The organism is Halorhabdus sp. CBA1104 (assembly GCF_009690625.1).
Lineage (GTDB): Archaea > Halobacteriota > Halobacteria > Halobacteriales > Haloarculaceae > Halorhabdus.
The window spans coordinates 57,672-278,517 of sequence record NZ_CP033878.1; the positions used below are offsets into that span (position 1 = coordinate 57,672).

The 220,846-nt window shown below is 63.4% G+C and carries 235 protein-coding genes, 5 tRNA genes and 7 pseudogenes; 118 read left to right on the plus strand and 129 right to left on the minus strand.

What is annotated here, in order from left to right; all coding sequences use genetic code 11:
- Positions 1-46: 46 nt before the first annotated feature.
- The 11 genes and pseudogenes from Hrd1104_RS00325 to ahaH form a co-directional block, all read right to left on the minus strand.
- Positions 47-727: a V-type ATP synthase subunit D gene (locus tag Hrd1104_RS00325; protein ID WP_154550875.1), complete on the minus strand. Its 681-nt coding sequence runs from the start codon at positions 725-727 to the stop codon at positions 47-49.
- A gap of 87 nt (positions 728-814) precedes the next feature.
- Complete coding sequence (locus Hrd1104_RS00330) at positions 815-1,849, minus strand: Brp/Blh family beta-carotene 15,15'-dioxygenase (protein WP_154550876.1); 1,035 nt, start codon at positions 1,847-1,849, stop codon at positions 815-817.
- A 60-nt stretch (positions 1,850-1,909) separates the two neighbouring features.
- Positions 1,910-2,119, minus strand: coding sequence for a hypothetical protein (locus tag Hrd1104_RS00335; protein WP_154550877.1), 210 nt, complete (start codon positions 2,117-2,119; stop codon positions 1,910-1,912).
- 39 nt (positions 2,120-2,158) lie between these two features.
- Positions 2,159-3,574, minus strand: a complete 1,416-nt coding sequence (locus Hrd1104_RS00340; RefSeq protein ID WP_154550878.1) for a V-type ATP synthase subunit B — start codon at positions 3,572-3,574, stop codon at positions 2,159-2,161.
- Positions 3,571-5,333, minus strand: a pseudogene (locus Hrd1104_RS00345) (ATP synthase subunit A). Before Hrd1104_RS00345 ends, Hrd1104_RS00340 begins: the two are co-directional and overlap by 4 nt.
- Positions 5,330-5,662 carry a V-type ATP synthase subunit F gene (locus tag Hrd1104_RS00350; RefSeq protein WP_154550879.1) on the minus strand — a complete coding sequence of 111 codons (333 nt, stop codon included), beginning with the start codon at positions 5,660-5,662 and terminating at the stop codon, positions 5,330-5,332. Before Hrd1104_RS00350 ends, Hrd1104_RS00345 begins: the two are co-directional and overlap by 4 nt.
- Positions 5,659-6,735: a V-type ATP synthase subunit C gene (locus tag Hrd1104_RS00355; protein ID WP_154550880.1), complete on the minus strand. Its 1,077-nt coding sequence runs from the start codon at positions 6,733-6,735 to the stop codon at positions 5,659-5,661. The genes Hrd1104_RS00350 and Hrd1104_RS00355 overlap by 4 nt, the downstream gene beginning before the upstream one ends.
- Positions 6,732-7,355 (minus strand): V-type ATP synthase subunit E, encoded by a 624-nt coding sequence (locus tag Hrd1104_RS00360; RefSeq protein ID WP_154550881.1) that lies wholly within the window; start codon positions 7,353-7,355, stop codon positions 6,732-6,734. Before Hrd1104_RS00360 ends, Hrd1104_RS00355 begins: the two co-directional genes overlap by 4 nt.
- Before the next feature lie 18 nt (positions 7,356-7,373).
- On the minus strand, positions 7,374-7,580 hold the full coding sequence (locus Hrd1104_RS00365) for a hypothetical protein (RefSeq protein ID WP_154550882.1): 207 nt from the start codon (positions 7,578-7,580) through the stop codon (positions 7,374-7,376).
- 270 nt (positions 7,581-7,850) lie between these two features.
- Positions 7,851-10,055, minus strand: a complete 2,205-nt coding sequence (locus Hrd1104_RS00370; RefSeq protein ID WP_154550883.1) for a V-type ATP synthase subunit I — start codon at positions 10,053-10,055, stop codon at positions 7,851-7,853.
- A complete protein-coding gene (ahaH, locus tag Hrd1104_RS00375) occupies positions 10,042-10,374 on the minus strand; it encodes an ATP synthase archaeal subunit H (protein WP_154550884.1) in 333 nt (110 codons plus the stop codon). The genes Hrd1104_RS00370 and ahaH overlap by 14 nt, the downstream gene beginning before the upstream one ends.
- A 132-nt stretch (positions 10,375-10,506) precedes the next feature.
- Between ahaH and Hrd1104_RS00380 the strand changes: the two genes are divergently transcribed.
- A complete protein-coding gene (locus Hrd1104_RS00380) occupies positions 10,507-11,127 on the plus strand; it encodes a methyltransferase domain-containing protein (RefSeq protein ID WP_154550885.1) in 621 nt (206 codons plus the stop codon).
- 40 nt (positions 11,128-11,167) lie between these two features.
- Here Hrd1104_RS00380 and Hrd1104_RS00385 read toward each other — a convergent pair whose 3' ends face one another.
- Positions 11,168-11,632: a type IV pilin gene (locus Hrd1104_RS00385; RefSeq protein ID WP_154550886.1), complete on the minus strand. Its 465-nt coding sequence runs from the start codon at positions 11,630-11,632 to the stop codon at positions 11,168-11,170.
- A gap of 65 nt (positions 11,633-11,697) precedes the next feature.
- The gene (locus Hrd1104_RS00390) at positions 11,698-12,912 is read right to left on the minus strand and encodes a hypothetical protein (RefSeq protein ID WP_154550887.1); all 1,215 of its coding nucleotides are present in this window, start codon (positions 12,910-12,912) and stop codon (positions 11,698-11,700) included.
- A 188-nt stretch (positions 12,913-13,100) separates the two neighbouring features.
- On the opposite strand from Hrd1104_RS00390, the gene Hrd1104_RS00395 reads away from it, so the two are divergent.
- Positions 13,101-14,255, plus strand: a complete 1,155-nt coding sequence (locus Hrd1104_RS00395; protein WP_154550888.1) for a hypothetical protein — start codon at positions 13,101-13,103, stop codon at positions 14,253-14,255.
- A gap of 82 nt (positions 14,256-14,337) precedes the next feature.
- On the plus strand, positions 14,338-15,180 hold the full coding sequence (locus tag Hrd1104_RS00400; RefSeq protein WP_154550889.1) for a polyprenyl synthetase family protein: 843 nt from the start codon (positions 14,338-14,340) through the stop codon (positions 15,178-15,180).
- 14 nt (positions 15,181-15,194) lie between these two features.
- On the opposite strand, the gene Hrd1104_RS00405 is transcribed toward Hrd1104_RS00400, so the two are convergent.
- The 18 genes and pseudogenes from Hrd1104_RS00405 to Hrd1104_RS00490 form a co-directional block, all read right to left on the minus strand.
- Positions 15,195-16,550 carry an FAD-dependent oxidoreductase gene (locus tag Hrd1104_RS00405; RefSeq protein ID WP_154550890.1) on the minus strand — a complete coding sequence of 452 codons (1,356 nt, stop codon included), beginning with the start codon at positions 16,548-16,550 and terminating at the stop codon, positions 15,195-15,197.
- 189 nt (positions 16,551-16,739) lie between these two features.
- On the minus strand, positions 16,740-16,907 hold the full coding sequence (locus Hrd1104_RS00410) for a ferredoxin (RefSeq protein ID WP_154550891.1): 168 nt from the start codon (positions 16,905-16,907) through the stop codon (positions 16,740-16,742).
- 184 nt (positions 16,908-17,091) lie between these two features.
- Positions 17,092-17,388 (minus strand): hypothetical protein, encoded by a 297-nt coding sequence (locus tag Hrd1104_RS00415; RefSeq protein ID WP_154550892.1) that lies wholly within the window; start codon positions 17,386-17,388, stop codon positions 17,092-17,094.
- Between the two features lie 77 nt (positions 17,389-17,465).
- Positions 17,466-18,026: a DUF1684 domain-containing protein gene (locus tag Hrd1104_RS00420; protein ID WP_154550893.1), complete on the minus strand. Its 561-nt coding sequence runs from the start codon at positions 18,024-18,026 to the stop codon at positions 17,466-17,468.
- Positions 18,027-18,114: 88 nt separating this feature from the next.
- On the minus strand, positions 18,115-19,362 hold the full coding sequence (locus Hrd1104_RS00425) for an ABC transporter permease (RefSeq protein ID WP_154550894.1): 1,248 nt from the start codon (positions 19,360-19,362) through the stop codon (positions 18,115-18,117).
- Positions 19,359-20,075, minus strand: a complete 717-nt coding sequence (locus tag Hrd1104_RS00430; RefSeq protein ID WP_154550895.1) for an ABC transporter ATP-binding protein — start codon at positions 20,073-20,075, stop codon at positions 19,359-19,361. The genes Hrd1104_RS00425 and Hrd1104_RS00430 overlap by 4 nt, the downstream gene beginning before the upstream one ends.
- Positions 20,076-20,165: 90 nt before the next feature.
- Positions 20,166-20,441 carry a hypothetical protein gene (locus tag Hrd1104_RS00435; RefSeq protein ID WP_154550896.1) on the minus strand — a complete coding sequence of 92 codons (276 nt, stop codon included), beginning with the start codon at positions 20,439-20,441 and terminating at the stop codon, positions 20,166-20,168.
- 44 nt (positions 20,442-20,485) lie between these two features.
- Positions 20,486-21,460 carry an aldo/keto reductase gene (locus Hrd1104_RS00440; protein ID WP_154550897.1) on the minus strand — a complete coding sequence of 325 codons (975 nt, stop codon included), beginning with the start codon at positions 21,458-21,460 and terminating at the stop codon, positions 20,486-20,488.
- Between the two features lie 75 nt (positions 21,461-21,535).
- Positions 21,536-22,081 (minus strand): hypothetical protein, encoded by a 546-nt coding sequence (locus Hrd1104_RS00445; protein WP_154550898.1) that lies wholly within the window; start codon positions 22,079-22,081, stop codon positions 21,536-21,538.
- Positions 22,082-22,131: 50 nt separating this feature from the next.
- Positions 22,132-22,539 carry a hypothetical protein gene (locus tag Hrd1104_RS00450; protein WP_154550899.1) on the minus strand — a complete coding sequence of 136 codons (408 nt, stop codon included), beginning with the start codon at positions 22,537-22,539 and terminating at the stop codon, positions 22,132-22,134.
- Positions 22,529-23,866: an ABC transporter ATP-binding protein gene (locus Hrd1104_RS00455; protein WP_154550900.1), complete on the minus strand. Its 1,338-nt coding sequence runs from the start codon at positions 23,864-23,866 to the stop codon at positions 22,529-22,531. The genes Hrd1104_RS00450 and Hrd1104_RS00455 overlap by 11 nt, the downstream gene beginning before the upstream one ends.
- A pseudogene (locus tag Hrd1104_RS00460) lies at positions 23,859-24,955 on the minus strand (ABC transporter ATP-binding protein). Before Hrd1104_RS00460 ends, Hrd1104_RS00455 begins: the two are co-directional and overlap by 8 nt.
- Positions 24,955-26,499, minus strand: coding sequence for an ABC transporter permease (locus Hrd1104_RS00465; RefSeq protein WP_154550901.1), 1,545 nt, complete (start codon positions 26,497-26,499; stop codon positions 24,955-24,957). Before Hrd1104_RS00465 ends, Hrd1104_RS00460 begins: the two are co-directional and overlap by 1 nt.
- 5 nt (positions 26,500-26,504) lie before the next feature.
- Complete coding sequence (locus Hrd1104_RS00470; RefSeq protein WP_154550902.1) at positions 26,505-27,596, minus strand: ABC transporter permease; 1,092 nt, start codon at positions 27,594-27,596, stop codon at positions 26,505-26,507.
- 262 nt (positions 27,597-27,858) lie between these two features.
- Positions 27,859-29,736: an ABC transporter substrate-binding protein gene (locus Hrd1104_RS00475; RefSeq protein ID WP_154550903.1), complete on the minus strand. Its 1,878-nt coding sequence runs from the start codon at positions 29,734-29,736 to the stop codon at positions 27,859-27,861.
- A 493-nt stretch (positions 29,737-30,229) separates the two neighbouring features.
- A tRNA-Val gene (locus Hrd1104_RS00480) sits at positions 30,230-30,304 on the minus strand.
- A 138-nt stretch (positions 30,305-30,442) separates the two neighbouring features.
- A complete protein-coding gene (locus Hrd1104_RS00485) occupies positions 30,443-30,637 on the minus strand; it encodes a hypothetical protein (protein WP_154550904.1) in 195 nt (64 codons plus the stop codon).
- On the minus strand, positions 30,634-31,587 hold the full coding sequence (locus tag Hrd1104_RS00490; RefSeq protein ID WP_195837599.1) for an MFS transporter: 954 nt from the start codon (positions 31,585-31,587) through the stop codon (positions 30,634-30,636). The genes Hrd1104_RS00485 and Hrd1104_RS00490 overlap by 4 nt, the downstream gene beginning before the upstream one ends.
- Before the next feature lie 148 nt (positions 31,588-31,735).
- On the opposite strand from Hrd1104_RS00490, the gene Hrd1104_RS00495 reads away from it, so the two are divergent.
- The gene (locus tag Hrd1104_RS00495; protein WP_154550906.1) at positions 31,736-32,275 is read left to right on the plus strand and encodes a GNAT family N-acetyltransferase; all 540 of its coding nucleotides are present in this window, start codon (positions 31,736-31,738) and stop codon (positions 32,273-32,275) included.
- Positions 32,276-32,292: 17 nt separating this feature from the next.
- On the opposite strand, the gene Hrd1104_RS00500 is transcribed toward Hrd1104_RS00495, so the two are convergent.
- From Hrd1104_RS00500 to Hrd1104_RS00520, 5 genes are all read right to left on the minus strand, one after another.
- A complete protein-coding gene (locus tag Hrd1104_RS00500; RefSeq protein ID WP_154550907.1) occupies positions 32,293-32,643 on the minus strand; it encodes a ferredoxin in 351 nt (116 codons plus the stop codon).
- Positions 32,644-32,715: 72 nt separating this feature from the next.
- Positions 32,716-33,261 (minus strand): peptidylprolyl isomerase, encoded by a 546-nt coding sequence (locus Hrd1104_RS00505; protein WP_195837600.1) that lies wholly within the window; start codon positions 33,259-33,261, stop codon positions 32,716-32,718.
- Between the two features lie 56 nt (positions 33,262-33,317).
- On the minus strand, positions 33,318-33,704 hold the full coding sequence (locus tag Hrd1104_RS00510) for a DUF5658 family protein (RefSeq protein WP_154550908.1): 387 nt from the start codon (positions 33,702-33,704) through the stop codon (positions 33,318-33,320).
- Between the two features lie 34 nt (positions 33,705-33,738).
- Entirely contained in the window at positions 33,739-34,059 is a 321-nt protein-coding gene (locus tag Hrd1104_RS00515) for a hypothetical protein (RefSeq protein WP_154550909.1), read from the minus strand.
- 52 nt (positions 34,060-34,111) lie between these two features.
- The gene (locus Hrd1104_RS00520; RefSeq protein ID WP_154550910.1) at positions 34,112-35,173 is read right to left on the minus strand and encodes an anthranilate phosphoribosyltransferase; all 1,062 of its coding nucleotides are present in this window, start codon (positions 35,171-35,173) and stop codon (positions 34,112-34,114) included.
- A gap of 189 nt (positions 35,174-35,362) precedes the next feature.
- On the opposite strand from Hrd1104_RS00520, the gene Hrd1104_RS00525 reads away from it, so the two are divergent.
- The 4 genes from Hrd1104_RS00525 (at position 35,363) to Hrd1104_RS00540 (ending at position 37,460) form a co-directional block, all read left to right on the plus strand.
- Positions 35,363-35,941, plus strand: a complete 579-nt coding sequence (locus Hrd1104_RS00525) for a response regulator transcription factor (RefSeq protein ID WP_154550911.1) — start codon at positions 35,363-35,365, stop codon at positions 35,939-35,941.
- Positions 35,942-36,013: 72 nt separating this feature from the next.
- Positions 36,014-36,295: a hypothetical protein gene (locus tag Hrd1104_RS00530; protein ID WP_154550912.1), complete on the plus strand. Its 282-nt coding sequence runs from the start codon at positions 36,014-36,016 to the stop codon at positions 36,293-36,295.
- A 69-nt stretch (positions 36,296-36,364) separates the two neighbouring features.
- The gene (locus Hrd1104_RS00535) at positions 36,365-37,051 is read left to right on the plus strand and encodes an ATPase domain-containing protein (protein ID WP_154550913.1); all 687 of its coding nucleotides are present in this window, start codon (positions 36,365-36,367) and stop codon (positions 37,049-37,051) included.
- A gap of 1 nt (position 37,052) precedes the next feature.
- On the plus strand, positions 37,053-37,460 hold the full coding sequence (locus Hrd1104_RS00540; RefSeq protein WP_154550914.1) for a hypothetical protein: 408 nt from the start codon (positions 37,053-37,055) through the stop codon (positions 37,458-37,460).
- A gap of 1 nt (position 37,461) precedes the next feature.
- Here Hrd1104_RS00540 and Hrd1104_RS00545 read toward each other — a convergent pair whose 3' ends face one another.
- Positions 37,462-37,749: a DUF2795 domain-containing protein gene (locus Hrd1104_RS00545; protein WP_154550915.1), complete on the minus strand. Its 288-nt coding sequence runs from the start codon at positions 37,747-37,749 to the stop codon at positions 37,462-37,464.
- Between the two features lie 128 nt (positions 37,750-37,877).
- Between Hrd1104_RS00545 and Hrd1104_RS00550 the strand changes: the two genes are divergently transcribed.
- Together Hrd1104_RS00550 and Hrd1104_RS12970 are read left to right on the plus strand one after the other, a co-directional pair.
- Positions 37,878-38,654 carry a PHP domain-containing protein gene (locus tag Hrd1104_RS00550; RefSeq protein ID WP_154550916.1) on the plus strand — a complete coding sequence of 259 codons (777 nt, stop codon included), beginning with the start codon at positions 37,878-37,880 and terminating at the stop codon, positions 38,652-38,654.
- Positions 38,655-38,735: 81 nt separating this feature from the next.
- Positions 38,736-38,903, plus strand: coding sequence for a DUF6757 family protein (locus Hrd1104_RS12970; RefSeq protein WP_195837601.1), 168 nt, complete (start codon positions 38,736-38,738; stop codon positions 38,901-38,903).
- A 45-nt stretch (positions 38,904-38,948) separates the two neighbouring features.
- Here Hrd1104_RS12970 and Hrd1104_RS00555 read toward each other — a convergent pair whose 3' ends face one another.
- The gene (locus Hrd1104_RS00555) at positions 38,949-39,662 is read right to left on the minus strand and encodes a type 1 glutamine amidotransferase (RefSeq protein WP_154550917.1); all 714 of its coding nucleotides are present in this window, start codon (positions 39,660-39,662) and stop codon (positions 38,949-38,951) included.
- A 75-nt stretch (positions 39,663-39,737) separates the two neighbouring features.
- Positions 39,738-40,526 (minus strand): alpha/beta fold hydrolase, encoded by a 789-nt coding sequence (locus Hrd1104_RS00560; protein ID WP_154550918.1) that lies wholly within the window; start codon positions 40,524-40,526, stop codon positions 39,738-39,740.
- A gap of 137 nt (positions 40,527-40,663) precedes the next feature.
- On the opposite strand from Hrd1104_RS00560, the gene Hrd1104_RS00565 reads away from it, so the two are divergent.
- The gene (locus tag Hrd1104_RS00565) at positions 40,664-41,416 is read left to right on the plus strand and encodes a DICT sensory domain-containing protein (RefSeq protein ID WP_154550919.1); all 753 of its coding nucleotides are present in this window, start codon (positions 40,664-40,666) and stop codon (positions 41,414-41,416) included.
- 207 nt (positions 41,417-41,623) lie between these two features.
- Here Hrd1104_RS00565 and alaS read toward each other — a convergent pair whose 3' ends face one another.
- Complete coding sequence (alaS, locus tag Hrd1104_RS00570; RefSeq protein WP_154550920.1) at positions 41,624-44,410, minus strand: alanine--tRNA ligase; 2,787 nt, start codon at positions 44,408-44,410, stop codon at positions 41,624-41,626.
- A 260-nt stretch (positions 44,411-44,670) separates the two neighbouring features.
- On the opposite strand from alaS, the gene Hrd1104_RS00575 reads away from it, so the two are divergent.
- The gene (locus Hrd1104_RS00575) at positions 44,671-45,978 is read left to right on the plus strand and encodes a methyl-accepting chemotaxis protein (RefSeq protein WP_195837602.1); all 1,308 of its coding nucleotides are present in this window, start codon (positions 44,671-44,673) and stop codon (positions 45,976-45,978) included.
- Between the two features lie 17 nt (positions 45,979-45,995).
- Here the strand turns inward: Hrd1104_RS00575 and Hrd1104_RS00580 are convergent, their stop codons facing one another.
- Positions 45,996-46,970, minus strand: coding sequence for a replication factor C small subunit (locus tag Hrd1104_RS00580; RefSeq protein WP_154550921.1), 975 nt, complete (start codon positions 46,968-46,970; stop codon positions 45,996-45,998).
- A gap of 120 nt (positions 46,971-47,090) precedes the next feature.
- Between Hrd1104_RS00580 and Hrd1104_RS00585 the strand changes: the two genes are divergently transcribed.
- The 6 genes from Hrd1104_RS00585 (at position 47,091) to Hrd1104_RS00610 (ending at position 51,454) form a co-directional block, all read left to right on the plus strand.
- Positions 47,091-47,291: a ubiquitin-like small modifier protein 2 gene (locus Hrd1104_RS00585; protein ID WP_154550922.1), complete on the plus strand. Its 201-nt coding sequence runs from the start codon at positions 47,091-47,093 to the stop codon at positions 47,289-47,291.
- On the plus strand, positions 47,291-47,704 hold the full coding sequence (locus Hrd1104_RS00590; protein WP_154550923.1) for a GNAT family N-acetyltransferase: 414 nt from the start codon (positions 47,291-47,293) through the stop codon (positions 47,702-47,704). Before Hrd1104_RS00585 ends, Hrd1104_RS00590 begins: the two co-directional genes overlap by 1 nt.
- A 91-nt stretch (positions 47,705-47,795) precedes the next feature.
- Positions 47,796-48,452, plus strand: coding sequence for a metal-dependent hydrolase (locus tag Hrd1104_RS00595; protein WP_154550924.1), 657 nt, complete (start codon positions 47,796-47,798; stop codon positions 48,450-48,452).
- A gap of 81 nt (positions 48,453-48,533) precedes the next feature.
- Positions 48,534-49,139, plus strand: a complete 606-nt coding sequence (locus tag Hrd1104_RS00600; protein WP_154550925.1) for a hypothetical protein — start codon at positions 48,534-48,536, stop codon at positions 49,137-49,139.
- Between the two features lie 105 nt (positions 49,140-49,244).
- Positions 49,245-49,547: a hypothetical protein gene (locus Hrd1104_RS00605; protein WP_154550926.1), complete on the plus strand. Its 303-nt coding sequence runs from the start codon at positions 49,245-49,247 to the stop codon at positions 49,545-49,547.
- A gap of 65 nt (positions 49,548-49,612) precedes the next feature.
- A complete protein-coding gene (locus Hrd1104_RS00610; RefSeq protein ID WP_154550927.1) occupies positions 49,613-51,454 on the plus strand; it encodes a UvrD-helicase domain-containing protein in 1,842 nt (613 codons plus the stop codon).
- Between the two features lie 65 nt (positions 51,455-51,519).
- Here Hrd1104_RS00610 and Hrd1104_RS00615 read toward each other — a convergent pair whose 3' ends face one another.
- Positions 51,520-52,641, minus strand: coding sequence for an RNA ligase (locus Hrd1104_RS00615; RefSeq protein ID WP_154550928.1), 1,122 nt, complete (start codon positions 52,639-52,641; stop codon positions 51,520-51,522).
- A gap of 95 nt (positions 52,642-52,736) precedes the next feature.
- On the opposite strand from Hrd1104_RS00615, the gene Hrd1104_RS00620 reads away from it, so the two are divergent.
- From Hrd1104_RS00620 to Hrd1104_RS00635, 4 genes are all read left to right on the plus strand, one after another.
- Positions 52,737-53,393, plus strand: coding sequence for an RNA ligase partner protein (locus Hrd1104_RS00620; protein WP_154550929.1), 657 nt, complete (start codon positions 52,737-52,739; stop codon positions 53,391-53,393).
- A 194-nt stretch (positions 53,394-53,587) separates the two neighbouring features.
- Positions 53,588-54,793, plus strand: coding sequence for an NAD(P) transhydrogenase subunit alpha (locus tag Hrd1104_RS00625; RefSeq protein ID WP_154550930.1), 1,206 nt, complete (start codon positions 53,588-53,590; stop codon positions 54,791-54,793).
- A complete protein-coding gene (locus tag Hrd1104_RS00630) occupies positions 54,790-55,071 on the plus strand; it encodes an NAD(P) transhydrogenase subunit alpha (RefSeq protein ID WP_154550931.1) in 282 nt (93 codons plus the stop codon). The genes Hrd1104_RS00625 and Hrd1104_RS00630 overlap by 4 nt, the downstream gene beginning before the upstream one ends.
- Positions 55,072-56,508 carry an NAD(P)(+) transhydrogenase (Re/Si-specific) subunit beta gene (locus Hrd1104_RS00635; RefSeq protein WP_229770496.1) on the plus strand — a complete coding sequence of 479 codons (1,437 nt, stop codon included), beginning with the start codon at positions 55,072-55,074 and terminating at the stop codon, positions 56,506-56,508. It begins immediately after the preceding gene.
- Between the two features lie 30 nt (positions 56,509-56,538).
- Here the strand turns inward: Hrd1104_RS00635 and Hrd1104_RS00640 are convergent, their stop codons facing one another.
- Both Hrd1104_RS00640 and Hrd1104_RS00645 read right to left on the minus strand, forming a co-directional pair.
- A complete protein-coding gene (locus Hrd1104_RS00640) occupies positions 56,539-56,784 on the minus strand; it encodes a hypothetical protein (RefSeq protein WP_154550932.1) in 246 nt (81 codons plus the stop codon).
- A gap of 46 nt (positions 56,785-56,830) precedes the next feature.
- Positions 56,831-57,847 (minus strand): PrsW family intramembrane metalloprotease, encoded by a 1,017-nt coding sequence (locus Hrd1104_RS00645; protein WP_154550933.1) that lies wholly within the window; start codon positions 57,845-57,847, stop codon positions 56,831-56,833.
- A gap of 150 nt (positions 57,848-57,997) precedes the next feature.
- Between Hrd1104_RS00645 and Hrd1104_RS00650 the strand changes: the two genes are divergently transcribed.
- From Hrd1104_RS00650 to hisE, 5 genes are all read left to right on the plus strand, one after another.
- A complete protein-coding gene (locus Hrd1104_RS00650) occupies positions 57,998-59,032 on the plus strand; it encodes an FAD-dependent oxidoreductase (protein ID WP_195837603.1) in 1,035 nt (344 codons plus the stop codon).
- Positions 59,033-59,069: 37 nt separating this feature from the next.
- Entirely contained in the window at positions 59,070-59,648 is a 579-nt protein-coding gene (gene pdxT, locus Hrd1104_RS00655; RefSeq protein WP_154550935.1) for a pyridoxal 5'-phosphate synthase glutaminase subunit PdxT, read from the plus strand.
- A 194-nt stretch (positions 59,649-59,842) separates the two neighbouring features.
- The gene (locus Hrd1104_RS00660) at positions 59,843-61,312 is read left to right on the plus strand and encodes a cytochrome ubiquinol oxidase subunit I (protein WP_154550936.1); all 1,470 of its coding nucleotides are present in this window, start codon (positions 59,843-59,845) and stop codon (positions 61,310-61,312) included.
- Positions 61,305-62,321 carry a cytochrome d ubiquinol oxidase subunit II gene (locus tag Hrd1104_RS00665; RefSeq protein ID WP_154550937.1) on the plus strand — a complete coding sequence of 339 codons (1,017 nt, stop codon included), beginning with the start codon at positions 61,305-61,307 and terminating at the stop codon, positions 62,319-62,321. Before Hrd1104_RS00660 ends, Hrd1104_RS00665 begins: the two co-directional genes overlap by 8 nt.
- A 71-nt stretch (positions 62,322-62,392) precedes the next feature.
- On the plus strand, positions 62,393-62,686 hold the full coding sequence (hisE, locus tag Hrd1104_RS00670; RefSeq protein ID WP_154550938.1) for a phosphoribosyl-ATP diphosphatase: 294 nt from the start codon (positions 62,393-62,395) through the stop codon (positions 62,684-62,686).
- 209 nt (positions 62,687-62,895) lie between these two features.
- Here hisE and Hrd1104_RS00675 read toward each other — a convergent pair whose 3' ends face one another.
- Positions 62,896-63,231 (minus strand): hypothetical protein, encoded by a 336-nt coding sequence (locus Hrd1104_RS00675; RefSeq protein WP_154550939.1) that lies wholly within the window; start codon positions 63,229-63,231, stop codon positions 62,896-62,898.
- A gap of 16 nt (positions 63,232-63,247) precedes the next feature.
- Between Hrd1104_RS00675 and Hrd1104_RS00680 the strand changes: the two genes are divergently transcribed.
- On the plus strand, positions 63,248-64,417 hold the full coding sequence (locus Hrd1104_RS00680) for an FG-GAP repeat protein (protein WP_154550940.1): 1,170 nt from the start codon (positions 63,248-63,250) through the stop codon (positions 64,415-64,417).
- 80 nt (positions 64,418-64,497) lie between these two features.
- Here the strand turns inward: Hrd1104_RS00680 and Hrd1104_RS00685 are convergent, their stop codons facing one another.
- Positions 64,498-64,815 (minus strand): ASCH domain-containing protein, encoded by a 318-nt coding sequence (locus Hrd1104_RS00685; RefSeq protein WP_154550941.1) that lies wholly within the window; start codon positions 64,813-64,815, stop codon positions 64,498-64,500.
- A 156-nt stretch (positions 64,816-64,971) separates the two neighbouring features.
- Between Hrd1104_RS00685 and Hrd1104_RS00690 the strand changes: the two genes are divergently transcribed.
- The 8 genes and pseudogenes from Hrd1104_RS00690 (at position 64,972) to Hrd1104_RS00725 (ending at position 74,751) form a co-directional block, all read left to right on the plus strand.
- A complete protein-coding gene (locus tag Hrd1104_RS00690) occupies positions 64,972-65,940 on the plus strand; it encodes a GTPase (protein WP_154550942.1) in 969 nt (322 codons plus the stop codon).
- Between the two features lie 270 nt (positions 65,941-66,210).
- Positions 66,211-66,714, plus strand: coding sequence for a GNAT family N-acetyltransferase (locus Hrd1104_RS00695; RefSeq protein WP_154550943.1), 504 nt, complete (start codon positions 66,211-66,213; stop codon positions 66,712-66,714).
- A 20-nt stretch (positions 66,715-66,734) separates the two neighbouring features.
- Positions 66,735-67,703 (plus strand): nickel ABC transporter permease, encoded by a 969-nt coding sequence (nikB, locus tag Hrd1104_RS00700; protein WP_154550944.1) that lies wholly within the window; start codon positions 66,735-66,737, stop codon positions 67,701-67,703.
- 50 nt (positions 67,704-67,753) lie between these two features.
- Positions 67,754-68,607, plus strand: a pseudogene (nikC, locus tag Hrd1104_RS00705) (nickel transporter permease).
- The gene (locus Hrd1104_RS00710; protein WP_154550945.1) at positions 68,604-70,877 is read left to right on the plus strand and encodes an ABC transporter ATP-binding protein; all 2,274 of its coding nucleotides are present in this window, start codon (positions 68,604-68,606) and stop codon (positions 70,875-70,877) included. Before nikC ends, Hrd1104_RS00710 begins: the two are co-directional and overlap by 4 nt.
- Positions 70,874-72,430: an ABC transporter substrate-binding protein gene (locus tag Hrd1104_RS00715; protein ID WP_154550946.1), complete on the plus strand. Its 1,557-nt coding sequence runs from the start codon at positions 70,874-70,876 to the stop codon at positions 72,428-72,430. Before Hrd1104_RS00710 ends, Hrd1104_RS00715 begins: the two co-directional genes overlap by 4 nt.
- 543 nt (positions 72,431-72,973) lie before the next feature.
- The gene (locus Hrd1104_RS00720) at positions 72,974-73,708 is read left to right on the plus strand and encodes an amino acid ABC transporter ATP-binding protein (protein ID WP_154550947.1); all 735 of its coding nucleotides are present in this window, start codon (positions 72,974-72,976) and stop codon (positions 73,706-73,708) included.
- On the plus strand, positions 73,705-74,751 hold the full coding sequence (locus Hrd1104_RS00725; RefSeq protein WP_154550948.1) for an amino acid ABC transporter permease: 1,047 nt from the start codon (positions 73,705-73,707) through the stop codon (positions 74,749-74,751). Before Hrd1104_RS00720 ends, Hrd1104_RS00725 begins: the two co-directional genes overlap by 4 nt.
- Before the next feature lie 14 nt (positions 74,752-74,765).
- Here the strand turns inward: Hrd1104_RS00725 and Hrd1104_RS00730 are convergent, their stop codons facing one another.
- The 4 genes from Hrd1104_RS00730 to Hrd1104_RS00740 all read right to left on the minus strand — a co-directional run bounded on the left by Hrd1104_RS00730 (position 74,766) and on the right by Hrd1104_RS00740 (position 77,339).
- Positions 74,766-75,509: an SIMPL domain-containing protein gene (locus Hrd1104_RS00730; RefSeq protein ID WP_154550949.1), complete on the minus strand. Its 744-nt coding sequence runs from the start codon at positions 75,507-75,509 to the stop codon at positions 74,766-74,768.
- 60 nt (positions 75,510-75,569) lie between these two features.
- A complete protein-coding gene (locus Hrd1104_RS00735) occupies positions 75,570-76,853 on the minus strand; it encodes a TIGR00341 family protein (protein ID WP_154550950.1) in 1,284 nt (427 codons plus the stop codon).
- Positions 76,854-76,959: 106 nt separating this feature from the next.
- Entirely contained in the window at positions 76,960-77,121 is a 162-nt protein-coding gene (locus Hrd1104_RS12975; RefSeq protein WP_195837604.1) for a hypothetical protein, read from the minus strand.
- Positions 77,121-77,339 (minus strand): zinc ribbon domain-containing protein, encoded by a 219-nt coding sequence (locus tag Hrd1104_RS00740; protein ID WP_154550951.1) that lies wholly within the window; start codon positions 77,337-77,339, stop codon positions 77,121-77,123. The genes Hrd1104_RS12975 and Hrd1104_RS00740 overlap by 1 nt, the downstream gene beginning before the upstream one ends.
- 89 nt (positions 77,340-77,428) lie before the next feature.
- Here Hrd1104_RS00740 and engB point away from each other — a divergent pair, with 89 nt between their 5' ends.
- On the plus strand, positions 77,429-78,046 hold the full coding sequence (gene engB, locus Hrd1104_RS00745) for a GTP-binding protein EngB (protein ID WP_154550952.1): 618 nt from the start codon (positions 77,429-77,431) through the stop codon (positions 78,044-78,046).
- Between the two features lie 139 nt (positions 78,047-78,185).
- Here the strand turns inward: engB and Hrd1104_RS00750 are convergent, their stop codons facing one another.
- The 7 genes from Hrd1104_RS00750 to Hrd1104_RS00780 form a co-directional block, all read right to left on the minus strand.
- Complete coding sequence (locus tag Hrd1104_RS00750; protein ID WP_154550953.1) at positions 78,186-78,581, minus strand: DUF1667 domain-containing protein; 396 nt, start codon at positions 78,579-78,581, stop codon at positions 78,186-78,188.
- Positions 78,582-79,922 carry an NAD(P)/FAD-dependent oxidoreductase gene (locus Hrd1104_RS00755; RefSeq protein ID WP_154550954.1) on the minus strand — a complete coding sequence of 447 codons (1,341 nt, stop codon included), beginning with the start codon at positions 79,920-79,922 and terminating at the stop codon, positions 78,582-78,584.
- On the minus strand, positions 79,915-81,405 hold the full coding sequence (locus Hrd1104_RS00760; protein WP_154550955.1) for an NAD(P)/FAD-dependent oxidoreductase: 1,491 nt from the start codon (positions 81,403-81,405) through the stop codon (positions 79,915-79,917). The genes Hrd1104_RS00755 and Hrd1104_RS00760 overlap by 8 nt, the downstream gene beginning before the upstream one ends.
- A gap of 283 nt (positions 81,406-81,688) precedes the next feature.
- Positions 81,689-81,982: a stress response translation initiation inhibitor YciH gene (gene yciH, locus Hrd1104_RS00765; protein WP_154550956.1), complete on the minus strand. Its 294-nt coding sequence runs from the start codon at positions 81,980-81,982 to the stop codon at positions 81,689-81,691.
- A 554-nt stretch (positions 81,983-82,536) separates the two neighbouring features.
- A complete protein-coding gene (locus Hrd1104_RS00770; protein WP_154550957.1) occupies positions 82,537-84,744 on the minus strand; it encodes a DUF3488 and transglutaminase-like domain-containing protein in 2,208 nt (735 codons plus the stop codon).
- Positions 84,741-85,769 carry a DUF58 domain-containing protein gene (locus Hrd1104_RS00775; RefSeq protein ID WP_154550958.1) on the minus strand — a complete coding sequence of 343 codons (1,029 nt, stop codon included), beginning with the start codon at positions 85,767-85,769 and terminating at the stop codon, positions 84,741-84,743. Before Hrd1104_RS00775 ends, Hrd1104_RS00770 begins: the two co-directional genes overlap by 4 nt.
- Positions 85,770-85,772: 3 nt before the next feature.
- On the minus strand, positions 85,773-86,735 hold the full coding sequence (locus Hrd1104_RS00780) for a MoxR family ATPase (RefSeq protein ID WP_154550959.1): 963 nt from the start codon (positions 86,733-86,735) through the stop codon (positions 85,773-85,775).
- A gap of 458 nt (positions 86,736-87,193) precedes the next feature.
- Here Hrd1104_RS00780 and gfo6 point away from each other — a divergent pair, with 458 nt between their 5' ends.
- From gfo6 to Hrd1104_RS12980, 3 genes are read left to right on the plus strand one after another with little or no spacing between them, the layout of a single operon-like run.
- On the plus strand, positions 87,194-88,288 hold the full coding sequence (gfo6, locus tag Hrd1104_RS00785) for a D-xylose 1-dehydrogenase Gfo6 (protein WP_154550960.1): 1,095 nt from the start codon (positions 87,194-87,196) through the stop codon (positions 88,286-88,288).
- 40 nt (positions 88,289-88,328) lie between these two features.
- Positions 88,329-90,644: a DEAD/DEAH box helicase gene (locus Hrd1104_RS00790; RefSeq protein WP_154550961.1), complete on the plus strand. Its 2,316-nt coding sequence runs from the start codon at positions 88,329-88,331 to the stop codon at positions 90,642-90,644.
- Positions 90,645-90,694: 50 nt separating this feature from the next.
- Positions 90,695-90,859 (plus strand): hypothetical protein, encoded by a 165-nt coding sequence (locus Hrd1104_RS12980; RefSeq protein WP_195837605.1) that lies wholly within the window; start codon positions 90,695-90,697, stop codon positions 90,857-90,859.
- Between the two features lie 245 nt (positions 90,860-91,104).
- On the opposite strand, the gene Hrd1104_RS00795 is transcribed toward Hrd1104_RS12980, so the two are convergent.
- Together Hrd1104_RS00795 and Hrd1104_RS13205 are read right to left on the minus strand one after the other, a co-directional pair.
- Positions 91,105-91,593, minus strand: coding sequence for a helix-turn-helix domain-containing protein (locus tag Hrd1104_RS00795; RefSeq protein WP_229770499.1), 489 nt, complete (start codon positions 91,591-91,593; stop codon positions 91,105-91,107).
- Between the two features lie 25 nt (positions 91,594-91,618).
- Positions 91,619-91,762: a hypothetical protein gene (locus Hrd1104_RS13205; protein WP_229770500.1), complete on the minus strand. Its 144-nt coding sequence runs from the start codon at positions 91,760-91,762 to the stop codon at positions 91,619-91,621.
- Positions 91,763-91,997: 235 nt separating this feature from the next.
- Between Hrd1104_RS13205 and Hrd1104_RS00800 the strand changes: the two genes are divergently transcribed.
- Both Hrd1104_RS00800 and Hrd1104_RS00805 read left to right on the plus strand, forming a co-directional pair.
- Positions 91,998-92,189, plus strand: coding sequence for a hypothetical protein (locus Hrd1104_RS00800; protein WP_154550962.1), 192 nt, complete (start codon positions 91,998-92,000; stop codon positions 92,187-92,189).
- Positions 92,190-92,308: 119 nt separating this feature from the next.
- Positions 92,309-93,382 (plus strand): ATP-binding protein, encoded by a 1,074-nt coding sequence (locus tag Hrd1104_RS00805; protein ID WP_370454838.1) that lies wholly within the window; start codon positions 92,309-92,311, stop codon positions 93,380-93,382.
- Between the two features lie 399 nt (positions 93,383-93,781).
- On the opposite strand, the gene Hrd1104_RS00810 is transcribed toward Hrd1104_RS00805, so the two are convergent.
- The 3 genes from Hrd1104_RS00810 to Hrd1104_RS00820 all read right to left on the minus strand — a co-directional run bounded on the left by Hrd1104_RS00810 (position 93,782) and on the right by Hrd1104_RS00820 (position 94,876).
- Positions 93,782-93,994 carry a hypothetical protein gene (locus Hrd1104_RS00810; protein WP_229770502.1) on the minus strand — a complete coding sequence of 71 codons (213 nt, stop codon included), beginning with the start codon at positions 93,992-93,994 and terminating at the stop codon, positions 93,782-93,784.
- Between the two features lie 168 nt (positions 93,995-94,162).
- Positions 94,163-94,236, minus strand: a tRNA-Ile gene (locus Hrd1104_RS00815).
- A gap of 79 nt (positions 94,237-94,315) precedes the next feature.
- Positions 94,316-94,876 (minus strand): FxsA family protein, encoded by a 561-nt coding sequence (locus Hrd1104_RS00820; RefSeq protein WP_154550964.1) that lies wholly within the window; start codon positions 94,874-94,876, stop codon positions 94,316-94,318.
- Positions 94,877-94,999: 123 nt separating this feature from the next.
- Here Hrd1104_RS00820 and Hrd1104_RS00825 point away from each other — a divergent pair, with 123 nt between their 5' ends.
- The gene (locus tag Hrd1104_RS00825) at positions 95,000-95,329 is read left to right on the plus strand and encodes a hypothetical protein (protein ID WP_154550965.1); all 330 of its coding nucleotides are present in this window, start codon (positions 95,000-95,002) and stop codon (positions 95,327-95,329) included.
- Here the strand turns inward: Hrd1104_RS00825 and Hrd1104_RS00830 are convergent.
- The 3 genes from Hrd1104_RS00830 to Hrd1104_RS00840 all read right to left on the minus strand — a co-directional run bounded on the left by Hrd1104_RS00830 (position 95,326) and on the right by Hrd1104_RS00840 (position 98,454).
- Positions 95,326-96,531: an inorganic phosphate transporter gene (locus tag Hrd1104_RS00830; protein ID WP_154550966.1), complete on the minus strand. Its 1,206-nt coding sequence runs from the start codon at positions 96,529-96,531 to the stop codon at positions 95,326-95,328. The genes Hrd1104_RS00825 and Hrd1104_RS00830 overlap by 4 nt on opposite strands.
- A gap of 174 nt (positions 96,532-96,705) precedes the next feature.
- Positions 96,706-97,689 (minus strand): GTP cyclohydrolase MptA, encoded by a 984-nt coding sequence (gene mptA / locus Hrd1104_RS00835; protein WP_154550967.1) that lies wholly within the window; start codon positions 97,687-97,689, stop codon positions 96,706-96,708.
- Positions 97,690-97,773: 84 nt separating this feature from the next.
- Positions 97,774-98,454, minus strand: coding sequence for a class I SAM-dependent methyltransferase (locus Hrd1104_RS00840; protein WP_154550968.1), 681 nt, complete (start codon positions 98,452-98,454; stop codon positions 97,774-97,776).
- Between the two features lie 81 nt (positions 98,455-98,535).
- Here Hrd1104_RS00840 and Hrd1104_RS00845 point away from each other — a divergent pair, with 81 nt between their 5' ends.
- Both Hrd1104_RS00845 and Hrd1104_RS00850 read left to right on the plus strand, forming a co-directional pair.
- Positions 98,536-98,958: a DUF2391 family protein gene (locus Hrd1104_RS00845; RefSeq protein ID WP_154550969.1), complete on the plus strand. Its 423-nt coding sequence runs from the start codon at positions 98,536-98,538 to the stop codon at positions 98,956-98,958.
- A gap of 53 nt (positions 98,959-99,011) precedes the next feature.
- Positions 99,012-99,590, plus strand: a complete 579-nt coding sequence (locus Hrd1104_RS00850) for a hypothetical protein (RefSeq protein ID WP_154550970.1) — start codon at positions 99,012-99,014, stop codon at positions 99,588-99,590.
- Positions 99,591-99,878: 288 nt separating this feature from the next.
- Here the strand turns inward: Hrd1104_RS00850 and glmM are convergent, their stop codons facing one another.
- From glmM to Hrd1104_RS00865, 3 genes are all read right to left on the minus strand, one after another.
- On the minus strand, positions 99,879-101,183 hold the full coding sequence (gene glmM / locus Hrd1104_RS00855; RefSeq protein WP_154550971.1) for a phosphoglucosamine mutase: 1,305 nt from the start codon (positions 101,181-101,183) through the stop codon (positions 99,879-99,881).
- Between the two features lie 63 nt (positions 101,184-101,246).
- Positions 101,247-101,954, minus strand: coding sequence for a DUF2270 domain-containing protein (locus tag Hrd1104_RS00860; RefSeq protein WP_154550972.1), 708 nt, complete (start codon positions 101,952-101,954; stop codon positions 101,247-101,249).
- 191 nt (positions 101,955-102,145) lie between these two features.
- On the minus strand, positions 102,146-102,313 hold the full coding sequence (locus Hrd1104_RS00865) for a DUF1931 domain-containing protein (RefSeq protein WP_135667362.1): 168 nt from the start codon (positions 102,311-102,313) through the stop codon (positions 102,146-102,148).
- A 184-nt stretch (positions 102,314-102,497) separates the two neighbouring features.
- Here Hrd1104_RS00865 and larB point away from each other — a divergent pair, with 184 nt between their 5' ends.
- From larB to Hrd1104_RS00875, 3 genes are all read left to right on the plus strand, one after another.
- Positions 102,498-103,271 (plus strand): nickel pincer cofactor biosynthesis protein LarB, encoded by a 774-nt coding sequence (gene larB / locus Hrd1104_RS00870; RefSeq protein WP_154550973.1) that lies wholly within the window; start codon positions 102,498-102,500, stop codon positions 103,269-103,271.
- A gap of 66 nt (positions 103,272-103,337) precedes the next feature.
- Positions 103,338-103,487, plus strand: coding sequence for a hypothetical protein (locus tag Hrd1104_RS12985; protein WP_195837606.1), 150 nt, complete (start codon positions 103,338-103,340; stop codon positions 103,485-103,487).
- A gap of 15 nt (positions 103,488-103,502) precedes the next feature.
- Positions 103,503-103,790 (plus strand): GIY-YIG nuclease family protein, encoded by a 288-nt coding sequence (locus Hrd1104_RS00875; protein ID WP_154550974.1) that lies wholly within the window; start codon positions 103,503-103,505, stop codon positions 103,788-103,790.
- Between the two features lie 29 nt (positions 103,791-103,819).
- Here Hrd1104_RS00875 and Hrd1104_RS00880 read toward each other — a convergent pair whose 3' ends face one another.
- Both Hrd1104_RS00880 and Hrd1104_RS13210 read right to left on the minus strand, forming a co-directional pair.
- On the minus strand, positions 103,820-104,170 hold the full coding sequence (locus Hrd1104_RS00880) for a winged helix-turn-helix domain-containing protein (RefSeq protein WP_154550975.1): 351 nt from the start codon (positions 104,168-104,170) through the stop codon (positions 103,820-103,822).
- 85 nt (positions 104,171-104,255) lie between these two features.
- Positions 104,256-104,441, minus strand: coding sequence for an HVO_0416 family zinc finger protein (locus tag Hrd1104_RS13210; protein ID WP_154550976.1), 186 nt, complete (start codon positions 104,439-104,441; stop codon positions 104,256-104,258).
- Between the two features lie 161 nt (positions 104,442-104,602).
- Between Hrd1104_RS13210 and Hrd1104_RS00890 the strand changes: the two genes are divergently transcribed.
- The gene (locus Hrd1104_RS00890) at positions 104,603-104,950 is read left to right on the plus strand and encodes a hypothetical protein (RefSeq protein WP_154550977.1); all 348 of its coding nucleotides are present in this window, start codon (positions 104,603-104,605) and stop codon (positions 104,948-104,950) included.
- Positions 104,951-105,198: 248 nt separating this feature from the next.
- Here the strand turns inward: Hrd1104_RS00890 and Hrd1104_RS00895 are convergent.
- Positions 105,199-105,273 (minus strand) — tRNA-Val (locus Hrd1104_RS00895).
- Between the two features lie 83 nt (positions 105,274-105,356).
- On the opposite strand from Hrd1104_RS00895, the gene Hrd1104_RS00900 reads away from it, so the two are divergent.
- From Hrd1104_RS00900 to Hrd1104_RS00910, 3 genes are all read left to right on the plus strand, one after another.
- Positions 105,357-105,866, plus strand: coding sequence for a DUF192 domain-containing protein (locus tag Hrd1104_RS00900; protein WP_229770503.1), 510 nt, complete (start codon positions 105,357-105,359; stop codon positions 105,864-105,866).
- A gap of 44 nt (positions 105,867-105,910) precedes the next feature.
- Complete coding sequence (locus Hrd1104_RS00905) at positions 105,911-107,908, plus strand: ABC transporter ATP-binding protein (RefSeq protein ID WP_154550978.1); 1,998 nt, start codon at positions 105,911-105,913, stop codon at positions 107,906-107,908.
- A 75-nt stretch (positions 107,909-107,983) separates the two neighbouring features.
- On the plus strand, positions 107,984-108,706 hold the full coding sequence (locus Hrd1104_RS00910) for a creatininase family protein (protein ID WP_154550979.1): 723 nt from the start codon (positions 107,984-107,986) through the stop codon (positions 108,704-108,706).
- A 10-nt stretch (positions 108,707-108,716) separates the two neighbouring features.
- Here Hrd1104_RS00910 and Hrd1104_RS00915 read toward each other — a convergent pair whose 3' ends face one another.
- From Hrd1104_RS00915 to Hrd1104_RS00930, 4 genes are all read right to left on the minus strand, one after another.
- On the minus strand, positions 108,717-109,130 hold the full coding sequence (locus tag Hrd1104_RS00915; RefSeq protein WP_154550980.1) for a DUF5790 family protein: 414 nt from the start codon (positions 109,128-109,130) through the stop codon (positions 108,717-108,719).
- 75 nt (positions 109,131-109,205) lie between these two features.
- The gene (locus tag Hrd1104_RS00920) at positions 109,206-110,246 is read right to left on the minus strand and encodes a hypothetical protein (RefSeq protein ID WP_154550981.1); all 1,041 of its coding nucleotides are present in this window, start codon (positions 110,244-110,246) and stop codon (positions 109,206-109,208) included.
- A gap of 66 nt (positions 110,247-110,312) precedes the next feature.
- On the minus strand, positions 110,313-110,654 hold the full coding sequence (locus Hrd1104_RS00925; RefSeq protein WP_154550982.1) for a dihydroneopterin aldolase family protein: 342 nt from the start codon (positions 110,652-110,654) through the stop codon (positions 110,313-110,315).
- A gap of 150 nt (positions 110,655-110,804) precedes the next feature.
- Complete coding sequence (locus tag Hrd1104_RS00930) at positions 110,805-111,035, minus strand: hypothetical protein (protein ID WP_154550983.1); 231 nt, start codon at positions 111,033-111,035, stop codon at positions 110,805-110,807.
- Positions 111,036-111,191: 156 nt separating this feature from the next.
- On the opposite strand from Hrd1104_RS00930, the gene Hrd1104_RS00935 reads away from it, so the two are divergent.
- Both Hrd1104_RS00935 and Hrd1104_RS00940 read left to right on the plus strand, forming a co-directional pair.
- Positions 111,192-112,829 (plus strand): GTPBP1 family GTP-binding protein, encoded by a 1,638-nt coding sequence (locus Hrd1104_RS00935; RefSeq protein ID WP_154550984.1) that lies wholly within the window; start codon positions 111,192-111,194, stop codon positions 112,827-112,829.
- A gap of 144 nt (positions 112,830-112,973) precedes the next feature.
- Entirely contained in the window at positions 112,974-113,207 is a 234-nt protein-coding gene (locus tag Hrd1104_RS00940) for a hypothetical protein (RefSeq protein ID WP_154550985.1), read from the plus strand.
- A 28-nt stretch (positions 113,208-113,235) separates the two neighbouring features.
- On the opposite strand, the gene Hrd1104_RS00945 is transcribed toward Hrd1104_RS00940, so the two are convergent.
- The 5 genes from Hrd1104_RS00945 to Hrd1104_RS00965 form a co-directional block, all read right to left on the minus strand.
- Positions 113,236-113,907, minus strand: a complete 672-nt coding sequence (locus tag Hrd1104_RS00945; protein ID WP_154550986.1) for an HAD family hydrolase — start codon at positions 113,905-113,907, stop codon at positions 113,236-113,238.
- Positions 113,908-113,975: 68 nt separating this feature from the next.
- Positions 113,976-114,908 carry a methenyltetrahydromethanopterin cyclohydrolase gene (mch, locus tag Hrd1104_RS00950; RefSeq protein WP_154550987.1) on the minus strand — a complete coding sequence of 311 codons (933 nt, stop codon included), beginning with the start codon at positions 114,906-114,908 and terminating at the stop codon, positions 113,976-113,978.
- Between the two features lie 50 nt (positions 114,909-114,958).
- Complete coding sequence (locus Hrd1104_RS00955; protein ID WP_154550988.1) at positions 114,959-115,276, minus strand: thiamine-binding protein; 318 nt, start codon at positions 115,274-115,276, stop codon at positions 114,959-114,961.
- Positions 115,277-115,393: 117 nt separating this feature from the next.
- Positions 115,394-116,092: a YqjF family protein gene (locus tag Hrd1104_RS00960; RefSeq protein ID WP_154550989.1), complete on the minus strand. Its 699-nt coding sequence runs from the start codon at positions 116,090-116,092 to the stop codon at positions 115,394-115,396.
- A 443-nt stretch (positions 116,093-116,535) separates the two neighbouring features.
- A tRNA-Gly gene (locus Hrd1104_RS00965) sits at positions 116,536-116,606 on the minus strand.
- A 203-nt stretch (positions 116,607-116,809) separates the two neighbouring features.
- Between Hrd1104_RS00965 and Hrd1104_RS00970 the strand changes: the two are divergent.
- From Hrd1104_RS00970 to Hrd1104_RS01100, 28 genes and pseudogenes are all read left to right on the plus strand, one after another.
- Positions 116,810-117,717, plus strand: a pseudogene (locus Hrd1104_RS00970) (putative RNA uridine N3 methyltransferase).
- Between the two features lie 7 nt (positions 117,718-117,724).
- Positions 117,725-118,738 carry a 50S ribosomal protein L3 gene (locus Hrd1104_RS00975; protein WP_154550990.1) on the plus strand — a complete coding sequence of 338 codons (1,014 nt, stop codon included), beginning with the start codon at positions 117,725-117,727 and terminating at the stop codon, positions 118,736-118,738.
- 5 nt (positions 118,739-118,743) lie between these two features.
- Positions 118,744-119,487: a 50S ribosomal protein L4 gene (rpl4p, locus tag Hrd1104_RS00980; protein WP_154550991.1), complete on the plus strand. Its 744-nt coding sequence runs from the start codon at positions 118,744-118,746 to the stop codon at positions 119,485-119,487.
- On the plus strand, positions 119,484-119,747 hold the full coding sequence (locus tag Hrd1104_RS00985; protein WP_154550992.1) for a 50S ribosomal protein L23: 264 nt from the start codon (positions 119,484-119,486) through the stop codon (positions 119,745-119,747). The genes rpl4p and Hrd1104_RS00985 overlap by 4 nt, the downstream gene beginning before the upstream one ends.
- Before the next feature lie 2 nt (positions 119,748-119,749).
- Entirely contained in the window at positions 119,750-120,478 is a 729-nt protein-coding gene (locus Hrd1104_RS00990; RefSeq protein WP_154550993.1) for a 50S ribosomal protein L2, read from the plus strand.
- A gap of 58 nt (positions 120,479-120,536) precedes the next feature.
- Positions 120,537-120,962, plus strand: a complete 426-nt coding sequence (locus Hrd1104_RS00995) for a 30S ribosomal protein S19 (RefSeq protein ID WP_154550994.1) — start codon at positions 120,537-120,539, stop codon at positions 120,960-120,962.
- 3 nt (positions 120,963-120,965) lie between these two features.
- Positions 120,966-121,439, plus strand: a complete 474-nt coding sequence (locus tag Hrd1104_RS01000; protein WP_154550995.1) for a 50S ribosomal protein L22 — start codon at positions 120,966-120,968, stop codon at positions 121,437-121,439.
- Positions 121,439-122,368: a 30S ribosomal protein S3 gene (locus Hrd1104_RS01005; protein WP_154550996.1), complete on the plus strand. Its 930-nt coding sequence runs from the start codon at positions 121,439-121,441 to the stop codon at positions 122,366-122,368. Before Hrd1104_RS01000 ends, Hrd1104_RS01005 begins: the two co-directional genes overlap by 1 nt.
- Entirely contained in the window at positions 122,365-122,592 is a 228-nt protein-coding gene (gene rpmC, locus Hrd1104_RS01010) for a 50S ribosomal protein L29 (RefSeq protein WP_154550997.1), read from the plus strand. Before Hrd1104_RS01005 ends, rpmC begins: the two co-directional genes overlap by 4 nt.
- On the plus strand, positions 122,592-122,909 hold the full coding sequence (locus Hrd1104_RS01015; protein WP_154550998.1) for a ribonuclease P protein component 1: 318 nt from the start codon (positions 122,592-122,594) through the stop codon (positions 122,907-122,909). The genes rpmC and Hrd1104_RS01015 overlap by 1 nt, the downstream gene beginning before the upstream one ends.
- On the plus strand, positions 122,900-123,226 hold the full coding sequence (locus Hrd1104_RS01020) for a 30S ribosomal protein S17 (protein WP_154550999.1): 327 nt from the start codon (positions 122,900-122,902) through the stop codon (positions 123,224-123,226). The genes Hrd1104_RS01015 and Hrd1104_RS01020 overlap by 10 nt, the downstream gene beginning before the upstream one ends.
- Positions 123,226-123,624 carry a 50S ribosomal protein L14 gene (locus Hrd1104_RS01025; RefSeq protein WP_154551000.1) on the plus strand — a complete coding sequence of 133 codons (399 nt, stop codon included), beginning with the start codon at positions 123,226-123,228 and terminating at the stop codon, positions 123,622-123,624. The genes Hrd1104_RS01020 and Hrd1104_RS01025 overlap by 1 nt, the downstream gene beginning before the upstream one ends.
- A gap of 2 nt (positions 123,625-123,626) precedes the next feature.
- Positions 123,627-123,980, plus strand: a complete 354-nt coding sequence (gene rplX / locus Hrd1104_RS01030) for a 50S ribosomal protein L24 (RefSeq protein WP_154551001.1) — start codon at positions 123,627-123,629, stop codon at positions 123,978-123,980.
- A complete protein-coding gene (locus tag Hrd1104_RS01035) occupies positions 123,981-124,781 on the plus strand; it encodes a 30S ribosomal protein S4e (protein WP_154551002.1) in 801 nt (266 codons plus the stop codon). It abuts the gene before it with no gap.
- Positions 124,778-125,305 carry a 50S ribosomal protein L5 gene (locus tag Hrd1104_RS01040; protein WP_154551003.1) on the plus strand — a complete coding sequence of 176 codons (528 nt, stop codon included), beginning with the start codon at positions 124,778-124,780 and terminating at the stop codon, positions 125,303-125,305. Before Hrd1104_RS01035 ends, Hrd1104_RS01040 begins: the two co-directional genes overlap by 4 nt.
- Complete coding sequence (locus tag Hrd1104_RS01045; protein WP_154551004.1) at positions 125,302-125,493, plus strand: 30S ribosomal protein S14; 192 nt, start codon at positions 125,302-125,304, stop codon at positions 125,491-125,493. Before Hrd1104_RS01040 ends, Hrd1104_RS01045 begins: the two co-directional genes overlap by 4 nt.
- 2 nt (positions 125,494-125,495) lie before the next feature.
- Positions 125,496-125,888, plus strand: coding sequence for a 30S ribosomal protein S8 (locus Hrd1104_RS01050; RefSeq protein WP_154551005.1), 393 nt, complete (start codon positions 125,496-125,498; stop codon positions 125,886-125,888).
- A 2-nt stretch (positions 125,889-125,890) separates the two neighbouring features.
- Complete coding sequence (locus Hrd1104_RS01055) at positions 125,891-126,427, plus strand: 50S ribosomal protein L6 (RefSeq protein WP_154551006.1); 537 nt, start codon at positions 125,891-125,893, stop codon at positions 126,425-126,427.
- Positions 126,427-126,540 (plus strand): annotated as a pseudogene (locus tag Hrd1104_RS13525) (helix-hairpin-helix domain-containing protein); the annotation flags it as partial. The gene Hrd1104_RS01055 and the pseudogene Hrd1104_RS13525, both read left to right, overlap by 1 nt.
- 171 nt (positions 126,541-126,711) lie before the next feature.
- Entirely contained in the window at positions 126,712-127,395 is a 684-nt protein-coding gene (locus Hrd1104_RS01060) for a 50S ribosomal protein L32e (RefSeq protein ID WP_370454839.1), read from the plus strand.
- Positions 127,388-127,837, plus strand: coding sequence for a 50S ribosomal protein L19e (locus Hrd1104_RS01065; RefSeq protein WP_154551008.1), 450 nt, complete (start codon positions 127,388-127,390; stop codon positions 127,835-127,837). The genes Hrd1104_RS01060 and Hrd1104_RS01065 overlap by 8 nt, the downstream gene beginning before the upstream one ends.
- Entirely contained in the window at positions 127,837-128,400 is a 564-nt protein-coding gene (locus tag Hrd1104_RS01070; RefSeq protein ID WP_154551009.1) for a 50S ribosomal protein L18, read from the plus strand. The genes Hrd1104_RS01065 and Hrd1104_RS01070 overlap by 1 nt, the downstream gene beginning before the upstream one ends.
- A complete protein-coding gene (locus tag Hrd1104_RS01075) occupies positions 128,397-129,032 on the plus strand; it encodes a 30S ribosomal protein S5 (RefSeq protein ID WP_154551010.1) in 636 nt (211 codons plus the stop codon). Before Hrd1104_RS01070 ends, Hrd1104_RS01075 begins: the two co-directional genes overlap by 4 nt.
- Entirely contained in the window at positions 129,032-129,508 is a 477-nt protein-coding gene (locus Hrd1104_RS01080) for a 50S ribosomal protein L30 (protein ID WP_154551011.1), read from the plus strand. Before Hrd1104_RS01075 ends, Hrd1104_RS01080 begins: the two co-directional genes overlap by 1 nt.
- Positions 129,508-129,993, plus strand: coding sequence for an uL15m family ribosomal protein (locus Hrd1104_RS01085; RefSeq protein WP_154551012.1), 486 nt, complete (start codon positions 129,508-129,510; stop codon positions 129,991-129,993). Before Hrd1104_RS01080 ends, Hrd1104_RS01085 begins: the two co-directional genes overlap by 1 nt.
- Positions 129,994-129,995: 2 nt before the next feature.
- Positions 129,996-131,462, plus strand: a complete 1,467-nt coding sequence (gene secY, locus Hrd1104_RS01090) for a preprotein translocase subunit SecY (RefSeq protein ID WP_154551013.1) — start codon at positions 129,996-129,998, stop codon at positions 131,460-131,462.
- Between the two features lie 139 nt (positions 131,463-131,601).
- A complete protein-coding gene (locus Hrd1104_RS01095; RefSeq protein ID WP_154551014.1) occupies positions 131,602-132,168 on the plus strand; it encodes a helix-turn-helix domain-containing protein in 567 nt (188 codons plus the stop codon).
- A complete protein-coding gene (locus Hrd1104_RS01100) occupies positions 132,168-132,713 on the plus strand; it encodes a hypothetical protein (protein WP_154551015.1) in 546 nt (181 codons plus the stop codon). The genes Hrd1104_RS01095 and Hrd1104_RS01100 overlap by 1 nt, the downstream gene beginning before the upstream one ends.
- A 195-nt stretch (positions 132,714-132,908) precedes the next feature.
- On the opposite strand, the gene Hrd1104_RS01105 is transcribed toward Hrd1104_RS01100, so the two are convergent.
- The 8 genes and pseudogenes from Hrd1104_RS01105 to Hrd1104_RS01135 form a co-directional block, all read right to left on the minus strand.
- Entirely contained in the window at positions 132,909-133,124 is a 216-nt protein-coding gene (locus tag Hrd1104_RS01105) for a hypothetical protein (protein WP_154551016.1), read from the minus strand.
- Positions 133,121-134,662, minus strand: coding sequence for a TrkH family potassium uptake protein (locus Hrd1104_RS01110; protein ID WP_154551017.1), 1,542 nt, complete (start codon positions 134,660-134,662; stop codon positions 133,121-133,123). The genes Hrd1104_RS01105 and Hrd1104_RS01110 overlap by 4 nt, the downstream gene beginning before the upstream one ends.
- Positions 134,663-134,696: 34 nt before the next feature.
- Positions 134,697-135,383 (minus strand): TrkA family potassium uptake protein, encoded by a 687-nt coding sequence (locus tag Hrd1104_RS01115; RefSeq protein WP_154551018.1) that lies wholly within the window; start codon positions 135,381-135,383, stop codon positions 134,697-134,699.
- Positions 135,384-135,491: 108 nt separating this feature from the next.
- A pseudogene (locus Hrd1104_RS01120) lies at positions 135,492-137,755 on the minus strand (amino acid permease).
- Positions 137,752-138,186 carry a universal stress protein gene (locus tag Hrd1104_RS01125; protein WP_154551019.1) on the minus strand — a complete coding sequence of 145 codons (435 nt, stop codon included), beginning with the start codon at positions 138,184-138,186 and terminating at the stop codon, positions 137,752-137,754. Before Hrd1104_RS01125 ends, Hrd1104_RS01120 begins: the two are co-directional and overlap by 4 nt.
- Positions 138,187-138,250: 64 nt before the next feature.
- Positions 138,251-140,482: an amino acid permease gene (locus tag Hrd1104_RS01130; RefSeq protein ID WP_154551020.1), complete on the minus strand. Its 2,232-nt coding sequence runs from the start codon at positions 140,480-140,482 to the stop codon at positions 138,251-138,253.
- A gap of 263 nt (positions 140,483-140,745) precedes the next feature.
- Complete coding sequence (locus tag Hrd1104_RS12990; protein ID WP_158855084.1) at positions 140,746-140,994, minus strand: hypothetical protein; 249 nt, start codon at positions 140,992-140,994, stop codon at positions 140,746-140,748.
- Positions 140,972-141,127, minus strand: a complete 156-nt coding sequence (locus Hrd1104_RS01135; protein WP_154551021.1) for a hypothetical protein — start codon at positions 141,125-141,127, stop codon at positions 140,972-140,974. Before Hrd1104_RS01135 ends, Hrd1104_RS12990 begins: the two co-directional genes overlap by 23 nt.
- A 177-nt stretch (positions 141,128-141,304) precedes the next feature.
- On the opposite strand from Hrd1104_RS01135, the gene Hrd1104_RS01140 reads away from it, so the two are divergent.
- The 4 genes from Hrd1104_RS01140 to hemH all read left to right on the plus strand — a co-directional run bounded on the left by Hrd1104_RS01140 (position 141,305) and on the right by hemH (position 146,132).
- Positions 141,305-142,048 carry an Lrp/AsnC family transcriptional regulator gene (locus Hrd1104_RS01140; RefSeq protein ID WP_154551022.1) on the plus strand — a complete coding sequence of 248 codons (744 nt, stop codon included), beginning with the start codon at positions 141,305-141,307 and terminating at the stop codon, positions 142,046-142,048.
- Positions 142,049-142,138: 90 nt separating this feature from the next.
- A complete protein-coding gene (gene trkA / locus Hrd1104_RS01145) occupies positions 142,139-143,485 on the plus strand; it encodes a Trk system potassium transporter TrkA (protein WP_154551023.1) in 1,347 nt (448 codons plus the stop codon).
- Positions 143,482-145,020: a TrkH family potassium uptake protein gene (locus Hrd1104_RS01150; protein ID WP_154551024.1), complete on the plus strand. Its 1,539-nt coding sequence runs from the start codon at positions 143,482-143,484 to the stop codon at positions 145,018-145,020. The genes trkA and Hrd1104_RS01150 overlap by 4 nt, the downstream gene beginning before the upstream one ends.
- A 65-nt stretch (positions 145,021-145,085) precedes the next feature.
- The gene (gene hemH, locus Hrd1104_RS01155) at positions 145,086-146,132 is read left to right on the plus strand and encodes a ferrochelatase (RefSeq protein ID WP_154551025.1); all 1,047 of its coding nucleotides are present in this window, start codon (positions 145,086-145,088) and stop codon (positions 146,130-146,132) included.
- Here the strand turns inward: hemH and hemE are convergent, their stop codons facing one another.
- Positions 146,133-147,140, minus strand: a complete 1,008-nt coding sequence (gene hemE / locus Hrd1104_RS01160; RefSeq protein ID WP_154551026.1) for a uroporphyrinogen decarboxylase — start codon at positions 147,138-147,140, stop codon at positions 146,133-146,135.
- A gap of 134 nt (positions 147,141-147,274) precedes the next feature.
- On the opposite strand from hemE, the gene Hrd1104_RS01165 reads away from it, so the two are divergent.
- The 7 genes from Hrd1104_RS01165 (at position 147,275) to Hrd1104_RS01195 (ending at position 152,639) form a co-directional block, all read left to right on the plus strand.
- Positions 147,275-147,658 (plus strand): hypothetical protein, encoded by a 384-nt coding sequence (locus Hrd1104_RS01165; protein WP_154551027.1) that lies wholly within the window; start codon positions 147,275-147,277, stop codon positions 147,656-147,658.
- Between the two features lie 76 nt (positions 147,659-147,734).
- A complete protein-coding gene (locus Hrd1104_RS01170) occupies positions 147,735-148,382 on the plus strand; it encodes an adenylate kinase (RefSeq protein ID WP_154551028.1) in 648 nt (215 codons plus the stop codon).
- 108 nt (positions 148,383-148,490) lie between these two features.
- Positions 148,491-149,363: a DUF106 domain-containing protein gene (locus tag Hrd1104_RS01175; RefSeq protein WP_154551029.1), complete on the plus strand. Its 873-nt coding sequence runs from the start codon at positions 148,491-148,493 to the stop codon at positions 149,361-149,363.
- A 45-nt stretch (positions 149,364-149,408) separates the two neighbouring features.
- A complete protein-coding gene (gene cmk / locus Hrd1104_RS01180) occupies positions 149,409-149,987 on the plus strand; it encodes a (d)CMP kinase (protein ID WP_154551030.1) in 579 nt (192 codons plus the stop codon).
- A complete protein-coding gene (locus Hrd1104_RS01185) occupies positions 149,987-150,871 on the plus strand; it encodes an RNA-guided pseudouridylation complex pseudouridine synthase subunit Cbf5 (RefSeq protein WP_154551031.1) in 885 nt (294 codons plus the stop codon). Before cmk ends, Hrd1104_RS01185 begins: the two co-directional genes overlap by 1 nt.
- Before the next feature lie 48 nt (positions 150,872-150,919).
- Positions 150,920-150,990 (plus strand) — tRNA-Pro (locus Hrd1104_RS01190).
- Positions 150,991-151,565: 575 nt separating this feature from the next.
- A complete protein-coding gene (locus Hrd1104_RS01195) occupies positions 151,566-152,639 on the plus strand; it encodes a hypothetical protein (RefSeq protein WP_154551032.1) in 1,074 nt (357 codons plus the stop codon).
- A 33-nt stretch (positions 152,640-152,672) separates the two neighbouring features.
- On the opposite strand, the gene Hrd1104_RS01200 is transcribed toward Hrd1104_RS01195, so the two are convergent.
- Positions 152,673-154,268 (minus strand): sensor histidine kinase KdpD, encoded by a 1,596-nt coding sequence (locus Hrd1104_RS01200; RefSeq protein ID WP_195837607.1) that lies wholly within the window; start codon positions 154,266-154,268, stop codon positions 152,673-152,675.
- 312 nt (positions 154,269-154,580) lie between these two features.
- Between Hrd1104_RS01200 and Hrd1104_RS01205 the strand changes: the two genes are divergently transcribed.
- From Hrd1104_RS01205 to hypB, 5 genes are all read left to right on the plus strand, one after another.
- The gene (locus Hrd1104_RS01205; protein ID WP_154551034.1) at positions 154,581-154,865 is read left to right on the plus strand and encodes a HypC/HybG/HupF family hydrogenase formation chaperone; all 285 of its coding nucleotides are present in this window, start codon (positions 154,581-154,583) and stop codon (positions 154,863-154,865) included.
- Complete coding sequence (gene hypD / locus Hrd1104_RS01210; RefSeq protein WP_154551035.1) at positions 154,866-155,987, plus strand: hydrogenase formation protein HypD; 1,122 nt, start codon at positions 154,866-154,868, stop codon at positions 155,985-155,987.
- A 9-nt stretch (positions 155,988-155,996) separates the two neighbouring features.
- A complete protein-coding gene (hypE, locus tag Hrd1104_RS01215; protein ID WP_154551036.1) occupies positions 155,997-157,073 on the plus strand; it encodes a hydrogenase expression/formation protein HypE in 1,077 nt (358 codons plus the stop codon).
- Between the two features lies 1 nt (position 157,074).
- Complete coding sequence (locus Hrd1104_RS01220; protein WP_154551037.1) at positions 157,075-157,482, plus strand: hydrogenase maturation nickel metallochaperone HypA; 408 nt, start codon at positions 157,075-157,077, stop codon at positions 157,480-157,482.
- Between the two features lie 109 nt (positions 157,483-157,591).
- Positions 157,592-158,335: a hydrogenase nickel incorporation protein HypB gene (gene hypB, locus Hrd1104_RS01225; protein ID WP_229770504.1), complete on the plus strand. Its 744-nt coding sequence runs from the start codon at positions 157,592-157,594 to the stop codon at positions 158,333-158,335.
- Positions 158,336-158,400: 65 nt separating this feature from the next.
- Here hypB and Hrd1104_RS01230 read toward each other — a convergent pair whose 3' ends face one another.
- On the minus strand, positions 158,401-159,546 hold the full coding sequence (locus tag Hrd1104_RS01230; RefSeq protein WP_229770505.1) for a sugar MFS transporter: 1,146 nt from the start codon (positions 159,544-159,546) through the stop codon (positions 158,401-158,403).
- Between the two features lie 122 nt (positions 159,547-159,668).
- Complete coding sequence (locus Hrd1104_RS01235) at positions 159,669-160,829, minus strand: sugar MFS transporter (RefSeq protein WP_154551039.1); 1,161 nt, start codon at positions 160,827-160,829, stop codon at positions 159,669-159,671.
- A 132-nt stretch (positions 160,830-160,961) separates the two neighbouring features.
- Here Hrd1104_RS01235 and hypF point away from each other — a divergent pair, with 132 nt between their 5' ends.
- A complete protein-coding gene (hypF, locus tag Hrd1104_RS01240) occupies positions 160,962-163,259 on the plus strand; it encodes a carbamoyltransferase HypF (RefSeq protein WP_154551040.1) in 2,298 nt (765 codons plus the stop codon).
- Positions 163,260-163,262: 3 nt separating this feature from the next.
- Here the strand turns inward: hypF and Hrd1104_RS01245 are convergent, their stop codons facing one another.
- A complete protein-coding gene (locus Hrd1104_RS01245) occupies positions 163,263-164,912 on the minus strand; it encodes an NADH-quinone oxidoreductase subunit D (protein ID WP_154551041.1) in 1,650 nt (549 codons plus the stop codon).
- A gap of 81 nt (positions 164,913-164,993) precedes the next feature.
- On the opposite strand from Hrd1104_RS01245, the gene Hrd1104_RS01250 reads away from it, so the two are divergent.
- Positions 164,994-165,644, plus strand: a complete 651-nt coding sequence (locus tag Hrd1104_RS01250) for a helix-turn-helix domain-containing protein (RefSeq protein WP_154551042.1) — start codon at positions 164,994-164,996, stop codon at positions 165,642-165,644.
- On the opposite strand, the gene ilvD is transcribed toward Hrd1104_RS01250, so the two are convergent.
- From ilvD to Hrd1104_RS13535, 7 genes and pseudogenes are all read right to left on the minus strand, one after another.
- Positions 165,645-167,384, minus strand: a complete 1,740-nt coding sequence (ilvD, locus tag Hrd1104_RS01255; RefSeq protein WP_154551043.1) for a dihydroxy-acid dehydratase — start codon at positions 167,382-167,384, stop codon at positions 165,645-165,647.
- Between the two features lie 109 nt (positions 167,385-167,493).
- Positions 167,494-168,180: a hypothetical protein gene (locus tag Hrd1104_RS01260; RefSeq protein ID WP_154551044.1), complete on the minus strand. Its 687-nt coding sequence runs from the start codon at positions 168,178-168,180 to the stop codon at positions 167,494-167,496.
- On the minus strand, positions 168,177-169,094 hold the full coding sequence (locus Hrd1104_RS01265) for a GAF domain-containing protein (RefSeq protein ID WP_154551045.1): 918 nt from the start codon (positions 169,092-169,094) through the stop codon (positions 168,177-168,179). Before Hrd1104_RS01265 ends, Hrd1104_RS01260 begins: the two co-directional genes overlap by 4 nt.
- 105 nt (positions 169,095-169,199) lie before the next feature.
- Positions 169,200-171,404, minus strand: a complete 2,205-nt coding sequence (locus Hrd1104_RS01270; RefSeq protein ID WP_154551046.1) for a PAS domain S-box protein — start codon at positions 171,402-171,404, stop codon at positions 169,200-169,202.
- Positions 171,405-171,497: 93 nt separating this feature from the next.
- Positions 171,498-172,643: a HAMP domain-containing sensor histidine kinase gene (locus tag Hrd1104_RS01275; RefSeq protein WP_154551047.1), complete on the minus strand. Its 1,146-nt coding sequence runs from the start codon at positions 172,641-172,643 to the stop codon at positions 171,498-171,500.
- A gap of 7 nt (positions 172,644-172,650) precedes the next feature.
- Complete coding sequence (locus tag Hrd1104_RS13530; protein ID WP_370454840.1) at positions 172,651-173,337, minus strand: ATPase domain-containing protein; 687 nt, start codon at positions 173,335-173,337, stop codon at positions 172,651-172,653.
- Positions 173,338-173,502: 165 nt separating this feature from the next.
- Positions 173,503-174,119, minus strand: a pseudogene (locus Hrd1104_RS13535) (ATPase domain-containing protein); the annotation flags it as partial.
- A 156-nt stretch (positions 174,120-174,275) separates the two neighbouring features.
- Between Hrd1104_RS13535 and Hrd1104_RS01285 the strand changes: the two are divergent.
- The gene (locus Hrd1104_RS01285; RefSeq protein ID WP_154551048.1) at positions 174,276-175,247 is read left to right on the plus strand and encodes a beta-ribofuranosylaminobenzene 5'-phosphate synthase family protein; all 972 of its coding nucleotides are present in this window, start codon (positions 174,276-174,278) and stop codon (positions 175,245-175,247) included.
- A gap of 57 nt (positions 175,248-175,304) precedes the next feature.
- Here Hrd1104_RS01285 and Hrd1104_RS01290 read toward each other — a convergent pair whose 3' ends face one another.
- From Hrd1104_RS01290 to Hrd1104_RS01310, 5 genes are all read right to left on the minus strand, one after another.
- On the minus strand, positions 175,305-176,309 hold the full coding sequence (locus Hrd1104_RS01290; RefSeq protein WP_154551049.1) for an alpha/beta hydrolase: 1,005 nt from the start codon (positions 176,307-176,309) through the stop codon (positions 175,305-175,307).
- Positions 176,310-176,383: 74 nt separating this feature from the next.
- Positions 176,384-178,441 (minus strand): excinuclease ABC subunit UvrB, encoded by a 2,058-nt coding sequence (gene uvrB, locus Hrd1104_RS01295; protein ID WP_154551050.1) that lies wholly within the window; start codon positions 178,439-178,441, stop codon positions 176,384-176,386.
- A gap of 134 nt (positions 178,442-178,575) precedes the next feature.
- Positions 178,576-179,343 carry a molybdopterin-binding protein gene (locus Hrd1104_RS01300; protein WP_154551051.1) on the minus strand — a complete coding sequence of 256 codons (768 nt, stop codon included), beginning with the start codon at positions 179,341-179,343 and terminating at the stop codon, positions 178,576-178,578.
- A gap of 76 nt (positions 179,344-179,419) precedes the next feature.
- Positions 179,420-180,457 (minus strand): trans-acting enoyl reductase family protein, encoded by a 1,038-nt coding sequence (locus Hrd1104_RS01305; protein WP_154551052.1) that lies wholly within the window; start codon positions 180,455-180,457, stop codon positions 179,420-179,422.
- Positions 180,458-180,562: 105 nt separating this feature from the next.
- Positions 180,563-181,192: a rubrerythrin family protein gene (locus tag Hrd1104_RS01310; protein WP_154551053.1), complete on the minus strand. Its 630-nt coding sequence runs from the start codon at positions 181,190-181,192 to the stop codon at positions 180,563-180,565.
- 106 nt (positions 181,193-181,298) lie between these two features.
- Here Hrd1104_RS01310 and Hrd1104_RS01315 point away from each other — a divergent pair, with 106 nt between their 5' ends.
- The 4 genes from Hrd1104_RS01315 (at position 181,299) to Hrd1104_RS01330 (ending at position 184,260) form a co-directional block, all read left to right on the plus strand.
- On the plus strand, positions 181,299-182,135 hold the full coding sequence (locus tag Hrd1104_RS01315) for an HTR-like protein (protein ID WP_154551054.1): 837 nt from the start codon (positions 181,299-181,301) through the stop codon (positions 182,133-182,135).
- 76 nt (positions 182,136-182,211) lie between these two features.
- A complete protein-coding gene (locus Hrd1104_RS01320) occupies positions 182,212-183,144 on the plus strand; it encodes a hypothetical protein (RefSeq protein WP_154551055.1) in 933 nt (310 codons plus the stop codon).
- On the plus strand, positions 183,141-183,836 hold the full coding sequence (locus Hrd1104_RS01325) for a hypothetical protein (protein ID WP_154551056.1): 696 nt from the start codon (positions 183,141-183,143) through the stop codon (positions 183,834-183,836). The genes Hrd1104_RS01320 and Hrd1104_RS01325 overlap by 4 nt, the downstream gene beginning before the upstream one ends.
- 49 nt (positions 183,837-183,885) lie before the next feature.
- Positions 183,886-184,260: an RPA12/RPB9/RPC11 RNA polymerase family protein gene (locus tag Hrd1104_RS01330; RefSeq protein ID WP_154551057.1), complete on the plus strand. Its 375-nt coding sequence runs from the start codon at positions 183,886-183,888 to the stop codon at positions 184,258-184,260.
- 40 nt (positions 184,261-184,300) lie between these two features.
- On the opposite strand, the gene Hrd1104_RS01335 is transcribed toward Hrd1104_RS01330, so the two are convergent.
- The 4 genes from Hrd1104_RS01335 to Hrd1104_RS01350 form a co-directional block, all read right to left on the minus strand.
- Positions 184,301-184,516 (minus strand): helix-turn-helix transcriptional regulator, encoded by a 216-nt coding sequence (locus tag Hrd1104_RS01335; protein ID WP_154551058.1) that lies wholly within the window; start codon positions 184,514-184,516, stop codon positions 184,301-184,303.
- Between the two features lies 1 nt (position 184,517).
- Positions 184,518-184,970 carry a hypothetical protein gene (locus Hrd1104_RS01340; RefSeq protein ID WP_154551059.1) on the minus strand — a complete coding sequence of 151 codons (453 nt, stop codon included), beginning with the start codon at positions 184,968-184,970 and terminating at the stop codon, positions 184,518-184,520.
- Between the two features lie 118 nt (positions 184,971-185,088).
- Positions 185,089-187,527, minus strand: coding sequence for a DUF5059 domain-containing protein (locus Hrd1104_RS01345; RefSeq protein WP_154551060.1), 2,439 nt, complete (start codon positions 187,525-187,527; stop codon positions 185,089-185,091).
- 278 nt (positions 187,528-187,805) lie between these two features.
- The gene (locus tag Hrd1104_RS01350) at positions 187,806-188,555 is read right to left on the minus strand and encodes a ZIP family metal transporter (RefSeq protein ID WP_370454807.1); all 750 of its coding nucleotides are present in this window, start codon (positions 188,553-188,555) and stop codon (positions 187,806-187,808) included.
- A gap of 297 nt (positions 188,556-188,852) precedes the next feature.
- Here Hrd1104_RS01350 and Hrd1104_RS01355 point away from each other — a divergent pair, with 297 nt between their 5' ends.
- From Hrd1104_RS01355 to Hrd1104_RS01370, 4 genes are all read left to right on the plus strand, one after another.
- On the plus strand, positions 188,853-190,358 hold the full coding sequence (locus Hrd1104_RS01355; RefSeq protein WP_154551062.1) for an NAD(P)/FAD-dependent oxidoreductase: 1,506 nt from the start codon (positions 188,853-188,855) through the stop codon (positions 190,356-190,358).
- The gene (locus Hrd1104_RS01360; protein WP_154551063.1) at positions 190,355-191,236 is read left to right on the plus strand and encodes a prenyltransferase; all 882 of its coding nucleotides are present in this window, start codon (positions 190,355-190,357) and stop codon (positions 191,234-191,236) included. Before Hrd1104_RS01355 ends, Hrd1104_RS01360 begins: the two co-directional genes overlap by 4 nt.
- Positions 191,229-192,113: a bisanhydrobacterioruberin hydratase gene (gene cruF, locus Hrd1104_RS01365; protein WP_154551064.1), complete on the plus strand. Its 885-nt coding sequence runs from the start codon at positions 191,229-191,231 to the stop codon at positions 192,111-192,113. The genes Hrd1104_RS01360 and cruF overlap by 8 nt, the downstream gene beginning before the upstream one ends.
- Before the next feature lie 98 nt (positions 192,114-192,211).
- Complete coding sequence (locus Hrd1104_RS01370; protein WP_154551065.1) at positions 192,212-192,478, plus strand: hypothetical protein; 267 nt, start codon at positions 192,212-192,214, stop codon at positions 192,476-192,478.
- Positions 192,479-192,533: 55 nt separating this feature from the next.
- Here Hrd1104_RS01370 and Hrd1104_RS01375 read toward each other — a convergent pair whose 3' ends face one another.
- Complete coding sequence (locus Hrd1104_RS01375; protein WP_154551066.1) at positions 192,534-192,917, minus strand: hypothetical protein; 384 nt, start codon at positions 192,915-192,917, stop codon at positions 192,534-192,536.
- 171 nt (positions 192,918-193,088) lie between these two features.
- Here Hrd1104_RS01375 and Hrd1104_RS01380 point away from each other — a divergent pair, with 171 nt between their 5' ends.
- Positions 193,089-193,775: an SOS response-associated peptidase gene (locus tag Hrd1104_RS01380; RefSeq protein ID WP_154551067.1), complete on the plus strand. Its 687-nt coding sequence runs from the start codon at positions 193,089-193,091 to the stop codon at positions 193,773-193,775.
- Positions 193,776-193,798: 23 nt separating this feature from the next.
- On the opposite strand, the gene Hrd1104_RS01385 is transcribed toward Hrd1104_RS01380, so the two are convergent.
- From Hrd1104_RS01385 to Hrd1104_RS01405, 5 genes are all read right to left on the minus strand, one after another.
- Positions 193,799-194,392, minus strand: coding sequence for a GNAT family N-acetyltransferase (locus tag Hrd1104_RS01385; RefSeq protein ID WP_195837608.1), 594 nt, complete (start codon positions 194,390-194,392; stop codon positions 193,799-193,801).
- Positions 194,393-194,450: 58 nt separating this feature from the next.
- Positions 194,451-195,296: a fructosamine kinase family protein gene (locus Hrd1104_RS01390; RefSeq protein ID WP_154553165.1), complete on the minus strand. Its 846-nt coding sequence runs from the start codon at positions 195,294-195,296 to the stop codon at positions 194,451-194,453.
- A gap of 2 nt (positions 195,297-195,298) precedes the next feature.
- Positions 195,299-196,282 (minus strand): HAD family phosphatase, encoded by a 984-nt coding sequence (locus Hrd1104_RS01395; RefSeq protein WP_154551069.1) that lies wholly within the window; start codon positions 196,280-196,282, stop codon positions 195,299-195,301.
- A 90-nt stretch (positions 196,283-196,372) separates the two neighbouring features.
- Positions 196,373-196,987, minus strand: a complete 615-nt coding sequence (locus Hrd1104_RS01400) for a translation initiation factor IF-2 subunit beta (protein ID WP_154551070.1) — start codon at positions 196,985-196,987, stop codon at positions 196,373-196,375.
- Positions 196,988-197,068: 81 nt separating this feature from the next.
- Positions 197,069-198,076 (minus strand): glycosyltransferase family 4 protein, encoded by a 1,008-nt coding sequence (locus Hrd1104_RS01405; protein WP_154551071.1) that lies wholly within the window; start codon positions 198,074-198,076, stop codon positions 197,069-197,071.
- Positions 198,077-198,258: 182 nt separating this feature from the next.
- On the opposite strand from Hrd1104_RS01405, the gene Hrd1104_RS01410 reads away from it, so the two are divergent.
- The 3 genes from Hrd1104_RS01410 (at position 198,259) to Hrd1104_RS01420 (ending at position 201,868) form a co-directional block, all read left to right on the plus strand.
- A complete protein-coding gene (locus tag Hrd1104_RS01410; RefSeq protein WP_154551072.1) occupies positions 198,259-200,106 on the plus strand; it encodes a hypothetical protein in 1,848 nt (615 codons plus the stop codon).
- A 265-nt stretch (positions 200,107-200,371) separates the two neighbouring features.
- Positions 200,372-200,656 (plus strand): translation initiation factor eIF-1A, encoded by a 285-nt coding sequence (gene eif1A / locus Hrd1104_RS01415; protein WP_154551073.1) that lies wholly within the window; start codon positions 200,372-200,374, stop codon positions 200,654-200,656.
- Between the two features lie 159 nt (positions 200,657-200,815).
- Positions 200,816-201,868: a hypothetical protein gene (locus Hrd1104_RS01420; RefSeq protein WP_154551074.1), complete on the plus strand. Its 1,053-nt coding sequence runs from the start codon at positions 200,816-200,818 to the stop codon at positions 201,866-201,868.
- Between the two features lie 216 nt (positions 201,869-202,084).
- Here the strand turns inward: Hrd1104_RS01420 and Hrd1104_RS01425 are convergent, their stop codons facing one another.
- Entirely contained in the window at positions 202,085-202,588 is a 504-nt protein-coding gene (locus tag Hrd1104_RS01425; RefSeq protein ID WP_154551075.1) for a hypothetical protein, read from the minus strand.
- Between the two features lie 189 nt (positions 202,589-202,777).
- On the minus strand, positions 202,778-203,812 hold the full coding sequence (locus Hrd1104_RS01430; RefSeq protein WP_154551076.1) for a phytoene/squalene synthase family protein: 1,035 nt from the start codon (positions 203,810-203,812) through the stop codon (positions 202,778-202,780).
- Positions 203,813-203,927: 115 nt separating this feature from the next.
- On the opposite strand from Hrd1104_RS01430, the gene Hrd1104_RS01435 reads away from it, so the two are divergent.
- On the plus strand, positions 203,928-204,572 hold the full coding sequence (locus tag Hrd1104_RS01435) for a bifunctional 2-polyprenyl-6-hydroxyphenol methylase/3-demethylubiquinol 3-O-methyltransferase UbiG (protein ID WP_154551077.1): 645 nt from the start codon (positions 203,928-203,930) through the stop codon (positions 204,570-204,572).
- A 55-nt stretch (positions 204,573-204,627) separates the two neighbouring features.
- Here Hrd1104_RS01435 and Hrd1104_RS01440 read toward each other — a convergent pair whose 3' ends face one another.
- The gene (locus Hrd1104_RS01440) at positions 204,628-205,131 is read right to left on the minus strand and encodes a dihydrofolate reductase (RefSeq protein ID WP_229770508.1); all 504 of its coding nucleotides are present in this window, start codon (positions 205,129-205,131) and stop codon (positions 204,628-204,630) included.
- 127 nt (positions 205,132-205,258) lie between these two features.
- Here Hrd1104_RS01440 and Hrd1104_RS01445 point away from each other — a divergent pair, with 127 nt between their 5' ends.
- A complete protein-coding gene (locus Hrd1104_RS01445; RefSeq protein ID WP_154551078.1) occupies positions 205,259-206,026 on the plus strand; it encodes a hypothetical protein in 768 nt (255 codons plus the stop codon).
- Positions 206,027-206,796: 770 nt separating this feature from the next.
- Positions 206,797-207,804: an RNA 3'-terminal phosphate cyclase gene (rtcA, locus tag Hrd1104_RS01450; RefSeq protein WP_154551079.1), complete on the plus strand. Its 1,008-nt coding sequence runs from the start codon at positions 206,797-206,799 to the stop codon at positions 207,802-207,804.
- 36 nt (positions 207,805-207,840) lie between these two features.
- Here rtcA and Hrd1104_RS01455 read toward each other — a convergent pair whose 3' ends face one another.
- The 4 genes from Hrd1104_RS01455 to Hrd1104_RS01470 all read right to left on the minus strand — a co-directional run bounded on the left by Hrd1104_RS01455 (position 207,841) and on the right by Hrd1104_RS01470 (position 211,513).
- Positions 207,841-208,854 (minus strand): aldo/keto reductase, encoded by a 1,014-nt coding sequence (locus Hrd1104_RS01455; protein ID WP_154551080.1) that lies wholly within the window; start codon positions 208,852-208,854, stop codon positions 207,841-207,843.
- Positions 208,855-209,085: 231 nt separating this feature from the next.
- Positions 209,086-210,099, minus strand: a complete 1,014-nt coding sequence (locus Hrd1104_RS01460; protein WP_154551081.1) for a deoxyhypusine synthase — start codon at positions 210,097-210,099, stop codon at positions 209,086-209,088.
- A gap of 56 nt (positions 210,100-210,155) precedes the next feature.
- Complete coding sequence (locus Hrd1104_RS01465) at positions 210,156-210,743, minus strand: SprT-like domain-containing protein (protein ID WP_154551082.1); 588 nt, start codon at positions 210,741-210,743, stop codon at positions 210,156-210,158.
- A gap of 2 nt (positions 210,744-210,745) precedes the next feature.
- Entirely contained in the window at positions 210,746-211,513 is a 768-nt protein-coding gene (locus Hrd1104_RS01470; protein ID WP_154551083.1) for a Nif3-like dinuclear metal center hexameric protein, read from the minus strand.
- Between the two features lie 330 nt (positions 211,514-211,843).
- Here Hrd1104_RS01470 and Hrd1104_RS01475 point away from each other — a divergent pair, with 330 nt between their 5' ends.
- Both Hrd1104_RS01475 and Hrd1104_RS01485 read left to right on the plus strand, forming a co-directional pair.
- Positions 211,844-213,157 carry a PQQ-binding-like beta-propeller repeat protein gene (locus tag Hrd1104_RS01475; RefSeq protein WP_154551084.1) on the plus strand — a complete coding sequence of 438 codons (1,314 nt, stop codon included), beginning with the start codon at positions 211,844-211,846 and terminating at the stop codon, positions 213,155-213,157.
- A gap of 521 nt (positions 213,158-213,678) precedes the next feature.
- On the plus strand, positions 213,679-214,443 hold the full coding sequence (locus Hrd1104_RS01485; protein ID WP_154551086.1) for a hypothetical protein: 765 nt from the start codon (positions 213,679-213,681) through the stop codon (positions 214,441-214,443).
- 505 nt (positions 214,444-214,948) lie between these two features.
- Here Hrd1104_RS01485 and Hrd1104_RS01490 read toward each other — a convergent pair.
- The 7 genes from Hrd1104_RS01490 to Hrd1104_RS01520 form a co-directional block, all read right to left on the minus strand.
- Positions 214,949-215,722 carry a hypothetical protein gene (locus Hrd1104_RS01490; RefSeq protein ID WP_154551087.1) on the minus strand — a complete coding sequence of 258 codons (774 nt, stop codon included), beginning with the start codon at positions 215,720-215,722 and terminating at the stop codon, positions 214,949-214,951.
- Positions 215,723-215,787: 65 nt separating this feature from the next.
- Positions 215,788-216,600 (minus strand): arginase family protein, encoded by an 813-nt coding sequence (locus Hrd1104_RS01495; protein ID WP_154551088.1) that lies wholly within the window; start codon positions 216,598-216,600, stop codon positions 215,788-215,790.
- Positions 216,601-216,975: a translation initiation factor IF-5A gene (locus tag Hrd1104_RS01500; protein WP_154551089.1), complete on the minus strand. Its 375-nt coding sequence runs from the start codon at positions 216,973-216,975 to the stop codon at positions 216,601-216,603.
- Positions 216,976-217,058: 83 nt separating this feature from the next.
- Entirely contained in the window at positions 217,059-218,801 is a 1,743-nt protein-coding gene (locus tag Hrd1104_RS01505; protein ID WP_154551090.1) for an AarF/ABC1/UbiB kinase family protein, read from the minus strand.
- 13 nt (positions 218,802-218,814) lie between these two features.
- Positions 218,815-219,171 (minus strand): Hsp20/alpha crystallin family protein, encoded by a 357-nt coding sequence (locus Hrd1104_RS01510; protein ID WP_154551091.1) that lies wholly within the window; start codon positions 219,169-219,171, stop codon positions 218,815-218,817.
- Between the two features lie 82 nt (positions 219,172-219,253).
- Positions 219,254-220,027, minus strand: a complete 774-nt coding sequence (locus Hrd1104_RS01515) for a hypothetical protein (RefSeq protein ID WP_154551092.1) — start codon at positions 220,025-220,027, stop codon at positions 219,254-219,256.
- A 74-nt stretch (positions 220,028-220,101) separates the two neighbouring features.
- Complete coding sequence (locus Hrd1104_RS01520) at positions 220,102-220,740, minus strand: HAD family hydrolase (RefSeq protein ID WP_154551093.1); 639 nt, start codon at positions 220,738-220,740, stop codon at positions 220,102-220,104.
- Positions 220,741-220,846 lie beyond the last annotated feature (106 nt).

Sequence of the window (220,846 nt, forward strand, 5' to 3'; positions counted from 1 at the left end):
GTGCCTGAACGACAAAAAACTACGTCGCAATTGACGTGTCGCCGGCTCACTGGGTCGCCGCTTGCTCGGCTTCGCGGGCTGCTTCTCGCTCTTCTTTCTCGGCGGCTTCCTTGTTGGCCTTGATCTTTTTCATCCGGAAGATCTCCTCGCGCTCTTGTTCTTCGAGTTTCTGCTCGATGTACTCTTTGTTCTCGTTGAGCTGGGGCAAGAGCGTAAACTCCAGGGCGTTGACCCGACGCTTGGTCGTCTCGATCTCTTCGAGCAGCTCTTTCATCGCGGTCTCGACTTCCGCGGCTAGGATGATCTGTTCGAGGAGTTTCTCGTAGGATTCGGCGACTTCGTCGATCCGGGCGCTCGTTCCGAGGACGCCGTAGCCCCGCTCGTCTAGGCTCTTGCGTACTTTCGTCGACTCGATCTGCGGGACGACCACGCCCATGATGTTTTTCGACTGGGTGGAGATTTCGGGATGCTCCTTGAGCGCGGCAGCGGCCCCGCGGACGGCGACGTCGCCGTCCATCGCCCGTGCCATGTCGATGCGCTCTTGAGCGTCTTCGTAGGTGTCCTCTAGATCCGCCCGGACGTCCTGGGCCTGATCGAGGATATCCATAAACTCCATGATGAGGCCATCTCGCTTCTTCTCTAGGGTATCGTGGCCCCGTTCTGAGAGTTCGATCCGGTCCTCGATCTGCATGAGGTTTTTCCGGGTCGGTTTGACGTCCTGTGCCATTACTCGGGCTTACCCAACCCATCCAGTTAATCCTTTTCAGTCCGCGCGCGAACGGCCAAGCCCCCTGTTTCTGACAGTGGGAACGCTTCAGAGCCAGAAGCCTTGCTTACGGTCGATCCACGTGACGACGACCGTGTGTGGGAGTGTCAAGACGGCAATCCCGACGAGATACAGCCCCACAGCTCCGCCGATCGAGCTACCGGTCGGGACCAGAGTAAAGAGCCCACCGATGAGTGCGAGCGCGGCGATCGAAAGCGGTGCGGCTTCTAGCCCGACCCGGCCGATCGCCCGCCACCACTGGCCATCCTCGACGGCCGTTCGGACGCGCCCATCGAGCCACCCGACCCGAGCGAGATGTCGAACCGAATGCCACAGACAGAAGTACACCCCGATCGCCAGGATCGGCTCGACAAGCAAGAACACGACCCACAGCACCACCACCTCGGTGGCATCGAGCCGCCAGGCCCGAGAGCTACCCGAACGACGACGACCGCGCACTAGCGTGGCGATAGTTAGCATGCCAAAAGCCGCTGCCAGCGCGACCCTGGCGTTCGGCTCGAACAGCGGCCACGTCCCGACTGCCCCACCAAACGGCGCGACGAACGTCTCTAGGACGGCGCTATACCGGTCCGGGAAGGCTATCAGCGGCACTAACATGGGCAGGCCGCCCCGGACACCCGTCGTCAGCACTTGCTGGGTTCGATCGACGTAGGACGCTCCGAAGACGTCTCGGAGGACGTACAGCTCGCCTTGCCCCCAGTGAAACCATGTCAATAGTATAAACACGGTCGCAGCCACGATCGGAACCAGCCACCACAGCGCTAGATAGCCCACCCCCAGAACGGCATAGAGGACACCAACGATTCCGAGTCCTCGCCGGGTGACCCCCCCATCGAGCGCCCGGGGTAGCGCTACGTAATCCAGTGCGCCGTGTGGCATCCCGAACACCACGGCGCTGGCCAGCAATGGCAGATATCGAACCGGGTCAGACACGGGCGCTGCCAGCGGATAGGCGACTGCGAGTCCGGCAAGCGGGAGCCACCCGGTCCACTGGAGCAGGCTGGCCAGCCGACGTGGATCGTCGGTTCGAGTCGCGGCCGAAATCCGGGTAACGGAAGACACAGCCCACGATTGGTGGTCGTCTGGCAGGAAGGTTTCGGCGGTGGGGGAGCGACTGGCAGGTCAGCGCTCGGTGGCTCTCGAGTCCTCGCTGTAGCGATAGTAATACTGTGAGCTGTAATAGGTGAGCACGGCAACGATCCAGGTCACGACGATCGGCACTGTCACGGTCCCTTCCGTGGCGAACTGATAGCCACCGATCGCGACCAAAACCACGACCGTAACGAGAAATCCGTTTCGCGCCCCGCGCATAACTGGGTCGGCTTCGACCATGACCGAAACGTTCACACAGCGGGTACTTACCGCTGGGGATCAGTCGGCCGTCGCTTCCGGCGACGTCTCGGTCGCTTCCTCGACGTAGTTGGCCGCGATGAAGTCCTCGTCGATGCGGTTGAGCTCTTCTTTGGGCAGCATCGACAGCAGATCCCAGGCGATATCGAGTGTCTCGTCGATCGTCCGGTCGGTGTCGTAGCCCTGATCGACGAACTCGCTCTCGAAGCGATCGGCGAAGTCCAGATACTTGTTGTCACGTTCCGAGAGGGCCTCGCGACCGACGATGTTCACCAGGTCACGCAGATCCTCACCCTCGGCGTAGGCAGCGAACAACTGGTCGGAGACGTCGCCGTGGTCCTCGCGGGTCAGCCCTTCACCGATTCCCTCGTCCATCAGTCGGGACAGCGATGGCAGGACGTTGATCGGTGGCCGGACGCCCTGGCTGTTGAGGTCGCGGTTGACGTAGATCTGGCCCTCAGTAATGTATCCGGTGAGGTCCGGGATCGGGTGGGTGTCGTCGTCGCTGGGCATCGTCAAGATCGGGATCTGCGTGATCGACCCCTCGACGCCCTCGATCCGACCGGCCCGTTCGTACAGGCCCGCCAGGTCGGTGTACATGTACCCGGGGTAGCCCCGGCGACCCGGGACTTCCTCGCGTGCGGCCCCGATCTCCCGCAGGGCCTCACAGTAGTTGGTCATGTTCGTCATGATCGTCAGGACGTGATACCCCTTCTCGAAGGCCAGGTATTCGGCGGTCGTCAGCGCCAGCCGCGGCGTGATCGTCCGCTCGACCGCGGGGTCGTCCGCGAGATTCATGAACACGACCGACCGTTCGAGTGCGCCCGTACGCTCGAAGTCGTCCATGAACTCGTTTGCCTCCTCGGCGGTGATCCCCATCGCCGCGAAGACGACCGCGAACTCGCTTTCCTCGTCTTCTTCTTCCTCTTCTGGCACCTCTGCCTGACGGGCGATCTGGAGGGCGAGTTCGTTGTGGGGCAACCCCGAGCCGGAGAACAGCGGGAGCTTCTGGCCCCGAACGAGGGTGTTCATGCCGTCGATAGCGGAAATGCCGGTCTGGATGAACTCCCGCGGATACTCTCGGGAGACGGGATTGATCGCCTTGCCGACGATGTCCTGGCGCTCATCGGGGACGATGTCTGGGCCGTCGTCGATCGGCTGACCGGTCCCGTCCAGTACCCGACCGAGGAGATCCTCGGTGACGGGCATTTTCATCGTCTCGCCGAGGAACCGGACCGAACACTCCCGATCGATCCCCTGGGTACTCTCGAAGACCTGAATGGCGACGTGGTCGCTGGTCGATTCCAGCACCTGGCCCCGGCGGATCTCGCCGTCGCCGGTTTCGATCTCGACGATTTCGTCGTAGCCGACTGGTTCGTCCGTCTCGACGAACACCAGTGGCCCCGAGACTTCGGTAATCGTCTGATACTCTTTCATTGGTACATCCCCCGTAGCTCCTCTGCAATGTCGGCTTCGATCTCCTCGATGAAGGCCTCGTACTCTTCGGTCGTCCCGATCCGGTTGAGCCTCGGCGTCGCGTCGAGGTCCGTGATCTCGTCGACCGGGACACCCGCGTCCAACGCATCGAAGGCCTCGTCGTTGAACGTCTTGATGGCCTGCATCATCCGATAGGTCTTTGCCGGCTCACAGTAGGTGTCGACGTCGTGCAGCGCGTTTTGCTGGAGGTAGGCCTCTCGGATGTACCGGGCGACCTCCAGGGTCAACTGCTGGTCGGCCGGCAGCGCATCTTGGCCGACCAGCTGGACGATCTCCTGTAACTCGCTTTCCTCGTCTAGGGTGTCGATTACCCACTGGCGAATCGCCGGCCAGTCGTCAGCCACCTCGTCGGTGAACCACGGGTCGAGCTGGTCGCGGTACAACGAGTAGGACTCGTCCCAGTTGATCGCCGGGAAGTGTCGCCGTTCGGCGAGGTCGGCGTCAAGCGCCCAGAAGGTCTTGACGATCCGCAGGGTGTTCTGGGTCACCGGTTCCGAGAAGTCACCGCCGGGCGGCGACACTGCGCCGACGACCGTAACTGACCCCTCGGTGCCGTTTGCGTTCTGGTAGTAGCCGGCCCGCTCGTAGAACTCACTGAGGCGAGCCCCGAGATACGCCGGATACCCCTCTTCGCCGGGCATCTCTTCCAGTCGCGAAGAAATCTCCCGCAGGGCCTCGGCCCACCGCGAGGTCGAATCGGCCATCAGCGCCACGTCGTAGCCCATGTCCCGATAGTACTCGGCGATCGTGATGCCGGTGTAGACCGACGATTCACGCGCCGCGACGGGCATGTTCGACGTGTTGGCGATGAGACTCGTCCGTGACATGAGGGGTTTTCCCGTTTTGGGGTCTTCCAGCTCGGGGAAGTCCTCGATGACCTCGGTCATCTCGTTGCCACGCTCGCCACAGCCGACGTAGACGACGATGTCTGCGTCGGCCCACTTGGCGAGTTGATGCTGGGTGACCGTCTTCCCGGACCCGAACGGGCCCGGAATCGCGGCTGTCCCACCTTTCGCGACGGGAAACAGGCCATCGAGGATGCGCTGACCGGTCACCAGCGGGTCGGTCGGGGTCTCCTTGTCACCGGCCGGCCGAGCCTGGCGGACCGGCCACTCCTGGTGCATGGTGATCTCCTCGCCGTTGTCGAGTTCGACGACCGTCTCGTCGACGGTGAAGTTCCCCTTCTTGGCGTCGATGACCTCGCCGCCGTCGTAATCGGGCGGCACCATCACTTTGTGCTCGATACTCTCCGTTTCGGGAACGGTCCCGACGATGTCACCGGCGGTGACCTCGTCGCCTTCCTCGACGGTGGGGGTAAACTCCCAGGTCTTCTCGATGTCGATGCCGGGGGCGTCGACCCCACGGTCGAGAAACGCCGAGTCCATCTTCTCTTCGAGCCCTTCGAGGGGCGCTGGACACCGTCATAGATGTTGTCCAGAATCCCCGGCCCGAGGTCGACCGACAGCGGCGCACCCGTACTCTCGACGGGTTCGCCGGGGGCGACGTCGGAGGTCTCCTCGTAGACCTGAATCGTCGTCAGGTCGCCCTCGATCTCGATGATCTCGCCCATCAGCCCTTCTGAACCGACGTAGACCACGTCGTTCATCCGGGCGGAAAGGCCCGTCGCCGTGACGACGGGACCGCTCACGCTCTCGATGACGCCGTCTTCACGGACGTCGGATTGTGTAGCTTGACTCATGTTTGCTCCTCTTCGTCCATCAGGTCGATACCGATGGCGCGTTTGATCTGGTCGCGCAACCCGCCACTGCCGGCGCCGCCGCCCAGCGTCACCAAGACGGGATCGACGCTCGTCTCGACGCGGTCGCGTACTTCACGCGACAGGTGTTCGAGGTCCGGCTCGTGCATGACGATGATCCCGACTTCCTCGTCCTCAAGTAGTTCCGTGACGGCCGCGTCCATCTCCTCGCGGTCCGGCTCGGCTGGCACGTTCGCGAACTTGCGGACGCCGGCCAACCGGAAGCCGGTCGTGAAATCGGCACTCCCGATGACGGCGATCTCCTTGCTCATAGCATCACCAGATCTCGTTCGATCTCGTCCGGTTCGAGGCCGCTTTCACGGCCGCGGGCGATCGCGCGAATGTTGTCGATCTCCCGTTCCTTCGCGAGGATGTACGATAGCACCGCGGTGATCGACACCGGATACCGATAGGACAGCGTATCGGCGTACTCTAACAGTGCAGCGTCCAGGGCGTGTTCGAACCCGATTAGATCCACCGCGGATTCGAGATCGTCCAGTGCGGTCGAGAGGTCCTCACCGTACGTACTCTCCCGGACGTGTTCGACCAGGCGCTCGACGTCTCCGACGAGTGTCCGGACTTCGCCGGCGTCAAAGAGCTGCCCGCCGTCGATGTAGTATTCGGCTGGGTCCATGTCCGCCCCGCTCCGGGCCAGCCGCAGCGCGTTTCGAAGGTTCCGGAAGTCGATCTCCGCCTGGAGGAATTCGAGGTACAGCTGGGTCGCGCGGTCGGCTCGATTCTCGTCTGGCAACCCTTCGATCAGTTGCTCGTAGAACGACCGATCGACCGCGTTCTCTAAGGGGACGAGCAACTCTTGGGCTTCGAAGTCATCGAAGGCCGACACCAACGGCTCCTGAAAGATCGTCCCCTCGAGGCCCTCGATCGCCGCCTCGATCGTGTCCGCGTTTTCGAGCCGGTCGAGCGTCTCAGCGTCGAGTTCCCCGGCCCGGATGAGGTCCGAATCGATCGCGTCGGCGTCGGCCCCCGAGTAGATTCCACGGAGCACCGTCTTGACGTTCCAGGCGTCGAACCGCCGGAGGTACCGTGCGACGTAGTTATACACTTCGCCGTCGGCCCACCGGAGCAGGTCTTCGAAGTGCCTGGCCATGTTCTCGGTGAGCGCGTATTCGATGAGGTCGACCCCGGAGTAACGCGCCCCCAGGGCGTTCATCTCGCGCTCGTACTCGGATTCTTCCATGAACCGGGCGATCTCACCGGCCCCCATCCGTACCAGTTTCCGGTAGTCGTTCTCGTCGAACAGCGCGGCTCGCCGGGAACGAACCCGGGCGACGACGTATTCGTAGTTGGTCTGTCCGTCGGCTGAAAAGGACCTTCGCCCGCTCATTGGTCCGAATCGGCGTTGCTCGTGACGTCCTCGAGATCGTCGTCGATGTCTCCGAAGAGCCGATCGCTGATCGAGCGGATCTCCGATTCCCAGACGTCATTGAGGACCGAATCGAACGTGTTTTTGACGCGGACGCGGGAGGCACTGCTCTCGATGACGACGCCGCCCAGGCAGTCCTGCTCGCCCGCAAGCGTTGCGTCGTAACTCTCGAGGATCGACTCGAGCATCGCGGCGTCCTCCGATCTGCCGTAGACCTCGATCTCGCCGTCCTCGAACTCTTCGAGCCCGCTTTCGAGCAGTGTCCGGGTCAGCTCCTCGCGCCGATCGCCCTCCAGGGACGCAAGCGCCGATTCGACGCGTTCTCGAACCGTCCCGAGAACCTCGCGTCGGGCGGCGAGTCGCTCCTGTTTGGCTTCGAGGGTCGCACTCGAGAGTCGCCGCTCACGCTCCTGGTCGATCTGGCGTTCGATCTCGCGTTCTCGCTCGGCGACGATCTGTTCGGCGTCGGATTCGGCCTCGCTGATGATCTCCTCGGCCCGCTGGTCAGCGTCGGACGTGATCTCCTCGGCACGCGTGCGGGCTTCCTCTCGGATGTCTTCGACGACCGTTTCGAGGCTCATGAATCTCGAGACCCTCGGTTACAGCGTCAGGAAGACGACGACCAGTGCTAGAATGACGAGCGTCTCCGGGAGGACGGTCAGGATGAGTACCTGTCCGAACAGGCTGTCGTCCTCGGCGAGCGCGCCGACGGCGGCCGATCCGATGCCTCGCTCGGCATACCCAGCAGCCAGGGAGGCAAGACCGACGCCCAGTGCCGCGGCCGCAAGCGGTTCGAGAAGGGGCATGTTCAGTACCCCTCCGAGAACTGGCCAGCTCGTTCGGTACGCGATACGCCGTTATCGTCGGTCGAAAGTAGTGTCATAGTCATAGGTTTGCGACTGGCTCCTGTTCGGTTCAGGAACATTGGTTTCGAGCATCCTGATTTCGGATCACAACCATCATAAAGCTTCTCAAAGCGGTCGGGGCGAGAGGCACCCGTCTGGTCGAATTCGGCCGGCTGATGGGGGTCAAGCGCAAACGAACGCTCCCGGCAACGTACTACTTTCCCCGGCGGCTCAATCTCCAGCCGTGTACTCGCGTTCGTGTCCGAACGGCCGGTAGGCCGTCCCGCCGCCCTCGTAGAACTTCCCGAAGAACTCGACGTACTCCAGGCGAACGCCCTGGAGACCGGCTGAGGACACGCCAAGCAGGAGAACCACGAGGTGCCCGAGTACCAGGACGATGATGCCGGCGAGCCAGCCAAGGACGAGCATCACGGGTCCGCTCCCGTTGACCAGTCCCGAGAAAACCACGTACTCGGGATTTGGCGCACTTTCCATGAAGAAGATGAAGTGGAACTCCCCTCCATGCAGCGTCGCGCCGAAGACCAGCAGATTGACGACCAGTGCCATGCCAGCCTTCGCCAGCAACACCGCCGCGAGCCGGGTATAGGACACCACGTGACCGAACGCTTGTGTGATGCTCTCGACCAGGGCGATCCCACCTTCGGCGTAGATCGCCAGGGCGAGGCCGACTCCCGTCATCACCAGTCCGGCTGTCCCGACCGTCGGCGAGAAGCCGGTAAAGCCAAGCGGCAGCGCCGCCGCCTCACCGCTGGAGAAGACCGTGAACATAAAGTCCGGCTTGGGGCCACGGGCTTCGGTACTGAATACCCACAGCCAGATCCCGGCGGTGAGCATGATCCACGAACCACTCTCGATGAACGCCTCGCCGACGCCGTGATGTACGTTGTTGATAAAGTCAAGCACCCGGCCGCCGATCAGGTGCACGATGCCGGCGACGATGCTAGCCAACAGCCACGCCTGGGCGAAGACGATGTAGTGTGGCTGGAGCCCTTTGTGGATCGGCGGGTGGCCGTTCCAGACGATCTCACCGAGCTGGTGGAGTCCGAAGAATTCGCCATAGAGGACGCCAAAGAGCGCGGTGAAACCGCCGGCCCACATGCCGACGCCTCCGAGACTCCGAAGCACGTCGCTTTCCATACGAGAGTAGATCACATATCCGAGCAGGAAGTACAGGATCCCGTACCCGAGATCGCCGATCATGAACCCGAAGAACAGCGGGAACGTCAGGAACAGCGCGACCGTGGGGTCGATCTCCGTGTACTTCGGCCGGTTGATGACTTCGACCAGCGATTCGAACGGGCGGACCGAGCCGGGGTTCTCTTGGACGACCGGTGGCATACCGGTACTCATCGGCAGGATCCCGCTCGTCCCCCCGTCGGTGGCTGCGGTCGATTCGCCACCGTCGGCGGCTACCTCGGCGGCTTCATCGTCGTCCGCGTCGGGCGTTGCCTCTGGGACTGGTTCACTCTCGGTCGGATGACCGTCGCCGTCGTAGTCGGCCCGTTCGAGCTCGTCGATGTCGACGTGCTCGCCGACGGTGTCCCGGAGCGCGGCCTCGAAGTCCGCAACTTCGTCGGTCGGGATCCACCCCTCCGCGACGAAGGCGTTGTCGGTCGTCGCGAAGGTCAGCGGTGCCTCGCGTTTTTGGACCTCGATCGTGAGCTTCTCTTCGGCTGCCAGTAGGAACCCTGCGACGTCGAGTTTCAGTTCTTCGAGTTCGTTCTCGACGGTCGATAGCTGGGACTCCAACTGCTGGCGGCGGTGGTGGATCTCTTCGAGGTAGGTTTCGGGATCGCCCTCTCCGTCTGGGAGTTCGACAGCCGTGAATTCGGCCCCGACGAGGGCATCATCCAGCGCCTGCTCGTCGGCTGGGTAGGCGAAGGCCGCCAGTGTCGACCCTTCGGCGAACACCTCGAAGGCCTCGATCGCGTCGGCATCTGCAAGCGCTTTTCGTAGTCCGTCCGGGTCTCCCTCGCCGACCGCAACGGACAGTGACTCGTATCCCTTCAGGAGGTCGAGGTCGATCCCGAGCCGGACGAAAAATTCCATACGATCGATCCCGTCTTCGACCTCTCGCAGATCGTGCTCGAGTTCCTCGCGTCTGTCGTCGAGTTCGTTGACCTCCTGGCGGATCTCTTCGAGTTCCTCTTCTAGGGCCTCGTCGGTGACGAGCCGGGTTGGCCCGGCATCCCCGGGTTCGATTCCGAGCGTCGACTCCAGGGCACGGACGGTGACCAGCTTATCCGACGCTTGGTCGGCCCCTTCTGTCGGGTTTCCCGGTTCGAACCCGTCGAACGAGCCGTCGTACTCGGTGATGTGGAGCAAGTCGAGTTCGTGGACAGTCTCGATTACGTCGGCCATGACGGCCTTGGAGCCGGTCACCGAGACCCGGCTCATCCGCTCAGGTCTGAGCATGTACCGCCTCCTCGAAGGATTCGATGACGTGTTCTACCACCTCGTCGACGCGTTCATCGGCCTGGGCTTCTAGCCGCTCGCGAGCTTTCTGCCCCTCTTCGAGCCGTGCTTCGCGCTCGGCATCGATCTCTTCACGGGCCGCTTCGAGGCGCTCGTCGGCCATCTGTTCGGCCTCCTCGTGGGCCCGCTCGCGGATCTGCTCGCCTTCGTTCCGTGCTTCTTCGAGGCGCTGGTCGCGTTCGTCTTCGGCGTCAGCGACGATCTCCTTTGCCTCCCGCTCGGCCTCCTTGATACGGTCGAGAACCTCGGGCCTGGGCATCTATCAGTCGTCGTTTGCCAGAGCGCCCATATGGGTGTTGCGAAGTGTCTGTCCCGATCACTGGAAATTGGCGGCAAGGGTTGCTCGGTTCGATCCGGGGAATTAACCCGATGTGGCCCCAAGCGAGCCCTAATGGGGCTGCTCGAAGACAAGGACCGCGCGCGGCTGTTCTACAAGTACCTCTCGACGGTGTACGACCGAATCAATCCGTTCATCTGGAACGAGGCGATGCGTACCGAGGCGCTGGATCTCCTCGAGATCGAGGCCGACGATCGTGTCCTCGATGTCGGTTGTGGGACTGGCTTCGCTACAGAGGGCCTCCTCGAACACACTGAGAACGTCTACGGACTCGATCAGAGTCCACACCAGCTCGCGGAAGCCTTCGAGAAGTTCGGGACTCGCGGCCCAGTCCAGTTCTCTCTCGGTGACGCCGAGCGCCTGCCCTTCGCCGAGGATACCTTCGACGTCGTTTGGTCGTCGGGTTCGATCGAATACTGGCCCAATCCCGTCGATGCGCTCGAAGAGTGTCGTCGCGTCGCCCGCCCGGGCGGGCAGGTACTCATCGTTGGCCCGAACTACCCTGGCTCGACGATCTTCCAGAAGCTCGCCGACGCGATCATGCTGTTTTACGACGCCCAAGAGGCAGACCGAATGTTCGAGGCAGCCGGCTTCCAGTCGGTCGATCACGTGACGATGGGACCCTCGTACAACCCCGAAATCGCGATCACGACCGTCGCCCGCGTTCCCGAGTGACCGGTCCCTGCGGTCTGAGCCGACTGTGCCCCACCGCCAGTCACTCGGCGATGACTTCGAGCTCTGTGAGGACACGCCCGTCTCGACGAACCGTTATCTCGACGCTTGCACCATCACTTACCAGCGGTGCGTTCGAAGTCGCGAGTTCGAGGACCCCGGTTTCGCCTGCGGTCCAGTTCCCGCGCGTTGCGCTGTTGAACGGCCCGGTCGGCCCGCTCTCGAATCCCGTAGCGGCAAAGAACGGGATCGGCGGCTGGTGATCGAGCGATCGACCGTCGACTGTGATTCGGACGTCCAAGGTGTCCGGATCTAGCGCTTGTCCGCCCTCGTGTGTGAGCGTGATACTGTCAGCACTCGCGTCCGCCGTGGCGCTGAACCGAGTCGCCGGTATCGAAGGCTCGACGTCTGGCGTAAAGACGACTGCGCCGACCGTCCCCGCCAGCACGATCGTTATCGCCACCAAGAGAACTGTCCCGACAACCGGCGATATGGCGCGCTGGGCCATTAGCAGGGGTGGCCCCACTCTGGTACTTCAACGGTAGCTTCGAGTGGCTGTAAGTCGCCGGTCAGTCACCCCATCGTGACCGAGATGCTGTTGCCCCGTGCCGTCGACGCCGTGACTGTCTGGCCGTCGAGTCGAGCGAGCCACAATTGTCCGTCAGCCCCAGTCGTCCCGACGGTTGTGTCCTCTACCGAGAGGGTCGCCGCCACTGGTTCGGTTCTCTCGGGAGTACTGACTACGATCTTTGCGGGCCCCTCAGCCGTCGTTCGGTTGATCTCGATCGCCAGTGTCTCGGTTTCGTTTGCGGCGACGGTGGTCGTCGGCAACCGGGATAACTGGAGGCGATGGACTTCGTGGAAGACAGCCGTCGTTCGTCCATCGAAGTAGGCATCCAGAGTACCGTGGGCGTGGCTGAGTCTGACCGGATAGATCGCCGAGTCACCGAATCCGCTGATACTCGGGTTCGACACCAGGTTGTCGAACGCCCACGGATAGACCGCTTGGGCGCGTTGATGGGCGCTGACCAACGGTGACGAACCGTTCGTCGCGAACTCGTTCGTCCCACTGTCGGCACGCGCTGTCCACCGTGTCGCTTCCCGGACGTACGTGCCGCCGTCGATCCCTGCCAGGACGATACCACCATCAGCCGTGCTGGTCACGACGCGGGCCGGATCCCGGTTACCCCGTGTCGCGCCGGCGACGGTTTCCATCAGCGGCCCGGTCAACGAGACGATCTCGGCATCAATACGGGCGAGACTGACGGCCAGTGCCGGGGGTAACGAGACATCGTGTCGTTGCGTGACGCGATCGATGGTATCTGCGCGCATTCTGACGGTGTGGGCCGCCGCTTCGATCCGGGTGAGGGTACCGAACAGTTTGGTTGCAGTCATCTCGCCCCGGTTGTAGGCCCGAACCGCGTCGATGCGTGCAGTTCGTAACCCTTGGCCCCGGGTTCGCAACTGCTCGATGGCTCTCCGAACTGTGTCGATCTGAGCAGATCGACTCTCGGCGGTTGCAAACTGTCGCTGGAACGTTCCGCTAGCTACACGACTCTGGAGCTGCTCACGATCGCTCGCCAGCGTGCTGGAGAGATCGGCATCGACAGTGTGTTGGCTGCCAGTCGCGCCGTTTTGGAGCTGCAGCCGGTTGATCGTCTCGTTTTCGGCGCTGACTGTCTGGAAATCGGCCGTCCCGGTGCTCGTGGGGGATGGGACGGCAGCGACAGTGCCGACCAGCAGGAGGGCAACCAGGCCGCACGTCGCGAGGACCGAGCGTCGTCGCATCAGCATTCGATTATGCGGCGGGATACAAAAACCCAGCTACACTGACGTCACCGTCCGTTCAGTCGCCGCTTTGGCATTCCAAGGCCGCCTTTGGGACGCAGTTTAACGCCGCGAGACGATTTATCCCGCCCGCTAACGTTTCACAGATGGAAAGGGTTTTTCCACCAGGCAGGATAGGTGGGCAGTACATGGCCCCGCTGTTCCGCGTGGCGGCCCTGGCGCTGGGTGTCGTCATCGTCCTTCAGGTCGGGATCGCCGCGGGTGCGCCTGTATCTAGCACTAATGGCTATGCTGTCGCTGATGGTGCTGTTGACGGTAATACGACGATGACGATCGCCCTCCAGGCCGACGGCGATGCGCGTTGGAACGTGACAATGTCTGTCTCTCTGGAGGACCCGATGGCAATCGAGTCGTTCAGACAGACGGGCAAAGCGTTCGAAGCCGGTGACAGTGACGTCCTCTCGATCGAGACGTTCCGGCAATTTGGGGCGCTGGCCAGCCAGGCGACCGATCGAGAGATGGCTCTCGATAACGTTACTCGTACGGCGAGCGTCGACAACGGGACCGGACAGCTTGCGCTGTCGTTCACCTGGCGGAACTTCGGACGCGCCGAAGGGACGTACCTCTATGTCGACGATGTTTTCGAATCGCCGACCGGGACGTGGCTCGACGGATTGGCTGCCAACCAGCAACTCCTGATCGAGGCGCCAGATAGCTTCGAGATTACCAGCGCTCCCAAGGGCTTTACCAACAAGACGATCCGCTGGGCCGGGCCGACTGCATTCGAGCCGTCGTACCTGTCGATCACGTATCGTTTCGATGCGACGACGAACACACCGACCGTGACCGAAACGACAGCTGGATCGGTAGACAGCGATGGGAGCATCGGTCCAGTGCCCATTGTCCTCTTCCTGTTGATCGTGGGGGGCGGCTCAATCTACGTGTTCCGTCGTGGCGAGTTCCCGGCGTCCGATGGATCCGACACGGCTGCTGACTCGTCGTCGGCCACCAACGACGAGCAGGCGCTCGAAGCACCCGCCCAGGAACCCACAGATGCGCCGGCCGATGGCCCCGACGAGCAACCAGCTGACGACACTGACGACGGCACCGACGCCGGCTCACCTCCGGACCGTGAGTTGTTGAGCGACGAAGAGTACGTCGAGGCGTTACTCGAGCACAACGGCGGCCGGATGAAACAAGCGGCTATCGTCTCAGAGACCGACTGGTCGAACGCAAAGGTCTCTCAGTTGCTCTCCTCGATGGCCGACGATGATCGCGTCGAGAAACTCCGGATCGGCCGCGAAAACCTCATCTCACTGCCGGAGTTTGAAAACGAAGAGTAACTGACCTGGGGTCGTGCGTCTCGGTGCCGGAAGATAGACGCCTTCGTCACGTACTTGGTCAACCAGCCCGTTACAGCCCCCAATGGAGTATTTGGAGCGACGACGGGGTCTCATCGAGGACCGACTCGAAGCAGTGCTGTCACGGGTCGATCCCGAGACGCTTTCGACGGAACTCGAACACGTCGTGCTTTCAGGCGGCAAACGAGTCCGACCGACGGTGACCCTGTTGGTCTGTGAGGCCGCGGGTGGCAAACCGGAAGAGGCGGTCGATTATGCTGTCGGCGTCGAGCTCGTCCACAACGCCTCGCTGGTCGTCGACGACATCATCGACGACTCCGAGCTGCGACGCGACGCCCCCAGCGCGTGGTCGGCGTTCGGTCACGGGCCAGCGATCGTCGCCAGCGACGGCTTACTCGGTGAGGCCTTTGCACTGTTTTCGACCGACGAACGCGCGATGCGAGCGGTCTCGGAAGCGATGGTCGATCTCGGCGAAGGCGAAGCGACTGAGCTCGTCGCCAGGCCTGACTCGGAGGCGGGCTATCGCCAACTCGCCCAGCGCAAGACGGGAGCGTTGTTCCGGGCCGCGGCCGAACTGGGCGCGATCGCTGCCGACGCGGATGCTCATACGGTCGAAGCTTTCGGCCAGTACGCTGAACGCGTCGGCGTCGCCTTTCAGATGCGTGATGATGTCCTCGATGCGACGGCCGATGCAGACCAGTTGGGCAAGCCCACCGGTCACGACGCCGCGATGGAACGGCCCTCGATCGTGCAGGTGACCGACCTGTCACCTGCCGAAGCCGACGAACGCGCTCGCGAGGAATCACAGGCAGCCCTCGATCAACTCGATGCGCTCGCGGCCGAAAACCAGCAGGCACTACAGTACTTACAAGACCTGGCGACGTTCGTCGTCGCCCGGGAACGCTGAGTCGCCGGCCGTGTTCACTTGCCCAGGTCGCTTCCAAGCACTTTCGCTGCCGTGAGGATGGGGTCCCACGTCGGCCCGAACGGCGGCGCGTAGGAGAGATCTACGTATTCGAGTTCGGTGACCGTCATTTCGTTCTGGATCGCTGTGGCGACCGTATCGATCCGCTTGGCGACGCCCTCCTCGCCGACCATACTCGCACCCAGGACCCGACCAGAGTCGGCATCGCCGACGAGTGTTATCTCGATATCGGCTCCCCCCGGGTAGTAGTGGGCACGGGACGGTGCGGTAATCGAGGTCGACACCGGGTCGAAGCCGGCAGCGCGTAGCCGTTCGCCATCGAGCAAGCCGGTCCGGGCGACTTCCAGGTCGAAGGCTTTGAGCGTGGCTGTGCCAGCGATCTCTCCGACTGGTGTCGGCTCACCGGCGACCGTCGCCCCGACCGCGCGGCCGGCCCGGTTTGCCGTCAGTGCCAGCGGAACGTGGGCTGGCTGGCCGGTAACCGCGTGCGTCATCTCGGCGCAATCGCCCGCAGCATAGACGTCTTCCGCGCTCGTTCGCCCATAGTCGTCGGTCGCGATCGCGCCCGTCGCACCCAGCTCGATACCTGCTGTCTCAGCGACCGTCACCCTCGGTGCAACACCGGCTGCGACGAGCGCCGCGTCGATCGCCTGTTCGCCCTTGTCGGTGACGATAGCCTCGACCCCGTTCCTGCCGTCGATTCGGTTGACCTGTGTGCCGGTGTGGACACCGATGCCGTTGCGCTCGAGTGTTTCGGCGACGGTTTCGCCGACCGTGCTGCCGAACGGGGAAAGTACGTGCTCGCGCATCTCGAACATTTCGACGTCGAGACCGCGGCCGCGGAAGGCTTCGGCCATCTCGATACCGACGTAGCCACCGCCGACGATGGCGACGGTCTCTTGGCCGGTCGCCTCGTCGGCGTAGGCTTTGAGCGCACGACCGGACTCCATCGTGTGTAACGTGAAGACGTCATCACGATCGAGTCCCTCGATGGGCGGCTCGATCGCTTTCGCACCTGTCGATACCAGAAGGTCGTCGTAGGACTGCTGGTACGTTTCATCTCCGGTCGTCACCGTCACTTCCCGCTGGTCGGGGTCGATCGCTGTCGCTTCTGTACCGGTCCGCAGGTCGACGTCTCGTTCGTCTCTGAATCGGTCGGCCGGGATCGCCACGAGATCTTCGAGCCGCTCGATCTCGTCTTTGACGTAGTACGGGAGGCCACAGGCACCGTAAGAAACCCACTCGCCACGTTCGAGGACCACAACCTCCTGCCCAGGGTCGTCCCGCTTTGCCTTGCTCGCCGCGCTCATCCCGGCCGCGTCGCCGCCGATCACCACGAGTGTCTCGCCCATATCGGCCGTTCGACCTGGCAGCGCTAAAGTATTGTCACGAGTGGACAACTCTCGTGGACGGCAAACGGGATGGGCGCACCATCCCGAGGTAGTCTCGCTAGTCCAAGCGTGCCTACCGAGCCGATTGGTTGGTCGTCGGCCAGTCCTGCCGCTCGATGTGATTTCTGGACGGCAAAATACCGAGTGCCGTTACAGCGAGATCGCGTCGACCGGACACTGCTGTTCGGCCTGTTCGGCCTCCGGCGTCACTTCGTCGCTGACGGCTTTGGCTAGCCCGCCGTCCATCTCGAACGTTTCCGGCGCGACGCTCGCGCAGATCTCACAGCCCGTACAGAGGTTTTGATCAACTTCTACCATCGTATCACTTCCAACTGTGACTTGTTGCTCGGCCTGTTTAGTTCAGGCGCGCGTTCCCACGTGCTGGAAACAGCAGTGAACATCCCGGCAGAATCCTGTCTCCTTGTGGCTGGAGACGCGATATCGACCCGATCACAGCTGGCACTCGTGGTTGCCACACGAGGTGGTGACACGCTGCCGGCCACTAGGCCTCCCACGGTGCCTGTGCTCCTTCGTGATCTTCGTCTTCGTCCGGCCCGTCACCGTCGTCCTCGTCGAGGAACTCCTCGTCTTCGGGAATGAACACGCCCTGTCGCATCGCTTCGAGCCGCGGCATCATACTGAAATGGTAGTAGACACTCCAGACGAGGCCGACCACGGCGGCCATTCCACCCATCGCCAGCGGATCCTCGATCCCGAGTTCCGCGACGAGGAACCCACCGGACATGACGAGTGCGACGTTGTAGACGTATATCGCAAGTTCTGAACGGTCGATGTCCATGGTGTATCGTCGCGGGACCTGGCTCAAAGGAACTGTCGGTCCCGATCGCCCGCGAGTTGCCTGTCACGGCTGGCTGCTCAGTCGTCGTGACCGACCGTTTCGCCTGGATAGTCTTTCTCGCCAGCCTCGATACGGATATCGAGCCAGTTTGCCGTGGGAACGAGTGGACACTCGTAGGCCCCATTGTACGCACAGGTTGGGTTATACGCCTGGTTGAAGTCAAGGATCCATTCGCCGTCGTCCGTCTGCTGGCTTTCGGGTTCGAGGTCGAGATACCGGCCAGCGCCGTACGTTTCGCCGTCGTTCGTCGCGTCGCGGAACGGCACCCAGAAGCGATCCTCGCCCGATGCGGGCCGGTAGGCCTGTAACGTGACGGATTCGTCGTCGATCTCGACAGTGAATGTGCCGTACCGGACGTACCGTTGCTTGCCGTCTGCGGTCGTTTCGACCGTGAGCTCCGCTTTCTCGTCGTGTTCTTCCAGCGGGACTTCGAAGCGATAGGCCGGGTCTACCTCGTAGTACTCGAGTCCGGGGAACGCGGCGTGATTCGGGATCGGGGATCGCGGATGATCGGCGAAATACGTCTCCTTTTCCCCACGCTGTTCGCGAATTCGCTGGCTGTAATCTTCGGTGCTCATCACGCGTCGATACGGCCCCCGGACAGTTAACGGTATTGCGCGTCTCACTCAACACCATAGGATGCCCGCGGCATCCTGCCGCCCTCGCTTACTGTTGGAGGCGACTCAACCACTGACCGACGCGGCCGGAACTACCCGTCACGAGCCGATCGGAGTTGAAGACCCGGATCGCGAGCCAGATCATCCCGATCGCGAAGATCGCTTCGTAGACGATCCCGCCGATAACCATCGTGGTGTCGTTCAACAGCAGTCGTTTGGGGGCGATCGCCGGGTGGGTGAACGGAATCGCGAGCAGGATCGCCCGGAGCGGCAGCGACAATTTGGCGACGTCGGTGAACATCGTCGCGAACATGGGCACGATCGCCAGAATGGAGATGGGAAACAGCAGCATCTGTGCACCCTGGCGGTCGCCGGCGAAAATGCCCAACACGAGTGCTAGCGCGAGGACGCCGACCAGCGAGAGGAACAGCGAGATCCCGACGATCGCGTAGTCGACAATTCCCAGCGAGAGGGCTGCACTCGCTGTGCCGTCGGTGAACGACGACTGATAGTAGTAAATCGAGACTGTATAGAGGGCCGCCCCGAGCAGTCCGATCGAGGCGCTGCCGACGAGTTTCGCCGCGACAATCGTCGATCGTTTGACGGGCATCGTCAACAGGGTTTCGAGCGTTTTGTTCTCTTTTTCGGCCCCCATCGAGTTGATCACCATCTGGCCGGAGAAGATGATCACGAACATGATGACAACGGGGATGAAGATGAACTGCGTGGCGAACGACCCCGAGAGTGTCCCGGGCGAGGTATTTTCGAGCGTCGTGCCTTCCAGATACGTCGTGTACGCCGGCCGGATCGGATCGAGCATCGCTGGTGTCGTTCCGGTGACGTTCAGTGTCAGGACGCGACCGGTCGCTTGGAGGCGCTGATCGACCTGTGCCGACGACGAGATGCCCGAGAGGCTGAGCGACCTGACGACCGAGTGAACGCCGACGGTGCCAGCCTTCCGCTGGTGGATGCGTTCGGTGAACCCGTCGGGGATGACGATCAATGCTTCACCACCCCGTTCGTCGACCATCTCGACAGCAGCGGCTGGGTCGCCCGATTCGGCGTAGTAGACGACCGAGGCGTTCTGACCGATGGTCGCGTTGACGAGTTCGCCGTACTGGCCGTCGTCTTCGTTGAGGATGCCGATCTCGGGTTGACCAGCTGTGGTATCGTCGATGCCTCCGATTCCTTGACCCAGCCCGACGAATATCACGGGAATCAGTAGGATCGGGAGGAGGTACCGTGGCCGGAGGAGTTCGCGAGTCTCCTTCCAGAGTAGTCGCCAGAAGTGATTCATGCCACCGCCTCCAGAAAGGCCTCTTCGAGATTTTCGGCGTCGTACGTTTCGATCACGTCCTGTGGGGCACCGTCGGCGACGATCTGGCCGTCGTTGAGTAGCCCGATCCGGTCACACAAGTATTCGACTTCGAGCATGTTGTGACTCGACAGCAGGACGCTGCGATCCTGGCCGGGAAATTCCTTGACAGTTTTCCGGATCGTCCGGGCGTTTTCGACGTCTAACCCCGACGTCGGCTCGTCTAAGATCGCCAGGTCCGGTTCGGTCATGATCGTACTCGCAAGCAGGAGCTTCCGGGTCATTCCCTTCGAATACTCGCTGGTCTTGCTCTCGATGCGTTCGTCCAGGTCGGCGATTTCGATGCCACGCTCGACGAGTTCCTCGGGCCTGTCGCTGTAGAAGTCCGCGACGAACTCCAGATACTGCCGGCCGGTGAGGTTGTCGTAGGACCCGGCGTCTTCGGGCAGGTACCGGATACGCTTACGTACCGCGTTGGGATCGCTCTGGACGTCAGTGCCGAACACGGACACGGTTCCGCTGTCGACGTTCAACAGTGTCGAGAGTGTCCGTAACGTCGTGGTCTTGCCAGCGCCGTTGGGGCCGACCAGTCCGAATATCTCGCCGGGCTCGACGCTGAAGGAGACGCCCTGGAGGGCCTGTACGTCGTCGTATCGTTTTTCCAGGCCGGCTACCTGGACTGCTGTGGGACCCATCGGTTCTCGTCGTGATTGTCTCACAGGGCCTCAATTACACTTTTGGTCCTGACAGTATCGGCCGCTGAGAAACACACGGCGTTTGCGAGTTCAGACCACGTCGGGACGAACCCGAAAGCGCTGATAGGCTCCGTGAGACAGTTCCAATGCCCCGAGCCACCAGTTCCAGCGCTCGGCGAGTGTCGATCCGTCGGGCGCGTCGGCCAGATTCGTGATGACGATCTCGACACCCAGTGACTCGTCGAAATCAGCCTCGTACACCCCTCGGTCCGCCAGGTCGGTTGCTTCTCGGGCCACGATCCGAGCAACGTCTCGGTCGGCCTCGAACCGCTCGACAAGCCGGGCGTGCAGGCGCTGTCGATCCACGTCTGAGCGTTCGTCGGTGCCCTCTTGAACCCTCCGAGTTGCTCTCACTCGTGACCGATGATCGGTTGGGGCTCGTACGGTTCTTCTAGATACTCGACGTCCGACTCGGTGAGATCGATCTCCATGGCCTCGACGGCGTCCTCTAAGTGTTCGACGCTGGTCGTCCCGACGATCGGGGCCGTAACGTACTCGTTTTGATACTGCCAGGCCAGGGCGATCTGGGCCATCGTCACGCCGTATTCGTCGGCCAGTTCCTGAACACGCTCGTTGATCTCTCTGCCTCCGCCACGGGTGTACTGGTCGGTCGGATTGTGGAAGTTCTCGGGGTCGCCGCGGTCGGTCGCCTCTAGCTCTTCGAACGGGCGCGTCAGGAAGCCCTGGCCGAGCGGCCCCCACGGGATCACACCCATGTCTTCCTCGTCGGTCAGGGGCAACATTTCTCGCTCTTCTTCGCGGTAAGCCAGGTGGTAGTGGTTTTGCATCGTCTCGTAGCTCACGAGATCTTCGCGCTCGCTCACCTGCAGGCGCTCGGCCAGTTGATAGGCCCACATCGAGGAGGTCCCGACGTGCCGGACTTTTCCCTGCCGGACGGCGTCGTCCAGCGCCCGCAACGTCGTCTCTGGTGGCGTGTTCGGATCGACTCGGTGAGTCTGGTAGAGATCGATCGTGTCCATGCCCAACCGATCGAGACTGTTCGCTAGTTCCTGTTGGATCGTCTTGCGTGAGAGCCCGGCGGCGTTGGGCGTCTCCTCGCCGACGGGAAAGCGAACCTTCGTCGCGACAACTTGCTCGTCACGGTCGTATTCGTCGAGAATATCGCCCAGAATCGCCTCGCTTTTGCCGTCGGAATACGCGTTCGCGGTATCGAAGAAGTTGACGCCAAGATCGATTGCACGTTCGATGATCTCCCGACTTGCTTGCTCGTCGAGCATCCAGGGCTCCTCGTCGCCAAAGCTCATGGCCCCGAGGCACAGCTCACTGACTTCCATTCCGGTCGAACCGAGTGTCGTGTACTCCATACAGTGGCTGTTCGCTACCCAGCGCCAAATCTGTTACGTGTGAATGACTATATCATCACCTGTAATTGGAGTGGACTACATCTCGAAGGCGTAGAACTGCTCGGGATCGGGGAAAAACTGCTCGGGATCGTCGTGCTCGATTGTTCCCACCGGCGTGCCATCGAGCTGTTTGACGTGTGTGAACATCTTTTCGCGTTCGAGGGCCGCCCGGACCAGTGGCGGGGCGTGTTGCATCCGGTAGGTCCCGGCAACGAACAGCGCCAGCTGTTCGTCGAGGTCGAGACATTCTGTGACGACGAAGGCGTGACCGCTACTCGTCGCCTGGTAGACGACCGTTTCCTCGAAGGTTGCTCGATCAGCGAACGACTCCAACTCTCCAGCCTGGTTGCTCGGGACGATGTAGACTAGTCCCCACTCTTCGTCCTCGCCCGAGTCGGGGGGTTTGGGCGTCGTATCGTCGGATGTGAGTACGAGCGTCTCGAAGCCGTTGGCGGCCCGGTCTCTCGCCATCGCCTCGGCGTCCTGTAGTGTCTGTTCCCACCCACTGTGGGCCTGTTCGCTGGTCGCGAGCAATCGTTCGCCGTCGTCTAAGGACACGTCGTCGGGGCCGAGTCTGACCATGGGTACTGATACAGCCCCACACCATTAAGGAGTGCCCATCGCCGTGGCCCTTACCCGGCGGTAACGCCGAGTCCGACTTCGAGCAGGATCGAAACACCCAGCAAGACGAGGCTGGTGACGAACACCTTCACGTCGCGGCTCACACAAGCCTCGCGTGGGAGGTGCGTGCCCGCAAGCGGCGGCAACGTGTGGATCCGTTGTTCGAACCCGAAGGCTTGGTCCCCTTCGACGCTCATCCCGAACAGCCGGGAGACCGGCCCACGTCCGTGTGGCGTCGGCTGGATGCCGAACGTGCCAACGCCGAACAACAGAAATCCGACCACGAACAGCGCGTACTTGAGTGTTATCAGCCCATCGCCAAACACTAGCGATAGCATGGCCAGCACAAGCACCACGACTGCCGAGACGTACCCGACCCACAGCGCGAACTCGGCGTACCGCAACCTGCTAAGAGTCACTGGTACGACGCTCGATGACCGGCTTTACGTCCTCGTAGTCAGATTCGTGACGGTGGCAGTAGCTCATGTGCTCGGCTTCCCCGACAGGGTGAAAGTCCGGCCGCTTGAGGTCACAGACGCCGTTGAACGCGTCGTTCAGATGGTCGCGTGCATCTGTCGGCCGTCCCTCTTTTACCAGTTGGGCAGCCGTTTCGATGTGTTCGTCGACGTCTGCCGGGACATCGAGGTCGCCAAAGAAGTCTGCGACTGTCTCGTCGATGTCGTCGTACGCCGAGAAGCGTCCGAGCTGACGTTTGAGGCGATTGACGGCACTGAGATTCATTCGTGACCGCTCACGGACGACTTCCCGGAAGCGTTCGATCGCGTCCCAGACCGCCTCGTCGACGTCTTCGTATCCCTCTGGCCGGATCTTGGCCGGACACCGCGTCGAGAACTGACAGCCTGTCGGCGGATCGCGGGGACTTGGTGGAGTCCCCGGTAGCGTGATGCGACGGGAAGATGCCGACGGATCCGGATGTGGGATCGCCGAGAGGAGTGACCGCGTGTAGGGATTGTGCGCGTCCGCATAGACTGCCTCGGTGTCGCTTATCTCCATTATTTTCCCGAGGTACATGACTGCGACCCGATCACAGATGTGCCTCACGACCGCCAAGTCGTGGGCGATAAACAGGTACGTGAGATCGAACTCTTCTTGGAGATCCTCGAGCAGCGTGATGATCTTCGCTTGCACGGAGACGTCGAGTGCACTGACTGGTTCGTCGAGGACCAGAAACTCCGGCTCGAGGGCTAACGCTCGTGCGATGCCGACTCGCTGGCGCTGGCCGCCCGAGAACTGGTGGGGATACCGATAGTAGTGTTCCTCCCGGAGCCCGACCGACGTCAGCAGGTCCAACACTCGCTCTTGGCGCTCCGTTTTGGTCTTCCAGTCGTGGGCGTCGAGCGGTTCGCGAATGATCTCTCCGACTGTCATCCGGTCGTTCAGGCTAGACTGGGGGTCCTGAAAGACCATCTGGGCGTTCCGACGCCAGTCTTTCAGCTCCTCGCCCGATAGTGTCGTAATGTCAGTCCCGTCGAAGGAAATGGTCCCCTCGGTCGCCTCTTCGAGGCGAACGAGCGTTCGCCCGAGCGTGCTTTTCCCACAGCCAGACTCACCGACCAGTCCCAGTGTCTCCCCGCGTTTGATCGAGAAGCTCACGCCGTCGACGGCTTTGACGGAGGAACTGGCGAACATACCGCCGTCACCGTAGTGTTTTTTCAGATTCTCGACCTCGATCAGCGTCTCACCCAACTGTGCCGCCTGTTCGGGCTGTTCGATCCCGCTACTCATCTGTAGTCACCTCTGTTTCGACATCTTCCCGGTCTGCTAGTGCTCTGTGGTGCTTGAGCCGTTCGTCTTCTGTCTTGTCTTCGGGATAGAGCAGACATGCTGCGGTGTGTTCGACTGTCTCGCCGACGTCGATGTGTTGGGGTGCCATCTCGTCGCAGGCGCCAAACGCCTGTGGACACCGAGGCGCAAACCGACAGTGGTCGGCCGGGGCGTTCGGGGTCGGCACTTCGCCTTCGATGGTGTTGAGCCCTCTCCACGGGAGTGTTCGCCCGGTATCGACTCGATGAGGGCACGCGTGTATGGGTGCTCTGGTCGATCGAAGAGGTTCTCGACTGACGCCTTCTCGACGATCTGTCCAGCGTACATCACGTTCACGCGATCGGAGATATCGGCGATGACTCCCATGTCGTGCGTGATGAACAGGATTGCAAGGTCACGCTCCGCCTGGAGGTCCTTTAGCAGATCCAGTATCTGTGCTTGAATCGTCACGTCGAGTGCGGTCGTCGGCTCGTCGGCGATCAGCAGGTCTGGTTCACAGGCCAGCATCATCGCGATGACTGCCCGTTGGCGCATCCCTCCGGAAAACTCGTGTGGGTGCTCGTCGAGACGGCGTTTCGCGTCGGGGATACCCACTGATTCCAGTAGTTTTGTCGCCTCTTTGGTTGCTTGTGCGCCTGTGATCCCGCGATTGATCTCCAAGGCTTCCCGGATCTGATTGCCGATCGTATAGACGGGATTGAGCGACTGCTGGGGGTCCTGAAAGACCATACCGATCCCGCTTCCACGGATTTGCCGATACTCGGCATCGGAGAATGCCGTCAACTCTTGGCCCTTGAATCGGATCGACGATTCCGGAAGTACCTCTCCCGGGGAGTCGACCAGGCCCATGATCGAGCGGGCGGTGACGCTCTTGCCCGAGCCCGATTCACCGACGATACCGACCGTTTCGCCGGGATAGACATCGAAGTTCACGCTGTCGACGGCCCGGATCGTCTCCCGGTCGGTATGGAAGACTGTCTGGAGATCTCGGACCGAAAGCAGCGGCTCACCTTCCCCGCGTGCGCTCTCGGCAGCTTCCTCACGGGACATCAGGCACCACCCCCTGCAGCCGCCTCTTCGGCTTCGGCGCTTTCGGTCTCGGGATCGATCGCATCCCGAATGCCGTCGCCGAAGGCGTTGAGGCCGGTCACCAGCACGACGATGATCAGCCCAGAGAGCAGCGAGATGTGCCACGATGACGTCGCGACGTAGCTCTGGCCGAGCGAGACAGCCCGTCCCCAGGCCGGCGTCGGCGCACTGATCCCGAGCCCGTTACCGAGGAACGACAGCGCCGAGAGGCTGATGATGATACCACCGGTCGTCATCGAGGCGTACACGAGCAGGTAGCCCACGATGTACGGGAGCATGTGTTTGCGCATGATCGTGCGCGGGCGCTGCCCGAAGCTTCGTGCGGCATCGACCCACTCCTCTTGGGCCACCTGGAGGGCCGGCCCACGTACAGCCCGCCAGAGAAGCGGCCAGGTCGTAAACGCGAACACGAGCGCGAGGATGAACCCGCCGTCTAAGATGTTCCCGAGCCAGTGGTTCGCGAAGACCGCACTCACCATGATCAACAGGATCAACCGTGGGACTGAGACGATCCCGTCGGCAGTGGTGAGGATGCCCAGATCGATCGAACCGCCGTAGTACGCCGAGACCATCGACAGTACGGCCGCGATGAGTGTCGCAATCCCGATTGCCATCCCAGCGACGATCATCGTGATCCGGGCGCCACCCATGAGGAACGTGAACAGATCGCGCCCGTTACTCAGTGTCCCGAATGGATGGAACCGGTCGAAGTTGTCGTAGGTCATCGGCCCCACGTTCTCACCGCTCCCCTTGGATTTCGAGTTGAAGTTGGCGTCGCCGACGAAGACTGTTTCGACTGATTCGGCTTCTGCGTCGTAGTACTTGATCTCGTGGCTGTAGGAACTCTGGATGTTCTGTTCGACGGTCGTCGGCCCGAGTGCCGGCCCGAAAATCGCCATCGTCAGGTACAACAAGAGGACGAGAATGCCGAACTGTCCCCAGCGGTGGCCCCGGAGCCGTCTGACCATGTCGTCGGTCGGTGTCCAGTCGGCCTGCCGGTAGTGATCGCGATAGACCTTCCAGCCACGGTACAGCCAGTAGCTCACGAGCAGTGCGTAGACGACGATCAGCGTGAGTCGCAGTGCCCACGCGAGTGCAGGCTCCAGTCCCAGGAACGTCCCTTTCCACGGGCCGTTCGGGCCGGCCATATACCCCTGATTGGGGATCGTTTCCCGGCCCAACAGCGTCGGGAGCGAGCCGGCCCACTCCGCCAGACCCGTCAAAAACGTCGAGCCGGCTGCTTGAACGTCGAGGACTGTACTCGTTGCACCCCCGGCGACGGCCCCGACGAGCAACTCGACGAGAGCCGTCACGCCGACGAACGTCCGTTCGAGTGTGGCGAACAGGAGTGCCGCGTACGTGCCGAACTCGACGGCGATCAAGGCGAGTAGCACGGCGAGCCACCGGAGGAACGGCCGTGGCGATTCGGCGATTCGCGTTCGGAGCCGCACGCGTTCGAACCCGGTCAACTCCTCGCGCGTCGTGGTAGCTGTAGTATCCGACATCGATGTCACCTCTCTGTGTCCTCCAACGTGATCCGCGGATCGATGAACGTATACAGGATGTCTTGGGCAATGTTCACGGTCACCTGTACGATGATGAACAAGAAGACAAGCGCCATCACGAGCGGGATGTCAGGCCCCAGGACGCCCCGGAAGAACATGTTGCCAAGTCCCCGGATCGAGAAGACCTTCTCGACGAGGACGGAACCTCCGATCAGCAGATAGAACTCGCCCATGATGATCGGGAGGAGTGGGATCAAGGCGTTGCGGCCGACGTGTTTGGTCACGATTCGCCGCCCGGAGACGCCCTTTGCCTTTGCGGTCTCGACGTACTTCGAGTTGATACTCTCGAGGACGGCTGTGCGACCGATTCGGATCTCGTTACCCATCGAGGACGATCCCAAGACGAGTGCCGCCGGAAGGATCCACTTGATTGCAGTGGCGATGTTTGTCCACTTCGGGACGGGGATCCAGATCGCTTCTAGCAGTGGAATGCCAGCAAATAGATGTATGCTGCCGAACATATTCGACACTGCGTCGGACGTCCCGATCACGTCGGTCGAAATCCAGAGATCGGGGTAAAACGACAGGAGACCGCCGGCAGAGAGTAATCCGACTACCATCACCGCGAGCCAGAAGTTCGGCATCGCCCGCCAGATGATGCCTCCGCCCGAGGCGATGTAGTCTCGCCAGGTGTTGGCCCGGAGACCGGCGTACAGCCCGCCGGGAATACCGACCACCAATGCGACGGCGACTGACCAGAACCCGAGCCACAGCGTCACAGGCATTCGGTTCAGGATGAGGTCACCGACTGGCGTGCCACGCTGGATGATCCACGACTGGCCGAAATCGAACGTGAGGAGGTCGGTGAGGACCTTCAGATACTGCGACCAGAGTGGGACTGTCGAGCCGTCTTGGTAGATGAGTCCGAGTGCAACTTTCAGTTGACGGATGTCTTCCGGTGTGGCGTCCTGTCCGAGGATGTTCAATACGGGGTCGATCGGCCCCAGATAGAGGACCATGAAACTCATCGTGATCCCGAACAGGAACACGGGGACAGCGAGCAACAGCCGTTTGAACAGGTACAGTAAACGGTTCATTTCGTCCCTCCACGCAGCGTCTGTCTGAGACGGTCGTGTGTCCTGCCACTCTGGAGAGCGTCGTTATCTGTGTCTTTCCGGTGGTCCGGTGACGATCGAGACGACAGTACGATACCTTGTCGTTCAGGGGACGGTATCGTCAGCCACGACGATGGCTCCATCGAGGGCATGACTAAGTTATCCGATCGTGGTATCGGCTATATCGGTTTAACAATATCGATTGGAGTCCAGCAGCGGGTTCGTATCGCGGCTGTGTCCGTGCCTATTCCTGGTAATTCGAGTCGTACCCTTCGGCTCCACCGGGGAAGACCTGTTTGGGAACCAAGTGGTAGGCCGCTTCACCGCGGCCCTTGAAGACGCTCTCGACGAAGTCCTCACGGGTGAGCACGTAGGCCATTGCCTCGCGGACGGGCTTTGGCACCTTCTCCATGTTGAAGCCGATGTAGTACGTGTTGATCGAGGGTGTCGAGACCATGTTCACTTCCGTCCCATCGCTCATCGGCCCGTACGTCCCCAGCGTCTGGCCCTGCTCGTTGGTCGACTCTTCGGTAGCCAGCTCGGGATTGTACTGGGCCGTCGGGATCCCAGCGACGTCGGCGTTCCCGTTCTGGAAGTAGCTGTAAAGGGCGGTGGTATCGGTGATGATCGCGTCGTGGAGGTCGAAGTCAGGGACTTTGCCGTGGTAGTCCTCGAAGGCTGTCGCGCGGAACTCGCCACCGTTGCCCTCTTGCCACTGCTCGAAGACGAACGGTCCACAACCGACCGGACTCGTCGAGAACTCTTCCCAGGCCATATCGCCATCGTAGCCCTCGATGTCACCGACGATTCCTTCGGGGACGACCGAGAACGCCGAGTAGGCGAGCACTTCGAGCGCGTAGCCGAACGGCGCGGCGAGCGAAATCGTGAACGTGTACTCGCCCGTCGCTTCGACGGCGGCCGTCTCGGGGACGACGTTACCGTCGTCGTCGGTCTCGTGTTCGATCTGGAGCACCGACAGCGGGAAGTACGTGTTCGTGGAATTGTCCGACTCGATGAGTCGCCGCATCGAGTAGACGACGTCGTCAGCGGTCACCTCGCCGTAGTCGCCGTGGAACTGAACCCCCTCTTTGAGCGTAAACTCGTACTCGGTGAGATCGTCGCTGACGGTGTAGTCCTCGACGATGAGGGATTCGACTTCCGTCGTCCCGTTGACGTAGTTCATCGGCGCGTCGAACATGTTCATCACCTTGTCCCCGCTCTGGGTGTTCCCAGAGGCGGCCGGGTCCAGGGAGCTGAACGTGCTCGAGGTCCCATTGAGGACGTCATCGCCTTCTAAGCTGTTGACAGAGATGCTGTCTTTCGCTCGCGAGGGACCCATCCCGCCCGGCGGGTTGTAGTCGACGCGATCGTACCAGAACAGCTGGTCGACGGTGTGATAGACCGGGAGTAGTGCCGCCGAGTCCCACAGCGCTCGCTCGATGTTGATGGTGGCCTCGTCACGGATGCTCTGGGCCTCGTCACCCAGACCGGGGTTGTTCTGGACCCGATCGAACTGCTCGGTGACGTACTGGCGAATTTCCTCATCGCCCTTCGTGTCTTCGGACCAGAACAACGTCTCGCCGTTCGGTGTGTAGCTTTCGGCGTCGTAGATCGTGTTCTCCGGGTCGACGAGCTGGAGGAAGTTCTGGGCGCCAGGGTAGTCGGCGACCCACCCGAGCGTGTAGGCCTCGTGGTTCCCGCTCTGGGTGGTTTCGAGCAGCGACCCGAAGTCCGAGTCGCTGATGTTCATGTTGATGTGAGCGGCTTCCAGGCGTGCACGGATCGTGTTCGCCATCTCCTTCCACGCCGGGCTCTGGTACTGCAGCCAGTCGAGATCGTAGTTGTTGTCTGGCCCGTAGCCTGCCTCTTCCATCACCCGCTTGGCTTCACCGATTTTCGCCTCGTTGAGGCCATAGGGGTAGGAACTTGGAGGCTCGTATCCGTCATTCTCGGCCTCGGTTCCGGTGTCTCCACCGTCGCTTTCGGTCTCGGTCTCGGTTGCCGTCTCGCCGCTCTCGGTTTCGGTGTCTCCGCCACCACAGCCGGCCAGTCCGATACTCACCGTTGCAGCGCCGGTCGCTTTGAGGAACCGCCGTCGGTTCATTTCACTGTCGTCAGACATGATGTGACCACGTAACAAAGACGAACGTTTATATTTACTGGTACTGGCTACATTTATATCTGATTTCGAGTTGATGAGACGGCGTGCCGGGCATTTGGCCATATTTATTCTATAGTATAATTATAATTCCTCCTCTTTTGGCGGCTCCCGGCCACGCTTTAATCTGACTTCCTAACGTGTCTCTATTTAGCATGCTATCGGGCCGCGTGGCTCGGTACTGCTGGTAGTGACGAATCTCTGGCTTCTGTCGGGGCTGGCTTCACTTACGACTCACCCTCTGTGTCTGTCCTCTTTGGATCATATCTGCTTGCCACGCTGCCGGTTTCGTCTTCCATCGCTGCCGTCAGCCTGAACAGAACGACGGGCGTGGATTTGAACCGCTTGAACGTCACTCGCTACCGCTCGCTCACGTTCCACTCCCTGCTTCAAATCCGCTTGCGCCAACAGCCGGCGCTGATCATTCGCTTTGCTGGTGACGTAGCGCCCGTAGAAGTGGGTTGGGGCGGATTTGAACCGCCGACCTCCTCCATGTCAAGGAGGTGTCATAACCAACCTAGACCACCAACCCGTTCGGTTCGATGCATTTCTGTCTCTCTCGCAGATGCAATTGAAGGTTTCGAAACGGAATCGCCCGACTCCACGACCGAGCCAGGCCGCTCGGCACCGCTGTTTCTCCCGGGAGAGCAACTGGCAGGCTGGAATGGCATCACTGGGTGGCCCGAATGCCTCGATGGAAGAACCCGACGGTCAACAGGGCGGCCAGTCCTGTTCCGAGTACGACGAAGATGTACATGTCTTGGACGCCGACCAGGTTGGCGATCCAGCCACCCACGACCTGGCCGAACACCCGCCCCGTTCCGAGGCCGAGTGCTGCAAGCAGCGCTTGGGCCGAGGCGCTCATCGCGTCGGGCGCGTACTCGTGGGCGAGTGATACTGACGCGAGCGTGAAGAGGGCAAACCCTGCCCCTGTGGAACTTGGGCCAGGAAGACGGCGGGAAGCGTTCCCGGGACGACGTACAGGACGAAACTGAGAGCAAGGACGATCGCTCCCACGAGCAACTGCGTCCGGTGGCGCCAGCCCAGGCGCACGATCCAGACGAACACGGCCGCCTCGGCCAGTGTGCGGACGAACCAGGCTGCACCCGTCATCGCGTCGCTGGCCTCGATCGCGCGGATGTACACCGAGAAGAACGAATTTGCCGTCGTGGTTGAGGCGCCGATGAGCAGGCCGACCGCCAACAGCAACACGAACGCAGGCTTGGTCAACAGCTGTAAACTGTCCTCGCGTAAGTCCGGCGACAACTCGCTCGCCGACGGCTTCGGGAGCCCGCGAAGCGAGATGACGAACACGACCATCCCGATCGCGTAGACCGCGAAGATCGTCGCCGTCCCGAAGGTTTCGACGAGCGGGCCAAGCGCGAGGATCCCGACACCGAAAGCGATGCTCCCAAAGGCCCGGACATTGCCGTAGTCGATGCCACTGGACAGGACCATCGAGTTCGCCAGGGGGACGATCGGCGAGCGGAACGCCGAGTAGATCCCGGCGGCGACGACCATCAGGACGAACGGCGACTCGATAACCATCCCGAGAGGGAACAGGAGTCCCCCGAGTATCGACACCACTGCGCCGATGGCCATCGCGAGTTTCGTCCGACCATACGCGTCGGCCACCATCCCCCAGATCGGCTGGGCGACGATGCCTGCACCGACCAGTACCGCACCGATGAGTCCCATCTGGGACTCCGAGAGCCCGATGTCCTCGAAGAATATATTTCGATACCCGGCGATGCCGTTTCCAGCGGCGTACAACACCAGATACAGCAACTGGTAGCGACGCTCGTCGCTCAGCATGCTCGCCCACCAGCCGGACCGATTTCGTTCATCTATCCGCGCTTGCACTTGTGATGAAAAAGCCTTCACATTTCTCTCTAGCAGGAAACAACACGCAGCGGTCGTTGTTCCGATACAGTTAACCACAGATCGGTCGAACGACGCCGACATGCCGGGACCAGTCTTTCTGGACGGAGAGACGGTGACGCTGCGGACGATCGAGGACGAAGACCTCGGGTTCATCCAACGCGAGCGCTCGGCCCCGGGCGTCTGGCGGACACTCGGGTGGCCGTTTCCTTCCAACAGCGAGCAACTCCAGGAGTTCTACGAGGAGACCATCTCCGACGAGGAGACGATTCACCTCCTGATCACGGTCGCCGAAGAGCCGGTCGGTATGGTGAGCTTCCACGAAGTCTCAGCGGACGCCTGGCGTGGAGAACTCGGCTATTGGGTGGCGACGGAGCATCACGGTAACGGGTACGCGACCGATGCCGTCGGCACGCTCGTCGAGTACGGCTTTCGCGACCTGGGCTTTCACCGCATCGAAGCGAAGGTATTCGACGGTAACGGCCCTTCACGAACCGTTCTCGAAAATCTCGGATTCACGCACGAAGGCGTTCACCGCGAGGCAGTCTTCTCCGATGGCGGGTTTCGGGACGTCCACTGGTACGGCCTGCTCGCAGACGAGTGGGATCTCGACGTCGAGTGAGGTGACTTCCGGCGTCGTTACCAGTCGACCGAGACGGTTCCGTCTCCGTGAGGATCGGGGGCGATCTCCTCGTCAGTCCGGCGATCGATCACGTGGATCACGCCGTCGTCTTTCTTGGCCGGACAGACCGCCGCGGCGCGGACGTTCTCTTCGAGCTCCGTCTCGTCGATGAAGTAGCCCTTCGGCCGGGCGATGCCCGTCTCCAGATCGAGGTCCCAGTTGTCGGCCACCTGAGCGCACTTGCCCGCGCCGATACACTTGTTGGCCTCGAAGATGATCTTGTAGGGTTTTTCCGCGATCGGTGGCGCGTCGCGCTCACCGACCGAGGCGGGATCGATCGCCCCCTCGTTTGGCCCGTCGTCGCTCATATCAACCCAATCAGTCGCCGGCGGTATGCCACTAGCGGTCGCCACAAATCACGCCCGAACTGCAGGGCCACTTCAGTCCTGAATCGTGACCGATTCGAGCCGGACGTCTTCGACCGGGTTGTCCTGGGGGCCGGTCTCGACGCTGCCGATCTCCCGCACCACGTCCATCCCGTCGATCACTTCGCCGAAGACGGGGTGGTCGCCGTCGAGGTGCGGTTGGGCATCGAGCGTGATGAAGAACTGCGAGCCGTTCGTGTCGGGGCCGCGGTTGGCCATCGAGAGGACGCCGGGGCCGTCGTGGCCCAATTCGTCGTGGAACTCGTCGTCGAAGGTGTAGCCCGGGCCGCCCCGGCCGGTGCCCGTGGGGTCGCCCATCTGGAGCATGAAGTCCTCGATGACGCGGTGGATCTCGATGTCTTCGTAGAAGGCGTCACCGCGGGTCTCGCCGGTTTCGGGATCTTCCCAGGTCGGCGTGTCGGGGGCGGGATCGGCGTTTGCCGCCGGGTCGTGGGTCGCGAGGTTGACGAAGTTCTCGACGGTGCGGGGCGCACGCTCGTCGTACAGCTCGACTTCGATATCGCCGTGTGTCGTTTCGAGGGTCGCAGTCAGATCGCTCATGGCTGTGTCGACGAGTGGGGGATGGATAACCGTGGTGGTCGGCGGCGGGCAGATGTTTACAGGCCCGCCAGTGTCACCGTATTGAGGGCGACTACCACCAGCGTCACGATACCGAACCCAAACAGGACGAGGCGTGCCGACCGGCCATCCAGATAGTGCCAGGTCAACACGAGCACCACGAGGGCCAGGAGTTTCAACGCCCCGATGCCCGGCGTCCCGTAGGTTTCCATGAACGCGCGCGCAACTGCGTTCCCTTCGGGCACGCCCGCAGCGACCCCAACCATCGTGGTCACGACGTCGATCGCCGCACCGACGAGGACGACCGCCCACAGGACGGCATCCGATTCCGGCAGCGGCCGCGGTTCGAGGAATGCTTCGAGGGCGACTAGGCCCGCCTGGAACCACGCCGGCACGACTCGTTCGGGCAGGGTTTTCGGATCCATGCTTTCATCAGGGTGGGGGCTGGGTCCTCGCCGCTTAGGACAGTCGATCGTCGTACGTCGGCGAGCGGTAGTAATTGAGATAGAACGTCCGGCCACAGCCGTCCTTGCCAGGGATGGGGCCGTCTGGCCGGCCGGTCGTCGACGTGGCAACGTCCTCGACGGCCCGTTCGGGCGCATCGACGTCCCCGAGGCAGACAAACTCGATGCCATCGGCGGCCGCGAGGTCGCCGGTCGTCGCCGCGTACTCCCGGTCGGTGTCCGGCTGTGGCCGGACCGACCCGTCCCGGAGTTCCGGGCTTCGCTCGATGCTCGTGACCGCCCCACAGTACGGGCAGTAATACGAAACTTCGACCATACACGAGACAACGGTCCGGACCACTATAGATCCGCGGGCGTTGGCTGGGGACTCAAAACGACCGCAATGCCGCTAGCTTCGCCGTCGCCTCACCACGGTCGAGAATATCGCGTGCAGTGTCGACGCCGGCTGCGATGTCGGGAACGTCCTCGCGGGCGTACATGCGAAGTGCCGCGTTGAGGGCAACGGCGTCGGCGAAGGCGTCGGTCCGATCGCCGGCCAGGACCGCCTCGGTGATCGCGGCCGAGTCCCCAATCACGTCCGCCACTTCGAGGGCGTCCTCGCTCGCGCCCAAGCCGTACTCGGCGGTCTCGATTGTCGCGTCCGCGACGCCATCGCCGCCGTCCCACTCGGCGATCGTCGTCGAACCTGGGCGAACGTCGTCGTAGCCTTCCAGTCCCTGGATGAACAGGGCACGCTCGAACGTCGATTCACGAGATCGGTCGAGCGTCCCGGCGAGTTTCTTCGCGAACGCGAGGTGGTAGAAACTCCCCAGGTGAACGGACGACCCGGCGGGATTGGAAAGCGTCTCGATGGTGTTCAGAAACGTTCTGACGCCCATCTCTTCGCGCCGGGTTGCCAACGCGGTCACCGCTGGTGCGAACCGGGGCTGGTAGTAGAACCCGAAGCCAACTTCCTCGACCATTCGGGCGCTCGCGTCCGGGTCGAGATCGGTCCGGACTCCGAGCTCGTCGAGTACGTGTTTGTAGGCCGGCTGTTTTTGGGTCGGGATGCGATCGCCGCTGTGGACGACGACGGGCGTCCCGGCCGCGGCGGCGACCAGCCCCGCAGCGACCCCGAGCAGGGCCGTCGACCCTTTCCCGTCGTAGTTGGCCCCGCAGTCGACGGGATCGACGTCCGGGCGGACTCGCGTGACCGTTTCTGCCTCGAGCACGTCGAGAAAGGCCGCGAGTTCGGTCGGCGTATTGCGCTTCCAGCGGTTGGCCAGCCAGAAGGCACCGAGCGTCGTTTCGGCCGGGTCACGACGGAGGATGCGCGCCATCGCTTGCCGGGCCTGTTCCCGAGTCATGTCGTCGGCCGACTTGTGGCCGGAGCCGACGACCTCGGTCAGCAGCCGTTGGAGGGACCACTCTTCGGCGTCGTCGTCAGTCATGCTCGCACGTGGTGGCGAGTCGGGCTTAAGCCACGGGATACCGGCGAGCGTTCGCGGCCGTCGGTGACACGATGGGGGGTATCAGTCGAGCATCCGGCCCACGTCTTGTCGAGAACCCGTTCGACCCGGCGCTGTCCGGTGGCACGCCAGAAACCTTATCTGGTGGGCCATGCCAGTATTCATCGTTAGATGTCAGCCAGTGTCGCACCGATTGTGCTGGTCGTCGACGACGAGAGCGACGTCGCAGACGCGTACGCGGCCCAACTCGAAGAGCGGTATACGGTGTTGACCGCCTACAGCGGCCAAGAGGCTTTAGAGACCGTCGACGAGACCGTCGACGTCGTCTTGCTCGACCGGCGCATGCCGGGAATCTCCGGAGACGAGGTGCTTTCGACGGTCCGCGACCGTGGCCTCGACTCCCGCGTGGCCATGGTCACTGCTGTCGACCCCGATTTCGACGTTATCGAGATGCCCTTCGACGACTACGTGACGAAGCCAGTCTCCCGTGAGGAACTGTTCGAGACCATCGAACGATTGCTCACCTTTCGCTCCTACGAGGCGCAGTTCCAGGAGTTCTATCGCATCACGACGAAGCTGGCGACGCTCCGGGCAAACAAGAGTGAGGCGGAACTGCGGCGCAGCGACGCCTTTCAGGACCTCATCGACCACCGGGATACTCTCCGGGCACAACTCGACGAGACGCTGCACTCCGTCGATGACGCGGACTTCCCGGCTATGTTCACGGAACTCCAGGATCACTCCGAGTGAACTGTCTCTCGTGTCGACTTCGGCTTTGGCCTGAGGGCAACGCACAAGTACGATGACGACATAAGTTACCACATGCCATCCATCTGGGGCTGGCTCCTGGTGTCCCTCCTGGGATTCCTGTTTTTTCAGGCGCTCATCTACTGGTATCTTCGGGGGGACGGGGCGTCTCTGGATGGCCCGTCTTCGAGTCCGATCGATCGGGACTCACCCGTCCGGCCGGCGGCCGAGACTGGTGAGCGTGCGCCACCGGGTACCGATTCTGGGGAGACGATCCAGTGTCGCCACTGCGGGACGGACAACGAGCGCGAACCGCCCTACACTTACTGCCGGGAGTGTCTGGGGCAACTTCGTTGAGAGATCGGTCTTTCAGCGCTGAGAATGCCGAAGAAAACACCTTAGTGGCGAGGTCCCGTCGGTACCGATATGCGTGTCGCCAGTGGCGTGCCTGGGTTCGACGAACTCGTCGATGGCGGATTGTTGGCCGATCGCCTCTACGTTGTCAGCGGGCCGCCGGGCAGTGGCAAGACGACGTTCTCTTCGATGTTCATCACGCAGGGCGCCAAGGCGGGCGAAAACTGCTTGTACGTGACGATGCACGAGACGAAATCGGAACTACGCGAGGACATGGCTGGCTTCGAATTCGGCTTCGACCGGGCGATCCAGTCCAATGCCGTGCAGTTTCTGAACCTCGTGACCGAACCCGGCAAACGGGCCATCTCGCAGTTCGGCAAGGAAGGCGGACTGACCAATCGGCTGGTCGCGTATATCGAGTCAAACGCGATCGATCGGGTCGTTATCGATTCGACGATGCTACTCCAGCACTTTTTCAGTGACGTCGACGACGAGATCACGGGGTTTCTCTCGGCGCTGAAACAGACTGACGCGACGATCATCCTCATCTCGGAGATGACCGACCCCAGTGCCTACTCCGACGAGCACTATCTGGCCCACGGTGTTATCTTCTTCCACAACTTCTTAGAGTCCGGTGGGATGCAACGGGGTATTCAGGTGATCAAGATGCGCGGGACCGCCATCGACTGTGACATTCGCGAGATCGAATTCTCGGACGGCGGGCTCCACGTCCACGCAGACCGGAAAGTCAAGACCTGACATGTACGAACGCAGCTACGGTACCGACTGGGAGACACTCGAGAAGCCAGCAGCCACCGAACGGGCCTTTGCTCTCGGGGTCGCGGCCGTGCTGGGCGAGCCACGTCCTGACGAATACGAACGGATTCTGGAAACGGTCGCAAACTCCTACGACCGTAGTATCGTCGAACTCGCTTACCAGGAGGGCAAGCGAAAGGCCTCCGGACAGCGTGACGACATCGATGACGAGGAGACCGTCTGGGAGTCACTCGTCGAGGACGACGGGCCGAAAACGACGGTCGACGAAGACGACGTGCCCACGGGTGGGCGGGATGGCCTCCCGTCCGTACTGGACGATCTGGACCTGCTGGACCGGCCGCTCGATGACGAACTCGAACGGGAACGACTACCCGAGTTCCTCAGAAAGTGAGTTACAGCGAGGTCTGGTCGCGTCCGTCTGTCCCCGGACTGAACGGGTCCCTGTCGCTGTAGTACTTCCGCCCGATGGCCATGCTGCTGACCGCCGAGTACATCGCAGCTGTCGCTTCTTCGTGACTATCGTAGGTTTCGCTGTCGAGGCGACCGAGGATCTCGGCTAGGGTCTCTGACCCGTCGGAAAACTCGATTTCCATGTCACCGTGAGCGGCTAGGAGTTCGTCTCTCGTGGTTGGATACCGGTGCATGCCGAGTCGATCGCTCGCGTCTTGGATCGTTCGCATACGACTGTGCACGTCACGGACGCTAATAAACTTTCACAATTAATCATACAATTATTGCGGGTGGGTGTCACTCACAGTTAGGTGGGACAACCGGAACCGGAAAATGCGCGCCCGCTCGAAGGCCACACATGGTCGTCGCCGACTTGCACGTCCATACGACGCGCTCGGACGGGCAGCTATCGCCCACATCGGTCGCCGAGGCCGCACGGCGGGCGTCGCTGGATGCAGTAGCGATCACAGATCACGATCGCCTGCCCCCGGTTACGGAACGATGGGTCGAGCGCCAGGGTGTGACCGTCATCGCCGGGATCGAACTCCGGGTCCGGGCCGACGACCAGTTGCTCGATCTGCTCGGCTACGGCCTCACCCCGACGGTGGCGTTACGAACGGAACTCGAGCGCTTGCAGGCCAACCGGATCGAGCGCGCCCGAGAGATCGTCGCGCAGGTCGAGGCCTGTCTCGACGTCGAACTCGACGTCTCTTTCGAGCCGGGCGTGGGCCGGCCACACATCGCAGCGGCCATCGCCGACAGCGAGGCCCCCTACGACGTCGCGGGTGCCTTCGAACACTTGATCGGCGAGGACGGCCCGTGTTACGTTGCCCGCGAGATCCCGTCTTTCGAGCGAGGGCACGAATTGCTGACCGCGGCCTGTTCGCTCGTCAGCCTCGCCCATCCGTTGCGGTACGACGATCCGGACGCCGCGCTCGCACACGCTCGTGATCTCGATGCAATCGAACTGGCCTATCCGTACGACGGGCGCGTCGATCGGACGCCAGTCGAGCGCGCGATCGACGAAGACGACCTGCTTGCGACTGGCGGCAGCGACGCCCACGGGACGACGCTCGGGACGGCTGGACTCGATCGGCCGGCCCACGAGCGATTTCGCGCTCGGCTGGCGTATTGACTGTCTGTCTCCTGTCGAACCGTCTGCCTTCTGTCAGACAACAGCGGTGCCTTCAATGTGCTTGCCGTCCAGGTATCAGGTATGCAGTGTCACTATTGTGACCGCGGGGCCGAGGTCGCGGTCGAGAAAGATGCCCTGAAGGTGGGACTCTGTGAGGAGCACTTCCATCAGCGGATGTCGGAACTCGCCGACGGCGACTGGATTGCGGGCGTCGAGGACGATCTCGACCTCGATATCGACCGCTCGTAAGCGTCAGCCAGCAACGGTTGTTCTCTCAGGTGTACTTTCGCCCGTTCAGTCGCCCGCGACCGTCCCGCTCCCAGCGCCGTGCTCGTTGTCTCCCAACTCCTGTGTGACGTTTTCGAAGACCTGTTTGGCTGTACAGGCAGCCAGATAGCTCGGTCGCGTGATGCCATCGAGGACGGCGGCTTTGCGCTCGTCTGTGAGTTCGTCTTTGCTCCGGGTAACGGCGCGTGCGGTCGCCTGGTCGTATTCGGGGTGGAACTGGACGCCGAAGACGGTCCCCGCCCGGAAGGCATGGATGCCGTACTCGTTTTCGGCCAAACGCGTCGCGCCCGGTGGCAGCGTGGCGACCCGATCGGAGTGGGTCGTAAACGCGGTGAACGTGCGGTCGATCCCCGACAGCAGCCTCGAGGGGCCGGTCCGTTCGATCTCCCGATAGCCGATCTCGTAGTCGTCCATCGCCTCGACGTCGCCACCGAGGACAGCAGCCACGAGCTGGTGGCCGAAACAGACGCCCAGGCCGCCAAGACCTGTCTCGATGGCTTCCTCGACCCACGCCTTCAGATCCGCGATCCACGGCTCCGCCCAGTAGACCGACGCCCGCGAACCCGTCACCACGAAGCCATCGAACGCGAACGTCTCCGGTAACTCACGCCCGGTGGCGTCGAACTCGACGAGATCGGCGTCGAGTTCGCGCCGGAAGTTTCGCCGGGTATCCGTGCCGTCGTGGGCAGCGTTGAGTAACGCGAGCCGTGGCCGTGCCATTGCCCGTCGTCGGGGTCCAATGAGTAAAAACGTCTCAGTACTGGCAGCATTCGCCCCGCTCGCCGACGGTCCGCTTTACTCCAGGCGGCTTTCGGTCTGTTCGTCCAGCCACGCACGCAGTTCGTCGCCAACGACCTGGCTCTCGCTGACGGGAAACAGATGGCCCCCTTCGATCCGGGTGTGTTCGCCACGGGGAAGATCGGCTGCCAGTCTCGCCGTCGCCGCCGGATCGACGATCCGGTCTGCAGCGCCACTGACGAGAAGCGTGGGCGTCGTGACCTCGTAGCGATCGGGCAGATCGGCCTCGCGCCACGCCGCCCGCTGGGCCGCGTGACCGTCCGGGTCGGCGTCGTCTGTCGCTCGCCAGTTGGCCATCCGCTCGATTTCGTCCGGATACTCGGCAGGGACGCTCCGTGTGAACCCGGCCGATAGCGATTCCCGCAAGGCGTCGGGGTCGTCCAATGGCGCTGCCAGCGACGCCAGCCTGTCGGCGTCGACGGCCGCTCCTTCGGCGACTCCCAGGAGAGCCAGCGACGCCACGTTGTCGTTGCCTCGCGCGTACTCCAGGGCGATGGCCCCGCCGAGTCCGGCCCCGACCACGTGGATTCGACGCGCTTCCAGGGCCGCGACCACCGTCGCCAGATCCTCGACGAGCGTTGTCATCGCGTATGGGCCATCGGGCGCGTCTGAGTCACCCGTCCCGCGCAGGTCCCAGACGATCGTCTCGTAGGGGCCGGCGATGGCTGGCTGTAGATAACTCCAGTACCACGCCCCGAGCCCGACGTCGTTGACGAAGACGACGGTCGGTCCCTCCCCGGCCGTCGCATACCTGAGGGAGACCTCGCCGTTCCGTACTGTCGGCATACGCTCTAGTTAGATCGGGGCTGATTTATGGTCGCCGGTCGCACATTGGGTCCGACTCTGTGCGGCGAGGCCGCTGACGGACGCCCGTGTTGTCCCGACCACTGAATCTTTAGGTACTGGGTCCCTATACGCTTCTAATGGGGATTTCGGCATTTATCGATGCGTTCGACGACCGGGAAAAGACGGTGACCGTCCTCAACCGGGAGTCCGTCGATCCGCTCTATCGAATGCTGTCTGATATGTTCGACGCGGAGACAGTCACTGTCTCTGAGTCCGACGATCCCGATGCCCCGAGCGACGTCGTCCTGTTGCAGGACGAACAGACGGGGTCGCTTGCGGTTTCACGGATGAACGACGTCAGTGACACGCTGTTGTTGGTCAACTCGGACCTGTACGTGACCGGGACCGTTCCCGTCGAGGATGTCGAGACGCCGGAAGTCGTTGCCCATCTCTCTGACGTCACCTTCACCGTCGAGGACAAACAGAAATTCCTGTTGATCCACATCTCCAGACATATCGAATCGCTCGCCCTCGAAACTGACGACGGCACTCTCCACTCCTCGTTTCAGCAACTCTCCCGGATCCGGGACGAACGTGGGACCGAGGCCACTTACCGGACGCTGGCGGCGTCGGACGTGGATACGCACGTCTACGGTATCGGCGGCTGGGAGCCTCCGTCGTTTGCCGACGATTTGACTGTCCACGCTGGGGACTCCAAGGAGTTGCAGACCTCGTGGTTCGTCGTCCACGACGGCGGCGGCAACGACGACCGCAAGGCTGCCTTGGTTGCCGAGGAGATCGACTCCAACGAGTACCGGGGCTACTGGACGTTCGAGCCGCAGTTAGTCGACGAAATCCTGGGTCACCTCGAAACGACCTACGGGCAGTAACTGCTTTTCAGCCGAGCTGATCTCTGAACCGGACAGACCGTGACACCTCCCAGGCACGACCCCGACCCCGCGACGTGTCCTCGTCGGTGGCGGGCAAATCGGCCGCGCTCATCGAGGGATCCCCTCTCGTGGTCGTGACACGGGACGGCAAACCCTAGTTCTGTTACCCGAACAATAGACCGGCTACTGTCGACCTTGATCGGCCGCTCAGGCGTCCATCACTTGCCGAAGCACGTCCGGGGCGTCTGCGAGGGCATCTTCGAGAGTCGCCACATCGGGGCCACCGCCCTGTGCGAACTCAGACGGCCCGCCGCCGCCGCCACCGACCCGATCGGCGAGTTCACTCACGACTGCGCCGGCATCGACGCCGCTCCCTTCCGGGGCGGCGACGACGAACTGTGCACCGTCGGCCCCTGACCCGATGACGGCGACCGAACCGTCTTCGGCGATGGCGTTGGCCGTCGCCCGCAACTCGTCCATCTCGGCGTCGACTCGCTGGATGACCGCTTTCGTCCCGTCGAGCTCGACTTCTTTGCCGTCACTGGCACCGGAGGCACGGGCCGCTGCGAGTTGTTCCTGTAGCTCCTCGATCTCCTTGCCCCGGTCTTTCCAGGCCTCGAAGAACCGCTCGGCCGTCTCGGGGACGTCCATCGGGTCCACGTCGAGGGCGTCACCTGCTTCGTAGAGGGCGTCTTCGGTCTCCTGGGTCGCGTCGATGGCGGCCTCGCCCGCCGCGAAGCTCAATCTGACGACACCGTCTTGAATACGCTCCGTCGAGAGAAGCTTGATCGTCCCGATATCGCCGGTCCGGGAGACGTGGGTGCCACCGCAGGCCTGGACGTCTTCGCCGACCGTGATGAGCCGTATCTGCTCGCCTTCGGGGATCCCACCCTGGTAGAGATCAAAGCCGTGTTCGGCTTCGGCCGCGTGGCGGTCGGGCCACTCCTGGGTCACGTGGCTGTTGTCGGTGACGAGGTCGTTGGCGAGGCGTTCGATCTCTTTGACCTCTTTGCGGGTAACCGGCTCGTAGTGACGGATGTCCAGGCGTGCCGAGTCGACCCGCTTTTGGGCACCGGCCTGGCGGACGTGTTCGCCAAGCACTTGCCGGGCAGCGTGGCCGACGACGTGGGTCGCCGTGTGGTGTTGCATCAATCGGCGACGGCGCGACCACTCGACCTGTCCGGTCACGAAATCACCCGTCCCGGGATCTTCGTCCGCACGGTGGACGATCACGCCGTCGTAGACCTGGACGTCGGTCACGTCGGCGGTGACGTCGTCCGTCGAGAGCGTCCCGTGGTCTGCCGGTTGGCCCCCGCCTTCGGGGTAGAACATCGTCTGATCGAGCACGACGTCGTACTCGCCGTCATCACGCTCGAAGACATCCAGTACGACGGCCTCGAACTCGGCTCGATCCTGGTCCTCGTAGTAGAGTCGCTCGGTCTCGGGCAGGTCCGCGATCCGATCTTCGTAGCCGGCCGTCTCGGCCGCGGAGGCGGCGTCTTCTTGCCCGTGGCGCTGGGCTACCACCGAGTAGAAATCCTCCGGGACGTCGACGTCGACCCCGCGCTCGGCGGCGATCTCTTCGACCATGTCCGGCTGGATGCCGTGGCTATCGTACAGCTCGACGAGTTCCTCGGTCGGAATCGGATCGCCCGTCTCGGCGTACTCGTCGGCGAGCGATTCGACGCGCCGGGACCCGCGTTCGAGGGTTTCGCGGTACTTCTGGACCTCCGTCCGGACGATATCGCGGATCGTATCGCGATTCGAATAGCCCAGGCGCTCGGCCTGCATGTCGACGAGCTCGTCCATCGGGGCATCGATGCCCACAGTGTCGACCAGTCGCTTTGTCCGCCGGAGAACCATCCGCGCGAGATAGCCCGTGCCGACGTTACTCGGGACGATTCCGTCCCCGAGCATGTACGCGAGCGTCCGCGAGTGATCGGCGATCGCGTAGATCGACTCCAGCGGTTCGACGAGTTCACGCAGCCGCTCGGTCTCGACACCGATTTCGGCGGCGATGTCGTCTCGGGCGGCCTCGACGTCCTCGGCCTCGTCGATGTCCATCCGGCCGGCGAGTTTCGCGGCCTTGTGGACGATCTCCTCTTCTTCGTCGGTGTGATCGATCCCTGCGTTGTCCGTGAGGAAGTCGATCGTGTCGGGGTAGACGGCCTCGTAGACCGTCGGGGTCCCCTGAGAGACCCAGGCCCACCGCTCTAGTCCGTAGCCCGTATCGACGATGTAGGTATCCATCGGGCTGTAGCGGTTGCCGTCTTTCATCTCGTAGTCCCCGTCAGGGTCCTGTTCGAACTGCATGAACACCAGCGTCGCCAGTTCGGCCCCTTTGTAGATCACTTCGAAGGCCGGGCCGGCGTTGCCGCCACCGACCCAGGGGTCCTCGATCAGCGTGACCTCGGCGGGATCGGCACCCAGTTCCTCGAACAGTTCCAGGCAGTAGGCAACCGTCTCTTCTTTCCAGTAGACCTCGCCCTCGTAGGCGTACTGGTCCGGGTCGTCGATGTCTTCGCGCGCGTTGAACGCGTGGTGGGCCATCATCTCGAAGGCCATCGTGTGCCGGCCGGTCACGCCGACGTTGTCGATGTCCTGCATCCGGATGCAGGGCTGGCTGACGGTGAGGGGATTGGCTGGCGGTGGGGTCGTCCCCGACGTGACCAGTGGCTGGAAGTCGTAGATCGACGCTTGCGTGAGCAATACGTCGTCACGCCAGCGATTGGCTGCGACTGGATACGGGTCGATACGCTCGTGGTCGTGGGCCTCGAAAAAGGAGAGAAACGCCTCGCGCATCTCTCCCAGTTCGAATGCCGCCTCGAAGCCGGCGTCGTCGATGAAGCTGTATTCCTCACAGGGCGGTTCACCGCAAGTTTCCCGGTCGGGGTCGAGCGTCCAGAAGTTGTCCCCACATTCTGAACACTCTGTGCGTCGGAATCCGTGCTCCTCGAAATACTCGAGCCGGTATTCCTCCTCGAGGTCGCTCATTCGTTGGGTGTATTGTGGCCCATCCTGGCGTAAATCAGTTCCGAAGGGCTCGTTCTGGAACATTCACCCGATAACGCCCGTCTCGTCGGTGTTTTCCTTCCAACGGCTGGCACGGATCTCTCGGACGGCGTTTCCAGCACGACGCTCGTCGACGGGGATGGGCCGTCGAGGACTAGAGTAGCGTTTGAGACGCCATGACGCTGACAAATGCCGAAATCGATTACGGGTATTTATCCGTCTCGATCGGCTTGCTCTCACAAATGACGACCGACAACACACCCTCACTCGCTGGCGCAACCGACGATTCGACTGTTTGGCGGTCCATGTTCGAATCGCTGCTCGATGGACTCCCGGAAGCTGCGTTCGCCATCGACGCGGAGGGGACGATTACGTACTGGAACGACGCCGTCGCGTCACTCATCGGTCTCCCGGCCTCGGAAGCGATCGGGATGGATGCCTACGACATCTTCGGGACCGAAGGCCACTCCGAGACACTCGCCGAGACAGTCGTTCGGACCGGTGAAGCGGTCAGAGAGTCAGAGTTTCGCTCGGCCGGGGATGCAGACGGGGAACAGGCCCATGCGCGTGCGATCGGGGTTCCGCTTCGAGCACCCGATGGGTCAGTCCACGGTGCCGTCGAGATCCTCTTGGACGTGAGTGAAGTCGTCGAACAACGTGAGACGCTACACGACTTACAGGTCGAGTTTTCGGAAAGTGTCCAGTCCTCGGTCGACGAACTCGGTGAGTCGACAAGTGACGTCGCCCAACAGTCACGCCAGATCAGCGACCTCGCTGCCGAGCAGGCGACGGATTTGACGGACGTCCAGTCGGAAGTTTCGGGATTCAGTGCGACCATCGAGGAGATCGCCTCCAGTGCCGAGGAAGTCAGCAATCAAAGTTCCAAGGCTACCGAACTGGCTGCCGATTCCGTCCAGACTGCCACGGATGTGAGTGAGCAAGTCGGCGACGTCGCTACCGAAGCGGCGGACGTCGCGACCGAAACCGAGCGTCTCAGCCAACGGATCGACGAGATTCAGGAATTCGTCGCCGTGATCGACGACATCGCCGATCAGACGAACATGCTCGCGCTGAACGCAAACATCGAGGCGGCCCGCAGCGAGGGCAACAACGACGGGTTCGCCGTCGTCGCCGACGAGATCAAAGAGCTAGCTGACGAGTCGAAACAACACGCCACCGAGATCGAAACGACCGTCGAGGAGATCCGGGGCATGGCGACCGAGACGGCCGAGCGCGTCAGGGAGACCAACGATTCCATCCAGGCTGTCGAGGCGGACATCGAGGCGATCATCGAGAATCAGGAGACGATTCGGGCCGCCATTCAGGAGACTGACGAGGGCGTCACCGAGATCGCAAGTGCGACGGACGACCAGGCAGCAAGCGCCGAACAGATCGCGAGCATGATCGATACAGTTGCCGATCGAGCCGACGAGGTCGCCGAGGCTGTCGAAGCGATCGCAGCCGAAACCGACACCCAAACACACCAGATAGACACGCTCGAAGACAATCTCGAACGTGTCGAAACCCGGCTCGATACCGTTATGGATTGAGTCGCCGGGACCACTACTTACTCTTCGAGAGCCAGTGCTGCAAGCAACGCTTCGAGCTGGATCCGCTCGCTTGCACCCGCAGTAATGCGATAGTCGGCCTCGCCGACCCGATCGAGGATCCGCACCGCGGCGTCGTCGTCCAGCCCGAACTCCCAGACCGAGCGATGGAGTTGGTCGATGATGTCGCCGCCGGCGATGCCCTCCTCGGTCAGTAAGGTGTCCAGTTGCGATCGCGCGGCGGTGAAATCCCCATCCAGTGCGCGCTCGACCATCTCGCGGATCTCCTCGGGGCGGGCCGTCGAGGTGATCTCGAAGACCCCCTCTTCGTCGACCCGATCCCCGGACATCGAGGCGGCCTGGAGGCCGTTGATCGCCTTGCGCATGTCGCCGTCGGCGACGTAGACTAAGGCGTCCATGCCATCCTCGGTGATCTCGATCGCTTCTTCCTCGGCGATCGTGTGGATCGTCTCCGCGACGGCCTCGTCGGCCAGTGGCGAGAAGCGGAAGACGGCACACCGGGACTGGATCGGGTCGATGATCTGGCTGGAGTAGTTACACGACATGATGAACCGGACGTTGTTCGAGAACTGCTCCATCGTCCGGCGAAGCGCTGACTGAGCATCGCCCGTGAGTGCGTCTGCCTCGTCAAGGAATATAATTCGGTAGTCGTGGCCGCCAAAAGAAGTGCGCGCGAAGGACTTCACGCGATCTCGCACCACGTCGATCCCGCGCTCGTCGGAGGCGTTGAGTTCGAGGAAGTTCTCTTCCCACTCCTCGCCGTACAGTTCCTTGGCGATGGCCATGGCGGCGGTGGTCTTGCCGGTGCCGGCCGGCCCGGCGAACAGCATGTGGCTGAGGTCGTTGCTGTCGACGTAGCTCTGGAGGCGTTCGGTGATCGCCTCGTGGCCCGCGATGTCCGCCAGAGTCTGTGGGCGGTATTTCTCGATCCAGACTTCCTGGCGGCCCGCCCGGGCTGGCTCGGCCTCACTCATGGTCCGGATGTGGAGGGGCGGGGGAAAAACCTCGCGAGTCGGTCCGGCAAAGCGGCTCCGCGATCGGACGATGGCGGCCGTCGCCGAAGGGCTCATGGTCGCGCGGGCGAACGTCCGCACATGCACGTCACGGTCGAAGTCGTCGGTGAGGAGACGCGCGAGCTTGACGTCGAGTCGGGAGCGACCTACGCCGACTTACTGGCGGCGTGTGACGTCAGCCCCCACGAGGCGTCCGTCCTGGTCGATGGCCGCCCGGTGCCCGAGGACGGCGAGGTCAGCGCCGATCGCGTCGAAGTCCTGCGGGTCGTCAAAGGTGGCTGATGGGCGTCTACGTCCGGGTGGCGACACCCGAGGAGTTGGTTGCGGTGCTGAACGTCCTCGATGGGGCTGCTCTGGAAACCGACCGTGAGCGGATTCTCGCCCGCCTTCGAGCGGACGACGTCCGCGTCGCCGTCGCAGGCACAGATAGCGAACGGGTGATCGGCGCGTGCGTCCTGGATGGGCCGGAAATCGTCTCGATCGCCGTCCGTCGACGCCGGCGCAGTCAGGGGATCGGGACGGCACTGCTTCGAGACGCTGCCAGCGAGCGCGAGCGGCTGCTCGCCCGATTCGATCCTGGTGTGTGTCCCTTCTACGAAGCTCTCGGATTCGAGGTGACACCGACCGACGACGGACGATGTGACGGTGTGTTGGACCCCGCGGTGATCGATAAACCGGATCTGCCGGCCGAATAGCGTTGTTCGTTGGGTTGCGTTCGAATGGCTCTTGTGAACACACCTCACGAGACCGACATACTAAACTCGTTCGGCGCGCTACGGGAGGACGATGATGCTTCCCACCCATGCCCTCTGGGGCATGGTTCTGGCGCTCCCGGTCGTCTGGACCGCCCCGGAGTACGCCGGCATTGGGCTGCTTGCGGGCTTTCTCGGCGGCGTGTTCCCTGATCTCGATATGTACGTGGGCCACCGGAAGACCCTCCACTACCCGGTCGTCTACACGGGTCTTGCTGTGCCCGCCGTGGCGGTCGGGATCTTCGTTCCGAGCACGCTGACGATCGCGCTCGCCGTGGGCCTGACTGGGGCGGCGCTGCACAGTCGCAGCGACGTCTACGGCGGTGGGCTAGAACTGCGTCCCTGGGAAGGAACCTCCGACCGGGCGGTGTACGACCACTACCGGGGACGCTGGATTGGGCCGCGTCGCTGGATCGGCTACGATGGGTCACCGAGCGACCTGGCGTTGTCAGCCGTTTCGGCGGTACCGTTGCTCGTCATCACCGATGGCTGGCTCGAAGTGCTCGTGATCGCCTCGCTGGGGATTGCCGTCGTCTATACTGCCGTCCGACGACACTTACCTTCGATTGGGCTGGTGGTGTTGACCGATCTCGCGGAGCGAGTGCCCGGCCCCGTCGTTGATCGACTGCCGGACCGCTACCGGGACGGCATCGACGGCGAACTACAGGCGACGACTGACGGAAACGCCTAGCCGCTGCGTGCCGGTCCGGTGCTCGCTGACCCAAAGAATATTGTCAGCTTGCAGTGACGGATCTAGACAGGGGCCTCACGTATGGTCGATCCGCGCTGGATCCCAGCGCTGGGAATGGAAGCGGCGGTGGTCGCTATTCTCGTGTGGGCGATCCGCCGCCGGGATCTCGCGGTAGCGACCAACGCATTCGCCGGCGCACTTCTGGTCGTGACGCCGTTCGTTGCTGCCCCGCTGCTCGATGCAATCGGCTCTCAGCGGCCTGCCATCGGGCCGTTGTTGCCCAGTTGGATCGCGCTCGCGAGTCTGCTACACGCCATCGGTATGCTCGGCGTCTACGAATCGACGTGGTGGTGGGACCATCTCACGCATACCGTCTCGGCGGCGCTCGTCGCGGCGCTCGTCTACGGCGGGGCCGTTGTCGCGCTCGGCGAGACGACTGGGGCTACGATGTCGCCGAGAGTGATTACAGTGACCACAACGCTTCTGGTTGGCGTTCTCTGGGAGGGACTCGAACTCCTCGCCAGGGCCATCGGTGACCGGCTCGACGTCGAACCGGTGTTAGTCCACTACGGGTGGCTCGACACCGCCCTCGATCTCGTCTTCGACGTGGTCGGTGCCGTGCTGGTGGTCGCCTTCGACGTTCGCGTGTTCGTCCCCGTCGGTGAGGCTCTACTGGGTGTCGGGTAGCCTGCGATTCCCATGGCGGCCTGGCAGCGTGGTCCGGTCTCGCTTCAGCTCTGCCGACATTTAGTCACATTGATATAGGGGGGTAGTCAACACCGTGGTGCATAGATGGTCTCTAGTCTCGTGCAGTACGGCCAGGCGTTTCTGGTGTTGTTGCGGCTCATTTTGTTCGGGTTGACGTTGGGGATCACCGTCATCAGCTTCCAGGCCTACCAGCAACGCAAGAGCGATCGCCTCCAGTTTGCGTTCATCGGATTCGCCTTTATCAGCATGGGCGTGGCAGTGAGCAATATCGTCTCTCAGATGTTCACTACCGATCCCGGCCCCGGGGCGCGATTGTTCTTCAACATCACCCAGGTCGTTCCGTTCATCATCGGATTCGCGATGCTGTACCTCTCTTTGTATCGGTGAGTCGCATTTCCGGGTCCTGGCAAAAGTCACGACCCTTATGAGGGAGTAGCTCTAGTAACTGTGCAATGAACGACGATGAGCAGGTGACGCGGCTGTTTGGCGGGCCAGGGAGCGGGAAGACGACAGCCCTGCTGGATCGGGTCGAGCAGTTGCTTACGGAGGAAGACGTCGACGTCAGAGACATTCTGGTCGTCTCGTATACCCGGGCCGCGGCCTCAGAAGTCCGAGAACGACTCGCCGATCGCCTCGACATCTCGCCGCGGTCGCTGAAGGGTAACGTCTCGACGATGCACGCGAAAGCCTACGAGCTTTTGAATCTCTCGCGTGGTGATGTCGTCGGCGAGTCCGACAAGCAGGACTTCTGTGAACAGTTCGGCATCGAATACGAGGACGAGTACGAAGGCTCACGTCGTCGATCGGCCCGGTCGACGACGATCGGGAACAAGATCATTGCCACGAGCCAGTGGCTCCAGCGAACTCGCCGTGACGTGGGCGACTGGTACGACGTGCCCTTCAAGTGGGACGACGAGACGGTCCGGCTCCCCCCTGAGATCGACGATGCGGCCCAGACGGGTAACAAGTACACGCCGACCTGGCCCTCAGACGACGATCGCATCGATGTCCCCGAAGTCATCCGCGCTTGGCGATCCTACAAGGGCGAAGAGGGGATCGTCGGCTTCGCGGATATGCTCGAACGTGTCGCCCAGCGGTCGCTGCTACCCAATGTCGACTATCTGGCCATCGACGAGTTTCAGGACATCACGACCTTGCAGTACGACGTTTACGAGGAGTGGAAACCCCACATGGACGGCGTGTTGATCGGCGGTGACGACGATCAGGTCGTCTACGCCTGGCAAGGTGCCGATCCGCGACTCCTCCTCGAAGAAGAGGGTGAAGACGTCATCCTCGATACGTCCTATCGCTTGCCGTCGAAGATCCTGAAAGTGGTCCAACAGGAGGTCGGCCATATCGATCAGCGCCAGGAGAAGAACCTCTCGCCACGTAAAGAGGGCGGTCGAGTCGCCGCGGTAAAGCGTCCCTCGATGCTCGATCTGGTCCGCAACGTCCGGGACACTGTCGAGGAAGACGACGGGACGTTGATGATCCTCTTCCGGGCGCGCTATCAGATGTTCCAGTTTATCGATGAGTTCATCGGCGACGGGATTCCGTTCTCGGTGATGACCGACCAGCGGATGTGGACCGACCGACTGACCGACTACATCAGCGGGATCGAATCGCTCTCGACCGACGAGCCACTGACCGCTCTGGAGGCTCGCCGGCTGGCAGATATGCTCGCCGATACCGCCTTCGGGACGGGCGAGCGCGACGATCTCTTCGACGCGATCGACGAGCGCTCCGAGGCCGCCGACACGGACGATCTCGCCGAGATCGACCTCGAACCCGACCTGGTGCGAGAACACGCCCCCTTCCTCCCTGAACCAGCCGCAGCGGCCGATATGGTCCGAAAAGTGACGAGCTTTCAGGAACGCACTATCGAGGCGTACTTCCGTGGCGATTACCAGGACGTCAGCCCGGATCGTGTTCGGGTCGGGACGATCCACAGCGCGAAGGGCCGCGAAGCCGACCACGTTTTCGTCGCGACGGATCTGACCGAGAAGGTCGTCGAGCAGATGGCCGCGACCGCAGAACAGGAAGGGATCGACATCCCCGGCGACGAGGAGTTCACCAAACACACTACCCCGGTGCCGACGCTGACCGACAACGAACGGCGGGTTTTCTACGTGGGTATGTCCCGGGCACGGGAACGACTGGTCGTCATGGAGAACCTCGTCGACGGCGCGCCGACGTTGCCGATCGACGTCTTGCTCAACGACGAACCGACCGACACCGACCCCGCCGAGATGCTGCGTGACATCCTCGGCGAGGAAGCCACGGTCGTCCACTGAGACTGGCTTCTCACGCCGTGTAGGCGCCCGATCGTCTTGGACCGGGATGTCGCTGCCAGACGCCACTATTCGTCGATCAATTTTCCGTCGAGATAATCGCGGGTGTTGTCACGGGTCGCGGCCGCAACTTTGACGAACGTGACGACGCGTGTCCCGTCCTCGCGTGTATCCCGCTCGATTTCGAGGGGAAGGCCCTGATCGCGCAGATGTGAGAGCAGTGCCTCGATTACGGCCGGCTCGCCACGGACCGTGTGTCTCTCGCCGACGGCTTCGTCCCGTTCGACCGCCCGGACGGTCTCGATGGCGGGCAGGAGGATCGCTTCGCCAAGTTCCCGGGCTCGCTGGCGAGACTGGCCTTTCGAGTGATCGAGTTCTACCGCCTGGAACACCTCCCGGATGAGCCGAGAAACCAGGAAGTCTCGCCCGTAATCGAACGGCAATGAGAACGCGTGTTCGAGGTCGGCCCGGTGGGTCGCCGAGGTCGTGTACTTCAGCTGTCGGGTCCCATCGAGAGATTGCATGACGACCCCTTCCCGGCCCTCTCGGTCGAGGTCGGCGATGATCTCCCGGACGGCATCGGGTGCCGCTGTGGGCGCGAACTCACCGAAGTCGGGGACCTGTTTTAGCGCGAACGTCTCACAGAGATCTCGCCGTCTCTCGACCGCGAGTGGTGTCCCGGACTCCCGGTGGCGGACGTCGAAGATCTCGACGGTTGCCGAGTCCACTTCGGGGTAGTCGTGTGGGGTGTAGGGGTTCTCGGGGCCGATCAACTCACCACACAGCATGCAGTCGGGATGGTCCTCGAAGAAGTCGCCGGGAGCGAGCAGGTCACGGACTTTGCTCGTGGTGTACGGACAGCAGTAGCCACTCCGGGTGAATCCGAGGATGTCGCCGTCGATCCGGGCGATCCGGACGTTGTAGCCGTTGCGTTTTTCCTCGACTGTGAGGCGACCGTCGAAGTGCCGTTCAATGCCCGGATCGAGGACCAGCGTTCGCGGGATCGAGGGGAAGCCGCGGACGACCACGCCGTCGACGATCGCCGTCCCGCGTTCGATGCCGTGGCGGGCGTCAGGGAGGTGGCGGTAGGGCCGCCCCTCGAACGTGTCCCGTTGGAATTGCTCCAGCAGCGCGTCGAGGTCGGCCTCGGGTACGCCGAGCGTCGCCGCGAGTTCGCGATCGGCGTCCATATGTCCCTATAGGTTGGCCGATGATATAGGTGTGGTGCCACACCACATGACGTTGCCGCCGGAGCACCTTTGTCCGAGGCCTGTCAAGTACCACTATGGCCGAGCACCCGCTGAAACAGCGCTTCGTCCTCGACACGTCGGTGTTCATCACCCCGGAGATCCGTGACGGGAACGAAGATCTGGAGGCGGCCGTACAGCGGCTGTTGGATCTCGTCGCCGAAGTGAAACTCGAACACAACATCTCCTGTTACATGCCGCCCTCGATCAACGAGGAACTGACGACGATGCTCGAAGACCGCGACGTCAGCGAGGGAACGATCGAGAAACTCGACACCTGGGTCATCACCAAGAGCCCGGCCCAGTACGAGGTGATGATCCCTGCCGAGATCGTCTACGGGTTCATCGACGAGATGAGCGATCGCGTCAACCGTGGATTGCGCGTCTCCGAGAAGGCCGTCCGGAAGGCCGAACAGTCCCGTGACGAGGAGCCAGATCACGAGCACATGAGCGAGGTGGATCAGGTCATCTCCGAGCTGCGCGACGAGTACCGTCGTGCGCTCCGGCAGGGCGTGTTAGACTCTCGGGAGGACTTCGACCTGTTACTGTTGGCGCGGGAACTCGATGCCGGGGTCGTCACGGAAGATACTGGGATCATCAACTGGGCCGAGGATTTTGGCCTCCGCTATCTCCGTGGGCGGTCGTTCCCGCCGCTGCTCGAAGAGTATCTGGCCGCTGGCGAGCGCGTCGCGTGATCGTGGCTGGTGTGTTGTCGGTCGCTGGAGCACGTCGTCTTCTCGTTGTGGTTGGTGCAGTATTTACGAAAGGCATAATACTGCTAGGCTAGTGACTCCGCTACCTGACTGTCCATGTTGAACTACGTCATTACATGTCGGACCGGACGGTCGAAGTCGCACGACAGCGACGGGATCGTATCGAGAGGTAAATCATGATCGTCGGGGTCCCGTCAGCCCCGGACGACGAAACGCGCGTTGGGATGGTCCCTGCCGTCGCGGCTGACCTGATCGACGCCGGCCACGCGGTCCACGTCGAGAGTGGGGCCGGTGACGGCGCTGGCTGGGCCGACGACGCTTATCGGGACGTCGGCTGTGAGATCAGTGACGATCGCGGGCAAATTCTCGCCGACGCCGACGTGGTCTTCGAAGTCGCGGCACTCGGTGCCGTCGAGGAGGCAAACCCCGAGCAGTACCGTGCCGACCAGGCCGTGATCGGGTTGCTCGGACCGTTCGATGTCGCCGACCAGCAGGTCCAACAGATGGCCGAGACGGGCGTCGACGCGTTTGCGCTCGAACTCGTCCCCCGGACCAGTCGGGCCCAGAGCATGGACGCAAACTCCTCACAGGCCAACGTCGCCGGCTACAAGGCTGCTGTCCAGGCCGCCGGCGAACTCGATCGCATGGTTCCGATGCAGATGACTGCAGCCGGCACCGTCCAGCCCGCCGAGGTGTTCGTCATCGGGGCTGGCGTCGCCGGCTTGCAGGCCATTTCGACGGCCAACCGCCTCGGTGCCTCGGTGAAGGCCTACGATATCCGGCCCGAAGCCGCCGAGGAGATCACGAGTGTCGGTGCGGAGTTCGTCGAACTGGACGTCCATGCCGAGGACGCCTCCGACGAGGAGGGCCACGCCACCGAGCAAGACGAGGAATTCTACCGCAAACAGCGCACCCAACTCGGCGAAGTCGTCGCCGAGTCCGATGCGCTGATCACGACCGCAGCGGTCGCGAGCGGCGATGCGCCGCGACTCGTCACCGACGAGGCGATCGCCGGGATGGACGACGGCTCGGTCGTCGTCGACCTGGCCGCGGGCGGCGGCGGCAACTGCGACCCGACGGTGCCCGACGAGCGCGTCGACTACGAGGGCGTGACCGTCTTTGGCCCCACGAATCTGCCGGCGACGGTCCCGCAGACGGCGAGTCAACTGTACGCTAACAATCTGGTGAACTTCCTAGAGAACATGCTCGAAGACGACGAACTGGTGATCGACACCGACGACGAGATCGTCGACGCCACCTTACTCACCCACGACGGGACCGTCCGGAACCCACACAGAGACGACGGCTCTGACGACGAACCGTCAGACGGCGAAGACGCGGCCCCAGCCCAAGCGGACGCCGACGGAGGTGATGGGACGTGAGCCTCGTCACTAACCTCACGCTGTTCGTGCTTGCGGCGTTTCTGGGCTATGAGATCATCACGAAGATCCCGACGAACCTCCATACGCCGCTGATGTCCGGGGCGAACGCCATCTCGGGCATCACGCTCATCGGGTCGGTACTGGTGGCTGGCTCGGGCGATACGATGCTGGCGACGGCGCTTGGCGTACTTGCGGTCGTCATGGCGACGATCAACGTCGTCGGCGGGTACCTCGTGAGTCACTTTATGCTCTCGCAGTTCAACCGGGGTGGGCGCTGAATGGCCGACGGACTTTTGGGCCATCTGCCGGCCTCGGCCCTGGAACTCGCCTATCTGGTCGCGGCGATCTTCTTCATCCAGGGCCTGCGGGACATGACCCATCCACGGACGGCCACGCGCGGAAACCTCCTTTCCTCGGGCGGGATGTTCCTGGCTGTCCTCGCGACAGTTCTCTATTTCAAGATTCTCTCCCCGATCCTGCTTGCGGCCTCGCTGCTGGTCGGTGGCGTGATCGGCGCGTGGCTCGCGGTGAGCGTCGAGACGACGGAGATGCCCCAGCTCGTCGGGCTGTTCAACGGCTTCGGCGGGGGGGCCTCGACGCTTGTCGCGGGTGCTGAACTCGTCGACGCGACCGGTGGCGGGCTCGGGCTGGAGTTGACCACCACGGCGGCCATCGCGGGGATCGTCGGGACAGTCACGTTCTTTGGCAGTCTCGTCGCCGCGGGCAAACTCCACGGCCTGGTCGGGGATTCGCCGATCACGGGCCGGACCAACCAGGTCATGCAGGCGCTCTTTTTCGCCGGTGCTGTCCTGGCTGGACTCTTCTTGATCGTCCAGTCCGGACTGCTCGGTGAGGCGCCCCTGGCCGAGTGGCTGCCCGCCTACTGGGTCCTGGTCGCCGCCGCGGCGATCTTCGGCATCCTGCTGGTGTACCCGATCGGCGGTGCAGACATGCCGGTCGTGATTGCCCTCCTGAACTCCATGTCCGGTCTGGCCGCCGCCACCACCGGGTTTGTCCTCGACAACACGGCCCTGATCGTCGCCGGGACGCTCGTCGGCGCGGCCGGACTCATCTTGACGTTCATCATGTGTGATTCGATGAATCGGTCGCTGACGAACGTCCTCTTTGGCAGCATGGCCGAGGGCGGCGATGGCGAGGATATGGCCGACATCTACGAGGGCAACATCACCGAGACCTCGCCCGAAGAAGTCGAGATGATGCTCGACGCCGCCGAGCGTGTCGTGATCGTGCCTGGCTACGGGATGGCGGTCGCCCAGGCCCAGCACGCCGTTGCCGAACTGGCTGACCTGCTCGAAGAGACCGGCGTCGACGTCGAGTTCGGCATCCACCCGGTCGCTGGCCGGATGCCGGGCCACATGAACGCTCTGCTGGCCGAGGCGGACGTCGACTACGAGAAGATGCGGGAACTGGAGTCGGTCAACCCCACCTTCTCCCAGACGGACGTGGTGATCATCACCGGCGCCAACGACGTGGTCAACCCCTCGGCCAACGAGGACGAGGATAGCCCGATCGCCGGGATGCCGGTGCTCGAAGTGTGGGACGCTCGGTCGGTGATCGTCAACAAGCGTAGCCTCTCGCCCGGCTTCTCGGGGATCCCCAACCCCCTGTTCGCCAAGGACAACACGAGCATGCTCTTTGGCGACGCCAAGCAGTCGATGCAGGATCTGGTCGACGCCTACAACGAGAATCACTGATCACCGACTACGCGGAACGTCCGTTCGTCCTCACTCGTCGTCGGCCGATTCAGTTTTGACGATGGTTCCGGCCAGCCCGGAGAGGCCACGCTGTAGTAGATCTCCCGGCGTGACGACGTACCGTTCGACAGCGATGATGAGGCCGATAATTCCAAGAAAGGTGAGTCCTCCGACGACCCGGCCGCTGGCGAGGAAATCGACCGCGATGACGGCGATCGGGGCGACGACTACCGCCGTTCCCACGCGCCCGATCGTCTCTAAGAGTCCGGCAGCCATGGGGGTTGCTTTCGTCCCGGTCGGCAAAAGCATCTCGCCGTGGCCGTCACGGGTCGAATTCGGTCAGCTCGGAGTCGAGGGCCGGCTGCTGGTCGGCATTCGTCGCCTCGTAGGCCCGTCGGTAGGCTCGTAGCTTCCCCAGGAGGACGTACCCGAACAGCCCGTCGAAAGCGAGGACGAAGATCACGATCGCTGCCAGCGGTCCGATCGGGAGGGCCTCGGCCAGGGCGAAGGGCACGACCGAAACCAGCGCGTTGTAGGTGGCATGCATCAGGGTGGCCACGACGAGTCCTTTGATGACGATTGGTCCCGCGTCGTCGGGATTGAACTTCGCCAGGCCGAGATAATAGCCTGCGATCGCCGAGTAGATGACGTGGCCCGGCCCAGCCAGCGCTCGAACCGTGGCGGTCGAGCCACCGGTCGCGAGGACGGCCAGCCCGCCCTCGCCCATCGTCTGGCCGGTGATGTAGATCGCGTTCTCGATGGTCGCGAAACCGAGGCCTGCGACCGCGCCGTAGACGGCCCCGTCGACGACGGCGTCGAAGCGATCGTCCCGGAACGCGCCGAGTCGGACCGCCAGGAGTTTGACGCCTTCCTCGACCGGGCCGACCACGAGGTAGAACATCGCCACCAGGCCGAAGAACGGATCGCCTACCAACGCACCGACTGCGAGAAAGACCGGATCGAAGATCGAATTGACAATTCCCGCAAAGCCCGCGAACAGCACCCCGAGTAGGAACGTGCTGACGAGCAGGCTGATGGGCTCGTTGGTCGTCACGTCGGCCCGCCAGACGTAGACTGCCAACAGGAGTGCGGGCACGGCCGAGAGGGCGGTCAGCGTGCCGACGACGGGATCGGTCACGGTCCCGAGGCCGCCAAGTAGCAGTTGCGTCGCGAGAATCACCACCGCCAGGACGATGACGATTGACCGAGCCAGGACGGCCAGGCGTCGATGGATGCCGATCGCGAGGTGGTCGAGCCACGAGCGGGGCTGCCACTCGACGATGTCGTAGCGGTCGATGGATCCGTCCTGGGACTGCTGGATCGGATCGCGCTTGGGCATGCTGGTTGCTCGGCGTGGCGTCGGGAAGTGTCTGCCGGCGGTCGACCCCGCGACCGAGACACGTCTCCTCGCCGCTTATCCAGCCCCCAGTCGGTGGGGCGGACGGTCCCTCGCCCATCGATTTTAAACGCTGGCGGCCGAAGCCGACGTATGGATCGGTCGGTCTGCGTGATCGGTGGCGGGATCGCCGGGGCAGGGGCAGCACTCGCGCTTCCCGATGCCCTGGACGTGACCGTCTTCGAATCGCGTGCAGTCGGTGGCCGTCTCGCCAGCCGTCGTCGTGAGGGCTGCATCTACGACGTGGGGACCGACCACGTGCTGCTGGCTGATGGGGACCTTCGGGAGCTGGTCGCTGACGCTGCCGGTGACTCCCTCGTCGAGATCGATCGCCCCGTCAAGCAGTTCGACGCGGACGGGACGATCAGCGAACGACCGGCGGAGTTCCCGCGCTTTTCCGGCCGGGACGGCATCGACACCCTCGTTCAGTCGCTGTTCGAGACCAGCGGCGCACGCATCGAAGAAGGGGCGACAGTGACGGCCCTGGATCGCCGAGGCGGACAGTGGGTCGTGACCGCCGCGGGCCACCGACGCGCCTTCGACGCGGCGGTCCTCGCTGTCCCGGCTGCCGCCGCAGTCGTGCTGTTCGAGGGGGCCGACTGGGACGCGACTCTTCGGAGAGAACTCGCCAGAGCGGCCGACGACAGTGCCCACCGGTCGATCGACGTCGTGGCCCTCCACTATCCGTTTGCCTTCGGGGCTGATTACTACGGGCTCGTCAGCATCGAACGCGCAAGTGACGTCGTCTGGATGGGTCGCGAGCAGTGCAAACGCGGTCACGTCCCCGACGGCGAGTCCGTCCTGACGCTGCAACTCGGCTCGCTGTGGTCTGCAGCCAACGCGAACGCTTCGGCCCGGGAGACGGCGATCGAGTCGGCCCACTACGTCGCCAGACTCGTCGGTGACGATCGCCTCCGCGAACCCGACTGGTGGGATCACCACCGATGGGGGCAGGGCGTCCCGACGGACGGCGTAGACGCCGCGCTCTACGAGCGGCCACTCGAATTTGGCCTCGCTATCGCCGGTGACTGGGTGGCCGGCGTCGGGCAGGCTCACGCTGCCCTGGCGAGTGGGCTCCGGGCCGGTCGCCAACTCGCCGAGCGGTTCGGTTCGGACCCCGGGGCGTAACGGGAGGGTTTTGTCGCTCGATCGGATAGCGATCGATATGACGCTTCACGCGGGTGTCGTCGCCGTCCAGGGTGACGTCAGCGAACACGCCGAGGCCGTCAGGTCGGCTGCTGAGACCCACGGTGAGGACGTCGAAGTCGTCGAGATCCGGGAGGCCGGCCTCGTGCCGACGTGTGACGTCCTTCTGCTACCTGGGGGTGAATCGACAACCATCTCTCGACTGCTCCATCGTGAAGGCATCGCGTCGGAGATCCGCACCCACGTCGACAGTGGCAAGCCCGTTTTGGCGACCTGTGCCGGGCTGATCGTCGCTGCCCGCGACGCCGGTGACGAGCGCGTCGACACTCTCGACGTACTCGATCTCACCGTCGAGCGCAACGCCTTTGGCCGCCAGAAAGACAGCTTCGAGGCACCGCTCTCCGTCGAAGGCCTAGACGACCCGTTTCATGCGGTGTTTATCCGCGCGCCGGTCATCAGCGCAGTCGGCGACGCGGAGGTCTTGGCTACCTGGGAAGGCCGACCCGTTGCAGTCCGGGATGGGCCGGTCGTCGGAACCTCCTTCCATCCAGAATTGACCGCCGATCACCGGATTCACGATCTCGCGTTCTTCGCATAGCCCACAGGACGCCCCACTCGGTCGGTGTGGTGGGCTGTCTCCGATGGCAATCGAGTAGACCGGACTGCTCCCCTCATATTTTGCCGGTTATGGAAATACAGTTTACTCAAACATAAAAATATTTTCGCCAATTCTCATCGGGCGAGAGCATACCGCCAGCTTATCGGTTCGGTAGTTCGAACGCGGCCCAACGGATGGAATCAGCCACTAACGTACTCGATGTCGCGTTCGGGGCCGGGGCGGCACTCGACGGGACGGCGCTGTTCTTGCCGGCCGAGCTCGCCAGCCGCGTCCAGTTCGGCTGGACGATCAGCGTCCACATCCTCTTTGCCGCTCTCTCGATCGGACTTGCCCCGTTTATCGTCTATTTCACGTGGAAAGCAGTTCGGACCGACAGCGAGCGCTACGAACGGCTGCGCTCGTTCTGGCTGAAGGTCTTTGCCGTCGGGTTCGTCATGGGAACAGTCACCGGCATTCCGATGAGTTTCCAGTTCGGGACGAACTTCCCGCAGTTCTCGGCGGTCGCCGGCGAGTTGATCGGCGGCCCCTTGGCCTTCGAGGCGAAGATGGCATTTTTCCTCGAAGCTGTCTTCCTCGGTGTGTTGCTGTTTGGCCGCGAGCGGGTCAGCGACCGGCTGTACGTGCTTTCCTCGGCGCTTGTCGGCTTCGGAGCCTGGCTGTCGGGCTTTTGGATCCTGGTCGTCAACGCCTGGATGCAGACGCCAAAGGGCTACGAGATGATCACACGCAACGGGATGGAGGTCGCCCAGTTGACCGATCCGATCGCCGCGTTCCTCACGCCGCGGATGACCTGGATGTACGTCCACATGATCAACGCCTCGGTGATCGCCGTCGCGTTGCTGGTCGCCGGTGTCGCCGCGTACATCCTCTGGAAGAAACGCGACGCGAAAGCCTGGCAGACGGCACTGAAAATCGCTATTTTGATCTTGATCGTTGCCGCACCGCTGCAGGCCGTCCACGGTGATGCCTACGCCCGCCACGTCGAGGACACTCAGCCACAGAAGTTCGCTGCGATGGAGGGCCACTACGAAACCGGGACTGCCGATCTCCACCTCTTTGCTGTCCCGACTGACCTCTCTGCGCTGACCGATCCGCGGGCGGAGAACCTCTTTACGATCAGTCTCCCGCGAGTCGGCTCGTTCCTCGCCAGCGGGGGTGATTTCGATGCGGAGGTGATCGGGCTCAACGAGTACGAGGATAACCCGCCCGTGGCGCTGGTATTCTGGTCGTTCCGGCTCATGGTCGGGCTCGGCTTCCTGTTTATCGGGCTGGCCTTCTGGGGTGGCTATCTGATCTACCGCGACCGGCTTGCCGACAGCAGCCGGTACCTGAAGGCGATGATACTCGCCTCGCCACTGGGCTATGCCGCCTTGCTCACTGGCTGGTACGTCACCGAAATCGGCCGCCAACCCTGGGTCATTCAAGACGTCCTCAAAACGAGCGAGGCCGTCTCCTCGACCTTGACTTCGACGGAAGCCACCGCGAGCCTGACCGCGTTCGTGGTGATCTATATCGGCCTGGTCCTGGCCGCGCTGTACACCCTCCGGTGGCTGATCGAGGGCGAGCTCACCGAACTGGGTGTTACAGAGTCGGCCACCGATCACTGGTACGGGCCGATCCCGGGGGTGACCAGCGATGATTGAGCCCCTGTTCATCCCGGTCGAGACGTATCTCGTCCCGTCCCTGCCGGACGTCTGGTTCGGGGTCGTGATGTTCGCCCTGGCGATGTACATCGTCTTAGACGGGTTCGACTTCGGGATCGGGATGCTGTATGCGACCCGCGACAACGATCACGAGCGCGAGACCCTCCTGGCGGCGTTCGGGCCGATCTGGGACGCCAACGAGGTGTGGCTGATCGCGTTCGGCACGATGACACTCGCTGCCTTTCCGGACGTCTACTCGCGGCTACTGGCCGACAACTACCTGATCGCCCTCGGGTTCGTCCTGGCGTTGTTGTTCCGCGGTATCGGCCCGGAGCTTCGCGAACAGCGCGAAGACGAGCACTGGCAACGGGCCTGTGATTACTCCTTCGTCGGCGGGAGTGTCCTCGCGCCGTTCCTGTTTGGCGTCCTGGCCGGCTCGTGGGTGTTCAGCGTGGGTGCGCTCTCGCTGCCTGCGATTCTGACTGGCGTTGGTCTGGTCGCCGTCTCGGCGGTCACCGGCGCGGCGTTCCTGGCGGCAAAGACTGGGCCGGCCCTCGCCGGAGAGATGCGCGATCTCGGCGTCGTCGCCACGCTTGCGTACCTCGGTGGCGTGGTCGTCTTGCTCGCGGTCGTCGTCTGGACCGACGCCGGCGAGGCCGCCGGAACGATCCTCTCGGCTCCTGGGATCGCTATCGTCGGCCTCTCGGTGGTCGCAGGCCTCAGTGGGATCGTCCTCGCACTCCGCGATCGGTACCGGGCGTGGCTCGCGACCGCGCTCGCCTTGCCCACGCTGTTGAGCGCGCTCGTCGCTCTCCTGTTGTATCCGACGATCTATCCCGCAACGGCGACAGGGTTGGAGCTGACCGTGAGCGACGCGGTGGTCTCACCGCTCGCGCTGAACCTCACGACCGTCCTCGGGTTCCCGGTGCTGGTGGTCGTGTTGTGGTACTTCAAATTCCTCTATGGCGTCTTCAGTGGGCCGATCGAAACTGAGGGATACGGCGCCTAAGTCGGCGTCTTCGGTCTCGGCCCCGTCATCGCTTCGACGCGCTTAGGGGCCAGTGGTGTGTTCTCCCGAGCATGACTGACGAGAAAGCGATTCTCGACGAACTGTTCGCGGTAATCGAGGACCGCAAGGAGACGCTGCCCGAGGACTCCTACACGGCCGATCTGTTCTCCCACGAGAAAGGCGAGAACGCCGTTCTGGAGAAGCTGGGCGAGGAGTCGACCGAGTTGCTACTCGCGGCCAAAGACGACGACCGGGAAGAAATTGCCCACGAGAGTGCCGATATCGTCTATCACCTGCTCGTTTTGCTGGCGATGAAAGACATGGATCTGGCGGATCTGCGGGCGGAATTGCGGGAACGTCGCTAATCTCCAGCGTGGAGCCGGCGTTTCACTCGACCGAGTGAAGCGAGGTCGAAGGAGTTTTGGCCCAGCTTTTGCGACGAGCGGGTCGCTTGCGACCCCGAGGACTAAAAGGTGGAAGCGATATGGATTTGAGCGATTTGCGAGCGGAATTGCGCGAGCGGCGGTGACGCCCCAGATGACGCGCATAGCATCTTACCAACATTCTTTGAGCATCAGGTCTTCACTGCCCCCGTGAAGCAGAGTAGACGGAACCTTTTACGAGCAATCGGGTTTGCGGTCGTCGGTGGAATCGCCGGGTGCAATACTGCGGGTTCGTCAGACGACACGCTGACTGGGACGCCCGACGAGACGGTGAGTAGCGACCGGGGCACGTCCACACCGTCGGCGACGCTTACCCCAACGCCGTCAGACACATCGACGCAGTCGGCGAATCCCTCCCCAGAGCCTACCGACAGGTCGACGAAGACCGAGACAACCGCCACACCCACTCCGACATCGACTCCCGTTCCTGAACCGTCGGGGAACACGAAACTGTTGCCCGACAGCATCGGGGAGAACGACCGGATGGGCAACGACGTGGCCCTGTCCCGCGACGGGACGACGGCCATCGTCGGCGCGGTGGGGGACGTGACGACGAACGAAGACAACGGTCAGGCCTTCATCTTCGAGTGGAACGGAAGCGGATGGACCCAAGCCAGGAGCGTCAGCCCGGACGAGCAGGACACGCCGGGACTGCTGGGCAACGCCGTGGCGCTGTCGGCCGATGGGTTGACGGCGCTGGTCGGCGTGCCGGCGGGTGCGAGAGGGGGGACCGCTCCCATCGGGACGGTATACGTTCTCTCCGCCGAGGGTGGCGAGTGGACCCGCGAGGCCAGACTGACCTCGGCCGAAGAACGGCCGGGCGAGCGATTCGGCCTCTCGGCGGCGCTGTCGGCCGACGGCACAACAGCACTCGTCGGCGCAAATCAGTTTTCCCAGGAGAACCCGAACGAGTACCTCGACGGATCTGCTCACGTTCTCGAACGGGTCGACGGAACCTGGGAACATCGGACGCGACTCACCGCCGAGGACAGCGAGGACGCCCACGGCTTCGGGCTGCGGGCGGCGCTGTCCGCGGACGGCACCACGGCTCTGCTGGGAGCCAGCAAGGAATCAAACGAGAACGGCGAGGAGGCCGGCGCTGCCTACGTCTTTTCCGGCGAGGGGAGCGACTGGGGCCAGCAGGACAAACTCGTTCCCGAGGGCGGCGAGGAGTACAACGAGTTTGGAAGTACGGTGTCGCTGTCCGGCGACGGCACGACAGCGATGGTCGGGGATCAGCTGGACAACACCGCCACCGGCGACTCCTCCGGGTCGGTGTCGGTCTTCGCGGCTGACGGCGGGGCGTGGACACAGCAGGCCACCGTCGTGCCCGACACCATCGAGGGCAACGAGCGGTTCGGCGACGCCGTCGCCCTCACCGACGACGGGACACGGGCACTCGTGGGGAGCGGCGGCGGTGGGAGTCTCGGAGACATCGATGTCGGGTCCGTCCATCTGCTCGAAGCCGACGGGGACGCCTGGACACAGCGCGAACAGTATACGCAGTTTCCCAACCGAACGGTCAACGACAGCTTCGGGGCTCGCGTCGACATCTCGGCGGACGGAACTGTCGGTCTCGTCGGCGCGACGCGGGACGGCGAGCAAGGACTGACCTCCGGCGCAGCGTGGGTCTTAGACTTGCCCGACGACTGACTCTCTGCCCGCTGGTCGGCGACTCGCTCCAGCGGTGACTCGGCGACTTCTTCAAGGACCCACTCGCCGTGGCCCGTCGCTCACTCTTCGGCTGGCTCGAAACGATGGCGGACGACTTCGCTGTCGGGGTTCCACTCGAACTCGTCGTGGACCCGCGCGAGGCGTTGCTTGTAGGCCGCTAAGTTCTCAGATCCCTCGCGCTGTGCGTCCTCGTCGGTCAGATCCCCGAGCGTCCGCTCGGCCACGTCGGTGACTTCGAACGTGGTGCCGTCGATATCGAAGGTGTCGCCCTCCGCGGCGTAGGCCTGCCCGCGGTGGATCTGGGTCACGTCGCCGTCCAGTACCTGCGCGGTAAGATGCCCGCCTGGAAGGATCTCGGTGGCGTCTCTGTGTGCCATGTCCCCAGTTTGGGCCACAGCGACAAAAACGGCTGTCCCGAGCCATCGATCCCGGCGGGCACTGTCAGCTCCAGTGATATCCCAGTACAGCAGGCTTCCGGCCTGGACGAGCCCGTTTCGCGGTCCTTTTCCCGTCGCACGGTCTATGCGTGGACAATGAGCCATCCTTTCGAAGCCCTGCCGACGACGCCCACGTCGGAGGAACTCATCGACAAAGCCTTCTCACGGGCCGCCCGGGCGGGCCGGGCCAAGCAAGGCCACGAGGCCCAGGAGTCGATGCTCCAGACCGCCTCGAACATCCTCTCGGACAACTTGGAGAACGTCGTCACGGCCTGGCCGGACTTCGACGAACTCGACCCGTTCTATCGGGAGCTGGCCGACGCCGAGAGCGACGTCGACGAGTTGCGCCAGCACCTCTCGGAGGTCACGTGGGCCAGCCGGAAGACCGACGATATCCGCGACGAGTACCAATCCCGACTGCGCAACGCTGACACCGACGGCGCCCGCAAACTCCGCAAGCAGGCCTTTGCCCGCCTGGCGGACGTCACTCGCGAGGTGAGTGATGACCTCGCGGCGCTTGGGGAGGCCCGGAACGCGCTTCGGGTGTTCCCGGACATCCGTCCCGACGAACCGGCGATCGTCGTCGCGGGCTATCCCAACGTCGGGAAGTCGTCGTTCGTCAACCGCGTGACGCGGGCGGACAACGAGATCGCCGCCTACCCGTTCACGACGACGCAGATCCACGTCGGGCACATCGAACGCGACCATATCCGGTATCAACTGGTAGACACCCCCGGACTGCTCGATCGCCGCCCGGAGGAGCGCAACGATATCGAGAACCAGGCGATCAGTGCCTTAGAGCACCTCGCCGACGCTGTGCTTGTCATGGTCGATGCCAGTGGTGAGTGTGGCTTCCCGATCGAGGTCCAACTCGACCTCCGAGACGATGTTGTCCAACGTTTCGAGGACGCTCCCGTCCTGACGGTTTGCAACAAGAGCGACCGAGCCCGTGACGTCGCGGCCGATCACTACATGAGCGTCACCGAAAACGACAACGTCGATGGCGTCCTCGATGCAGCGATCGAGGCCGTCGGGTACGAGCCGGAACTGCCCTTCGAAGAGTAAGCGGCGACCTGGCTCCTTTCTTTCTGCTGTCAACTCACAGGCCACGATCAGCAGCGTGTGTCCTCACTCACTGTGAGAACGGGTGCGTCTCGGTATCCGGCAGCGTCTTTTGACCGAGCGAGATGGTCCTTGCGTTTCCGATGATCTGCCCGAGAACAATTGTCCGGTGGACCAGTCATAGAGTATCATATTGAGACAATAAAGTGTGATATAGTATTACTGGATCATAGTTCCGTAATACTTTTTTCCGGTCTGTTACAGCAATCGCACATGAGCCAGTCCCCGGTTCCCGACGACGAAGTGACGCCACTCACCGTCCGCTGCTTTCGATCCGCCGACGCCGATCGAGTCTGGCACGTCCACAAACGGACGATCCAGTCCTCACCGCTCCCGTTCGTTTCGAAGCCCTCTTTCGACGAGGATCTCCGGAACGTTCCGGAGCACTACTTCGAGACTGGCGGGACGTTCCTCGTCGGCTGTCTCGATGACACGGTGATCGCGACCGGCGGGATGCGACCCGAAGACGAGAATGCGATCGAACTGCGACGGTTGCGGGTGATGCCCGACCACCAGCAGCAGGGCTACGGGACTGCATTGCTTGAGGAGTTGGAAGCGTTCGCCCGCCGGGAAGCGTTCGATCGCATCACCCTCCACACTGACGACGTGTTGACCGTCGCCCAATCGTTGTACGAGGCCCACGGCTACGAGGAGACACATCGAGAGCCCCATCCGGTACTCGATGGGGAGGTTATCTTCTACGAAAAGCCGCTGTGACGGGGTCGACTGCGAAGACAATGGTCGACAACGTGGATCTATCGGGCACTCTCTACGGTGGTCTCTCCCGGCTGTGGTCCGTCACAGTCGTCGCGTTCGGCGCGTCGCTGCTCACCTACGGCCTGATCTATCTGACACCCGGCGATCCGGCCCATACGATTCTCGCCCAGCAGCTACGGCGTGAACCGACCGCCGCGGAAATGGCTGCCTTTCGCGCCGAGCAAGGACTGGACGAGTCGTTCGTCCAGCAGTACCTCTCCTGGCTCGTGAACGTGGCCCACGGTGACTTCGGGTCGTCGTATTACAGCAGCCAGTCCGTCCGAGAACTGCTGGCGTTGCACCTGCCAAACACGGCCGAGTTGGCCATCGCGGCGATCGTCGTTGCGGTCGTGATCGCGATTCCGCTTGGCATTCTCAGCGCAGTGCATTACGATACGTGGATCGATCATACCGCTCAAGTCGGGGCACTGCTGGGCGTCTCGATCCCCAATTTCTGGCTGGGGTATCTCCTGATTCTCGTCTTTTCGTTGGGGTTGGGACTGACACCTGTCTCGGGGTCGGGAACGGTTGGGCATCTGGTCTTGCCGGCGATCACGCTCGGCACTGCGATGGCCGGGATCATCACCCGGATCGTCCGCACGTCGGTCCTCGACGAACTGGGCAAAGACTACGTGGTCGTTGCACGCTCGAAGGGCGTCAGCGAGCGCCTCGTCGTCTACAAACACGCGCTTCGCAACGCGTTCATCCCGGTCGTGACGATCATCGGACTGCAGTTTGGCTTCGTGTTGAACGGGGCCGTCGTCGTCGAAGTCGTCTTTCAGCGGCCGGGTCTGGGAACGCTACTGGTCGATGCGGTCTTTGCCCGGAACTATCCCGTCGTCCAGGGCGTTGTCCTCGTTACAGCGGTCCTGTTCGTCCTCATCAACCAGCTGGTCGATCTGGCATACGTCGCCATCGACCCACAGATCGAGCGGGGTGTCCGGTCGTGATCGACCAGCTGCTCGCCCGGCAGCCGACGATCCGGTCGGTCCGGACCGCGATCGACGCAGGGTTGCGTCGGATCCGGTCGGGCCCGCTGAAAGTCACGCTCGGGGGTGCGATCGTCGCCGTACTGGGCGTCGTTGCGATCGTGGGGCCGCTGGTGACGCCCTACGATCCGGCGGCCCAGGCCCTTCGTGACCGGCTGGCAGCGCCGTCGCTGGCACACCCGCTGGGGACCGACGAACTCGGGCGCGACGTCGCAACGCGGCTGGTTTACGGGGCTCGTATTTCGCTTGGAGTCGCCGTCCTCGTGACGGCGATCCGGCTGGTCGTCGGGACGGTCGTCGGGCTGGTTGCGGGCTTTGCCGGCGGCCTCGTCGACGCCGCCGTCATGCGGCTCGTCGACATCCAATTGGCCTTCCCGGGGCTCATTCTGGCGCTCGTCGTCGCCGGCATTCTCGGTCCCGGGCTGACAAGTATCGTCCTCGCGATCTCGGTCGTCGGCTGGGCCTCGTATGCCCGGGTCGTTCGGGGCAGTGTCCTCTCGGTGAAGCACAACGCCTACGTGCAGTCCTCGAAGCTGTATGGAACCCCTCGCTGGCGCATCGCCGGCCGACACCTGCTGCCGAACGTGATGCATCCGGTCATCGTCCTGGCGACGCTGGACCTCGGCACGGTCGTCATCTCGGTCGCCAGCCTGTCCTTTCTCGGAGTCGGCGCACAGCCACCGACCGCGGAGTGGGGATGATGGTCAACGCCGGTCGTGATCACCTCCGGTCGGCGTGGTGGCTCATCACGGCCCCCGGTATCGCGATCATGCTGACCGTCATCGGGTTCAATCTCCTGGGCGATGGCCTGCGGGATCTGCTGGACCCGGATCAACAGACCCTCGAACAACGGAGACGAACATGAGTAAACGCCTTACTGTCGACAACCTCGACGTTCGATTTCGGACAACCGGTCGTCCCGTCCGTGCGGTCAACGGCGTCTCTTTCGAACTCGACGCCGGTGAGATCCTCGGGCTGGTCGGCGAGAGTGGCTGTGGGAAATCGGCAACGGCCCGCTCGCTCGTCCGCCTCGAAGAGCCCGGCGAGATCACCAACGGGACGATCACGTTCGACGGGACTGATCTCACCGCCGCCGACGAACGTACGCTTCGGCGGCTACGCGGCCAGGAACTGGCGACGATTTTCCAGGACCCGGCGTCCTCGCTCAACCCTGGGTTTCCCGTCGGTGAGCAGATCGACGAAGCCCTTCGGATCCGCAAGCGGCCACACCAACAGTCCCTGGTCGGCGAGCTCACGTCCCGACTGAGCCGGCGCGGACGGACGGACAACCGGGACGCGGTTCGCCAGGCCATGCAGGCGGCGGGCATCCACCAGCCCGGCGACTGGATCGACGCCTACCCACACCAACTGAGCGACGGTCTTCGCCAGCGCGTGATGATCGCCATCGCGCTGGCACGCCGCCCGTCACTGCTTATCGCTGACGAGCCGACGACGGCTCTGGATACGACGACACAGGCCGCGATCCACGAGACGCTCCGGGCGCTCAACCGCGAGTACGGCATGGGACTGCTCTTTATCACGCACGATCTGGGTGTCGTCTCGGAGCTGTGTGATCGTGTCCTCGTCATGTACGACGGATCGATCGTCGAGCGCGGCGAGACCGACGCGGTACTGACGGCACCGAGTCACCCCTACACGAAGTCCCTGCTGGATTGTATTCCACGGCGTTCGGAACCTCAGACCACACTCCCGACGATCGACGGTGACGTCCCCGAGCGGACCACTGGGCCTGCAGGCTGTCCGTTCGCCCACCGCTGTCCGTCCGTGACGGCGGCCTGCCGTGAGGAGCCACCAGAGACCGTCGCGGTCGCCGCCGGCCATACCGTCGACTGTGTGGTCCCGAGTGCCCGAGCCCCACGGACTGTCGAACGAACGGGGCAAGCGACTCCGGCGGAACAGCACGCGGCTGATGGTGAATCTGTCTCGACGGACCGACAGCCCGTCGCCAGCAACGCACGGGCGCGTCCATCGGGGGACACTGGCAGTGGCTCGGCGACCCGCGACAGCGATACCGAGAAGACGCCGGGCGAGTCCGAGCCGATCATCGCCGTCGAGGGCGTGAGCAAATCCTTCCAAACGTCGGAGACGCTCACGGATCGCCTCGTCGGGACGGCCGAGCGACGGACCGCACTCCAAGACGTCTCGCTGTCGGTGGATGCGGGGACGACGATGGGACTGATCGGCGAGAGCGGCTGTGGGAAATCGACGCTGCTCAAGCTGATCGCCGGCCTGGAGACGCCGACCGAGGGGACCGTTCGCTTACACGGCGAGGCCGTCGGCAGCGTGGACGGACGAACGATGGACCAGCGATCGGAGATCGGTGTCGTCTTCCAGAACCCACAGCGCAGCATCAACCCGAAACAGACCGTCCGGGCGGTCATCGCCGAGCCACTGTACGAGGCCGGCTGGGAGCGACAGCGACGGGACGAACGCGTCGAATCCCTGCTCGATTCGGTCGGGCTGCCGGTCGAATACGCCGAGCGACAGCCCCGACAACTCTCCGGGGGACAGATCCAGCGGGTGGCCATTGCCCGGGCACTCGCGTTGGGGCCGTCGGTCGTGTTGCTCGACGAACCCACGGCATCACTGGACGTCTCGGCCCAGGCGACGATCCTCAATCTGCTGGTCTCGCTGCAACGGGACCTCGGACTGACGTATCTCCTGGTTTCGCACGATCTGGAAGTCGTCCGCCACATGGCCGACCGCGTGGCGGTCATGTACTTCGGCCAGCTCGTCGAGACCGGCCCTGCAACGACGGTCTTCGCTGACCCCTCCCATCCCTATACGCGGACGTTACTGGACGCGATTCCGGGCATCGATGCCGGGACAGCGGCCTCACGCCCCGGGATGACACAGTCACCCGCCCCAGAAGCGTCCGGATGTGCCTTTCTCCCGCGATGTCCGGCTGGAACGGACACCTGTCGGCAGCGTGAACCGCCGTTGGAACACGACGGCCAGGTCCGGACACGGTGTCACCATCCGGCTGGTCGAGGGAGCGAGGAGCCGAGAACAGCTGCTATCGAGGAGTCAAACCGACCGACTAGCGGCGAGTCATCGACAGCGAACAGCGCGAAATCGAACAGCGACGCGATTACCGACAAACGACGACAATGACGAACGGAAACGACTCACAGCCGATCAGTCGACGAACAGTGTTAGAAGGTGCCGTTGCAGGCGGGGCAATCGCCCTTACCGGCTGTCTCTCGTCGGATGGAGGCGAGGCCCAGACATTACGCATCGCCTCGACGTGGGAACCCACAATCGATCCTCTGGATGCGGGGCTGATCCTCCAGCGATTTGGCATTACTGAATCGCTGGTCGGCGTCAGCCACGACATCGAGCCCGTCCCGGAGCTTTCGACCGACTGGACGAGCGACAACTCGGCCCGTCACTGGGAGTTCTCACTGCGAGAGGGCGTCACCTTCCACGACGGGACGACGATGGACGCCGATGCAGTCGTTCGGTCACTCCGACGGGCGGTCGACTCCCCGGCGTTTGCCGACATCCCGATCGAAGCCGTTCGTGCGACCGACGATCTGACGGTGACCATCGAGACGGCGAGTCCGCTGGTCTCGTTGCCGGCCCATCTCACCCGTCCAAAGACGGCTATTCTCTCGCCGGCGGCCTACGAGGATGGAACCGTCTCTGAGCTGATCGGTACTGGGCCGCTGAAAGTCGAGTCTTGGGAGGGTTCGACGATCATCAATGCCGTTCGAAACGAGGACTACTACGGAGAGGTCCCGACTGTCGAGTCCGCCCGTTATGAGACCATCACCGACGACCAGACCCGGCGACTCAAATTAGAGAACGGAGATCTGGAGATGGCCCGAATTTTGTCGTTGAGCGACGTCGAGCCACTGAGAGAATCTGATGATATCGACGTCGAGGCCTATCAGATCCCGCGATGTCGCTTTCTCGTCTTCGATACGACGACGATGCCGTTCGACGAGATTCCCGTCCGCCAGGCTGTCAACTACGCTATCGACAAGGAAACGATCGTCGAGACCGTCCTCGAAGGCGTCGGGAAAGCGGCGGTCGGGCCGTTCCCCGCATCCGTCGAGCGCTGGCACAATCCGGACCTCGATGGCTACACGTACGATGTGGACACTGCTCGGACGCTGCTGTCGGAAGCCGGCTGGACGAACGACAGCGAGGGTGACGTGCGCACACGAGACGGCACGGAACTCTCGATCGAGATCCTTGCGTACAACGAACGCCCGCGCTTGCCACTCATGGGGGAGATCCTCCAGCGCCAGCTCGGCGCGGTCGGGATCGATGTCAAGTTGTCGGTCTTCGAATACACGACGATGATGGAACAGACCAAACAGGACGCCTTCGATTGCTATCTCATGTCGCTGTCGATGCTGTGGTACCCCGATCCCGAGCGGTTGAGCGACATGTATCACTCCGAGCAATCGATGCTCGAACACGGATACGAAAACCAGACTGTCGATACGCTGCTGGAAACGGCCAGAGAGACCATGGACTACGAGACCCGGAAGGAAAAATACGACGAGGTCCAGGCGATCACGCTTCGGGACGCACCCACTGCTTTGCTGACCTACTACACGAACGTCGTCGGGATGTCGGCGGGACTCGATGGCTATCGCCCCCATCCCACTGAGAGCGACTACGGGGTCGAATCCATAACGCTCTCCGAGGAGTGACCGCTGTCAGTCTCGGCGGGAACTGACCCCGACACGAACGATCGGAATATCCAATCGAACCGACTCACAGACGACACCCACACAATGGCACATACCACCGCAGAAACGTATACAATGTCCAACGGCAACACAGTCCGACCGTATTCGATAGTACTCAACAACACTCCTCGAAGGCCAACGATGGAACATCGCGCTACAACACGCACACCTCCACCCTCGACGGAACGATGCGAGCCGACATCTCGCAAAGTCGCTTGTCGGGAGGTGTTTGCCTAATGGACTCGACACAGGACGACCCAAAAGCGTTCGTCGAACAGTACTGGAACAGGCGCGCCGAGACGTACGAAAACGATAGCCAGCATGCGATTCACAGCGAGGCCCAACACGACGCGTGGCTGTCGGTTCTGCGAGAGTGGACCGGTGAGTCAAAGCAGACCCTCGATGTCGGCTGTGATCCGGGAGTCGTCTCGTCCTCGTCGCGGGCCATTGGGACTTCGAAGAGCCCCGGGAGGAATACGAATCGATCCACGAGGGACCGAATCGATGAGTCTTCTGGAATTCGAGCACGTCGAGAAATCTTACGAGGAGGAGGACGTACTGCACGACGTCAGTTTCGCGATGGATCGCGGTGACGTCGAAGTGATCGTCGGGCCCAGCGGGGCCGGCAAGTCCACGCTATTGCGGTGTGTCAATCGCCTTACTGAGATCGACGGCGGGCGGATCGTCCTCGACGGCGATCCGATCCACGATCTCGACGTCAATGACCTCCGGCGGCGCGTCGGGATGGTGTTTCAGGATTTCAATCTCTTTGCCCACCGAACGGCGCGGGGCAACATCACCCTCGGCCTGGAGGAGGTCCTCGAGCTGGATCACGAGACGGCCGTCGAGCGCGCCGACGCCTATCTCGGTCAGGTGGGACTTTCCGATCAGGTCGATTCGTATCCCGCCGAACTCTCCGGCGGGCAGAAACAGCGCGTCGGGATCGCACGCGCGCTGGTGATGGAGCCCGAACTCATGTTGTTCGACGAGCCCACCAGCGCGCTCGATCCGGAACTCGTCGGCGAGGTACTGGACGTGATGGCCGATCTCGCCGCCGAGGGAATGACGATGCTGTCGGTCACCCACGAGATGGGCTTTGCCCGTTCGGCGGCCGACACGCTCACCGTGCTCGAAGACGGGCAAATCGTCGAGTGCGGCCGCCCGGAACACCTGTTCGAAACGCCCGAGAACGACCGCACTGCCGAATTTCTCGGACGACTCACCGACCTCGAACAATGACCGACGGGCCAGCGGAGACGGAGGCCGATCCCGCCGCGGACCGGGGCTCTCTCGTCGAAGAGTTGCCGGCCCGCCGACGGCTCGTTCTGGGGGCGGTCGGCGTCGTCTTCTGGGGCTGGCTGGTCGCGCGCTGGGCCTATCACAACGCCGCCCTCGACGCGGCGGCCACGGCGCTCGGGGCCCCGGACCTCGTCCGTTCGGAGGTCACCGTCCAGGCACGCGAGGGATGGATCCCGGCCGGCCCCTTCGAGGCGGTCGCCGACGCGATCGCGAGCGTTACCGATCCGCTTGGCCCGGCCAGCGTCCTGCTCGATTGGGTGGTCTGGCTCGCCGATCTGGCTGCGCTCGCGACGACGGCCGCTCCCGCCCTCGCCGAAGGAGCGTTCATTACGGTCTACTTGACGATCTTGTCGATCCTATTCGGGTTGGTCGTTGCGATCCCGGTCGCCGTGGCCCGCACCTACGGCGGCCTGTTCGTCCGGATGGTCGCTCTGACGTACACCGAACTCATCCGCGGGACGCCGTTGCTCGCCCAGCTGTTTTTCGTTTACTTTGCGCTTCCCCTCTCGGATGTCGCTCGCTGGGTCGGATTCACCGGGCAACCACCGATCCCACAAGCAGCGTCGGCCGTCGCCGTTGTCGGGTTCACGGTCAACTCCTCGGCCTACCAGGCTGAGTACATCCGATCGGCGCTGGAGTCGGTTGATGCCGGGCAGATGACGGCCGCGCGTGCGGTCGGCCTCTCGAAACGTGGCGCGATCCGTCACGTCGTCCTCCCACAGGGACTACGGCTCGCGATCCCGAGTTGGACAAACGAGTTCGTCTACCTCGTCAAGTACTCCTCGCTCGCGGCGTTCATCACCGTCCCGGACCTGTTCCAGCGTGCGCGGGACATCGCCTCAGAAACCTTCCAATACACTGATATATATGTTGTCGTCGGTCTGTTCTATCTCGCGCTCGTGTTGACGACCGCGCTGGCGATGTCCCGGTTCGAAACCACGGTTTCGATCCCGGGACTCGGCCAGTCGACTGGGCGTAACTGATCGCTCGGCTCGCGTCAGGCTGCCGTCGCGTTGTAGACGACCTGCACGGATGCCGTGACGTCGACCGGCCCGCTCTCGATGGCCGTCGATGCAGCGACGTCCCCGGATGCTGTCGTCGTCATCGCTTCTTCGACGCGGTACGGGCGGACGTGTACGTCGTCTGCACTGATCGAAGCCGCCCCTTCGATCGTCAGGTCGGCGCTCCCGGCGAGGGTCTCGGCCTCGCTCCGGGCCCGCTCCATCGCGCTCTCTAAGGCGTCTTGGCGGAGTTCGTATCGACGCTGCTCTGAGACGGTAAACGAGACCCCTTGGACCCGGTTGGCACCGCTGTCCACGACGCCGTCGACTACCGCACCCACACGGGCGGGGTCTTCGAGCGTGATTTGGAAGGTGTGGACGGCTCGATACTCGACTGTGGCCGTCGTTTCGGCTCGGTCTCGCACTTCGTCGATATCGTAGCGTGCGGTTTCGATGTTGTCGTCGCTGATTCCGAGTTCCTCGAGCGTCGCTCGGAGTGCGGTGACGTTTTCGGCAACCTGGTTCCGGGCGGTCGTGGCATCGGCCGCCGTCGCAACCACACCGACATGGAGGCGCGCTCGATCGGCTTCGGCCGAAACGTCACCCGAGGCGCCGACTTCGATCTGTCGATCCGGTTGCTCGGTCTGTGCGACTGGCGAGACAGCTGTCGCCACGCCGACCGCCGCAAGGAGCATCACGGCGACGGTCGCGACCACGAGGAGTGATTTGTTGGTGTGCATCGATCCACACTTCGGTCGGCGCCTACATACGCCTATCTTACGCTCAAACGGCTGTTTGAGTCATGCAGCCGCCTCGGTCGGTACGTGTCTGATTTCGGTTGCCACGTCGTCTTCGAGGAGCGCATCCAGTCGCTCGTCGATCCGGGCGGCAAGATCCGGCGGGGGGTCCGTCGGTGGACTCCCGACAGTGACGACGACCCGCTGTGGTTGCTGGAAGAACAGACCGCTCGATCGTTCGATCGAGATGTCCTGAACGGACGCCTCTGGTGTCTGGGTGACGATATCGGCGACTGCCTCGTCGATCTGCCCATCGACGGTTGCTCTCGTGTACGTATCGTAGGTGACACCTCCGAGGAACACCGACAGGACGGCGATGGCGACCGCAAGTGTCAGCACGCGCTTGAGTGTCCTCGCGCGGGCCTCATCCTCCCGGAACCAGTGGGTCGGCCGATATCCGAGATACCACAGCACTGCGAGAGCAGCTAGGTTGATCGAGAGGACGTTCACCAGCGTGAGCACGCCCGCCCCGAGGCTGACCGTCGGCAACCCCCAGGCGATTCCGATACCGACCGTTGCTGCGGGCGGAATCAACGCAACGGCGATCATGACCCCGACGAGGGCCGTCGAGACGCCCGTCGAGAGGCTCACCACGCCCGCAACACCGGCACCCAGCGCGACTACCAGCGAGAGGAAATCCGGCAGCAACCGCTCGCGGATCGCCGGGGTCGCCGTCACGTCGAATCCAGGTGGAATCAGGTAGAGGTTACGCACCAGAAAGGCGAAGACAGCAGCGCTGAGCACTGCCAGTCCCAGACCGGCGATCTGCAACCCGACCCCGCGTCGAAACAGTTCGTCGTCGTCGACGACGGTCCCGACGCTTGCAGCCATCGCCGGGCCGATCAACGGCGCGATCACCATCGAGCCGACGATCACCGCCGGCGAATCCAGCAGGAGGCCCGCGGTGGCGATCACCGCCGAGACGACCGTCAAGATGGCGTAACTCCAGGTCGCCGGCGCAAGATCACGGGCTTTCGAGGTGAGTTCCTCCCGTGCGATCCGTTCCTCGCTCTTTTCCTCGGCGTAGCGATCCTGCAATTCCTCGAATCGCCGCGAAATAACGGTGTTGGCTTCGACGACGACTGTTTGGGCCTGTTCGTCGATGCCGGCCTCACGGAGCTGTTCGAGGACGGGTTCGACGGCGTTCCTCGGCAACGGGATGTACGCGATGGCCGTATACTCCCGACCGCTGGTCTCGTCGGTCAGGACGTACTCGACATCCTCCTCCAGGGCCTCCTCGATGGCTTCGCGCTTGCCCGCCGGGATCGTCACCTGGACGAGGCGCACACCGGTTCCGTCGGCCGGTGTGACTATATATCTGTGGTTGCTCGGAGTGAGCGGCCAGCCGGCTCTGTGCCCCGAGCTACCAGCTATTCCGGGCTCGCGACTGGACTCATCGCTCCTCGCGAATGTCTCGTCTGGCGACCCGTTCGGCCTCGTCGCGGCTCATCGTCTCCCGATGGCCGTGCTTGGACCGGGCGATCCAAAACAGCGTCAGTGGGACGCCGATCACGAGCAATCCAGGCACTACGACGAGTAGCACGCCGGCAACCATTATCCGAGGAAGACGTCGACGATATCACTCGTCCCCGCAGTGCTGTCGCGGTACAGTTCCGAGTACCCGCAGTTGGTACAGGAGACAACCGTGAAGCTGTTCGTCTGGATATCGAACAGCTTACTCAACCCGCCGCCAGTCGTCGCAATTTCGCCGACTTCGGTTCCTTCGTGTCCACACTTCGGACAGCCGCGTTCGTCGTTCGTTGCAGGGACCATATCAGCACACTGTCGTTCGCTCTCGTATAAACGCTTCTCCTGGCGACGGAAACCGAGGTGTCTTTCCTCCCCGAGTCCCGACGTGTGGTATGTTCCAGACGCGGCCGGATCGGGATGCCGAGGTCGTCCTCGTGGGACGATCGAACGTCGGGAAGTCGACGCTGATGCGCGAACTCACCGGTCACACCTTCGACACGGGCCAGCGACCCGGTGTAACGCAAAGCCCCAACCACTACGACTGGACCAGCGAGGACTTCGTTATTTCGGACCTCCCTGGCTTTGGGTACATGGAAGGCGTGCCCGATGACGTCCGCGAGCAGATCAAGACCGACGTGGTACGCTACGTCGAGCAACACGCCGACAACATCCTCGTGGGCGTGCTCGTCGTCGATGGCAAGAGCGTCATCGACATCATCGACCGCCACTCCGGCCCCGAGGAGATTCCCCACGATGTCGAACTGTTTCACTTCCTCCGGGAGGTCGGAATCCCGACCGTCGTCGCCGTCAACAAGATGGACAAGGTCGACGACCGTGAGGCGCGCCTGAATGCCCTCTGTGACCGCCTTGGCCTGCACCCGCCCTGGAAGCAATGGCAACATACTATCGCTCCGATCACCGCCAAACGTGGCTCGATCGATGCACTGACCGAGGCCGTCCGCCACCACCTCCACGAAGCCGAACGCGACGATCTGTTCAAGTTCTTCTGAAACGACCTTTTTACGTCGGTGGGTCCGCGATGCGAACCCACCTCGCAAAAAGCTCGGCCAAAAACATCCGAGCGCCTGCGGCGCTCGGCGAAACGCGCCGCGGGGCGGCGCGTATGCTCTTCGGCGACGGTTCTCCGATTTACTCCACCGGTTTCGGCCCATCCTCGGCGGCCGGCAGGTCCCGCGTCGCGACGATGTCGACGCCAGTGTCACAGACGTTCGCGACGATCACGTCGCCGAGTTGGATCGGGGCGTCAACCTCGACGGCCGCGATTTCGACCATCGCGTCCTCTAATTTCGGCTTGGGCATCGGTTCGGCGGATTTGACTGGCACACGCGGGAGGACGCCACCGCTGACCCGGGCGGTCGTCGGCAAGATTCGGGTCGGATTCCGATACTCCTCTTTGGCGTACTCGGCCCCTCTAGGGCAGGTGTTGCCATCGATCGACTGGATCTCGCCGTCCTCGACCGTCAGGGAGACGTCACACCCAACCGGGCAGGCGATACAGGTTAGCTCGACGGTTTCGGTGCTCATTCAGATCTCCTCCTTCGGGACGACATCGACTGTGAGACGATTCTCCGGGAGCGTGTCCAGCGTGTCGGTATCGAGATCGACCGTGATCATCTCTCCGGGTTCGGCACGACGCTCGAACTCCCGGGCCAGTTGCTCGTCGCCGCTCTCGACGGTGATGAAGACCTCGTCCATCGGCGCGTAGACCCGCAAATAGAGTGGAAGTTCCTCGCGCTCGTCGTCGACCTTGCTGATCCGTTCGGGGACGACGTAGCTCACCGCGCCCGTGGATTCGATCTCGATTGGCTCCTCGCGGACCTCGATGTCACCCTGAAGCTGCTTGGCGACCGATCGACCCGCGATCATACTCTCCTCGGTCACCCAATCGACCAGATCGTGGACGTGCAGGACGTTCCCGCAGGCATAGATATCATCGACGCTGGTCTCGCGGCCGTCGTCGACGACTGGACCACCAGTGACGGGGTGCATGTCCACGCCAGCACCCTCCGAGAGCTCGTTCTCGGGGATCAGACCGACCGACAGCAGCACGGTATCACACTCGATGTCGTACTCGGTGCCGTCGATTGGCTCGAAGTCGTCGTCGACTTCTTGGACGGTGACGCCCTCGACGCGTTCCTCGCCGTAGATCTCGGTGATGGTCTGTTGAGTCCGCAGTGGAATGTCGAAGTCTTCGAGACACTGGACGACGTTGCGCGTCAGCCCGCCGGTGTAGGGCAGGATCTCCAGGACGGCCTCGACGTCGGCTCCCTCAAGGTACATCCGCCGGGCCATGATGAGGCCGATGTCACCCGAGCCGAGGATGACCGCCTTCTCGCCGGGCATCTTCCCCTCCATGTTGATGTAGCGCTGGGCGGTCCCGGCGCTGAAGACGCCGGCCGGACGGTCCCCCGGAATATCGAGCGCCTCCCGGGTTCGTTCGCGACAACCCATCGCCAGCACGACGGCCTCGGCGTCGATCTCGGTCAGGCCGCCCTCGGCGCTGACGGCATACACGAGTTTCTCGTCGGTCACTTCCTCGACCATCGTGTTCAACCGGATATCGACACCGCGCTCGGCGACGTTCTCGATGAACGCCTGGGCGTACTCCGGTCCGGTCAACTCCTCGTCGAAATAGTGCAGGCCAAAGCCGTTGTGGATGCACTGCTGGAGGATGCCACCGAGTTCGAAGTCCCGTTCGAGGATCACGATGTCGTCGACCCCGTGATCGTAGGCTTCCTGGGCGGCCGCCAGGCCAGCCGGCCCACCGCCGACGACCACGAGATCGTGTTCCTCACGTCGGATCGCACGTTCGGCCGCGGCGGCCGACTGGGTTGATTCGATGGCCTCGGCCTCGGTTTCAGTCATCCGCGCTCACCTCCTCGCCGCTCTCGGCCAGCAGTAGTTCTTTGGTCTCGCCGATCAGCAGTTCCGAGCCGTCGTCTTCGAGTTTGATTTCGGTCTCGTCGACGCCGCGTTCCTCGGCGAGGATCTCGACGACACGGGGTTGACAGAAGCCACCCTGACAGCGCCCGGCCCCGGGCCGGACCCGTCGCTTGACGGCGTTGATCGTTCGCGCACCGACCGGTTCGTTGATCGCATCCCGGATTTCGCCCTCCGTCACCGACTCACACCGACAGATGATCTGTCCGTACGCGGGGTCCTCTTCGATCAAGGCCGCGTGTTCGGCATGACTCATGTGCCTGACTTTCGGTGGCCCCGAATAGTGGGGATCGAAGGTCGGGTCTTCTGTGAGGTCGCCACGGAGGTCTCCAACGAGGTCCGCGACGTATTCAGCGATCGCCGGCGCAGAGGCTAGTCCCGGCGACTGGATGCCGGCGGCGTTGATGAAGCCGGGGTCCTCGCGTTCGATCTGAATCCGGAAGTCGCCGGTTTCCTTGATCGCCGGGCGCAGGCCCGCAAACTCCCGGATGACGTCGTCTTTCGAGAGGTCGGGGACGGTCTTTTGGGCGCCCGACAGAACCTCGTCTAAGCCCTCGCGAGTCGTAGCTTTGTCCGTCGGCTCCGTGACCTCCTCGGCGTTGGGGCCGATAATCACGTTGCCCTCGTCGGTCGGCGTGACGACGATGCCTTTGCTGACTTCCGAGGGGACGGGGAAGACCGTCCGCTGGACGTCGACGTCCATCTTCTTGTCGTAGAGATAGTACTCGCCCCGCCGTGGGGTTATTTCGAAGTCATCGACGCCGACCATCGCCGAGACTCGATCGGCGTACAGCCCTGCGGCGTTGATCACGACGTCGGCCTCGATGTCGCCGTTGACTGTCTCGACACGGAAGGTGTCGCCAGTCTCCGTGACGTCGGTCACTTCGGCGTTCAGTTCGACTGTTGTGCCGTTCTGGACGGCGTTGTTGGCGAAGGCGGCCGTGAGTTCGAAGGGGTTGACGATACCCGCCGTGGGTGCCCACAGCGCGGCGATGGCGTCGTCGTGCAGCGTCGGCTCCAACTCGTGGAGTTGCTCGCCCTCGACGATTTCGAGGTCTTCGATGCCGTTGTCCCGGCCCTTTTGTAGCAGTGACTGGAGTTTCGGCCGTTCGGATTCCTCGGTGGCGACGACGAGTGCGCCGCGCCACTCGATTGGCACGTCGAATTCGTGTTGAATCCGCTCGTGATACAGCTCGTTTCCCCTGACGTTGAGTCGGCCCTTCAACTTCTCCGGGTCCGCGTTGAACCCGGCGTGCAACAGTGCCGTATTTGCTTTGCTCGTGCCGGTACAGACATCCGGGGCAGCTTCGAGCAACACGACGTCGACCGTATACTGGGATAGCTCACGGGCGATGGCCGTCCCGATGACGCCACCGCCGATGACTACCACGTCCGTTGCTGCGTGCATAGTGAATCTCTTGGCCCGATCGGTTACGTGTCTGCCTCCGGTCCGGGCGGTGACCGGTGTGTGATCTCCGGTCTAGAATTCGTCGCGACGCTATTTATTCGTTGGCAGGATTATCCGGTTCTCGGGACCATCCGACTCTCTCGTCGGATCGCCCACGGGGACGCCCGCCCGGTCGGATAGTGCCCGTCCGATCTTGTCGTGGTCGCTGTCCCGTCGACGACCGCTCGATATACACGCAACTGGATGATGGCGACCGCAACTCCAGAACACGCAGGCGGCTCAGTTAGGCGACGTTGAATCCCTTCTCACGGAGGAAATCCTCGACGCGCCCGGTGTGGTTGCCCTGGAGTTCGATCTGGTCGTCCTCGATAGTTCCCCCACAGGCGAACTTGGACTTGAGATCCGAGGACAGACTGTCCATGTCGACGTCGTTGGGATCGAACCCTTCGATGATCGTTACCTCTTTCCCGTAACGGCGCTCGTCGATGCGGATGTTGATTTCCTGGGATTCTTTGGCGACGTCTTCGCAGACGCAAAGTTCCTCAGGAAGCCCACACGTCGAGCAGACTTCCGACATTACAGTCCGGAGTTGGGAAGCTTCATATTAAACACTGTCGGGACGTACCACGGTGCTGGGCAGACGTCACCGACGCCACTCGATTGCTGGTCGTCGAGATCGGTGGGGCTGACGGCCGATGGCGCACGTCACCGATCCAGCCAACACTGTCTCACCTGATTCGAGGCGGAGGCCCCACCCTCAAGGAGTCGTTCGAGAATCGAAGATTCTCGTGATCCCGAAAATCGGAGATTTCTGGTGGGCGAACGAGACTCTCTGCGTCTCGTCAACGTCGGCAAAACGCAGACGACGGAGGCGCACCTGTAGACGTGCGCTTGAATAGCGAGGGATCGAAGATCCCTCGGACCATGCGAACGGCGAAGCCGTGAGCAGATCGCGGGACATTGAACGTGAGTGGGGAGTACAACCCTCCTGCCTCGGTTGAGGCATAGAACGGGAGTCCACGTGAAAGCCCTAGTGCAGGCTCACAGCCTGCACGTCGTCAGACGTAGTCTGACGGAACCCTCAACGAGCGAGCGGGTCCTTAGACCCCGAGCGAAGTAGGGTAGGGTAGTTTACTCAGTGACGATATCGTCGACCAGTTCGACTGCTTCCTCGGCCAGCGCGTCGTCGATCTCGCCACCGTACCGGACCCGCTCACGGAGCGCTGCGACACGGCGGACGCGTTCGCTCGCGTCGATGGCCGTCAGATACGCCCGAACGGTTTCCCCGGTCCGTCGCTCGCGGTACTCGCGTGCCAGCACGTACTCCAGACGCTCGAAGGCGCGTTCGACGTCCGTTGTGGGATCGGTCCGCGGTTGAAAGCGGAGCCACAGCGCCCGGTAGGCGCGCTGTGTCACGCCACTCCGCCGGGCCATCCCCGCGACGCCGATCACGGCGAGTGCGCCAAGTGCCGTCTGTTCGGCGGTGGGTATCTCAAACGGTATGCCGGCCGTCTCGTCGTCATCGTCGCTACCGTCCCGTGGGGCCGTCTGCGTCTGTCCGCCAGTGTCGACCGTCACGGTATTCCCCCGTCCCGGGCCGCCTGGCGGCGTTGGAATGTCGAAATCGGGCGGGAGATTCGATTCAGTGCCGTTTTGCTCGATCGGTGTTGGCGTCGGTGTCGGCGTGGGCGTCCACTCGCCGTCGTCGCTGCCCGCCGTATCGACGTTCGAGGCGTTGTTCTGGCGTGCTGTCTCGAGCGTCCCCTGCTCTGCCTCCTCGCGTGGGGCTGCCGGCGTCGGGTCGAAACGAACCCAGCCGACATCCGGGACGTACATCTCGGTCCATGCATGGGCGTTCTGGCCCCGGACGACCCACTCGTTTTGCTCGACGCGCTGGCCCGAGGTGTACCCCACGACCATTCTGGCGGGGATGCCTTGACTGCGGAGCATGACAGTCATCGTCGTCGCGTAGTAGGTACAGTAGCCTCGTTCCATCTCGAAGAGGAACGCGTCGGCGATCGAGCCGGATGGCTTCGAGACGTTCAGCGAGTATGCCCGGTTGCGTTCGAGCCACTGCTCGATTACGCGGGCCGTATCGTAGGGATTGTCAGCGTTTCCAGTGAGTCGGTCCGTCCGATCGACGACTCGCTCCGGGGTACTATCGGGCAACTGCAAGTACATCTCCTCGACGGTCTGTGGGTACGATCGGCCAGCGGTCCGGAGTTCACGGAGGGTTGCGACCGGTATCGCACTCTCGACCCGGTAGGTTTCGTTGGCTGTGAGTGCTCGCTCGGGCTGGAGACCACCCAGACGCGTCACGCGGGCCGCGGATGCGGCCGGCCCATCGACGGCCGTTGGCCGCCAGACAGCCGGCATCGCTCGTGTCTGGCTCACCACCGTATACGTCTGGGAAACACTTCGATTCCGGCCCGGAACGTCGCTGAGACGGCGATCGAGCGGCCCCGTGTTCCCACGTCTGACCCAGCCATCGCCCGTATACACGTTGAACGCATTGACCCGCCAGTACTCTGGGCTGTCACCCTCGACTCGAAAGCGGACCTTGGGTGACAGCTCCAGGCTGCCGGCGATCGACAGCGAGTTGTCGACGTTCAGGACGTTCCCTTCGAGGGTGCCCGCGCTCGCGTCTCCGCCACCGGCAGGGCTCTGGAGACCGGTATCCGGCGAGAACGTGTAGGCCAGCCCTGTCGGAACGACGGTGACTGTGGCCGACACGATGATCGCCAGTGCGATGACGGTCCCAACGACATCTGCGTCCCCGACGCTACCGCCGAATCGATCGAGGTCACCGAGACCGACCAGTGCAACGACGCCGACGACACCAAGCAGCGTGAGTGTCGGTGCAGCGTCGCCAGTCAGGACGAAAAACGTGAGTGTTCCGCCGCCGACGACCGCACTCGCGACGTAGCGTCGGCGGACGGCGAGATACCACGTGAGAAACACGGGCGCAGGCGTCACGGCGAGGACCCAGGCTTCGAGGTTGACGATTCCCAGCACGGACTGGCCGGTCAGTAGCGCTATCGTGTAGCGGACGTGGGGCCACGGGTCGAGTGAGCCGGTGCCAAGCTGGGTGAGATACCAGCCCATCCCGACCGAAAACAGGCCAACCGCGAGCCCGACTGCGTGTCTGAGACGAAGATACCTGGCCAATAGTGTCGCCCCACCAAGTGCTAGCACGACACTCACCAGAACCGTCCCGGGATCGCTGATCACGTCGATCACGTGATAGAGCACGCCGACGAACGAACTGATGACGACGAGTCCAGCAGCGAGGGCGATCAGTCGAACTGGGGAACGGCCCGCTCGATCGGCGATCCTCACGTCGTCGTCACCTCCCTTTGCGCTGCCTGACTGTGACGATTCCCTAGTGGCGTTCCGCTCAGCGCTTTCCCGCGTACCTGTCCATACGACACCGAGTGGCCCTCGAAGCCGACGCGGACGCCACGCTGCTTTCCGGCGATCTGTACGTCCGCCTGCGTCCAGGCAGTCTCCGGCACGGCACCCGAATCGACCTGGGCCAGCGTGGCGAGCACTCGCTCACGATGGCGTGGACCTCGACTCGGCTGAAGCCGATCGCCGGGCAGTGTGAGCCCGACTTCCAGGCCAGCCTCGAGCAGGAAGACGGCGACGCTGGCAGCTGCGCTCGCCGTCTCGTCTATCGTCGAGTCCGTCCCACTGACTGCGATTTCGACCGTGCCCGCCGTCTCTTGGCCGGCATATTCAGTGACGACGAACTCCGGGAGCCGCTTGGCACTTGCCTTCCAGGCGATGTCCCTGAGTGGATCGCCGGGGACGTACTCCCGGAGGTGGTCGATCTCCTGACGTTCCGGCGTCCGGGCCCGGTCGATAATCTCCGTCAGGGCCGTCGAACTGGCGACGTCGTGGAGCGTCGGGTACACCAGCAGTGACGTCTCGTCTCCGCGTTCGTACGTTTCGCTGAGTAGTCCGAACGGATCACGGACGCGCACGGTCGCTGGCCCGATCTGGTAGTGACCGCGGCAAGTGAGCCCCAGTTGGTACGGTGTCTCGACGGGGATCACTCCGGTCGTGTCGGTGTCGGTTGCCGTGAGTCCATCCGGGAGGGTGTCGGTTACGTGGACGAGTGTGCCTCGTGATCCGGTAACCTGGAGTGAGACTGCCCGCTGGTCGCCGGGAAAGCCAGCGCGTGGGTTCGAGCGCTCGACGCTCGGTGGGCCAGCGAGGCGAAGCTGGACGGCCCCGACGCCGATCGCGATCAGTGCCGTGACGGCAATCGCGTTCAGCGACCGGCTGCCAAACGCCCACCCCATGCCGACGGCAACGATCGCCACGCAGACTGCCGCCACGCCGCGTCGCGTCAGCTGCATCGCTCACTCGACGGCTACTGCGTCGAGTGTTTCCTCGAGCAATACCGTAGAGCCAGTGTCCTCGAAGCCGGTCTTGATGCGGTGGGGGAACACGACCTCGATCTCCGTTTGGACGTCGTCCGGGATGACGTAATCCCGCCCTTCGAGGACAGCCCGGCCTTGCGCGGCCCGGAGCAACAGGAGCGATGCCCGGGGACTCGCGCCGAGATCGGCGTGTTCGCGTGTGTACCGAGACAGCCGTGTAATGTAGTCCCGAACGGGCTTCTCGACGGTCACGTTCGCTGTTACCTCCCGGGCGCGTTCGAGGTCTTCGAGCGTCGCGACCGGTTCGAGGTCTTCGATCGGATGATCGCCGACGACCTGTTCGAGCATCGCACTCTCCTCGGCCTCGTCAGGATACCCCAACTCGAGTTTCTTCGTGAACCGGTCGAGCTCGGCCATCGGGAGGTCGTAGGTACGGTCGCGCTCGACGGTGTTTTGGGTCGCAATGACGGTAAACGGCTGGGGGACTGCGTGGGTCTCGCCGTCGGCGGTGACTTGACCTTCCTCCATGGCTTCAAGCAGCGCGGACTGGGTTTTCGGGGGCGCGCGATTGATTTCGTCACCCAGAACGACGTTGGCAAAGATCGGCCCCGGCCGGAACTCGAAAGCCTGGGTCTGCTGGTTGTAGACGCTTGCGCCCGTCACGTCGGCGGGCAGTAGATCCGGTGTGAACTGGACGCGCTTGAACGAACTGTCGAACGAGGCGGCGATCGATCGCGAGAGCATTGTTTTGCCCACGCCAGGGACGTCCTCGAGCAGGACGTGTCCGCCGGCGAACATGGCTGTGAGGATATGCTCGATGACGCCCGGGTGGCCGACGATGACGTCCTCGACGCTCTCGACGACGCGTCTCGCAGTCTCGCCCACCGCTTCGACGTCGCGATCTCGTTGTCGACCGGCGGCCGCGGGTTCTGAATCCGTCATCGCCCACCCTGTCGCCTGCCCACCGTGCACTTGTCTCGATACGACTGCTTGTGGCCGCCTGACTGGACAGCCCCTTCACTGGTATCGCAGGCCGCCCTTGCCGACGGCGTGATCGATTGTCGACCGTGGACGTGTCCCATGGGTACGTACACCACTTTAGGGGGGTGCCGTACTTGTGGGTCACGGTCGGGGGGATCTGGGTTCGGGCTGCTCGCTGAACTCCCCCAGCTAACCGACCGGCAAGGGCATTTTCCGGCTCGAGTCACTCGATTGGCGATGCCATCGCCCGTCGTCTTGGCGGCCAATCGACTGTTGAGACGGTCGACCGGCCTCCCGACCACTCGATCGAGACCTGATGGGTACCACTACGGATCGACGACGACCACAGGCCGGGTACGCACTGGCTTGGTGGCCAAAGCGCCGGAGCGTATTTCTCGCTGGCTGGTGACGTTGTATGCGTGACTGTCCTCGATACCCTCGACGACTTCGCCCGCCGCGACTGGGCGGCCTACGACGGCGACGGCATCGTCCGTATTGCCCTGATCGGGGCCGGCTGGTTCACCCGTGAGTGGGCCTTGCCCGGCTTCGAGCGGGCCGCCCACACCGACCCGACGGTCGTCGTCGATACGCGCCCCGAGCGGGCCGATCGCCTCGCCGACGAGTACGGATTGACGTCGCTCACACCCGAGCAGTTCCACGACGGCACGGCCCGGGCCGAGTACGACGCGGTGTACGTCTGTACGCCCAACGCCACCCACTTGGCATACGTCGAACGAGCGGCGGGCTTCGGGAAAGACATCCTCTGTGAGAAACCGATGGAAGCGAACCGCGACCGGGCGGCCGCACTCGTCGAGACTGCCGCGGCGGCCGGCGTGACGCTGATGATCGGCTACCGGATGCACACCGATCCCGTCGTCCGGCGTGCCAGAGAGCTGATCGACGGGGGCGCGATCGGCGAGGTCGTCCAGATCCACGGAAACATGTCCCAGCGGATGCTCGCCGAACTTGAGGGCGACCCGGCCGACCAGTGGCGACTCGATCCCGACCTGGCTGGCGGCGGCGCGATGATGGACATCGGTATCTACCCGTTGAACACGACCCGGTTCCTGCTTTCGGCCGACCCAGTCCGGGTCTCGGCCTCGACCGCCTCCGTCCACGACGCCTTCGATGCCGTCGAGGAACAGGTCGCCGTCCGGGCGACCTTCGAGGGCGAGGTGCCCGTCGTCTTTACTGCCAGCCACGCCGCCTACCACGACAGTTTCCTCCGGGTCACGGGAACGGAGGGTGTGATCGTCCTCGATCCGGCCTTCTTCGAGCGGGAGGATCGCGATATGGCGGTTCGGATCGACGGCGAGGGAGTCGACGTCACCAACGTCCACCAACTCGAAGAAGAATTCGCGTACTTCGCGGACTGTTTGCTATCCGGGCGTGAGCCGTACCCCGACGGCGAGCACGGTCTCGTCGATATGCGGGCGATCGAGGCGATCTACGAGTCGGCCGAGACGGGCGCCGTCGTCGATGTCGACATCGAGTCACGTTTGCCGGGCCGCTGACGAACAGAACGATTAGGGCGGTGCGAGCACAAACGAGGGCGTGGACGACGTTCTCGACTGGCTCCGAAGTCGGCCCTACTACGAGGGACAGATCGCCGACGAGCGGACGCTCCCGGGACGCGAGGCGGTCTACGGCGATCTCGCGGTCCCCGATCGCCTCGCCTCGACCCTGGAAGGGGCGGGGATCGAGGATTTCTACCGTCACCAGACCGAGGCGATCGAAGCGGTCCGGGCAGGTGAGAACGTCGTTCTGGCGTCGCCGACCGCAAGCGGCAAGAGCCTCGCTTACACCGTCCCGGCCTTCGAGCGGGCGATGGACCGCACGGCGACGACGCTGTACATCGCCCCGCAGGTTGCGCTGATCAACGATCAGGCCGAGACACTCTCGGAGCTGGCTCACGGCCTGGGCTTTGGCTCGCGCGTGACCGTCGATCGCTATACGGGACACCTCTCTCGTTCGGAGAAAGAGACCGTTCGCGAGCGCCAGCCCACGGTCTTGCTGACGACGCCGGACATGCTCCACTACGGGATCATGCCCCACGCCCATCGTCTCTGGGAGTGGTTCTTCCAGCGTCTGGAGACGATCGTCATCGACGAAGTACACGCCTATCGGGGCGTCTTCGGCAGTCACGTCTCGCTGGTCATGCGGCGGCTCAACAGGCTCGCGGAACGATTCGACGCCGACCCGCAGTACGTCTGCTGTTCGGCGACGATCGGCAATCCGGTCGATCACGCCGCGACCGTGACGAACCAGCCGGCAGCGTCGTATCGGCTCATCGACGACGACGACAGCGCGACCGGCCCACGCCACTGGCTGGTCTGGAATCCACCCGAGAAACGCGGCGGTGGCGGCCAGGGGCGACGCAAGTCCCAGCACGTCGAGACCAAGCGGCTGTTCGCCGATCTCGTCCAGCGCGGCCTTCAGACGGCCGTGTTCACCGGCTCCCGGCAGGTCGCCGAACGCTACGCCACCGAGAGTGCCGACGCACTCCGGGAACGCGGCGAGGGAAAACTGGCGACGGAGATCGCCGCCTACCAGGCCGCACTGACCGACGACCGGCGACGCGAACTGGAGACGGGGCTGCACGACGGGTCGATCCGTGGCGTCTGGAGCACGAACGCCCTGGAGCTGGGCGTCGACGTCGGTGGCCTCGATGCTGTCTTACTGGATGGGTATCCGGGAACGCGCATGGAGACCTTCCAGCGAGCGGGACGGGCGGGGCGTGGCGACGATCCCGCACTGGTCGCACTCGTGACCGGTGAGGATCAACTCGACCAGTACGTCGCCCGCCACCCCGAGGCGCTGTTCGATCGCGACCCCGAGCAAGCGCTCACCAACCCCGACAACGAGCAGATTCTCCCCGATCACGTCCGGTCGGCCGCCCGCGAGAACTGGCTCTCGCCGGGCGACGATCGACACTTCGGGGCGTCGTTCCCGGACGTGGTGGCCGATCTGGAGAGCGCGGGCGATCTCGAACGCCGAGCGACCGAGGCGGGGACACGCTGGCTCTACGACGGCGGGGCCAGTCCCCAACACGAGACGAGTCTCCGGACGGCCGACGACCGGGAGATCCGCCTGCGCGAGCGTGGGGCAGACGACGTGATCGCCACACTTCCGTTCGGCGACGCGTTGCGGGACGCCCATCCGGGGGCGATCTACCACCACCAGGGGACCTCCTACGAGGTCGTGGATCTGGACCTGGATCACGACGTGGCAACCTTGTCCCGGACGTACGCCAACCAGTACACGCGCGTGCGCCACGAGAAGACGATCACCGTCGAGGAAGACCTGCAGGAGAAACCGTTCCCGGGGCGTCCAGACGTCCCGGTCCGGTTTGCGGACGTGACCATGCGCAAGCAGATTACCGGATTCGAACGCCACGACGCCAGCAGCGGCGAGGTCATCGGGCGCGAACCGCTCTCCGTGCCCGAGACGACCCTCCGGACGCGAGCGCTGTACTACGCCCTGCCCCCCGACTTGGAACAGACATTGCGAGCGAACGGTGACTTCCCTGGCGGGATCCACGCCGCCGAGCATGCCATGATCGCTACGATGCCCCTCTCATTTCTGTGTGATCGCCGGGACATCGGTGGCCTCTCGACCCCCCATCACCCTCACACCGACCGGAGTACGATCTTCATCTACGACGGCTATCCCGGGGGCGTGGGAATTGCCCGGGCCGGTTACGAGTCCATCGACGACTTGGCGGCGACGACGCAGGAACTCGTCGCCGACTGTGACTGTACGGAGGGGTGTCCGGCGTGTGTCCAGTCGCCCCACTGTGGGAACGCCAACGACCCACTCGATAAGCACCTCGCGATCGAGCTGCTCGCTTCGCTGCTGGAACACGGCTGATCGTGTGGGGAAGCTATAGTTCCAAGTGGCTGGCTCTCGAAGCTCGTGGTATGTCACAAGGTAACGCACGAAAGGACGTCGAGTGTCGCTGTACGCGCTGTCAGTACAACAACAACGGGAGCTGTGGCTATCAGGGGCGCATCCTGATCAACCAGAACGGCGAGTGTGAGGTGATGGAGACCGGCTTTGGCGGCGATCGTGGTCCGTTCGGATAGGCCGTACAATCGAGTGAAACGTAGCTTGAGAGACCATGGAATATCGTTTCGGCTGCGTGGGACGATAGCGTACGTGCTGGAGACGGACGCTCGATACGGGTGTCCACCGCAACTCCGAACGGGCGGCCCTCGTCTCACCCCACCGCTGGACAGTTTCTGACTGTTCAGCCCACCACCAAGCCGCTGTCCCGCTGTCGTCTGTCGCCCGAAGCGGGTCTCCAGCGTTTTCTTCCCCGAGTGAGTCCTCACCCTTCGGTCTCGGCGGCTAACAGTGTATTGTCGACGAGTGTCGCGATGCCCCGGCGGAGCCGCTCGGTGGTCGCCTGGTCGGAGATATCGAACTCCGCGGCGAGTTCTTGCGTCGATATCTCCCGTGGGAGCGAATAGTAGCCCGACTCGACCGCATGTGTGAGGGTTTCTCGCTGTACTGCCGTCAATCCGTACCACGGTCCGGCGTCGGGTTTCGTCGGATTGTATATCTTCTCGATAGAGACCGGGATCCCCCGGTCGAGGTAATACTCCTGGAATCCGGACAGCGCATCGTGGGACGGAAACCTGAGTTCGATCGCCCACCGATCGGCACTCCCGGTCGCGCCGAGCAGTGCCGCACCCATCTCCGTCATCGTCTGGAACAGCGACTCCGCAGGCGGCTCCCACTCTAGGGCGTACAGCGTTTCCGCGTCGTGGGTGTTGACTAGTTGCATGCTGCCAACGGACGGATGGTCCTGAACCATCTGCTCGAAGCCCTCTTTAGCCCCGTCAGTCAGCCGGACGAACGGCGTTGGCCGCCCCCCCCAGTGGTACCATCGTCTCGAGCGTGACCTGGGTGCCGCCTTCGACGTTGAGTATCTGCCCCAGTTCGAAGGCGTCGGAGGGAATCGTCAACTCCACGATGACGCTCATGACATAGTTTGCCGTTCAGCGCCGACGGGGTTAAAAGCTCGCCGCACCCGAATGCCGGACTGCTCGGGAGCCATGATGTACCATGCTTTCCGATACTCCTATCCCCACTGGATCCGTATCTATGACACAGAGGTACACAATTGCGATCCCACCCATTTTTCGTCTCCAGTGACGGCTCGGTTGCGTCCGCCCCACATCCGATAGTCAGTCCGGGGGCAGTTATCAGGTGCCAAGCATGACATCGTTTCCCGTCGACGACGAGCTGAGCGATATCGAGGATTTCGAACAGGTGCTTGGGCAGATGCTCCGTACGGCTCTCGAAGGCGATGTCGACCCACGTGGCTCGTGGGTCTACCGCACCGGCGATGGTGGCCCGGATTTCGAAGTGCTGGTGCACGAACTACAAAGCCACGACGATGCGGACTGACTCGCCAGCACGGCGACCGCAAGCGCCGACTCACTTTTCCACTCGCTGCACGTCGCGGGGGACTTGACTGACATGGTATATCAACCCAAGATACTATGTCAGTAGCAGATCGTTCCTCAATAGGGGACTCACTCGTGGGAAAGACGGCACCATCTCGGACGACGGGCCTGGGGGCGGACGTGGCTCGTCACCTGCTCGGCAGTCTCTCCTCTCATGCGGTGTTCATGCTCGACAGTGAGGGGACGATAACTGCCTGGCCCGGTCCCGCTGTAGGGCAGTACGGCTACGACGCCGAGACTATCGTCGGCGAGCACGTGAGCGAGCTGTTCGCCGAACGGGGCGAGTCCGATACTGACGACGCGGCAACGATCATCCCTGCGGAGCCAATTGAGGGGTGTCTCGAAGTCGAACGCTGGCACGAGCGGGCCAACGGGACTGTCTTCTGGGGGACGTTGACGATCTCACCACTGGTAGGACCGGACGCCGATGGGTTCGCGGCGATCAGCCAAGACGAGACGGCCACAAAAGAGTACGAGCGGATGCTCGAACGCCAGAACGACCGTCTCAAGGAGTTTACGGACATTCTCGCACACGATCTCCGCAACCCACTGGAGGTCATCGACGGACGCTTACGGCTCTACGCGGAGACGGGCGACGAGGCACACATCGAAACGATCGACGAGACGACCGACCGGATGGCCCGGCTCGTCGACGATCTTCTCCGTGTCGCCCGGCAAGGCGATGTCGTCACGGACCCGGAACCGACCGATCTCGAGGCGGTCGTCGAGACCGCCTGGCAGGTCGTCGAGACCGCCTGGCAGGTCGTCGGGACATCGCCGACGGCGACGCTCGAACATCACGAGATTCCGTCGGTGAGTGCCGACGCCGACCGACTCGTCGAACTCTTCGAGAACCTGTTTCGCAACAGCGTCGAACACGGCCACCAGCGCGTAACGATCCACGTCGGGCCGCTTGAGACGGGGTTGTATGTCGAAGACGACGGACCTGGCATCCCCACGGAGCATCAGGACGAGGTTTTCGAACACGGCTTTACCACGAGTTCCGGCGGCAGCGGCTACGGACTCTCCGTCGTCCGGACGATCGCGAATGCCCACGGCTGGGACATTCGCGCGACGGACGCCGAAAGTCGCGGTGCACGCTTCGAGATTACCGGCATCGACTTTCTAGAGTGATCGACTACCCCCGTCCACAGCTTTCTTTCCCGTCTCAAGGTATCTCCTCGAAGAGCGGCCGACCCTCGCCGATCACCGCGCCCTGGATAGCGGACTGCCGGCGGTCGGTGCCGGCTGCGCCTCAGGCGCGGCCGCCGTGGCACTCACTCCACCCACACGCCGGACAGACCACACAGCCGCCGTCTGGACGGGCGCGCTCGCTCCTACACTCCGGGACGTCACAGCGACCCCTCAACTGCGGTGAGAGACTTTCTTGCCCGTCAATCAGTCACGACGGGCGATCCCGGCTACAGACGCGGCAGTGGTAGCTGACAACCGCTGGGAACGGCGAGCGGTCCTCGATCGGTACTGTTCGTTCGGCCCGACGGACCCGACACGTGACCCCCAGGGTCTGTAGCGTCATCTTTCGCCCCTCCGGTCGAGATCCTTCTCGTCGGGACTGACCTGATCGTAGAGGCTCACCCGATCGCGGGCGAGCAGTCGATCGCCGCGGACGTCTCGGAGTTGCTGGAGACGCCGTCGGTGCGATCCATCCGCGCGCAGGTGTGACACCAGACGTGGTGGGTGGTCGGCTCCCAGGTCGTGTGGCCGTTCGGGCACCTGAAACGCCATCTGTCGGTCCGCTCCTCGATAGTGACCGTCGCAACGGCCTTGCCGTCTGGCATGTCCACTCGGGACTGACGGAGTGGCTACTCACAGATCGAAGCCTGCAGTGGAGTGAAAGTGGACCTGATCTCGAATACAGCATCGCTGCTCGCGAATTTGCTCGCAGCAAAATCATGGGCCAACGCGGATTTGAACCGCGAACCTCCCGGTTATCAGCCGAGCGCTCAACCTGATTGAGCTATTGGCCCAAGTGAGCGCATCAGGGCGTACCGGAGGGGTACCATTAAGCGTTTCTTTTCGCCGGCGCCGTCCCGCGCTCGCTTGGACTCACTCGCGTCGATCGTCGGTCGCGTCGTCGACGTCTTCAGCCGCGCCGATATCGCGCACGCCGTCCGGCCCGGCTCCAGCGGGACCACCTGGGCCGCCGGGACCGCTCGGGCCGGAAGCGCCGCCGATATTGCCGTCTCCCTCGCCCGGAAACCCGCCGACGTAGACCGAGCCGGTCGCGAAGCCGCCAGTCTTGTTGTCGATGTAGGGCGTGACGACCCACTTTTTCAGCGCGACGCGGACGGGGTAGCGCGTCGGTGGGACAACGAAGATGAACCCGAGGACGTCCGTCACGAGCCCCGGCGTGAGCAGGAACGCGCCGGCGACGAGCAAGAGTGCGCCATCGAGTACTTCGTCGGTCGGCGCCTCGCCTTCGACGACTTTCCGCTGGATTTTCCGCAGCGTGTGCCGGCCCTCCGCGCGGACGAGCATGAGTCCGACCAGGCCCGTCAGGACGACCAGCGCAACCGTTTCGAGGACACCGAGGACTCCTGCCACTGCCACGAGCAACAGCATGTCCAGCAGCGGGATCAACAGCAAGACCGCGATGAGCCGGAGCATGCCCGCCCGTACCGTCCCGGGACCCAAACACTTTTCGAGGTATGTCCTACCCTGATCGGGCGCTGGCGGTTCTGATCGACTCTTTCGCCGGGCTTAGGTCCCTCCAGCCACGGACCGTGATGTATGGTTCTTGGCTTCGGAGTCAGAACCCAGGATACGCTACGGGCCGAACTCAGGCAGGGACTCGATCGGGCGCTCGCGCTACAGACGTGGATCGCCGACGCCGAGGACGGCGTGGTCTCGGACGCGTTCGTTCGGCGGCACACACGCTTCGAGTCGGTGACGGCCTTCTGTGAGGCCTGCCCGTGTGCAGAGGACACGATCGGTGGGGTCCAGCGCCTCGCCGACGCCGAACGTGACGCGTTCATCGACCGGACGACCGACTTCGAGACGTGGCCGGCGATGAAAGAGAGTGCGGCCGTCGAGGATCTGGTGACGCTACACAACGTCTAACCTAGTCCCGGGATCGCGGCGAGGGCGTGGTACAGTGCAAAACTGATCACGGCCCCACCGACCATCGAAGCGATCCACGCGCCGACTGTATAGCTCGTCTTCGTGACTGAGACGCCTTCGGAGCTGGTGCCACCGACGAGGCCGGCCCCGACGATGCTAGAGATCATCACCTTGTTGAACGAGATTGGGTACCCCAGGACGATCGCGGCCTGTGCGACGAGGAACGCGGGGACGAACGCAGCGATCGACCGTTTGGGTCCCAGAGAGGCGTACTCCCGAGCGACAGCTTGGATGAGACGTGGCGATCTGACCCACGCACCAAGGAGGATCCCGACTCCGCCGAGTCCGAGCAGGACGATCGACGGGAGCCCAAGCGTCGCCTCGAAGACGGGCTCTAGGGGACCGGTCGCCAGTCCGACCTGCGAGCCACCGCTGGTGAACACGACGACCAGTGCGAGGGCGATCAGCATCCGATTGATCCCGGCGGTCACGTCCGCCTGGAGTTGCCGGTGGGTCACTGCGACTGTGAGGAGGGATAGGGCGAGGGCGACGAGGACGATCCCGTCCACCCCGAACGCCCCCGAGGAGAGTTGGAACTGTCGGGCGAGAACGCCGGCGATCGAGCCCTGGTCGCCCTGTGGAGTCGGGAGAAATGAGAGTCCGACGTTCGCGAGCGCGTAGCCGACGCCGCCGGCCAACAGCGGAATGCTCAGCGTGTCCGCGACTCGATCGTCGACCAACAGCCACGCGAGCCCGTACGCGAGGACACCTTCGACGACTGGGATCGCGAACCAGAAACCCAAGATTCGGGCGTAGGTCCCGGCCGCGAACCCGCCGCCGAGCGCGACCCCGGCACCGACCGCCGCGCCGGTCACCGTGAACGCCGAAGGGATCGGATAGCCCCGCGAGTTCCCAATGGTGATCAGCGTCGCCGCGGTGAGGAGCGTCGCGGTAGCGGCAAGCGGGGTGATCGTCACGCCCGTCACCAGGCCGTGCCCGATCGTCTCCGAGATGCTCCCGCCTTGGGAGATGGCCCCGAGCCCGGCGACGAGACCGACGAGCAACGCGCCACGGAGGGTCGACAGCGCGTTCGCACCGACGGCCGGCGCGATCGGCGCGGAGTTGCTGTTGGCTCCGACGGTGAAAGACATGAAAAGCGACGCGACCAGCGCCACGGCGACGATCCCGATGACAGAGGACATCGATGACTTGCCCGTCCGGTCCGTCTCCGGAGTGGTAAACCGTCCGATCGTGCTCCATCGAGTCGGATTTCGGCCCGGAATCTGAATGGTCTCGCGGCCGTGGCCTGGGTAACGCGACCGACGACCGATCGGTGATTTCGGAGGGGTCGAAGAAGGCCGGGACGACGAACTGCGTTACAGCCCACCTGCGCCGTTGGTCCGCGGATCGGTACTTTCGGGCGAGCCACTGCCGTTGCCGTCGATTTCGGCCTTCAGATCGGCAAAGTGGGCGCGCCGTTCGGCGTGGGCGTTGTGCTGGTGGATCGATTCGTCGTTGGATTGTTCCATCCGGACAACGGCGTCGTCGTCGATTTCGGGGAAGCGCTCGACGACGCCCTCGGCCATCGAGCGGACACAATCCTCGACGAACTTGGCGTCGCTGTGAGCCTCGTAGGTCATGTGGTCCTCGTCCGGTCGCTTCGCGAGGTTGTAGATGCGCGCACTCATCGACTCGCGGGCGACCTCGATGAGAGCCCGGAGGTCGACACCGGGCGAGCCCTCGCATTCGACAGTCAACGTGGCGTGGCCCCGCTGGGAGTGACCGGCCTGTGGCACTTCATCAAGAAAGTCCTCGACGGTTGTCTCGTCGACGCCGAGGTCGGCCAACGTCTCGCGGGCTCGCTGCTCGGACATGCCCTGCGAGCACGGACAGACGGTCATGCCGGTGACGCGAGCCCCGATTTCCTCGCGGGTGCCCTCTTCGGTCGCCGTCGCAGAGGCAACGATGTCGGCGGTACTCTGGGTGGGCTTGTCCGTGGCGGGTGTCTGCCCGTGTGTCACGTACTCGGCTTCCATGCGCACTTCCGCCTTCTCGGTGTAGTCGTGTTTGTCGAGGAGTCGCTCTGCGGCGTCGCCACAGACGTCCTCGACGCGATAGTTCGTGCGATCGACGGCGGCCTCCAGCGTCTCGTCGATGACCTCCATGTTCCGACTCATGTCTGCCCCCTTTCGCCAGGTCGGCAGGTCGACGAACACGTCGAACTCGGCCATCAAAACGATCGGGCGGCGATCCTCACGGTCGATCTGCAATAACTTCTCGACGCCGGTGACACCGACGCGATTCAGCCCTACGGTGACGTCCGGACTGTTTGCCTGTACGTCCGGGAGTTGCTCGCTCATTCGCCTCTGTGTACGGCTGAATTGCGGTTAGGGCTTTCGGAAGGGGTGGCCTTGACCGCCCTCGAAACGGGCCGCGGTGGGCTATCAGGGGACGACCCCGACCGTCAACAGCGTGCCGTGTTCACGGAAGTGTTCGACCATCGCCTCGCGTGTCTCCCAGTCTTCGGTCGGGAACGACTCGGCGGGAGGAATCGTGACTTCTTCGTCGGGAATGCGGTCCTGTTCGGCGACGTGAAACCCGGCTTCCCGGAAGGCCTCGCGGTACTCTCCTCGGGTCCAGCGCGTCATTGGAATGTCGACGTACTCGTCCCATTCGGCAGTATGGGGGTTGTTGGCGACGTAATCGACCGCACAGTAGAAGGTCCCGCCTGGCCGGAGGATGCGACGGAGTTCTTCGAGGGCGGCGACGGGATCGCTCGCGTAGTAGATCGCTTCCATCGAGAAAGCGTGATCGATGCTATCGGCCTCGAAGGGCAGTGACTCGAAGTCACCGACCAGAAAGCCCACGCGAGCGTCGTCGGTGTAGGCCCGGGCGTTGCGGGCCATCTGTGCGGCCCCGTCGAGCCCGTAGGCGCGGCCGGCACCGCCCGCTTCTCGCAGCGCCCGGGCGGCGTAGCCGCTGCCACAACCCAAATCCAGCACGACGTCGCCGTCCGCGACGGGCATGCGTTCGAGCGCGTGCTTGGCGGTGTGCCAGTGGCGCTCTTCCATGCCTTGGTCGCGGCCATCTTCGGCCCACTCGTCGAATGCGTCGCTGACGCTCATAGTTTCCCTCTGGACGGGACGGCCAAAACCGGTTCGTCTCGGTCCGGAAAGATTCAACCGCCTCGCCCGCGGAGGGTGGCTATGGCACTGCGGAACCGCTACCAGTTTGCGGATACTGCCCAGCAGGTTGTGGGTGGCTTCTTGCTGGCGGGGCCGTTCGTCGTCACCGAGGAAGTCTGGATGCTGGCTCGTCAGATGAGCGCCTGGCATGCACTCACGACTGCGCTGCTGGTGGCGGTGATCGGCTACGGCGCGCTCTATCAAGCTGACGACGACCGCGATCCTGGTGCCGAGGCGGAGGTCGCGGGACTCCCGCTCCGATTTCTCTCGTTGATGGCGGTTGCATTCGGCTCGGTCACGTTGTTGGCCCTGTTGTTGAACGCCCCGGCGTCGTTCCTTGGCGACGTCTCGATGGCTCGACACGTCGAAGTGACGCTCAAAGTGGTGAGTGTGGGCGCGATTTTCAGCGTCGTCGGTGCGGCGACGGCCGACAGCGTCTTCTGAGATAACCCGAGCCAGCACGTTTAAGAGCCCGCCAGCCCCGTCTCCGGGCAGAGATGGACTACGCCCTGGCGATCGACGACGCACCGACGACGATCCCGGCCGGGACGGGTATCCTACTGGTCCACCCGAGCACCGCGGAGACAGACCGGATCGACACCGATTTCCTCAAGACCGACACCGAGCAGTTTCTGGTCATCTCGACGCGCACGTCCGCTCGCGAGGTGACCCAGAAACTCGAACACTACGAAGTCGATGAAGACACAGCGACGATTCTCGACGCGCTGTCCGTCGAACGTGGCTACACTCGCCGACAGAGCGACGACGTCCGGTACGTCTCCGCTCCCGAGGACTTAGACGGGATCGTCGCCGAAACCCGCCGCTTTCTCGACGAGACCGATGGCAAACGCCGGATCAGCCTCGATTCGCTCACCGAACTGATCTACTACACTGACGAGCAACGCACGCGGGAGGCAGCCCACCGACTCCTCGCGCTTCTCGAGGAAGAAGACGCTGTCGGGTTGTTCCACCTGGCTGGCGGTGTCCACGACGAGAGCGTCGTCGACGAATTTCGGGCGCTGTTCGATGCCGTCGTCGAACTCGACCGAGATGGGACGGTCAGGACGACGTTTTGAGGCCGCCGGCGTCGACTCTCGCCACCGATCTATGGTGTGTGATGACTTCCCATTGCATATCACCAATAGTTAAGGTTCGGGACAATCACAACGTAAACGTATGCCGGAATGCCAAAACTGCGGTTCATTCGTAACCGCTGCATACGCGCGTGTTTTCACGCCCAACGGTGTGGACCAGCCGCGGGTCTGTCCCCAATGTGAGGACAAGATCCGAGACGGCGCGGACGTGCGAGAGGCACGCTCGACACGACGTGGGTAACCGCCCCACCGCCGGACGCCCGTCCCCGCTTAGGAACAAACCGCTGTAACAATCCCTTCGGCCTCTTTGAATATCCGCCGAGCGCGCTCTTTGCCTCGGGCTTCGGCCGTGATCCGAACCAGCGGCTGTGTGCCACTGGCCCGAATGAGAAACCAGCCGTCACCGAGATCGACGCGGACGCCATCGAGCGTCGTGACGGTTTCGTAGGTGGGCCGAACCCGCTCGCGGACCCGCTCCATCACGGCCGATTTGGCGTCGACTTCGACGCTGTCTCGATGGATCGGGTATTCGTCGATTTCGGCCGCCCGCTCTGTAAGCGGTCGCTCGCTTGCGAGCTCGACCAGCTTCGCGGCTGCGAGTGGCCCGTCGGGACAGAGCGCTTCGTCCGGCCAGATCCAGGCCCCGCTGGGCTCGCCGCCAAAGACGACGTCCGGGTCGCTGGCTCGTTCGGCGACCGAGACGTCACCGACGCGGGTTCGAGCGACGTCGATGTCGTTGCGAGCGAGGTAATCGTCGACCGCCAGACTCGTGTTCAGTGGCGCAGCGATCGTCTCTCCCGGCTGGGCCGTCTCCCGTGCCAGGATCGCCAGCAGCGTGTCGCCGCTGAGGAACTCGCCGTCCTCCGTGGCAGCGCGCATCCGGTCGGCGTCACCGTCGTGGGCGATCCCGACGGCACTGTTTTCACCGGCCAATGCCGCCAACGATTGGCAATGTTCGGCGGTGGGCTCACTCAACCGTCCCGGAAACGACCCGTCGGGCTGGGCGTTCAGTGTCTCGAAATCACAGCCGAGCTCAGAGAGCGCTGTCGCAGTGACGCCGCCTGCGCCGTTGCCCAGGTCCAAAACGACCTCCGGGGGAGTCTCGATATCGGCCGTGTCCAGAATCGCTTCGACGTGTTCGGCCCTCGCGTTGCGTCGTTCGTACTCGCCGATCCCGTCCCAGGCTTGTAGATCCGTCCGGTCTTCGTCGATTCGGCGGGCAATCGTTTCCCGGCGTGGCGCGTCGAACGCCTGGGTCGTCGGCTGCCAGAGCTTGATCCCGTTGTCCGGCGGCGGATTGTGCGAGGCCGTGATCGCGACCCCGGCGTCGGCACCGTCCCACTTGGTCGTCCGGGCGACTGTCGGGGTCGCCGCCTGTCCGAGATCGATCACGTCGGTCCCGGATTCCCGGAGGCCAGCCGACAGTGCCTCAGAAAGAAATTCTCCGCTCTCCCGTGGATCGCGGCCGACGACGACACGATCCGCCTCGACGCCGAGTGCACGACCCACGCGGAGGGCAAGCGCCGCCGTCACGGTCTCGCCGACCGGCCCGCGGATGCCGCTCGTCCCGAACATACGTTTTCCTCGACGACCGGGTACAAAAAATCGTCCGTCGAGATGGTTCTGGGTCGCTGCTGGTCACCGCCACTCGCCGGTGTCGTCTTCCTCGTGGAGTTCGCCTTTCGCCTGCCGTGAGGACGGCCAGAACGCCAGGATGGTGACGGCGGTGTAACAGACGCCCACGGTCCCGAGGACGACCGCCCCCGGAACACCCCCGACTGCCGCCGTTCCGACGACTCCTGTCGGCGGCTCGGCGAAGACGGTCAGTCGGATCAGCCAGGCCGCGAGCAACACGTACAACAGCGGGGCATACACACGCCACAGCCGCCGAGAGATCGCTTCCCTGAGCGGCGTCTTGATCGTCGGTTCTCGCAAGTCGTCACTCAACAATTCCCGCCAGTTGGGCTGTTCTGCCCCCTCCGGATCGAGCGCGTTCGCGAAGACGTTCTCCTCTAACAGGCGGACGCGGGAGCGCCAGATGTCGTAGACTCGGTACCGGCGCGCTTCGATCCCCAGGAAGACGATCATCATTCCCATCCCGACCAGGAGGACGTAGTGGGGCCGGGACTCGCCGGAGAACGCCCACGTAAGCAGCGTTGCCGTCAAGACGACGGCCCAGTTTGTCGTCCGGTCGATGCGCGTCCGCCAGGACGTCGTGCGCCCGAGTTCGCCCCGATACGCGTGGCCCATCAACGAGAGGAAATCAGAGCGTTCGGTTGCGGCCTCACCCGCCACCTCGCGCTCCGCCGGCGATTCCGGGTCGAAATCCTCCGGTGGCACTGCCATGAGCGGCAGTTCGGTCGCGGGACGGGTAAAACCGTGCCCGAGGACGCGCGACTGCTCGTCGATTCGGCGGGTGCCCTCGACGGCGGCTGTGGACGATGGCACTCGAAGCATCCGTGGCCCCAGAAACCGGCGATACAGTGCTGTTGCTATCGAATTTGCGTCAAAAGAATCGGAAGAGGAGACCCCGCGACTTACAGGTCGCGCGGCTGCACGGTCTTCCGGTCGTTCTCCTCGGCACGGCGTGCGGCGTCCTCGAGCAGTTCCTCGACTTCCTCGTCGAGGGCACCGTAGAAGTCCGAGGCGACGTTCATATCATCGAGCGCTTCCTTGACCGCGGCTTTGACGATTAGGTCTGCCATACACCGTTTTCTTTCCAAGGGTCGTTTAAAAACGTTCCCAATTCTATCCGCTCTCGGCGGGGTTGACGGGGGTTTGAGGCGGGACTGAGCCGTCACGTCGATCCGAATGACCTGTCGATCGGCGTTGGCGTCTCGACGCCGACAAACCAACGGGTAAGAGTGGCTTCGGCCCGGAGCAGGTGGCATGCGCGATATCCTCGAAGCGCTCGCAGCGGGCGAGTTGAGTGTCGAGGCCGCCCAGGCCGAGTTGCAGGGATACGCTCGGAACGCGGGCGGTCGATTCGACGCGGCCCGCCAGACCCGGGCCGGCGTCCCCGAAGCGATCCTCGGAGACGGCAAGACGCCAGCTGAAGTCGCCTCGCTCGCGGCGACCGCACTCGAAACCACTGGGCGGGCCATCGCAACCCGCCTCACGCAAGCCCAGACGACGGCCGTCCGTCTGCGACTCGCAGACGAACACCCGGACGCCACGTTGCGCTGGGACGAACGCTCGGCCGTCCTCGTCGCGACGGCTCCCGACTTCGAACGCCCCCGGCTGGAGGCGACTGTTGGCGTCGTGACCGCTGGCACTTCTGATGCCGTTCCGGCCGGCGAGGCCGCCGCGATCGCGGGCGAGATGGGCGCTCGCGTCTACCGCGTCGACGACGTCGGCGTCGCCTCGATCGCTCGCCTCCTCGATAAGCTCGATGCACTCCGGGCCGTCGACGTCCTGATCGTCGCCGCCGGGCGGGAGGGCGCGCTGCCGACGGTGACTGCCGGTCTCGTCGACGTCCCACTCATCGGCCTCCCGGTCTCGACCGGCTACGGTCACGGTGGTGACGGTGAAGCCGCGCTATCCGGGATGTTACAGTCCTGTACCGCACTCTCGGTGGTCAACGTCGACGCCGGATTCACGGCCGGCGCACAGGCTGGACTGATCGCTCGGCGCATCGATGCTGCTGGCGGCAAGCGTGCATAGATTCCCACTGTTCATGTGGGTGTATGACATAGTAGGCGTGTCGGCTGGCGAGGCCGACGGTGCCCAATGCCCGACTGTAATCACTGCGGCGCGCACGTTTCCGAACAGTTCGCTCGCGTCTTCGCGGACGAACGCGGACAGCTACACGCCTGCCCCGACTGCGCTGCCAATGCCGGCATCGCCGAGACGGCGCGGCGACGGGCCGTCAACGCTTGACGGGGCCGTCCCACCATGAGTACGGACGCTCACTTCGTGTACGTCCTCCGCTGTGAGGACGACACGCTGTACACCGGCTACACGACCGATCCAGAACGGCGACTCGCCGAGCACCAGGCCGGCGAGGGAGCGAAATACACGCGCGGCCGAACACCGGTCGAACTCGTTCACCTCGAACGGTTCGAGAGTCGTTCGGCTGCTCAGTCTCGCGAATACGAGATCAAACAACACTCCCGTGACCGCAAAGCGTCCCTGATCGAGGGTGCGAAGCTGGCCCGCAGGAAACTGCCCGACGACGACTGACCGACTGGCCGGACACACAGCCCCGACGCTCACGTGACGTTGAGGTCGTCCCAGAGCTTTCCGAACCGATCGGGCAAGTTCTCAGACCGGTATATCCGGACGTGATACTCGTCGTCTTCGAGTCTGATAACTGTACTTTCGAAGTTGGACTGATAGACGTTGAAGTGGTTCCCGTCTTCGGCGACTTCGGTCCGCTCGGTGACTAACTCGTGTTCTTCGAGGATCTCCAGGCGGCGATAGACTGTCGGTAAGGACAGGTCCAACTCCTCGCTCAGTTGTTTCGCCGACTTGGAATCTTCACTGATGGCGGCCAGTACACGCCTGGCGTGCTGGTCGCCGATCGTATCGAGTACTTCTTCGATCGGGCGCTCGTCGTCCACTGAGTCGAAATTTTCCACCGACACTCAAAAACGTTGTGAGAATCCAATACCGGGCGAGCGATCCGCTCGTGTCTCTTCGCCCTCGCTAACTTGGTCGCGACGGTGTCCACCCACATACCGAACACTTTGTCGCTGTCGACTCGTGCAATCCGCCACAGTCCGGGCACTGCTTTTTGTTGTAGTTTTCGTTCCAGCCGACAGCCTCGGTTTCGTGCCCGCGCTGGGCGAGGAATTCGTCGATGACTTCGTCGGTGCTCGGTGCGGTCGCCATACATGACATGGTATACCACACCAGCATATAGGTTTGTTGGTTGTGGTACGAGTTGCCAACCTAGCGTTTGACTCTCGGCCTCGCCCAACACGCGGGTGAGGTTCCCTCACGCCGGACTGAGAACGGGACACTTTTGCCAGCCACGCGTCGTACGTGACGGTATGTCATCCCGCGAGCTGGGGCCAGTCGATGGCGGGTCGGGGCGGGGCGGGCACCTGGCTGACGTGTTACCTATCGATCGGGCGGCAATCGAATCGCTCAGCTGGACGCTTGGGTCTCGCGTCACTGGTGGCGATGCGACGTGTCTCCTGGAACTGCGTGATCGATCGACCCCGAGTGCGCTCGCCGTCTTCGAAGCGACTGAGTACACGTACGTCGTTCGGTTCCGAACGCCTGTCGGCCGTGAGAAGTTCTTCGGCGTCGCAGCTGTCGATCTGCGTTCGATGCTCGCCGATCTCGTGGCCCAGGATGGGTGGGAACTGGATCGGGGCGGGCTCGACGCTATTTGAGGGTCCGGTTCGCTCTTTCCGAGCGTATTTGAACCAAAGAAAGACTCACTTCGTTCGTCTTTCAGGGTTCAAATCCGCCGGACGCTTCGCAGACGCGGCGCTCGTCAATGAGCGCCAGGAAAACTCAGTGGGTCCGGGCGGATTTGAACCACGAGGACTTCGCTTTGCTCGTCCTCCAGCCCAAATCCTCGGTACCCACACAGCCGGCGCTGGCTCCTCGTTTCACTCGTCGCAGTCGCCGGAAGAAGTGGGTCCGGGCGGATTTGAACCACCGACCTCGGCCTTGTAAAGGCCACGTCATAACCAACCTAGACCACGGACCCGACACCACCACGTTCCCTACCTGTCGAAATAACCCTTACTTTCTCACCCGAACGCTTTCACCCCACCCGTCCATCCACACTGTGTGGACCGAACCCGGCTCGTCAACGTCATCGTCGTCGCCCTGCTACTCGTCGCGGCGGCGATGGTCCTCGCCAGCCCGACTGGCCCGCTTGCCCCATGGCTGTACCCGCTCGATTACGGTGAGGCGACGCTGACGATCCACGACGAGAACAGGACGGCACTTGGCACCGTCGATGTCCGGATCGCCGATACCGAACGCGAGCGCCACATCGGACTCAGCAAGACAGATGCTCTCGAAGCCGGCGCTGGGATGCTGTTCCTTCACCCTGAATCCGGCAGCTACGCCTACGTGATGCGAAACATGTCCTTCCCGATCGACATCCTCTTTATCGACACTGAGGGGCAGATCACGGAGATTCACCACGCTCCAGTCCCGGCAGATCCTCGCAACCCGGACCGACGCTATCGTGGCCACGGTCAGTACGTCCTCGAAGTTCCGTACGGGTGGACCAACGAGACGGGAATCGCCGTCGGTGATCGGGTCGATATTCCCGATTCAGTCCACGACTGAGGCCTTCGACGGGCTTTTTAGCGATAGACTCTTCAAAATCCTCGATGGGTGTCTCCGACCTCGACGACGATGACGTCTTCGAGGACGTCCGCGATCGTGTCGACCGGCCGATGCGGCGGCTGTTTCGATCCTACGGCTGGGAGTACCGCTTCCAGTTTGCCATCGGCTTCGTCAGTAGCGTCGCCGCTCGCATCCTGGATCTTCTGCCGCCACTCCTGCTGACCGTCGCCATCGACTCGATCTTCGGCGACCAGGCCTACAGCCTCTGGCTGGTTCCCGACGCCTGGCTGCCGACTAATCAGGGTCCACAGCTGTGGCTCACCGTCGGTATCATCGGCGCGGCGTTCCTGATCGGCGCTGTCTTCCACTGGACGCGCAACTGGGGCTGGAATTCCTTCTCCCAGCACATCCAGCACGACGTCCGGACTGATACGTACGACAAGATGCAGCGGCTGAACATGAACTTCTTTGCCGACAAACAGACCGGCGAGTTGATGTCGATTCTCTCGAACGACGTCAACCGCCTCGAACGGTTTCTCAACGACGGCATGAACTCCTTTTTCCGCCTGTCGATCATGGTGCTGGGCATCGCCGGCATCCTCTTCTACTGGAACTGGCAGCTCGCGCTGGTGACGCTCGTCGTCGTGCCGCTGATCGCGCTGTTCACTTACAAGTTCGTCCAGATCATCCAGCCACAGTACGCCGAGGTCCGATCGTCGGTCGGACAGCTCAACTCCCGGCTGGAGAACAATCTCGGGGGCATCCAGGTCATCAAAACCGCCAACACCGAGACCTTCGAGTCGGGTCGGGTCGACGATGTTTCTGCGGACTACTTCGACGCAAACTGGGAGGCTATCAACACTCGGATCAAGTTCTTCCCTGGCCTGCGACTGCTGTCGGGTGTGGGCTTTGTCGTCACCTTCCTCGTCGGCGGCCTCTGGGTGTTCACGTCCCAGACGACTGGAAGCGGGCCGTGGTTTTTCACGGGCACGCTCTCCGAGGGGGAGTTCGTCGGGTTCATCCTGCTGTCCCAGCGGTTCATCTGGCCGATGGCACAGTTCGGACAGATCATCAACATGTACCAGCGGGCCTACGCCTCCAGTGAGCGCATCTTCGGGTTGATGGACACGCCAAGCCGGATCGTCGAGGATCCCGACGCCGATCCCCTGGACGTGACCGAGGGCCAGGTCGAATTCGAGGACGTCACCTTCGGGTACGACGTGAGCGAGGCGCGAAGCGCCTCGGAAGCGACCGGGGAGGATGACGACCAGGGAGCGTACATCATCGAAGACATCTCCTTCGAGGTCGAAGGCGGCGATACCGTCGCTCTCGTCGGCCCGACCGGGGCTGGCAAGTCCACCGTGATGAAACTCCTCCTCCGGATGTACGACGTCGACGAGGGAGCGATCACGATCGACGGAACGGATCTCCGAGATGCGACGATTCCGAGCCTTCGTCAGGCTCTTGGGTACGTCAGCCAGGAGACGTTCCTCTTCTACGGGACCGTCCGTGAGAACATCGAGTACGGCACCTTCGACGCCGAGAAAGATGCTGTCGTCGAGGCCGCGAAGATGGCCGAAGCCCATCGGTTCATCCAGAATCTGCCAGAGGGCTACGACACAAAGGTCGGCGAGCGCGGCGTGAAGCTCTCGGGTGGTCAACGCCAGCGGATCGCCCTTTCGCGGGCGATCCTCAAGGATCCGGAGATCCTCGTCCTCGACGAGGCGACCTCTGACGTGGACACGGAAACAGAGATGTTGATCCAGCGATCCCTGGACAAACTGACCGCCGATCGGACCACCTTCGCCATCGCGCATCGACTCTCGACGATCAAAGACGCCGACCGGATCGTCGTCATCGAGGACGGCCGGATCGTCGAGCGTGGATCCCACGAGGAGTTGCTCACTGCAGACGGTCTCTATGCGAAACTCTGGGCGGTCCAGGCCGGCGAAATCGACGAACTGCCCCAGGAGTTCATCGAACGGGCGGCCGAACGGCGCTCACACGTCGACGCCGACGACGTGGAAGCCGACGACGACTGACGATGGAGTGTTAACGGATCGTTTTGTCTTCCCGTTCGCAGAAACGTTTTGCCAATCGGACCATCCTCTTGAGCTATGCAACTCACTGACTGTACGTGGACTGACGTCGAATCCGCTGACACCGATCTTGCTGTCCTGCCGGTCGGCAGTACCGAACAGCACGGGCCACACGCACCGCTGGGAACCGACGCACTCGCCGCAGAAGCGGTCGCGGCGGCCGGTGTCGATGCCGTCGATCGCGATGTCGCCGTTGGGCCACCGATCCCCGTCGGTGTGAGCGAAGAACACCGTGCCTTCGCGGGCTCACTCTGGGTTAGCGAAGACACGTTTCGCGCGTACGTCCGCGAGACGATCGAGAGCCTCACCCACCACGGCTTCGATCGAATCGTGGTCGTCAACGGCCACGGCGGCAACGTCCCGGCGCTCCGGGAAGTCTGTGCGCATATTTCCCGGGACGGCGACGCGTATGCCGTCCCGTTTACGTGGTTCGAGGCGGTCGATCCCGCAGACGTCGAGATGGGCCACGCTGGCCCGCTCGAAACTGCCCTACTCGAACACGTCGCCCCCGAGTCAATCGACACTGAAGCGAAAGCGACGGCCGGCAAGAATGCCGCCGACCGCTGGGGCGAGTGGGAGGGCAGTGTCAATCTCGCCTACGATACGAACGAATTCAGTGACAATGGGGTCGTCGGCGATCCCGCCGACGGGAGCGCCAAGCTGGGCGAACGACTGCTCGCCGAAGCGACTGACGCGCTGGCGGCGCTGCTCGAACGGGTCGCCGAGCGGTCACGGGACTGAGACGGGACGGTTACTCCTCGTCCTCGGTGGCGGCCGCTCCAGCGGACTCGAGTGCGCTTTTCAGTTCCGGGATCGTACTCGTCAACTCGCCGATCTGCTCGCGTGCCTCGGTCAAGTCGTCGACAATCTCTGTTAGTGCTTCGAGTTCGGCTTCGAGATCCTCAGCATCCTCGAAGGCGTCGGCGCGCTTGCCCATCGTGTACCACTTCTTTGCGTCTCTGAGGTGTTCCTCGGCGTCGCCGGGATCGACGCCCGAACGCAGGGCGTTGAGGACGCCAAGCGTGTTGTCGGCCTCGACGTCCCAGATGTCAGCCACATCGGGTAACTCATCTCGGGTCGCCGCGAGGTGCTGTTCGACATCCTCGCGCATCTCGCTGGCTGCTTCGCCAAAGAGGTCGTCGTCGTCCAGTGTCGCCTGACTCATGTACTGGGATTCACTCCCACACCTGTTAAAAGGTTGCCCACAACTGAACGTGAATGCACTGCTCGGACGCGATCGCTACGTCGCCGACGGCCGTCGATCACCGAGCACGTCGAACGTCTCGTTGGTGTCACCAAGGACGAGTAACGCGAACTGACGGTGAAACACCTTGATCGGGACGTACACTGCTGCCGCCACGAGCAAGACGACAAGCAGGTACAGCCCCAACAGGACGACCAACAGCACGAGTGCCCCGGCGGTCATCGTCCCGCCCTGGATGGCCCCCAGACCGACGGGAACAGCGACGATCGCGAACGGAATTGCCAGCGCGACAGCAGCGACTCCGATGACGATACTCCCGGCGATCTCCGTGACGACGTGCAGGCCAAAGGCGACCAAAACGTAGGTGCCGTACTGTTTCCACTGTTCGACCAGTGTCGGCCAGAAGCGCCGCCAGGCGTCGACTAACCCACGGTCTTCCTGGAGCATGATCGGCACGACGAATTCCGTCGTGAATCCGTTGGCCAGCGCCACGATGGCACCCACCGCGAGCCCCACTGGGACGAGGACGAACGCGCCGACGAGCAACCGCGAGGCCGAGGGGACGACGAGTTCACCCGACAGGAGAGTTGCGACGACATCGCCAAACAACAGTAGCGTGGCTCCGCCCAGGACCAATAGTGTCGCGAGTCCGAGCACGAGTCGGAAGGCGAACAACCGTAGCCCCTTCCCCGCATAGCGGCGGAGATATTGCCGGACGTGAATCTCGTCGGTCGCGAGCGACTCGACGAAGACGAACTCCATGACCGCGCCGACCGCACCGACGAGGAGCCCGACCACTACGAGGGCGGCGACGAGGCCGAGAACGACGGCCATCGCCGTCGCCGAGAGTTCGGGCAGCGCGACCGATAGCTCGGGGAGTTCCTCGCCGGGAACGGACCCGGCGGTTGCGGGCAGGTTGCTCACACTCGATATTGCCCCGCTTCCGCCGCCTGCTCCGCCGAGCAAGAGGGCAGCGATCACTGCCAGTCGGCCCCACCGCCCCGCCGTGACGGGCGTGAGAAACGACCGTGTCATGTCGACCGCGTCGTCGATCCGTTCGACCGCAGCCAAGGCCATACTGGTCTCTCAACGTCGGTGGGCTTAGCTTTGGGCCACAGCTTCAGGTTCTGAAGCAGTCCGTGATCACTCGACTTCGAGCAGTTCCATCCGTGGATACCCCTCGTCCATCGCCATGCTGGCCGTCGCTTCGATGCCGTCGTACTCGACGACGATCTCGACTTCGGCGAACTCGCCGGTGAACTCCGTGTACCCGACGTCCGGCTCGATTGCGTCCCGAATGGCGTCTCTTTGCATCTCGACGGTCACCTCTCGGCAGTGGGGCTGGTTCTCGATCGCACTTTCGATGGCTGCCGCGAGGTCGGGCGCACTTTCTGGACTAATCGGCGTCCCGGCGAACTGATGGTACAGCGAGCCGAATTTGATCCCGAGTTCGAACGTCGCCTTCTGGGCGTCAGTCGGAGCCATATCGCTTCTGTGCGGGCGACCGTCAAAACGCCTTGGTAGCGGACGACGGCGAGATGGGATGTGGCGGTTAGGAGGGGAAGCTCCCTCTCGCTCTGGATAGACCCAAAGCTCACGACGGAAAGTCGTCCGCTATTGTTGGTGGCCAGTCGACTATTCCCCGGCAAGTCCCGTCATCGGCGATGCGCCGGCGACGATCGCGCCAGTTGAGAGAATCGCGGCCGAAAGCGTCACGAAGTTGCCACTGGGCGAGAAGCCCGCTAGATTCGCCCCCACGTCGACGATAAACACGGTGACGAAGAAACTCAGCACCGCGAACACCAACAGTACCAGGGCCGCGATGACGCTCGCGACCAAGCCTCCGAACGAGTTGAGTATACTCATGTTTTCCTCACGTCATCCCCGCAGGGCAATTGTATAAAACCACACGACGGTCTCGATCTCCCTCGACAGGTGTGCTGGTAGCGTGAACGCGGCGCTTGCCCACTGACGAACCGGATTCGGCGAAGGTTTTTGGTGGCACCACCGTTACCGACTCGCATGCATTCCGACCGGGCCGTCCTCGAAGGCGCGATCGAGCGTGGCGAGCGGGAGGGCGGCAGCGTCGAGTTCAAAGAACGGCTCACGCGGGATCTCCACTCGACCGACGGCCGATTGGAAAGTCTGGCCGCACAACTCCGCCATCGCGTACTCTCTGGTGATGGCGAAGCAACCTACGTCGTCGGTGTCACCGACGAGGGGACTATCGCAGGCATCGACCCCGACGCCTTTTCGGAGTCGATGGACGTGCTCTCTCTGTTGGCCGAAGAGGCCGGCGCCCACATCGCGGACGTCGAGACCTGGGGGGTCGACAGCGCGGGCAACGCGATCCGGGGCCAGACCGGCCAGCGGGGCATCGTCGGGGTCGCGACGATCCGTGAGGGCGCGGTCTTAGAAGACGACGAGCACATCGTCATCGGGACGGCCGGCCACGTCGACCACGGCAAGTCGACGCTCGTCGGCTCGCTCGTCACCGGCCAGCCGGACGACGGCCAGGGCGGGACGCGATCCTTCCTGGATGTCCAGCCCCACGAGGTCGAACGCGGCCTTTCGGCAGACCTCTCGTATGGCGTCTACGGATTCGACGACGACGGCCCGGTCCGGATGGACAACCCGGACCGGAAAACGGATCGTGCCCGTGTCGTCGAGGAGGCCGATCGCCTCGTGAGCTTCGTCGACACTGTCGGCCACGAGCCGTGGCTCCGGACGACCATCCGCGGGCTCGTCGGCCAGAAACTCGACTACGGACTTTTGACTGTCGCCGCGGACGACGGGCCGACGAAGACGACCCGTGAACACCTGGGTATCCTGCTGGCGACCGATCTCCCGACGATCGTCGCGATCACGAAGGCCGATCTGGTCGATGACAAACGCGTCGCTGCGGTCGAACGCGAGGTCGAGGGACTACTGCGGGACGTCGAGAAGACGCCTCTGGTAATCGACCGCCACGGGGTCGAGGCCGCCGTCGAAGAGATTTCCGAGACCGTCGTGCCGGTGGTCCGGACCAGCGCCGTCACGCTGGACGGACTCGACACGCTGGACGAACTCTTCGAGCGCTTGCCAAAGACCGGCGGCGACGAGACCGCCCAGTTCCGGATGTACGTCGACCGCTCTTACAACGTCACCGGCGTCGGTGCGGTCGCCTCGGGGACCATCAACGCCGGGCGCGTCGAGGCCGGTGAGGAACTCCTGCTCGGCCCGATGGCCGACGGCTCGTTCCGGGAGGTCGAGGCCCGGAGTATCGAAATGCACTATCATCGCGTCGAGGAAGCACGGGCCGGCCGCATCGTCGGGATCGCACTGAAAGGTGTCGAACAGCAGGACGTTGAGCGTGGGACGGTGCTCCTCCCACGCGAGGCCGACCCCCAGCCGGTCCGGGAGTTCGAGGCCGAAGTGATGGTGCTCAATCACCCGACGCGGATCGGCGAGGGCTACGAGCCCGTGGTGCATCTGGAGACCATCAGCGAGGCCGCCGCGTTCTACCCCGAGGGCGGGCAACTCCTGCCGGGCGACAGCGGGCGTGCGCGCGTTCGGTTCAAGTTCCGGCCGTATCTCGTCGAGGAAGGCCAGCGGTTCGTCTTCCGGGAAGGGCGCTCGAAGGGCGTCGGGACGGTAACGGACGTGACCGGCGTGGAGTGATACGGGGCCCAGTGACTGCTTGAGATGATGGTCGAATGCGATTGAGTGTGACAAAGCGAGACCGGTTGAATCGACTGCGTTCGCTTTTGATCGTCACGAAACTAGAACCGATGGTATTTTGCCCCCGGTCTTTCACCCTCGCGTATGGTCGTCTTCGCTGACCTTTTCGCCGGCCTGCTGCTCATGTTCGGCGGCGGGGTGTTGATCGCCGGGGCCCGCTCGATCGCGGACGCCACAGAGCAAGTGGACGCGATCGGGAGTACCCATTCGGCCGCCGAGACCGAGGCGGCGGGGTGGAAAGTCGCCCTGTACAGAGTCGTCGCCGCGTTCATCGTACTCCTTGGTCTGGTGCTCTTTCTGGGTAGTCTCTTTCGCTGACTCGTGATCTCGTGCCCGCCGTAAGTCCTTACTTCCAGGGTTCGTCGGCAACTTCGTGCATCGATTCGACGCGATAGTCCGGCACTGGATCCGGTTCGCTGTCGCTGTCGCCGTCGAGCCACACCGACGTGATGCCGGCGTTGTGTGCGCCCGCCACGTCACTCTCCAGGGAGTTCCCGACATGGACGGTCCGGTCGTGATCGATGCCGAGTGCATCCAGTGCGACGTCGAACGGCTCGGGATCGGGCTTGTACGGGGCGTCGTGGCCGCCGTGGACGACCGTCTCCACCCGGTCGTCGAGCCCCAGGCCGGCGAGTTTCTGGGACTGCATCCACGGGTCGCCGTTGGTGACGATCCCGACCGGATAGCGGTCGATCATCCGCTCGAAGGCGGTTTCCGCACCCGGGAGAAATCGGACGTTCGTCTGGTCGCGCTCCGCTGTGAAGGCCTCGGCGATGGCCCGGCCCACGTCGTCATCCAGTCCCGATTCCTCGGCGAAGGTGCTGAAACATCGTTGGCGGACGTCCTGGATGTCGTCGCCAGTGACGACGAACTCCCCGAAGCGCTGGTAGTAGTCTTCGACTGCGAACAACGGCTCGACGCCCACTCGCTCGAAGGCTGCAGTCAGTACATCACTGGCGGGGCGGGCGTATTCACAGAGCGTGTCGTCCAGATCGAACAGGACGGCATCGACAGTCATTGATCGATGACAGGGCTGGGGAACTGAAAACGACTCCGGAACAGTACCTCTGTCCGCCCAACGGCGTGTTACACGCCGAAACTCTCGACGAGTAGCTCTTCGTTCGTCTCGCCGTAGGTCGTCGTTTCGCCGCCGATCACGTCGATCGTTACCTGTGCCGGGCCGAAGACAGTCGCCGGCAACTCCTCGAAGTCCCACTCGGCCGTCTCGAAGATTTCCTCGAACGGTTGCCCGTAGTCGTCGTTCGCCGTCGAGGGTACCTCCTCGAAGCGGTCGAACGTCGACTCGACGGTCACGTGGACCTCGCTGCCGTAGGCCAGCGCGTCGTTCGTGCGGGCCATCGCGGCCGACTCGCTGTCGGCGACAGGTGCGACTGGTGCGAATCCAGATACCGAGTGGATGTCTGCCGGATCGTATCCCAGCTCGAACAACCGATAGACGGCGAGTTCGCCTGCGCGGGCAGCCGCCGAGACGCTGCCCGTGATCGACGCCGTCGCGTAGGTCGGCAGAAAGACGCTACTCTCGCCGATCCCGGCGTACTCGGCTACCTGCGTGGCTGCCGCCTCAGTCGGTGTCGAATCGGATTCGACAGCCAACACGCCAAAGTCGAACGCCTCGGCGTACCCGAGCCGGTCGAAGACGTCTTCCTCGGCGACCAGCGCGCGTGCGGGACCACTGCCCAGCCCCTCGAAGTCCTCGGTGGCGAGTTCCCAGCCACTCTTCTGTGAACAGAGCAGCGCCAGCGATGGGTGGTCGGTTGTTACTTCAACATGGGGCAACGTCGCGTCGCCGACCGCCTGTAGTCGCGAGGTGACAGAGGCCAGCCCCCCTGTCTGGATCTCCGAAAGCATCAGTCCCGCTTCGACGCCGCCCGGGTGGGTAACGCCGAAATCCAGCACAGTCGTGTCGTTGTCCAGGCGATACTCCACGATGCCGAGTTCGTCGGCGAAGTCGATGGCCTCGTCGACCAGTTCCGTGGCCATCCGGTTGAGCTGGTCCATGCCGTCCGTTCGCTCCGGGGGTTGAAAACCCACGTGCAACCGGCGGCCCGTCAGGCCTCGAAATCCTGCTCTGGCTCGTGACCCAGTTCCTCGGCGACGGACTCGACTTTCTGCCCGGCAGCCTGTTCGACCGCGCGCTTGTCGTCGATCTTGAGAAACGTCTCGACGCGGTCGGCATCGACTGCGGCGTGAGCATCCGCCGCGGCCGCAAAGAGATCAGCCGGATCTTCGGCCTCGATGATCGTGCCCATCGGCGTCGTCTGGTAGCCGACGTCGTGCTCTTCGATCGCTGCGACCGCCTTGGCGACTTCGCCGGACATGCTCTCCTCGATGACCGGTGCCACGCTCAGGAATCCGAACGCTGTCATGCGTGTCCGATCGACCGCATCCAGTATAGAACCAGCGGATCTCCTCCCGAACGGCAACTCACTCGAGCTGCTCACCGTCTTCACCGCGTCCGGCACCGCCAATCGACCGCTCGTGTCTCACACCGCATGTATCCATCCTGCTGTCACGTCGATGCCCGGACTGTACCGCAGGTGTGGATCCCCGGCGGGCGCTTCGAATCCCGACGCTTCGAAGAGGGTGTTCTCCCGGATCGCCGCGTCAGCGTTCTGGAGTGGCCAAGGTTCGTGAGTGATTTCGCCGACGGCGATCGAGTCACGCCGTTCGGTGAAAAAGCGGTATCGTTCGACGAGAAAGGCTTCGAGGGTCACAGAATCGACCGTTCCGGGCTCGCCCTGTGGGTCGAACGTGGCGTCGAATGCGGCGGGCGGGGCTTCAGGGTGAGCGCGCTCGCTGCGAAACCGGGTTTCACCGTTACGTTCGCGGGCGGTCATCTTCGCGCGATAGTACGGCAGGGCGAACAACCGACGGGCGATCTTCACTCCGAGACGGTCGTCGGCGTCGAGGGTGTAGAAGTACACGCCCGGGCTGTCCTCGTGGCGGACGTACGTCCGAAGGTTGAGTTCGTGAAACGAGCGACCGATCGGCGCAAACCGGGGCCGGATATCGGCCATCCGGAAGCCGACGATCCCCAGCCAGGCCTGCTCGTCGAAGGTGTCCACTGTCAGGCCGTCCGGGATCGTCGGTTCCACGACGGCCGGGTCGACTGGCCAGTGGGCGAAGTACACGTCACGCCATCGCATCGTAAGCAGGTCAGGCAAGCTCTGTCCGGGTGCCATGCGCTCCCTACGGTCGCCAGTCACTTTGTCGGTCGGATCTGGTCTCCTTGCGGGTGGATTCTATGAAGCGAGATTTGAACTGCTGTCAGACATTCCTGCTCGCTCCCGTCGGTCGCTGCGCGGGCTGGGACTCGCTTGCTCAAATCACGCTTCACGCACTACACAACATCAGGAATCGCGACGCGATGAAACGCGTCGCTCGTGAATTTGAGTTGAAGAAGGTGCGACGGCCGAGATTTGAACAGGTGTCAGACGTTCCGGGCGTGCGCCCTCGCTGCCTCACGGCTTTGCCGTTCGGCTAACCGAGGTCGCTTCGCGACCTCGCACCGCTCGGGCGTTCCGGGGCTGCGACTGACGTGTTCAAATCTCTCTTACGCATTCACCCTCGCGCTGAGGCGAGCGACACGCACAGCGGTCGCTCGCGGTTTTGCGCTCGGGAGAAGTGCGACGGCCGAGATTTGAACTCGGGTTAGGACCGTGGCAGGGTCCTGTGATACCACTACACCACCGTCGCACGGTGCATCTCAAAGTCGGGCGTGAGAAGAATATAAGGCTTCCGAATCGGATGCCCGATGGCGGATGATCCACGACACCTACTCCCACGGCTCGTGATCCCCTGAGAGAGCGTCTCACGACCGGGACAAAGCGGCATCCTTTTAGGACTTGGGCCGGGAGTAATCGGCACAGTCTAGTGGCGTGACGTAGAAGCGTCACGGCATGACGACCAACGCACTCGTGCCGTCGTCCCTCTGCCGGGAGGCCGAGGACAAACGCGAGGCAACTCGCAAAATCGGATACGTGGCCCGCGCGGCCACGATATTCCGGGTCGATCGGCTCACCATCTTCCCCGACCCAGATGGGGCGGGGAAGTGGGGCGACGGGTTCGTCGAAACCGTGTTGCGGTACGCCGCCACACCCCCTACCTCCGAAAGGCGGTATGGGATAGGCGGGACGAACTGGAGTGTGTCGGCGTCTTGCCGCCGCTCCGCGTTGCGACACGGACCGGCTCCGGATCGGACGATTCGGGGTCGTTGAGACAGGGAATCGTGACCGAGGTCGGACCTGATGGGCGCGTCCGGGTCAATTGCGGCCTGCAACACCCGATCTCTCTCCCCGTTCCGGACGACCGGAATCTCAGGGAGGGAGAGCGTGTCACCGTCAGGGTCTCTTCGAGACGACCGGTCCGCGCGAAACTCACCGACGAGCCCCCAGCGGGCTTCCAGGTGGATCGGGCGGACCTCGATACGGCGCTCGCACGCTCCAATGTCGGCATCACCATCGCCGCATCCCGTCACGGCCAACCGCTCACGTCTGGGCGAATTGGCCAGTTGATCGGGACGATCGATGGGGCCGGCGGCGACCTGACAGTCGTCTTCGGGGCACCCGAGCGCGGTTTGCCGGCTATCCTCGGCGTCGATGCGGAGTCCGCTGGCTCGGCCACCGTGGCGGAGCTGGCGGCTGCCGACGACACGGAGGACGGAACTGGCGATGCGGTCACCGGATCTCGGCCGGACGGAACCCGGTTCGACCTCTGGCTGAACACGGTTCCTAACCAGGGAAGCGAGGTCGTGCGAACGGAAGAAGCGATGTTCGCCACCCTCGCACCCCTGACGCTCACGGAGTGAGAATCCGATGCCACAACCAAACAGACCACGCAAAGGCTCGCTGGCCTACAGTCCGCGCAAGCGCGCGACCAGTGAGACGCCGCGGTTCAACAGTTGGCCCGACGACGAGGGGCAACCGGGAACGCAGGGCTTTGCCGGCTACAAGGCCGGCATGAGCCACGTCGTCCTCATCAACGACGAACCCGACTCACCGCGGGAGGGCATGGAAGAAACCGTGCCCGTCACGGTCGTCGAGACGCCGCCAATGCGGGCGGTGGCTCTGCGAGCCTACGAGGATACGCCGTACGGCCTGCGTCCGCTGACGGAGGTCTGGACCGACGAGTTCCATCCGGATCTCGATCGGGCCATCGACCTTCCCGAGGACCAGGACGGCGACGCCACAGAAGAACAGATTCGCGAGGCACTCGACGCGGGACGCCTCGGGGACGTGCGCCTCATTACGCACACGGTCCCGGGCGAACTGTCGAGCGTGCCAAAGAACGAACCGGACGTCATGGAGACGCGCGTCGGCGGTGGCAGTCTCGAAGACCGCCTCGACCACGGGCTCGAGCTCGTTGGCGAGAGCGGCGAGCACGCCCTGACCGACGTCTTCCGCGCCGGCGAGTACGCCGACGTCGCGGGCGTCACCAAGGGCAAGGGCACCCAGGGTCCCGTCAAGCGCTGGGGCGTCCAAAAACGGAAGGGCAAACACGCCCGCCAGGGCTGGCGCCGACGCATCGGCAACCTGGGTCCGTGGAACCCATCGCGGGTTCGCTCGACGGTGCCCCAGCAGGGCCAGACTGGCTACCACCAGCGTACGGAGCTGAACAAGCGCCTCATCGACATCGGCGACGACGAGGTCACCCCCGACGGTGGCTTCGTCAACTACGGCGAGGTCGACGGGGACTACGCGCTGGTGAAAGGGTCGGTTCCCGGCCCCGAGGGTCGCCTCGTTCGCCTGCGCCCGGCCGTCCGGCCGAACGACCAGCCGCGTCTCGACCCCGAGGTGCGGTACGTCTCTACGGAGTCTAATCAGGGGTGAGATGAATGCAGGCAACACTACACGACCTGGACGGCGACGCTGACGGCGAGGTCGAGCTGCCGGACGTCTTCGAGACGCCCTACCGGCCCGATCTCATCAAGTCGGCGGTGCTTGCCGCCCAGGCCAACCGGAAACAGGCATACGGTGCAGACGACTACGCGGGGATGCGAACGCCCGCAGAATCGCAAGGGAGCGGCCGCGGTATGGCACACGTCCCACAGCAGGACGGCCGTGCCAGGCGCGTCCCCCAGACCGTCGGTGGTCGCCCCGCACACCCGCCCAAAGAAGAGAAAGATCAGGCGCCCGCGATCAACGACAAGGAGCGCAAGCAGGCCGTTCGGTCGGCGATCGCGGCGACTACTGACGCGGATCTCGTCGCCGAGCGCGGTCACGAATTCGACGACGAGGCCGACTTGCCGCTGATCGTCAGTGACGCCTTCGAGGACCTCCAGAAGACCCAGGCGGTCGTCGACGTCCTCGAAAGCCTCGGTGTTCACGCGGACATCGAGCGAGCCGACGACGCGACCGTCCGGGCCGGCCAGGGGACGACCCGCGGCCGGAAGTACCGACGGCCGACGTCGATTCTGTTCGTCACGAGCGAGGAACCGTCGAAGGCCGCCCGCAATCTCGCGGGCGCGGACGTCACGACCGCACGCGAGGTCAACGCTGAAGACCTCGCGCCCGGCGCGACGGCCGGTCGCCTCACAGTTTGGACCGAGAGTGCCCTCGCGGAGGTGGCCGACCGATGACTGATCCGATCAACGTCATCGAGCACCCACACGTCACCGAGAAGGCGATGGACAAGATGGACTTCGAGAACGCCTTGCAGTTCATCGTCGCACTCGACGCCACCAAAGACGACGTGACCGAGGCGGTCGAAACGCAGTTCGACGTGACCGTCGAGAACGTGAACACACAGGTCACCATGAACGGCAACAAGAAGGCAGAGGTTCGGCTTTCCGAGGCGGACGACGCCGAGGAAGTCGCCTCTCGAATTGGGGTGTTCTAACAATGGGACGACGCATTCAGGGACAACGACGCGGTCGCGGGACGCCCACGTTCCGGGCACCCTCTCACCGCTACAAGGCGGAACTCTCGCATCGGAGCACCGAAGCCACCGAGGGCGACCTCGTCGCGGGCACGGTCGTCGACATCGAACACGACCCCGCCCGCTCGGCGCCGCTTGCGGCCGTCGAGTTCGAGGACGGCGACCAGCGACTCGTCCTCGCGCCGGAAGGCGTCGGCGTCGGTGACGAGATCCAGGTCGGCGTCTCGGCTTCGATCGAGCCTGGCAACACGCTCCCGCTGGCTGAGATCCCGGAGGGTATTCAGATCTGCAACGTCGAGGCACAGCCGGGCGACGGCGGCAAGTTCGCCCGTGCCTCCGGTGTCTCGGCACAACTGATGGCACACGACCGTTCGGTTGCGGTTGTCCAGTTGCCAAGCGACGAGGTTCGACGGCTGGATCCGGATTGTCGGGCGACGATCGGCGTGGTGGCCGGCGGTGGCCGCACGGAGAAGCCGATGGTCAAGGCCGGCAACAAATATCACAAGATGAAGTCTCGCGGGACGAAGTGGCCGCGGGTTCGCGGGGTCGCGATGAACGCCGTCGACCACCCGTTCGGTGGTGGCGGCCGCCAGCACCCCGGGAAACCGAAGTCCATCTCGCGGGACGCCCCGCCGGGCCGGAAGGTGGGCGACATCTCCTCGCGACGCACCGGCCGAGGTGGTGACGAATGAGTTCTGTCGCACGCTTCGCGCGCGACAACCTCATGAGTCTCACCGGAGGTGAGAACGCATGAGTTCTAGTGATTACCAGATCGGCCACGAAGGCGAGTTTACCTACCGTGGTCATACGCTCGAGGAGTTGCAGGAGATGGACGTTGAGGAAGTCGCGGAACTGTTGCCCGCACGCCAGCGGCGAAGTATCAAACGCGGCCTGTCCTACGAGAAAGAACAGCTGCTCGAAGCGGCCCGTGAGGCCGGCGAGGAGGAGACGGCAAACAACCCGATCAGGACCCACCTGCGGGATATGCCGATTCTCCCCGAGTTCGTCGGGATCACGTTCGCGGTCCACAACGGCGAGAGCTTCGAGCGCGTGAACGTCGAGCCGGAGATGCTCGGCCACTACCTGGGCGAGTTCCAGCTCACGCGCACGAGCGTCGAGCACGGACAGGCCGGGATCGGGGCGACCCGTTCCTCGAAGTTCGTGCCCCTCAAGTAACACATGGGAATCAGCTACTCAGTCGACGCGGATCCGGAGCGGACGGCGAAAGCGATGCTCCGGGAGCGTCAGATGAGCCACAAGCACAGCAAGGCCATCGCCCGGGAGATCAAGGGCATGACCGCAGAGGACGCGGTCGCCTACCTCGAGGACGTCATCGAGGGCGCCCAATCAGTGCCGTTTAAATCCCACAACTCGGGCGTCGGCCACCGGAAGGACATCGAGGGTTGGGACGCCGGCCGCTTTCCCGAGAAAGCCAGCGAGGCGTTCCTCGATCTGCTCGAGAACGCCATCGGCAACGCCGAATACGCGGGTATGGACGGCGACTCGATGGAGATCATGCACGTCGCCGCCCACAAGGTCGGCGAACAGCGTGGTCGCCAGCCCCGTGCGATGGGCCGAGCCAACGAGTGGAACACGCCGGAGGTCGACGTCGAGTTGATCCTGGTCGAACCCGACGCGGAGGGTGATGCCTGATGGCCGACGAACTGCAGTTCATCGAGGATGGCCTCCAGCGCACCCAGATCGACGAGTTCTTCGAAGACGAACTCGGTCGGGCCGGCTACGGCGGCATGGAAGTCGCCAAGACGCCGATGGGGACTCAGATCGTCCTCAAGGCCGAGAAACCCGGTATGGTGATCGGCAAGGGTGGGAAGAACATCCGCAAGATCACCACGACCTTAGAAGAGGAGTTCGGTCTCGAAGATCCGCAGGTCGACGTTCAGGAAGTCGAGGAACCCGACCTCAACGCCCGGATCGTCGCCGACCGCCTGGCTAACGCCCTCGAACGCGGTTGGTACTTCCGGAAGGCCGGTCACACCACGATCGACCGGATCATGGAGGCCGGCGCGAAGGGTGCCGAGATCGTCCTCTCGGGGAAGGTCACGGGTGCACGCTCACGCGTGGAGAAGTTCAACCGTGGCTACATCAAGCACAACGGCGAACCTGCCGAGGACATTGTCGACCACGGCCAGGGTGTCGCCGTCATGAAGCTTGGCACCATCGGTGTGGATGTCAAGATCATTCCGCCGGAGGCCGAGCTGCCCGACGACTTCGAGATCTACGAGGACGTCGACGTCAGCGAGTACGTCGAGGATGTCGAGGGCGACTCCGTCGAGGAGTTGCTGTCCGGCGAGCCCGAGGAGGGCGAGGACGACGCGTCGGCGACCGCAGCGGACGCCGAGGCGACGGCCGAGGAAGCGACGCCTGACGAGGAGATCGTCGAAGAAGCCGACGAGGCCGAGGAATTCGACGACGTCGATGTCCCGGACGATTCGGGTGTCGAGGAAGACCTCGACGAACTCGAGTCGGCCGTCGACGAGGAACTCGACGAGGAGACCGAACAAGAAGCCGAGGAACTCCTCGACGAAATGGACGACGAAGACACGGAGGGTGATGCCGAATGACGATCCTCCATCCCGAGGAGATCCGCGACATGACGGCGGCCGAGCGAGAGGCCGAACTCGAGGACCTCCAGACGGAACTGCTGAATGCCCGCGCCGTCCAGGCGGCGGGTGGTGCCCCGGAGAACCCGGGCCGCATCAAGGAGATCCGCAAGGCAATAGCGCGGATCAAGACGATCGAAAACGAAGACAGTGAGGCCGAGACGGCCTCAGAAGGAACAGCGTAATGCCACGCACACCCGCCACCCTGGCTCGCCACGAACTGCTCGGGCTCGCCGCTCGCGTCAGCGATGCGGCCGATCCTGGGCTCGTGGGTATCGACGGTACGGTCGTCGCCGAGTCGACCAACACCGTCTCGATCGAGCACGGTGGGCGGACGTGGCAGGTTCCCAAGGCCGGCGCGACGTTCGCGTTCGACCTGCCCGGCGACGCGGGGGCCAGCCCAGATGCGGGCGAACCCGTTACCGTCGCCGTCGATGGGGAGCGATTGATCGCTCGCCCGGCCAGACGGACCGAACGCAGAGGTGAATCCACATGGCGCTAGGACTGAACGTACGACAACCGGATGCGACCTGCGACGATCAAAACTGCCCGTTCCACGGAACCCTTTCCGTGCGGGGACAGACGATCGAAGGCACCGTCGCGTCCACAGATATGGACAAGACCGTCGTCGTCGAGCGCGAGTACGACGTACCCGTGCCGAAGTATGACCGCCTGATGAAACGGCGGAGTCGGATTCCAGCCCACGCACCCCCGTGCGTGGACCTGGCGGAAGGCGACACGGTCACGATTGCAGAGACCCGACCACTCTCGAAGACGAAGTCTCACGTAGTGGTCGAGAAACACGGAGGTGCGGACTGATGGAAGCCCTCAATGCCGACGTCACCCAGGGCTTAGAGAAAGGCTCGCTGATCACGTGTGCCGACAACACGGGCGCACGTGAACTCAAAGTCATCAGCGTTGCTGGCTACTCCGGGACCAAAAACCGCCACCCGAAGGCGGGAATCGGTGAAAAGATCACTGTTTCGGTGACCAAGGGCACGCCGGAGATGCGCCGCCAGGTCCTCGAAGCAGTGGTCGTTCGTCAGCGCAAGCCGATCCGGCGACCGGACGGCCAGCGCGTGAAGTTCGAAGACAACGCGGCGGTCATCGTCGACGAGAACGAAGACCCCCGCGGCACCGAGATCAAGGGCCCGATTGCCCGCGAGGTGGCCGAACGCTTTGGCTCCATCGCCTCGACTGCTACGATGATCGTCTAGCTATGAGTGAACAACCAACCAAACAGCGCAATCAGACCGAGCGCGCTCCGTTGCACGAGCGACACAAGCAGGTCCGTTCGACGCTTTCGACGGACCTCCGTGAGGAGTACGGACAGCGTCGTGTCCGCGTCAACGCGGGCGATACGGTCGAGGTCATGCGCGGCGACTTCGCCGGCGAGGAAGGCGAGGTTACCGATGTCGACCTCCGAGACGCGACGATTAGCGTCGAAGAGGTCACTGTCGAGACTGCCGACGGCGAGGAAACCCCCCGCCGGTTGGAGGCTAGTAACGTTCGCGTGACGGACCTCGACCTGTCTGATGACGTGCGACGGCAGCGACTCGAGGAGGACGAATAAATGAGTAACCACCAGAAACGACTCTCGGTACCGGAACGCTGGCCCGTCGAGCGCAAGACCGAGACCTTCACCGTGTCGGCCGACGCCGGCCCACACGGCGAGGCGGGCGTACCCCTGTTGATCGTCCTTCGGGACGTTCTGGGGTACGTCGACAGCCGCAAGGAGGCCCGGTTCGCACTCGATCAGGACCAGGTGTTGATCAACGGCGAGCCCGAAAGTGACGAAACGCGTCCGGTGGGAATGTTCGACATTCTCGCCTTCAGGGAACGCGAGGAGTTTTACCGGATCTTCCCCGGCGATGGTGGTCGGCTCGCGCTGACTCCCATCGACGAGGAATCCGCCCAATCCAAACTGGGCAAGATCGTCGAGAAACGCAACGTCCCTGGCGGCGACGTGCAGCTGACCCTACACGACGGTGAGACGCTGCTGGTCGGCGAGGACGACCCTTACACGCCTAACGACTCGATCGTCGTGGCCAACGAAGACGAGGAGATCGTCGCCCACTTCACCTACGAGGAGGGCGCACTCGTCACCGCCGTCGACGGCCAGCACGCCGGCGAGATCGGCGAGATCGAGACGATCCAAGTCACGGCAAGCAGTGCCGACAACAACGTCATCGTCGAACGGACGGACGGCTCGACCTTCGAAACCGTCGAGGAGTACGTCGTCGTCATCGACGAGAACTTCACGAGCGACGACGAGAGCAGCGATGACGATTCGGCAGCCGACGAGGAAACCGAAGACGTCGTTGACGAAGACGCTGTGGCTGCCGACGACGAAGACGGAGGTGACGACGAATGAGCTCCGAGACCGAGGCCGGGTTCCACCCGATGCGTGAACCGTCGGTCGAGAAGGTCGTCGTCCACATGGGTATCGGCCGCGGTGGCCAGGAACTCGCCGACGCAGAGGAGATTTTGGCTGAGATTGCGGGCCAACAGCCGGTCCGGACGACTGCCAGAGAGACTGTCGGCGAGTTCGACATCCGCGAGGGTGATCCGGTCGGGACGAAAGTCACGCTTCGTGACGAGGCCGCCGAGTCGTTCCTCGAGACAGCCCTCGAATTGGCTGATCTCGAGGCTACACAGTTCGACGAGACTGGCAACTTCAGCTTCGGGATCGAGGAACACACCGATTTCCCGAGCCAGGAGTACGATCCGACGATCGGAATCTACGGATTTGACGTGACGGTCAACCTGACGCGCCCGGGCTACCGGGTCAGCAAACGGGATAAGGCCTCACGCCCGATTCCGTCGAATCATCGACTCGACCCTGCAGACGCCGTCGCATTCGTCGAGTCGACCTTCGACGTGGAGGTGAGCGAATGAGCGAGAGTGAAACTGACGCCGACGCGGGCGAACAAACCGGCGAGCAGGCCGCCAAACGGACCGGCCAGCTCGAAGCCTGCCAGCGGTGCGGTCGCAAGCAGGGTCTGGTCGGCAAATACGATATGTACCTGTGTCGGCAATGTTTCCGGGAGATTGCCCGCGACATGGGATTCAAGAAGTACAGCTAACGATGACGGGTAACGATCCACTCAGTGCCGCTCTCTCCGGCGTCGATAACGCCGAGAGCGTTGGCAAACTGACGTACACAGTCGAGCCCGCCTCGAACGAGATCGGCAGTGTCCTCGAAGTGTTCTACGATCGAGGATACATCGACGGCTTCGAGCGCGTCGAGGACGGCAAAGCCGGGCAGTTCGAGGTCGAATTGAAAGGTGCGATCAACGAGTGTGGCTCGGTCAAGCCCCGCTATACCGCGGGCGCCGATGAGTTCGAGCAGTGGGAGAAGCGATTCCTCCCGGCCCGTGACTACGGGACACTCATCGTGACCACGAGCCACGGGATCATGAGCCACTACGAGGCCCGCGAGGCGGGCATCGGTGGCCAGGTGATCGCGTACGTATACTGACAATGCCACGCACAGAACTACAGCTACCTGACGAAGTCAGTGCCGAGGTCGACCACCTCGAACTCACTGTCGAGGGACCCGAAGGCAGCGTGACGCGTCGACTCTGGTATCCGGATGTCACTGTCGATGTCGAAGACGAGACGATCGTCATCGAATCGACCGAGGACGACGCCGAGACGATGTCCACGTTGGGGACCTTCGAGAGCCACGTGCGCAACATGTTCCACGGCGTCACCGAGGGATGGACCTACGAGATGGAGGTCTTCTACTCACACTTCCCGATGCAGGTGCGCGCCGAGAGCGAGGAAGTCGTCATCGAGAACTTCCTCGGTGAGAAGGCTCCCCGCCGGACGCCGATCCACGGCGAGACCGACGTCGAGATCGACGAAGAACAGATCACGCTCCGTGGTCCCAGTATCGAAGACGTCGGCCAGACGGCCGCGGATATCGAACAGCTCACCCGTGTCACCGACAAAGACGTCCGGGTGTTCCAGGACGGCGTCTACATCACGGACAAACCGAATCGAGGTGAGGTCTGATGGCTGAGGAAGAACCTACGGAACTTACGGACGTCGGCGGCATTGGCGACCAGACGGCCGACGCATTGGCCGAGGCCGGATTCGAAACTGTCGACGATCTGCGAGCAGCAGACGAATCGGCACTCACGGAGGTCGAGGGAATCGGTAACGCCCTGGCGGCCCGGATCAAGGCCGACGTCGGCGACGTCGAGGTTGCAGACGACGCCGATGCCGAGGTCGAAGACGCTTCGACCGACGAGGACGAGTCCGCAGGCGACACGGAGACACTCGCGGACTACGAGGGGCTGACGGATATCAGCGGCGTCAGCGAGGAGACGGCAGATGCCTTGAGCGAAGCTGGCTTCGAGACTGTCGAAGCCGTCGCACGCGCCGATCAGGACGCCCTTACCGAGGTCGAGAGCGTCGGAAACGCTCTGGCGGCCCGGATCCAGGCTGACGTCGGCGAACTCGACGTCTCGGAGGCCGAAGCTGCCGACGTCGAGGAGGCAGGAGAGGCCGCTGAGGAAGCCGAGGATGTCGAGACTGAACTGCAGCCTCGTGGGCTGGTCGACAAGCAGCCGGATCTCTCCGACGAGGAGGCCCGGCTGCTGGTCCAGCGCCGCCGCGAAGGCAAGCCGCAGTTCAATCGACAGGACTACCACAAGAAAAAGCGCGTGCCGACGTCTTGGCGACGACCGCGGGGCACCCTCTCGAAGCAGCGCCGCGGCATCAAGGGCAAAGGCGACACGGTCGAGGCCGGGTTCCGCACTCCCAAGGCGACTCGCGGATTGCACCCCTCCGGCTTCGAGGAAGTTCGCGTCCACAACGTCGACGATCTCGACGGTGTCGACGGGGATACCCAAGCGGTGCGCATCGCCTCGAAAGTCGGGGCACGCAAGCGCGAACGGATCGAAGAGCGCGCCGAGAGCGAGGAGATTCGCGTACTCAATCCCACCTACGTCGAAGTCGAGGTGAGCGACGATGAGTGATCTCAGCGCACAGAAGCGACTGGCGGCAGACGTTCTGGACGTCGGGCAGAACCGCGTCTGGTTCGACCCCGAGGCACAGGGCGAAATCGCGGATGCGATCACCCGCGAGGACGTCCGTGACCTGATCGACCAGGGCATCATCCGCACGAAAGAAAAGAGTGGGAACTCCCGCGGTCGGGCCAAAGAGCGCCAAGAGAAGCGCGCCTACGGCCACCAGAAGGGACACGGGTCCCGGAAGGGTTCCGCGGGAGCCCGACAGAACGAGAAAGACGACTGGGTGTCCCGCATTCGGGCCCAGCGCGAGCGGCTGCGAGAACTCCGGGACAGTGGCGAACTGTCGCCGACGGAGTATCGCAAACTGTACGATCAGGCCAGCGGCGGCGAATTCGACGACGTCGGTGACCTGAACCGATATATCGACGACCAACACGGTGATCAGTGATGGCGACAGGACCACGCTACAAGGTGCCGATGCGTCGGCGCCGCGAATCTCGGACGGACTACCATCAGCGGTTGCGCCTGCTGAAATCCGGCAAGCCACGCCTCGTGGCGCGGCTCTCGAACAGCCAGGCCAGGGCGCAGCTGGTGACAACGGGTCCCAACGGTGACGAGACTGTTGCAGCGGCCACGGCCAACGACCTCGCCGAGTACGGCTGGGAGGCGCCGACGGGCAACCTGCCCGCCGCGTACCTGACCGGACTGCTCGCGGGGCTGCGGGCGATCGAGGCCGGCTACGAGGAGGCAGTGCTGGACATTGGGCTCAACACGCCGACGCCAGGAAGTAAAGTATTCGCGATCCAGGAAGGAGCGATCGACGCCGGCCTGGAGATTCCCCACAACGACGATGTCCTGGCCGAGTGGCCACGGACGCGCGGCGAGCACATCGCCGAGTACGCCGAGTCCCTCGATGAGGGGCTCTATAGTGGGGAATTCGACGCGACAGAACTGCCCGCACACTTTGACGCAGTGCGGGAGACGCTACTCGAAGGTGACATCGAACTATGAGCGCTGACGGATGGGAACCACGAACGCGGCTCGGCCGGCAGGTCGCCGACGGCGAGATCGACTCGATGCGCGACGCCCTGAACGCCGGGCTGCCGCTGAAGGAATCGGAAATCGTCGATCAGCTCGTTCCTGGGCTGGAAGACGAAGTGCTGGACATCAACATGGTCCAGCGGATGACCGACTCGGGTCGCCGGGTGAAGTTCCGCTGTGTCGTCGTCGTGGGTAACCGCGACGGGCTCGTCGGCTACGCCGAGGGCCGAGACGATCAGGTCGGCGGCGCAATCCAGAAGGCCATCGACATCGCCAAGCTGAACATGATCGACGTTTCCCGCGGGTGTGGCTCGTGGGAATGTGGTTGCGGGCGACCGCACACGGTCGCGCTGCGTACCACCGGCAAGGCCGGCAGCGTCGAGGTCGAGCTCCAGCCTGCCCCGCGCGGGCTCGGGCTGGCCGGCGGAGAGACCGTTCGGCACGTCCTCGAACTGGCTGGTATCGAAGACATCTGGACCCGCTCGTCGGGGAACACCCGGACGACGGTCAACTTCGCGAAGGCGACGTTCAACGCCCTGCGCAACACGGCCGAAGCGCGGGTCCCCGAGCGAGCCTTCCAAGAGCGTGAGGTGATCGAGTGATGCAAGCGATCGTCCAACTGCGCGGCGAGGTCGACGTCAGCCAGGACGTCGTCGATACTCTGGAGATGCTCAACCTCGGTCGCGTCAATCACGCGACGCTCGTCCCCGAGACCGACACGTATCGGGGCATGATCACGAAGGTCAACGACGTTGTCGCCTACGGCGAACCGTCAGTCGAGACGGTCGAACTCTTGCTCGAACGGCGAGCGGAACCGGCCGCCGATGCCGACGGTGAGAAAGCGTCCGTCGACGACGAGTGGGTCGGCTGGAACACCAACTACGACGACATCGCGGATCTGGCTTCGGCGCTGGTCGACGAAGAGACCACGCTGCAGGAGGCCAACCTCTCACCGACGCTTCGTCTGCACCCGCCCCGGAAGGGCCACGACGGGATCAAACATCCCGTCAAGGAGGGTGGCGAGCTGGGCAAACACGACACCGACGGCATCGACGGACTACTGGAGGCGATGCGATAATGACAGATAAGAGCAAACGCCAGCGCGGCTCTCGAACGCACGGCGGCGGCACGCACAAGAACCGTCGCGGGGCCGGTCACCGCGGTGGGCGCGGCGACGCTGGCCGCGACAAACACGAGCAGCATCTCCACCCGCCGATCGGCAAGAGCGGCTTCACGCGGCCAGAGAAGACCAAAGAGGATATTGCCGAGGTCGACATCCGGCGACTCGATGAGGACGCCGCCTTACTGGCTGCCGACGGCATTGCAGAAGAAGACGGCGACGGCTACCGGATCGACGCCCGCGAGGTCGTCGAGGATGGTTTCGACGCCGACGCGGTGAAGGTACTCGGTGCCGGGCAGGTTCGCAACGAACTGACCGTCGTCGCCGATGCCTTCTCGGCCGGTGCCCGCGAGAAGATCGAGGCTGCCGGTGGAAACGCTGAATTGAGCGAGCGAGGCGAACAGCGACAGGCTGACAAGGACGACGCCGACGATAACGAGTAAGGATGAGCTGGAAGGACACCGCCGAACCACTGCTAACGCGGATGCCGTCAGTCGCTCGACCGGACCGCCACGTCCCCTTCAAGCGGAAACTCGGCTGGACGGCCGGCGTCTTGGTCTTGTTTTTCTTCTTGAGAAACATCAACCTGTACGGCCTTGGTACCGGTGGATCGAACGCATTCGGCCGGTTCTCGTCGATCCTTGCCACTCAGCAGGGCTCGATCATGCAGCTGGGGATCGGGCCGATCGTCACCGCGAGCATTGTCTTGCAGTTGCTCGGCGGGGCGGACTTACTCGGGTTGGATACCCAGAACAATCCGCGCGATCAGATCCTCTATCAGGGGCTCCAGAAGCTACTGGTGCTCGTGATGATCGTGTTGACGGGCTTTCCGATGGTGTTCGCCGCCGACTTCCTCCCAGCTGAGCCAGTCTTCGGACTGGGTGTGGCCGGGACGAAGTGGTTGATGTTCGCTCAGATCTTCGTCGGCGGTGTCCTCATCCTCTACATGGACGAGGTGATCAGCAAATGGGGCGTCGGCAGCGGGATCGGCCTGTTCATCATTGCTGGCGTCAGCCAGAGTCTGGTCGGCGGGTTGATCGCGATCCCCCAGATCTCCGGCAATTGGGGCTTTATCCCCTATTGGATCGGCGCGGTGGCCGGGTTCGTCGATGTCCCGTCGGTGTTGACGTCTCAGGGGATCACACAACTTCTGTTCCACACGAGTGGACAGAACTATATCGGGCTCATCGCTATCCTCACGACGCTCTCGATCTTCGTGATCGTCGTCTATGCGGAGTCAGTCCGTGTCGAGATCCCGCTCAGCCACGCCCGGGTGAAGGGGGCTCGCGGTCGGTTCCCTGTGAAGCTCATCTACGCCAGCGTCCTGCCGATGATCCTCGTCCGGGCGCTGCAGATGAACATTCAGTTCCTCGGCCGGATTCTCAAACAGCAACTCGGGACCTTACCGGCCTGGCTGGGGCAGTATAGCGGCTCCCAGCCGACAGGTGGGCTCTTCTACTATCTGGCACCGATCCAGTCGCCCGGCGAATGGGCCTGGTTCTTGGGTAGTGTCTCACAACCAGTCTGGAAAGTCCTCCTCCGGGTCGGCGTCGACCTCACGTTCATGATCATCGGTGGTGCGATCTTCGCGATCTTCTGGGTCGAAACCACCGACATGGGCCCGGAAGCGACGGCCCAGCAGATCCAGAACTCCGGGATGCAGATCCCCGGCTTCCGTCAGAATCCCGGCGTCTTGGAGAAGGTCCTCGAACGCTATATCCCACAAGTGACCGTCATCGGTGGTGCACTGGTCGGGCTGCTCGCCGTCATGGCGAACATGCTCGGTACGATCGGTGGCGTCACCGGGACGGGGCTGCTGCTGACCGTCTCGATCACCTACAAGCTCTACGAGGAGATCGCCGAAGAGCAACTCATGGAAATGCATCCCATGATGCGCCAGATGTTTGGCTAGCTGTGAGGCCGGCCGTCTCACTGCATTCGGGGTAGTTTTTCACTCTTCTGTGGACCGCTTCGATCTGCTGTGTGTTTGCTGTGTTTACTTCTAGTTGCGCCGGAACCGTTATATTGCTATACATAGAACATGGATAGTGATGTCAACCGAGCACCGACTCGCCGACGCGACCGATCCGGAAGCGACGGTCGGTAATCTTCTCACCTACGCGGCGTTGCTCAACACGCCGAAACTGGCGCGACTCTACGTCTACGTCCTCCGGAACGGTCCCGTTGCGATCGAGACTGTCAAAGACGATCTCGAGTTGCCACACTCGACGACCTACAAGTACGTCGGCGAACTCGAGGAGATGGGCGTCCTCACTCGTCACGAGGATTCGAGGCCGACGACGATCGAGGTCGAACCGATCCGACTGACAATGGAAACCGACCACGGCGACGTGGTCGTCACGCCCGTCCTTGTGGACGCAATTGCCCGGCAGATCGACACTGAGGACATCCGCGTGTTCGTCGAGCGTCAGGGAATCCCGAAACTCGCCGCCGCGTTGCACTACACCGTGCGCGTGATGGACGGTGACCTCACCCAGCGTACCGCCGCCAACAAACTCGATGTCCATCCGGTCGAGGGGATGACTGTGATCACGGCACTTCAGGACGTCGTGGAGGGGGCTGAAGCCTACGATCCATATCTGGACACTGGCGAGTGATGTCCGGGGAGCTGATTCCTCGCGGGAGCATCGCAGTCATCGACAGTAGCGTGCTCTTCGCGATGGGAGGGCCGTCGAACTCGAAATACCAAGCCTTCGAGCGGTTCGTAACTCGCCGAAACATCGAGGTTCGGATTCCCGATCACGTCGCCGAAGAACTCGGTGAGAGTCCAGACGCATACGCCTACCAGCGTGATCGCTTGCAGGCAGCCCGGAATGCCGGGTGGCTCAAGCGTGGCGTCGTAAATTTCTCAAACCCGGACGTCTCAGACATCATCGATCGCACGCGAACCCGTATGAATCTCCTCTCGGACGCCGACGTCACTGAAGACGAAATCGAGAAAGCGGACACCGTGCTTGCGGGACTTGCATATCAGTACGCGGCCAAGGAATCAGACCACGTGGTCGTACTGGTGAGCGATACGCTGGCTGAACAGGCGATCGGTGACGTGCTGGACGCTTCAGGAGTCGGGGACATGGTGACGGTGGTGGAAGGGCGAGAACTACTGAAGGAACTCACAGAGATATCATTCAATGATTTCTGATTTGTCGTGTGAGGATTGTGAGTACTACTCTCAGTCGACAGCCAATTCGGCTACTGACTTCTGAGGCCTCCCCCAGAACCGACTTCATATTATTCCTCGTCTGATCACGTTAGAATTTAAGACGGATCAGGTAGGGAACGAGTACGGAGTGTCTGTGCTACCATTCTGATCGCCGCCCCGTCAGCGTACTCTATATCAGTTAGAAAAGAGTTGATCGCCACCGCGATACAGGACGTATCCGAGGAAGACGACGAGATACGCGACTGCGAGTAGTTCCGTGAGCAGCGACCGCCCGAGCGCGGCGATCACGACGACGACCAGCGGCCCGACCAGTAGCAGGCCGTCGAAGATCCGATCGTCGGCCCCGGACTCGTAGACTGTCCCGACGATCGGGAGGTCAGCGAGATTCATGGGTACATCCCTCCGCGACGGAACAGCGTCCGCAGTGCCACGAGGACCGGGATAATTTCTAAGCGCCCGATCCACATGTGCCCGAGGAAGGCGATCTTGCCGATCGCCGGCAGCGAGTTAGGGCCGGTGATCCCCGAGGAGAGTCCGACGTTGCCCTGGGCGCTTGCCACCTCGAAGAAGGCGTTGGCCAGCGAGAATTCCTCGGCGGGGAGGACGACCAGCAACAGGAACGTCCCGACGATGAGGAACGCGATCCAGAGCACGACGATGATCGTCGCCTCGACGAACTCCCGGTTGGCTTCCGTCTCGGTCAGCCGTCGCCCGTTGATGTCCATTCGGCGGACAGCGCTATCCGGATAGAAGACGTCGGCGACGTGATAGCGGATGCCCTTGATCAGGGTCAGTCCACGGATGATTTTGATCCCCCCGGCGGTCGATCCGGCTGCCCCGCCGACGAACATCCCGAATGCCACGACGAGTTGGGCCTGTGCCGGCCAGGCCCCGAGTGCCACGTTCGTCGTGTCGACGGCCGTCTGAAAGCCCGTACAGGTGGCCGCCGAGACGAACTGGAAGACGCCGTACCGGACGGCCCTGAGCGGCGAGTCGTACGGGCCGACGTACAGGAACGCCCACAACAGTGCCGACCCAGCCCCCATGTAAACGAACACCCAGCGGGTCTGCAGATCGGTATAGAAGTTCCGGAGATCGCCCTGGAGGATCAAGTAGTGGACGGGAAAGGCGATCGAGCCAAGTAGCATGATCGCGATCAGAACGGCGTCGATGAGCGCGCTGTCGTAGGTCGCAATCGAGTTGTCCATGATCGAGAACCCCCCCGTCGCGAGCCCGGTCATCGCGTGGTTGATCGCGTCCCAGGGAGGCATTCCAGCGAGGAAGAGTGCCAGAATCGAGACGAACGTAAAGAGGAGGAAGATCCACCAGATCGTCCGGACCGTCGAGACGATGCTCGGGTGGATCTTCTCGGAGCGGGCCTCGCTCTCGTAGAGCGTCAGCGACCCACTGCCGGGGCGGGCGAGGACCGCAGTCGTCAGGACGATCACGCCGACGCCGCCGACCCATTCGATGAACGTCCGCCACCACTGGAGACTGCGGGGCAACACTTCTTCGTTGTCGGTCATCGTCAGGCCGGTTCCGGTGAAGCCACTCGTCGACTCGAAAACGGCGTTGAGTGGCTCCCGGAAGGCCGCGAGGGTCGGCGTCGATTCGAGGGTTGTCGGCAGATCGAGGTGGACGCCCCAGGCGATCAGGAGGAAGGGAACGGAGCCGAACACACCCACGAGCAGCCAGCCCGTGGCGGCGACGACCATCCCGTGTAAGCGCGAGGGGGAGTCAGCGTCGGCGAAGCGACGGTGGAGTCCGTAGCCGACAGCCAGCGGGACCAAGGCCGACGCCCCGAAGGCGACCGCGCCGAACCACTCACCCCACGCCAGCGGCACGAGGATCGAGACGACCATCAGCCCGCCGAGCGCTTCGAGGATACGGCCCACGTCGCGTCCGACTGTCGCTGTCGTTCCGTTCATGACTGTGTGCGGTAATCGGGAACGTCTTTATCCGTCACTCGATCCGGTCTTCGTAGTGGCCGAAGATGTCGGTGACCTCGGGATCGGCACCGACGGCCGAATACACCGTCAGGAGATCTCCCGCGTGGATCGTCGTGGTGCCGCGCGGGGTGATCGGCTCGCTGGTATCGTCTCGCTCGATCGCGACGACGAGCACGTTCTGAGAGAGCACTCCTTCGTCGGCTGCTTCCTGGAGTGTCTTGCCCGCGATCGGTGCGTTCTCGGTCACCTCGATTTCGAACACTTCGGCCTCTTCGCCGATGCGCATGTAATCGACGATAGCCGGCCGTGCGACTGCCCGGTAGAGGTACTCGGCGATGAGTTCCTGTGGGTTTTCCATCGTGTTGACGCCGATCCGCTCAAAGAGGTTCATGTGCTCGGGGTTGTGGACCACCGAGAGGATCGACGGGACGTCGTACTCCTTTGCGAGCAGACAGACCATGATGTTCGTCGCGTCGCGGTCGGTCGTCGAGACGACGGCGTCGGCCTGTTCGATGCCGGCGTCCTCGAGGGTCGCGTTGGTCGTCGCGTCGGCTTCGAGGACGAGACAGTCGAACCGATCGGCCGCCCGGTTTGCCCGTTCACTGTCTCGCTCGATGACGACAACCTCGTTGCCCGAGCGTGTCGCAATCTCGATCAGTGGCGTCCCGATGTCGCCGGCGCCGACGATGATGATATACACGTTAGGTCACTCCTCAATCTGGTTACTGAGTGCATATCGAGCAGTAAAGGTGAGCGTTCCGATCCGTGCGTGACAATCGAAATCGGCCCAAAACCGACACGATTGGCGTCAGTCCCCGCCGAACAGCCGTTCTTTTAGCGAGCGTCGCGATGGTCGTTCGGCCAGCAGTACCGGCCCGTCGATCCGCTCGATCGCGTCGAAGACCAGCGACCCGCGGACGACCCGGGAGAGCAGGCCACGCTCGGTCGCCCCGAGGATAGACAGGTCGAACCCGTCGGCGACGCGCTCGATTGTCTCTTCGATATCGCCGGTTTCGACGAGGAACTCGGCGTCTTCGAGGTCGTGGCCGGCCGCCCACTCGGCCAGGAATTCTTGGCTCTCTGCTTGTTCGCCTGGCTTGGAGACGTTGAGCAGCGAGACAGAGACGCCAAGCGAGTCCCGCAGCGCCCGGGCGACCTCCGCCGAGAGGTCCGAGGAGGGACCGCCAGCCGTCGGGACGAGCACGTTCTCGGGGCCGCATTCGTCGCCATCGAGCACGAGGAAGTCACAGGGCAGATCGTGGCTGAGCTCGTCGAGTGCACTCTCGGCGCGGCCGCCGGCAAAGCGAGCCCCGCCGTAGCCCATCACGACCGTATCGGCGTCGTTCGAGCGGGCGGCGTCGAAAACCTCTTGTAGTCCCCGGTGAGAGAGGATCGTCTTCGTCTCGACGGGCACGCCGAACGTCTCGGCGTCGGCCTCGGCGTCTGCCAGCAGTGCTTCGGAGTCCGTGTCGATATCGGCTCGTCGTTCCGAAGCCGTCTGGAGACTCGTCTGGTCGGGAACGGTGACGATGTGTGTTGCGAGGACCTGCCCGCCCTCGTGTTTGGCGATCGCGCTGGCCAGCGTCATCAAAGCCTGCTCCGAGCGCGGATTCGACAGCGCGACCATGATCGTCGGCCCCTCCGTGCCCGTCGGGGCGGCCGCCTCTGTGGCGTCGACGATCTGGTCGGGGAGCTTCTCTTCACGTTCGCTGACTAGTTCCGAGAGGACGCCTTCTGCACTCGTCTCGTCTTGGGCATACAGGAAGTACCAGACGATCGCGAGGACGACGAAACTGCCCGCAAGCGCGATCTCGTACCACGCCATAAAGGCGACGAGCCCCAGCGAGAGGACCGTGCCCACGATCGGCGTAATCGGGTACAGCGGCACTTCGAAATCGGGGTCGTACTCGGGTGTGTCTGCTTCTCGGAAGACGATCAGTGCGACGTTCATCAGGGCGTAGACGATGAGGTGGAGGACACTCGCGGCCTTTGCGAGTACCTCGATATCGCGCCCGAGGAAGGCGATGAAGACGACGATGAGTCCGCCGGTGACGAGGATCGATCGGTAGGGCGTCGCAAAGCGGGGGTGGATCTCGTTGAGCCACGCGCTGACGATCTTGTCTCGCCCCATCGCGAAGTTGATCCGCGCGGAGGCGAGGATCGAGGCGTTCGCCGAGGAAGCCGTCGCCAGCAGCGCGCCCAGGGTCATCGTCGAGGCCGCGACCGCCGCGACCCCGCCGATCGGGCCGATCGAGGCCGGGAACGCGATGTCGGCCACCTGGGCGACGGGGGCCTCCTGACTGAGGTCCGGCCAGGGAATCACGCCGAGCATCGTCGTCACCAGAATCGCATAAATGACGGTCACGATCCCGACACTGCCGATGATGGCGATCGGGAGGTTCCGCCCGGGGTTTTGAGTTCCTCGGCGACAGTTGCAATCTTCGCGTAGCCGAGGAAGGAAACGAAGACGAGGGCGGTCCCTGGTAGAATCGCACCGTACCCTTTGGGTGCGATGCCGTCCTCGCCGACCAGCGTCGCGTACTCGAAGGCGGTGAACCCGGCGATGGCAAAGACCGTCAGGATCGCCAGGAGGATGAAGACGATCACGGTCTGGACGCCGCCGGTTTCCTTTGCGCCGACGTAGTTGACACCAACGAACAGGGCACCCGCCAGCAGCGCGCCGACCTGGATCGGATTGAGAAAGAGAACGGCAGGCAAGCCGACGAACTCCACGAGATACTGGCCGAACCCGATACAGTAGAACGCCGAGGCAAAGGCCAGCCCCATCCAGTCGCCCATCCCGGCGATCGAGCCAAAGAGGGGGCCAAGCGAGGAGTTGATGTAGTAGTACCCGCCGCCGGCTTTCGGCATCGCGGTCCCGAGTTCCGAGATCGACAGCGCGTTGACCATCGCGATCACGCCGCCGACGACAAAAGAGACGACGACGACCGGCCCCGCGGCGTTGGCTGCCACGCCCGGCAGGACGAAGATGCCCGCGCCGATCATCGTCCCGATACCGATGGTCATCGCCGAGACCAATCCGAGGTCTTTCGCGAGTTCTTCCTCGCTCATGTGTCGTTGTGTGGTAGCGTTATCACAGGGCGCTCGACCTCGGTAACCAGCTTCAGCGTGGTGTCACCCGAGACGAATTGGATCAGGCGGTTTCCGCCCCGGGGCCGGAAGGCGACCGCGCTCGCGTCGATATCCGCCGCGGCTTCGTCGATCGCTTCGACGACATCCCGGGCGTACCCAGTGTAGTCGTCGGCGTCGGGAAAGACAGTTCGGACCGCCGCGTAGGATTCTTCGGCGAGGTCCCCGGATTGCTCGACGGGCGTCTTGTCCGGGACGCCCTCGCCCTTCTCGACGACGTGTATGGCCGTGACGCGTTCGGGATCGTACGGTTCGAGTGCCCGTGCCGTCGCCAGGGCGTCGTCTTCGTTGGCGACCGGCAGGAGGACGTGTTCGAGTAGCGCTCGATCGTCCGAACCGAGATCGACACTCATAGCTGTCCGTATCGTACCGCAGTACATAGTATTGGGCATTCGACTCCGCCGGGTCCTCGGCCGGTTATCCGAACAGCCGTTCCCAGAGGGATCGGTCCCGCTTCCGTTCGGCCATCAGTACCGAACACTCGACGTCCTCGATGGCGTCGATCAGGACCGAACCCCGGACGAGTCGATCGAGGAGTCCGCGTTCGGTCGCGCCGACGACCACCAGCGTGGCGTCCCGGGCGTCCTCGATGATCGCGGACTCGATGTCGCCGGTCTCGACGCGTAGCGTGGCGTCTTCCAGACCGCGGTCGGCGGCCCACTCTTCGAGGAACGCCTCGCCTTCGGCGCGATCTTCGGCGACGTGCAGCAGGGTCACGTCGCTGTCGTACTCCGCTTCCAGGAGAGCGGTCGTCGCGGCGCTCAACTCCGAGTCCGGGCCGCCGGCCGTCGGTACCAGGATCTTCGCCGGATCGAACCCGCGATTCCGGAAGACCAGGGTGTCACAGGGGACGTCCTCGGTGATCTCGTCGAGGGCTCCCTCGGCACGGCCCGGTGCACCGTGGGAATCCGGACCCCAGCCCATGACGATCAGGTCCGCGTCGTGGGTTTTCGCGGCGTCGAAGATCTCGCCGAAGGAGCGATGAGAGAGGATCGTGTGAGTTTCGACGGGGACGCCATGTGTCGTGGCGTCCTGCTGGGCCGTCTCCAGAAGTGACTCGCTCTCGGCGTCGAGTTGATCGATGTGCTCGGCGCCGTACTCTAAGGAGGTCTGATCCGGGACGGTGACGATATGTGTCGCGACGACGGTCCCGCCGCGCTGGCGGGCAATCGCACTCGCCAGCGAGATCAGTTCCGTCTCGTGTTCGGGATTGGCCAGTGGCACCAGAATCCGGTAGTCCTTGTCGTCGTCGGGCATGTCCTCGCCGGGTCCGTCGGTCAGCCGCGGTTCCCGGAGGTACTTCCTCAGGACCCCGGTCGTCAGCGACCGCTCGCGGGCGTAGCCGGCATACCAGATCACGGCCCACGCGACGATGGCAGCACCGAAGGCGGTCACCATCGGTTCGATGTAGTAGATCAGCGCGAAGGAGGTAATTGCACCCAGCGCAGGCGTGATCGGCGATAGCGGCACCCGGAAGTCCGGGTTGTAGTCAGGCGGGTCGGTGACTCGCATCACGATTAGCGAGACGTTGAGCAGCCCGTAGATAATCAGGTGAAGGAAACTCGCCAGCCCCGACAGCGTCGTGACGGCGTTGCCGCCCACGAGATCGACGCCGATGATAAAGCTGAGCATCAGTCCGCCGGTGATCGCGATAGATCGGTAGGGTGTCGAGAACCGAGGATGAACCCTATTGAGGTCGGGCGAGATAACGCGATCTCGCCCCATCGCGAAGTTAATGCGCGAGGAGGCCAGGATCGAGGCGTTCGCCGAGGAAGCTGTCGCCAGGAGGCCGCCAAAGAGCATCGCGACGGCACCGACCGGACCCAGTAGCCGCTCGGCGACCTGGACGACGGCGATCTCGTTTTCACCCATCCCGGCGATAAATCCGGGTTCGACTGTGGCACTCATCACGAACAGGACCAAGGCGTAGATACCGGTCACGAGCACGACGCTGCCGATGACCGCCCGCGGGAGGTTTTTCCCCGGGTCCTTGATCTCCTCGGCGACACTGGTGATCTGAACGAAGCCGAGATACGAGACGAAAATGAATCCCGTCGCCGTGAGCATGGGCGTCAGTCCCTCGTTTTTCGGCAGGTTCGAAACATCGGCCTGGAATCCTCCGACGAGTGTGAACACTGTCAGGATCGCGATCAGGATGAGGACGATCACGTTCTGGAGACGGCCCGTCTCCTTGGCGCCGACGTAGTTGACGCCGACGAAGAACGTCCCGCCGGCCAGGGCGATCAGCGACACGACGTCGACGGTGACGGGGCCAACCCCGACGGTGCCCGCGACACCGGCGATTCGCCCGATGTATTGGCCGAATCCGACCATGTAAAAGGCAGAGGCAAAGGCCAACCCGAGCCAGTTGGCCCATCCGGCGATCGAGCCAAAGAGTGGGCCCAGTGCGTGGTTGACGTAGTAATACGCGCCACCAGAGCGTGGCATTGCCGTCCCGAGTTCACTCGCCGACAACGCCGTCAGGAGTGCGATCGCCCCGCCGACGACGAACGACAGGACGGCCAGCGATCCAGCGGTCGAGATCGCGTCTCCCGGCAAGACGAAGATACCCGCGCCGATCATCGTCCCGACGCCGATGGTCAGTGCTGCCAGCGGGCCGAGATCCTTGGCGAGTTCCTCCTCGCTCATCGATACCCTCCGGTACCGTTCGTGGTTGTCGTCCAGGGAACCCTGGGACTGTCTCCGTCGGTCACTGTTGATCACCACTCTGGCGGTCAGTCGAACGGTTTCCGCACGGTCTCGACTCTACGCGGAGTCCCGAGCACTGGCGGATCATAATGGCCCTAAACGCGGTCGGGGACTTAACTCTGGTCAGATCGACCGTCAAGCGGTCGCCGGACGTGACACGTTCCCTGTCGACTTTCGATCCTCTCGTCCGTCTGGTAGCGCGATCACCGACTGATCGTCCCTGTGACGGGGTGAGCGCAGCCTCTCCCGAGAGGGCCTGTGCGACCCGATTCCCGCTCCGAGGGTGACACGAGGGCGCTCGCCGAGGGGTCAACCGCAACTTCCAAGACGCCCTCGATCACGTCGGCGTGATACGTGAACTCTGTCTCGACGTGGGGAATCACCTCCCGGAACACCTCGACGGTTGTATCGACCGCTGTTCGGCCTGTTTCATCGAGAGCTTCCCCGGGCATTCACCGCCTTCTCGACGACGTACACGGCGGTAACGTGCTCGAATGCGGCCCTTTCGAGCCCCGTTGCCGTGTCCCGTGCGTCCCCGTCGTCGGCGACCGTCACGACGGGAGACGCCGTGAGGGTGTCAGTCATATTGCCGTTCCATCCGATCGTATCGATCGTGAAACGTTGTCGCCCGGGTCACTCCTGAGAGAGGTCTTCACCTCTGCAATCAGCGCCTACATCGCCAAATGGTGGCGCTTTCGGCGCGTGTGATCGGATCGATTACGGAATATAAAAGGCGATACGCGATCGATATCGACGACGAACATGTCCCGGAGTATCGACGCGATCGACGAACAAATCCTGTATTATCTCTCTCAGGAGGCGCGCCACACCTCGGCACCGGACATCGCAGAGCAGGTCGACGTCTCGGCACCGACGGTCCGCAACCGGATCCGCCAACTCGAGGAAGAGGGGATCATCCAGGGCTATCACGCCCACATCGATTACGAGAAAGTCGAGGGGCGCCTGGTCAACCATTACGTCTGTTCGACGGGCGACCGCGACCGGGAGGAACTCGCCCGGCGGGCACTGGACATTTCGGGGGTGATCAACGTCAGGGAGATCCTCTCGGGCCGGGGAGACCTCCGGATCAAAGTGGTCGGGACCGACACCGACGATCTGACGCGCATCGCCCAGGATCTCAGCTCGCTGGGGATCGAGATCGACGACGAGGACCTGGGCTATCGGGAGTACTTTAGACCTTACGCGCCTTTTGGCCCTCGCGACGAAGAGCCGATCTCGCCGGTCTCGGGCGTCGCCGGGCTGACGGGTGATGCCAACGTCGTCGAGTTGATCGTGGAAGACGAGACGCCGATCGTCGGCAAAACCCTCCAAGAAGCCAACGAGGAGGGGGTGTTGACGTCGGATCTCCTCGTGGTGCGGATCAACCGCGACGGCGAGTCGATCTCGCCGACGGGCGAAACGACCATCGAGGCGGGTGACTTCATCACGGTCCACTCTCGATCCGGGATCTCCGAGGGGACGCTGTCGGCGTTTACGGGACAATGAGCTCCCGAGAGCCGTCCCCAGCACTGCTAGTATGTGAAAACACACTTCCGACACGCGCGGATATCTCGGGACAATGATGGAGGGACGCGGATGCGGGTGATCGTCATCGGCGCTGGCGAAGTCGGCTCCAGCGTTGCTGGGAGTCTCGCCGATGAACACGAGGTCGTCGTGGTGGACGTCGACGGCGATCGCATTGACGCGTTGACCTACGAACTGGACGTGCTGGCGATCGAGGGCGACGGCGCGGCCATCGAGACGCTCCGGGAGGCTGGTCTCGAAGCGTCCGACCTGTTGATCGCCGTGACAGACGACGACGAGACGAACATCGTCTCCTGTGGTACCGCGAAGACGCTTGCCGACGTCACGACGATCGCCCGCGTGCGCTCGACGAAGTACCTCAACACCTGGAACAACGCCGAGGGGGCGCTGGGCGTAGACGCGATGGTCGGGACGAACCTACTAACCGCCCGGAAGATCGCGAGCATGATCGGGCTTCCGGCTGCCCGGGATGTCGATACGTTCGCCGAGGGTACCATCCAGATGGCCGACTTCGAACTCGCCGCGGACAGCCCGGTTGCCGGCCAGACCGTCGCCCAAGCAGATCGCTTCGATGATCTCACGTTCGCTGCGATCCTCTGTCCCGACGAGGACGGCACCTGTGAGGAGATCGTTATTCCCCGTGGGGAGACGACACTCACGGCCGGCGACGAGGTAGTCGTCATCGGGACTGACGAGGCAGTGACGGCGTTCAGCCACGCCGTCGCTCCTGACGACGATTATCACGACGTTCTGGTCGTCGGTGGGAGTTCGGTCGGCTACCAGACGGCCAAACTCTTAGAAGAACGTGGGATTCGCCCGAAGCTGATCGACCACGATCCCGAACGAGCCCGGTATCTCTCCGAGGCCCTCTCGGGAACGACTGTCCTCGAAGCAGACGCGACCGATCGGGACTTCCTCAAGCGGGAGAACATCGACGCCGTCGACGTCGTCGTCACGACCTTAGAGTCCGACGAGGGTAACCTGCTTGCGGGATTGCTCGCGAAGCGACTCGGTGCCGACCGGGCGATCGCCGTCGTCGAAGACCGATCGTACGTCGACTTGTTCGAGACTGTCGGCATCGACGTGGCCGTCCAGCCCCGCGAGGTGGCCGCCGAAGAGATCACGCGCTTCACCCGGGAACAACACGCAGAGAACGTCGCCATCATCGGCAGCGATCAGGCAGAGGTCATCGAGATCGAGATCGATTCGGAGAGTGTTTTCGATGGCCGGCCGATCCGTGAAGTCGCGGCGGATCTCCCGGATGGCGTCGTCGTCGGTGCGATCACGCGTGACGGCAAGTATATCCGGCCACGCGGGGAGACAATCGTCGAGACTGGCGATCACGTCGTCGTCTTCGCCGAAGCCGCGGGGCTGGACGAGACACTCGCCAAACTATGAACGGGTACGTCCGGGTAGACTGGCGGGCCAGCCTCTCGTTGACCGGCCGGGTCCTGCTGTACCTCGCCGTACCGCTCTCGATCCCGCTCGTCACGGCCGTCATCTACGGTGAGGGCTGGATTCCGTTTCTCGTGACGATCGGTGTGACGACACTCGCCGGCTTCGCCCTCTCCCAACTCGACGACGACCACGATCTGGGCGCTCGCGAAGGGTTCCTGATGGTCGCAGCGACCTGGTTGGCGGTAGCGCTGGTCGGGACGATCCCGTATTTGCTTGCGGACCATGGCACGGCGTCGACGCTTAGCTGGCCCAACGTCCCCAACGCGCTCTTCGAATCGATGAGCGGCTTCACGACCACGGGGGCGACGGTGATGGGACAGATCGGCGTCGAGCACCACTCTCACGCCCTCTTGTTGTGGCGACAGCTGACCCAGTGGCTGGGCGGCATGGGGATCGTCGTCCTCGCGGTAGCGATCCTGCCCGAACTCTCGGTCGGTGGTGCCCAGTTGATGGACGCCGAAGCGCCCGGTCCCGGCATCGAGAAACTCACGCCCCGGATCGCCGAGACGGCCCGGGTGCTGTGGATCGCGTACTTCGCCTTCACTGTCCTCGAAATTTTCCTGTTGTACGGGCTGCAACTGACTGGCCTCGCCCAGGAGATGACGCTGTTCAACGCGATCTCTCACGGCCTGACGACACTGCCGACCGGCGGGTTCTCCCCTGAGGCGTACTCGATCCAGGCGTTCTCGGCGGCTGTCCAGTGGGTCATCATCCCCTTCATGGTCGTCGCGGGGACCAACTTCGCGCTGTTCTGGGGCCTGGTTCGCGGGGAACCACTCTCGTTGCTGGAAGACGAGGAGTTCCGCTTCTACACCGGCGTGATGGCCACCCTGACTGCCGTGCTGACGGTCGTCCTCTTCGTGGGGCCGAGTCTGCCGGGTACCACCGGGCTGGCTGGGATCGAAGAATCGCTCCGGCACGGCCTCTTCCAGGTGGTTTCGATCGTCACGACGACGGGGTACGCGAGCTTCGACTTCAACAACTGGACGACGACCGCCCAGTACCTGCTTCTCTTTGGCATGTTTCTCGGTGGCTCGGCGGGGTCGACCGGCGGTGCGATCAAGATGGTTCGCTGGCTGGTGATCGCCAAGTCGATCAAACGGGAGCTGTTCACGACGGTCCATCCCGAGGCGGTCAGTCCCGTCCGGCTGGGCGGCCGGGCACTCGACGAGTCGGCGGTCCGCGGGATCCACACCTTCACCCTCCTCTATATCGCCTTGTTCTTCCTCGGCGTCGTCGTCCTCATGCTCGATGCCGGACGGGTCGGGATGGAACTGCAAGTGCTGGATGGGTTGAGTGCCATCGCTGCGACGATCGGCAACGTCGGGCCGGGCTTTGGCGTCGTCGGGCCGATGGAGAGCTACCTGCCGTTCCCCTGGACTTCGAAACTGTGGATGGTCTTTCTGATGTGGATCGGCCGCCTGGAAATCTTCCCGGTGCTCGTCCTGCTGACGCGGGCCTACTGGCGGTCCTAAGCGTCGCCGGTAACTAGTCTGCTGGCAGGCAAACCCCTTTTTCGATCCGGCCCCAACAGCGCCACATGTCGACTGCTGTCCTGCTGTTGAACTTCGGTGAACCGGCCACCCCCGAACGCGAGGCCGTCGTCTCGTATCTCGAACGCATCTTCTTCAACAATCGCGAGATCGAGGGCGACACGACCGAGGCCGAGGCCCGCGAGCGCTCGCGTGAACTGGCCGAGCGCCGCGCCGGACCGCTGATCGAGGAGTACGGGGCGATCGGTGGCTCACCGCTGAACGAACAGGCCCGCAACCAGGCCGACGCCCTGCAAGCCCGACTTCAGGAACGCGGCCGCGATGTCGAGACCTACATCGGGATGCAGTTCACCGAGCCGTTCATCGAGGACGCCCTGGACGCGGCCATCGACGACGGCCACGACCGGATCATCGGCCTGCCGATCTATCCGCTCTGTGGCCCCTCGACGACCGTCGACGCACTGGAGGAACTGCGGGCGGCCGCCGACGAGCGCGAATTCGACGGCGATGTGCAGGAACTCTCGGGCTGGCACCGCCACCCCGATTATCCCCGCCTGCGGGTGGACAACATCGCCGACTTCGCCGACGAGCAGGGCGTCGACCTGCACGATCCCGAGACAGCGCTCGTCTTCTCTGCTCACGGGACGCCACAGCACTACCTCGAAGAGGGCAGTCGCTATGACACCTACGTCACCGAGTACGTCGAGACCGTCGCGGGCCTGCTCGGGATCGACGAGTACGAACTCGGCTACCAGAACCACGAGAACCGGGGCATCCCGTGGACCGAACCCGAGATCGAGGAGGTCATCGAGACCGTCGATGCCGAGCGGGTCGTCGTCGAGCCGATCAGCTTCATCCACGAACAGAGCGAGACGCTTTCGGAACTCGATGTCGAACTGAAAGAGGAGGCCGAGGCGGAAGGCCTCGATTTCCACCGCGTCCCGATCCCCCACGACGACGACCGCTTCGTCGGCGTCCTCGAGGATCTGGTCGAACCCTTCATCGCGGATTTTGACCCCGCCGTCTATCAGTTCCGGCAGTGCCAGTGCCGGGATGAACCGGGGACGATGTGTCTGAACGCGCCCATGGAGTAACTAGCGCTCGATCGATTTTGCCGTCTCGACGAAGGCTTCGACGCCCTCGATCGGCGTGTCTTTGTGGACGCCGTGCCCGAGATTGAGAATGTGACCACGAGCGCCGGCGGCCTCGATTACGTCTCGCGTGCGTTGTCGGACCGTCGCCGGATCGGCAAAGAGGACCGATGGATCGAGATTCCCCTGGACGGCTCGATCGCCCAATTGCTCGCGGGCCGCGTCCATCTCGACGGTCCAGTCCAGACCGACGACGTCAGCACCGGTGGCCGCCAGTTGGTCGAGTCGGCCGCTCATGTTCCGGACGAAGACGATCGTTGGAGCGTCGACCGCCGACAGAATCTCGCGGTGGAGGGGCTGGATGAATTCCTGGTAGTCTGTGGGCGGGAGCACGCTGGCGTACGTGTCGAATAGCTGGACGACGTCCGCGCCGTGCTCGACTTGATAGTTGAGGAATTTCGTGACGGCCTCGGCGAAGATCCCAAGCAGGTCGCCGAATGCGTCTGGATGGCGCGCCCGGAACTGCCGGACGGGGTAGTGATTCCGGGTGGGATGTCCGGCGATGGCGTAGGCGGCAAGCGTGAAGGGGCCGCCAGCGAAGCCGATGACCCCGGTTTCGTCGCCGACTCGCGTTTCGAGGCGGTCGAGCAAGGCCCCGACGTAATCGAGTTCGTCCGGGATGGATGCGTATGCGGGTGGAATATCGGTCGGGCCGGAGACGGGCTCTTCGACGATCGGGCCTTTCCCCGGTTCGATGTGGTAGTCGAACCCGAGCGGTTCGAGGATCGTCAGGATATCCGAGAACATGACCACCCCGTCGGGCCGGTACCGCTCCCAGGGCTGGAGTGTGATCTCGGCCGCGATCTCGGGGGTCGTCACGGCTTCGAGGAAGTCGTACTCCTCGCGGATCTCGCGATACTCGGGGAGGTGGCGACCTGCCTGGCGCATCAGCCAAACTGGTGGCCGCTCCGTGTGCTCGCCGCGGGCAGCCCGTACGAGTAGCTCACTCATCGCCGGGGATTGTGGTCGAACGTGGTTAAGGAATTCCCATGTGACGCTGCTGTGACTGGCCGCCATCTCCTGGAAGCGCGATCGAATTGTTGTAGTCCGAAGATATATAATCATAAAACGTTTAAAATAGGGTGATGGGGAGTTACAATCTCGACGTGCAGACGGCAAAGAATCGGATGACACTCACGTTGGAGGGGCAACTCGATACGTCCGAGGTTGACGCCGTGGTCGATGCGATGGCCGATGGCGCACAGGACCTCGACGATGGGTGGGAATTGATAAACGACATTTCCGGGTTCAAGCCGGCGGCCGCGGCTGCCGAAGCGAGTCTCAAAGACGGGGCCAGGCAGGCGGGCCGACTCGGTATGGATACCGTCGTCCGCGTCACCGGTGAGTCGGTCACGGCTGAATTCCAGTGGGAACGGATCGGCGACGAAGCGTCCTCTGAGGAGGGCTACGACGTTTTCGTGGCCGAATCAGTTGATGACGCCGCGGCAATGTTGGACGACCACCAGTGATCTGGGGCCACCTGATCATACTGAGCGTCAATCGGCAAACGTCACATAGTTAATCACCGGTGGCGAATCCTCCCCTATGAGTCAGCCGAAAATTCTGCTGTTGGGACCGCCAGGCGCGGGGAAAGGCACACAGAGTTCGAATCTCGTCGATGCGTTCGGTGTCGAGCACGTCACAACGGGGGATGCACTCCGATCGAACAAGGACATGGACATCTCGGATCTCGGCCTGGAATACGAGACGCCGGGCGAGTACATGGATCGGGGCGAACTCGTTCCCGACGAAGTGGTCAACGCCATCGTCGAGCAGGCCCTGACCAGCGCGGATGGATTCGTTTTGGACGGCTATCCTCGGAATCTCGACCAGGCCGAAGAACTCGAATCGATGACCGATCTGGACGTCATCGTCTCGCTTTCGGTTTCCGAGGCCGAACTCGTCGATCGACTCACCGGCCGTCGCGTCTGTGAGGAGTGTGGCGAAAATTACCACGTCGAGTTCGACCAGCCAGCCGAGGAGGGCGTCTGTGACGAGTGTGGCAGCGAGTTGATCCAGCGTGAGGACGATCAGGAAGACGCTGTCCGTAATCGCCTCGATGTCTTCGCCCAGAACACCGAACCCGTCATCGAGTACTACGCCGATCGCGACGCGTTTGTCGAGATCGACGGCGAACAGTCCTTGGATGCGGTCTGGGAAGATTTAGAGGCGGCCGTCGAAGACACTGTCTGAGCCTGGGTCGCCGCCAACTTTGCAGCCGGAGCGGCGACGTGTTTCGTTGGGGCGTGGTCGTATGGAAACTACAACGTTGATTTACCTGCGCTCGTTAGAGGGGGTACGATGGCACGGACAGGCAAGAAGATAGACCGTCTCGTCGCCGAGGACGGGAGCATGGAAGGGGCGATCGAGACGGTGCTGTCGACGGCCGACGAACAGGGTACTGTCTCGTGGGGTGACGTCAGCGACGACCTCACGAGCGGCCAGTGGGGCCGACTGATCGAAACTGGCCTGCTGGTCGACGCCGACGGTGACGGGTTCGTCGTCGACGATCCCGAGGGCGTCCAGGAGGCCCTGGAGGTCGCCGAACCCGAAGACGACGAGGAGGGTGGCTGGACGACCTGGGACAAACTCGCCGGCGTCGGCGCGGTATCGCTCATCCTGGGCTACTCGATCCCGTCGATCAAGAACACTGTCGGGACGACGCTCGATACCGTCTTGGGTCCGGTCGAGTCGATGTTGCCCTTCTACATGGTCATTCTCGTCTTGGCGACGCTGACGGGACTCTGGTCGGCCCTCCTCCAGGACAATCTCATGGACATGAGTGGGATGGGTGACCACCAGGAGAAGATGGAACGGCTCAAAGAGCGTCGCAAACAGGCCAAAGAAGAAGGAAACGACGAGGAACTCGATCGTATCCAGCAGGAACAGATGGAGATGATGAGCGACCAGATGGGCATGTTCAAACAGCAGATCCGCCCGATGGTCTGGATCATGCTGTTGACGATCCCGGTGTTCCTGTGGCTGTACTGGCGGACTGGGAATCTGGATCTGGACGGCGTGGCGATCGTCATGCCGTTGTTCGGCGAGGTCGCCAACTGGAATGCTGGGACGCTCGGTCCCTGGCCAGCCTGGCTGTTCTGGTATTTCATCTGTTCGCTATCCTTCAGCCAGATCGTCCGCAAGGCCCTGAACGTCCAGACGACGCCAACCTGAACCGCGAGACACACTGCTTTTTACCGCGCCGTTCGCAGGTGGCATATGTTGATCACCGTCTCCGGCCCCGCCGGCAGCGGCAAGAGTACGCTCGCGGAGAGTCTCGCCGACGCGTTAGACTACGATCACGTCAGCGGCGGCGACATCTTCCGATCGCTGGCCGAGGAACGGGGGATGACGCCACTCGAACTGAACAAGCAGGCCGAAGACGACGAGGCAATCGACCTGGACCTGGATCGACGCCTCCGGACGACGGCCCAGGATCGTGACGATCTCGTGTTAGAATCTCGGCTGGCCGGCTGGATGGCCGGTGATCACGCGGACCTGAAGCTTTGGCTGGATGCCCCGCTCACCATCCGAGCTGATCGAATCTCTCAGCGGGAGAACAAACCGATCGAACAGGCCAAAACCGAGACCAAGGAGCGTGGCCAGAGCGAAGCCCAGCGATATCAGGACTACTACGGTATCGATATCGACGATCTGTCGATCTACGACCTGGCGATCAACACTGCTCGCTGGAGTCCCCAGGGCGTGTTGAGCGTCGTCCTGCACGCCGTCGAGTCCTACGAGGCAAACGGCGACGAAGGCAAAGCTCCCATCGACGACATCGACTACGACTTCTAATGACACTCCGTGGCCCGCCTGAAGAACGCTCGCCCGCCGCATTGCTCCAGTTTGGGGTGGTCAACCTCGATAAGCCACCCGGCCCCTCCGCCCACCAGGTCGCCGCCTGGATGCGCGACCTGGCCGACGTCGAGCGGGCGGCCCACGCCGGCACGCTCGACCCGAAGGTGACCGGCTGCCTGCCGATGTTGGTGGGTGACGCGACGCGCATCGCACAGGTTTTCGACGATAGCGTCAAGGAATACGTCGCCGTCCTGGAACTACACGATCGCGTGCAGGCAGCCGATCTGGCGCGGGTCGCCACCGAATTCGAGGGCGAGATCTACCAGAAACCACCCAAGAAAAGCGCCGTCGTCCGCCGCCTCCGCAGCCGGGAAATTTTGGACCTGGACGTGCTGGAACAGCAAGACCGACAGGCCCTCCTTCGTGTGCGCTGTGCGAGTGGCACCTACATTCGGAAACTGTGTCACGATATCGGCCTCGCCCTGGGGACTGGCGCGCACATGGACGATCTCCGCCGGGTCGGGACCGAGCCCTTCGACGACAGCGAATTGGTGACACTGCACGACGTCACCGACGCGCTTTCGTGGTGGCGGGACAACGGCGATCCCGAACCACTGCGAGACGTTGTGCAGCCAGCCGAACGGGCGCTGGTCGATCTCCCCGCGGTGACGATCGCCGAGAGCGCCGCAGCGTCGGTCGCGGAAGGGGCACCTGTCTACGCCCCGGGCGTGATCGACGCCGACGATGGGCTCGATCCCGCCGCTGAACCGCTCGTGGCCTGCTACACCCCAAACGGGGCTGCGGTCTGTCTCGGACGGCTCGTGGGGGAGCCAACAGCCAATGCGGGGCCGGTCGTGGACCTCGAACGCGTGCTGGTATAACGGACGAAACGAAGGCCTTAACTACGACTCTCTCGATCTTCGAATCGCGGGACCGTAGGGTAGCGGTATCCTCGGCGCATGGGGTGCGTCGGACCCGAGTTCGAATCTCGGCGGCCCCATCCATTTGCTGCGAACAAGTACGTGAGCAGCAATTGCTGGATCCGACGAGATTCGAGCCTGGAAGTCGCAGCCCGCGAATCGTCGTGAGGTCGAACGAAGTGAGACCGAGCGACGAGCGCAGGACCGTCTTCCTTCGTTCGAATCTCGGCGTTCTCAGTTTTCGCTCCGAGCGAGCACGGCGAGCGACGGACGAAAACTGAGTGCTCGACAACGAGCGAAGCGAGTCAAGGCTCGGTAGAGCTTGCTCTACCGGTGGACCAAAAACATCTGCTCGCGGGCCGTTGGCCCGCTCGCAGGGAAACGCGCTCGCTTCGCTCGGCGTATGCTTACCGCCAGTGAGACAAGATTCGATACGTCGGATAACGGCAGACAGGAGAGCACGCGGACAAGCTACGACGTGGCTGCTGGCACTGTGTTGGGCAACGAATCGGCACTTCCGGTCGTCTTCGGCAGTGACAGGCCACTCGGCCGGGTCCAAGAGCGTTCCCTGGCGAGTCTCTTCGTTGGGGCCCGATCTGTCGTGACTGCAGCTAGTGACTACATTTTTGATAATCGGCGTGATAGCTGAACCTTGATGCGAACGAACCGAGTGGCGTCGGTCATCGCACTCGCTGGTGCCGGACTCGTCAGCTTTGCCGTGGTGCACTTTCTCACCCACGAGATATACACTGTGACCACCTGGCATATACTGAGTAATTTAGTCGTTGCTGGCGGTGCTGGCATCGGGCTGCTCTATGTCGCCTACTGGCTCTCGGATCAGTCATTTTCTACTGCCCGAAACGAGCGGATTCTCGCGTGGACGGGACTGGGGGCTGGCGTACTGCTGGCGATCTTTCTTCTCGTGCAACCGATGGCCCAGGAGACCGTCACCGACGAGGAGTTGGTTCACATCGTCCAGGTGTCCCTCGGTGTCGGGGGCTTGCTCGGGGCGGCTATCGGTTCCTTCGAGGCTCGCGCACTCTCCCGTGCCGAGGAGGTGACCCGCGTCGAATCCCGGCTTGCCGCACTCGAAGACGAGCGCGAGCGCTGGGCCGAACTCAACACCGTCTTTGGCCACTACGTCAACAATTCGGTGACGGTCATCGACTTCTGTCTGGCGGATCTCCGAGAACGCGTCACCGACGAGACGTCGCGCGAGCACGTCGAGAAGATCGCCGACCGCGTCGAGACCATCGCGACGGTCGCCGAACACGTCGATCGTCTCGGCCCAGCCCCCGAGTTCGACAGCGTCTCACCAGCCACTGAGCTGGCCAGCGTGAGCGAGCAGGCGAGCCACCTCGCCGAGATCGACGCGGACCTGTCGATGGAGATCCCCGAGGACGGACCGACGGTCGTGGGCGGTGCCTCGGTCGCCCAGGATCTCGCGTTGCTGTTGGAAGCCCTGGCCGAGATTGCAGCGCCAGATGGGCGCATCGAGTGTGCCTTCGAGGCCCAAAACGGGGCCGTTCTGGCCCGCTTTACTGCCAGGCCGGCGACCCTCCCGGCAGGTATCGAGGATGCGTTGTTCGAACCAGTCACGCGACAGAGTGGCCTCAAACTCTACTTTGCGGAGCGATCGATCGATTCCTATGGGGCTCTCAGCCTGGCTCGAAGCGACGATGATGCCGTCGCCTTCGAGATCCGATTCGAGTCGGCGTCGGACCACTGATCGCGTTCACATGTACGACCGGCGCCCTCCCGGTCACCCCGATTTGGCGAGTCCTCGTCGGTCGAGCACCATCGTCCCGCCCATGTACAAGACGCTGAGTGTCAGACCCCACACCAGATGGCTAAGCAGACCCCAGGGTGAGAGACTCGGGACGACCGCTGGAATCCCGACGAGTTCGAGCCAGAGTGGCATGACGATCCCCGAGGCAACCAGCCACAGGGTAAATGCCCAGCCCAATCCGGTCGCCAGACACCATCGCCAGTCCTCGGCGTACCCCTCCGGCACCGTCGCGAGTATTCCAGCGAACACGAGGCCGAAGACGACGCTGTGGAACTCGTGGGTAACCCACCCGACGAGTGCGTTCGTGTTGCCGTACAGCGCGCCGATGATCGGCACGACACCGGATGTCGCCTGTCCGACCAGTCCCATGGCGATCCCGGCGAGGATGGCCGCCCCCACTGCGATCCCCAGATCGGTCGTCGGGACGCCGTAGGCCCGGACATCGGTCCCACTTGCCTGGCCGGGACGCGTGTCGGTGTCGGCTCGCGGCGCTTCTACTTCGACGGTCGTCTCGCCGTTGGTCTCGGCACACGTGATGTTCCCGTCCAGGGTGTCGGTCACCAGCCGCACCACGTTGAGACCGAACCCGACCGACGGGTCGTCGTACTCGCCACTGGCACCACCTTCGAGAATGCGTCGTTGGGCCGGGGACAGTCCCTCGCCGTCGTCGGTGACTCGAAGTCGAGCGGTCCGAGCAGTCGATTCGACGGCGATCCTCACACGTGTCGTGGCCTCGTCGTCGGCTGCCCGCGCGAGTACGTGCTCGATCGCGCGTTCGAGCATCACGTTGCCCCAGACAGCGATCTCACCGTCAGGTCTGTCGGTCACCTCGATCTCGACGTCGGGATACTCCGCCTCGACGGATGCGATCGCTTCCTCCAGGGCCTGGGTGAGATCGATCGCATCGAGGTGTTTCTGGGCGTCGGCCGTCGATCGTGCGAGGTACTTGACGTCCTCGACGGTCCGCTGAATGGTGTCGGCCTGATCGCGGACGGTGCTGGCGACCTGTTGGTACAGTTGCGGATCGTCGCGATCGGCAACGACGCTCATCTGGCCGTCGATCGCCAGGACGGCGTTGAGCACCCGATCGCGCAGGCTCCGGTTGAGTACCGCCAGCCGGTCTGTCTGCTGGCGAAGGGCAATTCGTTGTTTGCGGTTCTCGGCCGCGTACAGGCCCGTCAGCGCGCCACCGATGGCCCCGCCGATGAGGAAATTCGACAGGTACGCTCCGGGGGTAACGCCCCCCATCTGGCCCATCTGATCGATCCCAGCGCCGACGATTGTCAGGACGACGAGTACGAGCATCGCGCCGGCACCGACGACCGTCCAGACCGCCGTCGTCCGGGCGTACTCGCGACCGACGGAGCCGATCGCGAGGGCGATTCCGAACGCCGACAGGCCGAGCCCGAGCGTCAACGGGAGTAGTCCCGCGACCACGAACCGCAGCGGGTCACCGTCGAGAGTCAATGTGACGGTGAAGCGAGTCAACGTGAACCCCAGCAGTGAGATGACCAAGCCACCGACGGACACGCGCCGGACGAGCGCGGAGACGGCGTGGTCCCGGTCCATTACGTCTCCCACGACCACCCCAGACATAACAGTTTGGCCACTGCCTGCCTCTGCGGTCGTCCCCGAGTAGTTCGGCTCGTTCCGATTGTGTATCGACTATCATCGAAGTTATCACGGTCCGGGAAGAGGGCTCACAGTGAAGTACAGTCGAACCCTGTGTTCTCGTATGAGATCCGACCGTCCCGGTGCTGTGGCGAGCAATCGGGCCACGCGCGTGTCCCGACGCGTGACAGCCCCCGGACCCCGGCCGGATCGTCCGGTTCCGACGGAACAATGCCGTGAGGGCGAGACAACAGAGCAAGGTGATAGTACATGTGTCTAGGCATCCCTGGAGAGATCGTCGAAATAAACGGAAACGAAGCGCGCGCCGAGTTCTGGGACGTCGAGAAGACGGTCCGGATCGACGTCGTCGATGAGGACGTCGCGGTGGGTGATCACATCCTCAATCACGCTGGCTTCGCCATCCGGAAGATCCCCGAAGAGGAAGTCGAGGAGACGATGGAGATCTACGAATCGTTCCTCGAAGGCGACGAAGACGAAGCCTTAGAAGAGATCGGCGCCAGCGACGGCCAACAGCTCGGGATCGAGGGTCGATAGATGGCGAGCACAGCCGACGATGGGGACGGGGAACTCCAGTTTCGCGACCCCGAGAAGGCAGAACAGCTGACCGAGGAACTCGAGTCACTGATGGACGACATCGGCGAGCCGGTCAACGTGATGCACGTCTGTGGCTCTCACGAACAGGCCATCGCGAAGTTCGGCCTGCGGTCGATCCTCCCCGACGATTTGACAGTGCGGATGGGGCCGGGCTGTCCGGTCTGTGTGACCAACATGCCCGAAGTCGACGAGGCCGTCGCTCTGGCCGAAGAGGGGAAGATCGTCGCCACCTACGGCGACATGTTCCGCGTGCCCGGCACGGAGAAGAGCCTCGCCGACGCCAAAGACGAAGGCGCAGACGTTCGGGTGGTTTACAGCGCCAGCGAGGCCGCCGAGATCGCCGCCGAGGAACCCGATCGCGAGGTCATCTTCTTCGCGACGGGCTTCGAGACGACTGCCGCCCCGACGGCGGCCGTTCTCACGGCCGATCCCCCCGAGAATTTCTCGGTGCTTTCGGCCCACAAGTACGTCCCGCCGGCAATGGAGATCGTCGCGGAAATGCCCGACACGGACGTCGATGGCTTCCTCGCGGCGGGCCACGCCGCCGTCATCACGGGCTATGGACTGTTCGAGGATTTCGTTTCCGAGTACGACACGCCGGCTGTCGTCGGCGGGTTCGAACCGATCGATATCCTGTTTGCACTCGCGCGCTTGCTCGAGTTCATCCGGGACGACGAAGCCGGTCTCGCAAACGCCTACCAGCGGTGTGTCACCGAGGACGGTAACGTCCCAGCCAAGGAGGCGATGTGGGAGGTCTTCGACACTACCAGCGGCGAGTGGCGTGGGATCGCCGAGATCCCCGACGCGAATCTCGTCATCAGCGACGACTACGCTCACTACGACGCCCGCGAACGCTTCGACATCGACGTCGATGCGGGTGCGTCCGATCCGCTGACCGAGGACTGCATTTGTGGGGATATCATGGCCGGGAAGGCCGATCCCGACGAGTGTGAGTTGTTCGGCGAGGAGTGTACACCCCAGGATCCCGTCGGGGCCTGTATGGTCTCCAGTGAGGGGACTTGCAAGATCTGGCTCGAATACGGCGGGCAACCGGATCTGTGAGGGACTCAGATGAGCAATAGCGACGACGACCGAACGGCCGACGAATCGAGCGGTGACGGCTACACGGGCGACGACGTGATCACTCACGCCCACGGGGCGGGCGGTGGGCAGATGACCGACTTGATCGAAGACATGGCCGTGTCCCGCTTTGCCGACAGCGAGGCAGATGTGGGGCTGGCAGCCTTAGACGACGGATCGGTCCAACCGATCGACGACGACCATTCGGTTGTCGTCACGACCGACAGCCACGTCGTCACGCCGCTGTTCTTCCGCGGCGGTGACATCGGCCGGCTGGCGATTTCGGGGACGGTCAACGACCTGGCGATGATGGGTGCGACCGACCCTCTGGCGCTGACGAGTTCGTTGATCATCGAGGCTGGCACGCCACAGTCGACCGTCGAGCGCGTCACCGAGTCGATGCGCGAGACCTGCGCGGAGGCCGGCGCGACCGTGACGACCGGCGATACGAAGGTGATGGGCAGCGACGAGATCGACACGCTCGCGATCAATACGACAGGCGTCGCCGTCGTCCCGACGGGGGGCCACGTCCCCGACGCTGGTCTCTCGGTCGGCGATAAACTCATCGTCTCGGGCACCATCGGCGATCACGGCATCTCCTTGCTGTCCGAACGCGAGGGCTTTGATTTCGGTGGCGGTCTCGCCAGCGACGTCCAGCCGGTCAACGATCTCGTCCGTGCTGCCATGGACGCCGGCGAGGTGACGGCGATGAAAGACCCGACGCGGGGTGGCCTCGCGACGGTGTTGAACGAGATGGCGGACAAGGCCGGTGTCGGGATCGATCTCGACGAGCCAGCAATCCCGGTTTCGGGACCTGTCTCCTCGGCGGGCGAGGTGCTCGGCATCGAGCCCTTCGACGTGGCCTGTGAGGGTGTCGTCGCCATGGGTGTCGCCAGTGACGATGCCGAAGCTGTTCTCGAAGCACTTCGGGACAACCCCAAAGGCGAAGACGCTGCGATCGTGGGCGAGGTCGTCGAGGAGCACACCGGCCAGGTCGTCCTCGATACTGGCTTTGGCCGCCGCTATCTGACGCCCCCGGAGGGTGAACAACTCCCACGGATCTGCTGACATGCACGAGTTCTCTATCGCGACGCAAGTACTCGATGCGGCCCGGGAAGCCGCGGCCGACCACGGCGCGGAGACGTTCGAGGGAATTACGGTCTCGGTCGGCGAGGCCAGCCACGTCAATCCGGACCAACTGGGGACGTGTCTCGACGCGGCGGCCGATTCGACGGTCGGCGAGGCCGATCTCGACATCGAGATCGAAACGGTGGCTCCCCACGCCGAATGTGACTGTGGCTGGAGTGGCGAACCGGAGACGGTCGACCGAGCGCTGGCCTACGCGCCCGATCTCACCTGTCCCGAGTGCGACCAGCGAATCGAACTCGCCGCCGGCAACGAGTGTAAACTAATGAGCGTCACGATTCCAGACACTGAACCGACAGCCGATCCCCCCGGTTCAAACGCGAGTAACTGAGTATGTATCACGAACGACGACAACCGTTCACCGACACGAATCCGATCGACCGACTGCTCGACCAACTGCTTGGCGACGCCGAGACACCTGGCCCCTGCAGGCCCATCGGATGGGTCATGGCGAAGGCGACCACGAACACGGCAACGGGGATGCAGAGGCCGACATCCTCGCCCAGTTTGAACAGCAGGCCGACGACCTCCACGATCGTGTCGTTCACGAGCACGGTATCTTCGTCGCGGAGTTTCTGGGTGCGACCGGCAGTGGCAAGACCCGACTCATCGAGCGCCTGATCGAGCGAGCGCCCGAGGACGAGGAAATCGGTGTGATCGTCGGCGACGTCGCCGGCGAGGACGATGCCACGCGCTTTCGGGAACTGGGCGTCTCTGTCGCAAACGTCAATACAGGCAAGGAGTGTCACCTCGATCCCTCGCTGGTCGAGGGCGCACTGGAAGACCTCGATCTCGATGCACTCGATACGCTGTATATCGAGAACGTCGGGAACATGGTCTGTCCGGCCGATTTCCCGCTGGGGGCGCAGGCTCGCGTGCTGGTGGTCTCAGCCACGGAAGGCGACGACGTGGTGCGGAAACATCCCCTCCTGTTCCAGGCCTGTGACGGTGCCGTAATCAACAAGGTCGACATCGCCGAGGCGGTCAACGCCGATCTGGGTCTGATGGAATCGGACGTCAACGAGATTGCGCCCGACATGCCGACCTTCCAGACGAGTGCCGAACACGGCGACGGCCTGGACGAACTGGCGACATTCCTCGACGAGCGTGGGCACGTCCACGACCACGATCACGAGGCCTACGTCGGTGAGACGGTTCACGGTCACACTCACGACCACGAGTAACCCGTCTACTGTAGCCCGACGATGACTATCGACTCCGCTTTCTGTTTCGCTCCGAACGATAGTGGCTACTCGGACGCCGTCGATCGGCGGCTACCGAGTGGCCCGACTTTCAGACCAAGCGCCACGATAGTCAGCACGACGGCCAGTCCGATCTGGAGTAGCATCGCAGTCCCGATCGAGGTCGCATCAGCGACGATCCCGACCGTCGCGGGCGCGATGAAAAAGCCCGTCTGGGCCGCGACGTTGGCCACGACGTTGATCGGGCCAGTAAAGGACGGACGAGACTCGATCCCCATCGAGATGAGCGTCGGGAACAGTCCGGAGACGAAAAAGCCGATCACGAACACGAGCCCTAATACGACGAGACCCTCCGCGAGTACGAGCATGGCGTACAGCGAGCCGACGAGGATGACCCCAACAGCGACCACCAGATCAGTGAATCGATAGCGTTCGGCCAGCCGACTGAACGCAAAGCGGCCGGGGACGTAGGCTGCCAGGTAGATCGAGAGTGTCAGGTTCGCAACGTCCCGGGAGAACAATTCAGTGGCGTAATACGGCAACCACTGGAAGAAGACGCTCTCGATGCTCCCGACGAACAGCAAGGCCAGGGCCATCCCGTAGATGCCGGGTTCGCCCAGCAAGTCCCGAACGTCGGCCAGCGAGAGGGACTGTTCGTTAGCCAGCGTTGCCGGCCGATCGAGTCCCCAGAGAATGACGAAGATCGGGACGAGTGGCAACGCGAGCACCAGGTACGTCAACTGCCACCCGGAGAGCCACAGCGCCGCCGTGACGAGCAGCGGTCCCGCCGTCGCGCCGATCGCCCACGCCATCGTGTGGAGACTGAAGATGCGAGCGCGCCTTTCGGGATAGAGATGACTCAGTACCGTCCGATCGAGTGACCGGAAGATCCCCGTCCCGAAACCTCGGAGGCCGATGAACGCGAGCAACAGCAGAAACGTCGGTGAGGCACCGATCAACAACGCTGCGGCGGCCGTCACTGCGATGCCGGCCAACAGGGCTCGCTTGATGTCGATCCGGCCACTGGCCGACCCGAAGACGACCATCGCAGCGACGAACCCGACAGTCCCCACGGGCGTGATTAACCCTAGGAACGTCTCGCTTGTCGTGAACGTCTCCTTCCACGTCGGCACTAGCGCCCCACGGGCCTGGATGAGGGCTCCGTCGAGCGTGACGAACGCGAACAATGCCAAAATCCAATATTTCTTATTGTTCTCTTTTTCATTGTTTGGTTCGAATTGGTTTCATCGGTTAAACGAACTGTATTGCCAGCCTTTGGAAGTTACTCCGCAAGCCGGCAATTTTCAGCGTGAAATCAGCCATCCTCGACCGGTCCGAGGCGAAGTCCAATCAAGACGATCGCAAGGAGGCCGGCGAGTCCAATCTGGACCAGCATCGCTTGCTGGATCGTCGAGCCTTCCGCGAGGAAGCCGATTGCCGCCGGAACCGTGAAGAACCCGACCTGGGTGGCGACGTTCGCGATCGCATTTACTGGGCCGGTATAGGCGGGATTCGACTCGATGCCCAGTGAAATCAGCGTCGGGTACAGTCCCGAGACCAGAAAGCCGATCGCGAAGATGAGCACGAGCAACTCCGGGCCGTCAGCCAGGACGAACGCCGCGTATAGCAACCCGGTCAACACCACAGTGACACCGACCAATAGATCCGTAAACCGGTAGCGTTCGCCCAGGCGACTGAACGCCAATCGGCCCGGAATATAGGAGACCAGATAGATCGATAGCGTGATGCTTGCGACCCCATCGGAGAACATCTCCCCGGCATAAGAGGGCAACCAGGTGAAAAAGGCACTCTCGATTCCGCCGACCAGGACGATCGCCGCGACCATTCCGTAGACGCTCGGATGGGCAAGCACCGAGCGCATGTCCGACAGCGCGAAGGACTTCTCGTTGACCGTTCCCGCCGGCGGTTCCAGCCGCCAGACTACGACGAGTACCGGCACGGTAAGAGCGGCGAGCACGAAGTACGTAAGTCGCCAGGAAAACTGCAACAGGACGGCCGTGACGAGCAACGGCCCGGTCGTTGCCCCGACCGCCCACGCCATCTCCTGGAGGGTGAAGATTCGGGCCCTGGAGTCGGGAAAGAGGTGACTGAGCGTCGGCCGATCCAGTGCTCTGAAGATCCCGATGCCGAAGCTCCGGACGCCGACCATGGCCAGCAACACGGTGAACGTCGGGGCAAGACCGATCAACACCAGGGCAATCGCCGTCAGGATACCACCGCCGAGCAGAAACTGCCGGAGATCGACCCGACCGCTGGCGGGGCCGAGCCACACCATCGCGGCGACGAACCCGACGGTCCCCACCGGTGTGACCAGGCCCAGCTGGCCCTTGCTCACGCCGAAGTACCCTTCGAATGTGGGGATGAGTGCCCCGCGGGCCTGGATCATCGCGCCCCCGAGGCCGACGAAGGCGAAAATCGCGACGAGCCAATATTTTCGATTATCTATTTCATCCACTCTACATCTAATTGTGGGCTCGTGGAGTTAAACGTACTGAACTATCGTCAGGACCGGCCGTGGGGTGTCACGCTTTGGGGGCGAAGACGTTGGTCGGCACATTCAACAGGCCGGACCGCCCTCTACGAGCCAATGACCGATCGAAGCCGAGCGACCGTTTCAGTGACTGGCGTCGTCCAGGGGGTCGGCTTTCGGCCCTTCGTCTACCGGACGGCAACTGATGCGGGTCTCGCCGGTCGGGTGAAAAACACCGGCGACGGCCGGGTCGATATCGTCCTCGAAGGCTCGGCCGCTGCCATCGAGTCGTTCCTCACGACGCTCCGGCAGGATCCGCCACCGCTGGCCCGGGTCGAGACTATCACTGTCGAGCGTGACGATCCAACGGGTCTTGAAGGCTTCGAGATCGTCACCTCGACGGATTCGACGGGCGGCTCGGGCACGATTCCGCCGGACACGGCGATGTGTGACGCCTGCCTCGATGACCTCCGGGATCCGGACTCGCGATTTCACGACTACTGGGCGACGGCCTGTGTCGACTGTGGGCCGCGATATACGGTCATTCGCGAACTGCCCTACGATCGCCCGCGGACCTCGATGGACGCGTTCCCGTTGTGTGGCGACTGTCGCGACGACTACGAGGACCCCAGCGACCGCCGGTATCACGCCCAGACGATCGCCTGTCCCGCGTGTGGTCCGTCGCTGTCGCTGCTTGCCGACGATGGGACCCGATTGGCAGCCGGCGAGGATGCGATCGCCCGAGCCGGCGAGGCACTCCGTGACGGCGATCTGGTCGCGATCAAGGGGATCGGCGGCACGCATCTGGTCTGTGACGCGAGTGATCCCGCCGTCGTCGCGGACCTCCGTGAGCGGACGGGTCGCCCCGAGAAGCCGTTTGCGCTGATGGCTCCCGATCTGGAGACGATTGACACGTTCGCTCGCGTCTCGGGGGCCGAACGCGAGGCTCTGCGGGATACTCGGCGGCCGATCTTGCTGCTCGACGGCGTGGCCGACGGGCGGCCCGACTGGTTCGCTGCGGTCTCGCCCGGGCTGCACACCGTTGGCGTGATGTTGCCCTACGCTGGGCTCCACCACCGACTCTTCGATCACGTTGCGGGACCTCTCGTGATGACTAGCGCCAACATGCCCGGTGTCCCAATGGCAACCGACCGGGAATCGATCCTGGCCGATCTGGCGGGAGTGATCGACGCTACCCTGGTCCACGACCGGGAGATCGTGATGCGGTGTGACGACAGTGTTGCTCGCTTCTCGGGCGGACAACGCCGCTTCGTCCGTCGGTCCCGCGGGTGGGTCCCGGAGTCGCTCCCCCTCCCTGCCGATACTGACCGTGACGTCCTCGCCCTCGGAGCCGAATTCGACGCGACCGTCGCCCTGACCCAGGGCGGCGACGTGATCCCCTCCCAGTACGTCGGCGACGTCGACAACCCCGAGACGGTCGAGTACCTCCGGGAAACGGTCGCTCATCTCCGGGACCTGCTCGGCACCGATCCCGACGTCGTGGCCTGTGACGCCCACCCGGACTTTCTGACGACAAGGGAAGCCAAGGCCTACGTCGACGACGAGGGCCTCGCGGGGCCGATTCGCGTCCAGCACCACCACGCCCACGCCGCCTCGCTGCTGGCCGAACACGAACGCGACCGGGCGGTCGTGATCGCCGCCGACGGGACGGGCTACGGACTGGATGGCTCGATCTGGGGCGGGGAAGTACTCGACGCAACGCTCACAGACTACGAGCGTGCTGGTGGTCTCTCGACGTTCGAGCTCCCCGGCGGGACGGCCGCGATCGAGCGCCCGGCACGCATCTTGGCGAGTCTCCTTGAGGACGACGAGCGGATCGACGAACTGCTGGTCGAACGGGATGGCGTCGATAGCGAGCGCGACGCCACGACGGTTCGCCAGCAACTCGAGCAGGGTATCAACACGCCCACGACGAGCAGTGCGGGCCGATTGCTGGATGCGGTGAGTGCGCTCCTGGGCGTTTGTACCGAACGCTCCTACGAGGGCCAACCGGCGATGAAACTCGAAGCGACTGGGGTCGAGGGAGACGTGCTCGACTACGATATTCCATACGTGAGTCGGGACGGCGACCGAGTACTGGATAGCAGTCAACTCCTCTGTGATCTGGCTGCGATGACTGGCGATCACGCTACGGCGGATCTGGCCGCGACAGCCCAGTGGGCGCTGGCCCAGGGGCTGGCCGATGTGGCTGTCGAGGTTGCCGAGTCACGGGGCGTCGAGACGGTTGGGTTCACTGGCGGCGTGGCGTACAACGACGCGATCACCCGAGCGGTACGGGATCGAGTCCGAGAAGCCGGCCTGGAATGGCTCGGCCACGATCGCGTACCGCCGGGGGACGGCGGGATCGCCTACGGACAGGTTGTGGTAGCAGCCACCCGGGACGGTACACAGTGACCCTCAGCGATCGACTTCGCCCATGATCGTATCGAGGCTCCCAAGCGTGGCGATGAAGTCGGCGAGGTATTCGCCTTCGGCCATCTCCGGGATGGCCTGCAGATTCGAGAAGGAGGGGCCGCGGATCTTGAACCGCGCTGGTTTGTCCGTGCCGTCGCTCCGGATGTAGATTCCGAGTTCGCCTTTGGCCGCTTCGACCGCCTGGTAGGTCTCGGTGTCGGGGTCGGGCCGTAGGGTACGGGGGACGTTCGACTGGATCTGCCGGTCATCTTCGGGCCAGTCTGCGAGGATATCGACACACTGCTCGACGATTTTCGCGGACTCCTCGATCTCGCGCATACGAACCAGCAGCCGGGCGTAGTTGTCACAGCCGTCCTCGATGACGACTGACCAGTCGAGCTCGTCGTAGTAGCCGTATGGATCGTCGCGCCGGAGGTCGTAGTCGATGCCCGACCCGCGGGCGACTGGCCCAGTGACGCCGTAGGATTTGGCCACGTCGGGATCGAGGTGGCCGGTGTCCAGCGTCCGAAGTTGCAGGATCTCGTTGGCGCTGAGCAGGTCGTGATACTCGGCCAGCCGGTCGGGCAAGAAATCGAGGAACTCCCGGACCTTTTCGAGGAACGCTTCGCGTGGCTGGGGCAGATCCCACGCGACCCCGCCCAACCGGAAGTAGTTGAACATGAGCCGCTGGCCGGTCAGGTCTTCGAGTAGGCTCTGGACTCGCTCCCGATCCTGAATCGCGTACATGAACGTCGCGGTGAAGTCCCCGACCACGTCCAGGGCATAGGCCCCGACAGCGAGGAAGTGACTGAGCATTCGCGAGAGTTCCCCGCTCATCGTCCGAACGACCTGGGCGTACTCCGGAACCTCGATGTCCGCCAGGTCCTCGGCGGCACGGGCGTAGGCCCACTCGTTGAGCAATCCGCCGCCGCCCCAGTCCCAGCGATCGGGGTAGGGCATGATCTGATGGCGGTAGGTGCCTTGCTCGCACATCTGCTCCTCACAGCGATGGATGTAGCCGATATCCGGCTCGGCGTCGACGACCTGCTCACCGTCCAAGGTAACCTGAACGTGGAGGACGCCGTGGGTCGCCGGGTGGTGGGGCCCGATGTTGAGCAACATCGTGTCGCTGCTTCGCTCGTGATCGTTCTGGATCGGATTGACGTTCTCCCGATAGGTGACGACCTGAGATTGCGTCTGGTCGTAGTCGTCTCTGAGTGGATGGCCCTGCCAGGTGTCGGGCAAGAGGATGCGACGAAGATCGGGATGCTCGTCGTATTCGATCCCCAGGAGGTCGTAGGCCTCTCGCTCGTGCCAGTCGGCCGTCTCGTAGACGGCGGCCGCCGATTCGCTTGCCGGCTCGTCGCTGCTGGTCGGGACGACGACGCTCAGCTCGCGGGTTGGGTCGTCGTAGCTCCGAAGGTGATAGATCGTCTCGAAGCGGTCGGTGTACTCCTGGCCGGTGACGCAGGCACAGTGATCGAAGCCCGCCCGATCACGAAGGGTTTCGAGGATGGCGGCCACGGCGTCGGCCCGGACGACGATCCCGGGGGCGTTGCTGTGGGTCTCGCGGCTGACCACTCCGTCTAGTTCGGCGACGATAGACTCCCAGTCTCCCGATCGCTCGCGACCAGTCCGCGTGACAGCACCCATGCCCTGGGTGAAGTGGACCCTGGCAAAGCTGGTTTTGCCGAATTCACTAGTGCTTTGAAGTGCAGGTGGCAACGATCCCTTGTGAAATCTCTCGCGGTGACGTTCACGGAACCGCCCGACTGGCGGAACCCGATGCACACGTTCATCGCGGAAGCGTCGAGGTTCGAGCAGGCGGAACTGTTGATCTGGAACTTCTCGCGGAGTGAACTTGACGTCCTCCTCTTTCGCGTTGCCGGGCCGATCGAGCCCTACCGGGAGGCGATCGAGGACGCACAGTTCGTCACCGAGTACGATCTGACGCCGATCGACGACGATTCGTTCTACGCGTACGTCGAACACGAAACGCGCGACGTCGATCGACGATTGCGCGATACCTTCGAAGGCAAACACGTCGTGTTGGTCCCGCCAGTGGTCTACGACGCCGACGGCACCACGCGGTTGCGGATCGTGGGCCGAGCCGATGCCCTCGAAGCGGTGGTCGAGACGGTCCCGGACGCGATCGACGTGACGGTCGAGTCGATCGGCGAATATCGTGGGCCATCCCAGGGGATCCTCGATCTCACGGATCGTCAGCGTGAGGTTGCCCGAACAGCTGTCGAGATGGGATATTACGACGTCCCACGAGACGCGTCAGTGGCCGATGTCGCCGCACGACTTGACTGTGCAGCCAGCACTGTCTCGGACCACCTTCGGAAGGCCGAACGCGCGGTGATGGCCGGCGTGTTCGAGTGATCACTCCCGCTTGACGCCCGGGTTCGACACCGCGCCGTTGGCCGCCGAGTCGAAGTCCCGGTGGTATTTCGCCAGTACGCCATTGTCGTAGGTCGGTTCGGGGTCGTCGCGGTCCGCAAGACGGCGCTCGATCTCGTCGTCGCTGAGATCGACATCGAGCGTGCGCTCTGGAATGTCCACCGTCACGGTGTCGCCGTCTTCGAGCGCGCCGATCGGCCCGCCGACGAAACTCTCGGGGGCGACGTGGCCGATCATCGGGCCGCGCGTCCCGCCGGAGAAGCGGCCGTCAGTGAGGAGGGCCACGTCGTCCTCGTGACCCTGGCCGACGACGGCAGCCGTCACACCGAGCATCTCCCGCATTCCCGGTCCGCCCTTCGGTCCCTCGCCGCGAATGACGATTACGTCGCCGGATTCGATGCGGTCCTCCTGGACGTACTCCATGGCGTCCTCCTCGTCCTCGAAGATCCTGGCCGGACCCTGGTGGTAGAACTCGTCGTTGCCCGTTGCCTTCAGCACTGCGCCGTCTGGGGCGAGATTGCCCGTGAGAATCTTGATCGCACCCTCGGGTTCCTTGGGGTCGTCAATCGAGTAGAGGAAGTCGGCGTCGATCTCGCTTTCGGGCGGGAGTCGACCGGCCTCCTCCAGATATTCGATCTCCTCGGCTAGCGTCCGGCCGGTGATCGTCATCGCGTCACCGTGGAGGAGGCCAGCTTCGAGCAGCCGGCGAATTACGACCGGCAAGCCCCCGATCTCGTGGAGGTCGTTCATCACTTTCTCGCCGCCGGGCTGGAGGTCGGCGATTTTGGGCGTCCGTCGGCTGATCTCGTCGAAATCCTCGATATCCAATTCGACGCCCGCTTCGGCGGCCATCGCCAGCAAGTGGAGGACGGCGTTGGTCGACCCGCCGATGGCTGTCTGGAGGGCAATGGCGTTCTCGAAGGACTTCCGCGAGAGGATGTCGGAGGGCCGACGGCGCTCCTCGATGACTTCGACGGCGAGTTCACCCGTCTCGCGGGCGACGTCGTAGCGTGACTCTTCTTCAGCAGGTGGGGACGCACTGCCAAGCGGTGCCAGCCCGATGACCTCCGAGATCGAGGCCATCGTGTTGGCGGTGAACATCCCACCGCAGGCCCCCGCGCCGGGGCAGGCGTTGCGTTCGAGTTCGTCGAGTTCCTCGTCGTCCATGTCGCCGGTCGCGTGGGCACCCACGCCCTCGAAGACCTGGACGATGGTGACGTCCCGGCCGTCGTGCTCGCCGGGCATGATCGATCCGCCATAGAGGAAGACACTCGGCAGATCCGTCCGAATCATCGCCATCATCATCCCCGGCATGTTCTTGTCACAGCCGCCGATCGTGACCAGGCCGTCGACGCGCTCGCCGAAGGAGACGAGTTCGACGGAATCAGCGATGACTTCCCGGGAGATCAGGGAAGCCTTCATCCCCTCGGTGCCCATGGAGATGGCATCGGAAATCGTGATCGTCCCGAATTCGACGGGCATCCCGCCCGCCTCGTCGGTTCCATTCCAGGCCGTCTCGGCCACGTCGTCGAGATGGACGTTACAGGGCGTGATATCGGCAGCGGGGTTGGCGATGCCGACCAGCGGCGAGTCGAAGTCGGCGTCGTCGTAGCCCATCGCGCGGAACATCGCCCGGTGGGGAGCCTTGTCCGGCCCCTCGGTAACGTCTGTGCTCGGAAGGCCCGCGTCTTTGTCGCGGGAGAACCTGTCGTCGTTGGACATGCACAAAGGGAGCCCCGGAGCGAGTAAAAAGGGCCCGGTGGGGCCGATTGTTTCCGAGTCCGAGCGCAGATGGGGTTACGAGCGTCCCGAAATCGGGGAGTGGGTCGGATCAGGACAGCGCAAACGGCTGCCAGCCGCTGGGTTGCTCGGGCAGTCCGCGAACACGCACTTCTCCGTCGATGCCGTCCTCCTCACCCTCGTATTCTCGCACTTCGATCCGGCCGTCGGTAACCTGGCCGAGGGTGTTGACGGTGCGTTCGTCGTGGGTCGTCGGGTCGATCGCGAAGACGCCGAGGCCGCCCGCGCTGTCGATACGCCCCGAGAGGGTCTGGGCGAACCGGAACAGTTTCCGCAGGTCGACGTACATGGCGAGCGACGAGAGGCTGATGAGTCCTGTTCGGACGCGCCCGTCGGCGGCGTCGGCGTACAGCGATTCGTACAGTGCGGAGAACTTCATCCCGATCCCGGTCAGGTCGCTCTGGGTCGAGACGTATTTGAGCGCAGCGTCGGTCTCGTTTGGCTTTGGCTCCTGGCCACTACAGTCGATGATACCCATCAGCGAGGTGTCCAGGGCCGGGTCTGTCCGTCGACACGCCGTGAGGAGCTTCTCGCTGGTCTTGTTCGTCGAGATAAACAGCGACGCCTCGTCGTCCTCGGCCGCCTGCAAGACGAGCGATCTGACGAGTGACTCGGCCGGGCTGAGTGCTGGCCCCGCAACGAGCACCGTCGAGCCCGGGTCGATCGGCTCGATGGGCAACTGCTCGCCGAACCCGTAGCCGTCGGGATCGCCACTCATCGGTCCACCTCCGCGGGATCCTCGGCCGCATCGAGTCGAGCGTGACACTCGATCAGGTCCATCGCTAGGGTTGCCAACTCCGTGAGATACGCCTCGTCGGCCGCGGTGAACGATCGGGGTTCGTCGTCGTAGACACACAGTGGGCCGATGACGAGGCCACGTTTCGTGACGAGATTTGCACCCATGTACGCCCGGATGCCGAGGTCGACCAGCGCGTCCGCTCGGGACTGGAATCGGGGATCTTCGGTCACGTCTTCGACGGTCATCACGCCGTCGTCTTCGAGGATCGTGAACGTACAGATCGAGTCTTCCCGATCCATCCGCTCCCACTCGGCGGCGTCCCCGTAACACGCCAGAAACTCCTGGCTGTGTTCGGTGATGAGGTTGATCGAAGCCTGCTCGACCTCGAAGTGGGTGGCCGCCAGGTCGGTGATTCGATCGAGCGCTTCGATGAGTGCCTCGTTCTCCAGATCGTAGGATCGAAGGGCTGCAAGGCGATCGGCCTCGTTCTGTGGCACAGGATAGGATCCCTGGGGCCTGGATGCGATCGTCGTCCGCACCAGATCCGCCAGGCGCTCGCTCCCAAAGACCGATCCTTTCCCGACGTACTCGGTGATCGTCCCCCGGAGTGCCGTCGTGTCGAGGGTCCCCGGATCGGTTTCGGTATAGAGGACCGTCCCGGCGTCGGGACAGATATCTCCAGCCGCGGTGACGATATCGAAGCCCGTCCCGTCGGGCAGCTCGTACTCGGTGACGATCGCGTCGGTGTCCGTCCCGAGAGCAGCCTCGGCGTCGGCCACCGTCCCGACCCCTTCGATGCCAACTTCGAGGTCGGTCAGTGCCGACCGGAGGGTGTCGACGGTCTCCGCCCGGGCGTCCGTGTCGCCGTCCACACAGAGGATCCGATGTGGCATTGGCTACACTGTCGACGCCGTGGGGCATGTACCTACTGGCCTGGCTATCAGCGGCGAAAACGGAATGGCCCGCTCGTCTCCCGGTCGGACCGCTCGATCGACCTGTCAGTTCGACTCGATCGTCGTTCCCACCTGTGTCTCATCGATGGATGGGTTCCTCCGGGGGATGACGAGCGTGACGACGCTCCCTCGCGGGTCGTTCTCCGCAAAGCGCACTGTCCCGCCGGCCCGCGTACAGATCCGTTTGACGAGCCACAGCCCCATCCCCGCGCTATGACGTAGCGGCTCGACCGGACTGTCGTCGCGGATCACTTGCCGTTCCTCGGCCGGGATGCCGGGGCCACGATCCGCCACCGTGACTTCGACCGTCTCGGGTCCTCTCTCGACGGTGACTGTCACTTTGGGCGTCTCGCTTTCGGTGTGGACGATGGCGTTTTCGATGACTTCCTCGATGGCCTGTTCGATCTCAGCGATCGTCTGGACTGTGACTGACTCCGGTGTCTCGACGGCCACGGTTGCTTCCGGATAGGCCGTTTCGAGAGTGTCCCGGACTGTCTCGACTATCGTCACGAGGTCGATCGACTGTGGCGTCGAGACGGCCCTCAGCAGTTTGATGATCTCCCGTTCTTTCTCGGCCTGTTCGAGAATACGCTCGGCCGCCCGCTCGATCGGTTCGGCCTGTTGTTCGATCGTGTCACCTGCCTCTTTGATCATCGATGCCCGGCCGAGGATCGTGTTCAACTCGTTGCGGATGTTGTGTCGCAACAGCCGATCGAGTGTGGTCAGTTGCTTCTCCCGTTCGACCTGTGCGGTCAGATCCTGGAGCGTGGCGACGACGCCCGCGACGCCTCCCGATGGATCCGCGAGCGGGTGATAGCGGACGTTGAACGTCCGGGTGGGTTTATCCGGGACGTCTCGGGTCGTCCGGTACTGGACCGATTCACCCGCGAACACCCGTTCGACGTACGGGCGAGCGATCGCGAACGCCTCCTGCCCGATGCCTTCACGGAGGGTTACCTCTCGCACATCGTCCTCGATGCCGTGGAACTCGCGATAGGCCGGGTTGGCGAAGATGTACTCGTAGTTGGTATCGACGGCCGCGATGCGTTCGTTCGCGCCGTCGATGGCCCGCTTGTAGTGGGCCAGTTGTTCAGTCCGTTCTTGGAGTTCAGTCACGTCCTGCTGAAAGCCGACGTAGTGGGTGACCTCCCCCGCATCGTTCTCGACTGGGGCGACGGTCACACGGTTCCAAAATTGGCTGCCGTCGGCCCGATAATTCCGCAATTCGACGGTAACTGGCTGTTCGCGTTCGATCCCCGCGCGGATCTGGGCGACGCGTGCGGGGTCGGTGTTGGGTCCCTGGAGGACCCGGCAGTTGTACCCGAGGATTTGCCCCTCGTTGTAGCCGGTGAGTGCTTGGAAAGCGTCGTTGGCGTAGATCAGTGGGTTGTCCGGCTCGGTTGCGTCGGCGATGGTGATCCCGATCGGTGCCGCGCTCAGTACGCGGTCTTTCAGTTCCAGGTCCTGCTCGCGTTGCTCGCGGTCGCTGACGTCCCGAACGACGAGAACGGTCGCCGGCTCGTCGGCCCACCCGAAGTGCGTGGCGGTCACCGCCACGGGCACGGTCGTTCCGTCCGTCTGCGTGAGGGTCCCGGCGACTCGATCGAGGCTCTGGGACCCGTCTCGGACAGCTTCGAGTCGCTCCTCGAAGTCGTCGACTTCCCGGCTGGACAACGCTTGGGAGAGCAATCGGTCCGGGACGGCCGAGCGATCTGGCAGTCCCATGAGTTCGAGCCCGGTTTCGTTGATGAACGCCACCTCTCGATCCCGGACGACTGCGATCATGTCGTGGGCAGCATCCAGCAGGGCCGTGGCGTGGATGTCCGTCTCCCGGAACTCCGCGTGGGCTCGGCGGTACGCGACCGCATCCGTGATGAGGGCTGCGAGTTGCGCCCACTGGCCACTGTGGTCGTCCTTGATGAGGTATTCGGTCACGTCAGCGGTGATCGCTCGACTCGCGATCCCCTCGCTGCCCTCGCTCGTAAAGAGGACAAAGGGTAGCGTCGGTGCCTGGGATCGGACGGCTTCCAGAAACGCGATCCCATCAGTGTCTGGCAGGTCGTGATCGCTGACGATGCAGTCGATCCCGTTCTCGGCGACGAGCCGATCGATCGCGGCCCCGACCGTCGAAACTGTTTCGACCGCCAGGGCGGCCTGGCTCGGTAGCTGCTTCTGACAGGCGTTGGCAAAACTCTCATCGGCCGTGACCACGAGGACGTCGCTCTGTTTTTTCGCCACGGCCGCGCACATATTCTAGTATTCTCCCGGCAAGACCCTATAGGTTTGTCTTGCCCTGACGTTCGGCTATCGCTCCGCTCGCGCCGAAATGTCGCCGCCGTCCGTTCAGCCCCGCTCGGGAGCCATCGGCAACTCGACGACGAACACGGTCCCTCCCTTTGGGCCCGTCGTTCGATCCTCGATCCGGACCTCGCCACCGTAACTCTCGACCAGTCGGTCGACGAGGAACAGTCCCATCCCGGTCCCCTCACTGTCCATCCCCGCTTTCCCCTCGCTGAACAGTCGGTCTTGGTGCTCGTCGGGGATCCCAGGCCCGTTGTCCGCAACCACGACGCTGACGCGATCGTCGTATTCTTCGACAGTGACCGTGACCGCTGGCTCCGTGGAATCGTTGTGCTGGACGGCATTGTTGACCAGATTGCGAAACACCGAGGAGAGCATCTCGTTGGTCCGAACGCGTGTCTCCGGACTCGGGGGATCGGGCATCGAAATGTCGGCTCCTGGGTGTGTTTCCTGTCGCTTTTCGAGTTCGTCCGTGAGAATCCGTTCGAGGGAGACGGCCGATAGATCTGGCGACCCCTCGCCGTGAATCATCTCCGCGATATCGTGCGCACTCGTTGTGAGTTCGACGACGTGATTGCCCGCCCGGAGGATCTTCTCGATAGACTCCTGTCCATCGGGCGAAACCATCTCCCCGAGGTTCTCCGTCCAGGCCAAGATGACGTGGACGTCGTTGCGGATGTCGTGGCGGAGGACCCGGTTCAACACGTCGAGTTGCTCGCGTTGTTGATTTACGGCGACGGACTGGCCGCGCAGCCGGAGCACCGTTGCAATCCGCTCTGCCAGGCGATCCTTGGAGATTGGCATGTCTATCAGCCCGTCGATCGCCGCCCACAGGTCAGGGTACTCGGTTTCGAGTTGGGTCCGCATCTTGCCGTGGCTTGCTTCGGGGACGAGCAACAGATACGGCAGGATACTCCCCTCGCTGGCCTGCCGTTCGAGCAGGCTCGCCCGGTGTTCGAACAGCATCTCTTTGTCGAGTAGGCAACACTCGAAGTCGGCTGTACGGACGTCGGCGTCACGCGAGACGTGTCGATACGCCTCGTGATCGGCTAGCCAGTCTTCGAGTACTCGCCGATTTCCCGGACTAGACACGAGTGTCAAGACCGGCGTCCGTTCGGGTGCTCGCTCCTCGCTTGACTCGCTGGGCTGGGCGTGTGCCTCGTTGCCGGTCTCTTCAGGCTGTGGCATGGCTGGGTCAGTCCTGTTTCGCGTTGGTCTCGTCCGGGACGTCGGCCGTTTCCCAGTCCGGTGTCCCGGTGAGAATGCCGCGCAGCTGGGGGAGTGGCTCGCCGACGCGGATCCCCTCGGGCGTGATTTCGAGTTCCCGCAGGCTGTGCTCGAAGTCGCTGGTCCGCATCTTCAACGCGCCGATGACTTTCCGCAACTCGCCGCGGTACTCGACGTGACGCAGGAAGACGAGGTTGTCCGCGAGGTTGCTCGTCCGTTCCTCGGTGGCCCGAAAGTCCCCCGTGATATTGTGGACCTCGTTGACCAGGATCGTCGAGACGCCGGCTGCCCGCAGGTATCGACCGACCCGCAACAGCGCAGCCGTCGGGTCCTCGAGACCCCGGAGGTTCTGTTTGAACCCCTGTGTGCCGTCGATCATCACCAACTCGACCCCATCCCTCACGGCTTCTCGAATCAGTTGCTCGAACTCACCGACAGTGTATGCGTCGGGCTCGATTTCGACGATCGACAGACACCCCTCTTCGAGTACTTTCTTGAGTGGCATGCCGATCGCGTCGGCCCGCTCGCGGATCGTCCGTTCGGCCTCCTCGAACTGGAAGAGGATGCCTTCGGTTTCTTCGATGGCTGCTCGCGTGAGGAACTGCACCCCGGTCGTCGTCTTGCCCGCACCGGTCGGGCCACTCAGGATCGTCACCGTGCCCGTATCGAGCCCGCCACCAAGGAGGCTATCGAGCTCGGGAACGCCCGATGACAACGTCCCGGGTTCGATCGATCGCTCTTGCTCGCCGGGGACTAGCGTCGGCCAGACCGTCAGTCCCTCGTCGTCGATGCCGTAGTAGTGCTTGCCCCGACGGAACGACGACCCTCGAAACTTCGAAACCTGTACCGATCGACTGTCGCCGGTCACTTCGAGTGTGACGACGCTATCGACGAGGAACTGCAGATCCTCGTCTGTGACTGTCTCGCCGGCCTGTGACGTCAACATCACCGTCGCCCCGGCGTCTTTGAGATAATCCAGCAGGCCGAGGATTCCCTTCCGAAACTGCCGCTCGTCGGTCGTCAGGTAGCGGAACTCCGTAATCGGGTCCAGCAGGACCCGGTCCGGTTCGACCTCGTCGACGACGGTTCGAAGCGAGTCGATGAACTCCGGCTGCTCGACTTCGGCGGACTCGAAGACGTCGTACGATTCCTGCTCGGCAAACTGTTCGCTGGTCGGCGAGAGGTTGTGAAAGTAAATCCCCTCCGTTTCCAACCCGAACGCCTCGGCCGTCTCCTCGACGTACGCCTGTGGTTCCCCAGATTGACGTAGAGACTCTGCTCGCCCGCCTCGACGCCCGCCGACAGAAAGTACAGTCCGAAGATCGTCTTGCCGGCCCCCGGCGTCCCCCTGAGAAGGACGTTTCTCCCAGGAATGAGTCCCCCATCTAGCACACCGTCCATGCCGGCAAGCCCGGTCGTTTTCCGGGTTTTGTTCATAATCTATAGTTGTTGATGGTGGTATAAATACCGACCGGGCGAGTTGTCAGTGTCGATAGACTTCTGGCAGTGGCCGGTACGCAGCGGTACACATGTCGATGACGCCCGCCCCACGAGACGCGAGCCTTCAAGAGACACCTCCTCCAAACACCGGCAATGACGCGGGTATCGATCGGCCCACGCTTACACGCCGGCTTCCAAAATCTCTCGCTCGCGCGTGATCGCCTCTATGGAGGGATCGGACTCGCGATCGACGAGCCACGGCTCGTCCTCGAAGCCCACCGGGCCGACTCCCTCGTCTGTTCCGATGGCGCTGTCGAACCGTACGCACGCCGGGCGATCGAGGCACTGGACGTCCCAGGGGCGACAGTCACGGTTAGCCACCGCTTCGACCGCCACGCCGGCCTCGGGAGCGGGACGCGCCTCGCGCTCGCCGCGGTAGTCGCGATCGCCGACGCCTACGGACTGGATCCGGCCGTCCGGGAACGAGCCCCTGCACTCGGTCGGGGCGGGCGTAGCGGGGTCGGAATCGCGACGTTCCGCCAAGGTGGGTTCGTCATCGACGGCGGTCACCCGACCGAGCGGTTTACCCACAGCCCCCCGGAGACGGGTGCCTGGACCACACCGCCGGTCGTCGCTCGCCACGACGTGCCCGACTCCTGGCGGTTCGTCCTCGTCACGCCGGCGGGTGAGACAGGCCGGAGCGGCCAAGGCGAGGACGCAAGCATGCGAACAGCCGTCGAACGAGCCGATCCCGGGATCGCCGACGAGATCGCGCCCTTACTGACCCAGCGCTTGCTTCCCGCGATCGCCGAGGGCGACCGGGCCACGTTCGGGGCGGCGATCTCGCGGCTCGGTCGTCTCAACGGCGCCTGGTACGCCGACGAACAGGGTGGCGTTTACCGGCCGCCCGCGGGCCAGTTGATCGAGGCGCTCTCGGGCGTGCCCGGCGTCGATGGCGTCACCCAGTCCTCCTGGGGGCCGACAGTCTATGCGATCACGGGACCAGCGCGGAGCGATCACGTCCGCGAGGCGGCTGTCGAGGCACTCGAGACAATCGGCATCGACGGCACCGTTCGCATCGCTTCGCCGGACAACGACGGGTATCGTATCGAACCTGGTGAGTGATACCGCCAGCCCGTGCTCCATCCCGTCAGTACTGCCCAGCCCGAATCGACCTCCGACCTATCGTTCTGAACGGGTACCGCCGAGGTGGGCGGTGAGGAACTGCCGCTGTTTCGCTCCCGTCTGTTCGCGCCACTCCGCGCTGTCGATCATGCCGTGGTCGGCCCCCTCGCCTGTGATCACCTCGACCGTCACGCCTGCGTCCCGGTAGGCGTCGGCGAGGACTGCCGTCGAACGAACGGGGACAACCCCGTCTTCCGTTCCGTGGACCAGCAACGCCGGCGGATCGCCGCTGTCGACGTGTGTGACCGGCGATCCCTCCCGCAGCGTTTCCACGTCCGCCTCGGGGCCGAAGAACGCAGCGACAAGCGGATTGTCCCCGATGCCGGCGTCGGTGAAGTCGTAGGGGCCACTATAGCCCACCAGCGCGTCGACGGCGACCGGGACGTCCGGATGAAAGTCTGCAGGCTGGAACCGTTCGTGTGCCGGGGCAACGGCGACGAGTGCTGCCAGGTGTGCGCCCGCGGAGTACCCCGAAAGCGCGCCCCGCTCCGGGTCGATGCCGTGGGCGTCGGCGTTGGCCCGGAGCCACTTCAGGGCCGCGACGACGTCCCGGACGGCCGCGGGATACTGCTTCTCTTGGGCCAGCCGGTACTGGACGTCCGCGACGACGAATCCAGCATCGACCAGTTCGTCGAACATCGGTCGGTATCCCTTGTCGCCGCCGATCCAGCCCCCGCCGTGGGCAAAGAGCACGAACGGTCGGTCGGTGCCTGCTGGCGGCTCGTAGAGATCGAGTTCGAGCGTCCGCTCTGGGGTCTCCCTGAACGGCACGTTCGTCTGTCGGTCGCCGTCGACACTGGTCGTCTCGGGACGCTCGGTATCGGCTGGGTCGGCTGTCGTTGTGGCTGGTGGTTCGTCGTCGCTTCGCGTCGGCCGATCGGTGGTCGTCGCTGGCAGCGGGTCCGTCGCTGTTTCGCCATCCCTCTCTATGCCCGTACAGCCGGCGACGGTAGCCATCACACTCGCCAATACGGTCCGACGCGACCAGCGACGTGCTGTCATACGTCACGGCTCACGCGAGACCGACAAAAAGCCCCGCATCCGGGCGGGTCCCGCTCGGTGCTGGCCCCGCTCGATCACCGCTCGGGGGCTGGTACGCCCTCCGCGCCAGGGTCCTCGGGGCCGTCGAGGTCGTACTCCTCGCGCAACTCCCGGATGCGATCGCGGATGTCGGCCGCGAGTTCGAACTCCAGGTTGTCGGCGGCCGCCTCCATGCGCTGTTGTAGCTCTTCGACCAGCCGCGCGGCGTCTTCCTCGTCGTTGGGGTCGGCGGTTGCCGACTCGCCAGTGTCTGTCTTGCTCCCGGGTAGATTCGTCTCGCCGATGGCCTTCTCGATGGTCGCCGGCTCGTGGCCGTGTTCTGCGTTGTACTCGCGTTGAATCCGTCGCCGGCGCTTGGTCTCCTCGATGGCTGCCTCCATGGCGTCGCTCGGATCGTCGGCGTACAGCACGACGTTCCCGTTGACGTTCCGGGCGGCCCGGCCCATCGTCTGGACCAACGTCGTCTCGCTGCGCAGGAACCCCGCCTGGTCGGCGTCCAGAATGCCCACCAGGCTCACCTCCGGAATGTCCAGGCCCTCCCGGAGGAGGTTGATCCCGACGAGGACGTCGAACTCCCCGGCCCGCAGCCCCCGGACCAGTTCGTGCCGTTCGAGCGTGTCGGTCTCGTCGTGCATGTACTCGACGGCGACGCCTGCCTCTTGGAGATACTCGGTGAGATCTTCGGCCATCCGTTTGGTCAGCGTCGTGACCAAGGCCCGCTCGTCGTCCGGGAGGCTGTCGAGACGATCCAGCAGGTCCTCGACCTGCGACTGGGCGGAGCTGACTTCGATTTCGGGGTCGACGAGATAGGTCGGACGGACGATCTGCTCGACGACCTGCGCGCTTTGCTCGCGTTCGTACTCGCCAGGCGTCGCGCTCACGTACAGCGTTTGGTCGGTCTTTTCCTCGAATTCCTCGAAGGTCAGCGGGCGATTGTCGTAGGCCGTCGGCAGGCGGAAGCCGTTCTCGACCAGGGAGTCCTTGCGGGATTTGTCGCCCGCGTACTGGCCCCGAACTTGGGGGATCGTCTGGTGGGACTCGTCGACGACCGTCAGGAAGTCATCGGGGAAGTAATCCAGTAGGGTGTAGGGGGCTTGGCCTGATTCCCGATCCGAGAGGTGGACGGAGTAGTTCTCGATGCCCGAACAGTAGCCGGTCTCTTCGAGCATCTCCAGATCGAAGGTCGTCCGCTCCTCGATGCGCTGGGCGGCCACCAGGTCGCCCTGGCGCTCGAAGTAACTGACCCGTTGGTCCAGCAGCTCCTCGATCTCCGCGATTGCGTCTTCCAGTCGCTGCTCGGGGATCGAGTAGTGTTCGGCGGGGTGGATCAGGGCCGCCGGTTCCTCGCTTTTGAGCTCGCTTTCCAGTGGATCGAGCTTCGAGATGCGGTCGATCTCCTCGCCCCAGAACTCGACGCGAAGGGCATACCGGCCGTACATCGGGTAGATCTCGACGGTGTCGCCACGGACGCGGAACGTGCCGTGGGTAAACTCGACGTCGTTGCGCTCGTAGTTCAGGTCGACGAGCCGGGCCAGTAACTCGTCGCGGTCGATCTCCTGGCCGACTTCGAGGTGCAGCGACATGTCGATGTAGTTTCTGGGGTCACCGAGGCCGTAGATGGCCGAGACCGAGGCGACGACGATCACATCGTCACGGGTTAGCAACGAGCGGGTCGCCGAGTGGCGCAGCCGATCGATTTCGTCGTTGATCGAGGCGTCTTTCTCGATGTACTTGTCGGTCTGTTCGACGTAGGCCTCGGGCTGGTAGTAATCGTAGTAGGAGACGAAGTACTCGACGGCGTTGTCCGGAAAGAGCTCCCGAAACTCTTCGTAGAGTTGGGCCGCCAGCGTCTTGTTGTGGGCGATGACCAGCGTCGGCTGCTGGATCTCTTCGACGACCCACGAGACGGTGTTGGTCTTGCCAGAGCCAGTGACACCGAGGAGGGTCTGTTCGTCCATGCCCTGCCGGAACCCGTCGGCGAGTTGTGCGATGGCGTCGGGCTGATCGCCTGCGGGATCGAACGGGGCCTCGACGCGGAACGTCGTCTCGGCATCGGGGCGGTCGGGCGAGAGAGGGCCGCCGGTGTCGCTCATTGTCCTAGCCATACCGCTTGATCTACTTGACGGCCTCGCTCGACTCAGCCCTCGACACGACGGGTTCCTCACAGTGCTCGAACAGGCTCACAGCTACGGGCGAGGGTCCGGGACTGGCCGCACGGATGGGTCCGTCACTCCGGCCCGCCAGTGGGCTCTTCGTCCGGGTCCCACTCGCGTTCGACTGGTGTCTCGCTGGCGTCGATCGTGTCCAGGAGCCAGGCTGCTGCGTCGTCGAGTGCCGTCTCGTCAGCGCCGGTGAGTTTGAGCCGGTTGTGGCGGGCGTCTTTGTCCGGATAGCAGCCGACTCGGATCTCGAAGCGGTCGCGTGCTTCGGTCAGGTCGGTGACGATGTTCGCTTCGGGCTCGACAGTGTAGAGGACCCGTTCAGTCACCTCGCCCGTGAACTCCTCGGCGATCGTCTCGAACATCGCTCGCATCTCGCTTGGGATCCCCGGTAAGACGTAGACGTTGTCCAGCCGACAGCCCGGTGCTAACCCTTCGGGATTGGACAACCGTTTGGCCCCCTCCGGGATGGCGGCTTCCGCCTCGATATCGATGTCGAGTTCGGGCACCGACTCGCCAACCGCAGCCAGTCGCTGCTGGACGTGGGCGATGGCGAGATCGCTGGCGACCAACGTTCGATCGAAGGCGTCCGCGACGGCCTCCATCGTCACGTCATCAGGCGTTCCACCGATCCCACCGGTGACGATCACGGCATCGAAGGCTCCACTGTGTGCTCGTGTCCGCTCGGCGATCACGTCCCGATCGTCGGGAACGGTGAGTATCCGTCGGACTGAAACGCCTCGGGCCGTCAACGCCGAGGCGAGCCACGTACCGTTGGTGTTGTCGATATCACCGGCCAGTAGTTCTTCGCCGATGGTGAGCACGGAGACGTCCATCGGTGTCACGCTCCGGGTGCCACAGTTGTCAGCCTTCTGTTGTATCGAGACGACCAGGCGCTATTCGACAGCGGACTCATTCGTCGACGAACCCGGCGACCCCGTCCAGATTCAGGACGTATTCGGGTCCGAACGCCGTGGCTGGCGTCTGGTAGCCGGCCAGGTCGGCATCGGCGTCGATCCGTTCGAGGGCTGTCGTCGCCGCATCAACCGTCAACGCGTACGTTTCGGGCGTCTCCAGCCGCGACGTCACCGTCTTCTCGCCGTCGCTCACTTCTCCCCACAGGGAGACTCGATCGCGCTGCCGTGCGCGCTCGGACGGCCCGCTGACGAACGTCCGGGCGAGTGCCTGTAATCCGCGCTTGACCGTGGGAGCTGCCAGCAGCGGTGAGACAGCGGCACTCGCCCGGAGCAGGTACTCGGCGTACTCGGGAGCGGACAGGTACACTTCGATGGTCTCGATACCCGTCGAATAGTAGGCCGTCGAGACGTCGCCCATCGGCGCGCTGACGGCGTGTGTCGGTCCGGTTCCGAAGTCGATGGTCCGGGTTCGCGATCCGGGCGGTTCCGATTGGAGTCGCCCGTCCCGTCGCACCATCCCGCCCGCACCAATCTGGTCGAGTGCCGTTGCCAGCGTCCCGCCCGAGACAGAGCCCGGCGTGTCGATTCCCAGTCTGAGTTGCGTCCCAGTCGGCAGTCTATCGTGGAGGTGGGCGGCCAGACAGTCGGTCGGAACGACGTCGAAACCCACGCCCGCCAGGAGACAGATGTCTGCGTCTTCGGCGTCCCGGTCGCGTTCGGCCAGCGCCTCGAAGACGGGGATCTCGCCAGTGATATCGAGATAGTCCGTTCCGGTTGCCAGACAGGCCTCGACCATCGGGTCGGCGGTTTTGTTAAAGGGACCCGCGCAGTTGAGAACGGCGTCGATCCCGTCGAGATTGTGTCGTGCCTCCGCGACGGGGAACACACGGGAGTCGACGTCCAGTTGGAACGCGAGGCCGCGCGTTTTCGTCCCGTTGCGCCCGCCGAGGACGACATCGAGACCCCGATCGACGGCCTCCCGGGCGACGAGTTCGCCCGTGTACCCGTAGGCCCCGTAGATGAGAACGGTCATATGGTCTACGTCGGGGCTCGCCAACAAAAGAATGCGTGCTCACATTCCGCGTGCGCCGAGACCGGACTATGTATTTCTGGAATTCGGCCCGTGGCCACTCGTCGCTCAACAGACCGGCTTGGGGTTGACGCCCATCGACTCCAGGGACTCCGTGTAAGCGTCGTAGGCTTCCTGGATCGCGCCACTCGCGGCTTCAGCCGCCCGCTCCCAGTCGCCTTCGCCGTCGCAGATCGATTCGAGTAACTCGCCGGCCCGGTCCAGTTGCGGGTCGAGGTCCCCGCCGACATCCCGGAACAGCTGTGCGGTCTGGGGATCGGCCTCACCGACGAAGTAGCCCGTAAACTGTTCTTTTGACTTCTCGGCGGCGATCGTCCGACCGACGAACCCACCCAGGCGATCGACCGTTCCATCGAGAGCACGGAGGTACTGCTGGATCGCGGGGACGCTTTCGCCCGGTTCGTGCTCGTCGAGCTGTCCGGCGACGCGCTCGTAGTGGTCGCGTTCCTCGGCGGCTGTCTCTGCGAAAGCGTCGGCGACCGCGCCGGTGTCCTCGGTGTCGGCCCACTGCTGATAGGTGACGGCGGCGTGGTGTTCGGCGTCGGCGGCCGCCGAGAGGACCGTCTCGTCGTCCATGTCCCCGTCCGTATCGGCATAGAGGGCTTTCGAGGAGCCCAGCCGCGAGAGGGCGGTGTCGTTGTCGGCACGAATTTGCTCGATGAAGGCGTCTTCGTCCATAGTGTGTCGTTGACTCGCCGCCGGTTAGAAGCCACCGGTGGCTGCAAACGTCACAGGCGTCTCCGCCCGGCGTAACACACAAGCGGACTGGCCGTGACCGTGGGGTATGGAGCGCATCCCCTTGGGTATCCAGCAGTTGGATTCGCTGATCGACGGCGGGGCACCCCGCGGGACAGTCGTCTTGCTCTCGGGCGAATCGGGGGCCGGCGCACGCGAGTTCATGTACACGGCCGCAACGATGAACGGCCTCGCGAGAGGCAACGAGGACCTGCACGATCTGTATTACGGCGATCTCGCGGCAAACGCGACGCTTCCCGAGGAGATCCACTACGTCTCCTTTACTGCGGGGGAGTCACAGTTCCGCTGGGAACTCTCACAGACCTTAGAGACGGATATCGTCGACGGTGCCACAGAGGCGATCACGTTCCACGATCTCTCGACTGACTTCTTTCACGCCAGTCCACTCCCCCGGGAGTGGTACGCCCAACGCACGCCGAGCGTGACCGATCTGCGTTCCCGGACCGACCGGGAGGGGTTGCTGTCGGCCTTTGGTGACCTGATGACCGACAATGCGGCCGATAACCTCGTCGTGATCGATTCGCTGACGGATCTCGTCGCCGCCAACGACGAGGACGTCTCCTGGCCTGACATCACGTACGTCCTCAAGGGCCTCCAGAAGGCGGCCCATCGCTGGGACGGACTCGTTCTTGCCCACATCAATCACGAGACACTCTCGTCTGAGCGCCTCGGTCAGCTCGTCGATGCCGTCAACGGGACCATGCGCTTTGAGTGGGAGAGCGGCGGCAGCACCCGCGCCCGGACGCTCGTCGTCAAGCAATTCCGAGGTGTGCTCTCTCAGCTCGAAGACGAGAATATCGTGCGCTTCGAGACCGAGATCGACGACGACGGGTTCGACATCTCGGACGTCCGGAAGATCCGCTGAAGTGCTCCCCTCGGCAAGTATCGATCCTGGGAACGGGTGGCAAACCCTTAACTATCCGCTCGATGAACTGCCAGTGATGGGAAGCGAGTCGACCGAGTCGCAAGACGTGACGGCGTCGCTACCCGCGGACCTGGCTGAGTGGCTCGACGAGCGGGCCGCGGAGCTTGACGTCGACCGCGACGTGGTGCTCGAACAGCTCGTGGCAGCCTACCGGCAGACTGCAGACCGCGACGACGACAGTCCCGCCGATGTCGGGCCGACGGCCGTCGATCGCGACCGAATCGAAGCCGTCGTGGCTGACGTCCTCGCCGAAGAAAAACCTGCGATCGCCGAGGATGTCGCCTCGGCGGTCGGCGAGCGCTTCGCGGACAGCGAGGCCGTCGAGGAACGCATCGCGACCGCCGAGGGGAACTTCCAGTCGAAACTCCAAGACGTCCGCGAGCGGGTCGTTCAGGTCAAACGCGAGACTGACGAAAAGGCACCGGCCGATCACGACCACGACGCCTTCGAGCGACTCGATGCGATCGACGACCGACTGGCTGATATCGAGGCTGCGATGGCGGCCCTCGAAGCGGAGATCGAGGCCGCACCCGATGCCGACGAGTTGGCAGCACTGCAAGCGTCACTGGAAGCACTCGATGGCACTACCGACACGCACGACGACCGTCTGGCCGACGCCGAGGAGAAACTCCGGACTGTCGCCTGGGCGGTCAGCGATCTCCGGGACACACAGCAACAGCGTGGCACCGACACGCTCGAACGGCTCAAGGCCGCTGCGGCCGGGCACGACGTTAGCCGGGCAGTCTGTCAGAACTGTGATAATGCCGTCGAAATAGCGCTGTTGACCCGGCCGGCCTGTCCGCACTGCAACGCCGCGGTGACCAACGTCGAGCCCGCGAGTGGCTTTTTCAGCAAGCCCGCACTGGTCGTTGCATCCCAGATCGAGGCTGGCGACACCAGTGGTCGAGACGGGGACATCTCGGCGACAGGACAGGGAGACTGGCGATGAGTGACGACGACGATCCGGACGGAGACTCCCACTCGGCGGCGGACGAAGACACTGCGGCGGGCGATCCGTTCGAGGCGATCTCTGCGGGTGACGACGCGCCACTCGCCCCTACCGATGGTGGGGACGAAGACCCCTTCGAGCGGATCGACGTCGACGATCGCCCGGCCGACCCGTTCGCTGATCTCGGCGACCAACAGGCCGATGCCCGTGGCGACGCTGCATCGGAGACCGGTCGCTTCGATGCCTTTGGTTACGACGACCGGACCGATTCGACCCCGGCAGATGCCGCCCACCAGCCCGAGACAGGCGCTGACGCCGACGAGCAGCCCGTCGTCGACAGTGATGTCGACGATCCGTTCGATCGGCTCGGTGTCGATCGCCGTGGGGAGGCTCCGTTCGATCGACTCGGCGAGGGCCGGGTAGTCGACGCCGAACGCGATTCCGAGCTGTGGGAGGCACTCTCTCGGAGCGAGGCCGAACCCGAGACCGAACGCCAGGGCCAGCGGCGCTTTGCCGAGGTGGACAAACACTCGTACTGTGAACGGTGTGAATACTTCTCGAAACCGCCCGACGTGGCGTGTTCTAACGACGGAACGGACATCATCGAGTTCGTCGACAGCGAGACCGTCCGGGTGGCTGACTGCCCGATCGTCGCCGAGCGCGAGGAACTGGCCGACTACGAGCCCGACTAGGCGCACAGACGTGTCACTTTAGACCCCCTGGCCCGTCCGTGTGAGTAGCATGCAGTTCTGTGATGAGTGTGGCTCGATGATGCACGCCGTCGAACGGAGCTCGACGAGCAATCAGCACTCTTCGAGTTCTGATGACGCCGACGGCGACGAGATGGTCTGTCAGAGTTGCGGCTATCGTGAGGCCAAAGATCAGGAGCTGGCCGAGGACTTCGTTTCGACGGAAGACCAGAGCGACGACGACCTGATCGAGACCGAGGAAGACGCGAACTTCGAGGGCAAGCCCACCGCTGATGACGTACACTGTGACGAGTGTGGCCACGGCCACGCCTGGTACACGATCAAGCAGACCGGCTCCGCGGACGAACCGCCGACACGCTTTTTCAAGTGCAAAGAGTGTGGGCACCGCTGGCGCGGGTACAGCTGAGCGACGCCTGTGATGCGGAAGTCGGCGTCAGGATCGTCGTTCAGGCGGGATCCGTACTCTCTGGCAGGTCGAAGACGTCCTCGATGCGGGCGTCGAACTCGCGGGCAATCTGCCAGGCCAGTTCCAGGGAGGGGTTGTACTCACCTTTCTCGACGTAGAGGATCGTCTGGCGAGTGACGCCGACCCGATCGGCGAGTTCGGCCTGAGTCAACCCGGCGTCCTCGCGTCGCTCTTTGACCGTCGTCTCGAAGTCCATCCTACCCCTCCAACCGCCGGGCCCGGAGCAGGTTCCAGCCTTTGTGGACCACCGAAGAGGCGATCGCGGTCATCCCGACCCAGACGAAGACGATCTCGCCTTGTTGGATGAACGTCTCGACCGGGCCAGATAGACTGCCCTGTGCGTCGAGCAGTGCGCCGAGGACGTACGCGAGGAACCCGATCGCGAACAGCGCGTACAGTGCCCGACTGGCAGCCGTCCGAATCAGCCTTCGGACACGCTCGTCGTTTTCCTCGATCCCGAGTCGAGTCCCCAGCCATCGACTCGCCGGGAGAAATCCGACGAACAGCACGCCACCCAGCGCCAGCAGTGGTGCCGACTCGAATCTGATCCCGGCGTTCACCAACCCGATCACTATTAGCAGGTAGAGCGCTCGGACAATCCGGTACAGCGTCTGGGGGCTTCCGACTCCGATGTTAGGTCTATTTAACATAGCGTGTTAGAAATATCTTACACCAAGCAAGTTATTTCTTGTGGCGTCTTCGGTCGGTGGGCTGGTGCGATTGCGCTCAACACCGCCCGTCTAGACCGCCAATAAAAGGGATTCCCGGCTATTCGACGACGATCGTCCCGACCATGCCGACGGCCTCGTGGGGGATGCAGACGTAGCCGTGCTCGCCGGTCGTCTCGAAGGTGTGGACGTACGATTGGCCCGATTGGACGGCCCCTTCGCCGTTTGTCCAGCCCTCGCGAGCAGCTTCCTCGCTATCGAAGCCGCCGGAGGCCCAGTACTCGGCATCGTCGGGGATCTTCTCCTCGTAGGCGCTGACCGAGTGGGGTTCGCCACCGACGAACGTCCAGGCGACGGTATCGCCACTTTCGACGGTCAATTCTTCGGGCTCGAAGGCCGCGGCCGTCATGTCGACGACGTGGTCGGCGTCCTCGGGGACGCCCTCGACGACGTTGGGGCCACCCGAGAGATTGCTGTTGTGCCCGCCACTCGAACTCTCCTCGCTGTGGCCACCCGAGGGTGCGCCAGCCAGGTCGAGATCGAGCGGCACGTCCTCGCTGGCATCGACCAGGGCGAACTGTGCGTACTGGGTGGCGTTGGCGAAGGACTCGGCGGCGCTTGCGACGTCGCCACCGCCGTCCAGTGCCTCGACTAACCCTTCCAGCGATGCCTCGAAGGTCTCGTAGGCGTTGCGGTCGGCCTCCTCGAGGAGTTCGTGGACGCGCGCACTCTCGAAGCGAGCGAAGGCATCTTCGGCGATGCCGAGTGCGACCTCACGCTGGGGACCGCCCGCAGCTTCGACGACGGCGTAGGCCGAGGCGACGGCCTCGCCGCCGAAGGTCTTTGTCGGCGGGTAGACGGCCTCGCCGTTCTCGGCGGCCTGGCTCACCGCACCGATGGCTGCCTCGAAGGCCTCGTAGGTCTCGGCGTCGGCGTGTTCCAGGGCTTCGTGGTAGCCGCCGGGGTCGCCCTCGAAGTGCTCGAAGACCCGTTGGGCGATGGCTTGGGCGCGATCGTCGTTGCCCAGCGTATCGAGGACGGCAGCGTCGAATCCGCGCGCGGTGACGATGGCAGCCTCGCCCGCGCTCACGACCGGCGTTTCGGCGGCGGTCGTCGCGTATTCCAGCAACGTCGAGTGGATGCCCTCGTCGTGGGTCCTGACGGCCTCGCTGTCCCCGGCCTCGAAAGCGTCGATCAGGCCCGCGAGGTGTTCCTCCTCGAAGGCGTCATAGAGGTCCTCGCTCGTCTCCTCGACGGCCTCGTGGAACCCGAGTTCGTCCTCCTCGAAGCGGGCAAACAGGTCCTGGGCGATCGACGCCGCCGCGTCACCCTCGTCGCGACGATAGCGCTCGCGGGCGTCGGCGACCCGAGCCCGGAAGAACGCGGCGGCCAGGACCGGTGCCGCCTCGCCGGTCAGTGCTTCGATCCCGGCCACGAGATTCTCGTCGACGGTCGCCAGCGGCTCCGCAATGTCCTCGCCCTCCTCGATGGCCGTCTGGAGGGCTTCGAGTCCGGATTCGAACCCTTCGTAGGCGTCGGCGGCCGCGGATTCGAGGCCGTCGTGGGCGCGTGCGCCCTCGAAGTGTGCGAAGACGTCGGTCACGACCGTGGCGGCCTGCTCGCGTTCGCCCGCTGCGACCAGCCAGGCGGCGTCGGCGACCCGGGCTCGGTACGTGGTCAGCGTCGCGGCGTGTGCGACACCGAGTGAGGGGCCGCCCAACGAAGCAAGCGCTGCAGCGTCCCAGCCCATCGCACCGAACAGTGCGACGTGGCCGGCCCCTGCTGCGTGCTCGTCGTCAGCCAGGCTATAGCTCCCGGCCACGGCGGTCTCGACGGCCAGATCGGCGTTGGCCATCGCCGACTCGCTGTTGCCCGAGCCAGCGTTCGAAACGAGATTCTCCAGACTCCCCTCGAGGGAATCGAAAGTGTCGCTGTCAGCGGACTCGAAGGCACTCCCGAGACCGTCTTCGAAGCGTGCCTGTGCATCCTCGGCGACGGTCGCGGCGGCGTCGGGATTGTCCGTTTCGAGCAGGAACGCGGTGTTCTGGACGGTTGCCGCGAGAGCCTGCAGATCGTATGCCTGTGCCGTCCCCTCGCTGAGCAGTGCGCCCTGGGCGTCGGCCAAATGGCCGGTCGCGGTGTCGGCGGCGTCGCTGGCCCGCTGGAGATCACCCGCAGACAGTCCCTCCGATCGAAGGGCACCCAGCGCCGACTCGAAGCCCTCGTAGGCCTCGCTGTCGGTCCCTTCGAGCATCTCGTGAGCGCCGTACTCGCCGCCCGCATTCTCGAAGCGTGCGAAGACGTTTTGGGCGAGGGCGCCACCGGCGTCGGGTGCCCCGGCCCGTCCCAGTGCGACCGCGTCTCGCACTCTGGCTCGCATGGTGTTCCACTCGGCCGCGACGGCCGCGTTTGCGTCCGCCTGGCCATTCCCACCCGACCCGCCCTCGGTCGTCGTCTCTTCAGGGGCCGAACAACCTGCTAGCCCGACTGTCCCTAACAACGCTGCGCCGCTCGCCAGTACCTCCCGTCTGGATGGCATTGGAATTTAGGCTCGCCTAATCAGACATAAGGGCATCGGTTTTAGGTAGACCAAAACCGTGTGGAATCGGGATCTCTCCGCGCTGTGACTCACTGGTTTGCGGTCGGGCCAGGCACCGATGCCATCGTCGGCTTGGACTCAGCTTCCCGGTTGCGACCGTCGAAGCGCGTCCCTGGTGGGTTCCTGTGGCGTCGCCTCGCTGATCCCGACGACGAATTGGCCAAAATGGGCAGTCCTACGACCGTTTCGTCCTCGATACGCGCGAGGGGGTGTGCGGACTACGTGACGAGTGCCCAGGCGACGACGACCGCGAGGCCGCCCAGGGTCGTCGAGAACAGCGACTGGACGCGGAGGCGATCGAGCAGTTCGTGGGAGGTCTCGGTCATCCCCGCAGCCTGGTCGATCTCGCCGCCGACCTCACACGAGGGCAGGAAGTCCATCGCAATGTGGAGGAAAACCCCCGCGGCGAACCCGAAGACGACGGCGTTTATCGCCGGTGTACTCGGCAGATTCACCATCGCGACCGGGAGGGCCGTCAGCCCGACGCCGGCCGCCGGCAACAACAGCGGAACGGTCGAGTTCCCGTCTAGCGCCAGCCGACGCGCAGCAGCGTACCCCGCCGGCCCCTTATGGGAGATGATCGATAATCCCAGCAGGAGGCCGAGATCCGGCATCTGGCCGTAGATGAGCCCGATGATCAATCCCGCCGAAAGCGCGTGAGCCGCCAGTTCGGTCGCCGTCGTGTCCATCGGGAGATCCAAATGGGAGAGCCGGTGACCGATCGTGTGAGCGTTGTAGCCCACGAGGATCCCGGCAGCGATGCCGAACCCACCGAGGCGTGGATCCTGGCTGATAGTGATTGCTTGCGGGACGAGAAACGCCGCGGCGCTGGCGATCATCGCACCGCTTGCCAGTCCGTATCCCCACACGAGTCTCCGGGGGTGGCGCCCGTTCGACCAGGCGCCGACGAGTGCGCCCCCAGCCATCGCCCCGAAGGCAACCCACGAAATGACGACGAGCTTTCCCACCCCCCGACTGTCGCCGAATCCAGCCACTGCAAGTGCCGTCAGTCCGAGCAATATTGCCGTCGAGAGGCCCCCAGAAGCGTCTCCGACCGAGAGTTATTAAGAACGGCTTGGTTATTATTACTCATCGGCCGGTTGTTCCCGACCGACGGGTATGAACGTGTCGGTGGGACTCGACGCGGCGGAGCTACCGTGAGTTGAGACCTATCGGGCAAGCGCCCGGTCTGTGTGATCGGGTTCCCGTCCTCGATCGCTCTTCGTGCCGACATTTAAGCGGGTGCCGGTCGTTGGTTGGGCTCGATGACAGCACCAACGAACGCCGACGTGACGATTGTCGGTGGGGGCTTTGGCGGCCTTTCGGCCGCGTGCCACCTTGCCGACGCCGGTGTGGACGTCACCGTCCTCGAAAAGAACGACGCCGTGGGCGGGCGGGCCAGCCGCCTCGAACGCGACGGGTTCGTCTTCGACATGGGCCCGTCGTGGTACCTGATGCCGGAAGTGTTCGAACGTTTCTTCGAGCACTTCGACCACGAACCCACCGACTACTACGAACTCGAACGGCTGGACCCCCACTACAAGATTTTCTTCAAGGACGGGGACGAGGTCGACATCAGCGCCGATCGCAACGAGAACCGCGAACTCTTCGAGTCCTACGAGGCGGGCGCTGGCGAGGCCTTCGACGACTATCTCGCGACGAGCCAGCGCCATTACGAACTGTCGATGGAGAACTTCGTCTACGAGTACCGGCCGACCTGGAAAGACTGGGTCGATCCGGCGCTCATGAAGACCGGCACGCTCGGGCTGAAGCTACTCGGCTCGATGCAGGGCCACGTCGAGGACTATTTCGAGAATCAGAAACTCCGCCAGATCGTCCAGTACACGCTTGTCTTCCTCGGTGGCTCGCCCAAAAACACGCCCGCGATCTACAACATGATGAGCCACGCCGATTTCAATCTCGGCGTCTACTACCCCCAGCCAGTCGATGGCGGGCCGGGCGGGATCGGGGCTGTCGTCGACGCGATCGTCGATCTCGCCGAGGAGTTGGGTGTGACCATCGAGACCGACACCGAAGTCACGGAGATCACGCGCCGCAAGGAGGGATTCCTGGTCGAGACGGCCGAGGGAGAACAGCGCCGACCCGACACCGTCGTCGCCAACGCCGACTACGCCCACGCCGAACAGGATCTCATGCCGGCCCACGAGCGCCAGTACGATGCCGAGTACTGGGACGACCGGACCTACGCGCCCTCGGCGTTCTTGCTGTATCTGGGCGTCGAAGGCGACGTGCCCGAGTTGGCCCACCATTCCCTGGTCATGCCGACCGACTGGGAAGCGTACTTCGACGACATCTTCGAGGACCCGGCCTGGCCTGATGATCCCTCCTACTATCTCTGTGTTCCCTCCAAGACCGACGACGATGTCGCGCCAGAGGGCCACACCAACCTCTTTGCCCTGGTCCCGATCGCCACCCGCCTCGACGATCCCCAGGAGACGCGAGACCGGTATCGCGACAAAGTGATCGCCGACATCGCCGAGAACACCGGCGTCGATCTCGAAGACCGGATCGTTCTCGAAGAACAGTTCTCTATCTCGGAGTTCGGCGAGCGCTACAACGCCACGAAGGGCACGGCGATGGGGCTCGCTCACACCTTGCGCCAGACGGCCATGTTCCGTCCGCCGATCGAATCCTCGAACGTCGAGGATCTGTACTTTACCGGTGGCTATACGACGCCAGGGGTCGGCGTCCCGATGTGTCTGATCAGCGGCGAGCACGCGGCCGAGGCGGTGCTTTCGAACAGTCGATGATGGCGACGACGTCACGGCGTCCCGGGCGTTCGAGTCTGCTCGACCGGGTGCGGTACCTGCTGGTCCTTTCCCGACCCCGGTTTTGGCTGTATCTGGCCGGACCGGTCGTCATTGGGGTTGTCTACGCCGCCGAATCGACAGCGGAGCTGATCACCCCACTCTCGGTCGCGCTGTTCGCCTACTTTCTCGTGCCCGCGAACGTCTTCCTCTACGGTGTCAACGACGTCTTCGACGTCGATATCGACGTCGAGAATCCGAAAAAGGAAGACGGGCCGGAAGCGCGCTTCTCCGGGGACCGGTGGGTTCTTGGGGTCGTGCTCGTCTCGGGACTGCTCGCGCTTCCCTTTGCCTTCGTCGTCGGGCCTGCAGGCAAAGTCACCCTGGCGGGATTCCTCGTTCTCGCCGTCGAGTACAGCGCCCCACCGTTCCGGTTCAAGACGACGCCTGGCCTCGATTCACTCTCGAACGGACTGTACGTCCTGCCCGGCGTCCTCGCGTTCACGGCCGTTGCGGGCCAGCTCCCGCCCCTCCCGGCGATCGTCGGCGGCTGGCTCTGGACGATGGCGATGCACACCTTTTCGGCGATCCCCGACATCGAACCTGATCGCCGGGCTGGCATCGCTACGACGGCGACGGTCCTGGGCCAGCGCCGGACCTACGCCTACTGTGGGGCCGTCTGGGCGCTTGCAGCCGGTGCCTTCGCCCTGGTTCACCCACTGCTGGGTACTGTCCTCGCCGTCTACCCGCTCTTGGAACTCGTCATTGCCGTCTCGGACGTGGTGGTCGACCGCGCCTACTGGTGGTTCCCGGCGATCAACACCGTCGTCGGGACCGTCCTGACGATGGGCTATCTCTGGAGGGTGATGTACGGTGGCTGACCTCGACCGCCGGCGATTCGAGGCGCGACTCGACAGGTTGGTCGCCGACAATCGCTTCACTATCGCGGTGACGTTCCCCGCGATCGGCGCCGTCATGCTCCTCGCCAGCGCCGAAGGCTGGTTCCCGGGGAGTCTCGAGTTCAACCCCTATCTGGTTCTCTTTGGGACCGCCGTGATGCGCCTGCCGCTGATCGCCGGGATCGCCCCCCTGGTCGACCGCCGGGCCGGCCTCGCGATCGCCGCCCTGACACTCTACACCTACGGGATCGAATTCACGGGCGTGCTGACTGGACTCCCCTATGGCCACTTCGAGTACGCCATCGACCTCGGACCGATGTTGCTCGACACCGTCCCGGCAGCCCTGCCGATCTTCTTTTTCCCACTGGTGTTGAACGCTTACCTGCTCTGTCTGCTCTTGCTCGGTGACCGTGCCTCGCTGACGCGGGTCCGGCTTCCGGCGGTCATCGCGACCGTCCTGGCGATGGACCTCGTGTTGGATCCAGGAGCGGTCGGACTCGGCTTCTGGGAGTATGCACCCCCGCTGTCGGGCGATGGTCTGTGGGCGGGTGCGACGGCTGCCCAGTTCTACGGTGTCCCGCTGTCGAACTACCTCGGATGGGTACTGAGTGCCAGCGTCGCCGTGCTCGCGTTCGATCTGGGCTTTCAGCGGGCTGGACTGCTCGATCGACTGGAACGGACGGGCTTCATGCTCGACGACCTCGTGAGTTTCGTGATCCTGTGGGGCGCGATCAACGCCTGGTACGGCAACTGGCTTTCGGTCGCTGTGGCCGGACTGTTCGGAGTCGGGCTGTTGGCGACCGACCGCTTCGACTTTGCTGTCCGGGAAACCGTTCCGCTGGTTCGCTCCCGGCAGTGATTTCGGGCGTCTCGAGGCGGCGCCTCTCACGTCCGAGATACCACCCTCGTTTTGCCACCAGCGCCAGCCATTTTGTGGGTGGCCTGCCACCACCAGCTATGACACGCACGAAACTCGAGACCGCAAGCGAGCGACTCGATTCGGCCGCCGACAGTGCCGAGACGAACGCAGATCGCCTCGCCGATCTCGCCGCTCAACTCGACCAGTTGGCCGAAGCCGACCGCGGTCCGGATCACGGTCGCATGGCCCGCATCCAGACCGCACTCGACGAGATCCAGCAAGAGACGGCCGACGAGACGGCAGCGACCATCGAGGATGCCCGAACGGCGATCAGCGAGTACCGGGCGACTGTCGATGGCGTCTAAGCCACGAACGACCGAACACGATTAGGACGCGGTCACCGGGGACCCAGTATCCCACTCAGCCGGCCGTGGTTCGGTTGTCGACGGTCCACTCGTCTTCAGCGTAGGCCTGTAAGCGCCCGAAGAACCGTCGGAGGCCCGCTGCCTCCGTTTCGGGGAGCACGTGCAATCGGATCGCCCCGTCCCGTATCGACGCCCGGAACACGTCACCGGTCTCTCGGTCTCTGACCAGATAGACGACCATCGGTAGATCGTGGAAATCCCCGTACTGATACGGGCCATCGTCGAGGACGCCATCGAGGTAGGTCCGCAGGGTCGCTTCCGGACGTTGCTCGGCCGGTTCGAGTCGGAACAGCGTGGTGCCCTCGTAGGAGAGGCGGCCCGCCCGATCGTATTCCCGCTGTGGACGGGATTCGATCTCGAATGCGGGGTCGCTAGCCATGGTACCACTTCTCACTTGGTCGCTATCCGTTTTGAACGTACGGGCGGTATTGCAACCTGGCCGGCAGCGTTCGACTGTCAAAGAGCGGACAGGGCAACGCCTGTGGCGAACGCACGCAGGCGACTCTCGACAGGCCCCAGCCTTTTGTCCGCCGGTGGCCCTACACCGCGTATGTGCGGTCGATACGGGCTGTTCACGCCGCCGACTGATCTCGAAGTGCGGTTCGACGCCTCCATGGCGTGTGACTTCGAGCCGACGTACAACGCCGCTCCGAGCGAGTCGCTGCCGGTCATCGACGCCGAGCAATCACGGCAGATCCGGACGCGCCAGTGGGGACTGATCCCGTCCTGGGCCGACGATCCGGACGCCCATCGTCACACCAACGCCCGCGCCGAGACGCTCTTCGAGCGGCCGAGTTTTCGGGAGTCTGCCGAGCAACGGCGGTGTCTCGTCCTCGCTGACGGGTTCTACGAGTGGGGGGCGCCGGACGGACAGCGCCGTCCCCACTTCGTCAGACGGACCGACGGCGAGCCATTCGCGATGGCGGGTCTCTGGGAACGGTGGACGCCCTCGAGGACCCAAACGAAGCTGGGGTCGCTTACGGCCGAGCCGGAACCGATCGAGACGTTCACCATCGTCACGACCCAGGCCAACGACGCGATCGAGCCACTCCACGATCGGATGCCGGTCGTGTTGCCGCCCGACGCCGAGGGACCCTGGCTGTCAGCTGACCCCGGTCGGGCGGCGTCGTTGCTGGAACCGCTCTCAGCCCAGCACCTTCGCGTCGATCCCGTCTCGCGGGCTGTCAACGATCCGACGGCGACGGGACCCAAGCTGGTCACGCCGATCGAGCAGTGACTCGATCCAGCTGGCCCTTCTCGTTAACTCTCGACCGGCTGGACGCCCACCAAGCCATCGAGGCTGCTTGTCCACTCGAAACCGGGGAGACGCACGTGTGAGAGTGATCCTTCGACGGCAAATCCCAGTCCTTCGAACACTAGCTGTGACGGGCGGTTATCGGGGGCGACCAGCGCCAGGCAGGCCCCGGTCTCCGCGGCCGCGAGGGCCGCTGCCTGTGCGACGAGTGCCGACGCGATCCCGCGTCGTCGATAGGCTGGGGTGACGTACAAGGCCCAGATGTACCCTCCGTCGAATTGCAGGGTCGTATCGATCGGCTCGACAGTGACCTGGCGGTCGATCGAGAGGACAACCGATCCCACGGTGCCTTCGATCGTCTCGACCCGGACGATCCAGTCGTCGGGAGCGATCGGGGCCTCGATCGTGTCGCTGTCACGATCGGCTCCGCGATCGACGGCCAACGAGAGGTCGGGCGAGAGCGACGGTACCGGGACATCGAACGCTTCCGTCCGGTAGAGGCGAAGGCGGGAAATCCTGATCCCTCGATTCGTGAGTGCGTTCCACAGTGCTCGCCCGCACCTGGTCCGGGTCAGTCGCCAGACTGGGACGGCGTCCATCATCCTGCGTCTCGGAGGCGATAGCGATAAACGCTCTGGCTGTCGACTCGTGGGACGGTCAGTAGCCCAGTTCGGCAAGGGTCGCTTCGAGGCCGGGCAGATACTCCTCGCCGAACAGCCCAACGTGGATCAACAGCGGATACAGCCGGTAGACGAACCGGCGCGATTCGAAGAACCCCGGTTCGATCGATCGCAACGACCGGTAACGGTCGAAAAACGGGTTCCCGAACGTCTCGGTCCAGTCGATGTACGCGAGTTCGATCTCGGGATGCCCGTAGTAGGTCGCCGGATCGAGAAACGCCCGGACTTCGCCCTCGGCCGCGAGGACGTTCGTCCGCCAGACGTCGCCGTGGAGAAGTGCGGGCTCTGCAGGCTGGCTCAGTAGGTCTTCCAGGTCGTCGGCGACTGCCTGTACCCGCGCCGCCAGATCGTCACCGAGTGGGCCGTCCTCGCGAGCGCCACGGAGTTGCGGGACCAGTCGCTGTGCCCGGAAGAACGCGATCCAGTTTTCACGCCAGGGGTTTGGCTGGTCGAGCGAGCCCACGAGCGTATCGAAGGGAAAGCCCACGGCCTCGGCGGTAACGTCGTGTAACGCCGCCACGTGTTCGGCGGCGTTGCGCTCGACTGGGGGCGTGATCGCCGACTCGCCTGCCACGTGCTCGATGACCAGGAGTTCGTCACTGGCCCACAACACGTCGGGGACCGGTAGCGCCGAGTGCTCGGCAAGGTATTCCAGCATCTTCGCCTCGACCGACAGTGGTGTCTCTCCGGTCTTGGCGACGACCGGCGACCGCTCGGCGAAGTCGATGCGATAGACACGGCCGATCATGCCACCGTCGAGTTTCTGGCACCCGGTCGACTCGGCATCGAGTCCGTCGGCGACCTGCCCGGCGATCGACGCCATGGTCATCGCTTCCCCCCCGACTCGTTTGCCGATCCCGGTTCACTGTCGTCGGATCCGAACGGACATGCTGCCATCGTCCGTTCGAGCGCTGTCCCGAGAGCCATCTCCCGGGGGACAGTCACCACGTCGGTCGATCGATCGAGTTGGTCTGCACCGAGGGCCTCCGCACTGACTGTCCGGGACTCGGCTGGCAACTCCTCGATGACGTTCCCGCGACCGGCGACCGCCAGAAACAGATCGGCCGCTCGGGCCATCGGCAGGTCGCTGGCCGAATCACCGGCAGCGATCACGTAGTCCCAGTCTCGTCGGTTGCGTAGTCGTTCGACCGCTGGCCCCTTCTGGACGAAGCTGTACTCGCCGGTGAAGCGACCGTCTCGCGTCTCGAAATCGGTGCCGACCACTCGGACACGATCATCGATCAGTTGTGCGTACTGGGTGGCGACGTGTGTCGGGACGTCCGTGACGAGAACGACGTCGACACCGCGCTCACGAAGCGTTTCCTGAAGCCGTTCGTCGACACGGACGGCGAGCCCGAGCGCCGCTGTCACGGCGTCGTCGATCTGCTCGGCGCGCTTGTCCCTCAGCAACTGGCCGTAGGCGTCGAGTACCTGTGTCTGCATCGACCGGTAGTCCGCTCCATCGCCGGTCGGGCCACTCCGCGAGGCTCCTCGGGCGCGCAGTCGGATCGCCTTCGCGAGGACGCGAGCGACGATAGCATCCAGTCCCATCGCGGCGAGTGCGTCACAGCCGCGTAAGGCGCCCAGCCACCGGTCCCGGGAGCGATCGCCTCCGGCGTAGTCGGCGACCGCCCCGAGCACGTTCCGGATGGCCGCTCGATCGGCGTCACTCAGCGGGAGCTCACTCGCATACGGGAGGACGGCGAGCGTTTCGACGAAGATCGAGCCGTGTCGGTGGACCGTTCCGTCGATATCGAGACAGAGGCCGACGCGACGAGTGGGCGTTCCGGCCGACTGGGACGCTGTCATCGAACCGATACTCGACCGTCACTGAGTTTAACGTATCGGGTCGGTGTCGAGACACCCCTGTGGCCGCTCTCCGGACCCACCGGCCGTAGCTCAGGCCTGACGGGCGAACGCGAGGTTGCCGTTGATCGATTCGATGTACGCCTCTACGACGTCGCCTTCGCTGGCTCCCGGGACGAAGATCGTGTAGTTGCCCTTCTCGGCGACGCCGTCACCTTTCCGGCCGGTGCCGACGATCTTGACCTCGTAGCTTTTGCCTTCTTCGAGGGTGGGGCGCTGGCCTTGCGAACTCGACGACGACGCGCGCGTCTCGACGGGCCGGAAGGCCCCGCAAGCCTGACAGCGGAGCATGTCGATACCGTTCTCGGTCGCCAAGATCGTATCCGGCAGGCCACACTCAGAGCAGGTGACGTACTCGGCGACGTAGCTGTCGATCGCTGCGGCGAAGTCCGCGCCGTCGAACTCGCCGTTGTATCGGGCGCGGTCGTCCTCGAATTGCCCGCTGGTACCGAGTTCGCGCTGGATCGAGCGGTGGACGTGTTCGGCATCGCGAGAGAGGGCGTCCGCGATCGCTCCCAGGTTCGTCAGTCGGGTAAACGCCCCGTCGGCTTCGCCCTCGGGATCGGGGATCGAGAGTCGTCGTTCGTCGGCCGCCGGGCGGTCGGGCAGTGCGTCGTGGGCTCGCTGTAAGGCCTGCTCGTAGTTCATACTGTTCGGACGTGATCCAGACAGAAGGATGCTCCGTGAGGCGTGATAGAGCGGGTCACGCCGCTGGCTCTCGTGGCTTCGCTATCGCTCGTCGGCGAGGACGTCACGGTAGACCGCAAGAAGGTCGTCGGCGATCGCATCGATGGTGTAGGAGTCACTCTGCTCGCTGGCCCGTTTTCCGAGTCGTTCACGTCGCTCCGGGTCCCGCAGGCGATCGAGCGGCTCGGTGAACTCCTCGCTTCCCTTCAGGCAGTCCTCGCCATCGGTCAACCACTCGAAGGTCGGAATGTCCCGAACGACGGGCGGCCGACCGCAGGCCATCGCTTCGAGCAGCGCCATTCCCTCGTTCTCGTTTTTCGTCGGGAAAAAGAAGATGTCTCCCGCCGCGAACCCACCCCGAATATCCTCGATATAGCCGGTAAACGCACAGTTGTCGGGCGCGTTCGCGACGAGTTGCTTTGCCGTCTGTGAGCGAAGCAGACTGTCCAGTCGGCCTCCACCGGTCGGGTTGAGATAGCCAAACCACGCAAAATCCAGCTCCGGCATCGCCCGGGCCGTCTCGATGAACGCCCGTAGGCCCTTGCGCTCGATGACGTGGCCGACGTTGAACACGACTGGGGGGTCCAGATCGTAGCGGTCGAGATACGTTTCGCGGAGCGACTCGAACCCCTCGAGGCGTTCGGGATCGAACCCGTTCGAGACGACCGACGTCGGGACGTCACAGTAGCCCTCGATCACGTCGCGGTTGTGCTCGGACGGACAGATCAACCGGTCGCCCAGTCCATAGGCCGCTTCGAGATAGGGCCGCAGGGGCTTGGCCAGGAGGTTCGAGAATGCGAAACTCTCCCGGAAATCAGCCGCCGTCTGGTGGGTGTGAATCACGACCGGCACGCCGGCCCGCTGGGCGCGCCAGGCGTAGAAAACCGACTGTGGCCCCATGTTGTTGAGGTGTAAGAGATCGGCCCCGAGATCGGGCTCGGTCGTGTATTCGATCCCGGCCCGATCGAGGATCGTCCGTTGCTGGCGGACTGACTGGGCCTGTCCGCCGGTGATCGCGTCCTCCCACTCGAAATAGTGACTAATCCGCACGCGTGTCTTCGATCTCGCGGGCCACCGTTCAGTACCTTCCGGATTCGAGTCGCCTCTCGATCTGTGCCGGCCGCAAGCATTTACTCACTGCGTGAGAACGAACTGGCAGACATGGAGCACCCAGCCCACACCGATCGCCGACAGCAGACACCACTGAGACGGACAACTGGGGGGCGGCGAGCATGAGTTTCGGGCGTCGGCTCGGCCTCGCGTTCGCCGGAGTGGTACTCGTCGTGGCGTTGGTCGGGAGCAACGTGTTCATTACGGCCGGACAAACCGCGTTGCGTGCCGATTACGTGACCGACACACTCGACGACGAGGACGCCTATACCGAGGCGATAGACGTCCTCGAAGAACGGATCAGCACCGAGATCGACTCGGTGGATCTCGATACGAGCGGGGCGTTGCCGGCCCAGATCGACGCCTCGGGCGTCGAACCCGAGCAGCTCGTCGACGAGGCGCTCACGGAGTCGTACGTCCGGACCCAGACCAACGAGAACATCGATGCGATCTACGCGTTTCTCCACGGTGAGACGGATTCGCTGTCGATTTCGGTCGATCTCGCGCCGGTAAAGTCGAACTTCGCACAGGCAGTCACCGAGGGCATGATCGCCGTCGACGCGCCTGCCCTGGCCGACATCGCGGCCAATCAACTCGACGGGGCCGGCGGACAGATCGACGCCACGACCGTCGAAGGCTTACTCGACAGCGAGTCGAGCTTCCAGCAGACCCGGGCCGAGTTCCAGTCGTCGCTGGGCGATGGGGCAGATCTCCAGACCGTCAACCAGCAACTCAAGTCCGAACTCGAAACGGCGACGCGCCAAGAAGTCGGCGGGTACGACCAGGAGCTCACCGATGGGGCTGTCGACTTCCAGTTCGCGACGGTCGACGCACTGACGAGCGATCTCACCTACCAGGAATACCGCCAGCAGGTCGAGTCCCTCACACAGCGGATCGCCGAGCGAGCCCAGGTGATCGTCCGTGAGCGACTCGACCAAGAGCTGCCCAACACTCTCTCGCTGACCGAAAATATGGATACCGAGGCGCGGGACCGTCTCGATACCGCCGCTGACGGCGTCCAGCTCGTCGATCTGCTCACCCTGGCGTTGCCCGCGTTGGCCCTGTTGGTGATCGGTGTCCTCGCCGTACTCACGCGCTCGCTGTGGACCGTCGGCCGGACAGTCGGCGCGAGTTCACTGATCGCCGGCATCGCCGGATTTCTCCCAGCATTGTTGGCGCGTGATCCACTCACCTCGGCGATCCGGGACGCTATCGGCGGGCCGGACGGTCAGCGCTTTGCCGACGTGACGATCGCTCTCGTCGACGGCATCTTCGCTCAACTTCGAACCCAGTCACTGCTCTTGCTCGTCGCCGGGCTCGTCTTGCTCGTGCTCGTGTTCGCCGACAAACGCGGTTACTTCGATGGGTTCCGACGGCAACTCGGCTTTGGCCCTGCCCCGCGGGCTGGTGGTCCAGGTGGCTCCCGTCAGGCGGCCCAGCCGCATCGCGGAGACGCCGGCGGTCGTGCGGGTACCCAGCCCGGTCAACGCGCCGGACAACGCCAGGGCCAGCCCCGTGGCCAGGGGCCACGCCAGCAGGGTGGGCAGCCGAGCCAGGGCAGCCAGCAGACGACCCCGCAACGTGGCCAGCAGACCGGCCGACAACAGCCCGATAACGCACAGCCACGCCAGCGAGGCGGGCGCCACTCTCGCGGCCAGGGGCAGTCCCAGCAGCGCCAGGGTGACGACCGCACTCGGCCCGGCCAGGGACAGCCACCGGCCGGCGTCGACCCACAGGACCCCCGGGCCGGCCAGCCCAGCGAGTCCGACGCTTCGACGCCAGTGGGAGACGCTGGAGAGGACTCGTCATCAGGCGCCGGCACACCCGACGAAAGCAGGGCTGTGAGCGACGACCCGTCGGGAGAACCCGACGCTGCGGAGACTGACTCAGCGGCCGAGGACCCGACAGCATCCGAATCCGATTCGGACGCGGCCGACGACTCCACAGACGACACTGCCGATCGCACCTGAGAGCCCTCGGCCAGTCTCGGGGCACTGTGTCAGTCCAGTCTCTCTTCTGGTCGGCTCCACTACCGGCCGTCGGGCCAGTATCGGTTTGACTGCGTGAGTCGCTACTGGGCGATCGTGGTAGCGAGCGCGAGACGGAGCAACGCAATTCACGGTCTCTCATCTCCGTTCGTGGCTATCTGTGGCTCGACTCTCTGTGAGAGACGCCCATGGGGCGAGATACCACCGGTCCCGCACGCCTTTAGCGTGTCCGGGTCCTAACAATGCTATGAGCGATAAATCAGGGCGCCGGAATCTTCGGATGCCCGACGACGACGAGGTGTTCGCCGTGGTGACACAGCACAACGGCGGCAACCACGTCGAACTGCAGTGTGAGGACGGCAAGACCCGCATGGGGCGCATCCCCGGGCGCATGAAGTACCGCGTCTGGATCGAGGAGGGCGACGTCGTGCTGGCCGAACCGTGGGACTGGCAAGACGAGAAGGCAAACGTCGAGTGGCGCTACGACAACGCCGACGCCGAGCAGCTCCGTCGCGAAGGGCACATCGACTGACGCAGGGCTTCTTGGGATTTCTTTTCGGCCCGTAGTCCCAACCTCGCGTCGCCGTCGCTGTTCTCGCCTGGCTCTCCAGGTGTACGCCCGCATTCTGGCCCGGCCCAGTCCGTTGCCGACCACAGAGGACTTTTCCCGCCGACGCCAGTAGCTTCGGCCATGCCAGGTGCCGGCGAGGCGCCCAGCGATCGGTTACGTGATCGGGCCAGCGGGAGTGATTCGAAGCTCTGGCTGTTCATGGGTGCCGATCGGTGGCTCGTCACGGGGTTGCTCGTCGCGGTCGTGTTCGTCACGCTGACCGCTGCAGGCTCCCTTCTGCCGGCCGCCGAGGTCGCAATCCGATCGGGTGACTCGGTGGACACTCTCTTTCAGGCCCTGTTGACGGCGACGATCACCGGCGTCACGCTCGTGCTCACCCTGAACCAACTGGTGCTCTCTCAGGAACTCGGTGCTGCGGGCGACCAGCGCGAGCGCATGGAGGAGGCCATGGCGTTCCGCGAGGACGTCGCCGACGCCGTCGGAACGCCCGTGAGTCCGGCTCGGCCGGCACAGTTCCTCCGGGCGCTCGTCCAGGTCTCCGGCGAGCGGGCACGTGACCTCCGGGACGCCGTCAGTACCGACGCGGACGCGAGCACGTCCGATACGGAGCTGCAGGAGGCGGTTGAAGATTTCACCGATAGTCTGATAGCAAATTCCGAGACGGTCGCGACGGGACTCGACGACGCTCGCTTTGGCGAGTTCGACGTCATCGCCTCGGCGCTCGATTTCAACTACTCCTGGAAGATCTTCACGGCCCGCCGCATCCACGAGCGCTACGGCGATGCCCTCGATACGGAGGGGCAGGCCGCCCTCGACCAGTTGATCGACACGCTAGAACTGTTTGGCCCCGCCCGCGAACACTTCAAGACGCTGTACTTCCAGTGGGATCTCATCGACCTCTCGCGGCGGATCCTCGTGGCATCGGTCCCGGCGTTGCTGGTCTCGGCAACGATGGTCGCGTTTTTCGACGCGTCGACGCACACACCGGCTGTCGCTGGCGTCGACATGTTGGTCCCGATCGTGGCAGCCGCGACGACGGTCGCGCTGATCCCGTTCTTGCTCCTGCTTGCCTACATCGTGCGGATCGCGACGGTCACCAAGCACACCCTCTCGATCGGCCCCTTCATTCTCCGGGAGACCGACGACGTCGCCGAGGTCGAATGGGACCAGTAACGGCGCTCGTTGTCCCCTGCGTGCAGTTCCGTGACGCGTTCGATTAACTGGCGTCTCCTGACTACAGCGACACCGCTCTCGGATGTATTCGATGTATTATACTGCATCCACGCTGGCGACACTTCTCTGGCAAACACGCGACCGACGGCAGCGTCCCGCGTTCGCGCCAGATTGCGCCCCACGTCGTCGCCGTCTCACCTGAGCTAGTACCCGCGCTTACGAGGCGTCGTCGTCTTCGTCGCGCTCGCTCGCCTTGCTAATCTCCTCGCTGACGGTTTCCTCGACTTGCTCGCTGACTGTATCCTCGACGGTTTCCTCGACTTGCTCGCTGACGGTCTCGGTCACCTCTTCGGTGACTGTCTCGCCGACTTGTTCGGCGACGTCGTCGACCTCCTTGGAGACAGTTTCGCTGACGGTCTGTTCGACCTCGTCGCTGACCGATTCTTCGACGCGATCGACCTCTTTAGAGACGGTTTCGCTGACGGTCTGTTCGACCTCGTTGTGGACGGTCTCTTCGACCCGTTGGGCCATCTCGCTGGTCATCCAGTCGGGGTCGAACCGCCCCATCTTCCAGGCAATGTGGATGACGTAGGCGATCAGTGCACCCAGTCCGAAGGCCACGCCGACACTGGTCTCGGCGACGAAGATAATCCCGACTGCGACGAAGATGAGCGCCCCATACGCCAGGTCGACGAGAAAATCGACACGCGAGGGATTCATCGTTTCGTCACCGCTGTTCGGTCGGTGTGTTCGTTGTATCCGTCCATACGCGATGGTTCGACCTGGCCACAGGAATAACCACCCATTTGCGATCGTCCCGTCCAGTCTTCGGGTTCGTGACAGCACCATTCCGCGCGAGGCTCGATCTCTCCGTCGGCGTGCCCCCCCGGCGGCGTCCGTTCGTGGCGGTCAGTCTCCGAGTGGCGCCTGGCGCAGCTCTTCTCGTAGAGCCTGGATATCCGGTTCGTTGTCGCCAGCGAAGCGAGCCCGGACCGCCAGCACTTCCTGGCGGGAGACGGTGACGCTGCCCGCTTCGACGACGGCCGCCGGGTTCGATTTCAGCTCTCGGATCGTCCCGACGGCGAGTAAAAACGGGATCGCCCACGCCGCCCGGGTGTTGCCACGCACTTCGGGCATGGTTTCGAGCCAGGACTGTGCACCATCGAGGTATCGCTCGGCTCGCTCGACGATCTGCGTGATGATCGGCGCGAACGCCGCCCCGCTCGACGGATCGGCGATGTCCGCGGGTTCGAGCCCTTCCTCGGCGAGTAAGGGTTGTGGCACGTAGACGTTCCGTTCCGTCCGGTAGTCCGTCGCGACGTCTTTGGCGACGTTGACGAGCTGTAACAACAGTGCGAACGATTCGGCGTCTTCGCGAAACGACTCTCGCTGTCCCGGGTCGACCTCTTCGAGTAAGAGCGACGTGACGAACTCACCGACGGTCCCGGCCACGTACCAGCAGTACGACTCCAACTCCTCGAACGATTGGAGGCGAAGCCCGCCGGTGTCGGCGTATCGCTCGACGAACGTCGCCATTCCGTCGACGAGCTCCCGGATCGACGGCCGGATCACGTCTCTGGAAGCCGCCGGGAGCGACTCGAACTCCCCAACGGCTTCCGGGGCGCGAGCGACGACATCCCAGTCGTCGCTTGGCTCGGCGGGGAGCCACGGTTCGACGGCCGTCCGAAACGCCTCGATCGACGTCTCGTCGTCCGGGTCCAGGGCACGACTGTACGTCTCGAGGAGTGCGACCCGCTCCCCGGGCGGGATGTGGCGAGCGTCCTCGACGGTATCGGCGATCCGACAGAGCAGGTACCCGAGACAGATCTCCCGGGCCATCGGCTCGCGCAACTCGTCGATGGTGAGCGCAAACGTCCGTGAGACAGTCGTCACGGCGTCGTAGTACCACGCAAGTTCGTTCCGCTCGGTCTGCTCGTCGGCCATCTCGATATCGGATCAACGAGCTCCCCACTTGAAAACGTGACTGCATTGGATGACTGCTCGCTGTTCCCGGCCGGCGTGTCGAGGAACCTTTCTGTCTCCCTACCGAACAGTGGGTGTGGATTCAAACGACGTCCGCCGCACGTGGGCCGATCGATCCGGCGAGTTCTCCCCGGCGTACTACGCCCACTACGGTCCGGACGAGAAAAGCGAGGCGATCGGTGACCTGCTGGCTGGGACTATCGCCAAGGATGGCTCGGTGCTGGAACTGGGCTTTGGGTCCGGCCGGCATCTCTCTCATCTCCAGCAGCGTGGATTCGAGTCACTCTCCGGTGTCGATGTCAACGAGGATGCTCTCGACGTTATGACTGATGCGTACCCGGCTCTGGCAGCCGACGGTACCTTCTATTTTGAAGCGATCGAGGATGTCGTCGAGGACTTCGACGACGGGGCCTTCGAGGCCGTCTACTCCGTCGAAACCCTCCAGCACGTTCATCCCGATGCCGACTGGGTATTTGCTGAACTTCGCCGGATTACGGATGCCCTTCTCGTCACGATCGAAAACGAGAGCGAGGTCGAGGCCGGGCAGTCCGGCGACCCGGCGGTCACCTACGTCAACGACGAGGTGCCGCTGTACTATCGTGACTGGAAGCAGGTGTTTACCGACGCTGGCTTCGTCGAGATCGAATCCCGCCCTCTCGGTCGCGACATCTTGCGCGTGTTCCGTCCGGACGACCACGAGGCGCTCTCGGAGTCGTCTTGACGCGGTGCTGTCTAGCCCAGGTTCGGTGGTCCGCAAGCCCCATTCGTGATGGAACTTATCCGTCCGCTCGTTCCCACCGTTCGAGCGTGTATCCCTCGAAGCGTGTATCGTCCGTCCGGGTCCAGACACTGGTGTCGAAATCGGGAAATTCGGCGTCGCCCTCGTACGTGCCATCGATTCGACTCACCAGCAGCCGATCGCAATACGGGAGAAAGGCCGCGTAGATCGCCGCCCCGCCGAGGACGTACAGCACCGGCGCGTCTTCCGTGCGGGCGCGTTCGATCGTTGCCTCGACGCCGCTGGTGTGGACGACTGCTGGCTCGTCGTACGTCCGCTCGGTACGGCTCAACACGAGTTGTCTGGCCCCGGGCGGGTCCTCAAACATCTCGAAAGTCCGGCGGCCGATGGCGACGGTTTCTCCGGCAACACGCTCACGATACCGGCGGACTTCCTCGGGCAAGTGCCACGGCAGGGTCGGTCCATCACCGATGACACCGTTCTCGGCGACGGCCGCGACGGCGACGATATCCATGCATAGCTGTTCGCAGGCACTGGTCATTAATCGCCGGGCTGTCCCTCGCCGGTAGGCAGCTGCTCGGCACTCGCCGCGGTCTCCACGACGGATCTGGTCCACCCGCTGCTTTCGATAACGAACGTTTCTCACGGTGGAGTGCAAAGCGGTAGCCATGTGCCCACAAACTGGTGACTACGACGACCGGGCTGTCGCCGCACTCGCCGACCGCAACTACGAGACTGCAGGAGACGCCTTCGCGCGGGCCGGCTGGCAAACACTCACTGCGCCACGGCCAGGCCAAAGCCCGTTCGATGCCGACGAGAAAGGGTGGGTCGGGAACGCCCTCAAACACCACGTGACGAGCGCGCTCTGCTATCGTGTCGCCGGTTGTCACACTCGGGCCCGGCATCGCGGGACCGAGGCTGCTGCGATTGGTCGTGACCTCCAGACGGTCCTCGAACACCCCGCACAGCAAGCCTGTCTTCAGGAACTGATCGGTGATGCCAGACTTGCCGGCGGACTCGACGGTCCAGCCGAGGCCTACAGTGAGGCAGCCCAAGCCTATCGTGGGGCCGCCAAATCGGTCGAGGAGCCACAGTATTGGGGGACGACACCGCTTTTCGAGGCGGCCACAGCCCCGCTCCAGCAGGTCGCCCGAAGTACGGCAAACGGGGAGATTGCCGTCACCTGGGAAGCCCTCCACGGCTCGGATCCGTCGAGGCCGGGTCAATTTCTCGCCCACCGAGCGACGTTCAAGCGCCAGCGATTTCCGGCGCTCCTCGAGTCGGTCCTCGCGGACGGCTATCTCGCTGCCCCACGCGGGACGACGGAATACAACAACGCGAACTACCAGTGTCCAGCGTGTGGCTCGACCGACGTCAACTGGGTCGCAGAGAGCGTCCTCTGTCTGCGGTGTTCGACGCCAGCTGAACGGCAGTGACCGCGTTTGGATCGGTTTGCCACCGGCGCACGGATCGAATCGACGCACAGTCGCGAGCAGTATTCTCACATCAGTTGATATAACTGCTGTGCTGAATACAGAGCCTGTATTCAGCAATCAGCCATCGTGAGTTTCACGCCGATTCTGAGGAATCAGTCGCTCAGTGTGCAAACATGATTACTGGAGTATGGACGGGGTCGGTAGCTTAATTTTCCCTCGAAGAAACTGCTGTAGATATGAGTGCAACATACCCTCTCGTAGGATTCTTCGCCCTTCTCTTTGGGCTCGTTATGGTTGTCTGGCCACGAACCGTTGCACGCTGGCGGAACAGTGGCGCCGTGAATTCTGACCCGACAACTGGGCTGGTTCGGTTAACTCGGTATTTCGGCGGCCCTGCTCTCATTATTCTTGGAACTATTTTGATGGTCTCACCATAGAACTCTGATTGGTCGCTGATACAAATTTATCTGTACTGAGTACTCGGAGGAGACTCCAATTGGAGGAAACTCCGTACAAGATATGCGCCTTATATTCAGCACGGTCGCCGAAACATATCGTCTACAACGTATTTCAACAGAGGCCAAACTTTGTATAGTTCTCCCGACCAGTAAATCGGTGGCCTCGGTACTCATAGGGCTCGTCGTCGCCGGGTCGTGAGGCCGGCTCGGCCCGTGGGCTCGTCATCGGCCAGCCGAGGGTACACGCGGCAGGCGCAAAACGGTTGCTCACCGTCCGCTCCATTCAGGGCCGTTCGGGACCAAACACCGCTCGTGCTCGAACTCGACGGGAGCGAGGGCGGTGGACAGTTGTTCCGGTCGGCGCTGGCCTTCTCGGCGATGACCGGCACGGCAATCGAGATGACCGACGTCCGAGGCTCTCGCCCCGACCCGGGGCTTCGACCCCAGCATCTGGCTGTTCTGGACGTACTTGCGGATATTTCCAACGCGACGGTCCACGGCCGCGAGATCGGCGCGACGACGGTCACCTTCGACCCTGAAGACCCGCGAGGCGGCCGTTACAGCGCCGATATCGGCACGGCGGGGAGCATCCCGCTCCTGTTCGACGCCGTGGTGCCCTTGGCCACTGTCCTCGAGGAGCCACTCGTCCTCACCGCCACTGGCGGGACGGATGTCCAGTGGTCGCCGCCGATGGCTTACCACCGCCAGGTCAAACTCCCGGTCCTGGCAGACCACGGCGTTCACGCCGGCGTCACTGTCGACCGACCCGGTTTCTATCCGGCCGGCGGTGGTGAGGCGACACTTTGCCTCGCGCCGTCGACGCTCGAGTCGTTCGCGCTCGGTGATCCGGGGGGACTCGTCGGGGCACGGATCTACGCTACGGCGTCGATGGATCTGCAGGACGCAGACGTAGCGACGCGCCAGGCAACCGCCGCAGCCGACGCCCTCGCGGCGGCGGGCGTGGACGTCACGGCTGTGACGACCCAGCATTCGGTGACGCCATCGACGGGTTCGAGCCTGGTGATTCGACTCGACTTCGAGGCTTCGGTCGCAGGGGTTTCCGCACTCGGTGAACGCGGGAAACCGGCCGAGCACGTCGCCAGTGAGGCTGTCGATCGAGCACTCGACGTCCGGGATTCGCCCGCGGCCGTCGACGCTCATCTCGCAGACCAACTCGTCCCGTTCTTGGCGGCTGCAGGCGGCGAGATCTCGATTCCGGACGTGACGGACCACGTCGAGAGCCACTGTCGGCTACTCGCTGCCTTCGGGTTGGACATCGAACCGGTTCAGGACGTTACTGGCCTCACACTCGTCGGGTAAGTCGCTTGGATGGCCCTCTCCAGTCCATGATGCACGTCAGGCGGTTGTCTGATAGAGGGATCCATCCTCGTCGTAGCGCGCGTCGAAGATCCGTCGGAACTGCTCGTCGGTCAGTTCGACCTCGATCGCGCCAAGGTTCTCCTCGAGTTGTTCGACCGTTCGGGCCCCGACGATCGGGACGCAGGTGAACTCGGGCTGGTCGATCAACCACCGAAGGGCGACCTGTGCGGGTGTGGCTCCAACCGCTTTGGCGACTGCCCGCACCTCGTCGAGGACGTGCCAACCCCGCTCGGAGACATAAAAGTCCAGAAAGCGGTCGTCGAGCTGGGCGCGGGCGTCCTCCGGGGCGTCGAGTTCGTATGTCCCGTCGCCGGCGCGCTCGTACTTGCCCGTCAGGAACCCACCGGCAAGCGGCGAGTACGGACAGACTGCCAGGTCCTGATCGGCACAGACGTCCAGATACGCTGTGACGTCCTCGTAGTAGGCGGCGTGAAAGAGCGGCTGCGTGACGGTGAAAGCTTCGTAGTTGTTGACGTCGGCTTTCCAGAGACCCTTGGTGAGTTTCCAGGCGTCGGCCGTCGAGAGGCCGACGTGGTGGACTTTGCCCTCACTGACGAGATCGTCGATCGTCCGCAGCGTCTTCTCGATTGGCGTCTCGTCGTCGAAGCGGTGTAAATACAGGATATCCAGGTAGTCCGTATCCAGGCGATCGAGCGACCCGTCGACTTCAGCCCGGACGTTCTTCGCCGAGAGGTTCTCTTGGAACCGTGACTCTTGCGACCAGTAGCACTTCGAAGCGATCACGTAGTCTTCACGGTCGCGCTCTGTGAGCCATTCGCCGATCCAGCGCTCGCTGTCGCCCCTGCCGTAGCCGTTTGCAGTGTCGATGAAGTTCCCACCCAACTCCGCGTAAGCGTCGAGCAGTTCGTGGGCCTCTTCCCGGCCCGTCTCGACGACGCCCGTCTCCTCGTGTTCCATCCCGAACCGCCACGTCCCCAGGGCGATCGGCGACACTTCGAGTCCCGTCTTGCCAAGTCGTCGGTAGTACATACGACCGAACCTCTATCCGCCGGCCCAATAACGATTGGTGGCGGTCTCGCCCGCATCTCCGCTGTCGACCCTTGACTTTCCCTTCGCTGTGCGTGAGTGGGCCGAGACGATCCCGAGAACCCAACGCGCGTCGGTGTGGCCGTCGTCAGGCGACATTCGAGGACGAAGACGGCCAAAACGACTGGGGGGCGCTGGCTGCCCAATGTGACGGGAAAACCGCTCCGCTCGCAGTCACTCGTCGATTCGCTCGCGCGCAGCGGCCACCAGCAACGGGAACGTGATGGTCGCGTCGGCGTACACTGAGGCGTTGCGGGCGGCCTTTTCGAGTTTCCCCCACGAGCGGGCTTCGTCGAGTGTCGCGCCCGAGAGACCACCAGTCTGGGGCGGGTCCATCGTCAGTTGGACGGCGTAATCGTAGGCGTCCGGACTGACTAACATCGTCTGGAGGACGAAGTTCTTCGGGACGCCGCCCCCGACCACCAGCGCGCCGGCCTGCTCGGCCTCGTAGGCAATGTCAGTAATCTGTGTCATATCCGCCAGCGCGTCCAGCGTAAAGTCGCTGGTCTGGTTGTACATCCAGGCTTGCAAGCCCAGTACCGAATCCTGGACGGCGGGACAGTAGATCGGGACGTCGTTCTCGTAGGCCGCGGCGGCGATACCCGGCCCTTCTTCGACGTCCTCACGCTCGTTGATCTCGCTGTTGGCTCGGCCCAGCTCCTCGGTCAGGCGCTGGATCGAGACGCTTCCTTCCGCTTCCAAGACGGGAAAGACCTCGTCCCGGAGGTGCTCCTCGAAGGTCGTAAAGTACTCCTGGGGGAGATAGACGTTGTAGATGCGATCGACGCCTTCGTCGCGCAACTGTTCGTCGTGTTCGCGGGGGGTGGCGTCCTCGGCGACGACCTCGCCGTGGTGGTGCTTGCCGCCGATCGCTTCGATCGTGTCGTGGGTGAGGTTCGCGCCCGTCGTCACCAGCGCGTCGACGTGGCCGTCCCGGATCAGGTCGGCCACGATTTGGCGCATCCCGGTCGGGACCATCGCCCCCGCCAAACCGAGGAAGTTGGTCACGTCGTCGCCGAGCATCTCGCTGTAGATGTCGACGGCCTCGTGCAGTGTGTTCGCGCCGACACCGCCTTCGCCGTACTCTCCGGCGAGTTCTCCGACTGTCATTCCAGCGCGTACTTCGGCGTGCCCGATCGGATCGTGACCGAACGTCTCGCGATGACTCTCGGCGTGGTCGTCTGTCATAGTCACTCCTCCACGGGCGAGGCGCTTGAAGCGTACGATCGCGGTAGCTCCGGGGCTCACGACTCGGGGTGGCTCATCGTCAACGGAGCCCAACAGCACTCCGAGCGGTACTGCTCGTACTCGGCGACGAACTGACAGTCCCGATATCGCCGGGCGACCGCCCGGCCACAGTCCCCACAGCGGAACAGCCACTCCGGCGTCGCGAAGCTTCGACAGTGCATGTCGGTCTCGATCTCCTGGGCGCGTCGGCGGAATGCCGCTCCGTGGTCGGTCGTCCCGAAGCGCTGGAACTGCTCGACGTGGAGCAACTCGTGGCGGAGCGTCGATGCCCACTCCGAACGTGAGAATTCCGCGAAGGCGTCCCAGGTCAAGGCGACCGTACAGGGAAGGGGCCGGCCATCGCTGTCGGGAACATCGTCCCAGTTGATCGGCTCACCGACGGTCGCATCCGGCAGTTGTGGCCGCTTGACGGCTGCTGCCCGGCGGCGCGCCCGCGTCGAGACGGTCCACTCGACGAGATCCAACCGAACGTCGAGTAGCCACTCGCGGCGCGCCTCCCGGGCGTAGGCGCGCGACCAGTCGACCAGCTCGTCGTGACTGTCGACCGACTCGAATGCCGGTACTTCCGCCCTGTCGATGGCCATGCTCAGAGGCCGGTCGGGTGGTCGATGAACGTCGTCTCCAGGCCCCACTCTTCGGCGAGGCCGGCGAGGGCACGGACCCCGAAGGTCTCCGTGGCGTAGTGGCCCGCCAGGACGACAGTGAGTCCCAGTTCCTTCGCACGGTGGTAGACCGCCTGTTTGCCCTCGCCCGTCACCAGTGCGTCGACCCCTTTCTCGGCGGCCTCATCGATCCAGTCGGTCCCACTGCCGGTGACGATCGCCACGTCGCTGATCTCTTCGGGGCCGAAGTCGAGGGTCTGTATCGGCTGGCCACCGATATCGAGTTCGCTGGCAAGTCGCTTTTCGAGTTCCTCGACTGTCATCGCCGGCATCCGGCCGCGCTGGCCGATGTACTCCCCGCCGAGTTCGCCGAAGGGCGCGCGGTTGCTCAGGTCCAGGACATCGGCCAGCCCGGCCGCGTTACCGAGATCCTGGTGGCCGTCCAGCGGCAGATGGGCCGCATACAGCGGAAGGTCCCCCTCCAGTAGCGGGGCCAGCCGGCGGTAGGACTCGCCGGTCACGCTGGTGATCCCATCGCCCCAGAACAGGCCGTGGTGGACGACGAGTAGATCCGCGCCGACCTCTCGAGCGCGGTCGATCGTCTCGACGGCGGCGTCGACCGCGACAGCGACGTGCTCGATCTGGCGGTCTGTGGATCCGACCTGGAGCCCGTTCGCGCTGGCGTCGACGTCGGCGTAGTCCTCGACCCGGAGTCGCTCGTCGAACCGGTCACAGATCTCGGTACAGTCCATACTTGCCCGTTTCGCGGGCGGTACTGTAGTAGTTCTGGAGTCTTGTTGAAAATCATACAACCACTGTGCCGTTTTGCGGATCTAAAATTGTTTTACACCGATAAGCGACAGAAATCACCACCGGGTTTTGAATACTCGTAACGGCGCAGATATAACAGAGGAAAATCCAGTCATAAATTGCGAAATATCTAAGGTTTATCGGTTTATATTCGCACTATGGCACTGATTCAGTCGGCCATTTTCGATCTGGTTGTTTACAGTGACTGTTTGGTAGCTAGTGCGAGCACAACGATTGCCCACCAAGGGCAGAGTGAATAGAGAGATATAGACGTGACTGATAAATCAACGCAGACGACGCGGCGACAGTACCTACGCACAGCGGCAGGTATCGGCACGGTAGCAGCGATCGGCTCGAAAGCGAGTCAAAGTGGGACAGCGCAAGCGAGTTCGGGTGGTGAGGAAATCTGGCGGTATGAGACCGGCAATTCTCCCCACTCATCACCGACGGTGGTGGATGGGACTGTCTACGTCGGGAGTTGGAACCTCTACGCGATAGATGCGGCGACGGGCGAGAAAGAGTGGGCCTTCGAGACTGGCAATTGGATCACCTCGCGAATATCCAGCCCGACGGTAGCCGATGGGACTGTCTTCGTCGGGAGTGATGACTGCAACCTCTACGCGCTGGATGCGGCGACGGGCGAGAAAGAGTGGGCCTTTGAGACGGGCGCTGAGGTGAAGTCGTCACCGACGGTGGTAGATGGGACTGTCTTCGTCGGGAGTGATGACTACACCCTCTATGCGCTGAATGCGGCGACGGGCGAGAAAGAGTGGGCCTTCAAGCCCGGCTATTGGGTGGAATCGTCGCCGACGGTAGTGGATGGGACGGTCTTCGTCGGGAGTAACGACAAGAACCTCTACGCGCTGAATGCGGCAACAGGCGAGAAAGAGTGGGCCTTCGAGACGGGCACCTACGTGTACTCGTCGCCGACGGTAGCCGATGGGACAGTCTTTGTCGGGAGTTACGACGACAACCTCTACGCTGTGGATGTGGCGACGGGCGAGAAAGAGTGGGCGTTCGAGACTGGCGATAGGGTGGACTCGTCGCCGACGATGGTGGACGGCACCGTCTTCGTCGGGAGTTGGGATGAAAACATCTACGCGCTGAATGCGGCGACGGGCGAGAAAGAGTGGGCTTTCGAGACTAGCGCCAGGGTGCGTTCGTCGCCGACGGTGGGCGATGGGACGGTCTTCGTCGGGAGTAACGACAACAACCTCTACGCGGTGGATGGGGCCACGGGCGAGAAAGAGTGGGCATTTGAGACGGACGGCAGGGTGGAGTCGTCGCCGACAGTGGTGGATGGAACCGTCTTCGTCGGGAGTAAGGATGAAAACATCTACGCGCTGGATGCTGGTATCGAAGGATCGAGCGAAGGCTCACGCGTCACACTCACCACGCTAGGCCAACACAACCAATCCCGCCCTGGTGAGTCCTTTACCGATTCCGCACCGGAGGGTGGACAATCGAACGCGAGCACATCGACGTCCGGTCCGGGATTGGGGGTCCTCGGTACAGTGATCAGTCTGGGGGGCGCAAGCTATCTCATTAGTCGAGCGAGAAACGGTAGCCAAGAGTCTGTAGAGTAGTAACTGTCCTACTCGACGGTCTCGTTGATCTGCAGCTTCTTCGCGGAGCGACTAACTGACGTCGTCCCGAGACGGTCAGGACCGCGGGTATTCGATTCAATCTTCAGAATTGGGGTGAGAACTATGGCGCTGGCTGACACTCCATATTGGTATATTATCTACACATCTAGAAATCCAAAGCGAAATACTTATATTATATACATAAATTCTCGGATTGTGGAAGAAACAACAAGACGGACCTTCCTGAAAAGCAGTAGTATCGCCGCAGGGCTATTAGCTGGGTCGGCAGTAGTCAGCGCCAAAACAACAATAAAAACAAACTCAGAATCCGACGAGACTATAAAGATACGCTATCAGTAAAAGAAATAACTCATCACCGTAATGATTTCATTGAGAGCGCAGATGGGGTTCACCCATCGGACATTCCTACAGCCAAACCAGTTGGGAAGACTGCAGACAAACAAGTAGCTGCGTATAATCTTGATTTAATAGATGGTGCAGTTCATGAATGGACAGGGGTGGTGCGTGGTAAACGGAATAATGACAGCGAATTCACCACCCACAAAAATTCAGGGAACAAAAAGGCACCAAAGGAAATAGTAGAGAATGTGCATAAAAAAGCCGATGAAGATGTACGAGTAAAACGAAAGAAAAAATCAAGACTTAACAATAACCAAGTCGACGTGGCTAAAAAATCAGATGAGGTCGATTTTGATGTGGGTTGGGACGATATGGCATCAAATGACCACTGGGAAGAGGGCGAATGGGGGACCACAATGGGATGGAATGTTCAATGGAAGAAAGCTCCCAATGCAGAAAGCGTTCACGGAGTCAAAGCTCATGTTAATTTGAAGCCCGGAAAAGAACATCCAATCATTAAAGATCGTGCGGAAAAGGCAATCTTGAAGCAGAATTACAACCACGCAGACGTGTTTTCCGAAGATTATCGTCCCTATAACACTAATGGCCAGGCTAGTGAGTCTTGGAGTATTGGCGTAACTGCAGGCAGTGATACAGTAAATGTTGGGGTTGAACATTCAACACAACATTCGAAGAAGGATATGGAGATCCATGATGACAGTGCTGTAAATGACCCAGATCTCCAAAATATGGAACATACGTACGATATTAGTAACGATCTCCGAAAGCATACTGTCCGGGCTACTCAATTTGGGATTGTAGAAGTGGATGACAAAGACAAAGATGGAGAAAAATTTGCATACATTGATCTCCAGGGTGAATTCAAACAATGCGACATCCAAAACGGGTACGATTACTATTGGTGACATAAGCCAATAGTATAGAATCATATATAACTAACCAGTACGGACGGATATATTTTCTCTATGGAGGCGGACTTGATTGTTTCTTGTTGCCCTCGAAGGAGATAATGAAGATAGCACCAATTCCACAGGCCGCGAGTAACCCTATTGCCGCTGGTGAGTCCGGCACCACATAGATAACACACTGGCCCCGATGACAGACGTCAATAGCGTCACAATCAGCGTTCGATCCGTATTGAGACACAATGGGGGCTGATCGATGAGTTCAAGGCCAACATAGTGGCGGACGGTCAGCAGGGCAACGATGATTTTAGAAAATCAGTCTTCAAGTGGGTCGCTACGTACCAGGCTCAGGACCGCGGGAACAACAAGGATATGAACAGTACTGCTATGATCATGTATATGTCTACCTTCGTATGTGATATTTGAACGGGTTCTGCACTACATCCTCTGTCTGATGTAATGTGCTTTGGTGTGGTCCCACGGTCGGGAGCGGGACTAAGCTGCGTCACTCGTCCGCTCGTCGGAGCTGCTCGCCGTCGCGCTCGATGACGTCGCGCTCGATCAGTGCGTCGATGACTGCCTCCGATTCCCGACGTTCGATCTCGTAGGCACTTCTGGCGACCGTCTGGATATCGTCAGCGTCGACCGGGAACTCCCGATTCTGGAGGAGCTTGACCACGCGGTTGTACGCCGACTGCGAGAAATCCGCGTCGGCTGCTGGGGCTGTCGTCTCGTCGGTTGCCCCGTCCGTCGAGTCCTCGCGCTCGTCTGTCTCTGCCCGCCCCTCGCTCGCCCCGGTTGGATTCTCGTCTCCCGGCTGTTCCTCAGTCGTCTCGCTCGTTCGATTGGGCGCTGGGTCCGTGGTGCCCGTCCGGTCGTCGGTCGTCTCCTCCTGCTTGCCGGCCCTCGCGTCGCTGCCGTGGTTTCCGGCAGATTTGCCTTCGTCGTCTTCCGCTCCGTCGATCTCGAGGAGATCGGGGCGCTCGTGATCGAACCCGTCGAGTACCGAGTTGTCGGGTCCTGATCGTGTGGCTTCTCTGTCTTCCTCACGTGAAAGCGTCTCCTGGGCGGTATCTGGCCCGTTAACCGCTCCGGGCGCAGTCGCTGCGTCGACGACCCGCTCGACGACTGTCGAGAGTTTCCGTCGACACTCTGGACAGAGGACGACCGTACTCTGGTCTTCGACGCCGGGACGGAGATCCCGCGGGACGACCGGATACTCTTGGAGTGGAGCCTCTACCGCGACGCCACAGAAGTAACAGGATGCCAAGCGGTCCATGTCCGGGTGGTAGGATCGGGCGGGGCAAAAACCCCGGCGGCCCACTCCCGAGCCCGTCCACTCGGTCAGTCCGCAGCGTGGGCGTAGACAAACGCCCGCAGTAGCTTCCCCGCCAGCGCGGCTGCCTGACCGTCGTCCCGATCGTTGACTTCCACCACGTCGAACCCGGTGGCGTGGGGGGCAACCTCCCGAACCAGGCGGTCCATCGTCTGTGGATTCAGTCCACCGGGTTCCATCGTCCCGGTCCCCGGGGCAAACCCTGGATCGGCGGCATCGATATCGACGCTGAGATAGACCGATTCGTCGTCGAAGCCGGGCGTCCAGTCGCGGACGTTCGCGGGCGGGACGACGGAGACGTCGGCCTGACTCGCCCGATCGTACTCGGCTTCGCTGCCCGCCCGCGCTCCGAGGATCACCGCCCGATCGGCCACGTCGAGGGCGTGACGGGTCACCGTCGAATGGCTGTCGGGATCGCCGGCGTATTCTGCCCGCAGGTCGAGGTGGGCGTCGAGACAGACGAAGACGTCCGGGTCGATCGCGCGGACGCCCGCGACGCTGACGGTATGCTCGCCGCCGACGAGCAACGGCAGGAGTCCCTCCGCCTGCAAGTCCCGTAACTCGCCTTCGAGGAAGGTCAGGTACTGTTGGGCGTCGCTGATCGCACCGACGGCTCCGACGTCGCCGTGATCGTAGACGTCACGCGCCGAGAAGTGACTGTTCGTTTTCGGGTCGTAATCTTCGAAGGAGCGTGCGAACTGCCGGATGCGATCCGGCCCGAAACGAGCGCCCGGCTGGAAGGTTGTCGAGACATCGAGTGGCGCACCGACGACCGCATAGGCAGCCGACTCGCGGTCGGCGAGTGCGCCGGGAAAAACCATCTATACGACCTTGCGCTGCTCTTCGAGTTCGAGGTATTCGATTTCGTCGTCGGGTTCGAGATTCTCGTCTTCGGGGACGCGCATCGTGAACGTCTCGTAGGTCTCCAGATCCATCACCTGAGCGTCGTTGCCCGAGACCGAGACGACCTGGCCCTGTTTGCGCTCGATGATCGGGACCCAGACCTTCGCGTCGACCGGCTGGGAGAGACTCCGCTTTTTGCCGTCGAAAACGCCCTTCCCGTCGATACGGGCCTTCGCACTGCCGTGTTTCCCTGGTTTGGCCGTGCTGTAAGACGTGATCTTGCAGGGCGTCTCGTCCATCATCACGTAGCTCCCTTCGTCGAGCTCTCGCACTTCGGTCTGCTGTTTTGCCATGTGGCGGGATTGTCCGGGGATGAGTATAAACGGTTTGGAACGCATCGCGTCGTCACTGGCGGTTTCCCGGCCATTTCCGGCGCCTACGTCCAGCGATCTTCCGTGGGCGATTTGGCCTCCTCGTCACTGACCGGGCCGTCTGCCCCGATCGCCGGGCTGTCGGGCTGTCCCGTTTCATCACGCTGTCGCATGTTCTGGCGCGTGAACTGGGGTTTGGCCCGAATCGACTGCCGCTGTCGGAACGACCGATAGAGACCGAACAACACGAGCAGTGTCACCAGCAGCGAGAGCAGCGTCGCCCGGACCGTCGAAAACGAGTACAGCACCGCTGTCGAGACGAACCCGCCGGTCGCAAAGAGTCCCAGCACGAGCCGCGCCGCGAGAGCGTCCAACAGGCCGTCGGAGTCCTCGAGGTCGGCCCTGACGTAGAAGTCGTCCCGATCGATCCGGTCGAGCGTCGTCTCGAGTTTCGGTGGGATCCGAACCGCCGACCGTCCTGCCTGTCCGACTTCCTCGACTCGATCGCGAACGAACTCCCTGGCACTCTCCTCTAGATAGCCCTCCTCTCGGAGGAAGTCCGTCGCTACGTCGATGAAGTCAAACTCCGGATCCAGCGTCACGCAGACGCCTTCGACGACCGTCGCGACCCGGAGGACAAGCGCCAGGTTCGATGGCAGTCGGAGCGGGAACTCATAGATCGTGTCTTCGACCTTCTGGATGATCTGCTGGACGCGGTACTGTCCGATATCCTCGCCCCGGGCGTCGGCGATCGCCAGTTCCATCACCTCGGCCATGACCTGTCGGTCCGCCTCCGGTGAGAGTGTCCCCATCGCGATGAGTGCATCGAGGATGGCGTCGATGTCCTGGTCGGCGACGGCCATGTAGAAGTCGATGATCCGGTCTTGAAGGTAGGCATCGACCCGGCCGCTCATGCCAAAGTCGTAGAACACGAGCGTCCCGTCGTCTTGGACGGCGAGATTCCCGGGATGGGGGTCAGCGTGATAGACCCCATCCTCGACGATCATCTGGAAGTACGCGCGTTCGAGATTCTCGGCCAGTGCTGTCCGGTCGACGCCACGCCGATCGAGTTCCTCGACGTCGTTGATCTTCGTCCCCTCGATGTACTCCATAGTGAGGATCCGTCGCGTCGAGTGGGTCTGGACGACAGGCGGGATTCGAATGCCCTCCTCCGCAGTGAAGTTTCCCCGGATCTCGGTCAACATCTCGGCTTCGCGCTCGTAATCCATCTCCTCGCGGATCGTCGTGGCGAACTCGTCGGCCAGTGTCTCGAGGGAGAACGATCGCGCATCGTCGACGAAATACAGGATGATGGGCAACAGCCACTGGACGACCTGCAGGTCGGACTCGACGAGCTGTTCGACGCCCGGCCGACGTACCTTTACCGCGACTGGATCGTCCCCGACTTCGGCGTAATAGACCTGCCCCAGACTCGCGCCGCTGATCGCCTCAGTGTTGAACTCGCTGAATCGCTCCTCGACTGTGCCCAGCTCGTCTTCGATGACCGCCTGGGCCTTCTCCCAGTCGGCTGGGGGCACGCTATCTTGGAGTTTCGAGAACTCCTCGACGTACTCCGGCGGGAGCACGTCCGGCCGCGTCGAGAGCAACTGCCCCAGCTTGATGAACGTCGGCCCGAGTGTCAAAAGCGACTGCAGCAGTCGCTCGGCTCGATCTCGGCGTTGCTGGCTGGAGACACTCCGGCTTCGACCGAACAGAAGGAACCGCCGGCGGTCCCGGGCGTAGGTGAGCGCAAGCGGGAGGAACTGCCGGACGACGGCGACAAACCGCCAGTAGGTACGGAGGGACACCCGACAGCCACCCCTAGGCGTCCTCGACGGGAATCGACTCGCTCGTCGTCACGGTCGATTTCGGGAGTCGGAGTTCGAGGACACCCCGCTCGACGGTCGCTTGGGCATCGCCGGGGGCGACGGCCGGCGGCAAGGGGACCTCGACGTCGAGGAACAGCGATCGCTCCTCGGAGACGTACTCGAAGTCCGCGGGAATCGATTTCTCGCGACGCGCCTCGACGAGCAATCGCCCGTTCTCGACCGAGACGTCGACTGTCTCGGCAGTGCTGCCGGGCATGTCGAGTACGAGCAGGTAGGCATCTTCGGATTCGAGCAAGTCGGCGAAGACTGCCTCGGGCAAGTCCTCGATCGCCTCACGGAGCGCTGACATGGACCGTCTTTCGAGCGGTAGGGCCAAAAACACGGTGGTATCGACACTTCGAGGGACGCTTGCTGCTGTCACACGGCAACGGTCAGGCGACCAGCCCGACCGCGCCAAGCGCCAGTACGCCAAGGCCGAGAGCGACAGCCGCCAACCCGATCTTCGCGACTACCCAGGCGACGCCGCGCTCCCGACGATCCGCGAGCAAGAATCGACGAACTCCACGGCCATCGACACGGACGTTGACCTCGCCCCCGCGAGCACCCGCGGTCGGATCGGCGTGGGCGCGGCCGTAGACGTAACAGTCCTCGCCCGGATCGAGCCGCCGCTCGACGAAGCGCTGTTCGTTGCCAATATGCAACTCGGCGACCCCGATGTCCAGGGTCTCGTCTTGTGGCGAGACGTTCGGGTTCTCGGCGACGAACTGTCGGATGCGTTCGGGTGGGGTCGTCCCTGCAGGGACTGTTACCGTGTGTTCCTCGAACTCCCGGACCGAGCCAGCCGGTTCGACCCGACAACTGGCAGTGTCATCAGCCAGCCGAAAGGGGCCACCGACCAATCCCTGGTCGAGGGTCTTCCAGTACGTCCGCGAGCCGTGCGTGCCGCCGCTGGTTCGTCGTTCCTGGACGGCCCACTCACAGACGAGGGTCTCGACCCCGGAGATCGGTGCCTGGGCGGTCCCCTCACCGGGCTCGGCCGTCCCCATCACCTCGACCGGGCCGGTCTCGTTGGGCAGTTCGAAGACGGCAAGCGGGTCGCCGCGATAGACACGCCAGGCGAAGGACAACTCTCGAAGGCCAAGCGCCACGATTGCGAGTCCGACCAGCGCCACGATCGTGCCGCCGAGGAGGGCGATCGACACCATTTCACGACGCTTCTTCTGGCTAGCAGATGAGCATTACGCTGGTGTGTCATCCCGGACAGAGCCACTCGACCCGCTCAAAGGAGTTCGTCCAGCCGCTTGACGTGCTGCTCGCCGTCGATGTCCCCCGGGCGGTCGGTCCCATCGAACCGTTCGACGTGGATCCCGTCTAGGCCGGCGTTGTGGGCGGCTCGGACGTCGTGAGGGCTATCACCGACCATGACACCAGCGTGGCCGTTGGTATCGACACCAAGATCGCCCATCGCGCGCTCGACGGGCGCGGGATCGGGTTTCCACCCGAGGTCCCCGTCACAGCAGACGACGGCGTCGAACTGTTCGCCAAGGCCCAGCGTCTCGAGGGTCGGTCCCGTCAGGTACGGCTGGGAGTGAGTGACGATCCCGGTCGGTGCGTCGATCGTCGAGAGCAGTTCTCGGGCATCATCGTACAGGTAGGCCGCCTGTGCCCGGGCCGTTGGGTCTTCGATCTCGTGATAGGCCGGCCAGAACTGGTCGGGATCGAGTCCCCACTCCCGGAGCTGGTCGTTTCGTGATCCAGTGAGTCCATGCCAGAGGACCCGGATCTCTCGCTCGTCGAAGTCGTAGTCGAGTCGCTCGCCGACCCGATCGAACACCTGCTGGGGATAGTCGCCCTCGACGTCGACGAGCGTCCCGTCGAGATCGAACAGCCAGAAATCGTATTCGGGTGGCCGACTCATCGCCACCCAGTAGGACACTCGCCGCTATGAGCGTTCCGCACGCTATCGGTGACTGCCGTTGCACTCTCCGATCACGGCGACCGTCGTCGCCGGGTGAACCTTATTG

Bases quoted from the DNA above. Each gene is read 5' to 3' on its own strand.
- Hrd1104_RS00340 (WP_154550878.1), bottom strand. From the start codon at position 3,574: ATGAAAGAGTATCAGACGATTACCGAAGTCTCGGGGCCACTGGTGTTC.
- Hrd1104_RS01265 (WP_154551045.1), bottom strand. From the start codon at position 169,094: ATGCCACATCGGATCCTCTGTGTGGACGGCGACACGGACGCCCGGGCG.
- Hrd1104_RS00565 (WP_154550919.1), top strand. From the start codon at position 40,664: ATGGGGATTTCGGCATTTATCGATGCGTTCGACGACCGGGAAAAGACG.
- Hrd1104_RS00430 (WP_154550895.1), bottom strand. From the start codon at position 20,075: ATGGGTCCCACAGCAGTCCAGGTAGCCGGCCTGGAAAAACGATACGAC.
- Hrd1104_RS00645 (WP_154550933.1), bottom strand. From the start codon at position 57,847: ATGCCCAAGCGCGATCCGATCCAGCAGTCCCAGGACGGATCCATCGAC.
- Hrd1104_RS00755 (WP_154550954.1), bottom strand. From the start codon at position 79,922: ATGACTGAAACCGAGGCCGAGGCCATCGAATCAACCCAGTCGGCCGCC.
- Hrd1104_RS00845 (WP_154550969.1), top strand. From the start codon at position 98,536: ATGGCACTGCGGAACCGCTACCAGTTTGCGGATACTGCCCAGCAGGTT.
- Hrd1104_RS00625 (WP_154550930.1), top strand. From the start codon at position 53,588: ATGATCGTCGGGGTCCCGTCAGCCCCGGACGACGAAACGCGCGTTGGG.
- Hrd1104_RS00780 (WP_154550959.1), bottom strand. From the start codon at position 86,735: ATGACGGATTCAGAACCCGCGGCCGCCGGTCGACAACGAGATCGCGAC.
- Hrd1104_RS00975 (WP_154550990.1), top strand. From the start codon at position 117,725: ATGCCACAACCAAACAGACCACGCAAAGGCTCGCTGGCCTACAGTCCG.
- Hrd1104_RS01105 (WP_154551016.1), bottom strand. From the start codon at position 133,124: ATGAATCTCGCTGACCTCCCGATCGTCGGGACAGTCTACGAGTCCGGG.
- Hrd1104_RS00665 (WP_154550937.1), top strand. From the start codon at position 61,305: ATGATTGAGCCCCTGTTCATCCCGGTCGAGACGTATCTCGTCCCGTCC.
- Hrd1104_RS01015 (WP_154550998.1), top strand. From the start codon at position 122,592: ATGCCACGCACACCCGCCACCCTGGCTCGCCACGAACTGCTCGGGCTC.
- Hrd1104_RS00850 (WP_154550970.1), top strand. From the start codon at position 99,012: ATGGACTACGCCCTGGCGATCGACGACGCACCGACGACGATCCCGGCC.
- Hrd1104_RS01520 (WP_154551093.1), bottom strand. From the start codon at position 220,740: ATGAGTCGGCCACCCGAATACGATTTCTGGCTGTTCGATCTCGACGGG.
- Hrd1104_RS01320 (WP_154551055.1), top strand. From the start codon at position 182,212: ATGGGAAGCGAGTCGACCGAGTCGCAAGACGTGACGGCGTCGCTACCC.
- eif1A (WP_154551073.1), top strand. From the start codon at position 200,372: ATGAGCGATAAATCAGGGCGCCGGAATCTTCGGATGCCCGACGACGAC.
- Hrd1104_RS00335 (WP_154550877.1), bottom strand. From the start codon at position 2,119: ATGGTCGAAGCCGACCCAGTTATGCGCGGGGCGCGAAACGGATTTCTC.
- rplX (WP_154551001.1), top strand. From the start codon at position 123,627: ATGAGTGAACAACCAACCAAACAGCGCAATCAGACCGAGCGCGCTCCG.
- trkA (WP_154551023.1), top strand. From the start codon at position 142,139: ATGCGGGTGATCGTCATCGGCGCTGGCGAAGTCGGCTCCAGCGTTGCT.
- Hrd1104_RS00365 (WP_154550882.1), bottom strand. From the start codon at position 7,580: ATGCCCCTTCTCGAACCGCTTGCGGCCGCGGCACTGGGCGTCGGTCTT.
- Hrd1104_RS01100 (WP_154551015.1), top strand. From the start codon at position 132,168: ATGTCCGGGGAGCTGATTCCTCGCGGGAGCATCGCAGTCATCGACAGT.
- Hrd1104_RS00475 (WP_154550903.1), bottom strand. From the start codon at position 29,736: ATGTCTGACGACAGTGAAATGAACCGACGGCGGTTCCTCAAAGCGACC.
- Hrd1104_RS01085 (WP_154551012.1), top strand. From the start codon at position 129,508: ATGACAGATAAGAGCAAACGCCAGCGCGGCTCTCGAACGCACGGCGGC.
- Hrd1104_RS00935 (WP_154550984.1), top strand. From the start codon at position 111,192: ATGCATTCCGACCGGGCCGTCCTCGAAGGCGCGATCGAGCGTGGCGAG.
- larB (WP_154550973.1), top strand. From the start codon at position 102,498: ATGCGCGATATCCTCGAAGCGCTCGCAGCGGGCGAGTTGAGTGTCGAG.
- mch (WP_154550987.1), bottom strand. From the start codon at position 114,908: ATGGACCAGCTCAACCGGATGGCCACGGAACTGGTCGACGAGGCCATC.
- Hrd1104_RS00585 (WP_154550922.1), top strand. From the start codon at position 47,091: ATGCACGTCACGGTCGAAGTCGTCGGTGAGGAGACGCGCGAGCTTGAC.
- Hrd1104_RS00515 (WP_154550909.1), bottom strand. From the start codon at position 34,059: ATGGTCGAAGTTTCGTATTACTGCCCGTACTGTGGGGCGGTCACGAGC.
- Hrd1104_RS00690 (WP_154550942.1), top strand. From the start codon at position 64,972: ATGAGCCATCCTTTCGAAGCCCTGCCGACGACGCCCACGTCGGAGGAA.
- Hrd1104_RS00865 (WP_135667362.1), bottom strand. From the start codon at position 102,313: ATGGCAGACCTAATCGTCAAAGCCGCGGTCAAGGAAGCGCTCGATGAT.
- Hrd1104_RS00825 (WP_154550965.1), top strand. From the start codon at position 95,000: ATGGTTCTTGGCTTCGGAGTCAGAACCCAGGATACGCTACGGGCCGAA.
- Hrd1104_RS12985 (WP_195837606.1), top strand. From the start codon at position 103,338: ATGCCCGACTGTAATCACTGCGGCGCGCACGTTTCCGAACAGTTCGCT.
- Hrd1104_RS01390 (WP_154553165.1), bottom strand. From the start codon at position 195,296: ATGGCGTCGATCGCCGGGCAGGTCGCCGACGGACTCGATGCCGAGTCG.
- Hrd1104_RS01470 (WP_154551083.1), bottom strand. From the start codon at position 211,513: ATGGACTGTACCGAGATCTGTGACCGGTTCGACGAGCGACTCCGGGTC.
- Hrd1104_RS01315 (WP_154551054.1), top strand. From the start codon at position 181,299: ATGGAGCGCATCCCCTTGGGTATCCAGCAGTTGGATTCGCTGATCGAC.
- Hrd1104_RS01195 (WP_154551032.1), top strand. From the start codon at position 151,566: ATGCGAACGAACCGAGTGGCGTCGGTCATCGCACTCGCTGGTGCCGGA.
- rpmC (WP_154550997.1), top strand. From the start codon at position 122,365: ATGACGATCCTCCATCCCGAGGAGATCCGCGACATGACGGCGGCCGAG.
- Hrd1104_RS01065 (WP_154551008.1), top strand. From the start codon at position 127,388: ATGAGTGATCTCAGCGCACAGAAGCGACTGGCGGCAGACGTTCTGGAC.
- Hrd1104_RS01045 (WP_154551004.1), top strand. From the start codon at position 125,302: ATGAGCGAGAGTGAAACTGACGCCGACGCGGGCGAACAAACCGGCGAG.
- Hrd1104_RS01070 (WP_154551009.1), top strand. From the start codon at position 127,837: ATGGCGACAGGACCACGCTACAAGGTGCCGATGCGTCGGCGCCGCGAA.
- ilvD (WP_154551043.1), bottom strand. From the start codon at position 167,384: ATGTCCAACGACGACAGGTTCTCCCGCGACAAAGACGCGGGCCTTCCG.
- Hrd1104_RS00490 (WP_195837599.1), bottom strand. From the start codon at position 31,587: ATGCTGAGCGACGAGCGTCGCTACCAGTTGCTGTATCTGGTGTTGTAC.
- Hrd1104_RS00590 (WP_154550923.1), top strand. From the start codon at position 47,291: ATGGGCGTCTACGTCCGGGTGGCGACACCCGAGGAGTTGGTTGCGGTG.
- Hrd1104_RS00555 (WP_154550917.1), bottom strand. From the start codon at position 39,662: ATGGCACGGCCACGGCTCGCGTTACTCAACGCTGCCCACGACGGCACG.
- Hrd1104_RS01330 (WP_154551057.1), top strand. From the start codon at position 183,886: ATGCAGTTCTGTGATGAGTGTGGCTCGATGATGCACGCCGTCGAACGG.
- Hrd1104_RS00505 (WP_195837600.1), bottom strand. From the start codon at position 33,261: ATGAGCGATCTGACTGCGACCCTCGAAACGACACACGGCGATATCGAA.
- Hrd1104_RS00520 (WP_154550910.1), bottom strand. From the start codon at position 35,173: ATGACTGACGACGACGCCGAAGAGTGGTCCCTCCAACGGCTGCTGACC.
- Hrd1104_RS01135 (WP_154551021.1), bottom strand. From the start codon at position 141,127: ATGACTGACACCCTCACGGCGTCTCCCGTCGTGACGGTCGCCGACGAC.
- Hrd1104_RS01125 (WP_154551019.1), bottom strand. From the start codon at position 138,186: ATGAGTGTCGATCTCGGTTCGGACGATCGAGCGCTACTCGAACACGTC.
- Hrd1104_RS13210 (WP_154550976.1), bottom strand. From the start codon at position 104,441: ATGGCGACCGCACCGAGCACCGACGAAGTCATCGACGAATTCCTCGCC.
- Hrd1104_RS01000 (WP_154550995.1), top strand. From the start codon at position 120,966: ATGGGAATCAGCTACTCAGTCGACGCGGATCCGGAGCGGACGGCGAAA.
- Hrd1104_RS00990 (WP_154550993.1), top strand. From the start codon at position 119,750: ATGGGACGACGCATTCAGGGACAACGACGCGGTCGCGGGACGCCCACG.
- Hrd1104_RS01490 (WP_154551087.1), bottom strand. From the start codon at position 215,722: ATGGACCGCTTGGCATCCTGTTACTTCTGTGGCGTCGCGGTAGAGGCT.
- hemE (WP_154551026.1), bottom strand. From the start codon at position 147,140: ATGAGTGAGCTACTCGTACGGGCTGCCCGCGGCGAGCACACGGAGCGG.
- Hrd1104_RS00685 (WP_154550941.1), bottom strand. From the start codon at position 64,815: ATGGCACACAGAGACGCCACCGAGATCCTTCCAGGCGGGCATCTTACC.
- Hrd1104_RS00750 (WP_154550953.1), bottom strand. From the start codon at position 78,581: ATGAGCACCGAAACCGTCGAGCTAACCTGTATCGCCTGCCCGGTTGGG.
- Hrd1104_RS01245 (WP_154551041.1), bottom strand. From the start codon at position 164,912: ATGGGTGCTGTCACGCGGACTGGTCGCGAGCGATCGGGAGACTGGGAG.
- Hrd1104_RS00840 (WP_154550968.1), bottom strand. From the start codon at position 98,454: ATGAGCGTCAGCGACGCATTCGACGAGTGGGCCGAAGATGGCCGCGAC.
- Hrd1104_RS00545 (WP_154550915.1), bottom strand. From the start codon at position 37,749: ATGCGAACGATCCAAGACGCGAGCGATCGACTCGGCATGCACCGGTAT.
- Hrd1104_RS01140 (WP_154551022.1), top strand. From the start codon at position 141,305: ATGTCCCGGAGTATCGACGCGATCGACGAACAAATCCTGTATTATCTC.
- hypE (WP_154551036.1), top strand. From the start codon at position 155,997: ATGAGCAATAGCGACGACGACCGAACGGCCGACGAATCGAGCGGTGAC.
- Hrd1104_RS00495 (WP_154550906.1), top strand. From the start codon at position 31,736: ATGCCGGGACCAGTCTTTCTGGACGGAGAGACGGTGACGCTGCGGACG.
- Hrd1104_RS01050 (WP_154551005.1), top strand. From the start codon at position 125,496: ATGACGGGTAACGATCCACTCAGTGCCGCTCTCTCCGGCGTCGATAAC.
- Hrd1104_RS12975 (WP_195837604.1), bottom strand. From the start codon at position 77,121: ATGGTTGCCGGCGTGCTACTCGTCGTAGTGCCTGGATTGCTCGTGATC.
- Hrd1104_RS01440 (WP_229770508.1), bottom strand. From the start codon at position 205,131: ATGACCAGTGCCTGCGAACAGCTATGCATGGATATCGTCGCCGTCGCG.
- Hrd1104_RS00610 (WP_154550927.1), top strand. From the start codon at position 49,613: ATGAACGACGATGAGCAGGTGACGCGGCTGTTTGGCGGGCCAGGGAGC.
- Hrd1104_RS01095 (WP_154551014.1), top strand. From the start codon at position 131,602: ATGTCAACCGAGCACCGACTCGCCGACGCGACCGATCCGGAAGCGACG.
- Hrd1104_RS01455 (WP_154551080.1), bottom strand. From the start codon at position 208,854: ATGTACTACCGACGACTTGGCAAGACGGGACTCGAAGTGTCGCCGATC.
- Hrd1104_RS00710 (WP_154550945.1), top strand. From the start codon at position 68,604: ATGAGTAAACGCCTTACTGTCGACAACCTCGACGTTCGATTTCGGACA.
- Hrd1104_RS00925 (WP_154550982.1), bottom strand. From the start codon at position 110,654: ATGGCTCCGACTGACGCCCAGAAGGCGACGTTCGAACTCGGGATCAAA.
- Hrd1104_RS01270 (WP_154551046.1), bottom strand. From the start codon at position 171,404: ATGTGCGCGGCCGTGGCGAAAAAACAGAGCGACGTCCTCGTGGTCACG.
- Hrd1104_RS01465 (WP_154551082.1), bottom strand. From the start codon at position 210,743: ATGGCCATCGACAGGGCGGAAGTACCGGCATTCGAGTCGGTCGACAGT.
- Hrd1104_RS00445 (WP_154550898.1), bottom strand. From the start codon at position 22,081: ATGGTCAGACTCGGCCCCGACGACGTGTCCTTAGACGACGGCGAACGA.
- Hrd1104_RS00500 (WP_154550907.1), bottom strand. From the start codon at position 32,643: ATGAGCGACGACGGGCCAAACGAGGGGGCGATCGATCCCGCCTCGGTC.
- Hrd1104_RS01395 (WP_154551069.1), bottom strand. From the start codon at position 196,282: ATGACAGCGTCCCAGTCGGCCGGAACGCCCACTCGTCGCGTCGGCCTC.
- Hrd1104_RS00940 (WP_154550985.1), top strand. From the start codon at position 112,974: ATGGTCGTCTTCGCTGACCTTTTCGCCGGCCTGCTGCTCATGTTCGGC.
- Hrd1104_RS00385 (WP_154550886.1), bottom strand. From the start codon at position 11,632: ATGGCCCAGCGCGCCATATCGCCGGTTGTCGGGACAGTTCTCTTGGTG.
- Hrd1104_RS01400 (WP_154551070.1), bottom strand. From the start codon at position 196,987: ATGAACTACGAGCAGGCCTTACAGCGAGCCCACGACGCACTGCCCGAC.
- Hrd1104_RS01420 (WP_154551074.1), top strand. From the start codon at position 200,816: ATGCCAGGTGCCGGCGAGGCGCCCAGCGATCGGTTACGTGATCGGGCC.
- Hrd1104_RS01080 (WP_154551011.1), top strand. From the start codon at position 129,032: ATGCAAGCGATCGTCCAACTGCGCGGCGAGGTCGACGTCAGCCAGGAC.
- Hrd1104_RS00695 (WP_154550943.1), top strand. From the start codon at position 66,211: ATGAGCCAGTCCCCGGTTCCCGACGACGAAGTGACGCCACTCACCGTC.
- Hrd1104_RS01040 (WP_154551003.1), top strand. From the start codon at position 124,778: ATGAGCTCCGAGACCGAGGCCGGGTTCCACCCGATGCGTGAACCGTCG.
- Hrd1104_RS01300 (WP_154551051.1), bottom strand. From the start codon at position 179,343: ATGGACGTCTCCGTGCTCACCATCGGCGAAGAACTACTGGCCGGTGAT.
- Hrd1104_RS00420 (WP_154550893.1), bottom strand. From the start codon at position 18,026: ATGAGCACCGAAGATTACAGCCAGCGAATTCGCGAACAGCGTGGGGAA.
- Hrd1104_RS00905 (WP_154550978.1), top strand. From the start codon at position 105,911: ATGGGTGTCTCCGACCTCGACGACGATGACGTCTTCGAGGACGTCCGC.
- hypB (WP_229770504.1), top strand. From the start codon at position 157,592: ATGGGTCATGGCGAAGGCGACCACGAACACGGCAACGGGGATGCAGAG.
- Hrd1104_RS00760 (WP_154550955.1), bottom strand. From the start codon at position 81,405: ATGCACGCAGCAACGGACGTGGTAGTCATCGGCGGTGGCGTCATCGGG.
- Hrd1104_RS00470 (WP_154550902.1), bottom strand. From the start codon at position 27,596: ATGAACCGTTTACTGTACCTGTTCAAACGGCTGTTGCTCGCTGTCCCC.
- Hrd1104_RS01185 (WP_154551031.1), top strand. From the start codon at position 149,987: ATGACACTCCGTGGCCCGCCTGAAGAACGCTCGCCCGCCGCATTGCTC.
- Hrd1104_RS00400 (WP_154550889.1), top strand. From the start codon at position 14,338: ATGGAGTATTTGGAGCGACGACGGGGTCTCATCGAGGACCGACTCGAA.
- Hrd1104_RS00955 (WP_154550988.1), bottom strand. From the start codon at position 115,276: ATGACAGCGTTCGGATTCCTGAGCGTGGCACCGGTCATCGAGGAGAGC.
- Hrd1104_RS01055 (WP_154551006.1), top strand. From the start codon at position 125,891: ATGCCACGCACAGAACTACAGCTACCTGACGAAGTCAGTGCCGAGGTC.
- hisE (WP_154550938.1), top strand. From the start codon at position 62,393: ATGACTGACGAGAAAGCGATTCTCGACGAACTGTTCGCGGTAATCGAG.
- Hrd1104_RS00910 (WP_154550979.1), top strand. From the start codon at position 107,984: ATGCAACTCACTGACTGTACGTGGACTGACGTCGAATCCGCTGACACC.
- Hrd1104_RS00530 (WP_154550912.1), top strand. From the start codon at position 36,014: ATGCCATCCATCTGGGGCTGGCTCCTGGTGTCCCTCCTGGGATTCCTG.
- cmk (WP_154551030.1), top strand. From the start codon at position 149,409: ATGTTGATCACCGTCTCCGGCCCCGCCGGCAGCGGCAAGAGTACGCTC.
- Hrd1104_RS01260 (WP_154551044.1), bottom strand. From the start codon at position 168,180: ATGAGTGGCGATCCCGACGGCTACGGGTTCGGCGAGCAGTTGCCCATC.
- Hrd1104_RS12970 (WP_195837601.1), top strand. From the start codon at position 38,736: ATGCAGTGTCACTATTGTGACCGCGGGGCCGAGGTCGCGGTCGAGAAA.
- Hrd1104_RS00860 (WP_154550972.1), bottom strand. From the start codon at position 101,954: ATGGCAGTGCCACCGGAGGATTTCGACCCGGAATCGCCGGCGGAGCGC.
- Hrd1104_RS00390 (WP_154550887.1), bottom strand. From the start codon at position 12,912: ATGCGACGACGCTCGGTCCTCGCGACGTGCGGCCTGGTTGCCCTCCTG.
- Hrd1104_RS01310 (WP_154551053.1), bottom strand. From the start codon at position 181,192: ATGGACGAAGACGCCTTCATCGAGCAAATTCGTGCCGACAACGACACC.
- hemH (WP_154551025.1), top strand. From the start codon at position 145,086: ATGTCGACTGCTGTCCTGCTGTTGAACTTCGGTGAACCGGCCACCCCC.
- uvrB (WP_154551050.1), bottom strand. From the start codon at position 178,441: ATGAGCGACACCGGCGGCCCTCTCTCGCCCGACCGCCCCGATGCCGAG.
- Hrd1104_RS00550 (WP_154550916.1), top strand. From the start codon at position 37,878: ATGGTCGTCGCCGACTTGCACGTCCATACGACGCGCTCGGACGGGCAG.
- Hrd1104_RS00580 (WP_154550921.1), bottom strand. From the start codon at position 46,970: ATGAGTGAGGCCGAGCCAGCCCGGGCGGGCCGCCAGGAAGTCTGGATC.
- glmM (WP_154550971.1), bottom strand. From the start codon at position 101,183: ATGTTCGGGACGAGCGGCATCCGCGGGCCGGTCGGCGAGACCGTGACG.
- Hrd1104_RS01220 (WP_154551037.1), top strand. From the start codon at position 157,075: ATGCACGAGTTCTCTATCGCGACGCAAGTACTCGATGCGGCCCGGGAA.
- Hrd1104_RS00325 (WP_154550875.1), bottom strand. From the start codon at position 727: ATGGCACAGGACGTCAAACCGACCCGGAAAAACCTCATGCAGATCGAG.
- Hrd1104_RS00510 (WP_154550908.1), bottom strand. From the start codon at position 33,704: ATGGATCCGAAAACCCTGCCCGAACGAGTCGTGCCGGCGTGGTTCCAG.
- Hrd1104_RS00650 (WP_195837603.1), top strand. From the start codon at position 57,998: ATGGATCGGTCGGTCTGCGTGATCGGTGGCGGGATCGCCGGGGCAGGG.
- Hrd1104_RS00820 (WP_154550964.1), bottom strand. From the start codon at position 94,876: ATGCTCCGGCTCATCGCGGTCTTGCTGTTGATCCCGCTGCTGGACATG.
- Hrd1104_RS12980 (WP_195837605.1), top strand. From the start codon at position 90,695: ATGTCACAAGGTAACGCACGAAAGGACGTCGAGTGTCGCTGTACGCGC.
- Hrd1104_RS01410 (WP_154551072.1), top strand. From the start codon at position 198,259: ATGAGTTTCGGGCGTCGGCTCGGCCTCGCGTTCGCCGGAGTGGTACTC.
- Hrd1104_RS00560 (WP_154550918.1), bottom strand. From the start codon at position 40,526: ATGCCGACAGTACGGAACGGCGAGGTCTCCCTCAGGTATGCGACGGCC.
- Hrd1104_RS01200 (WP_195837607.1), bottom strand. From the start codon at position 154,268: ATGGACCGGGACCACGCCGTCTCCGCGCTCGTCCGGCGCGTGTCCGTC.
- Hrd1104_RS00680 (WP_154550940.1), top strand. From the start codon at position 63,248: ATGGGCAACGACGTGGCCCTGTCCCGCGACGGGACGACGGCCATCGTC.
- Hrd1104_RS00660 (WP_154550936.1), top strand. From the start codon at position 59,843: ATGGAATCAGCCACTAACGTACTCGATGTCGCGTTCGGGGCCGGGGCG.
- Hrd1104_RS00485 (WP_154550904.1), bottom strand. From the start codon at position 30,637: ATGAGCGCCTCGGCCCAAGCGCTGCTTGCAGCACTCGGCCTCGGAACG.
- Hrd1104_RS00985 (WP_154550992.1), top strand. From the start codon at position 119,484: ATGACTGATCCGATCAACGTCATCGAGCACCCACACGTCACCGAGAAG.
- Hrd1104_RS01345 (WP_154551060.1), bottom strand. From the start codon at position 187,527: ATGCCATCCAGACGGGAGGTACTGGCGAGCGGCGCAGCGTTGTTAGGG.
- Hrd1104_RS01165 (WP_154551027.1), top strand. From the start codon at position 147,275: ATGGGGAGTTACAATCTCGACGTGCAGACGGCAAAGAATCGGATGACA.
- Hrd1104_RS00960 (WP_154550989.1), bottom strand. From the start codon at position 116,092: ATGGCACCCGGACAGAGCTTGCCTGACCTGCTTACGATGCGATGGCGT.
- mptA (WP_154550967.1), bottom strand. From the start codon at position 97,689: ATGAGCGAGCAACTCCCGGACGTACAGGCAAACAGTCCGGACGTCACC.
- Hrd1104_RS01515 (WP_154551092.1), bottom strand. From the start codon at position 220,027: ATGGTGTCGATCGCCCTCCTCGGCGGCACGATCGTGGCGCTGGTCGGA.
- Hrd1104_RS00830 (WP_154550966.1), bottom strand. From the start codon at position 96,531: ATGTCCTCTGTCATCGGGATCGTCGCCGTGGCGCTGGTCGCGTCGCTT.
- Hrd1104_RS01205 (WP_154551034.1), top strand. From the start codon at position 154,581: ATGTGTCTAGGCATCCCTGGAGAGATCGTCGAAATAAACGGAAACGAA.
- Hrd1104_RS00930 (WP_154550983.1), bottom strand. From the start codon at position 111,035: ATGAGTATACTCAACTCGTTCGGAGGCTTGGTCGCGAGCGTCATCGCG.
- Hrd1104_RS01285 (WP_154551048.1), top strand. From the start codon at position 174,276: ATGACGCGGGTATCGATCGGCCCACGCTTACACGCCGGCTTCCAAAAT.
- Hrd1104_RS00890 (WP_154550977.1), top strand. From the start codon at position 104,603: ATGTCATCCCGCGAGCTGGGGCCAGTCGATGGCGGGTCGGGGCGGGGC.
- hypD (WP_154551035.1), top strand. From the start codon at position 154,866: ATGGCGAGCACAGCCGACGATGGGGACGGGGAACTCCAGTTTCGCGAC.
- Hrd1104_RS01005 (WP_154550996.1), top strand. From the start codon at position 121,439: ATGGCCGACGAACTGCAGTTCATCGAGGATGGCCTCCAGCGCACCCAG.
- Hrd1104_RS01385 (WP_195837608.1), bottom strand. From the start codon at position 194,392: ATGGACGCCGTCCCAGTCTGGCGACTGACCCGGACCAGGTGCGGGCGA.
- Hrd1104_RS01445 (WP_154551078.1), top strand. From the start codon at position 205,259: ATGTGCCCACAAACTGGTGACTACGACGACCGGGCTGTCGCCGCACTC.
- Hrd1104_RS00380 (WP_154550885.1), top strand. From the start codon at position 10,507: ATGGGGCTGCTCGAAGACAAGGACCGCGCGCGGCTGTTCTACAAGTAC.
- Hrd1104_RS01325 (WP_154551056.1), top strand. From the start codon at position 183,141: ATGAGTGACGACGACGATCCGGACGGAGACTCCCACTCGGCGGCGGAC.
- Hrd1104_RS01340 (WP_154551059.1), bottom strand. From the start codon at position 184,970: ATGTTAAATAGACCTAACATCGGAGTCGGAAGCCCCCAGACGCTGTAC.
- Hrd1104_RS00405 (WP_154550890.1), bottom strand. From the start codon at position 16,550: ATGGGCGAGACACTCGTGGTGATCGGCGGCGACGCGGCCGGGATGAGC.
- Hrd1104_RS00800 (WP_154550962.1), top strand. From the start codon at position 91,998: ATGACATCGTTTCCCGTCGACGACGAGCTGAGCGATATCGAGGATTTC.
- Hrd1104_RS01130 (WP_154551020.1), bottom strand. From the start codon at position 140,482: ATGAGCGAGGAGGAACTCGCCAAGGATCTCGGCCCGCTGGCAGCACTG.
- Hrd1104_RS00875 (WP_154550974.1), top strand. From the start codon at position 103,503: ATGAGTACGGACGCTCACTTCGTGTACGTCCTCCGCTGTGAGGACGAC.
- Hrd1104_RS00605 (WP_154550926.1), top strand. From the start codon at position 49,245: ATGGTCTCTAGTCTCGTGCAGTACGGCCAGGCGTTTCTGGTGTTGTTG.
- hypF (WP_154551040.1), top strand. From the start codon at position 160,962: ATGACCGATCGAAGCCGAGCGACCGTTTCAGTGACTGGCGTCGTCCAG.
- Hrd1104_RS00455 (WP_154550900.1), bottom strand. From the start codon at position 23,866: ATGAGTAGCGGGATCGAACAGCCCGAACAGGCGGCACAGTTGGGTGAG.
- secY (WP_154551013.1), top strand. From the start codon at position 129,996: ATGAGCTGGAAGGACACCGCCGAACCACTGCTAACGCGGATGCCGTCA.
- Hrd1104_RS01495 (WP_154551088.1), bottom strand. From the start codon at position 216,600: ATGGTTTTTCCCGGCGCACTCGCCGACCGCGAGTCGGCTGCCTATGCG.
- Hrd1104_RS00575 (WP_195837602.1), top strand. From the start codon at position 44,671: ATGACGACCGACAACACACCCTCACTCGCTGGCGCAACCGACGATTCG.
- Hrd1104_RS00995 (WP_154550994.1), top strand. From the start codon at position 120,537: ATGAGTTCTAGTGATTACCAGATCGGCCACGAAGGCGAGTTTACCTAC.
- Hrd1104_RS01430 (WP_154551076.1), bottom strand. From the start codon at position 203,812: ATGGCCGACGAGCAGACCGAGCGGAACGAACTTGCGTGGTACTACGAC.
- Hrd1104_RS01510 (WP_154551091.1), bottom strand. From the start codon at position 219,171: ATGTCAGCGCTCCGTGAGGCGATCGAGGACTTGCCCGAGGCAGTCTTC.
- Hrd1104_RS00465 (WP_154550901.1), bottom strand. From the start codon at position 26,499: ATGTCGGATACTACAGCTACCACGACGCGCGAGGAGTTGACCGGGTTC.
- Hrd1104_RS01170 (WP_154551028.1), top strand. From the start codon at position 147,735: ATGAGTCAGCCGAAAATTCTGCTGTTGGGACCGCCAGGCGCGGGGAAA.
- Hrd1104_RS01175 (WP_154551029.1), top strand. From the start codon at position 148,491: ATGGCACGGACAGGCAAGAAGATAGACCGTCTCGTCGCCGAGGACGGG.
- Hrd1104_RS00425 (WP_154550894.1), bottom strand. From the start codon at position 19,362: ATGAATCACTTCTGGCGACTACTCTGGAAGGAGACTCGCGAACTCCTC.
- Hrd1104_RS01355 (WP_154551062.1), top strand. From the start codon at position 188,853: ATGACAGCACCAACGAACGCCGACGTGACGATTGTCGGTGGGGGCTTT.
- nikB (WP_154550944.1), top strand. From the start codon at position 66,735: ATGGTCGACAACGTGGATCTATCGGGCACTCTCTACGGTGGTCTCTCC.
- Hrd1104_RS13205 (WP_229770500.1), bottom strand. From the start codon at position 91,762: ATGAGCGTCATCGTGGAGTTGACGATTCCCTCCGACGCCTTCGAACTG.
- Hrd1104_RS01305 (WP_154551052.1), bottom strand. From the start codon at position 180,457: ATGACCGTTCTCATCTACGGGGCCTACGGGTACACGGGCGAACTCGTC.
- Hrd1104_RS00440 (WP_154550897.1), bottom strand. From the start codon at position 21,460: ATGGAGTACACGACACTCGGTTCGACCGGAATGGAAGTCAGTGAGCTG.
- Hrd1104_RS12990 (WP_158855084.1), bottom strand. From the start codon at position 140,994: ATGCCCGGGGAAGCTCTCGATGAAACAGGCCGAACAGCGGTCGATACA.
- pdxT (WP_154550935.1), top strand. From the start codon at position 59,070: ATGACGCTTCACGCGGGTGTCGTCGCCGTCCAGGGTGACGTCAGCGAA.
- Hrd1104_RS00775 (WP_154550958.1), bottom strand. From the start codon at position 85,769: ATGCAGCTGACGCGACGCGGCGTGGCGGCAGTCTGCGTGGCGATCGTT.
- Hrd1104_RS00370 (WP_154550883.1), bottom strand. From the start codon at position 10,055: ATGCTCAGACCTGAGCGGATGAGCCGGGTCTCGGTGACCGGCTCCAAG.
- Hrd1104_RS00355 (WP_154550880.1), bottom strand. From the start codon at position 6,735: ATGAGCGGGCGAAGGTCCTTTTCAGCCGACGGACAGACCAACTACGAA.
- Hrd1104_RS00720 (WP_154550947.1), top strand. From the start codon at position 72,974: ATGAGTCTTCTGGAATTCGAGCACGTCGAGAAATCTTACGAGGAGGAG.
- alaS (WP_154550920.1), bottom strand. From the start codon at position 44,410: ATGAGCGACCTCGAGGAGGAATACCGGCTCGAGTATTTCGAGGAGCAC.
- Hrd1104_RS00810 (WP_229770502.1), bottom strand. From the start codon at position 93,994: ATGGCGTTTCAGGTGCCCGAACGGCCACACGACCTGGGAGCCGACCAC.
- Hrd1104_RS00675 (WP_154550939.1), bottom strand. From the start codon at position 63,231: ATGCTGTCGGGCAACAGTTTCGTGTTCCCCGACGGTTCAGGAACGGGA.
- Hrd1104_RS00715 (WP_154550946.1), top strand. From the start codon at position 70,874: ATGACGAACGGAAACGACTCACAGCCGATCAGTCGACGAACAGTGTTA.
- Hrd1104_RS00915 (WP_154550980.1), bottom strand. From the start codon at position 109,130: ATGAGTCAGGCGACACTGGACGACGACGACCTCTTTGGCGAAGCAGCC.
- Hrd1104_RS00725 (WP_154550948.1), top strand. From the start codon at position 73,705: ATGACCGACGGGCCAGCGGAGACGGAGGCCGATCCCGCCGCGGACCGG.
- Hrd1104_RS01290 (WP_154551049.1), bottom strand. From the start codon at position 176,309: ATGACAGCACGTCGCTGGTCGCGTCGGACCGTATTGGCGAGTGTGATG.
- Hrd1104_RS00535 (WP_154550913.1), top strand. From the start codon at position 36,365: ATGCGTGTCGCCAGTGGCGTGCCTGGGTTCGACGAACTCGTCGATGGC.
- Hrd1104_RS01150 (WP_154551024.1), top strand. From the start codon at position 143,482: ATGAACGGGTACGTCCGGGTAGACTGGCGGGCCAGCCTCTCGTTGACC.
- Hrd1104_RS01375 (WP_154551066.1), bottom strand. From the start codon at position 192,917: ATGGCTAGCGACCCCGCATTCGAGATCGAATCCCGTCCACAGCGGGAA.
- Hrd1104_RS01370 (WP_154551065.1), top strand. From the start codon at position 192,212: ATGACACGCACGAAACTCGAGACCGCAAGCGAGCGACTCGATTCGGCC.
- Hrd1104_RS01380 (WP_154551067.1), top strand. From the start codon at position 193,089: ATGTGCGGTCGATACGGGCTGTTCACGCCGCCGACTGATCTCGAAGTG.
- Hrd1104_RS01020 (WP_154550999.1), top strand. From the start codon at position 122,900: ATGGCGCTAGGACTGAACGTACGACAACCGGATGCGACCTGCGACGAT.
- Hrd1104_RS00360 (WP_154550881.1), bottom strand. From the start codon at position 7,355: ATGAGCCTCGAAACGGTCGTCGAAGACATCCGAGAGGAAGCCCGCACG.
- Hrd1104_RS00410 (WP_154550891.1), bottom strand. From the start codon at position 16,907: ATGGTAGAAGTTGATCAAAACCTCTGTACGGGCTGTGAGATCTGCGCG.
- Hrd1104_RS00640 (WP_154550932.1), bottom strand. From the start codon at position 56,784: ATGGCTGCCGGACTCTTAGAGACGATCGGGCGCGTGGGAACGGCGGTA.
- Hrd1104_RS00945 (WP_154550986.1), bottom strand. From the start codon at position 113,907: ATGACTGTCGATGCCGTCCTGTTCGATCTGGACGACACGCTCTGTGAA.
- Hrd1104_RS01335 (WP_154551058.1), bottom strand. From the start codon at position 184,516: ATGGACTTCGAGACGACGGTCAAAGAGCGACGCGAGGACGCCGGGTTG.
- Hrd1104_RS01035 (WP_154551002.1), top strand. From the start codon at position 123,981: ATGAGTAACCACCAGAAACGACTCTCGGTACCGGAACGCTGGCCCGTC.
- Hrd1104_RS01500 (WP_154551089.1), bottom strand. From the start codon at position 216,975: ATGGCAAAACAGCAGACCGAAGTGCGAGAGCTCGACGAAGGGAGCTAC.
- Hrd1104_RS00920 (WP_154550981.1), bottom strand. From the start codon at position 110,246: ATGGCCTTGGCTGCGGTCGAACGGATCGACGACGCGGTCGACATGACA.
- Hrd1104_RS01075 (WP_154551010.1), top strand. From the start codon at position 128,397: ATGAGCGCTGACGGATGGGAACCACGAACGCGGCTCGGCCGGCAGGTC.
- Hrd1104_RS01425 (WP_154551075.1), bottom strand. From the start codon at position 202,588: ATGAATCCCTCGCGTGTCGATTTTCTCGTCGACCTGGCGTATGGGGCG.
- Hrd1104_RS00620 (WP_154550929.1), top strand. From the start codon at position 52,737: ATGGCCGAGCACCCGCTGAAACAGCGCTTCGTCCTCGACACGTCGGTG.
- Hrd1104_RS01275 (WP_154551047.1), bottom strand. From the start codon at position 172,643: ATGCCACAGCCTGAAGAGACCGGCAACGAGGCACACGCCCAGCCCAGC.
- Hrd1104_RS01025 (WP_154551000.1), top strand. From the start codon at position 123,226: ATGGAAGCCCTCAATGCCGACGTCACCCAGGGCTTAGAGAAAGGCTCG.
- Hrd1104_RS00795 (WP_229770499.1), bottom strand. From the start codon at position 91,593: ATGGTTCAGGACCATCCGTCCGTTGGCAGCATGCAACTAGTCAACACC.
- Hrd1104_RS00740 (WP_154550951.1), bottom strand. From the start codon at position 77,339: ATGGTCCCTGCAACGAACGACGAACGCGGCTGTCCGAAGTGTGGACAC.
- Hrd1104_RS01360 (WP_154551063.1), top strand. From the start codon at position 190,355: ATGATGGCGACGACGTCACGGCGTCCCGGGCGTTCGAGTCTGCTCGAC.
- rpl4p (WP_154550991.1), top strand. From the start codon at position 118,744: ATGCAGGCAACACTACACGACCTGGACGGCGACGCTGACGGCGAGGTC.
- Hrd1104_RS00350 (WP_154550879.1), bottom strand. From the start codon at position 5,662: ATGAGCAAGGAGATCGCCGTCATCGGGAGTGCCGATTTCACGACCGGC.
- Hrd1104_RS00615 (WP_154550928.1), bottom strand. From the start codon at position 52,641: ATGGACGCCGATCGCGAACTCGCGGCGACGCTCGGCGTACCCGAGGCC.
- Hrd1104_RS00595 (WP_154550924.1), top strand. From the start codon at position 47,796: ATGATGCTTCCCACCCATGCCCTCTGGGGCATGGTTCTGGCGCTCCCG.
- yciH (WP_154550956.1), bottom strand. From the start codon at position 81,982: ATGTCGGAAGTCTGCTCGACGTGTGGGCTTCCTGAGGAACTTTGCGTC.
- Hrd1104_RS00730 (WP_154550949.1), bottom strand. From the start codon at position 75,509: ATGCACACCAACAAATCACTCCTCGTGGTCGCGACCGTCGCCGTGATG.
- Hrd1104_RS00415 (WP_154550892.1), bottom strand. From the start codon at position 17,388: ATGGACATCGACCGTTCAGAACTTGCGATATACGTCTACAACGTCGCA.
- Hrd1104_RS00600 (WP_154550925.1), top strand. From the start codon at position 48,534: ATGGTCGATCCGCGCTGGATCCCAGCGCTGGGAATGGAAGCGGCGGTG.
- Hrd1104_RS00635 (WP_229770496.1), top strand. From the start codon at position 55,072: ATGGCCGACGGACTTTTGGGCCATCTGCCGGCCTCGGCCCTGGAACTC.
- engB (WP_154550952.1), top strand. From the start codon at position 77,429: ATGTTCCAGACGCGGCCGGATCGGGATGCCGAGGTCGTCCTCGTGGGA.
- Hrd1104_RS00395 (WP_154550888.1), top strand. From the start codon at position 13,101: ATGGCCCCGCTGTTCCGCGTGGCGGCCCTGGCGCTGGGTGTCGTCATC.
- Hrd1104_RS01460 (WP_154551081.1), bottom strand. From the start codon at position 210,099: ATGACAGACGACCACGCCGAGAGTCATCGCGAGACGTTCGGTCACGAT.
- ahaH (WP_154550884.1), bottom strand. From the start codon at position 10,374: ATGCCCAGGCCCGAGGTTCTCGACCGTATCAAGGAGGCCGAGCGGGAG.
- Hrd1104_RS00525 (WP_154550911.1), top strand. From the start codon at position 35,363: ATGTCAGCCAGTGTCGCACCGATTGTGCTGGTCGTCGACGACGAGAGC.
- Hrd1104_RS00540 (WP_154550914.1), top strand. From the start codon at position 37,053: ATGTACGAACGCAGCTACGGTACCGACTGGGAGACACTCGAGAAGCCA.
- Hrd1104_RS01110 (WP_154551017.1), bottom strand. From the start codon at position 134,662: ATGAACGGAACGACAGCGACAGTCGGACGCGACGTGGGCCGTATCCTC.